239 protein-coding genes, 1 other RNA gene, 3 riboswitches and 1 other annotated feature (2 of these 244 running past the window's edge) are annotated in these 230686 nt (G+C 44.2%); of the genes, 182 read left to right on the top strand and 58 right to left on the bottom strand.

The features are described from left to right. From QOZ98_RS02105 to QOZ98_RS01975, 27 genes are all read left to right on the top strand, one after another. Positions 1-395: the 3' portion of a lysophospholipid acyltransferase family protein gene (locus QOZ98_RS02105; RefSeq protein WP_308785886.1), read on the top strand. The gene continues 196 nt to the left of window position 1, outside the view; the window shows 395 of its 591 coding nt (coding positions 197-591); its start codon lies beyond the left edge, outside the window; its stop codon occupies positions 393-395. A gap of 68 nt (positions 396-463) precedes the next feature. Next, positions 464-1609 (top strand): 30S ribosomal protein S1, encoded by a 1146-nt coding sequence (gene rpsA, locus QOZ98_RS02100; RefSeq protein WP_142826466.1) that lies wholly within the window; start codon positions 464-466, stop codon positions 1607-1609. Positions 1610-1632: 23 nt separating this feature from the next. Then, positions 1633-2667, top strand: coding sequence for a type 2 isopentenyl-diphosphate Delta-isomerase (gene fni, locus QOZ98_RS02095; protein ID WP_308785885.1), 1035 nt, complete (start codon positions 1633-1635; stop codon positions 2665-2667). Positions 2668-2760: 93 nt separating this feature from the next. Continuing rightward, positions 2761-4071: a ribosome biogenesis GTPase Der gene (gene der / locus QOZ98_RS02090; protein ID WP_308785884.1), complete on the top strand. Its 1311-nt coding sequence runs from the start codon at positions 2761-2763 to the stop codon at positions 4069-4071. Between the two features lie 22 nt (positions 4072-4093). Next, positions 4094-5113 (top strand): NAD(P)H-dependent glycerol-3-phosphate dehydrogenase, encoded by a 1020-nt coding sequence (locus QOZ98_RS02085; RefSeq protein ID WP_308785883.1) that lies wholly within the window; start codon positions 4094-4096, stop codon positions 5111-5113. Between the two features lie 87 nt (positions 5114-5200). Beyond that, positions 5201-5404, top strand: coding sequence for a DUF2768 domain-containing protein (locus QOZ98_RS02080; RefSeq protein WP_142826462.1), 204 nt, complete (start codon positions 5201-5203; stop codon positions 5402-5404). Between the two features lie 10 nt (positions 5405-5414). Further along, positions 5415-6125: a hypothetical protein gene (locus QOZ98_RS02075; protein ID WP_308785882.1), complete on the top strand. Its 711-nt coding sequence runs from the start codon at positions 5415-5417 to the stop codon at positions 6123-6125. A 173-nt stretch (positions 6126-6298) separates the two neighbouring features. Next, positions 6299-6571, top strand: a complete 273-nt coding sequence (locus tag QOZ98_RS02070) for an HU family DNA-binding protein (protein WP_006829858.1) — start codon at positions 6299-6301, stop codon at positions 6569-6571. 404 nt (positions 6572-6975) lie between these two features. Continuing rightward, the gene (folE, locus tag QOZ98_RS02065) at positions 6976-7560 is read left to right on the top strand and encodes a GTP cyclohydrolase I FolE (RefSeq protein WP_308785881.1); all 585 of its coding nucleotides are present in this window, start codon (positions 6976-6978) and stop codon (positions 7558-7560) included. Between the two features lie 21 nt (positions 7561-7581). Next, the gene (gene mtrB / locus QOZ98_RS02060; protein WP_142826459.1) at positions 7582-7803 is read left to right on the top strand and encodes a trp RNA-binding attenuation protein MtrB; all 222 of its coding nucleotides are present in this window, start codon (positions 7582-7584) and stop codon (positions 7801-7803) included. 77 nt (positions 7804-7880) lie between these two features. Beyond that, entirely contained in the window at positions 7881-8657 is a 777-nt protein-coding gene (locus QOZ98_RS02055) for a heptaprenyl diphosphate synthase component 1 (RefSeq protein WP_308785880.1), read from the top strand. Positions 8658-8662: 5 nt separating this feature from the next. Then, on the top strand, positions 8663-9367 hold the full coding sequence (locus QOZ98_RS02050; protein ID WP_308785879.1) for a demethylmenaquinone methyltransferase: 705 nt from the start codon (positions 8663-8665) through the stop codon (positions 9365-9367). 17 nt (positions 9368-9384) lie between these two features. Beyond that, positions 9385-10359, top strand: a complete 975-nt coding sequence (gene hepT, locus QOZ98_RS02045) for a heptaprenyl diphosphate synthase component II (protein ID WP_308785878.1) — start codon at positions 9385-9387, stop codon at positions 10357-10359. An 85-nt stretch (positions 10360-10444) separates the two neighbouring features. Further along, the gene (gene ndk / locus QOZ98_RS02040; RefSeq protein ID WP_308785877.1) at positions 10445-10891 is read left to right on the top strand and encodes a nucleoside-diphosphate kinase; all 447 of its coding nucleotides are present in this window, start codon (positions 10445-10447) and stop codon (positions 10889-10891) included. A 188-nt stretch (positions 10892-11079) separates the two neighbouring features. Next, positions 11080-12252 (top strand): chorismate synthase, encoded by a 1173-nt coding sequence (gene aroC, locus QOZ98_RS02035; RefSeq protein WP_308785876.1) that lies wholly within the window; start codon positions 11080-11082, stop codon positions 12250-12252. Positions 12253-12254: 2 nt separating this feature from the next. Then, positions 12255-13328 carry a 3-dehydroquinate synthase gene (aroB, locus tag QOZ98_RS02030; RefSeq protein ID WP_308785875.1) on the top strand — a complete coding sequence of 358 codons (1074 nt, stop codon included), beginning with the start codon at positions 12255-12257 and terminating at the stop codon, positions 13326-13328. Next, positions 13328-13711, top strand: coding sequence for a chorismate mutase (aroH, locus tag QOZ98_RS02025; protein ID WP_308785874.1), 384 nt, complete (start codon positions 13328-13330; stop codon positions 13709-13711). Before aroB ends, aroH begins: the two co-directional genes overlap by 1 nt. Beyond that, positions 13708-14796, top strand: a complete 1089-nt coding sequence (locus QOZ98_RS02020; protein WP_308785873.1) for a prephenate dehydrogenase — start codon at positions 13708-13710, stop codon at positions 14794-14796. Before aroH ends, QOZ98_RS02020 begins: the two co-directional genes overlap by 4 nt. A gap of 16 nt (positions 14797-14812) precedes the next feature. After that, positions 14813-16096 (top strand): 3-phosphoshikimate 1-carboxyvinyltransferase, encoded by a 1284-nt coding sequence (gene aroA, locus QOZ98_RS02015; RefSeq protein WP_308785872.1) that lies wholly within the window; start codon positions 14813-14815, stop codon positions 16094-16096. Positions 16097-16182: 86 nt separating this feature from the next. After that, on the top strand, positions 16183-17436 hold the full coding sequence (locus tag QOZ98_RS02010) for a tetratricopeptide repeat protein (RefSeq protein WP_308785871.1): 1254 nt from the start codon (positions 16183-16185) through the stop codon (positions 17434-17436). A 14-nt stretch (positions 17437-17450) separates the two neighbouring features. After that, positions 17451-18014, top strand: coding sequence for a ReoY family proteolytic degradation factor (locus tag QOZ98_RS02005; RefSeq protein ID WP_308785870.1), 564 nt, complete (start codon positions 17451-17453; stop codon positions 18012-18014). A gap of 5 nt (positions 18015-18019) precedes the next feature. Further along, a complete protein-coding gene (locus QOZ98_RS02000; protein WP_308785869.1) occupies positions 18020-18472 on the top strand; it encodes a DUF2487 family protein in 453 nt (150 codons plus the stop codon). Between the two features lie 140 nt (positions 18473-18612). Next, positions 18613-19116, top strand: coding sequence for a ubiquinol-cytochrome c reductase iron-sulfur subunit (locus tag QOZ98_RS01995; protein WP_308785868.1), 504 nt, complete (start codon positions 18613-18615; stop codon positions 19114-19116). A gap of 21 nt (positions 19117-19137) precedes the next feature. Beyond that, positions 19138-19812, top strand: coding sequence for a menaquinol-cytochrome c reductase cytochrome b subunit (gene qcrB, locus QOZ98_RS01990; protein ID WP_058380570.1), 675 nt, complete (start codon positions 19138-19140; stop codon positions 19810-19812). Positions 19813-19850: 38 nt separating this feature from the next. After that, the gene (locus tag QOZ98_RS01985) at positions 19851-20645 is read left to right on the top strand and encodes a menaquinol-cytochrome c reductase cytochrome b/c subunit (RefSeq protein ID WP_308785867.1); all 795 of its coding nucleotides are present in this window, start codon (positions 19851-19853) and stop codon (positions 20643-20645) included. Between the two features lie 61 nt (positions 20646-20706). Continuing rightward, the gene (gene lhaT / locus QOZ98_RS01980) at positions 20707-21318 is read left to right on the top strand and encodes a lipoprotein heptaprenylglyceryl N-acetyltransferase LhaT (protein WP_308785866.1); all 612 of its coding nucleotides are present in this window, start codon (positions 20707-20709) and stop codon (positions 21316-21318) included. A gap of 55 nt (positions 21319-21373) precedes the next feature. After that, positions 21374-22057, top strand: a complete 684-nt coding sequence (locus QOZ98_RS01975) for a zinc metallopeptidase (RefSeq protein ID WP_142826443.1) — start codon at positions 21374-21376, stop codon at positions 22055-22057. A 53-nt stretch (positions 22058-22110) separates the two neighbouring features. Here QOZ98_RS01975 and QOZ98_RS01970 read toward each other — a convergent pair whose 3' ends face one another. Next, complete coding sequence (locus QOZ98_RS01970) at positions 22111-22977, bottom strand: YitT family protein (RefSeq protein ID WP_308785865.1); 867 nt, start codon at positions 22975-22977, stop codon at positions 22111-22113. A gap of 107 nt (positions 22978-23084) precedes the next feature. Between QOZ98_RS01970 and QOZ98_RS01965 the strand changes: the two genes are divergently transcribed. The 16 genes from QOZ98_RS01965 (at position 23085) to QOZ98_RS01890 (ending at position 37369) form a co-directional block, all read left to right on the top strand. Continuing rightward, positions 23085-23423: a nucleotide pyrophosphohydrolase gene (locus QOZ98_RS01965; RefSeq protein WP_308785864.1), complete on the top strand. Its 339-nt coding sequence runs from the start codon at positions 23085-23087 to the stop codon at positions 23421-23423. After that, positions 23420-24220 carry a 4-hydroxy-tetrahydrodipicolinate reductase gene (gene dapB, locus QOZ98_RS01960; protein ID WP_308785863.1) on the top strand — a complete coding sequence of 267 codons (801 nt, stop codon included), beginning with the start codon at positions 23420-23422 and terminating at the stop codon, positions 24218-24220. The genes QOZ98_RS01965 and dapB overlap by 4 nt, the downstream gene beginning before the upstream one ends. Before the next feature lie 13 nt (positions 24221-24233). Continuing rightward, positions 24234-24638, top strand: coding sequence for a methylglyoxal synthase (gene mgsA, locus QOZ98_RS01955; RefSeq protein ID WP_142826439.1), 405 nt, complete (start codon positions 24234-24236; stop codon positions 24636-24638). Positions 24639-24649: 11 nt separating this feature from the next. After that, positions 24650-25792, top strand: a complete 1143-nt coding sequence (bshA, locus tag QOZ98_RS01950) for an N-acetyl-alpha-D-glucosaminyl L-malate synthase BshA (protein ID WP_308785862.1) — start codon at positions 24650-24652, stop codon at positions 25790-25792. After that, positions 25789-26922 (top strand): CCA tRNA nucleotidyltransferase, encoded by a 1134-nt coding sequence (locus QOZ98_RS01945; RefSeq protein WP_308785861.1) that lies wholly within the window; start codon positions 25789-25791, stop codon positions 26920-26922. Before bshA ends, QOZ98_RS01945 begins: the two co-directional genes overlap by 4 nt. Continuing rightward, on the top strand, positions 26900-27883 hold the full coding sequence (locus QOZ98_RS01940; protein ID WP_308785860.1) for a biotin--[acetyl-CoA-carboxylase] ligase: 984 nt from the start codon (positions 26900-26902) through the stop codon (positions 27881-27883). Before QOZ98_RS01945 ends, QOZ98_RS01940 begins: the two co-directional genes overlap by 23 nt. A gap of 406 nt (positions 27884-28289) precedes the next feature. Beyond that, positions 28290-29138, top strand: coding sequence for a pantoate--beta-alanine ligase (panC, locus tag QOZ98_RS01935; RefSeq protein WP_308785859.1), 849 nt, complete (start codon positions 28290-28292; stop codon positions 29136-29138). Beyond that, on the top strand, positions 29131-29514 hold the full coding sequence (panD, locus tag QOZ98_RS01930) for an aspartate 1-decarboxylase (protein ID WP_308785858.1): 384 nt from the start codon (positions 29131-29133) through the stop codon (positions 29512-29514). The genes panC and panD overlap by 8 nt, the downstream gene beginning before the upstream one ends. Before the next feature lie 143 nt (positions 29515-29657). Further along, on the top strand, positions 29658-32420 hold the full coding sequence (gene dinG / locus QOZ98_RS01925) for an ATP-dependent DNA helicase DinG (protein ID WP_308785857.1): 2763 nt from the start codon (positions 29658-29660) through the stop codon (positions 32418-32420). Between the two features lie 24 nt (positions 32421-32444). After that, positions 32445-32615 (top strand): YpmA family protein, encoded by a 171-nt coding sequence (locus QOZ98_RS01920; RefSeq protein WP_142826432.1) that lies wholly within the window; start codon positions 32445-32447, stop codon positions 32613-32615. Positions 32616-32623: 8 nt separating this feature from the next. Beyond that, positions 32624-33100, top strand: coding sequence for a cell wall elongation regulator TseB-like domain-containing protein (locus QOZ98_RS01915; RefSeq protein WP_308785856.1), 477 nt, complete (start codon positions 32624-32626; stop codon positions 33098-33100). 15 nt (positions 33101-33115) lie between these two features. Next, positions 33116-34306: a pyridoxal phosphate-dependent aminotransferase gene (locus QOZ98_RS01910; RefSeq protein ID WP_308785855.1), complete on the top strand. Its 1191-nt coding sequence runs from the start codon at positions 33116-33118 to the stop codon at positions 34304-34306. A gap of 31 nt (positions 34307-34337) precedes the next feature. Continuing rightward, the gene (asnS, locus tag QOZ98_RS01905) at positions 34338-35633 is read left to right on the top strand and encodes an asparagine--tRNA ligase (protein WP_308785854.1); all 1296 of its coding nucleotides are present in this window, start codon (positions 34338-34340) and stop codon (positions 35631-35633) included. A 28-nt stretch (positions 35634-35661) separates the two neighbouring features. Further along, positions 35662-36363 (top strand): DnaD domain-containing protein, encoded by a 702-nt coding sequence (locus QOZ98_RS01900; RefSeq protein WP_308785853.1) that lies wholly within the window; start codon positions 35662-35664, stop codon positions 36361-36363. Positions 36364-36375: 12 nt separating this feature from the next. After that, the gene (gene nth, locus QOZ98_RS01895; protein WP_142826427.1) at positions 36376-37056 is read left to right on the top strand and encodes an endonuclease III; all 681 of its coding nucleotides are present in this window, start codon (positions 36376-36378) and stop codon (positions 37054-37056) included. Then, positions 37031-37369, top strand: coding sequence for a YpoC family protein (locus QOZ98_RS01890; protein WP_308785852.1), 339 nt, complete (start codon positions 37031-37033; stop codon positions 37367-37369). Before nth ends, QOZ98_RS01890 begins: the two co-directional genes overlap by 26 nt. Before the next feature lie 47 nt (positions 37370-37416). Here QOZ98_RS01890 and QOZ98_RS01885 read toward each other — a convergent pair whose 3' ends face one another. Together QOZ98_RS01885 and recU are read right to left on the bottom strand one after the other, a co-directional pair. Next, complete coding sequence (locus QOZ98_RS01885; protein ID WP_308785851.1) at positions 37417-40236, bottom strand: PBP1A family penicillin-binding protein; 2820 nt, start codon at positions 40234-40236, stop codon at positions 37417-37419. 34 nt (positions 40237-40270) lie between these two features. Then, positions 40271-40882, bottom strand: coding sequence for a Holliday junction resolvase RecU (gene recU / locus QOZ98_RS01880; RefSeq protein WP_308785850.1), 612 nt, complete (start codon positions 40880-40882; stop codon positions 40271-40273). Positions 40883-41259: 377 nt separating this feature from the next. Between recU and QOZ98_RS01875 the strand changes: the two genes are divergently transcribed. The 11 genes from QOZ98_RS01875 (at position 41260) to QOZ98_RS01825 (ending at position 56668) form a co-directional block, all read left to right on the top strand. After that, entirely contained in the window at positions 41260-41628 is a 369-nt protein-coding gene (locus tag QOZ98_RS01875; RefSeq protein WP_308785849.1) for a YppE family protein, read from the top strand. Beyond that, positions 41621-43891: a DEAD/DEAH box helicase gene (locus tag QOZ98_RS01870; RefSeq protein ID WP_308785848.1), complete on the top strand. Its 2271-nt coding sequence runs from the start codon at positions 41621-41623 to the stop codon at positions 43889-43891. Before QOZ98_RS01875 ends, QOZ98_RS01870 begins: the two co-directional genes overlap by 8 nt. Before the next feature lie 6 nt (positions 43892-43897). Continuing rightward, positions 43898-45145 carry a ribonuclease H-like domain-containing protein gene (locus QOZ98_RS01865; RefSeq protein WP_308785847.1) on the top strand — a complete coding sequence of 416 codons (1248 nt, stop codon included), beginning with the start codon at positions 43898-43900 and terminating at the stop codon, positions 45143-45145. Between the two features lie 64 nt (positions 45146-45209). Next, a complete protein-coding gene (gene gpsB / locus QOZ98_RS01860) occupies positions 45210-45503 on the top strand; it encodes a cell division regulator GpsB (protein WP_006829902.1) in 294 nt (97 codons plus the stop codon). Between the two features lie 48 nt (positions 45504-45551). After that, positions 45552-45931, top strand: an RNA gene (rnpB, locus tag QOZ98_RS01855) — RNase P RNA component class B. A 615-nt stretch (positions 45932-46546) separates the two neighbouring features. After that, positions 46547-47683: a THUMP domain-containing class I SAM-dependent RNA methyltransferase gene (locus QOZ98_RS01850; RefSeq protein ID WP_308785846.1), complete on the top strand. Its 1137-nt coding sequence runs from the start codon at positions 46547-46549 to the stop codon at positions 47681-47683. A gap of 49 nt (positions 47684-47732) precedes the next feature. Next, positions 47733-49640: an ATP-dependent DNA helicase gene (locus QOZ98_RS01845; RefSeq protein ID WP_308785845.1), complete on the top strand. Its 1908-nt coding sequence runs from the start codon at positions 47733-47735 to the stop codon at positions 49638-49640. Positions 49641-49693: 53 nt separating this feature from the next. Next, positions 49694-51199: a carboxypeptidase M32 gene (locus QOZ98_RS01840; RefSeq protein ID WP_308785844.1), complete on the top strand. Its 1506-nt coding sequence runs from the start codon at positions 49694-49696 to the stop codon at positions 51197-51199. 98 nt (positions 51200-51297) lie between these two features. Then, positions 51298-52056, top strand: a complete 759-nt coding sequence (locus tag QOZ98_RS01835; RefSeq protein ID WP_308785843.1) for an SDR family NAD(P)-dependent oxidoreductase — start codon at positions 51298-51300, stop codon at positions 52054-52056. 97 nt (positions 52057-52153) lie between these two features. Next, on the top strand, positions 52154-55735 hold the full coding sequence (locus QOZ98_RS01830) for a dynamin family protein (protein ID WP_308785842.1): 3582 nt from the start codon (positions 52154-52156) through the stop codon (positions 55733-55735). Between the two features lie 3 nt (positions 55736-55738). Next, complete coding sequence (locus QOZ98_RS01825) at positions 55739-56668, top strand: sulfurtransferase (RefSeq protein ID WP_308785841.1); 930 nt, start codon at positions 55739-55741, stop codon at positions 56666-56668. A gap of 40 nt (positions 56669-56708) precedes the next feature. On the opposite strand, the gene QOZ98_RS01820 is transcribed toward QOZ98_RS01825, so the two are convergent. After that, the gene (locus QOZ98_RS01820) at positions 56709-58019 is read right to left on the bottom strand and encodes a hemolysin family protein (protein ID WP_308785840.1); all 1311 of its coding nucleotides are present in this window, start codon (positions 58017-58019) and stop codon (positions 56709-56711) included. Between the two features lie 170 nt (positions 58020-58189). Between QOZ98_RS01820 and QOZ98_RS01815 the strand changes: the two genes are divergently transcribed. From QOZ98_RS01815 to QOZ98_RS01805, 3 genes are read left to right on the top strand one after another with little or no spacing between them, the layout of a single operon-like run. Next, positions 58190-59767, top strand: a complete 1578-nt coding sequence (locus QOZ98_RS01815; RefSeq protein ID WP_308785839.1) for an amidohydrolase — start codon at positions 58190-58192, stop codon at positions 59765-59767. After that, a complete protein-coding gene (locus QOZ98_RS01810; protein WP_308785838.1) occupies positions 59767-60510 on the top strand; it encodes an SDR family NAD(P)-dependent oxidoreductase in 744 nt (247 codons plus the stop codon). Before QOZ98_RS01815 ends, QOZ98_RS01810 begins: the two co-directional genes overlap by 1 nt. A 1-nt stretch (position 60511) precedes the next feature. Continuing rightward, complete coding sequence (locus QOZ98_RS01805) at positions 60512-60721, top strand: hypothetical protein (protein WP_308785837.1); 210 nt, start codon at positions 60512-60514, stop codon at positions 60719-60721. A 435-nt stretch (positions 60722-61156) separates the two neighbouring features. Here QOZ98_RS01805 and QOZ98_RS01800 read toward each other — a convergent pair whose 3' ends face one another. The 3 genes from QOZ98_RS01800 to QOZ98_RS01790 form a co-directional block, all read right to left on the bottom strand. Further along, a complete protein-coding gene (locus tag QOZ98_RS01800) occupies positions 61157-61858 on the bottom strand; it encodes a response regulator transcription factor (RefSeq protein ID WP_308785836.1) in 702 nt (233 codons plus the stop codon). A gap of 68 nt (positions 61859-61926) precedes the next feature. Beyond that, a complete protein-coding gene (locus QOZ98_RS01795; RefSeq protein ID WP_308785835.1) occupies positions 61927-63597 on the bottom strand; it encodes a sensor domain-containing protein in 1671 nt (556 codons plus the stop codon). A gap of 48 nt (positions 63598-63645) precedes the next feature. Further along, a complete protein-coding gene (locus tag QOZ98_RS01790) occupies positions 63646-65703 on the bottom strand; it encodes a sensor domain-containing protein (protein WP_308785834.1) in 2058 nt (685 codons plus the stop codon). 1142 nt (positions 65704-66845) lie between these two features. Here QOZ98_RS01790 and QOZ98_RS01785 point away from each other — a divergent pair. The 4 genes from QOZ98_RS01785 (at position 66846) to QOZ98_RS01770 (ending at position 71541) form a co-directional block, all read left to right on the top strand. Further along, positions 66846-67256: a group-specific protein gene (locus QOZ98_RS01785; protein ID WP_308785833.1), complete on the top strand. Its 411-nt coding sequence runs from the start codon at positions 66846-66848 to the stop codon at positions 67254-67256. A 760-nt stretch (positions 67257-68016) separates the two neighbouring features. Next, the gene (gene cls, locus QOZ98_RS01780; protein ID WP_308785832.1) at positions 68017-69447 is read left to right on the top strand and encodes a cardiolipin synthase; all 1431 of its coding nucleotides are present in this window, start codon (positions 68017-68019) and stop codon (positions 69445-69447) included. 231 nt (positions 69448-69678) lie between these two features. Then, positions 69679-70386, top strand: a complete 708-nt coding sequence (locus QOZ98_RS01775) for a DNA alkylation repair protein (protein WP_308785831.1) — start codon at positions 69679-69681, stop codon at positions 70384-70386. Between the two features lie 225 nt (positions 70387-70611). Beyond that, a complete protein-coding gene (locus QOZ98_RS01770; protein ID WP_308785830.1) occupies positions 70612-71541 on the top strand; it encodes a phosphotransferase in 930 nt (309 codons plus the stop codon). Between the two features lie 120 nt (positions 71542-71661). Here the strand turns inward: QOZ98_RS01770 and QOZ98_RS01765 are convergent, their stop codons facing one another. Beyond that, positions 71662-72453 (bottom strand): alpha/beta fold hydrolase, encoded by a 792-nt coding sequence (locus QOZ98_RS01765; RefSeq protein WP_308785829.1) that lies wholly within the window; start codon positions 72451-72453, stop codon positions 71662-71664. 169 nt (positions 72454-72622) lie between these two features. Between QOZ98_RS01765 and QOZ98_RS01760 the strand changes: the two genes are divergently transcribed. The 16 genes from QOZ98_RS01760 to QOZ98_RS01685 all read left to right on the top strand — a co-directional run bounded on the left by QOZ98_RS01760 (position 72623) and on the right by QOZ98_RS01685 (position 84855). Next, complete coding sequence (locus tag QOZ98_RS01760) at positions 72623-72931, top strand: hypothetical protein (protein WP_308785828.1); 309 nt, start codon at positions 72623-72625, stop codon at positions 72929-72931. A 176-nt stretch (positions 72932-73107) separates the two neighbouring features. Next, positions 73108-73323 (top strand): hypothetical protein, encoded by a 216-nt coding sequence (locus QOZ98_RS01755; RefSeq protein WP_058385191.1) that lies wholly within the window; start codon positions 73108-73110, stop codon positions 73321-73323. A 189-nt stretch (positions 73324-73512) separates the two neighbouring features. Next, entirely contained in the window at positions 73513-73932 is a 420-nt protein-coding gene (locus tag QOZ98_RS01750; protein ID WP_308785827.1) for an Rrf2 family transcriptional regulator, read from the top strand. A gap of 25 nt (positions 73933-73957) precedes the next feature. Then, positions 73958-74869, top strand: a complete 912-nt coding sequence (locus tag QOZ98_RS01745; protein WP_308785826.1) for an NAD(P)/FAD-dependent oxidoreductase — start codon at positions 73958-73960, stop codon at positions 74867-74869. A gap of 43 nt (positions 74870-74912) precedes the next feature. Further along, positions 74913-75494 carry a class I SAM-dependent methyltransferase gene (locus QOZ98_RS01740; protein ID WP_308785825.1) on the top strand — a complete coding sequence of 194 codons (582 nt, stop codon included), beginning with the start codon at positions 74913-74915 and terminating at the stop codon, positions 75492-75494. 259 nt (positions 75495-75753) lie between these two features. Beyond that, on the top strand, positions 75754-77142 hold the full coding sequence (locus tag QOZ98_RS01735; RefSeq protein WP_308785824.1) for a M1 family metallopeptidase: 1389 nt from the start codon (positions 75754-75756) through the stop codon (positions 77140-77142). 364 nt (positions 77143-77506) lie between these two features. Continuing rightward, entirely contained in the window at positions 77507-77980 is a 474-nt protein-coding gene (locus QOZ98_RS01730; RefSeq protein WP_308785823.1) for a hypothetical protein, read from the top strand. Positions 77981-78089: 109 nt separating this feature from the next. Continuing rightward, entirely contained in the window at positions 78090-78584 is a 495-nt protein-coding gene (locus QOZ98_RS01725) for a hypothetical protein (RefSeq protein WP_308785822.1), read from the top strand. Between the two features lie 48 nt (positions 78585-78632). Then, positions 78633-79040 carry an NUDIX hydrolase gene (locus QOZ98_RS01720; protein WP_308785821.1) on the top strand — a complete coding sequence of 136 codons (408 nt, stop codon included), beginning with the start codon at positions 78633-78635 and terminating at the stop codon, positions 79038-79040. Between the two features lie 123 nt (positions 79041-79163). After that, positions 79164-79378 (top strand) — a binding site (T-box leader). A 53-nt stretch (positions 79379-79431) separates the two neighbouring features. Next, positions 79432-81123 (top strand): arginine--tRNA ligase, encoded by a 1692-nt coding sequence (gene argS / locus QOZ98_RS01715; protein ID WP_308785820.1) that lies wholly within the window; start codon positions 79432-79434, stop codon positions 81121-81123. 26 nt (positions 81124-81149) lie between these two features. Further along, positions 81150-81581 (top strand): HIT family protein, encoded by a 432-nt coding sequence (locus QOZ98_RS01710; protein WP_308786131.1) that lies wholly within the window; start codon positions 81150-81152, stop codon positions 81579-81581. A 150-nt stretch (positions 81582-81731) separates the two neighbouring features. Next, a complete protein-coding gene (locus QOZ98_RS01705) occupies positions 81732-82976 on the top strand; it encodes an MFS transporter (protein WP_308785819.1) in 1245 nt (414 codons plus the stop codon). Positions 82977-83012: 36 nt separating this feature from the next. Further along, complete coding sequence (locus QOZ98_RS01700) at positions 83013-83552, top strand: GNAT family N-acetyltransferase (protein WP_308785818.1); 540 nt, start codon at positions 83013-83015, stop codon at positions 83550-83552. Positions 83553-83628: 76 nt separating this feature from the next. Beyond that, a complete protein-coding gene (locus tag QOZ98_RS01695) occupies positions 83629-84084 on the top strand; it encodes a GNAT family N-acetyltransferase (RefSeq protein WP_308785817.1) in 456 nt (151 codons plus the stop codon). Between the two features lie 63 nt (positions 84085-84147). Further along, positions 84148-84423, top strand: a complete 276-nt coding sequence (locus tag QOZ98_RS01690) for an ArsR/SmtB family transcription factor (protein WP_308785816.1) — start codon at positions 84148-84150, stop codon at positions 84421-84423. A 45-nt stretch (positions 84424-84468) separates the two neighbouring features. Beyond that, entirely contained in the window at positions 84469-84855 is a 387-nt protein-coding gene (locus QOZ98_RS01685; protein ID WP_308785815.1) for a VOC family protein, read from the top strand. Between the two features lie 49 nt (positions 84856-84904). Here QOZ98_RS01685 and QOZ98_RS01680 read toward each other — a convergent pair whose 3' ends face one another. The 4 genes from QOZ98_RS01680 to QOZ98_RS01665 all read right to left on the bottom strand — a co-directional run bounded on the left by QOZ98_RS01680 (position 84905) and on the right by QOZ98_RS01665 (position 88543). Beyond that, the gene (locus tag QOZ98_RS01680) at positions 84905-85426 is read right to left on the bottom strand and encodes a GNAT family N-acetyltransferase (RefSeq protein WP_308785814.1); all 522 of its coding nucleotides are present in this window, start codon (positions 85424-85426) and stop codon (positions 84905-84907) included. Positions 85427-85653: 227 nt separating this feature from the next. Beyond that, positions 85654-86838: an MFS transporter gene (locus QOZ98_RS01675; RefSeq protein WP_308785813.1), complete on the bottom strand. Its 1185-nt coding sequence runs from the start codon at positions 86836-86838 to the stop codon at positions 85654-85656. A gap of 75 nt (positions 86839-86913) precedes the next feature. Next, a complete protein-coding gene (locus QOZ98_RS01670) occupies positions 86914-87492 on the bottom strand; it encodes a TetR/AcrR family transcriptional regulator (RefSeq protein WP_308785812.1) in 579 nt (192 codons plus the stop codon). 250 nt (positions 87493-87742) lie between these two features. Further along, positions 87743-88543: a TIGR00266 family protein gene (locus QOZ98_RS01665; protein ID WP_308785811.1), complete on the bottom strand. Its 801-nt coding sequence runs from the start codon at positions 88541-88543 to the stop codon at positions 87743-87745. Positions 88544-88660: 117 nt separating this feature from the next. Between QOZ98_RS01665 and QOZ98_RS01660 the strand changes: the two genes are divergently transcribed. Both QOZ98_RS01660 and QOZ98_RS01655 read left to right on the top strand, forming a co-directional pair. Continuing rightward, positions 88661-89149 carry a cupin domain-containing protein gene (locus QOZ98_RS01660; protein WP_308785810.1) on the top strand — a complete coding sequence of 163 codons (489 nt, stop codon included), beginning with the start codon at positions 88661-88663 and terminating at the stop codon, positions 89147-89149. Between the two features lie 75 nt (positions 89150-89224). Next, a complete protein-coding gene (locus tag QOZ98_RS01655; RefSeq protein WP_308785809.1) occupies positions 89225-89470 on the top strand; it encodes a hypothetical protein in 246 nt (81 codons plus the stop codon). A 64-nt stretch (positions 89471-89534) separates the two neighbouring features. Here QOZ98_RS01655 and QOZ98_RS01650 read toward each other — a convergent pair whose 3' ends face one another. Beyond that, the gene (locus QOZ98_RS01650; RefSeq protein WP_308785808.1) at positions 89535-90179 is read right to left on the bottom strand and encodes an SDR family oxidoreductase; all 645 of its coding nucleotides are present in this window, start codon (positions 90177-90179) and stop codon (positions 89535-89537) included. Between the two features lie 193 nt (positions 90180-90372). On the opposite strand from QOZ98_RS01650, the gene QOZ98_RS01645 reads away from it, so the two are divergent. Genes QOZ98_RS01645 through QOZ98_RS01635 form a run of 3 tightly spaced genes read left to right on the top strand, consistent with a single transcriptional unit; the run spans position 90373 to position 92123 of the window. Then, positions 90373-90579, top strand: a complete 207-nt coding sequence (locus QOZ98_RS01645; protein ID WP_308785807.1) for a hypothetical protein — start codon at positions 90373-90375, stop codon at positions 90577-90579. Between the two features lie 20 nt (positions 90580-90599). After that, a complete protein-coding gene (locus tag QOZ98_RS01640) occupies positions 90600-91610 on the top strand; it encodes a S66 family peptidase (RefSeq protein WP_308785806.1) in 1011 nt (336 codons plus the stop codon). 15 nt (positions 91611-91625) lie between these two features. Continuing rightward, complete coding sequence (locus QOZ98_RS01635) at positions 91626-92123, top strand: GNAT family N-acetyltransferase (RefSeq protein WP_308785805.1); 498 nt, start codon at positions 91626-91628, stop codon at positions 92121-92123. 49 nt (positions 92124-92172) lie between these two features. Here the strand turns inward: QOZ98_RS01635 and QOZ98_RS01630 are convergent, their stop codons facing one another. Then, positions 92173-93183, bottom strand: coding sequence for a PQQ-dependent sugar dehydrogenase (locus tag QOZ98_RS01630; RefSeq protein ID WP_308785804.1), 1011 nt, complete (start codon positions 93181-93183; stop codon positions 92173-92175). Between the two features lie 75 nt (positions 93184-93258). Here QOZ98_RS01630 and QOZ98_RS01625 point away from each other — a divergent pair, with 75 nt between their 5' ends. Next, positions 93259-93381, top strand: coding sequence for a hypothetical protein (locus QOZ98_RS01625; RefSeq protein WP_308785803.1), 123 nt, complete (start codon positions 93259-93261; stop codon positions 93379-93381). A 175-nt stretch (positions 93382-93556) separates the two neighbouring features. Here QOZ98_RS01625 and QOZ98_RS01620 read toward each other — a convergent pair whose 3' ends face one another. The 4 genes from QOZ98_RS01620 to QOZ98_RS01605 all read right to left on the bottom strand — a co-directional run bounded on the left by QOZ98_RS01620 (position 93557) and on the right by QOZ98_RS01605 (position 95298). Continuing rightward, a complete protein-coding gene (locus QOZ98_RS01620) occupies positions 93557-93871 on the bottom strand; it encodes a hypothetical protein (RefSeq protein ID WP_308785802.1) in 315 nt (104 codons plus the stop codon). A gap of 19 nt (positions 93872-93890) precedes the next feature. Next, on the bottom strand, positions 93891-94100 hold the full coding sequence (locus tag QOZ98_RS01615) for a hypothetical protein (protein ID WP_142826366.1): 210 nt from the start codon (positions 94098-94100) through the stop codon (positions 93891-93893). A gap of 116 nt (positions 94101-94216) precedes the next feature. After that, positions 94217-94606 (bottom strand): ribonuclease HI family protein, encoded by a 390-nt coding sequence (locus tag QOZ98_RS01610; RefSeq protein ID WP_308785801.1) that lies wholly within the window; start codon positions 94604-94606, stop codon positions 94217-94219. Positions 94607-94614: 8 nt separating this feature from the next. After that, entirely contained in the window at positions 94615-95298 is a 684-nt protein-coding gene (locus tag QOZ98_RS01605) for a queuosine precursor transporter (protein ID WP_308785800.1), read from the bottom strand. 145 nt (positions 95299-95443) lie between these two features. On the opposite strand from QOZ98_RS01605, the gene QOZ98_RS01600 reads away from it, so the two are divergent. Further along, a complete protein-coding gene (locus tag QOZ98_RS01600; protein WP_142826363.1) occupies positions 95444-95644 on the top strand; it encodes a zinc-finger domain-containing protein in 201 nt (66 codons plus the stop codon). Between the two features lie 65 nt (positions 95645-95709). On the opposite strand, the gene QOZ98_RS01595 is transcribed toward QOZ98_RS01600, so the two are convergent. Then, complete coding sequence (locus QOZ98_RS01595; protein WP_142826362.1) at positions 95710-95919, bottom strand: cold-shock protein; 210 nt, start codon at positions 95917-95919, stop codon at positions 95710-95712. A 165-nt stretch (positions 95920-96084) separates the two neighbouring features. On the opposite strand from QOZ98_RS01595, the gene QOZ98_RS01590 reads away from it, so the two are divergent. From QOZ98_RS01590 to QOZ98_RS01565, 6 genes are all read left to right on the top strand, one after another. Beyond that, a complete protein-coding gene (locus QOZ98_RS01590; RefSeq protein ID WP_308785799.1) occupies positions 96085-96720 on the top strand; it encodes an HD domain-containing protein in 636 nt (211 codons plus the stop codon). Next, positions 96717-98594: an ABC-F family ATP-binding cassette domain-containing protein gene (locus QOZ98_RS01585; RefSeq protein WP_308785798.1), complete on the top strand. Its 1878-nt coding sequence runs from the start codon at positions 96717-96719 to the stop codon at positions 98592-98594. The genes QOZ98_RS01590 and QOZ98_RS01585 overlap by 4 nt, the downstream gene beginning before the upstream one ends. 26 nt (positions 98595-98620) lie before the next feature. Then, positions 98621-99751 (top strand): conserved virulence factor C family protein, encoded by a 1131-nt coding sequence (locus QOZ98_RS01580; protein ID WP_308785797.1) that lies wholly within the window; start codon positions 98621-98623, stop codon positions 99749-99751. A 140-nt stretch (positions 99752-99891) separates the two neighbouring features. Further along, entirely contained in the window at positions 99892-100194 is a 303-nt protein-coding gene (locus QOZ98_RS01575) for a hypothetical protein (RefSeq protein WP_308785796.1), read from the top strand. 30 nt (positions 100195-100224) lie between these two features. Next, a complete protein-coding gene (locus QOZ98_RS01570) occupies positions 100225-100479 on the top strand; it encodes a hypothetical protein (protein WP_308785795.1) in 255 nt (84 codons plus the stop codon). 239 nt (positions 100480-100718) lie between these two features. Beyond that, positions 100719-100925, top strand: coding sequence for a hypothetical protein (locus QOZ98_RS01565; protein WP_142826356.1), 207 nt, complete (start codon positions 100719-100721; stop codon positions 100923-100925). A gap of 213 nt (positions 100926-101138) precedes the next feature. Here the strand turns inward: QOZ98_RS01565 and QOZ98_RS01560 are convergent, their stop codons facing one another. Continuing rightward, positions 101139-101375 carry a hypothetical protein gene (locus tag QOZ98_RS01560; protein ID WP_308785794.1) on the bottom strand — a complete coding sequence of 79 codons (237 nt, stop codon included), beginning with the start codon at positions 101373-101375 and terminating at the stop codon, positions 101139-101141. 660 nt (positions 101376-102035) lie between these two features. Between QOZ98_RS01560 and pnuC the strand changes: the two genes are divergently transcribed. The 20 genes from pnuC to QOZ98_RS01460 all read left to right on the top strand — a co-directional run bounded on the left by pnuC (position 102036) and on the right by QOZ98_RS01460 (position 117455). Continuing rightward, the gene (gene pnuC, locus QOZ98_RS01555) at positions 102036-102773 is read left to right on the top strand and encodes a nicotinamide riboside transporter PnuC (protein WP_308785793.1); all 738 of its coding nucleotides are present in this window, start codon (positions 102036-102038) and stop codon (positions 102771-102773) included. Next, complete coding sequence (nadR, locus tag QOZ98_RS01550; RefSeq protein WP_308785792.1) at positions 102774-103826, top strand: multifunctional transcriptional regulator/nicotinamide-nucleotide adenylyltransferase/ribosylnicotinamide kinase NadR; 1053 nt, start codon at positions 102774-102776, stop codon at positions 103824-103826. It abuts the gene before it with no gap. A gap of 186 nt (positions 103827-104012) precedes the next feature. Next, positions 104013-104258: a hypothetical protein gene (locus QOZ98_RS01545; protein ID WP_308785791.1), complete on the top strand. Its 246-nt coding sequence runs from the start codon at positions 104013-104015 to the stop codon at positions 104256-104258. A 330-nt stretch (positions 104259-104588) separates the two neighbouring features. Continuing rightward, on the top strand, positions 104589-104720 hold the full coding sequence (locus tag QOZ98_RS01540) for a hypothetical protein (protein WP_268951331.1): 132 nt from the start codon (positions 104589-104591) through the stop codon (positions 104718-104720). A 497-nt stretch (positions 104721-105217) separates the two neighbouring features. Continuing rightward, positions 105218-105655, top strand: a complete 438-nt coding sequence (locus QOZ98_RS01535) for a BrxA/BrxB family bacilliredoxin (protein ID WP_308785790.1) — start codon at positions 105218-105220, stop codon at positions 105653-105655. After that, positions 105652-106428: a class I SAM-dependent methyltransferase gene (locus tag QOZ98_RS01530; protein ID WP_308785789.1), complete on the top strand. Its 777-nt coding sequence runs from the start codon at positions 105652-105654 to the stop codon at positions 106426-106428. The genes QOZ98_RS01535 and QOZ98_RS01530 overlap by 4 nt, the downstream gene beginning before the upstream one ends. Positions 106429-106707: 279 nt before the next feature. Beyond that, the gene (locus QOZ98_RS01525) at positions 106708-107301 is read left to right on the top strand and encodes a YpjP family protein (protein WP_142826349.1); all 594 of its coding nucleotides are present in this window, start codon (positions 106708-106710) and stop codon (positions 107299-107301) included. Between the two features lie 332 nt (positions 107302-107633). Further along, the gene (locus QOZ98_RS01520) at positions 107634-108578 is read left to right on the top strand and encodes a thymidylate synthase (RefSeq protein WP_308785788.1); all 945 of its coding nucleotides are present in this window, start codon (positions 107634-107636) and stop codon (positions 108576-108578) included. A gap of 110 nt (positions 108579-108688) precedes the next feature. Next, positions 108689-109186 carry a dihydrofolate reductase gene (locus tag QOZ98_RS01515; RefSeq protein ID WP_308785787.1) on the top strand — a complete coding sequence of 166 codons (498 nt, stop codon included), beginning with the start codon at positions 108689-108691 and terminating at the stop codon, positions 109184-109186. Next, positions 109179-109919: a lysophospholipid acyltransferase family protein gene (locus tag QOZ98_RS01510; protein ID WP_308785786.1), complete on the top strand. Its 741-nt coding sequence runs from the start codon at positions 109179-109181 to the stop codon at positions 109917-109919. The genes QOZ98_RS01515 and QOZ98_RS01510 overlap by 8 nt, the downstream gene beginning before the upstream one ends. 95 nt (positions 109920-110014) lie before the next feature. Further along, the gene (locus tag QOZ98_RS01505; RefSeq protein WP_308785785.1) at positions 110015-110854 is read left to right on the top strand and encodes a DegV family protein; all 840 of its coding nucleotides are present in this window, start codon (positions 110015-110017) and stop codon (positions 110852-110854) included. 39 nt (positions 110855-110893) lie between these two features. Further along, entirely contained in the window at positions 110894-111691 is a 798-nt protein-coding gene (locus tag QOZ98_RS01500) for a GDSL-type esterase/lipase family protein (protein ID WP_308785784.1), read from the top strand. A 13-nt stretch (positions 111692-111704) separates the two neighbouring features. Then, on the top strand, positions 111705-112280 hold the full coding sequence (locus QOZ98_RS01495; RefSeq protein ID WP_308785783.1) for a YpmS family protein: 576 nt from the start codon (positions 111705-111707) through the stop codon (positions 112278-112280). A 16-nt stretch (positions 112281-112296) separates the two neighbouring features. Next, positions 112297-112827, top strand: coding sequence for a peptide-methionine (S)-S-oxide reductase MsrA (gene msrA, locus QOZ98_RS01490; protein ID WP_308785782.1), 531 nt, complete (start codon positions 112297-112299; stop codon positions 112825-112827). Beyond that, positions 112824-113249, top strand: a complete 426-nt coding sequence (gene msrB / locus QOZ98_RS01485) for a peptide-methionine (R)-S-oxide reductase MsrB (protein WP_142826341.1) — start codon at positions 112824-112826, stop codon at positions 113247-113249. The genes msrA (QOZ98_RS01490) and msrB overlap by 4 nt, the downstream gene beginning before the upstream one ends. 58 nt (positions 113250-113307) lie before the next feature. After that, positions 113308-113523 (top strand): YozE family protein, encoded by a 216-nt coding sequence (locus QOZ98_RS01480; RefSeq protein WP_308785781.1) that lies wholly within the window; start codon positions 113308-113310, stop codon positions 113521-113523. A 70-nt stretch (positions 113524-113593) separates the two neighbouring features. After that, positions 113594-114298 (top strand): purine-nucleoside phosphorylase, encoded by a 705-nt coding sequence (gene deoD / locus QOZ98_RS01475; RefSeq protein WP_142826339.1) that lies wholly within the window; start codon positions 113594-113596, stop codon positions 114296-114298. Positions 114299-114765: 467 nt separating this feature from the next. Beyond that, complete coding sequence (locus QOZ98_RS01470) at positions 114766-116283, top strand: lmo1851 family serine protease (protein ID WP_308786130.1); 1518 nt, start codon at positions 114766-114768, stop codon at positions 116281-116283. A gap of 54 nt (positions 116284-116337) precedes the next feature. Then, complete coding sequence (locus tag QOZ98_RS01465) at positions 116338-117219, top strand: CobW family GTP-binding protein (RefSeq protein WP_308785780.1); 882 nt, start codon at positions 116338-116340, stop codon at positions 117217-117219. Further along, positions 117216-117455 carry a hypothetical protein gene (locus QOZ98_RS01460; RefSeq protein WP_308785779.1) on the top strand — a complete coding sequence of 80 codons (240 nt, stop codon included), beginning with the start codon at positions 117216-117218 and terminating at the stop codon, positions 117453-117455. The genes QOZ98_RS01465 and QOZ98_RS01460 overlap by 4 nt, the downstream gene beginning before the upstream one ends. Before the next feature lie 87 nt (positions 117456-117542). Here QOZ98_RS01460 and QOZ98_RS01455 read toward each other — a convergent pair whose 3' ends face one another. Further along, positions 117543-118907: an MATE family efflux transporter gene (locus QOZ98_RS01455; RefSeq protein WP_308785778.1), complete on the bottom strand. Its 1365-nt coding sequence runs from the start codon at positions 118905-118907 to the stop codon at positions 117543-117545. A 263-nt stretch (positions 118908-119170) separates the two neighbouring features. On the opposite strand from QOZ98_RS01455, the gene QOZ98_RS01450 reads away from it, so the two are divergent. From QOZ98_RS01450 to QOZ98_RS01410, 9 genes are all read left to right on the top strand, one after another. Then, positions 119171-120247, top strand: a complete 1077-nt coding sequence (locus QOZ98_RS01450; protein WP_308785777.1) for an undecaprenyldiphospho-muramoylpentapeptide beta-N-acetylglucosaminyltransferase — start codon at positions 119171-119173, stop codon at positions 120245-120247. Positions 120248-120276: 29 nt separating this feature from the next. Beyond that, positions 120277-121230, top strand: coding sequence for a diaminopimelate epimerase (dapF, locus tag QOZ98_RS01445; protein ID WP_308785776.1), 954 nt, complete (start codon positions 120277-120279; stop codon positions 121228-121230). 18 nt (positions 121231-121248) lie between these two features. Continuing rightward, a complete protein-coding gene (locus QOZ98_RS01440) occupies positions 121249-122895 on the top strand; it encodes a sensor domain-containing diguanylate cyclase (protein ID WP_308785775.1) in 1647 nt (548 codons plus the stop codon). A gap of 250 nt (positions 122896-123145) precedes the next feature. Continuing rightward, positions 123146-125962 carry a 2-oxoglutarate dehydrogenase E1 component gene (locus tag QOZ98_RS01435; protein WP_308785774.1) on the top strand — a complete coding sequence of 939 codons (2817 nt, stop codon included), beginning with the start codon at positions 123146-123148 and terminating at the stop codon, positions 125960-125962. Positions 125963-125986: 24 nt separating this feature from the next. Beyond that, positions 125987-127255: a 2-oxoglutarate dehydrogenase complex dihydrolipoyllysine-residue succinyltransferase gene (gene odhB, locus QOZ98_RS01430; protein WP_308785773.1), complete on the top strand. Its 1269-nt coding sequence runs from the start codon at positions 125987-125989 to the stop codon at positions 127253-127255. A gap of 89 nt (positions 127256-127344) precedes the next feature. After that, positions 127345-127935, top strand: coding sequence for a DedA family protein (locus QOZ98_RS01425; RefSeq protein WP_308785772.1), 591 nt, complete (start codon positions 127345-127347; stop codon positions 127933-127935). Between the two features lie 177 nt (positions 127936-128112). Beyond that, positions 128113-128310: a DUF6501 family protein gene (locus tag QOZ98_RS01420; protein ID WP_142826328.1), complete on the top strand. Its 198-nt coding sequence runs from the start codon at positions 128113-128115 to the stop codon at positions 128308-128310. Positions 128311-128399: 89 nt separating this feature from the next. Then, positions 128400-129257 (top strand): MoxR family ATPase, encoded by an 858-nt coding sequence (locus QOZ98_RS01415; RefSeq protein ID WP_308785771.1) that lies wholly within the window; start codon positions 128400-128402, stop codon positions 129255-129257. A 9-nt stretch (positions 129258-129266) separates the two neighbouring features. Next, positions 129267-131120 (top strand): vWA domain-containing protein, encoded by a 1854-nt coding sequence (locus QOZ98_RS01410; protein WP_308785770.1) that lies wholly within the window; start codon positions 129267-129269, stop codon positions 131118-131120. Positions 131121-131308: 188 nt separating this feature from the next. Here the strand turns inward: QOZ98_RS01410 and QOZ98_RS01405 are convergent, their stop codons facing one another. After that, positions 131309-132490, bottom strand: a complete 1182-nt coding sequence (locus tag QOZ98_RS01405) for a toxic anion resistance protein (protein WP_308785769.1) — start codon at positions 132488-132490, stop codon at positions 131309-131311. After that, positions 132462-133169, bottom strand: coding sequence for a 5-bromo-4-chloroindolyl phosphate hydrolysis family protein (locus QOZ98_RS01400; RefSeq protein WP_142826324.1), 708 nt, complete (start codon positions 133167-133169; stop codon positions 132462-132464). The genes QOZ98_RS01405 and QOZ98_RS01400 overlap by 29 nt, the downstream gene beginning before the upstream one ends. Before the next feature lie 204 nt (positions 133170-133373). On the opposite strand from QOZ98_RS01400, the gene QOZ98_RS01395 reads away from it, so the two are divergent. From QOZ98_RS01395 to QOZ98_RS01380, 4 genes are all read left to right on the top strand, one after another. Then, positions 133374-133670 carry a DUF1033 family protein gene (locus QOZ98_RS01395; protein WP_308785768.1) on the top strand — a complete coding sequence of 99 codons (297 nt, stop codon included), beginning with the start codon at positions 133374-133376 and terminating at the stop codon, positions 133668-133670. Between the two features lie 185 nt (positions 133671-133855). After that, entirely contained in the window at positions 133856-134056 is a 201-nt protein-coding gene (locus QOZ98_RS01390) for a cold-shock protein (RefSeq protein WP_008428384.1), read from the top strand. Positions 134057-134182: 126 nt separating this feature from the next. Beyond that, a complete protein-coding gene (locus QOZ98_RS01385; protein ID WP_308785767.1) occupies positions 134183-134389 on the top strand; it encodes a cold-shock protein in 207 nt (68 codons plus the stop codon). A 57-nt stretch (positions 134390-134446) separates the two neighbouring features. Continuing rightward, a complete protein-coding gene (locus QOZ98_RS01380) occupies positions 134447-134923 on the top strand; it encodes a YkvA family protein (RefSeq protein ID WP_308785766.1) in 477 nt (158 codons plus the stop codon). 103 nt (positions 134924-135026) lie between these two features. On the opposite strand, the gene QOZ98_RS01375 is transcribed toward QOZ98_RS01380, so the two are convergent. Both QOZ98_RS01375 and QOZ98_RS01370 read right to left on the bottom strand, forming a co-directional pair. Continuing rightward, entirely contained in the window at positions 135027-136634 is a 1608-nt protein-coding gene (locus QOZ98_RS01375; RefSeq protein WP_308785765.1) for an ABC-F family ATP-binding cassette domain-containing protein, read from the bottom strand. A gap of 107 nt (positions 136635-136741) precedes the next feature. Next, positions 136742-136975, bottom strand: a complete 234-nt coding sequence (locus QOZ98_RS01370; protein ID WP_142826319.1) for a hypothetical protein — start codon at positions 136973-136975, stop codon at positions 136742-136744. A gap of 121 nt (positions 136976-137096) precedes the next feature. On the opposite strand from QOZ98_RS01370, the gene QOZ98_RS01365 reads away from it, so the two are divergent. Next, positions 137097-138269 (top strand): MFS transporter, encoded by a 1173-nt coding sequence (locus QOZ98_RS01365; protein ID WP_308785764.1) that lies wholly within the window; start codon positions 137097-137099, stop codon positions 138267-138269. Between the two features lie 2 nt (positions 138270-138271). On the opposite strand, the gene QOZ98_RS01360 is transcribed toward QOZ98_RS01365, so the two are convergent. After that, positions 138272-138583 carry a hypothetical protein gene (locus QOZ98_RS01360; RefSeq protein ID WP_308785763.1) on the bottom strand — a complete coding sequence of 104 codons (312 nt, stop codon included), beginning with the start codon at positions 138581-138583 and terminating at the stop codon, positions 138272-138274. 83 nt (positions 138584-138666) lie between these two features. Continuing rightward, positions 138667-139197 carry a peptide-methionine (S)-S-oxide reductase MsrA gene (gene msrA / locus QOZ98_RS01355; RefSeq protein ID WP_308785762.1) on the bottom strand — a complete coding sequence of 177 codons (531 nt, stop codon included), beginning with the start codon at positions 139195-139197 and terminating at the stop codon, positions 138667-138669. A 316-nt stretch (positions 139198-139513) separates the two neighbouring features. On the opposite strand from msrA (QOZ98_RS01355), the gene QOZ98_RS01350 reads away from it, so the two are divergent. From QOZ98_RS01350 to QOZ98_RS01335, 4 genes are all read left to right on the top strand, one after another. Further along, on the top strand, positions 139514-140461 hold the full coding sequence (locus tag QOZ98_RS01350) for an LCP family protein (protein WP_308785761.1): 948 nt from the start codon (positions 139514-139516) through the stop codon (positions 140459-140461). A gap of 58 nt (positions 140462-140519) precedes the next feature. Beyond that, on the top strand, positions 140520-141728 hold the full coding sequence (locus tag QOZ98_RS01345) for an AI-2E family transporter (RefSeq protein WP_308785760.1): 1209 nt from the start codon (positions 140520-140522) through the stop codon (positions 141726-141728). A gap of 64 nt (positions 141729-141792) precedes the next feature. After that, positions 141793-142212, top strand: coding sequence for a sporulation protein (locus QOZ98_RS01340; protein WP_308785759.1), 420 nt, complete (start codon positions 141793-141795; stop codon positions 142210-142212). Between the two features lie 590 nt (positions 142213-142802). Further along, complete coding sequence (locus tag QOZ98_RS01335) at positions 142803-143159, top strand: hypothetical protein (RefSeq protein WP_308785758.1); 357 nt, start codon at positions 142803-142805, stop codon at positions 143157-143159. Positions 143160-143293: 134 nt separating this feature from the next. Here the strand turns inward: QOZ98_RS01335 and QOZ98_RS01330 are convergent, their stop codons facing one another. The 5 genes from QOZ98_RS01330 to QOZ98_RS01310 all read right to left on the bottom strand — a co-directional run bounded on the left by QOZ98_RS01330 (position 143294) and on the right by QOZ98_RS01310 (position 147276). Then, positions 143294-143758: a hypothetical protein gene (locus QOZ98_RS01330; RefSeq protein WP_308785757.1), complete on the bottom strand. Its 465-nt coding sequence runs from the start codon at positions 143756-143758 to the stop codon at positions 143294-143296. Between the two features lie 185 nt (positions 143759-143943). Then, on the bottom strand, positions 143944-144678 hold the full coding sequence (locus QOZ98_RS01325) for an energy-coupling factor transporter transmembrane component T family protein (RefSeq protein ID WP_308785756.1): 735 nt from the start codon (positions 144676-144678) through the stop codon (positions 143944-143946). A 1-nt stretch (position 144679) separates the two neighbouring features. After that, the gene (locus QOZ98_RS01320) at positions 144680-146110 is read right to left on the bottom strand and encodes an ABC transporter ATP-binding protein (RefSeq protein ID WP_308785755.1); all 1431 of its coding nucleotides are present in this window, start codon (positions 146108-146110) and stop codon (positions 144680-144682) included. After that, positions 146103-146684: an ECF transporter S component gene (locus QOZ98_RS01315; protein ID WP_308785754.1), complete on the bottom strand. Its 582-nt coding sequence runs from the start codon at positions 146682-146684 to the stop codon at positions 146103-146105. The genes QOZ98_RS01320 and QOZ98_RS01315 overlap by 8 nt, the downstream gene beginning before the upstream one ends. A 1-nt stretch (position 146685) precedes the next feature. Beyond that, the gene (locus QOZ98_RS01310) at positions 146686-147276 is read right to left on the bottom strand and encodes a YkoF family thiamine/hydroxymethylpyrimidine-binding protein (protein WP_142826308.1); all 591 of its coding nucleotides are present in this window, start codon (positions 147274-147276) and stop codon (positions 146686-146688) included. 90 nt (positions 147277-147366) lie between these two features. Continuing rightward, a riboswitch (TPP riboswitch) is annotated at positions 147367-147472 on the bottom strand. A gap of 217 nt (positions 147473-147689) precedes the next feature. Between QOZ98_RS01310 and QOZ98_RS01305 the strand changes: the two genes are divergently transcribed. Further along, positions 147690-148400 (top strand): vWA domain-containing protein, encoded by a 711-nt coding sequence (locus QOZ98_RS01305; protein ID WP_308785753.1) that lies wholly within the window; start codon positions 147690-147692, stop codon positions 148398-148400. Between the two features lie 65 nt (positions 148401-148465). Here QOZ98_RS01305 and QOZ98_RS01300 read toward each other — a convergent pair whose 3' ends face one another. Next, complete coding sequence (locus tag QOZ98_RS01300; RefSeq protein WP_308785752.1) at positions 148466-149668, bottom strand: MFS transporter; 1203 nt, start codon at positions 149666-149668, stop codon at positions 148466-148468. Between the two features lie 89 nt (positions 149669-149757). Further along, positions 149758-149857: riboswitch (purine riboswitch) on the bottom strand. 265 nt (positions 149858-150122) lie between these two features. On the opposite strand from QOZ98_RS01300, the gene QOZ98_RS01295 reads away from it, so the two are divergent. Continuing rightward, a complete protein-coding gene (locus tag QOZ98_RS01295) occupies positions 150123-151418 on the top strand; it encodes a M48 family metallopeptidase (RefSeq protein WP_308785751.1) in 1296 nt (431 codons plus the stop codon). A 77-nt stretch (positions 151419-151495) separates the two neighbouring features. On the opposite strand, the gene QOZ98_RS01290 is transcribed toward QOZ98_RS01295, so the two are convergent. Beyond that, positions 151496-151639 carry a hypothetical protein gene (locus QOZ98_RS01290; protein WP_308785750.1) on the bottom strand — a complete coding sequence of 48 codons (144 nt, stop codon included), beginning with the start codon at positions 151637-151639 and terminating at the stop codon, positions 151496-151498. Positions 151640-151846: 207 nt separating this feature from the next. Then, a complete protein-coding gene (locus tag QOZ98_RS01285; protein WP_308785749.1) occupies positions 151847-152542 on the bottom strand; it encodes a FadR/GntR family transcriptional regulator in 696 nt (231 codons plus the stop codon). Positions 152543-152716: 174 nt separating this feature from the next. Here QOZ98_RS01285 and QOZ98_RS01280 point away from each other — a divergent pair, with 174 nt between their 5' ends. The 3 genes from QOZ98_RS01280 to QOZ98_RS01270 all read left to right on the top strand — a co-directional run bounded on the left by QOZ98_RS01280 (position 152717) and on the right by QOZ98_RS01270 (position 156383). Next, positions 152717-154120, top strand: coding sequence for an FAD-binding oxidoreductase (locus tag QOZ98_RS01280; RefSeq protein ID WP_308785748.1), 1404 nt, complete (start codon positions 152717-152719; stop codon positions 154118-154120). After that, entirely contained in the window at positions 154117-155100 is a 984-nt protein-coding gene (locus tag QOZ98_RS01275) for a bile acid:sodium symporter family protein (protein WP_308785747.1), read from the top strand. The genes QOZ98_RS01280 and QOZ98_RS01275 overlap by 4 nt, the downstream gene beginning before the upstream one ends. 431 nt (positions 155101-155531) lie before the next feature. Then, the gene (locus QOZ98_RS01270; protein ID WP_407676696.1) at positions 155532-156383 is read left to right on the top strand and encodes a glycerophosphodiester phosphodiesterase; all 852 of its coding nucleotides are present in this window, start codon (positions 155532-155534) and stop codon (positions 156381-156383) included. 87 nt (positions 156384-156470) lie between these two features. Here QOZ98_RS01270 and arr read toward each other — a convergent pair whose 3' ends face one another. Beyond that, the gene (gene arr / locus QOZ98_RS01265; protein WP_308785745.1) at positions 156471-156887 is read right to left on the bottom strand and encodes an NAD(+)--rifampin ADP-ribosyltransferase; all 417 of its coding nucleotides are present in this window, start codon (positions 156885-156887) and stop codon (positions 156471-156473) included. A 251-nt stretch (positions 156888-157138) separates the two neighbouring features. Between arr and QOZ98_RS01260 the strand changes: the two genes are divergently transcribed. The 5 genes from QOZ98_RS01260 to QOZ98_RS01240 all read left to right on the top strand — a co-directional run bounded on the left by QOZ98_RS01260 (position 157139) and on the right by QOZ98_RS01240 (position 162462). Beyond that, entirely contained in the window at positions 157139-157996 is an 858-nt protein-coding gene (locus tag QOZ98_RS01260) for an SRPBCC family protein (RefSeq protein ID WP_308785744.1), read from the top strand. A gap of 173 nt (positions 157997-158169) precedes the next feature. Continuing rightward, complete coding sequence (locus tag QOZ98_RS01255) at positions 158170-159156, top strand: aldo/keto reductase (protein WP_308785743.1); 987 nt, start codon at positions 158170-158172, stop codon at positions 159154-159156. A 310-nt stretch (positions 159157-159466) separates the two neighbouring features. Continuing rightward, positions 159467-159658 carry a DUF6440 family protein gene (locus QOZ98_RS01250; RefSeq protein WP_308785742.1) on the top strand — a complete coding sequence of 64 codons (192 nt, stop codon included), beginning with the start codon at positions 159467-159469 and terminating at the stop codon, positions 159656-159658. Positions 159659-161498: 1840 nt separating this feature from the next. Next, a complete protein-coding gene (locus tag QOZ98_RS01245) occupies positions 161499-161969 on the top strand; it encodes a hypothetical protein (protein ID WP_308785741.1) in 471 nt (156 codons plus the stop codon). 280 nt (positions 161970-162249) lie between these two features. Next, positions 162250-162462 (top strand): DUF5063 domain-containing protein, encoded by a 213-nt coding sequence (locus QOZ98_RS01240; RefSeq protein WP_308785740.1) that lies wholly within the window; start codon positions 162250-162252, stop codon positions 162460-162462. A gap of 229 nt (positions 162463-162691) precedes the next feature. Here the strand turns inward: QOZ98_RS01240 and QOZ98_RS01235 are convergent, their stop codons facing one another. After that, positions 162692-163210, bottom strand: coding sequence for a cysteine hydrolase family protein (locus tag QOZ98_RS01235; RefSeq protein ID WP_308785739.1), 519 nt, complete (start codon positions 163208-163210; stop codon positions 162692-162694). A gap of 488 nt (positions 163211-163698) precedes the next feature. Here QOZ98_RS01235 and QOZ98_RS01230 point away from each other — a divergent pair, with 488 nt between their 5' ends. Then, the gene (locus tag QOZ98_RS01230) at positions 163699-164277 is read left to right on the top strand and encodes a DapH/DapD/GlmU-related protein (protein ID WP_308785738.1); all 579 of its coding nucleotides are present in this window, start codon (positions 163699-163701) and stop codon (positions 164275-164277) included. A 608-nt stretch (positions 164278-164885) separates the two neighbouring features. On the opposite strand, the gene QOZ98_RS01225 is transcribed toward QOZ98_RS01230, so the two are convergent. Beyond that, complete coding sequence (locus QOZ98_RS01225) at positions 164886-165542, bottom strand: potassium channel family protein (RefSeq protein ID WP_308785737.1); 657 nt, start codon at positions 165540-165542, stop codon at positions 164886-164888. Between the two features lie 86 nt (positions 165543-165628). After that, a riboswitch (cyclic di-AMP (ydaO/yuaA leader) is annotated at positions 165629-165773 on the bottom strand. 236 nt (positions 165774-166009) lie between these two features. Further along, positions 166010-166702, bottom strand: coding sequence for an AIM24 family protein (locus QOZ98_RS01220; RefSeq protein ID WP_142826272.1), 693 nt, complete (start codon positions 166700-166702; stop codon positions 166010-166012). Between the two features lie 204 nt (positions 166703-166906). Between QOZ98_RS01220 and QOZ98_RS01215 the strand changes: the two genes are divergently transcribed. Together QOZ98_RS01215 and QOZ98_RS01210 are read left to right on the top strand one after the other, a co-directional pair. After that, complete coding sequence (locus tag QOZ98_RS01215; RefSeq protein WP_407676695.1) at positions 166907-167788, top strand: proline iminopeptidase-family hydrolase; 882 nt, start codon at positions 166907-166909, stop codon at positions 167786-167788. A gap of 202 nt (positions 167789-167990) precedes the next feature. Continuing rightward, positions 167991-168671 carry a protein kinase family protein gene (locus tag QOZ98_RS01210; protein ID WP_308785735.1) on the top strand — a complete coding sequence of 227 codons (681 nt, stop codon included), beginning with the start codon at positions 167991-167993 and terminating at the stop codon, positions 168669-168671. 35 nt (positions 168672-168706) lie between these two features. Here QOZ98_RS01210 and QOZ98_RS01205 read toward each other — a convergent pair whose 3' ends face one another. The 4 genes from QOZ98_RS01205 to QOZ98_RS01190 form a co-directional block, all read right to left on the bottom strand. Then, positions 168707-170233, bottom strand: a complete 1527-nt coding sequence (locus tag QOZ98_RS01205) for a PH domain-containing protein (RefSeq protein WP_308785734.1) — start codon at positions 170231-170233, stop codon at positions 168707-168709. Continuing rightward, positions 170230-170724: a PH domain-containing protein gene (locus QOZ98_RS01200; RefSeq protein WP_308785733.1), complete on the bottom strand. Its 495-nt coding sequence runs from the start codon at positions 170722-170724 to the stop codon at positions 170230-170232. Before QOZ98_RS01200 ends, QOZ98_RS01205 begins: the two co-directional genes overlap by 4 nt. A 218-nt stretch (positions 170725-170942) precedes the next feature. Then, positions 170943-171971 carry a DUF4097 family beta strand repeat-containing protein gene (locus QOZ98_RS01195; protein ID WP_308785732.1) on the bottom strand — a complete coding sequence of 343 codons (1029 nt, stop codon included), beginning with the start codon at positions 171969-171971 and terminating at the stop codon, positions 170943-170945. Beyond that, positions 171964-172287, bottom strand: coding sequence for a PadR family transcriptional regulator (locus QOZ98_RS01190; RefSeq protein WP_308785731.1), 324 nt, complete (start codon positions 172285-172287; stop codon positions 171964-171966). Before QOZ98_RS01190 ends, QOZ98_RS01195 begins: the two co-directional genes overlap by 8 nt. 716 nt (positions 172288-173003) lie before the next feature. Here QOZ98_RS01190 and QOZ98_RS01185 point away from each other — a divergent pair. After that, positions 173004-173405: a hypothetical protein gene (locus QOZ98_RS01185; RefSeq protein WP_308785730.1), complete on the top strand. Its 402-nt coding sequence runs from the start codon at positions 173004-173006 to the stop codon at positions 173403-173405. A 172-nt stretch (positions 173406-173577) separates the two neighbouring features. Further along, a complete protein-coding gene (locus tag QOZ98_RS01180) occupies positions 173578-173733 on the top strand; it encodes a hypothetical protein (protein ID WP_308785729.1) in 156 nt (51 codons plus the stop codon). A gap of 124 nt (positions 173734-173857) precedes the next feature. Here QOZ98_RS01180 and QOZ98_RS01175 read toward each other — a convergent pair whose 3' ends face one another. Then, positions 173858-174592, bottom strand: a complete 735-nt coding sequence (locus tag QOZ98_RS01175; RefSeq protein ID WP_308785728.1) for a Bax inhibitor-1/YccA family protein — start codon at positions 174590-174592, stop codon at positions 173858-173860. A 183-nt stretch (positions 174593-174775) separates the two neighbouring features. Here QOZ98_RS01175 and QOZ98_RS01170 point away from each other — a divergent pair, with 183 nt between their 5' ends. From QOZ98_RS01170 to QOZ98_RS01130, 9 genes are all read left to right on the top strand, one after another. Further along, positions 174776-175759 carry a ketoacyl-ACP synthase III gene (locus QOZ98_RS01170; RefSeq protein ID WP_308786129.1) on the top strand — a complete coding sequence of 328 codons (984 nt, stop codon included), beginning with the start codon at positions 174776-174778 and terminating at the stop codon, positions 175757-175759. Positions 175760-176198: 439 nt separating this feature from the next. Beyond that, positions 176199-176522, top strand: a complete 324-nt coding sequence (locus QOZ98_RS01165; protein ID WP_308785727.1) for an IDEAL domain-containing protein — start codon at positions 176199-176201, stop codon at positions 176520-176522. Positions 176523-177004: 482 nt separating this feature from the next. After that, complete coding sequence (locus tag QOZ98_RS01160; RefSeq protein WP_308785726.1) at positions 177005-178033, top strand: ABC transporter substrate-binding protein; 1029 nt, start codon at positions 177005-177007, stop codon at positions 178031-178033. Positions 178034-178068: 35 nt separating this feature from the next. Then, on the top strand, positions 178069-179811 hold the full coding sequence (locus tag QOZ98_RS01155) for an ABC transporter permease (RefSeq protein ID WP_308785725.1): 1743 nt from the start codon (positions 178069-178071) through the stop codon (positions 179809-179811). After that, a complete protein-coding gene (locus QOZ98_RS01150) occupies positions 179808-180878 on the top strand; it encodes an ABC transporter ATP-binding protein (RefSeq protein ID WP_308785724.1) in 1071 nt (356 codons plus the stop codon). The genes QOZ98_RS01155 and QOZ98_RS01150 overlap by 4 nt, the downstream gene beginning before the upstream one ends. Before the next feature lie 502 nt (positions 180879-181380). Next, positions 181381-182100 (top strand): DUF4386 domain-containing protein, encoded by a 720-nt coding sequence (locus QOZ98_RS01145; protein WP_308785723.1) that lies wholly within the window; start codon positions 181381-181383, stop codon positions 182098-182100. 29 nt (positions 182101-182129) lie between these two features. Then, the gene (locus QOZ98_RS01140) at positions 182130-183101 is read left to right on the top strand and encodes an NAD(P)-dependent alcohol dehydrogenase (RefSeq protein WP_308785722.1); all 972 of its coding nucleotides are present in this window, start codon (positions 182130-182132) and stop codon (positions 183099-183101) included. A 384-nt stretch (positions 183102-183485) separates the two neighbouring features. Continuing rightward, positions 183486-184481 carry an ATP-binding cassette domain-containing protein gene (locus QOZ98_RS01135; protein ID WP_407676689.1) on the top strand — a complete coding sequence of 332 codons (996 nt, stop codon included), beginning with the start codon at positions 183486-183488 and terminating at the stop codon, positions 184479-184481. Continuing rightward, on the top strand, positions 184478-185344 hold the full coding sequence (locus QOZ98_RS01130) for an ABC transporter permease (RefSeq protein ID WP_308785720.1): 867 nt from the start codon (positions 184478-184480) through the stop codon (positions 185342-185344). The genes QOZ98_RS01135 and QOZ98_RS01130 overlap by 4 nt, the downstream gene beginning before the upstream one ends. A gap of 128 nt (positions 185345-185472) precedes the next feature. On the opposite strand, the gene QOZ98_RS01125 is transcribed toward QOZ98_RS01130, so the two are convergent. Next, on the bottom strand, positions 185473-186447 hold the full coding sequence (locus tag QOZ98_RS01125; RefSeq protein WP_308785719.1) for a proline dehydrogenase family protein: 975 nt from the start codon (positions 186445-186447) through the stop codon (positions 185473-185475). 319 nt (positions 186448-186766) lie between these two features. Between QOZ98_RS01125 and QOZ98_RS01120 the strand changes: the two genes are divergently transcribed. Together QOZ98_RS01120 and QOZ98_RS01115 are read left to right on the top strand one after the other, a co-directional pair. Beyond that, positions 186767-187306 carry a GNAT family N-acetyltransferase gene (locus QOZ98_RS01120; RefSeq protein WP_308785718.1) on the top strand — a complete coding sequence of 180 codons (540 nt, stop codon included), beginning with the start codon at positions 186767-186769 and terminating at the stop codon, positions 187304-187306. 33 nt (positions 187307-187339) lie between these two features. After that, a complete protein-coding gene (locus QOZ98_RS01115; RefSeq protein ID WP_308785717.1) occupies positions 187340-188047 on the top strand; it encodes a class I SAM-dependent methyltransferase in 708 nt (235 codons plus the stop codon). Between the two features lie 49 nt (positions 188048-188096). Here QOZ98_RS01115 and QOZ98_RS01110 read toward each other — a convergent pair whose 3' ends face one another. From QOZ98_RS01110 to fdhF, 4 genes are all read right to left on the bottom strand, one after another. Beyond that, positions 188097-188225: a YhfH family protein gene (locus QOZ98_RS01110; RefSeq protein ID WP_203583283.1), complete on the bottom strand. Its 129-nt coding sequence runs from the start codon at positions 188223-188225 to the stop codon at positions 188097-188099. Positions 188226-188304: 79 nt separating this feature from the next. Next, a complete protein-coding gene (gene aceA, locus QOZ98_RS01105; RefSeq protein WP_308785716.1) occupies positions 188305-189597 on the bottom strand; it encodes an isocitrate lyase in 1293 nt (430 codons plus the stop codon). Positions 189598-190273: 676 nt separating this feature from the next. Continuing rightward, the gene (locus tag QOZ98_RS01100; RefSeq protein ID WP_142826251.1) at positions 190274-190753 is read right to left on the bottom strand and encodes a DUF1641 domain-containing protein; all 480 of its coding nucleotides are present in this window, start codon (positions 190751-190753) and stop codon (positions 190274-190276) included. Between the two features lie 14 nt (positions 190754-190767). Further along, positions 190768-193695: a formate dehydrogenase subunit alpha gene (fdhF, locus tag QOZ98_RS01095; protein ID WP_308785715.1), complete on the bottom strand. Its 2928-nt coding sequence runs from the start codon at positions 193693-193695 to the stop codon at positions 190768-190770. A 402-nt stretch (positions 193696-194097) separates the two neighbouring features. On the opposite strand from fdhF, the gene QOZ98_RS01090 reads away from it, so the two are divergent. The 9 genes from QOZ98_RS01090 to moaA all read left to right on the top strand — a co-directional run bounded on the left by QOZ98_RS01090 (position 194098) and on the right by moaA (position 201006). Further along, positions 194098-194481: a DUF2294 domain-containing protein gene (locus QOZ98_RS01090; protein WP_308785714.1), complete on the top strand. Its 384-nt coding sequence runs from the start codon at positions 194098-194100 to the stop codon at positions 194479-194481. Beyond that, positions 194468-195259, top strand: coding sequence for a formate dehydrogenase accessory sulfurtransferase FdhD (gene fdhD / locus QOZ98_RS01085; protein ID WP_308785713.1), 792 nt, complete (start codon positions 194468-194470; stop codon positions 195257-195259). Before QOZ98_RS01090 ends, fdhD begins: the two co-directional genes overlap by 14 nt. A gap of 241 nt (positions 195260-195500) precedes the next feature. After that, on the top strand, positions 195501-196784 hold the full coding sequence (locus tag QOZ98_RS01080; protein WP_308785712.1) for an L-lactate MFS transporter: 1284 nt from the start codon (positions 195501-195503) through the stop codon (positions 196782-196784). Positions 196785-197003: 219 nt separating this feature from the next. Then, a complete protein-coding gene (locus QOZ98_RS01075) occupies positions 197004-198248 on the top strand; it encodes a molybdopterin molybdotransferase MoeA (RefSeq protein ID WP_308785711.1) in 1245 nt (414 codons plus the stop codon). After that, the gene (gene mobB / locus QOZ98_RS01070; RefSeq protein ID WP_308785710.1) at positions 198236-198757 is read left to right on the top strand and encodes a molybdopterin-guanine dinucleotide biosynthesis protein B; all 522 of its coding nucleotides are present in this window, start codon (positions 198236-198238) and stop codon (positions 198755-198757) included. The genes QOZ98_RS01075 and mobB overlap by 13 nt, the downstream gene beginning before the upstream one ends. Further along, the gene (locus tag QOZ98_RS01065) at positions 198744-199184 is read left to right on the top strand and encodes a molybdenum cofactor biosynthesis protein MoaE (protein WP_308785709.1); all 441 of its coding nucleotides are present in this window, start codon (positions 198744-198746) and stop codon (positions 199182-199184) included. Before mobB ends, QOZ98_RS01065 begins: the two co-directional genes overlap by 14 nt. Beyond that, positions 199181-199414 carry a molybdopterin converting factor subunit 1 gene (gene moaD / locus QOZ98_RS01060; RefSeq protein ID WP_308785708.1) on the top strand — a complete coding sequence of 78 codons (234 nt, stop codon included), beginning with the start codon at positions 199181-199183 and terminating at the stop codon, positions 199412-199414. The genes QOZ98_RS01065 and moaD overlap by 4 nt, the downstream gene beginning before the upstream one ends. Then, on the top strand, positions 199411-199974 hold the full coding sequence (gene mobA, locus QOZ98_RS01055) for a molybdenum cofactor guanylyltransferase (RefSeq protein WP_308785707.1): 564 nt from the start codon (positions 199411-199413) through the stop codon (positions 199972-199974). The genes moaD and mobA overlap by 4 nt, the downstream gene beginning before the upstream one ends. Before the next feature lie 15 nt (positions 199975-199989). Next, positions 199990-201006: a GTP 3',8-cyclase MoaA gene (gene moaA, locus QOZ98_RS01050; RefSeq protein ID WP_308785706.1), complete on the top strand. Its 1017-nt coding sequence runs from the start codon at positions 199990-199992 to the stop codon at positions 201004-201006. 123 nt (positions 201007-201129) lie between these two features. Here moaA and citZ read toward each other — a convergent pair whose 3' ends face one another. Further along, positions 201130-202245: a citrate synthase gene (citZ, locus tag QOZ98_RS01045; protein ID WP_308785705.1), complete on the bottom strand. Its 1116-nt coding sequence runs from the start codon at positions 202243-202245 to the stop codon at positions 201130-201132. A gap of 514 nt (positions 202246-202759) precedes the next feature. Between citZ and QOZ98_RS01040 the strand changes: the two genes are divergently transcribed. Then, complete coding sequence (locus tag QOZ98_RS01040; RefSeq protein WP_308785704.1) at positions 202760-204055, top strand: L-lactate MFS transporter; 1296 nt, start codon at positions 202760-202762, stop codon at positions 204053-204055. 386 nt (positions 204056-204441) lie between these two features. Here QOZ98_RS01040 and pgeF read toward each other — a convergent pair whose 3' ends face one another. From pgeF to QOZ98_RS01025, 3 genes are all read right to left on the bottom strand, one after another. Then, a complete protein-coding gene (gene pgeF, locus QOZ98_RS01035) occupies positions 204442-205200 on the bottom strand; it encodes a peptidoglycan editing factor PgeF (protein WP_308785703.1) in 759 nt (252 codons plus the stop codon). Between the two features lie 139 nt (positions 205201-205339). After that, the gene (gene ald, locus QOZ98_RS01030) at positions 205340-206470 is read right to left on the bottom strand and encodes an alanine dehydrogenase (RefSeq protein ID WP_308785702.1); all 1131 of its coding nucleotides are present in this window, start codon (positions 206468-206470) and stop codon (positions 205340-205342) included. A gap of 120 nt (positions 206471-206590) precedes the next feature. Next, positions 206591-207832 (bottom strand): PucR family transcriptional regulator, encoded by a 1242-nt coding sequence (locus tag QOZ98_RS01025; RefSeq protein ID WP_308785701.1) that lies wholly within the window; start codon positions 207830-207832, stop codon positions 206591-206593. A 398-nt stretch (positions 207833-208230) separates the two neighbouring features. On the opposite strand from QOZ98_RS01025, the gene QOZ98_RS01020 reads away from it, so the two are divergent. Next, a complete protein-coding gene (locus QOZ98_RS01020) occupies positions 208231-208695 on the top strand; it encodes a macro domain-containing protein (protein WP_308785700.1) in 465 nt (154 codons plus the stop codon). Between the two features lie 85 nt (positions 208696-208780). Here QOZ98_RS01020 and QOZ98_RS01015 read toward each other — a convergent pair whose 3' ends face one another. Further along, complete coding sequence (locus QOZ98_RS01015; protein WP_308785699.1) at positions 208781-209635, bottom strand: metallophosphoesterase family protein; 855 nt, start codon at positions 209633-209635, stop codon at positions 208781-208783. A 105-nt stretch (positions 209636-209740) separates the two neighbouring features. Beyond that, entirely contained in the window at positions 209741-210427 is a 687-nt protein-coding gene (locus tag QOZ98_RS01010) for a GIY-YIG nuclease family protein (protein ID WP_308785698.1), read from the bottom strand. 421 nt (positions 210428-210848) lie between these two features. Here QOZ98_RS01010 and QOZ98_RS01005 point away from each other — a divergent pair, with 421 nt between their 5' ends. From QOZ98_RS01005 to QOZ98_RS00985, 5 genes are all read left to right on the top strand, one after another. Further along, complete coding sequence (locus QOZ98_RS01005; RefSeq protein WP_308785697.1) at positions 210849-211025, top strand: hypothetical protein; 177 nt, start codon at positions 210849-210851, stop codon at positions 211023-211025. Between the two features lie 195 nt (positions 211026-211220). After that, on the top strand, positions 211221-211712 hold the full coding sequence (locus QOZ98_RS01000; RefSeq protein WP_308785696.1) for an SdpI family protein: 492 nt from the start codon (positions 211221-211223) through the stop codon (positions 211710-211712). Positions 211713-211896: 184 nt separating this feature from the next. After that, the gene (locus tag QOZ98_RS00995) at positions 211897-212496 is read left to right on the top strand and encodes a TetR/AcrR family transcriptional regulator (protein WP_308785695.1); all 600 of its coding nucleotides are present in this window, start codon (positions 211897-211899) and stop codon (positions 212494-212496) included. Between the two features lie 466 nt (positions 212497-212962). Continuing rightward, positions 212963-214441 carry a PTS mannitol transporter subunit IICB gene (locus QOZ98_RS00990; protein ID WP_308785694.1) on the top strand — a complete coding sequence of 493 codons (1479 nt, stop codon included), beginning with the start codon at positions 212963-212965 and terminating at the stop codon, positions 214439-214441. Positions 214442-214477: 36 nt separating this feature from the next. Then, entirely contained in the window at positions 214478-214915 is a 438-nt protein-coding gene (locus tag QOZ98_RS00985) for a PTS sugar transporter subunit IIA (RefSeq protein ID WP_308785693.1), read from the top strand. Between the two features lie 374 nt (positions 214916-215289). Here the strand turns inward: QOZ98_RS00985 and QOZ98_RS00980 are convergent, their stop codons facing one another. Together QOZ98_RS00980 and QOZ98_RS00975 are read right to left on the bottom strand one after the other, a co-directional pair. Next, positions 215290-215487: a hypothetical protein gene (locus QOZ98_RS00980; RefSeq protein WP_308785692.1), complete on the bottom strand. Its 198-nt coding sequence runs from the start codon at positions 215485-215487 to the stop codon at positions 215290-215292. Between the two features lie 247 nt (positions 215488-215734). Beyond that, positions 215735-216400, bottom strand: coding sequence for a TetR/AcrR family transcriptional regulator (locus QOZ98_RS00975; RefSeq protein WP_308785691.1), 666 nt, complete (start codon positions 216398-216400; stop codon positions 215735-215737). A gap of 173 nt (positions 216401-216573) precedes the next feature. On the opposite strand from QOZ98_RS00975, the gene QOZ98_RS00970 reads away from it, so the two are divergent. The 5 genes from QOZ98_RS00970 (at position 216574) to QOZ98_RS00950 (ending at position 222736) form a co-directional block, all read left to right on the top strand. Beyond that, positions 216574-217311: an SDR family oxidoreductase gene (locus QOZ98_RS00970; RefSeq protein ID WP_308785690.1), complete on the top strand. Its 738-nt coding sequence runs from the start codon at positions 216574-216576 to the stop codon at positions 217309-217311. A 27-nt stretch (positions 217312-217338) separates the two neighbouring features. Then, positions 217339-218811 (top strand): aldehyde dehydrogenase family protein, encoded by a 1473-nt coding sequence (locus tag QOZ98_RS00965; protein WP_308785689.1) that lies wholly within the window; start codon positions 217339-217341, stop codon positions 218809-218811. Between the two features lie 134 nt (positions 218812-218945). Beyond that, positions 218946-219539 (top strand): class I SAM-dependent methyltransferase, encoded by a 594-nt coding sequence (locus QOZ98_RS00960; protein ID WP_308785688.1) that lies wholly within the window; start codon positions 218946-218948, stop codon positions 219537-219539. Between the two features lie 50 nt (positions 219540-219589). After that, the gene (gene uvrA, locus QOZ98_RS00955; protein ID WP_308785687.1) at positions 219590-222037 is read left to right on the top strand and encodes an excinuclease ABC subunit UvrA; all 2448 of its coding nucleotides are present in this window, start codon (positions 219590-219592) and stop codon (positions 222035-222037) included. Positions 222038-222304: 267 nt separating this feature from the next. Next, positions 222305-222736, top strand: a complete 432-nt coding sequence (locus QOZ98_RS00950) for an Hsp20/alpha crystallin family protein (RefSeq protein ID WP_308785686.1) — start codon at positions 222305-222307, stop codon at positions 222734-222736. Positions 222737-222795: 59 nt separating this feature from the next. Here QOZ98_RS00950 and QOZ98_RS00945 read toward each other — a convergent pair whose 3' ends face one another. Then, positions 222796-223659, bottom strand: a complete 864-nt coding sequence (locus QOZ98_RS00945; protein ID WP_308785685.1) for an SDR family oxidoreductase — start codon at positions 223657-223659, stop codon at positions 222796-222798. A gap of 235 nt (positions 223660-223894) precedes the next feature. Here QOZ98_RS00945 and QOZ98_RS00940 point away from each other — a divergent pair, with 235 nt between their 5' ends. The 7 genes from QOZ98_RS00940 to QOZ98_RS00910 form a co-directional block, all read left to right on the top strand. Further along, positions 223895-224461 (top strand): RNA polymerase sigma factor, encoded by a 567-nt coding sequence (locus tag QOZ98_RS00940; RefSeq protein WP_308785684.1) that lies wholly within the window; start codon positions 223895-223897, stop codon positions 224459-224461. After that, positions 224454-225173 (top strand): anti-sigma factor, encoded by a 720-nt coding sequence (locus tag QOZ98_RS00935; RefSeq protein ID WP_308785683.1) that lies wholly within the window; start codon positions 224454-224456, stop codon positions 225171-225173. Before QOZ98_RS00940 ends, QOZ98_RS00935 begins: the two co-directional genes overlap by 8 nt. Before the next feature lie 107 nt (positions 225174-225280). Further along, entirely contained in the window at positions 225281-226642 is a 1362-nt protein-coding gene (locus QOZ98_RS00930) for a copper amine oxidase (protein ID WP_308785682.1), read from the top strand. A 462-nt stretch (positions 226643-227104) separates the two neighbouring features. Next, positions 227105-228625 carry a nickel ABC transporter substrate-binding protein gene (gene nikA, locus QOZ98_RS00925; protein ID WP_308785681.1) on the top strand — a complete coding sequence of 507 codons (1521 nt, stop codon included), beginning with the start codon at positions 227105-227107 and terminating at the stop codon, positions 228623-228625. Beyond that, positions 228626-229570 (top strand): nickel ABC transporter permease, encoded by a 945-nt coding sequence (gene nikB, locus QOZ98_RS00920; RefSeq protein WP_308785680.1) that lies wholly within the window; start codon positions 228626-228628, stop codon positions 229568-229570. It abuts the gene before it with no gap. Further along, positions 229570-230409, top strand: a complete 840-nt coding sequence (gene nikC, locus QOZ98_RS00915; protein ID WP_308785679.1) for a nickel transporter permease — start codon at positions 229570-229572, stop codon at positions 230407-230409. Before nikB ends, nikC begins: the two co-directional genes overlap by 1 nt. Further along, on the top strand, positions 230406-230686 hold the 5' end (the start) of the coding sequence (locus QOZ98_RS00910; RefSeq protein ID WP_308785678.1) for an ABC transporter ATP-binding protein. It continues 499 nt past the right edge of the window; 281 of the gene's 780 nt are visible here — the first part of the coding sequence; the start codon lies at positions 230406-230408; its stop codon lies beyond the right edge, outside the window. The genes nikC and QOZ98_RS00910 overlap by 4 nt, the downstream gene beginning before the upstream one ends.

Raw genomic sequence — 230686 nt, 5'->3', positions numbered from 1 at the left:
TGTTTAAGGCGCCGATTCTTGGGCCGATCCTGCCAAAAGTAAATGCTTTTCCTGTAAAACGGGGGATGAGCGACCGCGAGGCTCTTCGTACCGCGCTTAAGATATTGAAAAATGGAGATGTTGTGGGGCTGTTTCCTGAAGGCACACGGTCAACAGATGGCATTTTGAAAAAAGGCCTCAGCGGAGCAGGCTTTTTTGCATTGCGAGGCAATGCGGATGTGATGCCTTGTGCCATAATCGGGCCCTATAAGGCATTCCGAAAAGTTAAAGTGGTTTACGGTGAACCGATTCGAATGGCACCGTTCCGTGAACGAAAAGCTTCTGTTGATGAAGTAACCGAAGCCATTATGTCCAGCATCCAGAAAATTCTTGATGACTATACCGTCAATAAGTGATAATTTTTGTTTTTATTAGAGAATTCGCATAAAATAGAAGGTGGATAGTTTGTGAAGGAGGGCTACTTATGTCAGAGGAAACGAACATGATGGAAAACCGTGACTTCCAAACAGGAGATCGCGTAAAAGGGATAGTTGCCAAAATAGAAGAAAAAGCTGTAACTGTAACAATTGAAGGGGCTCCTTTTGACGGCATTATACCCATTAGTGAGTTATCGAGCCTGCATATTGAAAAGGCATCAGATTCTGTAGAGGTTGGAGACGAACTAGATCTGATCATTACGAAAGTGGAAGATGAGAATTTTGTTTTATCCAAACGAAAAGTTGATGCTGAGCAGGCATGGGACGAGTTGGAGAAAAAATTCGAATCGGGCGAGATTATCGAAGCTGAAGTGAAGGACGTCGTCAAAGGCGGCCTGGTCGTCGATTTAGGTGTACGCGGATTTGTTCCGGCCTCTTTAGTGGAAGATTATTTTGTTGAGTCTTTTGAAGATTATAAGGGAAAAGTACTGACCTTCAAGATTGTCGAAATGGAAAAAGAAAACAATCGTCTGATTCTTTCTCACCGTGCTGTTATTGAAAAAGAAAAAGAATCTCAAAAAGTCCAGGTGATGGAAAAAATCCATGCTGGAGATGAAATGAAAGGTAAAGTGCAACGCATCGCGTCTTTCGGAGCTTTTGTCGATATTGGCGGTGTGGATGGTTTGGTTCATATATCGCAGCTGTCGCATGAGCATGTGGAAAAAGTTTCTGACGTGGTAACGGAAGGCCAGGAAGTGACGGTCAAAGTACTTTCTGTAGACCGTGACTCTGAAAGAATTTCGCTGTCCATTAAAGACACACTTCCAGGGCCATGGGATTCTATTGATGAAAAAGCGCCAAAAGGTTCGGTTCATACTGGAACGGTCAAGCGTCTCGTCAGCTATGGCGCGTTTGTGGAAGTTTTGCCGGGCGTTGAAGGGCTTGTCCATATTTCCCAGATTGCACACAAACATATTGGCACGCCGAACGAGGTTTTGACGGAAGGCGAAGAAGTTCAAGTTAAAGTGCTTGAAGTCAATAAAACCGATAAGCGTCTTTCTCTAAGCATCAAGGAACTCCAGGAGAAAGAAGGAGACCAGGATTTCTCGAAGTATGACATGCCTGAAGAGTCAACTGGATTCTCAATCAGTGATGTGATCGGTGATAAACTAAAAGGGTTTAAATCCGAATAATTATGTCGAGAGCAGAACGCAAAATGGATCATATACAATTTGCTTTATCGACAGGACAGAGCAAGAAGAACATGTTCGATGATATTCGGTTCGTCCATCAGGCTTTGCCAGATTCCGCGGTTTCTGATATCAGCATAAAACCAAAAACAGGTGATTTGAATTTGAAATCACCTGTTTTTATTAATGCGATGACGGGCGGCGGCGGCAGGGACACCGAACAATTGAATGGCTTACTGGCCAGGGTTGCCAAAGAGACGGGGGCAGCCATGGCTGTTGGCTCGCAAATGGCAGCTTTAAAAGACCGCAGCGAGCGGCAATCTTATGCAGTCGTCCGTAAAGAAAATCCGGATGGTATCTTGCTCGCCAATCTCGGAAGCGAAGCAACAGTCCGTCAAGCACAAGAAGCGGTCGAGATGATCGAGGCCAATGCGCTGCAAATCCACCTGAATGTTGTCCAGGAGTTGACAATGCCTGAAGGTGACCGTGATTTCCGTGGAGCATTAGAACGCATAAGTGCGATTGCAGAACAGCTGAATGTCCCTGTGATCATAAAAGAGACCGGTTTTGGCGTATCGCGTGAAACGGCAGAGAAACTGAGCCATACTGGGATTTCTGCAATCGATGTCAGCGGCTTTGGCGGAACGAATTTTGCCTTGATTGAAAATGAGCGCCGGAGACGGAAGCTGGCCTATTTTGAAGACTGGGGCATTCCGACAGCAGCGGCGATTGTTGAAGTGAAAAGTGTTTTCGGCAAAACGGTGCTTGCTTCAGGCGGCATACAGGATGCCCAGGACATGATCAAAGCATTTTTACTGGGAGCCGATGCAGTGGGCCTTGCCGGATCGTTTTTGAAGACAGCGATGCAGGATGGCGAAATTCAGCTAATCAGTGATGTGAATGGACTTTATGAGGATCTGGCCATGATGATGACGGCATTGGGAGCCAAAAATCTGATGGATATTCAAAAATGTCCAGCAGTCATTTCTGGAGAATTGGCGCAATACCTCAGCGCCAGAGGCTTTAGTCCGGCATCTTATGCAAACCCTGAGAAAAACTGAATATTGCACATTTTAGGGGGATGGACATTTAGCAGATGCCATCGCCTTTTTCGTGTATAATAGGCATATCAGAAGTGGAAGGATGAATTTTATATGTCAAAACCGGTAGTAGCAATAGTTGGCCGGCCGAACGTTGGTAAGTCCACGATATTCAATCGCGTGGTAGGAGAACGGGTTTCCATAGTGGAAGATATTCCAGGAGTGACGCGTGACCGTATTTACAGCTCGGCAGATTGGCTGACACATGAATTTAACATTATAGACACAGGGGGCATCGATCTTCGGGACGAGCCATTCCTTGAACAGATCCGCCAACAGGCAGAAATTGCCATGGACGAAGCGGATGTCATCATATTCCTTGTTAACGGACGCGATGGTGTCACAACGCAGGACGAACAGGTAGCCAAGATTTTATACCGCACGAAAAAACCGGTCATTTTGGCCGTCAACAAAATCGACAATCCCGATATGCGCCACATGATTTATGATTTCTATACATTGGGAATGGGTGAACCTTATCCGCTGTCAGGATCCCACGGACTGGGATTGGGCGATTTATTGGACGAGGTGGCTAAAAACTTCCCGAAAGACGATGACGAGGAATATCCGGACGATGTCATCAAATTCTCATTGATCGGCCGTCCGAATGTCGGCAAATCCTCCCTTGTAAACTCATTCCTGGGTGAAGAACGTGTCATTGTCAGCGAAGTAGCAGGAACCACACGCGACGCTATCGATACCCAGTACGAATATAACGAACAGCCTTATGTCATCATTGATACGGCCGGAATGCGCAAAAAAGGGAAAGTCTATGAAACGACTGAAAAGTACAGTGTTTTGCGTGCACTGCGCGCCATTGAACGTTCAGACGTTGTTTTGGTAGTCTTGAATGCAGAAGAAGGCATTCAGGAACAGGACAAAAAAATTGCGGGTTATGCACATGAAGCCGGAAAAGCAATTATTATTATTGTCAATAAATGGGATGCCATTGAAAAAGATGAAAAAACGATGAACGTCATGACACGCAAAATCCGTGAGCATTTCCTGTTCTTGGATTATGCGCCGATCATGTTTGTTTCCGCAATCAGCGGAAAACGCGTACACAGCATTTTAGAAATTGTCAATAAAGTGAATGATAACCACTCTAGACGTATTCAATCGAGCACTTTAAATGAAGTTATCGAAGATGCAGTTGCCATGAACCCAGCGCCGTCGGATAAAGGCCGCCGTTTACGCCTTTATTATGCAACGCAAGTGGCAATCAAGCCTCCGACATTTGTTGTTTTTGTCAATGAACCGGATCTGATGCACTTTAGCTATGAACGTTTCTTGCAGAACCGGATTCGCGAAAGTTTTGATTTCGAAGGAACTCCTCTTCGTTTGATCACAAGAGCGCGTACTTAAGGTAAAAAGGTGGTTTTAGCTTATGGAAAAAGTTTCTGTTTTTGGAGCAGGAAGCTGGGGAACGGCATTGAGCTATGTACTTGCTCAAAATGGCCATGATCTGTTGCTTTGGACACATCGTCAGGAACAGGCTGACGAAATTAATGCGCATACCAACAAACGTTATTTAAAAGACACACGGTTGCCGGAAAGCCTGAAAGCGACAAGCGATTTGGCTCTTGCTGTTAACCATGGTGACATTTTGGTGATGGCTGTTCCGACAAAAGCCATCCGGGAAGTCTGTCAGGACATCAAAAAAGTCCTGGATCGAAAAGTTTTGTTTGTCCACGTTTCAAAAGGCATTGAACCGGACTCTTTAAAACGGATCAGTGAAATGATCCGCGAAGAAATACCGGAACAATGGATTGAAGACGTTGTTGTGTTGTCTGGGCCAAGCCATGCAGAAGAAGTGGTGCAGGAGCATCCGACGACCGTTACAGCTGCCTGTGAGAATACTGCAGCAGCCAATCGGATCCAGGATCTGTTCATGAATCATTATTTCCGGGTTTATACAAACACCGATGTGATTGGCGTTGAAATTGGCGGTGCTTTGAAAAATATTATTGCCTTGGCTGTCGGAATAACAGACGGCTTAGGGTTTGGCGATAATGCAAAAGCTGCCATCATGACGCGCGGGCTGGCAGAGATTGCACGGCTCGGCGTAAAAATGGGTGCAACGCCTTTGACTTTCTCCGGACTGACCGGGGTGGGTGATTTAATCGTGACGTGCACCAGTGTCCATTCACGCAATTGGCGCGCAGGAAACATGCTCGGCAAAGGCAAATCCCTGGACGAAGTGCTGGAAGAAATGGGCATGGTTGTCGAAGGGATACGGACCACCAAAGCAGCTTATCAATTGTCGGAGGCATATGATGTACCTATGCCGATAACGGCTGCACTTTATTCGGTTCTCTTTGACGATGTGTCGACAGACGAAGCGGTCGGAAAGCTGATGGGCCGCATGAAAAAGAACGAAATGGAAGATTTGATCAACTTGCTTTAATTGTCACAAAAGAAGAGGATGCCACAAGCTCCCTCTTCTTTTTTTATGCTATACTATTGACTGAAACACTACGAAAGGCGGGCAATTATGAGTGCTTTAGATAAAATGTGGGTATCATTTGCTGGAATTGCTTTTTTGATGATTTCAATGGGCTTTATCTACTTGAGCAGATACAAACTGAAGAATGGCATCCTTAAATTTCTTTTCGCGCTAGTTGCATACATCTTGCTGATTCTTGGATTCTTTATCATGATATTCACAGTATTCAGCGGCCCTACCGGCGGCGCATGAGGTGAGGAAAATGAAAAAAACAATATTATTTATGCTGCTCCTATTTATAGTGGGATTTCTCGCTTCGTGCGGATATCCACAAAGCGAGAGAGCAGAAAACCAAATTCCGTATGAAGACCAACTAATTACTGTTCAAAATGCAGTGAATCAGTACAGAGGTGCAACAGGCGGTTTGCTGCCAATAAAGACACGGGATATGGATATTGACCAATACATTAAGTATCCAGTCGATTTTTCGTTGATTGTTCCTGATTACACTGCTGAAGTGCCTACAAATGCATTTGAAACCGGTGGCATTTTTCAATATGTCTTAATGGACGTTGAAGAAAATCCGACTGTAAAACTGGTGGATCTGCAAGCCGCAGAAGTGATTAGATCAGTCAATGTCAGAAAAAGCGCAAACGGCGGACAGGTGCCAATCGCTGAAATACTGGCGGACAACGTCTACAAATTTAACCATGAAGCAATGGGTTTTTCTGAAGAGCCAACTGTTGTCAGTCCATACACTGGCAGAAATCTGCCTTTAGTAATTACTGGCAGCGGTGAAATCTATATTGATTATGCGATGGACATATTTTCAGCTCTCCAAGAGTATGAAGGAGAGCTGGAAGCCGGGCAGGATATCCGCTTTATTCTTTATGAAGAACATCCTGTCGTGCCAGCCTACTCATTGCCGTATACTATAAATGAAGAAAATGAACCGGTATTTTTAACAGAGTAAAAAACGTTGATTTACCGCGTTTTTAATAGAAATGCCCTCTTTTTAGAAAATTTTGTTAGTATTTGGTGGTTTTATTGAAAAAGCAGGCTGTTTGTTGTTGCTATGCGATTTTCGATGTGATACTCTTTTTACAGGATTGATGATTGCATCCCCTTTGAGAGGAGGTGAATAGCATGAACAAAACAGAATTAGTGAACTCTGTTGCTGAAGCAGCTGAACTTTCTCGTAAAGACGCTGCCAAAGCAGTTGACGCTGCATTTGAGACAATTCAAGATGCTCTAACTAAAGGTGAAAAAGTACAGTTGATCGGTTTCGGTAACTTTGAAGTACGCGAACGCGCGGCCCGCAAAGGACGTAACCCACAAACTGGTGCTGAAATTGAGATCGCTGCAAGCAAAGTTCCTGCATTTAAGCCAGGTAAAGCGCTTAAAGACGCAGTGAAGTAAGCTTTAGCCTCTGTACATAGGATGACTTTTGCGAGACACAATCTTGCAAAAGTCATCCTTTTTTTGAGCCAACAATTTTGCGAAACACCTGTGCGTATGCTACGATTCATGTGAGAAAAGCGGAGACGGCCGTTCTGCTCCGACAGGCATAAGACGATCTGGCGAAGCGGCATGGTTTCAGCCGCGCAGCCAGAGTGGCTTATGACCCGAGGAGCAGGCCGCTGAAGCTAGACAATGAGAAAAGCGGAGACGGCCGTTCTGCTCCGACAGGCATAAGACGATCTGCCGAAGTGGCATGACTGAAAATTCACAAGCACTACATATAAAACTTGAATTCATAATACTACCGGCAGCCATCCTGCTGCCAAAAAATAACCGATTCGTCTTCAACAGGAGGAAGCAGAATGATAGATGTGAAAGCACAAAAAGTAGACCTTGATAAAATTGAACAAGCTGTCTCGATGATTTTAGAGGCTGTTGGGGAAGACGTAAACCGAGAAGGATTAAAGGATACGCCTAAAAGGGTAGCTAAGATGTATGCGGAAGTATTTTCCGGATTGAAAGAAGATCCCAAAGAATATTTCAAAACGGTTTTTCATGAAGGCCATGAAGAATTGGTGCTCGTCAAAGATATTCCTTTCTACTCGATGTGTGAACATCACCTCGTTCCGTTTTTTGGCAAGGCGCATATCGCTTATATTCCTCGTGATGGCATTGTGACGGGATTGAGCAAGTTGGCACGCGCGGTAGAGACGGTAGCAAAACGACCGCAGCTTCAGGAACGCATTACCTCGACGATTGCAGATTCTTTAATGGAAACATTGAACCCGCATGGCGTTTACGTCATGATTGAAGCGGAGCATATGTGCATGACCATGAGAGGGATCAAGAAACCCGGTTCTAAAACGGTGACAGCGGTCTCTAGAGGAATTTTTGAAACAGATGACATTAAACGATCTGAAGTCATCACATATATCAATATGGACTAATACGGAAAAGCAGGTGGGAAAATGGCTCAGACAGAATATATAGTTATTCGCGCGCAGGAAGATGGCGTGAATGTAATTGGTTTAACTCGCGGCAACGACACAAAATTTCACCATACTGAAAAATTGGATAAAGGCGAAGTGATGATTGCTCAGTTTACAGAGCACACTTCAGCTATGAAAATCCGCGGGAAAGCGGAAATTCATTCTGCCCACGGTATCGTTGAAAGCGACGCTAAAAAATAAACGATATTGGATGAAGGCAAGGCTTTGCCTGTGATATACTATCGTAGTATGGCTAAATCATGAATGGAGCAAGCAGTATGAAGGGACATCAAATACAATCGAAAATTATTTCCATGGAAGTCGAGGTTTTGGATGCTGTGAGACAGCGGACCCTCGATCAATTTACAGAAGGACCATCCGTCAAAGAGTCTCGTTTGTTTTTTTTGCTGTTGCCTTTTTTTGACGGGAAGAATTGGTCGCCTGAAATTGAGTCTTCTGCAAAAACGGTTTCCATCGTCTACGCTGCTTTGCATGCCCATGATCAAGTAAGAGAAGATGTTCCCATCATCAAAGAGCAGCAGTTGACTGTGTTGGCTGGCGATCTATATAGCGGTATCTATTATCAGATGCTGGTCAATTCAAAAAATATTGCTATGGTTCAGCAACTGGCCACAGCAATTATTCAAGTGAGTGAAAAGAAAACTTCTTTTTTCGAAGACGCAATTCGCTCTATTGAAGAAGTGGAAGAAGCCATCACGGTTATTGAAACTGAACTTTTATTATCATTTTATAAATTTTACGATTTTTCCGAATATACACCGCTCGCTAAACAGACGCTTCTATACTTGCGCTACACCGATGAGCTGAAGCATTTGCAGTCAAAAAATTACACGCATTTTCTTCGGGAACTGAATTCAAATCTTGTTCACGAAATCTATACAGAACATTGGCTGTTGGAAAAACTTGATAGCCTGCACAGACAGATTCTAGTATCCATAGGTGATTGTTCGCTGGATCATGAACTGGCACAATTTTTGCTCCATCAAATAACCCCGCACCAGCATAGAGCTGAGCAGCTGACCCGAGAAGGATGACTGATATGCCTAAAACGAAAGAACAAAAAGTCCACGAAGTATTTGAAAAGATTTCCGAAAACTATGATCAGATGAATTCGGTCATCAGTTTCCAGCAGCACAACAAATGGCGTGAAGATACCATGTACAAGATGCAGGTGCCAAAAGGTGCTGCCGCTATTGATGTTTGTTGCGGGACTGCTGATTGGACCATTGCACTTGGCAAAGCGGTTGGTGAAACCGGCCAGGTTGTCGGACTGGATTTCAGCCAGAACATGCTGAATGTCGGACATGATAAAACCAAAGACATGCCTCAGATCAAGCTGGTACAAGGCAACGCCATGTCACTGCCATACCCTGACAATTCTTTTGACTTTGCGACAATCGGTTTTGGATTGCGCAATGTTCCGGATTATCGCCAAGCCCTTTCCGAAATGCACCGGGTGTTAAAGCCGGGTGGAATGATTGCTTGTCTTGAAACGTCACAGCCGGAAAATATTGTTTTTAAACCATTTTTCAGAATGTATTTCCGGTTTATCATGCCGGTTTTCGGTAAACTATTTGCTAAAAGCTATAAAGAGTATTCATGGCTACAGGAATCGGCAAAATCTTTTCCCGGCATGAAGCAACTGGCAAAACTGTTCACGGAGGTCGGATTTGAGAAAGTGAAATACAAGCCTTATACTGGAGGCGCCGCAGCCCTCCATTTGGGAATAAAAAAAGTAAACTAGCGGGAGAAGGATTTTAAGTGGAAAAGATGAAGTTGAAATTGCTCTATTCCGACCTTAGACCGGAACTGGAAATGATCGAGAAGGAATTGGAACAGGCAGTGGATTCCCAATCTCTCCTTTTAAATGATGCTTCTCTTCATTTATTGCAGGCCGGAGGGAAAAGAATCCGACCTGTTTTTGTTTTGCTTGCTGGAAAGTTTGGAAATTACAATATCGATGTCATGAAGCGTGTAGCTGTGCCGCTTGAACTGATTCATATGGCTTCATTGGTCCACGACGATGTTATTGATGATTCGGAAATCCGAAGAGGCCAACCAACTGTCAAAGCACAGTGGAACAACAGTGTGGCAATGTATACTGGTGACTTTATTTTGGCGCGAGCGTTGGAGCAGATTACTGAAATTGAATCGCCGCGTGTTCATGAGATCCTGTCAAAAACTTTGATTGAAGTTTGCCGGGGCGAAATTATTCAAATTAAAGATAAATACAAGCTGGATCAAAACCTGCGGGATTATTTCCGGCGCATCAAAAGGAAGACGGCGTTGCTGATATCCTCCAGCTGTGAATTGGGAGCGCTCGTTTCTGGCACTGATGAGAAAACTGCTGCACATTTACGCCGTTTCGGATATTTTATCGGTATGTCATTTCAGATTATCGACGATATTCTCGATTTCACTTCTACGGATGAAGAACTTGGAAAACCGGCAGGCAGCGATTTTATTCAGGGGAACATCACATTGCCCATTCTATGCGCGCGAAAAGATCCTGAAATTTACACTATGCTGAAAGCTAATTTGAATCGGGATTTATCCAACGAAGAGCGGTTAACGGTCGTTCGGACTATTCGAAACAGTTCTGCCATCGAAGAGGCGAAAGCGATGAGCGAACGGTACTTGGAAAAAGCATTGCGGGAACTTTCCTTTCTTCCAAAAGGGCAGGCAGTGAAAACGATGCGCAAAATCGCCTTTTTTATCGGCAAGCGTAATTTTTAAGTTGGCAGTTGACAAATGGTTCGACAATGATAGTATTTTTTAAGGTGGGCAAAAAGCCCGAGCTTTAAATAGAGGAGTGTTTACATTGGAAAAAACATTTTTAATGGTTAAACCAGATGGCGTTCAACGCAACGTAATCGGAGAAATCGTCGCACGTTTTGAGAAAAAAGGGTATCATTTAGCAGGTGCTAAATTGATGCAAATTCCTATTGAATTGGCTGAAGAGCATTACGGCGAGCACAAAGAGCGTCCGTTCTTCGGTGAATTGGTTGAATTCATCACTTCAGGTCCTGTATTCGCAATGGTTTGGGAAGGCGAAAACGTTATTTTGACTGCACGTCAAATGATGGGCGCTACAAACCCTAAAGATGCAGCTCCAGGAACTATCCGCGGCGACTTCGCAGTTACTGTCGGCAAAAACATGATTCACGGATCGGATTCTGCTGAAAGCGCAGAACGCGAAATCGGCTTGTTCTTTAAAGAAGAAGAATTGGTATCATACGAAAAAACAATGAACAGCTGGGTTAACTAATCCACACTGTTGAAAAAACTGTCCCATACATGGGGCGGTTTTTTTTGTTGGAACCAGAAACTTGGCAATATGGTGTATTTTCAATTGATTGAAGTTTCACTTTAAGTGATTTTCTTATAGAATTGAAGAAATGCCTTATGGTATAGTGGTACATAAATACTTTAGCACGTTGAAGGGAGAAAGCGTAAATGCGTTATTTAACAGCAGGAGAATCACACGGTCCGCAATTGACTGCCATCATAGAGGGGTTGCCGGCGCAATTGCCTTTGACAGCAGAACTGGTCAATAAAGAGTTGAAAAGACGCCAGGGCGGACACGGCCGGGGAAGACGGATGCAGATCGAGAAAGATACAGTGGAAATCGTTTCCGGCGTTCGGCACGGCAAGACATTGGGTTCTCCTGTCGCTTTAGTCGTCACGAATGACGACTGGAAACACTGGACTTCTATTATGGGCATTGAGCCAATTGAAGATACAGAAGAAGTGAAGCGCCAAATTTCGCGTCCTCGTCCCGGACACGCAGACTTGAACGGCGGCATGAAATATGGACACCGAGATCTAAGAAACGTCTTAGAGCGGTCTTCTGCACGTGAAACGACGGTACGTGTGGCAGTTGGTGCAGTAGCCAAGCAATTGCTTGCGGAACTGGGCATCAAGATTGTTTCCCACGTGACTGAAATAGGCGGCATCAAAGTAAACCCCGAAAGCTATCTAGGAAAGTCTGCAGATGAAATCCGTGAAATCGTTGAGAACGATGCAGTTTATTGTGCAGATCCTTCCGTTACAAAGCAAATGACGGATTTAATCGACCAAACGAAGAAAAACGGGGATTCTATCGGTGGAACAGTAGAAGTGATTGTGGAAGGCATGCCGGCAGGAATTGGCAGCTATGTCCATTACGACCGGAAGTTGGACGCCAAATTGGCGGCAGCGATTATGAGCATCAATGCTTTTAAAGGTGTGGAATTCGGCTTAGGCTTTGAAATGGCCAGAAAACCCGGCAGTGAAGTCCATGATGAAATTCTGTGGGACGAAGTAAACGGCTATACACGAAAAACCAATAACCTCGGTGGATTTGAGGGTGGCATGACAACAGGGATGCCAATTATTGTCAGAGGCGTTATGAAGCCGATTCCAACTTTATACAAGCCGCTCCAAAGCGTGGACATTGAAACGAAAGAACCGTTCCAGGCAAGCATCGAACGTTCTGACAGCTGTGCGGTACCGGCAGCTTCGATTGTTGCTGAGCATGTAGTGGCCTGGGAAGTGGCTAATGCGCTGCTGGATCAATTTGATGCAGATCAGATGCCGCGATTGGCCGAGAACTTGAAAAACTATAAGAATTACACGAAGGAGTTTTAAGCATGAAGCAATTGCGGGTCGAAGCTGATCATCCTTATTCAGTTCATATCGGTGCCGGTGCATTCGATTTGTTTGCTGATGCTTACCGCCACTTGCTGGATAAAGCGGACCACATTGTGGTGATCGCGGACGAGCAGGTAGCGGAACTTCACTTACCGTATTTACTGGAATTTTTAGCAGACTGGGACGTCCGTGTGTTGACTGTTCCCGCAGGAGAAAGTGCGAAATCTGTGGAAACTTTTATGGCTTGCCACAGCTTTTTGCTAGCTGAAAACTGTTCGCGAGATTCTTTATTGCTGGCTTTTGGCGGAGGCGCTACGGGAGATGTAGCAGGGTTTGTCGCTTCGACTTTTATGCGGGGCATTCCCTTTATTCAGCTCCCGACCACCATTCTGGCGCACGACAGTGCAGTCGGCGGGAAAACGGCCATCAATCATGAGCTTGGCAAAAATATGATCGGCACTTTTTATCAGCCGAAAGCGGTTTTATACGATAGCAGACTATTGGCCACACTGCCGCCTGGAGAAGTTCGTTCCGGTATGGCTGAAGTGATCAAACACGCCTTTATATCAAATGAAGAATGGTTGGAGGAATTGCTGGCTATTCGTGATTTCACCGAGATGACAGAAGAAGATCTGAACCGTCATTTGGAAAAAGGCATTGCTGTAAAAGCGGCAATTGTAGAAGAAGATGAATTCGAAGGCGGTGTCCGCAAATATTTGAATTTCGGCCACACGTTAGCGCATGCACTGGAAGGTCATCTTGGCTATGGCAAACTGACTCATGGAGAAGCGGTTGTGCTTGGAATGACATATGCTTTGCTGTTATCGGAACATGAAAAACTGGATAGATTTATTGCATGGTCCAGTGCCAATGGCTACCCACTCTATTTGCTGCGGGAAATTTCGTTTGAATCCTTATTGCCTTATATGAAAAAAGACAAAAAGTCCTCTAGAGGAGTGCTGAACTTCGTTTTGCTCGAACGGACGGGCATGCCATTTGTTGAGCAAATAGAAGAGCAGCGTGCGCATGCGGCGTATGAAAAACTAGTGTTACAGATAGGAGATGTGATTTGATGATACGTGGAGTAAGAGGTGCGATTACAGTTTCTGCCGATCAGCCCGAAGAAGTTCTAAAAGAAACAACACGGCTAGTTTTGGAAATGGCCAAAGAAAATAAAATTGAGCCGGACCATGTTGCTTCTGTCATCATTTCGACAACGACAGACATTACATCAGCTTTTCCTGCCAAAGCTGTTCGGACTATCGAGGAATGGACCTATGTTCCGGTTATGTGTACCCATGAAATGGATGTTCCCGGCGGCATGCCATTATGCATCCGCGTCATGATGCATGTCAATACAGAACTGGGCCAAAAGGAAATCCATCACGTTTACTTGAATGAAGCCACGAAACTGCGCCCGGACTTGACAGCTAAAAGCCAGGTGAGTTCGACGTGACAACGCATATTTTAATTATTGGGCTGGGATTGATCGGCGGATCATTGGCAAAAGCGCTTCAACGCAACCATGATGTTCATGTAGCAGGCTATGACGCCGATCCATTGACTGCCAGAAAAGCTTTTAAAATGGGCATTATACATAGTTCGCCGCCATCGCTTGAACAGGCAGCATCCGACGCGGATGTTATTGTTTTTGCCACACCGGTTGGGGCGACGATCAAACTGATGGAACAAAGCAAATACTGGAATTTAAAAGAAGATGTCATCTTAACAGATACGGGCAGTACAAAATTGCAGATTATGGAAGCTGCGAAGGCTCTTAACCATTTGTTTATAGGTGGTCATCCGATGGCAGGTTCCCACAAAAGCGGCGTCGAGGCTGCAAAAGATGTCTTATTTGAAAACGCCTTTTATATTTTGACGCCTGGCGACAGCACGGATGAAAAACGTCTTCAGTTTTTGAAGGATTTACTATCCGTCACTAAAGCAAAAGTTGAAGTGCTGCCAGCGGAAGAACACGACCATATGACGGCCATCGTCAGTCATTTTCCGCATCTTATTGCGGCTTCACTTGTCCATCAACTGGATCAGGAAGATAAATTTCCGTTTGCCCGTCAGTTGGCAGCTGGTGGTTTCCGCGATACAACACGCATTGCGTCAGCCAATCCGGAGATGTGGCGTGATATCACAACGCAGAACAACGCCATGATCGTCCAGCAACTCGGCAATTGGATGGAGCAGATGGATCAATTAAAGGAAATGCTCATAAAAAATGATCCGGAACCGATCCAGCAGTTCTTTTCACACGCCAAAACCGTGCGGGACGAACTTCCCATTGCCGGACATGGCGCAATGTTTTCTGTTTTTGACCTTTATATTGATATACCGGATGTTCCGGGCAGCATTTCAGAACTGACGGGCTATCTGGCAGAAGAAGAAATCAGCATCGTCAACCTTCGGATCCTGGAAACGCGAGAAGATGTTTTCGGTATACTCGTCATCAGTTTCCAAACAGCAGAAGACCGTGACCGTGCACAAAAATGCATCTCCGCACGGACAGTTTACGATTCGTATATTTCCTGAAAGGACGGATAAGCCCATGGCATTATCGCTAACATACAATAAACCAAGCTTAAAAGGCAGCATTCAAGTGCCAGGGGACAAATCGATTTCCCATAGAGCCATTATGTTTGGATCTATGGCAACAGGCAAGACCACTGTGGAGGGTTTTTTAATGGGCGATGATTGTTTAAGCACCATTGCCTGCTTTAAGAAACTGGGCGTAAAAATCGACATTTCAGACAAACTGGTGACCATTCAAAGCGAAGGCGAAGATTCCTGGAGTGAACCTTCAGAAGTGTTGGATACTGGAAATTCGGGAACGACGACACGCCTGATGCTTGGCTTACTGGCTGGAACAGGCTTTCATTCCGTATTGGCAGGAGACGAATCAATAGCCAAACGGCCAATGAAGCGCATCATCAATCCGCTTCGCGAAATGGGTGCGGATATTCGCGGGCGCATGGATGGACAATATACCCCATTAGCAGTTCAGGGGACGGGGCTAAAAGCAATTGACTATACCCTGCCGGTTGCCAGTGCCCAAGTAAAATCCGCGATTTTGTTGGCTGCGTTAAAAGCCGAAGGCAAAACGATTATTCATGAGCCAATCGCTTCGCGCGATCATACAGAAATCATGCTGGAACATTTTGGGGCGACGATTGCACGGGAAGATCACCTGATCAAGCTTGAAGGCGGCCAAAAACTGACCGCTGCGCATGTACAGGTGCCTGGAGATATTTCGTCTGCTGCGTTTATGATCGGTGCTGCTTTGATAACGGAAGGCAGCAAAGTGACATTGAAAAATGTTGGCATCAATCCCACTCGAACAGGCATTTTGGATGTGGTCAAACAAATGGGGGGCATTATTGAAATAGAAGAAATCGACACGCAAGGAGAGCGCTCGGCGGATTTGACTGTCACTTCGAGTGCTTTAAAAGGAATTGAAATCGGCGGAGACCTGATTCCAAGGCTAATCGATGAAATTCCTTTGATTGCCCTCATCGCGACACAAGCAGAAGGCACGACCGTGATTAAGGATGCTGAAGAGCTGCGGGTCAAGGAAACCGACCGCATTGCTGCAGTCGTCAAGGAATTATCGAAAATGGGTGCAAACATCGAAGCGACAGAAGACGGCATGATCATCCATGGCCCAACGCCTTTGACGGGGGCTGAAATGACTTCCTACGGCGATCACCGCCTTGGCATGATGGCGGCAATCGGCGCTTTGGCAGCCTCCGGGGAAATCGTGATTGACGATCCGGACTGCATCTCCATTTCTTATCCGAATTTCTTTGAACAACTGAATTTACTGACAAATTGACTCTCCTGATGGAGAGTTTTTTTATTATGATAATAAGAATCTTTCGTGTAGGATGAGAGTAAGAACGTGAAGGAAAAGGTGATAGGATGGCTAACTTACAAGAGATACAAAAAGCGGTGGAACAAGGAGATCCGAATCTCCTGAATACATTATTGGAAAGCTATTTGTTGCAGGGAGATCCCGATGAGCAATACGGATTGTCGGAATGGCTGGCAGAAATCGGCTTTGTGGAAGAAGCGATCAAAGTGCTGGAGCATCTGCAATACATTTTTCCGGAAGAAGCGCAGCTCATTATCGACCGAGCCAATTTGCTGATTGATGCCGACCGGGAAGATGATGCTTTGAATGCCTTGATGGAAGTGCCTAAAGACGATGAGTTATACGCACAGGCACTTGTCACGCTGGCGGACTTGTTCCAGCTGCAGGGCTTGCTTGAAGCCGCTGAGAACCGCTTGAACGAAGCGATCGAGCTGATGCCGGATGAGCCGCTGCTGCAGCAGGCAAAAGCGGAATTGCTGTTGGATTCCGGCCGCTACCTGGAATCCGCGAAGATTTATCAGGAGCTTGAAGCTCAGAGGGTCGTCATCGAAGGCGTCAATATTTCAGAACGGCTGGCAGAGGTTTACAGTGCTGGAGCCGCGTACGAAGAAGCGTTGCCTTATTATGAGAAGGCCCTGGAAGATTCGGCTACGCCCGATGTCCTGTTTGGCGCAGCATTTGCCGCTTTCCAGACCCGACAATATGAAGGGGCCGTTCGCCGGTTGGACGAATTGATCGGCACCGATCCGGATTATTTTTCCGCCTATTTATTGAAGGCGCAAAGCCTGAACATGTCAGAAGACTATGAAGCAGCCTATCGGGCGATAAGTGAAGGCATTGCAAGAGACGAGTTTGACAAGGAACTGTACCTGTTCGCAGGCAAACTGGCCATGAAACTTGGCAAGGCAGGGGAAGGCGTTGGCCACCTGCGCCAGGCAATCGCACTGGATCCGGAATACATGGAGGCAATCTACACACTGGTATCGTATTTCCATACACAGGAGCAAGATGCAGAAGTGCTTGAGCTTGCGGATATGGTAATTGAAAGCGGCGATGATTGGGCAGGTCTTTATCCGATGATCGCAGAAGCCTATGAACGCTCTGAAAACTACGAGCAAGCCACTGCCTATTACGACAAAGCTTACTCTTCTTTTAAAGAAGACTCAGCGTTTCTTAAAAAATATGCCTTATTTTTAATAGAAGAAGGAAAAAGAGCAGCTGCCCTCGAAATTATTAAAGAGCTGCAGGCATTGGAACCGGAAAATCCTGAATGGTTCGACTGGCAGCAATCGTTTGAATGAAAGGAGGAAATTTCATGACCGCTTCAGTATCGATAGGTGAAAAAAAGCAATTCGTCCGTTGGTTTCTGCAATCGTACAAGATGAAAAGACGTGAATGCATTTGGATTCTTAATTATATGTTGAGCAACGAAGACCTGCTTGAAAAAACCCATTTTGTTGAAGAAGCGCATTATTGCCCGCGTGCCATGGTCATGTCCTCTACTGAGTCGAAAGAAATACCGTTTCGATTTTACAAAGGGAATTTGATGACAGCAGATGCAGAAAAGTCGTTTCACGATTTGCGGCTGAATCCTGAAGATGATCTGTATGTTCAATTGAATTTCCCAAGCATTCCGCCGCCAGCCCTCTATTTATCAGTGTTGGAGGAAAACCCGTATATGCCAAAAAATGCAACAGTTAATGAGCAGGATCGCTTGATTGCTGAGAAAATCCTGGAAGAAAGCATGTCGATCTTTCAGGAAGAAACGATTTATAAACAAATTGATGAGGCCTTGGATGCCAATAATCGTGAGCGGTTTTTTGAACTGTCAGCGATGCTCCAGGCATTTAAAGCTTTTAAAAAGACGGAGAGTGAATAAATTCTATGCATTTTATCAGTAAAGAAATGGATCAGTATTTAAACCAGCAGGACTACGTGGATACAGCCGTTGTGCCGCTGCTTCAATTGGATTTAAGCGCCAATGGAATGAAGCCAAGTGCCGGGGCTTCGGAATATTTGCAAACCTTGACAGCATTATTGGAAAAGCAATTCAAAGGGCGGATACTTTTGCTTCCGCCCGTTTCTTATGCCAAAATAGCGAATCGGCAGCGAATTGCTGACGAACTGACAGAAGAACTGCAGCAGACAAAGTTCAAACACGTATTTTATTTGACGACCGATTCAGAATGGCGCACCATCGACAGCATGAAAAATGTTTTGTGGCTGCCTGCAATTCCCATCGAGGATATGGACCAATCCTTCAAGAAATCGGTCATGGAAGACCAGTTGAGGCAGGTATTGCCGCTATTTACGAAAGAATGGTCACATCATTCATGAAATGTTCACAAACTGCGCGAATACGCTGAATGCGATATTGACCTAAAGATTTGATTGATATATCATTAGGTTGTCCTAGTAATTATATTTGAATGAGTATGTCCATTGGACTGACCTTGAATGTTAGAGGGGGGAAAAGGATGAGTAATAATCGTGTATCACGACGTCAATTTTTAGGCTACACATTAACAGGTGTAGGCGGCTTTATGGCAGCAGGAATGTTGATGCCAATGGTTCGTTTTGCGGTAGACCCGATACTTCAGCAACATGAAGGCGGAGATTTCGTTTTAACTGATCAAGCTGTAGCTGATATCACTGAAGAACCAGTACGTGTCGACTTTTCATTCGAACAAACGGATGCATGGTACGTTTCTGAAGTGACGAATTCGGCTTGGGTGTATAAAGAAGGCGATAAGTTAATCGCGCTTTCACCTGTTTGCAAACATTTAGGATGTACAGTGAACTGGGCGGGAGATCCAGAACAACCGACACAATTCTTCTGTCCATGCCACGCTGGCCGTTATGAGAAAAACGGACAGAACATTCCAGGAACACCACCGCTTGGGCCATTGGATGAGTACGAAGTACAAGACCAGGATGGCTTTGTTGCAATCGGTGCAGTAAGAGACAACACATTAGTTTAATAGTTAGGGGGTACGACACCAGTGCTAAACAAGTTATATGATTGGGTTGATGAGCGATTAGACATTACGCCTATCTGGCGTGATATTGCTGACCATGAAGTACCTGAGCACGTAAACCCCGCACACCACTTTTCAGCATTTGTTTATTGTTTTGGGGGACTTACATTTTTCATTACAGTGATTCAGATCTTATCCGGTATGTTCTTAACAATGTATTATGTACCAGATATTGAAAATGCTTGGCAGTCGGTTTATTATCTTCAAAACGAAGTCGCTTTTGGAGAAATTGTGCGTGGGATGCACCACTGGGGAGCTTCTCTTGTAGTTGTTATGATTTTCCTTCATACGCTGCGGGTATTCTTTACGGGATCTTATAAGAAACCTCGTGAATTGAACTGGGTCGTTGGCGTTATGCTATTCGGCGTTATCCTTGGATTAAGTTTCACAGGCTACTTGCTGCCATGGGATATGAAAGCTCTATTTGCAACAAAAGTTGGTATTGAAATTGCAGCATCCGTACCTGTAATAGGGGAGACCATCAAAATTCTACTGGCTGGGGATTCAACAATTCTTGGTGCACAGACTTTGACTCGATTCTTCGCTATCCACGTCTTCTTCTTGCCTGCAGCTTTGCTTGGGTTGCTAGCTGCTCACTTTATCATGATTAGAAGACAGGGTATTTCAGGACCGCTATAATTTAGTCCGCAACACGGATTTATTAAGGAGGGAACACTATGCATCGCGGAAAAGGGATGAAATTTGTAGGGGATTCGCGTGTTCCAGGTATGGAATTCCGTAAGCCGAATGTTCCTAAAGATTACTCCGAATACCCTGGTAAAACAGAAGCATTCTGGCCGAACTTCCTTTTGAAAGAATGGATGATTGGTGCAGTCTTCTTGATCGGGTATTTGCTTTTGACTGTCGCTCATCCGTCGCCTCTTGAAGGCCAGGCGGATCCGACTAATACAGCTTATATTCCTCTGCCAGACTGGTATTTCTTGTTCTTATACCAATTACTGAAATACGAATTCGCATCCGGACCATTTAACGTTGTGGGTGCTATTATCATGCCGGGTCTTGCTTTTGGAGCACTTATGTTGGCTCCATTCCTTGACCGTGGACCGGAAAGACGTCCTTCGAAACGTCCATTGCCTACAGGATTCATGCTTCTTGCCATTGCTTCTATCATATTCCTTACATGGGAATCGGTAGCAAACCATGACTGGGAAGCAGCTGAAGCGCAAGGACAAATCACGGAGGAAGTTGAAATTGATACAACGGATCCAGGATATGAAATCTATTCCGCGAGCTCTTGTATCAGTTGCCACGGCGATAATTTAGAGGGTCAAGTAGGGCCAACTTTGGTTGGCACTGGCTTGTCACCAGAAGAAATCGCTGAAATTGCTGTCAACGGTATCGAAGCAGATGGAGAGCAGACTATGCCTCCTTCATTTGAAGTCGGTGTTGACGGAACAGAAGAAGATTTACAAGTTCTAGCTGAATTTATTTCAGGCCTTGAAGCTGAATAATAAAAAGTAGAAAAGAGCCGGGAAACCGGCTCTTTTTTTCTACCCTGAAAGGAAGATAATAATGCAATCCTTCGCGATTAAAATTTCTGCCTGGCTGATGTATCGGCCATTTTTAATTTTATTGTTTTTTGTCAACTTGGGTGGAACAATATACGGATACATATGGTATGGCTGGCAGTTGGCAATAACGGAGCCGATCTTCTTAATCTTTGTCCCCGATAGCCCGACCGCAAGTCTTTTTTTCACGATTGTCTTAGGGCTGTGGATTTTTGGTAAACGGAGTCGAGTACTTGAAGCCTTGGCATTTGTGACGCTGATCAAATATGGCTTATGGGCAGTTGTCATGAATTTGCTGACGCTTTGGGAAACCGGTTCAATTGGCTTAATAGGCTGGATGCTGATTGGATCTCATTTTGCTATGGCGCTTCAGGCAGTTCTCTATATCGAACATTATCGCTTTGGCTGGCTGGCTGTTGCTTTGACTGCCGTATGGACTTTGCACAATGATGTAATCGATTATGTCTACGGACAGATGCCAATCTACAGTACATTGAGTGAATACAGCAGCCACATCGGCTACTTTACATTTTGGTTGTCGATTGCTTGTGTCAGTTTCGCCTTTTTTGTTGCTCATCTGAACCGATCGCAATCCGTTTTAGTTGACCATAGTTGACTAAGCCAAGTAAAATAAAGCTATAAAGCAAAAAGAAAGAGGTGTTGATTTACACATGGATTTCGGTGGCTATATCTTATATTTTATCCTTTTGCTGATCATCCCGATTTGGGCACAGTTTAAATTAAAACGAACATACAAAAAATATTCAAAAGTCCGCTCTACTTCTGGCCATACTGGGGCACAGGTAGCTCGCATTATTTTGGATGCCAATAACCTTCAGGATGTTAAAATAGTAGAAAGCCGCGGTATGCTTAGCGATCACTATAATCCATTGACCAAAGTTGTGGCACTCAGCAGCCACAATTACCACGAAGCGTCGGTCGCAGGGACCGCAGTAGCGGCTCACGAAGTTGGGCATGCGATTCAGGATGCCGAGGACTATTCGTTCTTGCGCCTTCGCCATCGTTTAGTGCCGATTGTCAACATTTCATCGAATATGTCATGGGTTTTCATCATGATCGGCTTTTTCTCCGCCTGGAGTGGAGCGCTATTGATCGGGATTATCCTTTTGGCAGCCGGTGTGGTTTTCCAATTAGTCACATTGCCGGTTGAGTTCAATGCTTCCAGCCGTGCTATGGACCAGTTGCTGTCACATAACATTATCCGAAATGAAGAAGAGCGCCACGCGAAAAAAGTGCTGAGTGCAGCCGCAATGACCTATGTTGCAGCAACTGCAGTCGCAGTTTTGGAACTGGCACGTTTAATTCTCATTTACACAAGCATGAACCGTTCGTAAAAAAAACGGCCCGATCAACGGGCCGTTTTTTCTATGTTCATTTTTGCTTTGAATCAGCCAATGGGCCTTTTTTGTTCATCAAGGGTAAACCCTTCGCCCATCACATCATGGACTTCCATCAAGGAAACAAATGCATGGGGATCAACGGAGTTGATGATGTTCTTTAAACGAACAATCTCATTTCTCGCAACGACACAGTACAAGACTTCACGTTCTTCTTTGGTAAAATGGCCATAGCCGCGAAGAATTGTAATGCCCCGGTCCATCTCGATCGCAATCCGGCTGGCGATTTCTTCCTGGGAGTTTGAGATGATCAACGCACCCCGTCCTGCATATGCGCCTTCCTGAACAAAATCAATGACACGAGCGCCGACAAAAACAGCAACCAATGTATACATCATTGAACGATGATCGAGGAATGTCAGCCAGGACAGCATGATAACGGCCGCATCGAACATGAACATTGTTTTGCCCATGCTCCAGCCGATGTATTTTTGCGCAAGGCGTGCGAGGATATCAACCCCTCCTGTAGTCCCGCCAAAACGAAAGATAATGCCGAGGCCGACTCCGACAAAAACACCGGCAAACAAGGCTGCCAGGAAAAGGTCATCCTGCAAATTGATTTGAATTTCGTAAATCAGGAAAATCTTCAGAAATACGGAGACCGCTACTGTGCCGATGATGGTATAAAGAAACACTTTTCTGCCCAGCAGTTTCCAGCCAACGAAAAACAAAGGGATATTCAGCAGCAGATTCATCAATGCCGGGTCCCAATGGAATAAAAAATACAAAATCAACGTAATGCCGGCAAATCCGCCTTCCCCCAATTCATTTTGGATGTTGAAATGGACAAAGCCGAAACTATAAATCGCTGCACCCAACAGAATAAAAAATATGTTTTTGATTTTCAGTTCTTTCAATTCAGCTAAGCTCCTTTCGTAAATATAACCTTCTGTATTATCGTTTAATTATAGTATTTTGACAACATCACCAGTTTTCTTTACGATTGACTGAGGAGTGTGATGGCATGAACGGAGAAAAATCCATGAAACAATTGCAGCAGGATGTTGACGATTATATTGGGCAATTCAAAGAGGGCTATTTTCAGCCAATGGAAATGATGGCTCGTATGACCGAGGAACTGGGTGAACTTTCCAGAGAAGTGATGCACGAATACGGACCGAAGAAAAAGAAAAGTTCGGAAACTGAAAATAGCATCGAAGAAGAAATGGGAGATGTCTTGTTCGTATTGATTTGCATGGCAAACTCAATGGACATCGATTTGGCGCAGGCACATGACCGGGTAATGGCTAAATTCACTACCAGGGACAAAAACCGTTGGACACGAAAGGATGGAGACAAATGACAATTCGCGTAGCAATTGCAGGAGCAAGAGGGAAGATGGGCAAAGAAGCCGTACATACAGTAATGAACAATCCGGAAATGGAACTGGTCTCTGTTCTGGATTATAAAGAAGTTGGAAAGACGTTAGCTGACACTAATTTATTTCCAGCTGACTTTACAGCGCCTATCTTTCTCGATCTGAAAGAACTCCATTCAAAAACCCAACCGGATGTGCTGGTTGATCTGACCACTCCGGAATTTGTCTATGACCATACAAAACATGCTTTGGAATTGAAGATTCGTCCGGTTGTTGGAACGACCGGCTTTTCAGATGAAGAGCTTGAAGAATTGACAGCTCTGTCAAGAAATTCGAAAATCGGCTGCATCATCGCACCGAATTTTGCGGTTGGTGCTGTGTTGATGATGAAGTTTGCCGAGCAGGCAGCCAAGTATTTGCCGGATATCGAGATTATTGAGATGCACCATGACCAAAAATTGGATGCTCCATCCGGAACTGCAATGAAGACAGCCCATTTAATTTCGCAGGAGCGGCCGATTCATGAACAAGGGCATGTCCGCGAAAAGGAAACCATTCCTGGTGCAAGGGGTGCCAATTATGATGGGATGCGCATCCACAGTGTCCGTTTGCCCGGGCTCGTAGCCCATCAGCAGGTTTTGCTCGGAGGAGATGGACAGCTGCTGACGCTGCGCCATGATTCATTTAACCGCGGTTCCTTTATGTCCGGCGTAGTATTATCCATTAAAACCGTTATGGAAAAAGAAGAACTTATTTATGGTTTGGAACATATAATCGTTTAAAGGGGAAGATATTATGAAAATCGCTTTGATTGCCCATGATCGAAAAAAAGACGACCTGATCCAATTTGTCACAGCTTATCAGCCGATACTGGCACAGCATACGCTGTATGCTACTGGAACAACTGGACAACGGGTTATTGATGGAACCGGATTGCCGGTCATCCGCTTCCAATCCGGCCCTCTTGGAGGCGATCAGCAAATTGGTGCGATGATCGCACAGAACCAGATGGATATGGTCATCTTTTTCCGGGATCCTTTGACTGCTCAGCCGCATGAGCCTGATGTGACCGCATTGATTCGTTTGTGCGATGTTTATGGCATTCCGCTGGCTACCAATATGGGAACCGCTGAAGTTCTTTTGAAAGGCTTGGAAGAGGGCTTTGTCGACTGGCGTTTGATCGGAGAACGAAGAGGATAGGAGAGAACATTGTGCGGAAAATGAAAATTGGCATCACCTGCTATCCAACAGTTGGAGGGTCGGGTGTTATTGCCACAGAACTAGGGAAAATGCTGGCAGAAAAAGGGCATGAAGTGCATTTTATCACGTCAAGCACCCCTTTTCGTTTGAATAAGACCTATGCCAATATTTTCAGCCATCAGGTGGAAGTCAATACGTATTCAGTTTTTCAGTATGCGCCATATGATATTGCCTTGGCTACAAAAATTGCAGAAGTGATCAAAAACGAAGAACTGGATTTGATGCATGTCCATTATGCGATACCGCATGCCGTTTGCGCCATTCTCGGACGCGACATGGCAGGCTCTAATATCGGCATCGTGACAACGTTGCACGGGACCGATATTACTGTTTTGGGGTCTGATTCTTCATTAAAAGAAGCAATCCGCTACGGCATTGAAAAATCGGATATCGTCACTGCGGTTTCAGATTCATTGAGGGACCAGACCTATGACTTGATCAAACCTGATCAAACCATCGAAACTGTTTATAACTTTGTTGATGAAAGAGAATATTTCCAAAAGGATTCTGCGGAGTTAAAAGCAGAGTTAGGTATTGATGCCGATGAAAAAGTGATGATCCACGTTTCGAATTTCAGGAACGTCAAACGTGTGCATGATGTTGTAGAGACGTTTGCACTGGCTCATAAACAGCTCCCCTGCAAGTTATTATTGGTGGGGGACGGACCGGAAATGGGACGGATCATCCAGCAGGTACGCGATCTCGGACTGAATGACCATGTGCTGTTTCTAGGCAAGCGTGACGGCGTTGCCGAGTTTTATAACATCAGTGACATCAAGCTCCTGTTGTCTGAGAAAGAAGCATTTGGCCTGGTATTGCTGGAAGCCATGGCATGCGGCGTTCCGGTAATCGGCGCAAACATCGGCGGGATGCCCGAAATTATCGAGCCTGGTGTCAACGGATATCTGGTTGAGTTGGGCGACACGCAGCAGGCTGCCGCGAACGCAGTCGCCATGCTCAGCGATAGAGTGTTGCTGCAAAATTTGCGGCAAGGAGCATTAAAGACGGTATCTGAACGTTTTCATTCCTCTAAAATATTGGAACAATACGAAGGATTATACGAACAATTGCTGACAAGGAATGAAGAAAAATGAAAACAGCAATCAAAGTGATTGAAACGTTAAAAGAGGCGGGCTTTCAGGCTTATATGGTAGGTGGAGCGGTGCGTGATTTTCAATTGGGCAAAATACCCCAAGATGTTGATGTCGCTTCTTCAGCCTCACCTCATCAGGTTAAAGCCCTTTTTAAACGTACGGTCGATACGGGAATTGAACACGGGACCGTGCTGGTGCTATTGGATGGTGAAGGAATCGAAGTGACAACGTTTCGGACGGATGGAAGCTATTCCGATAACCGCCGGCCAGATTCGGTCGAGTTTGTTCAATCGCTTGAAGAAGATTTAATGCGCCGCGACTTCACCATCAATGCGATGGCGATGACTGAACAACTGGACATTATCGATCCATTCGGCGGAAAAGACGATCTTAAAAAACAGATTATTCGAGCAGTTGGGGATCCGGATCAGCGCTTTCAAGAAGACGCGCTGCGCATGCTGAGAGCGGTGCGGTTTTCCGGCCAGCTGGATTTTGTGATTGAAGAAAATACCGTTCACTCGATTCAACGCCATGCACCGTTGATCCGTACAATTGCTGTCGAGCGGCTAAAGGCGGAGCTGGATAAGATATTTGCCAATCCGAATACCCAAAAAAGCATGGCATACTTAAAGACTAGCAATCTGACTGCTTTTCTGCCGGCAGGTTTCCTTTTCGAAACCGACTGGACGCTTTACCATCCAACCGGAAAATCCGTCTATGGCTGGTTCTATTTGCTGCATAAGCAAAACCAGCCGTTTTCAGAAGTTAGGGATTACCGGTTTTCCAATGAAGAAAAGCGGCTCATAGAAAAGAGTCTGGAATTAGCAAAGCTTGAATTCTGGGACCAATGGACATTTTATCAATATTCGATCGACCAATTGGAGATGGCTTCACATGCTAGGAGTAAAATGCTGGATCCTGCAGCAGCCAAAAAGCGGTTGCCTATTCAGTCAAAGTCCGACCTTGCAGCAAGCGGCCTGGATTTGATGCGGTGGAGCGGGGATCGTTCGGGTCCGTGGCTCAAGACCTGGCTCGAAAAGTTGGAAAAAAAGATTGTTTACGGAGAATTAGAGAACGACAAAGAACTCATAAAGGACTGGTTTCTCCATGAATATCACCGTCACACATAAGTTGGCAAAACGATTGATCGAGGCGAATGGCGAAGCCGTGTCTGGCCAGCATTTGGCAGACGAGTTTGGCATTTCCAGAACCGCTATTTGGAAACACATCAAAGAGCTTGAGGAAAAGGGCTACACTATTGAATCAGTCAAGAAAAAAGGCTACCGCATTGTTTCAGTTCCGGATACATTAGAACCGCTGGCAATTCAAACGGGATTGAAGACCAAACGGATCGGCCAGAAAATCGACTATATTGAAAGCTGCCCCTCAACTCAAATTATTGCGCATCAGCTGGCACAGGAAGGCACTCCAGATGGCACAGTGGTGCTGACAGAGGCCCAGACAGCCGGACGCGGCAGAATGGCCAGGAAATGGGATTCGGCTGCTGGAAAAGGCGTCTGGATGAGCATTATCCTGCGGCCGGATGTGGTGCCTCAAAAAGCACCGCAGTTTACACTGGTTACAGCCGTAGCGGTCGTCAGAGCGATAGAAGAAGTGACTAAGCTGCAGCCGAAAATCAAATGGCCGAATGACATTTTGCTGAATGGCAAAAAATGCACCGGCATTTTGACAGAACTGCAGTCAGACGCTGACGGCATACAGGCGTTGATCATCGGCATTGGGTTGAATATCAATCAGGAAAAAGAGGATTTTGACCCGGAAGTCCGGGATATTGCAACTTCATTGAAAATGGAGAGCGGAGAAATGGCAAGCCGCCAAAAACTCGTCCAATCGTTGCTGTACTATATGGAAATTTATACTCAGATGTATATCGAAGAAGGCTTCGGCATGCTGAAAATCTTGTGGGAAAGCTATTCAACCACCATTGGCCAACCGGTTCGGGCGAGAATGACAAACCAGACGCTAGAAGGCATTGCAGAAGGAATTACCGATGACGGCGTCCTGCAATTGCGGACAGCGGACGGCAAGCTTCACGGCATCTATTCAGCAGACATCGAAATGACGGACTAGAAGGGGCTGTTTCGTTCTGAATATACTGTGTTGGATATTCCAAAATCCAGCTCCGCCTTCCTGCGAGCAGCGGAGCGACATCTATGAGACCCCGCAGGATCTTGCGACGAGGAGGTTCAGCGCTTTGTCCGCATGGAGTGCTTTATTCGTACCACCATTCACATAACTACCAAGCATAGAATATGTTTTTTTCTGGATTTCTGTTATAGTATTTTTAACGGGCGGTATCGCTTTTGAACTGCACCGAACAACCGCAATACACCCAAAATTCATAGCAACAAGATCTGCCTTGATCACTTTACACGACAGGGACGGAGGAAACCAAACACACATTTACTGTCCTTCTGTCTTTTTTTCGGCGGAAGGGCTTTTTATATGGTTTTCTTCCCGAGAGGAGAGAAAAGAATTGTTGATTTTACAGACGGTGGACGAACTGAAAGGATGGGTTCAGGAAGCCAAAAGAGCAGGACACACCATCGGCCTGGTGCCGACGATGGGCTTTTTGCACGAAGGGCATTTATCGTTGGTTGAAAAAGCCAAGGCGGAAAATGATAAAGTGGTCATGAGTATTTTCGTCAATCCGGCTCAATTTGGGCCGAACGAAGATTTCGACCGCTATCCGAGAAATCTTGAGCGCGATCAGCAACTGGCTAAAGGAGCAGGGACGGATGTTATTTTTGCGCCAGGCGTGGAAGAAATGTATCCGCGTGAAAGCCAAATCAAAATTAGTGCGGGTGCTCAGGCTGAAGTTCTTTGCGGCGCGAAGAGACCCGGCCATTTTGACGGCGTCCTGAAAGTAGTCACCAAGCTGTTTCATTTAGCTGAGGCAGACTTGGCGTATTTTGGCCAGAAGGATGCACAGCAGCTTGCAATCATCGAATCCTTAGTTGCAGACTTTAACTTCCCGATGGCGATCCGCAGAGGTGAAACGGTGCGGGAAGAGGATGGGCTGGCGAAAAGTTCACGCAATGTTTATTTAAGTTCAGCTGAGCGGAATGAGGCACCTCATTTGAAAAAAGCACTGGAAATGGGCAGAGCTTTAGTTTTGCAGGGGCAGGATCCAATTGAACCCATGACCCAGTACTTGAGTGAACACACATCCGGGAAAGTCGATTATATCGAGCTGTTGGATTACCCGACACTGACTGCTGTTATCCAAAACGATGCCATCCTGGCACTTGCTGTACAATTTGAAAAAGCACGTTTGATCGATAATATTATTTTTCAACCAAAAGGAGAACTCGACCATGCTTAGAATGATGCTCAATTCAAAAATCCACCGTGCAACGGTGACAGAAGCCGATTTGAACTATGTGGGAAGCATTACCATCGATCAGGATCTGCTTGATGCTGTCGGAATGCTGGCCAATGAAAAAGTGCATATCGTAAATAATAACAACGGTGCCCGTTTCGAAACGTATATTATTGCAGGAGAACGCGGCAGCAGAGTCATCTGCGTAAACGGAGCGGCAGCACGTCTGGTTCAGCGTGGGGATATTGTCATCATCCTATCATATGCTTATGTTATGAATGAAAATGCCCGTGACCACAAGCCGACGGTAGCCATCATGGATGCGAACAACCAGATCAAAGAAATCATCCATTACGAACCAGAAGCGACCGTTATGTAACAGAGCAGCCTCCGATATTTTTCGGGGCTGTTTTTCTTTTGTCTGAAGAAACTGGAAGAAGATTGAATTTTCATCCTGAAAGCGGAAAACGGCAGGATATGTTACAATTTTTTTAGGCAATCACCTAAGAAAGAGGGGCTGAAATGAACACGCAAAAGTATGTCGTTGTCGATATTGAAACAACGGGCCATTCCCCTGCAAAAGGTGACCGGATTATTCAGCTGGCAATGGTAACGATTGAAAACGAAGTGATCACGGATACATATACGAAATTCATCAATCCTGGGCGTAATATCCCTTTATTTATACAGGACTTAACGAATATTACCGACAAAGATGTGGCAGAAGCTAAAGCCTTTGAATTTTACGCAGAAACCATCTTTGAAAAAATGCAGGATGCAATTTTTGTGGCGCATAATACCAATTTTGATCTGCCATTCCTGCAAGCAGAGCTCAAACGCAGCGGCTTGCCAAAATGGCATGGAATTACGATGGATACGGTGGAATTGGTTCGGCTCATGTATCCGACAGCATTCAGCTTCAAACTGCAGGACATAACTTCCGAGTTGGGAATTCCACTGGAAAGCGCGCACCGTGCAGACGACGACGCCATGGCGACCGCATTGTTGTTCTTGCGTGCTAAAACTGATTTGGAATCATTGCCTTATGACACATTGGCATTTCTCCATAAACGATCATTTCAGCTGAAATCGGATTTATCCCGGTTGTTCTTTGAATTGACACAGAAAAAAAGAAATGCCCAAGCCGATGAGTTTGACCGGTTTCAAGGAGTTCCCCTGAAACCGAGAGCTCTATTTTCGTCAGATCCAAACCAGACCGAATCGCTGCCGCGTGATTGGCGAGAGGGACTTGAAACGGTCTTTCCAAATTTCGAAAAGCGTCCAAGCCAATTCCGTATGATGGCTTCGATTGAAGATGCGTTAACCCATAAAAAAGAAGTGGTCATAGAAGCCTCGACCGGTATGGGCAAAACCATTGCCTATTTGCTGCCGGCGGCAAATTATGCTCTTGAAAGCGGAAAGCAAGTCTTAATCAGCACATATACCACCCATCTGCAGGATCAGCTTGTTCTGAAAGAAGGCCGGATGGTCGAAGCTTTTATCGGTTCGCCGGTCCGGATTTCATTGATCAAAGGCTTGTCGCATTACATCGATTTGACACGTTTTGTCGAGTTGCTGCAGGGCGATGATGAGTCTTATGACGAAACCTTTACCATAATGCAGGTGCTGGTCTGGCTGACGGCAACAGAAACCGGGGATTTGAATGAACTTAATTCTTCGAGCGGCGGCCAGTTTGTACTGGACAAAATTCGTCGATCACATATCCGCAAATTATCGCAACAGGAAAAAAAGGCTGATTTCTATGAGTTTGCCTTGAAACAAGCACAGCATGCCCACGTTATTGTTACGAATCACGCATTTTTGCTGAACCAGCATTTAAGCAAGAAGTCGATTCTGGCGAATGTCGATGCTTATATATGGGACGAAGCTCACCAAGTTGTCCAAGCAGCAGTCTCACAGCATGAAAAGACCTTTGTTTATACGCAATGGAAATACATTTTCGGACAAATTGGGAGCCTGGACGACCAGCAGCTTTTTGCAGCGCTTTTTGAAACCGCAGATCGTACCGGTTTTTCAAGCGTACCTGAATTGCTCAAGCTCGACTCACTGTTCCGCAAATTCATAACATTGTTTGATGAAGTTTCAGTTTTGATGGCAACCGAGTTTTCGGCGAAGTTTGCTGCAAGCCGGCACAAAAAAAACGCCTCGCTGCTGAGTGAGCTGGCGCTTGAAGACGTCCGTTTTCTAGAACTGCTGCGCTATTTGAATGAATGGATCGATTTGTCGCAGCTTGTTTTGCAAAAAGCTGAGCGCCTGAGCGAAAAAACCATCCAGGACCGGCTGACGATTGCGGACTGGCGCTATTGGACAGAGGAAATGATGGTCAAGGCCGTTGAGTTCAGCGAAATTTTCGTTTTCCCGCTGACAGATGAAGTGAGCTGGATTGAAGGAGATTTAAGAAGTTTGCCAACCAGTTTGTCCCTGTACAAGCGGCCGTTTGCCGTGGCAACTTTAGTGGATAAAGTTATGGCAGCTGCACGAGCAGACAAGGCCGTGATCTGGCTCTCCGGAACGATGACTGTTCCGGCAAATGACCGCTTTATTGTCAATCAGATCGGAATTCCGCAGCATGTGCCGATTTTAAAATTTGAGCCGCCAAAAGATTTTTATCAGGGAGCCCATGTATATATTGTGGAAGATATGCCGGATATCCAGCAGGTATCCCAGCATGAATACATCGAATCGGTAGCGGACGCGGTGATTCAAACCGTCATTGTGACGGAAGGACGCTGTTTTGTGCTCTTTACGTCACAGGATATGCTTCGGAAAACAGTGGATTTGATCCAGGATACGGGCCTGCTGGATGATTATATGCTGTTCGCGCAAGGGATTTCTACAGGCAGCCGTATGAAGTTGCTGAAATCGTTCCAGCGTTTCCAAAAATCGGTGCTGTTTGGCACGAATAGTTTCTGGGAAGGCGTTGATGTCCCAGGGGATGCGCTACGAGCTGTAGTAGTGGTGCGTTTGCCGTTCACTTCACCAGACGAGCCGATCTTCAAGGCGCGCTCTGAAATTATTTCACGGGAAGGCGTCAATCCGTTTCTGCAATATGCATTGCCTGAAGCAGTGCTTCGTCTGCGGCAAGGATTCGGCAGGCTGATCCGCTCAAAAAATGATAAGGGATTGTTTATCGTACTGGACCGCAGAATTGAGACAAAGTCCTATGGCCAGGAATTTATAAGCGCTTTGCCAAAAGTCAAAGTGTCCAAAGTGTCTTTAGAAAAGATGGTAACCGATATTGAAGCTTGGTATAATAAGCAATGATATAACGAAAGGATGGGCGCAGACATGGAATCAAAAATTGAAGTAATTTCTACAGTGGAAGTCACGTATCAAACCGATTTATATAAAGTGGTGGACGCCTTGAACCGTACCTTGAAAGACAAAAATTTAATGTTTGGTCTGGCACTTGATAAAGAAGATGCTGAAAAAGCAATTTTTACTATATATAAAACATAGGTGATGAAATGAGACAATGGATTACATTCATACTCGGGTTTTTGTCGTTTTTGGCAGTTGCCATTATCATTCTGGTTTTGTATGTTGGCAATAAACCCTATTCAGAAACAGAACAACAAGCCATCGACCGCGCGAGAAGCGAGCAGTTGATCGAAGAAGTGGAACGGGCGTATGTCTACACCAATACCTCGGCATCTGTTACCGTTCTTGGAACAAATAGCGCAGGTGAGTTAATGGCTGTTTTTGTTCCGGAAGGCGATGGCGAAATGCTGACCACTCCGTTAGAAGACAAAATAACGGCACAGCAGGCGCGTGAAATGGCTCTTGCAGAAATGGATGTCAAAGATATTCTTCATACTAAACTCGGTATGGAAAGCGATGGTCCCATGTGGGAAATTGCATTTTTGAATGAAGAAGAAAGTTTGAATTATGTTTATCTGTCCGCGAGTGATGGTACTTGGTGGAAACGAATATTGAATTTGTGAAAGGGCGGAATAAATTTGATCAATTTAGCAAATCGTGTGCAAACCTTAACACCTTCTACAACATTGGCAATTACTGCAAAAGCGAATGAGTTGAAAGCTCAGGGAGTGGACGTCATCGGCTTGGGGGCCGGTGAACCGGATTACAACACACCCGCAAACATCTTGGACGCGGCTTACCAATCGATGAAAGAAGGCAAAACCAAATATACGCCTGCTGGCGGCCTGCCAGCATTAAAGAAAGCCATCATTGAGAAACTGCAGAGAGACCAAGGGTTGAACTACCAGCCAAGTGAAGTAATGGTCGGCATTGGTGCTAAACACGTGCTGTATACCTTATTCCAGGTATTGCTGAACGAAGGCGACGAAGTGATTATTCCGATTCCGTATTGGGTCAGCTATCCGGAACAAGTTAAATTGGCACAGGGCGTTCCCGTATACATAGAAGCGACAGCCAGCCAGGAATACAAAGTCACTCCTCAGCAATTGAGAGAAGCTGTGACGGACCGGACAAAAGCTGTCATCATCAATTCTCCGAGCAACCCGACAGGCATGATCTATTCCAAAGAGGAGCTGGAGGCGCTGGCAGAAGTTTGCCGCGAATCTGATATTCTGATCGTTTCAGATGAAATTTATGAAAAGTTGATCTATGGGGATGTTGAGCATACGTCCATTGCGACTCTTTCAGACGATGCGAAAAACCGCACCATCGTCATTAACGGTGTGTCAAAATCCCATTCGATGACCGGATGGCGCATTGGCTATGCAGCCGGCGATGCTAAATTGATCAAAGCCATGACTGATTTGGCGAGCCATTCCACGTCAAACCCGACAACCACCTCGCAATATGCGGCGATTGAAGCCTACAACGGCCCACAGGACACCGTAGAGGAAATGCGCCAAGCATTTGAAGGACGCTTGAATGAGATCTTTCCTAAACTGCAGGCGATTCCAGGCTTTACGGTTTTACGTCCTCAAGGTGCATTTTATCTGCTGCCGGACGTTTCCGAAGCTGCAGCGAAAACCGGCTATGCTTCGGTTGATGACTTTGCAACGGCTTTATTGACAGAAGCGAATGTAGCGGTCATTCCGGGGTCAGGCTTTGGCGCGCATTCGACGATTCGCTTGTCTTATGCAACCTCGCTTGAAATTTTGACGGAAGCCGTGGAACGGATCCATCAATTTGTGACATCAAAATGGAAAGACTAAGACCACACTATTCTTTGGAGGCTATCGCTGGATGAAAAAAATTACCATTGCCGAAATGGCTAAATATAACGGACAAACAGTAAAGTTAGGAGCTTGGATCGCCAATAAGCGTTCAAGCGGGAAAATTGCATTTCTTCAGCTGCGCGACGGTTCCGGATTTGTACAGGGTGTTGTCGTAAAAGCAGAAGTAGGCGACGAAATTTTTGCAGCAGCCAAAGCGTTGACGCAAGAAACTTCGCTTTATGTAACAGGAGAAGTGAAAGAAGATGAGCGTTCAGCATTTGGCTACGAGCTTGCTGTGACGGGCATTGAAGTGATCCAGGAAGCAAAAGATTTCCCCATCACACCAAAAGAGCATGGAACAGAATTCTTGATGGACAATCGCCATTTGTGGCTGCGTTCACGCAGACAGCACGCGATCATGAAAATCCGCAACGAAATCATTCGGGCAACATACGAATTCTTCAATGAAAACGGTTTTGTGAAAGTGGATCCGCCAATTTTAACCGGTTCATCTCCGGAAGGGACATCCGAGTTGTTTGCAACAAAATATTTTGAAGAAGACGCATATTTGTCGCAGTCTGGCCAGCTTTATATGGAAGCTGCTGCAATGGCGCTTGGAAAAGTATTTTCATTCGGTCCAACTTTCCGTGCCGAAAAATCGAAAACTCGCCGCCACTTGATCGAATTTTGGATGATTGAACCTGAAATGGCCTTTATGGAGCATGCAGAAAGCTTGGAAGTGCAGGAGCAGTATGTTTCCCATATTATCCAATCCGTATTGAAAAACTGCAAATTGGAATTGGAACGTCTGGAAAGAGACGTATCGAAACTTGAAAAAATAAAAGCGCCGTTCCCGCGCGTTTCTTATGACGATGCCATCATATGGCTGAACGACAATGGCTTTGACGATATCAAATGGGGCGAAGATTTTGGTGCACCGCATGAAACGGCTTTGGCAGAAAGCTATGATATGCCGATCTTCATCACCAACTACCCAATCGGCATCAAGCCATTCTATATGCAGCCGCATCCAGAACGCGATGATGTCGTCTTATGTGCAGACATGATTGCACCGGAAGGCTACGGGGAAATAATTGGTGGATCTGAACGAATCCATGATTATGACTTGATGAAACAACGTATCCAGGAACATGGCTTGGATGAAGACGCTTATGCTTGGTATTTGGATCTCAGCAAATACGGAGCGGTTCCGCATTCCGGATTTGGTTTGGGCCTTGAGCGGACGGTTGCTTGGATCAGTGGCGTTGAGCACGTCAGAGAATCGATTCCGTTCCCTCGACTATTAAACCGTCTATACCCTTAAAATAAATGAATGGAAAGGTGGTTGGGATATGAAACAACCTAATCGGCTGCAAACGTGGATCGAGCAGGGGAATGTTAACATTTCCCAGCTTTTTTTTCAGTTTTATAAAGAACTGAAGATTACAGACGAAGAAGCCATGCTGCTTATGCACATTCAGGCATTTCAACAAACAGGAAACCAGTTTCCGACGCCTGATGAAATTGGTGCGCGCATGATGACTTCGCAAAAAAGCGTAACGACCATGCTGCAGAAATTGATGCAGCAAGGGTATTTGGCCATCGAACAAACAACAGAGAATGATGTACTGACAGAAATCATTTCGCTTCAGCCTTTATGGGACCGTTTGCTGGACTGTGTGTTCAAAGAACAGCATGAAACGAAAGAAAACACCCAAAAGGATCTGGAAGGGGAAATCTTCCAATTGTTTGAGCAGGAGTTCGGGCGATTCCTGTCACCCATGGAAATCGAAACTATTTCCATGTGGATGGACCAGGACGGGCATACGCCAGATGTAATCCGAATGGCGCTTAAAGAAGCAGTTATTTCACAAAAAATCAGCCTGCGTTATGTAGACCGAATCCTATTTGAATGGAAAAAGAAGAATATCAAAACTTCTACACAGGTAACTAAACATGCAAGTTCTTTCAGAGAAAAAAATATCCGGATTCAGCCGACAGAGAACGTTGCAAAAAAAGTTCAGTTTTACAACTGGCTGGAAGACCGCAATTAGAAGGTGAAATAGATGATGTCGAAAAAAGAATGGCTTGCTTGTTTGGAAGAGATGGACGCAATGTTCCCCGATGCCCATTGTGAATTGGTCCACCGCAATCCGTTTGATTTATTGATTGCGACGCTCCTTTCGGCACAATGCACGGACAAGCTGGTGAACCGGGTAACTGCTGATTTATTTCAGAAATACCATACGCCTGAGGATTATGTATCGGTTTCTTTGGAAGAACTGCAGCAGGATATCCGATCAATTGGTTTGTTCCGAAACAAGGCAAAGAATATCCAGGCACTCAGCCAGATCCTGATTGATGAACAAGGCGGTATTGTGCCTGCTGATCGAGATCTCTTAATGACGCTTCCGGGAGTCGGAAGAAAAACAGCCAATGTGGTCGTGTCTGTTGCTTTTGGAATTCCAGCTTTGGCAGTGGATACACACGTGGAACGTGTCGCCAAACGCCTCGGCTTGAATAGATGGAAAGACAATCCGCTTCAAGTGGAAGAAACCATTATGAAAAAAACACCCGCAGACGATTGGTCGAAAACACATCATCAAATTATCTTTTTTGGCCGCTATCACTGCAAATCACAAAATCCGGGATGCCACATCTGTCCATTATTCGATCGATGCCGAGAAGGACAAAAACGTGAGAAAAAAGGGCTTATTAAACATGAAATCGTCACAGAAGTTAACTAAAGAACAGCTCGATCCCTACTTTCTGGAATGGGATCGGATTGCCAAAGATTTGGCTCTTCTGCATAGCCAGCGGAACAAGCGTTCAAAAGAGGTTATACAGGCTGGTATTGAGCTGTACTATCAATTGCTGGCTCATTGCCGCGAAGCGCTGCAGGATAGCGGATTCCAGCCGCTGAACGGTTCGGAACGCCTGTCGTTTGTCGAGTCATCCCCAGGAACCTATGCTGCTTACCGTCAATTGGATGAATTGTTTACGGAACTGAAGAAGACTATAGCCAGAAAGAGAATCGATCTCAAACGTTTAAATGAATAGCATGGCAAAACCCCCGAATGCGTTGGCATTCGGGGGTTTTTGATGGTTTAGTTATTTTCTTCATTTTCTTCATTGTCAGCATCGCCATCTTGGCTATCATTACTGCCATTGTCGTTCTCGTTGCTGCTCTCGTTTTCATTCTCTTCGGCAGAGTTGCTATTGCCATTGTTGCCGTTATTACCGTTATTGCCATTGCTGTTCCGATTTTCACTGCTGTTTACAGAAGGTGTTTCGTTTTCTTCTTCTTCAGTTGGATCTTCAGGAACATCAATTGGGTCTTCGGCCGGTTCTTCTACAACAGGTTCATCAGCCGCCGGTTCTTCCTCAGCTGGCTCTTCTTCTGCTGGTTCTTCTTCAGCTGGTTCTTCTTCGGCCGGTTCTTCTTCGGCCGGTTCTTCTTCAACCGGTTCTTCTTCAACCGGTTCTTCTTCAACTGGCTCTTCTTCTGCTGGTTCTTCTTCAACCGGCTCTTCGGCCGGTTCTTCTTCAGGTTCCTCAGGAGCGGCAGCAACTTCTACTATAGTCGAAGCTGGATCGCTTCGTTGTGTGCTATTGACCGCAACGACACGGAACGTATAGTTCTTTCCTTCTTCAAGGCCATTAAATGTATAGGACTGGCTTGAAGAAGTGGTGAGAACTGAACTCGATCCATCGACCTCCACGGACACTTCGAATGATACATCGTCATCCCCGTAGTTCCAGGATAGCTGAGCTGAGCTGCCTTGAACGTTTGCGCGCAATCCGCTTGGTGTATCCAAATCTTCTACGACATAGCGCTGTGAAACTGAATTTGGTTCAGTGCCACGTGCAAATAGTTCAGAGCTTCTCATGTTGTATGGAGTAAAGGCACTAGCCAATTTCAATGGATCAGAGCCTACTTCAACAACTTGCTCGGTTACTGATTCCGGTTGCTGGAAGCGAGCAGTTTCGGGTGAGGAAATTTCGGACATGACATTTTTAAACAGACGCTGAGCTAACAGGCGTTCGTTTGAATCAGTATCAATCGGTGTTGACCGATCGGGATAACCGCTCCAAACCGAAATCGAATAATCCGTTGTGTAGCCAGCAAACCACACATCCAGCGCGGAGCTGGAATCTAGTCCATACTTTTCGAGATCTTCAAGTGAGTAGTTGGTCGTACCAGTTTTACCGGCCATATCCAGTCCATTGATGGCGACTTCTTTGCCGGTAGAGCCAGGCACGTTCAGGTCTACAACATCTCTAAGAATATCTGTGACCATGTATGCTGTACTGTCTTTCATTGCCTGTTCCGGTTCAGGTGCTACAATTTGTTCAGTCGAGCCATCGCGGAAAACAATTTTTTTGATGGTATGCGGCTTATTGAATTCACCTTGGTTGCCGAATGCAGCATAAGCACCTGCCATTTGGACTGTAGAGAAGTTAGCAGATCCTAATGCTGTAGATTCATAAATGTTTTCCATATCGAGTCCAATATTGCTCATGAATTCGCCGGCATCTTCTGTGCCGACTTCCTGCAAGGTTTTAACTGCAGGAATGTTGCGGGATCGGTAAAGTGCTTCGCGGATGGTCATCGTTCCAAGGAAATCACCGTCGACGTTGCGAATTTCCTGGTCGTTGTCTTCATAGGAATAAGGTTCATCGACAACCGTTTGGCCAGTAGACCAATCCAAGTATTCGATGGCAGGTCCATAATCCAATAATGGTTTAATGGTTGACCCGACAGACCGGTCTGTAGCTGTTGCATAGTTGTGGCGGACATCACCCGAGTATTCACGGGCCGCACCAACCGCGCTGATTCCGCCAGTTTTGGTGTCTACAACAGTCATGGCAGATTCGACATTGTCATCAAAAAATAAATCAGAAGCCATCGCTTCGTTTACTTTTGTTTGGACATAAGGCTCCAATGTCGTGTAAATTGTCAAACCTTCATCAAGCGAATAGTCGCCTTCAAGTGTATCAAGTTCATCCTCGACCATTTCCATAAAGGCGGTGTATTCGGCATTTGGTGTTTGCTGTTGGCGTTCGCCTTCAGGCACCAAAGAATCGATTACTGGCAGCGCTTGTGCCTGTTCTTTTTCTTCTGTGCTAATTTTTTCATGCTGATCCATCAGGCTCAAAACGACATTTCGGCGTTCTTCGGCACGTTCTGGATTTTTGAATGGGTTATAGCCATTCGGGCTTTGCGGCATTCCGGCAAGCAAAGCTGATTCAGCAAGCGTCAGCTCGCCGAGTGGTTTGCCGTAAAAATATTCTGAGGCTGTACCGAATCCGTAGATATTGCCGGACATCAGTATTTTATTGAAATACATCTCGAATATTTCTTCTTTTTCGTATTCTTGTTCGAGCTTGTATGCCAGGTAAGCTTCTTGTGCTTTTCGTTTTAAGGTCTTGTCATTAGTCAGAAACGAATTTTTAATGACTTGCTGGGTGATTGTGCTGGCACCTTGTGAACCAAAGCCGCCAGTGATATTGGCAATGACTGCACCGCCCAGGCGGATAACGTCAATTCCGGAGTGTTCGTAGAACCGGTTATCCTCCGTTGCTAAAATAGCATCTTCCATCGTTTTTGGAATATCTTCATAATTGACGTATTCCCGATTTTCTGAGGTGATGTAGGGAATTTCTGTTTCACCATCTGCAGCATAAAAAGTTGGGCTGATCGGATCGCGAAGAAGTTCTTCATCGATTTCCGGGGCACTGCTGGCATAGAAGGCAAACAGGGATGCTCCAAAAACAAACCCTGCAATCCCGATTGCCACCAGTGCAAGCAGGATGCGTTTTATCCAAGTCACTGCAGGTGATTTCTTTTTCTTTTTATTGGTGGTCTTCTTTTGGCGTTCAATTGCTTTTCGGCGTTCTTCACGCGAAATTTGCTTATCGCTCAAGTTCGGTTCCTCACTTTCATATATATGATGGTGCTTAAAGCTTGTTCAGAAGAGGCAAATAATTGATGCGAGGAAACGCTCCAGGTGTTAGTTCAAATGAAGTTTCTTCAATTTCCTGCAAAGTAACCGATTTTCTTCCGCCAGTCAACATCCGGTTCCAGAACACTTCGAGTTCTCCGTAAGGCATGATGAAATACCGCTGCCAGGATGAAAAACGGATGATCATAAACGCCACTCCATTTTGTTTGACCACTTGGGACATATGATGGATTTGGTGATCATGAATGTTCTTCAATGGAAATGAAGTTTTGCTTTCTGTTTCTTTCGCCTCGAAGTCAATGTATTTTCCATTCCATACACCGTTGTAATCTGTTGTGGAAGGGGACTGGAAATAAGCTTCCCGAATGACGGCAGCACTTCTGGAAGGATACTCGACTTTAACGATTTGCAGAGGCACGGGCTTTTTATGGATGACTGCTAATCCCAACTGAAGATAATAATCATTGGTCTCGTTCAACTCGTCCTCTAATGTCTTCCCGCGGTTGCTGAAGGAAAAATCCTTCTTGTTTTTCTTGGCCGTTTGTTGTTTGGCAGGCTGTTCTTTTGAAGGAACAAATTTTTTTCCATTTGGATAATTGATTGCCATTGTGATACACCTCGCTTACTCTATCATATCACAAGCTTTTAGACGACTGATATGATGAAAGGTTTCAACAATTTAAGTCGGAAAAATGACGTCTAAGAATTCCAGCCTCATAAAGTTCCAGAAAACAATGGTTCTTGCATAGTTGTATAAGATCCATTTCGGTGGAAGCCTTCAGCTTGCCCTATTTTCCCGGACATCGGGAAAACTGAGCATCTTCCTTATACTTCCCTAAAAACTAAGTGATGAATCCAACTTCTGTATGTTCTCTAATAATAACGGATTTCTTAAGCTGTTCCAAATGGGAAGAATGCTTGTTCGATAAAAGTCGTGCCGTATTGGCGAATATGATAAACTAATGGCAATGGAGGGGTTGCAAAATGACAGTTAGAGAACTCTCTTCTGCATTATACGACGAATGCGGAAAATGCCAGGACCGTTTTTTTGAAATGCGTGAAACGGATGCGGTTCCGGATTTTTATGAAGATGTTAAACCATACGCAGATTACTGGCACGGCAAAATAAATGAATGGCAACAAGAATCATTGCTTTATATTCAACAGGAGCGGCCGAAGTATGTCCACAAGCCGACAATCGACACTGCCGCAGAAGGCATGGCACAATTTTTTGTTCAGAGCTTTTATAAGGAGACCAGCAAAAAACGTTTTATCCAGACGATCCAGGCCGCCCAATACACGCTTCAGACTTTTATGCTGGCCATAGATGAAAAGAGTGCTGAGCATGATTAAGCGAAAAAAACTGCCTGAGTTGATGAATGAATGGAAAACAGAACCGGACATGATGGAACGGATTGTCCACTGGCATACGCGGCAGGAAAAACCTGCACAATACGCTGACTTTCCTCCGGAGATGCATGGCAGCCTGAAAGCAGCATTGCGGAAAAAAGGCATTGAACAATTATATACCCATCAGCGCGAAGCGTTTGATTTGGCAACCTCCGGCAATTCGTTTACCGCGGTTACCCCAACAGCATCGGGCAAATCCTATTGCTATCATTTGCCCGTGCTCCACAAAATTTTGAATGATCCGGGCGCACGCGCTTTGTACTTGTTTCCCACAAAAGCATTGGCGCAGGATCAGAAAAGCGATCTGCATGATTTGATTGAGAAGACGGAAGAAGAGATTTTGTCTTACACGTATGATGGAGATACTTCTCCTGCAATCCGTACTAAAGTGCGCAAAGCCGGACAAATCGTTATGACAAATCCGGACATGCTGCATTCGGCCATCTTGCCGCACCATACAAAATGGGTCTCTTTATTTGAGAACCTTCATTATATAGTCATCGACGAGCTGCATACGTACAAAGGCATATTCGGGACGCACGTAGCCCATGTCATCCGCAGGCTGAAACGGATCTGCGAATTTTATGGCAGCAACCCGGTTTTTATCTGCACTTCCGCAACAATCGCCAATCCTAAAGAGCTGGCAGAAAATTTGACGAACAGTACTCATAAGCTAATTGACCAAAACGGTGCACCTTCGGGCAAAAAACATATTGTTTTTTACAATCCGCCAATTATTCACCCGACTTTTGGCGTCCGCAGAAGTGCAATACTGGAAGTCCGCGATTTGGCCACCCACCTGATCAAAAACGGCATTCAGACGATCGTTTTCGCCAAGAGCCGGGTTCGCGTCGAAATGCTGGTAACGTATTTGCAGGCCATCACCAAAATGAAACTGCAGGATGATTCGATAAAAGGCTATCGTGGAGGCTATTTGCCGACAGAACGGCGAGCTATTGAAAAAGGTTTGCGCGATGGTTCAATTCAGTGTGTCGTGTCCACCAATGCTTTGGAACTTGGCGTCGATATTGGCCAGCTTCAGGCATGCATCATGACGGGCTATCCCGGAAATATCGCCAGCGCCTGGCAGCAGGCAGGCCGGGCAGGACGCCGCCAGGATGAATCACTGGTCATTTATGTGGCGCAATCAACTGCCCTGGACCAATACATCATCAACCATCCGGAATATTTGCTGGACCAATCGCCGGAAGAAGCCCGCATCCATCCGGAGAACATCATCATCTTGATGGACCATCTGAAATGTGCTTCTTTTGAACTGCCATTCCGCATCGACGATCAGTACGGAGAATTTGAAGTGCAGGAACTGCTGGAGTATCTGCAGGAAGAAGGGGTGCTTGTCCGGACCTCAGATCGTTGGCATTGGATGAGCGACCGTTTTCCGGCGCATGACATTTCCCTGCGCTCTGCTTCACAGGAAAATGTCGTCATCATCGACCAGTCAGTTCCTGCCGATACACGTGTAATTGGCGAAATGGACCGCTTTAGTGCAATGACGCTGCTGCACGAAGAAGCAATCTACCTCCATCAAGGGACGCAGTTCCAAGTGGAAATCTTAGACTGGGAAGAAAAGAAGGCCTACGTCAGGGAAGTCGACGTCGATTACTTCACAGATGCCAATCTGGCAGTGGAATTAAAAGTCATGAGCGAAGACAAAGATAAGATGATGAACAGTTCAGAAGTTTTCTATGGCGATATTGCTGTACTTGCCATGCCGACGATATTCAAAAAAATTCGATTTGATTCGCATGACAATATTGGCTCTGGCCCGATTTCGTTGCCGCCAGAAGAGCTTCATACTTCTTCAACTTGGTTAAGTTTTACGAAACCGGCGGATTTTTCGGAATCAGAGCTGTCTGATACGATGACCGGAGCGGCATATGCAATCGAATCGTTCATTCCCGTATTTGTTCAATGTGACCGTCGGGATGTCCATGTCGTGCCTCAAGTGAAGTCGCCGCATAACGACATGCCGTCGTTTTTTATACACGATTCCTACCCAGGCGGCATCGGCATCAGCGAGCGGATTTATGATTTGTGGAAGCCCTTGCTCGATAAAGCGCAGCAGCACGTCTCAGAATGTCCATGCCTGGATGGATGCCCATCATGCATAGGGGCACAGGATGCAGCCATCAGTATGAAGAGCCACGTAATTCGGCTATTGGATGAGCTTCGCAAAGAGGGGTGAAGAAGAATGTCATTTGAAAACAAACTTCTCCAAATGAAAGGCATGCTGAAAAAACAGCCGCCCAAAAAACAGCAGCCCAAAGCGGCAGAGCGGCCGCTCCATGAAAACAAGTGGAATGGGATCGGACTGGAGTTGGTCGAAAACAAATTCGGCTACGTATTCCAAAAAAAAATCATCTATCCTTTTGATACCCGGCATGGTTCAGTTGTGTTGAATGAACTGGACCCGGTGCTGAAGGCGTGGCAAAACACAGATTTTGATCATCCTTTCAAGCTCAAGGAACAGGACCCACTTGTTTTTTTTGATACAGAAACCACGGGCCTCAGTGGAACCGGTGCGTATATCTTTTTGATTGGCCTGCTCGTAAAGCGCAGCGACCATTTTGAAATGATGCAGTACATCATGCCGGATCCTTCCCATGAAGCGGCGTTTCTGTACGAAACCGGGTTGTGGAAAACGGACGATCCGATCATTTTTTCTTATAATGGCAAAAGCTTTGACTGGCCGCAGCTGACGTCCCGCTGGACCATGCACCGAAACATTCTTCCGAAGCTTCCGGTTCCGCGTCAAATTGATTTGTTTCATGGCACAAAGCGAATTTGGAAAAATGAGCTGGCACGGATGAAGCTCAGCACCATTGAAGAAGAAAAGCTTGGTTTTACACGGCAAGGGGATGTGCCTGGCTACTTGATCCCTGCCATTTACCTCGATGCTGTGAAAAGCGGGTTTCCCGAGGGATTGGCAAAAGTGCTGTATCATAACGAGCTGGATATCCTGTCGCTCGTTTCGCTGTATGTGCTGTCATCCAATTTGTTGATGGAGGACATGGAGTCGGAAACGAGCGGAGCCTATACAAATATCGGCAAATGGTATGCAGACTTGAGACAGTTTGACCAAAGTGCAGCATATCTCGAACATGTGACAGTGGAGCGCGGCGCTTCCTCGGCGTTGGCTCGTTATTTGCTGGCCATTCAGAAAAAAAGGGCAGGCAAGCACGAAGAAGCCGTCAAGTTGTTTAAAGAAGCCGCACCTCACTTACGCGGCAGCATTGAAGTGGAGGCATGGATACATGCTTCTAAGCTTTACGAGCATCAATTGCGCGACCTGGACCAAGCGATCACTATGGCCGGTTTTGCAAAAGAAGCGAGCGAGCATACAAAAGTACGCCATTCCCTCATAGAAGATATCTTCAAAAGGCAGAAGCGCCTGGAAGAGAAAAAGAGAAAAAAACGCCCTGAAGTTGCTGAGAACTAAGCACGGCAAATCCACCTTATGCTATACTTATCATAAGGTAGCTTTTTATGGAAGGACGATTGGAATGGACAATAAATTTACATCAAAGGACATTTTAGAAAAAGATTTTAAAACGGCAATGCGCGGTTACAATCAGGATGAAGTGGATCATTTCCTGGACGAAGTCATTCAGGATTATGAAGCTTTCGCGAAGCGAATTGAACAGCTGGAAAACGAAAATAAACGCTTGCGCATGGAACTGGAAGACACGCCAAGAAAACAGGCGACACCGGCACCCGGAACAACAAACTTCGATATTCTGCGCCGCTTGTCCCATCTTGAAAACCATGTATTCGGCAACAAGTTGGACAATAACTAAAACAATTGTTTTATTGTGCCAAATAACGTATACTAGTAAAGCCATTTGAAATTCTGGCAATCGCTCTGGCATTTATGCTGGAGAGGAAAGTCCATGCTCGCACGGTTCTGAGATGACCGTAGTGTTCGCGCCCAGTGAAACAATAAGTTGGGGCAGCTAGCAATAGCTGACGGCGGGTAGAACGCCTAAGTCTTCGGATATGGCCTAAATACCCTGAAGGTGCCACAGTGACGGAGCTGTATAAGAAATTATGCAGGTGGAACGAGGTAAACCCCGTGAGCGAGAAACCCAAATTATGGTAGGGGCACTTTTCTGAAGGAAATGAACCGATGAAGAGGCAAGCGCAAGCTTGCAGATAGATGGTTGCTGTCCACTAGTACGAGGTGCAAACCGCTTGAGTACGTGGAAACAAAACATGGCTTATAGAATTTCACATGGTCTTAAAATGCTTATCAAAGGCTCTCCTGTCGGGGGAGCTTTTCTTCATATTATGAGTCGAAATGTTAAAAAGTATAGATTTTGAAGAAATCGTTTCAGGCGGACGCTTTCCGCGGGCGAAGCGTTGAGCCTCCTCGTCGCTTCACTGCTCCAGCAGGAAAGATATTGGGCGAAGCTAGCGAGACCAATGTCTTTGCGACGAAGCTAGCGCAGCGATGCAGGAGCACATGTTTGCCCTTCGCCGCCTTCCACTCTTTCTTCTAAGAGATATCCAGAGAATACAAACTTAAATGTTTTGCGGAATAACCTACAAGATTTATAAAATTTTCTTCCTTATTTTTCTGATTTAAAAAGATATGGAGCACACCAACGGAGACTCCCGCGGTATAGCGAAGTGCCGAAATCCACTCGGACAGCAAGTTCGAGTTAGTTCGGCGCAAGCCCGCAGGAAAGCGGAGTTGGTTTGCGGAATATCAACAGCAGAAAAGGAGTTAATATTAAAAAGAGATTAACCTATACACTGAAAATATATAGGTAGGTCAATTGACCACCAATAAAACAAACACCGAAATCTGAAATAGTGAACAACTGGAGAGGGAGTCGTTATGACAACATTTAAATTGCTCGCAACTGCCGCGATGGGCCTGGAGTCCATTGTAGCCAATGAAGTAAAAGAACTGGGGTATGAAACCCAAACAGAAAACGGCAAAGTGTTTTTTGAAGGAAATGAACGTGATATCGCCAAAACGAACTTATGGCTGCGGACAGCTGACCGCGTCAAGATCATTGCCGGTGAATTCAATGCTTACACGTTTGATGAATTGTTCGAACGCACAAAAGAAATCGAATGGGAAAAATTCCTGCCGGTGGATGCTGAATTTCCGGTACAAGGGAAATCGGTTAAATCGACCTTGCACAGTGTGCCAAACTGCCAGTCAATCGTTAAAAAAGCGATTGTCGAACGCTTGAAAAAAGCATATCACCGCAATTCCTTTTTGGATGAAACGGGACCGCGCTTTAAAATCGAAGTGTCGATCCTAAAAGACAAAGTGCAATTGTCCATCGATACAAGCGGAGCAGGGCTGCACAAACGCGGCTACCGTTTGGACCAAGGGGAAGCACCTTTGAAAGAAACTTTGGCTGCGGCTTTGGTGAAATTATCGAGATGGACGCCTGACCGTCCATTCGTGGATCCGTTCTGCGGTTCTGGTACGATCGCCATTGAAGCGGCGATGATTGGCCAAAACTTGGCGCCTGGCTACAACCGCGATTTCGACAGCGAAGAATGGCCATGGATTGGCCAGAAAATTTGGGATGAAGTCCGTGAAGAAGCGGAAGAGCTGGCAAATTATGATCAGCCCCTAAATATTCTTGGCACAGACATCGACCACCGCATGCTGACAATTGCGGAAGAAAATGCCCGGGAAGCCGGCTTTGCCGACTTGATTCAATTCGAGCAGCGCCAAGTGAAGGATTTCACCACCACAGAAGAAAACGGCGTTGTCGTTGGAAACCCGCCTTATGGGGAACGTCTTGGTGAAATTGAAATTATTGAAGAAATGATTGCGGACATGGGACGCGTATTTGCGAAGCATCCGACATGGTCCATCTACATGTTGTCATCGATGGGGCGTTTTGAAACCCTATACGGCCAGCCGGCCACGAAAAAACGCAAATTATTCAACGGATTTATCCGCACGGATCTTTTTCAATTCTGGGGAGAACGTTCAAAAAATAAATGAGACGAAACGGGAGGGCAATGGCTCTTCCGTTTCTCTGTGAGGAGAGTTTATGAGACAGCCACTACCATTTCCTTTAACAAAGGACAAAACTTTCTTTGAATCACTCAATGACTGGATCGGCGATGTATTTTACGATGAATTGCCTGAAAAAGGCTATGACCTGCGCGACGAACAAATTTTCATGTCTTTCCAAATCGAGCAGGCATTAAAAGAAAAAGCAGTGCTGTTTGCTGAAGCAGGCGTTGGCACGGGGAAAACGATGGCTTATTTGCTGCCAGCGATTGCGTATGCTCGCTATACCGGCAAGCCGGCCCTTATTTCATGTGCGGACGAAACCTTGATTGAGCAATTGGTCAAAAAAGGCGGGGACGTCGACCGGCTGAATGATTTATTCGATTTGAATCTGGATGTCCGTTTAGCGAAGTCACGCGATCAGTATTTGTGCCTTCAGCGCCTGGAAGGGGCTAAAAAGCGCAGTGATGCTGATTTTCTGGATGACATTGAATTTAGTCTTCCGGAATTCGTCAACAAAACTTACTCAATGCAAAACACGTATCCATACGGCGAACGCTCAAGCTACCCGGAAGTAACGGATGAAGAGTGGCAGCAAGTCAATTACCACCCCATTCAAAACTGCAATGCCTGCGAACTGCGCAATAAATGCGGACAGACCATCCACCGCAACCATTATCGCCAAGCAACAGATTTGGTTATTTGTTCACATGATTTCCTAATGGAGCACATTTGGACAAAAGAAACACGCAAGCGCGAAGGCCAGACACCGCTGCTTCCTGAGTTCTCTCAAATTGTGCTTGATGAAGGCCATTTGCTGGAATTCGCAGCACAGCGAGCCTTGACCTATGAAGTGCAAGAAAGCACGCTGCAGGACGTCACGGAAAGCATTTTGTCCGATGGCATGCGCGAAAAAACTTTGAACATGATCGAGCAGACGATCGATCTTCACAACGAATTTTTCCGTCTGCTGCGGATCCACACAGTCAAAAGCGCTGAGGACCGCAAAGCCATCACCAAGGATCCGGAATTAGTTCATGTCGGCAAATTGCTGATTCGCCACATCGATTTGATGATGGAAGAATTCGTCTTTGAAGGCGAGCTGTTCACTATTCCGGAATATGAACTGCGGCTGGCTGAAGAGTATTTTGAACAATACACATTCTCCATGCGTTTGTTCGTAGAAGAAGGCGACGCTGTCACGTGGTTGGAAATAAAAGATGAAATCGAGACGCTGGTCATCATGCCGCGCCTTGTTACCGATATATTGGATGAAAAGTTGTTTGACGGAAAGATTCCTATCATTTTTTCTTCAGCTACTCTTTCCATTCAAAAAGATTTTACGTACCTGTCAGACAGCCTCGGCATCGATAAATACCAGTCGTTTTCTGTACCGTCACCATTTGACTATGAGGATGTCATGAAAATCTTTAAGCATCCCTTGGAGCAAACCCAGAAGTTTGAACGGGTTTATGATTTGTTCAGCACAGGCGACCAGTCGCTCGTCCTGTTCACTTCGAAAATGGAAATGGACAATTTCAAAAAATCACTTCCATTGGATCATCAATACACCATTGAATTCGAAGGGGACCGCGAGCTGTCGACAGTGGTAAAAGAATTCCAGGAAGGCAAGTTCCAGATTTTGTGCTCCTACCATCTATGGGAAGGATTGGATTTGCCGGGTGAAGCATTGACGAAAGTTATCATCGTCGATTTGCCATTTCCACCGAAAGATCCTGTTTTTGATGCTAAACGCAAGTTCAGCAACAATCCTCTGGAAGAAATCGATTTGCCATTTATGCAGCTGCGCATTCAGCAGGGCATTGGCCGCTTGATCCGCACATCAAATGATTACGGCGAAATCCATCTGTTGCTCAATGAAGACGAATTGCGTGTCGAACATCTATGGGAAACAATTCTGCCAGTTCCTGCTGAAAACTTTTAAGAGACAGGTTTGCCTGTGATACAATAGTCTCATCAACCATTGGAGGGATTTTTGTGTCACTCGAAAAGCAGTTTACCGAACATTTCAGCAAGATCAAAGGCTATAATGAAGCAATTTCGTTATTGTACTGGGATTTGCGAACAGGTGCACCGAAAAAAGGGGTGGAATTGCGCTCTGAGACTATTGGTACCTTGTCTGAGGAAGTATTCAATTTATCGACGTCCGACAAGTTCGGCGAATTGCTGACTTCTCTGGAAGCAGTACAGGCAGGACTGGATCCGTATATTCGCCGCTCTGTAGAAGAAGCACGCAAGGAATATGATTTAAGCAAGAAAATTCCTCCGGAAGAATATAAAAAGTTCATCATACTGCAATCCAAAGCAGAATCCATCTGGGAAAACGCCAAAGAAGCTTCTGATTTTTCTTTGTTTCTTCCTTATTTGGAAGAGCTGGTCAGCACGACGAAAAAGATGATCGGCTACTGGGGCGAGAAAAATGGCAGCCCTTATAATACCTTGCTCGATCAGTATGAGCCTGGCATGACCACCGAAATTCTCGATGGAGTGTTTAGCAAACTGCGTGAACGCATTGTGCCGCTTGTGCAAAAAATTGCGGCTTCACCAAACAAACCCGAGACGGCTTTCCTGTATGAGCATTTTCCAAAAGAAGCGCAGCAGGATTTCAGCAGCCAGATGCTGGAACAGCTTGGTTATGATTTTGAAGCAGGACGGCTGGATGAAACGGTTCACCCATTCATGATATCCATCAATCGCCAGGACATTCGGGTGACGACAAAATACGACGAAGCCGATTTCCGCACAGCTGTTTTTGGCACTATTCATGAAGGCGGCCATGCCATGTATGAGCAGAACTTGGGCGAGCCATTGGCAGGTTTGCCGATTGAAACGGGCGCATCCATGGGGATTCATGAATCGCAGTCTTTGTTTTGTGAGAACTTTATCGGACGCAACGAACATTTTTGGCAGCAAAACTTCAGCTTGCTGAAAGAATATGCACCGAAGCAGTTTGCCGATGTCGAGCTGGTGGACTACGTCCGTGCAATCAATGAATCCAAACCTTCGTTGATCCGCATTGAAGCTGATGAACTGTCGTATGCTTTGCACATCATGGTGCGCTACGAGCTTGAAAAAGGCCTTTTTGATGGCGATCTTCAAGTAAGCGACTTGCCGCAGCTGTGGAACGATAAATACGAAGAATATTTGGGCGTTCGTCCTTCAAATGATGCGGAAGGCGTTCTGCAGGATGTTCACTGGGCAGGCGCAAGCTTTGGCTATTTCCCTTCGTATGCCTTAGGTTATATGTATGCTGCACAGTTTAAGAACGCTATGATAAATGACTTGCCGAATTTCGATGAGCTTTTGGCGGAACGCAACGTTCAGCCGATCCGTGAATGGTTGAGCCTTAATATTCATCAACACGGGGCTTTCAAAAAGCCATTGGATATTTTGCAGGATGTTACCGGAGAAGGTTTGAACCCGGATTATCTGGCTGCCTACTTGGAAGAGAAATATTCAAAGATCTATCAATTGGAAAAATAAGTACTGGCCACCGTGTATTTTCACGGTGGCTTTTCTTACGATTATTAAAAGACAAAAAGCAAACTGTTTGATTATAATAAGGACGGAGGCGATAAACGATGTTGAAATCATTCAGTTTGGAAGGCAAGACGGCAATCGTGACCGGAGCCGGCAAAGGAATTGGCAAAGCGATTGCTATGGCGCTTGCAGAAGCAGGAGCCAATGTGATGCTGGTGGCGCGGACCGAATCGGATCTGCTGCACACCCAGCAGGAAATTGGCAATGACCGCACGGGGTATGTGCTAGCTGACATCACACGACGCAGCGACATACAGGCTGCTGTGGAGAAAACGGTCGAGCAATTTGGATCGATTGACATTCTGGTCAACAATGCCGGGATGAACATCCGTTCTTCTTTGTCGGATGCAACCGACGAAGAGTGGCATCAAATCATGGATACCAACGCACAAAGCGTCTTTATGTTTTCTCAGGAAGCAGTTAAAAGAATGGACAGCGGCAGCTCCATCATCAACATCAGCTCAGTCGGAGGCGACCGTGCGTTGAAGACGGGGGTGGTTTATGCCGCGTCAAAAGCTGCCATCATCCAAATGACCAAGGTCATGGCAATGGAATGGGGGCCGAAGAACATCCGGGTCAATGCGATCGGACCTTGGTATTTTAAAACGCCGCTAACGGAAAAGATTTTAAGCGATCCGGAATACCTGGATTCCATACTGGCCGTTACGCCGATGAAGCGCGTCGGAGAATTGCCGGAAGTTGCATCTCCAGTGGTGTTTTTAGCATCTGATGCCGCAAGTTACATAACCGGCCAGACGCTTTTTGTCGATGGCGGCATGTCCATCCATGGATTTTCATAAGAAAAACAGCATCCTTCCCAAAATCGGGAAGGATGTTTTTCGTTCTCTCCTAAAAATGATATGATAGAGGACAGTAAGCGGAGAAGGAGATTTCTAAATGACAGTTCTTGATCATAAAAAAGAATTACTTGAAACGGCTCATCTTTACCGGATCTTCCAAGATAACGAAGATACCGAACGGGAAGCGAAAGCCCATTTATTTGCAAAGAAAATCCTGAAGAATAATTTCATCATCGGTTTTGCCGGCCATTTTTCATCCGGCAAGTCTTCTATGATCAACGCACTGACAGGCGAGACTTTATTGCCTTCAAGCCCGATTCCGACAAGCGCCAATATTGTCAATGTCCAAAAAGCGGACACCGACTTCGCCATCGTTAATATGCGGAACGAAAAGCCGGTCTATTTTCCGGAAACTTACGATTTTAACGCGGTAAAAGAATTTTGCAAAAGCGGGGACGTTACGCAGATCGACATCGGCCATCAAGCTTCCGTCCTGCCAAATGGGATTACCGTCATGGATACGCCGGGTGTCGATTCTACGGATGACGCCCACCGCATGTCCACAGAATCTGCCCTGCACGTGGCGGATATGGTCTTTTACGTCATGGACTATAACCATGTGCAATCTGAATTGAATTTTAATTTTACAAAAGAATTGCAGAAATACACCGAACTGTACTTGATCGTCAACCAAATCGACAAGCATCAAAACAGCGAAATGAGCTTTGCGGACTTCCAGCAATCCGTCCATGACTCGTTTGCGGCATGGGGAGTCGTTCCGAAAGGCATCTTCTTTACGTCGCTGAAGGATTTCGATTTTCCAGGGAATGATTTTGAGCAGGTTAAAGGCCTCGTTTCCTCGACTATGCAGGACTGGAAAGGCCATGTCGGAGAAGCATCAGATTCTGCCTTAAGTCAACTCAAAGATGAACACATCCAGTTTTTAGAAGATGAAAAAGCAGAGCGATTGCAGGCTTTCTCGGAAGTCCTCGATCCACAGGAATGGGAAATGCGCGAAGACCTGAAAAAGGAAAACGCTTTGGTGTCACGCAGAATGTCTGTGCAGGATTTTGAAAACTGGCAAGCCAAATTCGAAAAAAGCCGCAAAGATTTGCTGGAAAACTCGAACATTATGCCTTACGAACTGCGCAGTGCTTTAACCAATTACTTGGAGTCGATTCAGCCGAATTTCAAAGTTGGCATGCTGTTCAGCGGCAAAAAGACAGAAGAAGAACGTCAGAAAAGGCAGCAGGAAGTGGACGAGCGCCTGGAGTCGACTGTGTCTTCCCAAATCACCAGCCATTTGAAAAAACTGATGAAAGCATCTTTGAAAGATGCCGGTCTATTGACCGATAGCGAGTCTTTGGCAATAGATGACATGATTTTTGATGTTCCGTTTTCCGTTGTTAAAGATCAAACGCCAACCGGTGCTTCGATGACTGGTGATGCCGTGTTGAATTTTGCCAATAGCATTTCAACGGCCGTGCAGCGATGGTTTATCCGCGAAACAGATGGCTGGAAAAAGGTGCAGGAAGAAAAGTTTGATGGACTGACGGACGATGCCAGCACAGAAATAGACATGAAAGCTCAGACCCTCTCCAAAAAAGTGCTGGCTATCCAGACCCTTGAAGAAATGGACATCAAAATAGATAAAGTGAAAAAATCCTATTCGGCAATGCTGCCCAAACAAAAAACGGCAGCCGAAGAAAAAGTGGAACAGTGGCTCGGCGAATTTGAAGTGTCTATTGAAGAAATGACAGAGTTTAATCCGGCAATGCTTGAAAAAAATGATCAGCAGCAGGAAAAACAAACTGAGCATACTGAAACGCTGGAAGTGGCAGCATTTGACGAAATCGCGGTACTCGAGCGTGCCAAGCGTACTGCCGAAGTGATTGACCCGATTAAAGGGTTTGCTGAAACAGCAGCTTACTTGAAACGAAAAGCGGGACGTCTTGAAGGACAGGAATTCACCATTGCTTTATTCGGTGCTTTCAGTGCAGGAAAGTCATCGTTTTCAAATGCTTTGATGGGGGAAACGGTCTTGCCGGTGTCGCCGAATCCGACAACGGCGACCATCAACCGAATCCGGCCAGTCTCTGAAAAGCATCCTCACGAAACAGCAGATGTGCGTTTAAAGACGCTTGCGCAAATGACAGAAGACGTTACAAATTCCTTCCATGTTCTGGGGATTGAAGTGACTTCACTGGAAGATGCCTATGCCAAATCAGTGAAGTTGCCGGAAGATACTCCGACAGAGCAGCAAGTCCACAAGTCATTCATATTAGCTTTCAATAAAGGGTATCCGGAGTTTAAGGACCGCTTAGGTGAAACTTTGCGGACCAACCGGGAAGACTTTGGTTTGTATGTAGCAAAAGAAGAGAAAAGTTGCTTTGTCGACGAAATCGACTTTTATTATGATTGCGAATTGACGCGCAATGGCGTGACACTCGTCGATACGCCAGGGGCAGACTCCATCAACGCACGTCATACGAATGTTGCTTTCGAGTATATCCGCAACGCGGATGCAATCTTGTTCATCACCTATTACAACCATGCGTTTGCGCGGGCAGACCGTGAATTCCTGATCCAGCTCGGACGAGTCAAGGATGCGTTTGAAATGGATAAGATGTTCTTCGTCGTCAATGCCATCGACTTGGCCAATGACGAGCAGGAAAAAGATGCGGTCGTCACATATGTCAAAGATGAATTGCAGCGCTTCGGCATCAGGTTTCCACGATTGTTTGGCGTTTCGAGTCTTTTGGCGCTGCGTGACCGGGAGCATTCCGGCATGCCGCAATTCGAAGAAGCGTTTCAACACTTCTTGAAAGAAGAACTGAAAGGCATGGCTGTCCAGTCGCTGGCGGAAGAAGAGCAAAAAACGGTGGACCGCTTCCGCAGCCTGATCGAACAGACGGAAAAGAACTTGTTAAGAAAAGACGAACGGCTGGAGGAACTCAAGCATTTGGAACAGCAGCTGCGCATCTTGTTTGGCGCATCAATTGCCAAACTATTGGAGCGTGAAGCGCTGCAGGAACTGGATGAATTATTGTATTACGTCAATCAGCGAGTCTTTTATCGTTTCAACGACTTTTTTAAAGAAGCATTCAATCCATCGGTCTTTTCAAACAAATCGGCACAAGCGGCACTGGATACTGCTTTGCAGGACATGAACGAAATGGCCGGCTTTGATTTTCAGCAGGAATTGCGCGTTACCAATTTCCGCCTTGCCCAATTTATTGAAAAGAAACTGGAATCGCGCTTCAAGGAAGATACGGCAAAGCTGAAAGAGCAGAATGCAGATTTTTCATTTACACCTTACGAAGTTCAGGAAGCTGTTTCGCTGGATATTGCTAAGCCGTTTGTGAACGCAGACTATTCCTCAGTCAAATCGTATTACAAGAACAATAAGAGTTTTTTCGAGAAAAATGAAAAAGAAAAGCTGCGCGATGCACTGCAGACAATGATGGAGCCGGATGCCTTGCGCTATCTGGAACTAGAGAAAAAAGAACTGGGCAACTGGGCGGAGTTTTGGATTGAGCAGGAAGCGGAAGGCCTTCGCCAGCATATTCTTCGCCAGGCGGTCGATCAGATCGATTCAGAACGTACGCTGCTCCAGCAATCCGAAAGATTAGCACAATGGAAAGAGTTGTATTCAAACTTAATGGATGGAAGGGTGTAGACGATGTCAATTTTTATTGAAACGACCGATACCGAAAACCATAGATGGATTGATGCACGATTTGATTTAAAGGATCCGTCAGCAGGCAGAAGTTTGTATGAGCAAGAGCATGTAGCAGGAGCTGTATTTTGGGATCTTGAAAAAGACATGTCGGACATGTCTGCAGTTCAAGGGCGGCATCCTATGCCGTCCAATCAGCAGCTGACCCGTTTGCTTCAATCGAACGGCTTCAATCCAGAGGACTCCATCATTATTTATGATCAAGGCGGTTCGCCTTATGCGGCGCGTGCTTGGTGGCTGCTGAAATACGCAGGATTTAAAAATGTCCATATCAGCCAAAAAGGCTTTGGCGAGCTGAAGCAACAAGGCATTGCTGTATCTACGGTTATGCCGAGCCATCAGCCAAGCCAAATCGAACCTGATTTTAACGAAGAAATTTTTGCGGATCAGGACTATGTGAAAGCTGTCATCGGCGGTGATGAGTTGGGGGTGCTGGTTGATGCACGTTCTGCAGCGCGTTACGCAGGACTGGAAGAGCCGATTGACCCGGTTGCCGGACGGATTCCCGGAGCACGAAATTTGGACTGGGCACAATTTGTCTCTAGTGGCGAATTCCAGACGGAAGAAGACACTAGCCATGTCGTCCAGAAGCATGAACCGGCCGTTGTCTATTGCGGAAGCGGTGTTACGGCTGCAGCTTTGTATGCTATTCTCGCTGAAAAAGGCTATGATCAGCTTAGGCTTTATATGGGCAGTTTCTCGGATTGGATTACCGATGCTGAAAATGTCGTCGAATTTGACCGAGGCGAACATCCGGAAGCGGCAGACGATGAAACCAGAAAGATTTTGGCGAAATTGATCGAAGAAGGCTATTCAGGAGAAATGCTCATGAAGAAGTTCGAATACGAAAAATCATTATTGGAAAAAGAATGAAAAAACTCCCCGCCAGCAGTATGCTGGCGGGGAGTTTTGGTTATTCAGCTAGCTCTGTATTGCGCGTCAACAACACACGGATAATCTGATGATTTTCCATTTCGCGTACAGTGATCGAGTGATTCGACAATTCAACCGATTGGCCTTCATTAATATCGGTGTTTTGCAATTGGATCCAGCCGCCGATGGTATCGACGTCTTCACTGTCATCAAACTCGATGGCAAAACGATCTTCCAGATCTGAAAGCAGCACACGCCCATTCAATAAATAATTATTGATATCGACTGCCTTGATTTCATCGCGTTCATCTTCGTCAAACTCATCGCGGATTTCCCCGACAATTTCTTCCAAAATATCTTCCATTGTGATGACTCCGGCAGTTCCGCCATATTCATCAACAACAATTGCCATATGGACATGTTCTTTCTGCATTTTCAGCAGCACATCTTGTATGGGTGCCATATCATGGACAAAAGGAATATCGTGGACGACGATGCTGTCGTTCAAATCCTGTTTGTAAGTGTAATTGGTCAGCATTTCCTTGACGTTGACAAAACCGAGAATATCGTCCTTGTCACCTTGTTCAGTGACCGGGTAACGGGTGTACTGATGGTCACGTACAATTTCCATCAAGTCGTCATGGCTCATCTCAAGTGAAATGGTCTCCATTTGTGTCCGGGGCAGCATGATGTCTTTTGCCATGCGTTCGTCGAAAGAAAAAATGTTCTGCATGTACGATAGTTCCGTTTGATTGATTTCACCGCTTTGATAGCTTTGCGTCATGATGATTTTCAGCTCTTCTTCCGAATGGGCCTGTTCATGCACCGCTGGCTCAATGCCGAAAGCACGGAGCAGCAGACGGGCAGATCCATTCAAAAGCCAGATGAACGGTGCCAAAATGATTCCGAACACATAAAGCGGACGGACAAAGATAAAAGCCATTTTTTCCGCATATTGTATCGCCAGCGTTTTAGGTGCCAGTTCACCGATGACGACATGCAGGAAAGTAATGATAGTAAATGCAATGATAAAGGAGAAGATCGACGCAGTCGGTTCTTCGACGCCAAAGTTTTCAAAAACCGGGTGCAGAATTTGGCCGACAGTTGATTCGCCCAGCCAACCAAGGCCAAGTGCTGTAACGGTAATTCCCAATTGGCAGGCAGACAAATAATAATCCAGATTGCCGATGATTTTCTGTGTCAAAATGGCATTTTTATTGCCTTCTGATACAAGCTGATCAATTCGGGACTTTCTGACACGGATAATCGAAAACTCTGATCCAACAAATAAAGCGGTCAGCCCGATTAAAAGAGCGACCAATAACAAATTGAGAATGGGTATACTGTCCAATACGTCCCTCCGACTAGGAGGGTTCACCTCTGCTTTCTATAAGTAGAAACAGTATAACATATATGCAAGTCTTTTTACCTTGTGAGCGAATCGATGAAAATTTCAATTCTAACGTATTGAATGCGGAGGCAATTAAACTTATGATGGGAAGAGAGAAAAGGAGTGGTTTGATGAAAATGTTATGGCATGGGGGAACAATTTATACAATGGAAGCAGAAGGCGCTGTCGCGGAAGCGGTACTGGTGTCTGATGATCACATAGAGAAAGTTGGAACATACGAAGAGTTAAAAGAACAAGCGGATACGGAAATTGATTTGCAGGGAAAGAGCATGTACCCTGGATTTGTCGATAGCCATATGCACATGATCGGCCATGGAGAGAAATTGATGCGCGTCGATTTGTCAAAAATCGCAAGCTCGGAGGAAATGCGCGAGCAATTGGTCGAGTCAACGAAGGAACTTAACAAAGACGAATGGTTTATTGGGGAAGGCTGGAATGAAAACAACTTTGCCGACCGTAAAATCTTCCATCGCAACGAACTCGATGAAATCAGCCGCTCACCAATGATGCTGAAACGGGTTTGCCGCCATGCAGTTTTAGCCAATTCAAGCGCCTTGTCGCTTGCGGGCATTACCAAAGACAGCCCGGATCCTGAAGGCGGCGTGATTGTCCGTGATGCTGACGGAGAACCGACCGGCTACTTATTGGATGCAGCCCAGGATCTGGTTGCGAACCAGGTTCCGGAAGTGAGTGTTGAGTACTTGACGCGCGCTCTGCATAAATCTGTCGAAGATTTGCTGTCGCTCGGTTTGACCGGTGCACATACTGAGGACATGGGATACTACGGCCATTATTCACGTCCATTGCAGGCTTTCAAAAATGTCATTGGCAAACAGGTGAAGTTCCGTGCACATTTGCTCAGAGCCCATAGTGCATTTGAGGAAATGATGGAAAACGCCTCGTACGCAGAACCATTTGTCGATCCAGGCCCGATGAAAATTTTCGCGGATGGTTCGATTGGCGGACGTACGGCATTGCTGAGCAAGCCTTACAATGATGACCCTTCAACAATCGGGGTTGCCATTCAATCGGACGAGGAGTTTAAACGCCTCGTTTCAATTGCCCGGAAGCACGGTGAGGCAGTAGCGATTCATGTTATCGGCGATCTTGGATTGGAAATGGCATTGGATGCCATTGAAGCGCATCCGGTGCCTGCAGGTAAGCGTGACCGTTTGATACATGCAATGGTGGTCCGTGAAGATTTGGTAGAGCGGATGCAACAAATCGATGTGGCGCTAGATCTTCAGCCGAGCTTCGTAACTTCTGACTTCCCGTGGGTTGTGGAACGTCTCGGAGAAAGCCGTTTGGAGTGGGCGTATACTTGGAAAAAGTTGTTGAATCATGGTCTGATTTGCGCCGGCGGGTCAGATGCACCGATTGAAGAAGTGGATCCATGCCTTGGCATTTACGCTGCCGTTACTCGCAGAAAGCCTTATGACACGCATGAAGGCTATCAGCCGGAAGAAAAGTTGTCTCGCTTTGAAGCCATTCAGTTGTATACAAGTGGCAGTGCAGCGGCTATTTGCAAAGAAGCTGTACGCGGTGTGATTCGCGAAGGATTTGACGCCGATTTCACCGTTTTTGACCGGGATTTGTTCGATGGAAATGAAGAACAGATTTTGGAAGCTCAGGCGGTTATGACAGTGGTGGCAGGAGAAATCATGTACCAAAAAAGCAGTGAGGCATGATGGAAAAAGAAGCGTACATCATCACCGGAGCATCCAAAGGAATTGGTCTTGAATGGAGCCGCCAACTCATTGACGCGGGGCACATAGTCATTGGAATTGCACGCACCCAGCCGGAAAATTGGCCAGGTGAGCACTTTCTGCCTTTCGATCTGACTCGCCTTGAAGAGATTGAAGACATGATTGCTCAAGCGTTGGAGCTAATCACTAAAAAAATCAAAACCATTGTTTTAGTTAATAACGCTGGAACCATCGAACCAATCGGACCTGCCCATGCGAATAATGCAGCACAAGTGAGCCAAAGCATTGTCCTCAACTTGACGGCGCCGATGCTGCTGTGCGGTGCGTTTATCAGTCAGCTGGAAAACAGTCCGGCAGATAAAAAAATTGTCAATATTTCATCTGGAGCGGGCCGCAAAGTATATGAAGGCTGGAGTGCTTATTGTGCCGGAAAAGCGGGTCTTGATCATTACAGCTCTTGCCTGGATGCGGAAAACAAGAGTGTCAAAGTGGTCTCTGTAGCACCAGGCATTATTGATACGGGGATGCAGGAAAAAATTCGCAAAAGCGAAGCAGCAGATTTTCCTTTGATTGAAAAGTTCTTGGATTACAAGAAAAGCGGCTTGCTCAGCAGTCCGGAAGAAACAGCACGATTGCTGATGGAAATGACACAAAGACCGGACTTCGAGAGTTTGCCGACCATTTTGGACATTCGGAATTTACCGCAAGCAGGAAAGGGAGTATAGAGTGAGCAAGACACCTGAAAATATTTTAGCGAAGCTATCCGATGCCAACCATGCGGGAATCGATATGAAAAGCCCGAAAGCTGTCGTGACGTTTTTACTGTCACAGGGAGAAAAAGAGTCTATTCTCTTTTTTTACAAGCCGGGAAGCGTCGAGTTTGATTTTGATAAATACGATGCAGCAGTGGCAGAGATGAATGAAAAGAAAAACTAGTTATCACTTTTTTACAGTTTGGTATGAAGTGAACGTCCGTAAAATGTTTAATTACATTTGCGGACTTTTTTTGTGTATTTTAAATTATGGTTGAAGTGTTCGTAATATTACGCTTTTATAAATATTCCAACGTAACATTCGGTTGCTGAGTTCTCTATTTTAATGCTCAGTTGCTGGAAAACCTGGAGCGGGTGCCAAGAATTTCACAAAACTGCCATTGCCTCCTAAAGTCATATTGGATAAGAGAATGTGGCAAATAACTTCATTTTTTAAAGCTACCAGTGGTAGTTTAGAAACAAATTCTGCCGACTTCCGAATCTGATTAATCAGCTGCTGTGTAAAATGCTAATTAGCTTGAACCACTGGGCATAATGCGCAGTCTAAATGAAAAACGGGCAATCAATCCGACTTTGAGGATTGATTGCCCGTTAGTTTTTACAATGCTACCCAGCCACTTTTGATGGCTTTTAAAACAATTTGAGTCCGATCTACCAATTTTAGTTTAGCCAGCATTTTGGATACATGATTTTTAACGGTTTTTTCACTGATGTGAAGAACTTCACCTATAGATTTATTGCTTTGCCCCTCAGTTAATAAGCGAATAATTTCCATTTCTCTTTTAGTAAGGAGCTCGGGACATGGATCTGCAATCTGAATCGAAAAATGTTCCTTGTCATTTATCTTTCCGTGCAACTGTTGAATTTCTTTTACTAAAAACTGAGCAAGCCAAGGATCTATATAGTAGTAGCCTCGTGAAACGGTGCGCAAGGCTTCGATTACCGTGCTAATTTCGGCTCCTTTTGAAAGGTAACCTACAGCACCGTACTTTAGAGTTTCGAGAACATGTTCTTTTTCCTTTGATACCGAATAAACTACTACTTTTGCTTTCGGATATTCCGAAATAAAATTTTGCAGCTCAGTAATTCCTAGTGAATCCCCACTAAATAATTCTGCTAATATGATTTTTGAACTATAATCCTCCAAAGAAGCACGCAGGTTGAACAGGCCGCTTTGTTGATCAATAATTGAAAACTCATTCCCTAAATCGTTTAAAATCAACTTTAAACCTTCGCCCAAAAGGCGGTTTGTATCTGCCAATACCACGGGAAAGATACCTTCAGTATGCGGGGGGTGCATCGTAAAACTCCTTTTTATCATGTAGTAAATTTAACGTTTGTTTTGCAGTCTTGTGAGCGGCCAATAAATTACAGGCTCAGTAAGCGATAGGTTCCTCTTCCAGCTTCTTTTGCTTCATACATGGCAAGATCTGCACTTTTCAAAACAGATGAGACGGTCGCCTCAGGAAGGGGTATCAGTGTAATTCCCATGCTGGCAGTAACTTGCGGTGGGCCATTGTTGATTGTCCACGGAGCTTTCATGGCCATTTGAATTTTTTGTGCGATTTGTTCCGCCCCTTCGCGCGTGGTTACACTTGGCAAAAGCAGCACGAATTCATCTCCGCCGAGGCGAGCCGCCAGATCGCGCTCTTCTAAAGGATGGCTGATGCGCCGGCCAAATTCCTCGATGACCGCATCGCCCACTTCATGGCCCAATTGGTCATTGATTCTCTTGAAATGGTCGATATCCAGCAAAATTACCGCCAAAACTTCATTGTTATCCTGACGGGAAGCGATTTCTTCAGCCAATCGTTGTTTGAAAAACCGCCGATTCGGCAATCCTGTCAACGAATCGTGGTATGCGTAGTAATGAAGTTTGGCTTCGTGTTCTTTTTGCAGCGTAATGTCACGTGTGATGGTCAGCATATGAATAAACTGGTCTTGTTCATTGAAAATCGGGGTTCCTTGCAATTCAGACCAATGCCAGCCAGTGGTTTTGTGCTTTATCCGGATTTCAATCACATAGTTTTTTGCTTCTTTAACAGCTTGCTTGTAGATGTTTTTCACGAGCGATATATCTTCCGGATGGACGTTATGAAAAGGCGGTTTTTCCATATATTCTTCCGGAATAAACCCGTACACCCGTTCAATAGAAGGGGAGACATACAAAATTTCGCCCTTGTAATTCATCAACACGATGACATCATGTGCATTTTCCGCAATAATCCGGAAGCGGTTTTCGCTTTCGGCATATTGATTGATTAGGCGGTCGATTTCCCTCATGTCCCGCAGCACCGCATAGATCCCAACAATTTCGCTTTCCTCTTCAATCGGCGCAAATTGAATGGAGACACCGATCAAATGCCCGGATTTGTCACGGAACTTTGTACGAAGATCTTGTATGACTCCAATTAATGTCTGCTTATAATGAATATCGAGCAATTTGGAATCTTTTCCGTAGATAAATTTACTGAATTCAACACCTGTAATTTCAGATGGTGAGAAGCCTGTTAACTGCTCAACCGCTGAGTTCCCTGTCTGGATTCGTCCGGTCAAGTCTAGCGAGAGAATGGCATTCGCATTGTTGTCATAAAGTGAGCGATAGCGGGAACGGCTTTCCTTTATCCGTTTCCAGGCTTCCTGGCTTTCCATTTTTGCAAGCCTCTCAGCAGTAGTGTCTTTGACCACCCCAATGATGTACGAACAATTTCCATCTTCATTGAACAATGGAGTTAAGGTGGATTCCGAATAATAGGAATTGCCTGCCGGTGAAATATATGAATCGACATAAGTAACCGCTTCTTTGATAGACAGTACTTGTCCGTAGTTCATTGTTAGGACATCAGCTAAATTGCCTTCATGGACTTCTTGAAACGTTTTCCCAATAGCAGTCTCTGTTAAATTGGTTCGTTCAAATACGGCTTGGTTTAAGAACGCATATGTGAGGATTGAATTGCTTTCAATTTTGACGATAAATACCATATCTTTTATGGCCGCCATAAAAGCCTTATCAAAGGGAAGTTCGTTAGTTTTTTCCATCTGTGGATTTCCTTTCTCCATTGAATCCTTATCCCACTGTTGGGGTATTCAGCTATAAGGTAAACTTTTTAGCCGTTTCGTGTTAACTGAGTTTTTTGAGTCAAATTGTAAATACTTGGACTCGAAATCAGTCGGTTTCATCGGCTTATCATACAGGTATCCTTGAAAAACATCACAGCCATTTTCCCTGAGAAATTCAACTTCCTCTATACGCTCAACACCTTCAGCTATAAGATCACATTCAATGCTTTTAGCCAGATAAATTAAGGACTTTAATACGGCTTCTGATTTTCGATCCTGTCCAATTTTCTTAACAAAAGATCGGTCAATTTTTATTTTATTGATTGGAAAATTTGTTAAGTAAGAAATCATGGAAAATCCTGTGCCGAAATCGTCAACAGAAATGGAGATGCCTTTGGATTTACAGAGCAGCAGGGTTTCCAAAGTTTGTGGAGAGTATATTAGTTCTACTTGTTCAGTAATTTCAATTTCAAGCAGATTGGGATTTATTTTTCGTCTCTCCATAAGTTCAAAGAAATTATCAAAAAAAACAGGGTCGCTGAGAAGGGAAGAGGTCATATTGATCGCAATACGCTGCTTCCAGTCAAATTTTTTCTGCCAGTCCTTGATCTGGATAAAGACTTCGTCAAGCAAATGCAATGTTAGCGCATTTATTTGACCGGAAGCCTCTGCAATTTGGATAAACTCTACGGGTGAAATTTCTCCGATTTCCGGATGAAGCCACCGGGATAAAACTTCTGCTCCGACTACTTGGCCGGAACTGCCGTCTATTTGCGGCTGCAGAGTGTAATAATAACCAAGTTCCTTAAAGTTGCGTGACAAATCCCTTTCAATAATCAATTTGCGATTATAGGATACTTTCATCCATGGGCGGTAGAAAGAATAAAAAGAACCAGGACTGATTTTTGTTTCATGCATGGCAATTTCTGCACAGGAAAATAAATCATTCATGGTGCTGGCATCATAAGGAAAGCAGGTGATTCCAATACTGATGCTGACATTCATCTTTTGGGAGCTGGTTAAAGAGATCGGTTGACAAAAAACTTCATCCATCTGTTTCGCGACATCTGTCAAACTTTCTTTTTGAACAGGCTCACGCAACACAATGAATTCATTGCCTTCCATTCTGCCAACATGACAAGTTTCACTGGAAAATCCTTTTAGTTTATCCGCATAAATTTTCATGAGTGCTTCACTCGTATTGTAATGATCAAAGGCATGAATATAGTTGGATTTATCAATGGAAATGTGAAAAACTGAGAACTTTTTCTTTCTGCTGATCAATGAGCCGGCAGTCAGCATCAATGATCTTCGGTTAGGCAGACCCGTGACATAATCATAGTAAGTAGATTCTGCTATCTGAACCTCTTTTATCTTTTGATCACTGACATCATGAAAATAAACACTCAAGCTTCCGTTTGTGAGTGGGCACACTTTAATTTGAAACCATGTATCCAATGGCTCGAAGTAGTCAATGAATTCCTGAACCATTTGATTTGTTGAAGCTTTTTTACAATTGCTGTAAAAGCTTGCATTGGCTGTGTCTGAAAACCAGTTTTTTTGTTTTCCAAGCATGACATTTTCTCGGCTGTTGCGTAGATATTTTTCTGCGATTTTATTAAGATAGACGATTTGCATATTGCTGTCCAACAAAATAAACCCTTCCGTCATACTTTCCAGTACAAGCTCAGCCGTAATCAGTTGAGAAGATTCGAGGCTGACTAGCTTAAAGGACAGCAGTGCGCTATTAGGAAGGTTTGAAGAAGTCAGCAACTTTCGCACTTTGCCTTGCAGCCATTGGATTTTACCGTCCTTCATCTTGAAGGGATACATAATTTTCTGTTCTTTCACCTGATTATTTAACACTTGTTGAAGCAACTCAATCTCGTCGTCTTTGCCGCGTTTATTTAAGTGGTCAAAGAGATTTCCTCCGGGTAGCCACGACAAATGTTTTTCGTTTTGTGTCATGCAAAAGTTTATCCATGCTTCATTCACATGCAACATGACTCCATTGCTGTCAATAGCAATCAAAAATTCGTCACGACTGTCCATCAAACCTGGATGATCTAATTCTTTATAATTCAATATTTCCCCTCCAAGCGTTAAACGGCGACTCCAGTTCATATTCTGCTTAGTAATGATGAAACTGATACTTCTACACGTTTACTAAATTTAAAATGCTCCCACAAGAAGTTTTTGTGTAAGAAAATTCTTTTTCCTAATCGACATTGATGATTTTTTAGTCACTTTTTCAAGAAAGTGCATCTTAGTACAGAGTGGTGTTTATCAAATTGACCGATATTATTTACAGCTGTGTAAAAACAGTCAATATAAATTCCGACAATATACATTCCTTTCCAGGAAAAAACTAAAGCAAGATCATACTTATGTGATATCCGAACTCTCTCAATATTTCACAGCATTACTCAATGGCTTTTCCCACATATTTATTTGACTTGATTGTTTCAGATACATAGAGAGCCGGTATTCCTTTTAAGTTGAACATGTTTTAATTCACCCCTTTATTTTTTAATAAGTAGCTTTAAACTAAATTCAAAAATAAATACCAAAAATAATAAAAAATGACCAAAAAGTTTACTGTACCTTTATACTATAGTAAAAAATAGTAAAAAGAGCCTAAAACACGAAATACTTTAAATAAACCTATATATTTACTTTTTATTATATAATTTAGAACTAATTTACTACCAAAACCCATATTTTATGTAACTGCATTTATTTCTAATACATGTAATTTACTTTTTTAGCTTTATTCCAATATCTGAAGAAAGGTTTCATGATATTTAAAGGAAGTTTGCTAGTATGTTTTGAAGTAGCAAACTGACCTTTGTATGGGCCGTCAAAACATGTCAACCGGCCTTCAAATGATATATAGGAAGATGTAAAAAGTGCAATAAAAAAAAGGCAGAAGGGGCATTAGAGAGAAAAGTGCATAATGCCACTTTTGAATATTAAAACTAAGAACAGAATCATACTAAGCCGTTTCTTACTATATATTAAAAATTTTTCAAAACAGCTGTATGTGTTAAAGTGAAAAAAGATAGCGGTTTGCCCTGCACACAAATGATATTTGCTGCGTAGCGATCGCCAAAAAAATTTTTATTGGCAGCCAGGAAGCTGGCAATGGAAAAAGAAGAAAGTGTTACAGCATGTGCAGGAAGAAGAGCCGTCCCCAGGTAATGGTTATTCGGAAAGGTTGTGAAAGTGTGAAAAAGTTTTATGTGGCTTCAAGTTTTAGGAATATTGAAGCGGTTGTGTATGTTACCAGACAATTAACCGCTAAAGGATATCTCCATACATATGATTGGACACAAAATACCGGTTCAGGAGAAAATCAGAAATTGACATTGGATGATTTGATGATCATTGGCCAACACGAAAAGAATGCCGTGAAGGAGTCGGATTTTGTTGTGATTTTATTGCCGGGAGGAAATGGCACTCACATCGAATTCGGCATTGCGTTAGGATTGGGGAAAAAGATTTTTCTCTATTCACAAGATGGTGCGATTAACAATCCAGAAGAAACCAGCACTTTTTACCACTTGCCGGAAGTTCAAAAATGTTACCGCACTTTGGATGAGTTGCTTGAAAAAATCATGGCTAGTGCAGTGGAGTAGTTTAAAAAGTGGAAGTATGGGGCTGACCGAAAAGTATTGAATTGGTTTAATGCAAGATTCTTGGGTTTTGATTTGAATGACCCACAAAGAAAGGCAAATGTGCAAGCCTGCGCATTTGCCAAAACTGACTATAACTCATTTTAAGGATATTTGAGAAACGATCAGAGATTTTTGAACTTAGTTTCTTCAACTGTGATTAGATTATTTGGTTTCTTAAATTAATGAAAGGGTAGTAAAGTTTATGCAGGTAAAAAGTATGGTGAATATAGAAGCAGTAAATTCTTCTGCTATCTTTACTAAATAGAATGAAAGGAGAAAAGCTTATGAACCTATTAAATGAATCCAGCCCTTTATTAGCCGGCTATTTGCCGTATTTTCTCATTATTCCTTCGCTCTTATTATTGGCTTATGGTTTGGTGAAAAAATCGCATAATGTAATATTAATCAGTTACATAGTATTCTTTCCCATTTTTATGGCGCTTATCTTTATGGAAATGGATATTTATTTATTGCCACTGCTTTTATTGCCGCCGCTCCAAGTATTTTATTACTTTAAGCTGAAAAACTCCCCAGCGTAGCGGAAATCCATAAAAGCTAAACAAAGTACGATATGGGCTGGACACCTTATTCTTCGACCGGTTGGAGCATTCCTTGTATTCACTTCTTCTTGGGGTTTAGAATGAACGAAGCTCTAGTCTATAAATGCAGATAAGAAAGAGTTCAAGGAGGAGTTAAGATTTTATTCGATTGGTTAAGCATATTGAGCAACATTTTTATAATTTTAAACCTAGTATTGGCGTTTTTCATTTTGTTTTTTGAACGCAAAACGGCATCTTCAGCATGGGCTTGGATCTTAATCCTGTTTTTTGTCCCGATTGTTGGCTTTATCCTGTACTTATTATTTGGAAAGTCCTTAAGGCAAAAACGGTTGAATCGGCCAATTGCTTATGAAAATAAGGATTTCCAGGACAATATGGCTCTGCAATTAAATGGCATGAAAATCCGCAGCTTTCAGCCAATCTCCAAGGTTGCGAATGGCTGGCTGGATCTCATTCAAATGAATGTGGCAAGAACCGATGCACCACTGTCGACAGCTACTGACATAAAAATCTTCAACGATGGGACAAGAAAGTTTGATGCTTTGTTTGAAGACATACGAAACGCAAAAGACCATGTGCACCTGCAGTATTTTATCCTGAATAATGATGGTCTTGGGCGCCGATTGGTTTCGCTGCTCACTGAGAAAGCGCAGCAAGGCATAAACGTGCACGTTTTGTATGACGATTTGGGATCCAGCAGTCTGCCAAAACGCTTTTTTGATGAGTTTGAGGCAGCTGGCGGAAAAACAGCGGCTTTTCTGCCAGCAATGTTTTCCCGTATAAATCCACGGCTGAACCACCGAAATCACCGGAAACTGGTCGTTGTCGATGGTTCGATTGGCTATATTGGCGGGTTTAACGTGGGTGATGAATATGTGGGAGAAAAAAAGGAATTCGGCTATTGGCGTGATACGCATCTTCGGATAACAGGAGAAGCGGTCCATTCGCTCCAAAACCGCTTCTTCATCGATTGGAATCAGGCGACTAAAAAAGATCCAATGGGATATGCAGAAAGTTATTTTCCGAGAGTTGACCATAAAGAAGGGATTGCAATGCAGATTGTCGCTAGCGGTCCTTTGGAAATATATGAAGACATTAAGAACGGCTACTTGAAAATGATCCATCATGCCCGTGACTCTATTTACCTCCAGACACCTTATTTTATTCCGGATAAGTCTATTATGGATGCGCTGCGGACAGCATCACTTGGAGGCGTTGATGTTCAAATCATGATCCCCCATTTGGCGGACCATATCTTCGTCCATTCAGCTACCCTGTCATTTGTCCGTGAATTGCTGGAAGATGGCGTCAAAGTATATAGCTACAAAAATGGATTTCTGCATGCCAAAACACTGGTTGTGGATCAAAGAGCTTATTCTGTCGGATCGGCCAATATGGATATCCGAAGCTTTGCATTGAATTTTGAGCTGAACGCTTTTGTTTACAATGCACAGTCGGCATCGGAAATGGCGGATCTCTTTTACCAAGACAAAAAGCTATCCGTCCAATTGACAGAAGAGACTTTTGAAGAGCAGTCATGGGTAGAAAAGGTGAAACAAGATGTTGCGAAGATGGTTTCACCAATTTTGTAAGTTTTCGCTGCACTCTACAACTTCAAAAAAAGAGGAAGATGCCATTATTTAGCATCTTCCTTTTTCATGCATCATATGTTGAAACAGATCCAATAGTGTAAACTGAAATAGGAAATAAGATTTTTGTACGTCTAATTAAGTTGGTTCATAGGGTTTGATTGTAGAGAGAACACGGAATATAAGTGGAGTTTAAGCAAGCCACTATTCTTTGTAAGAGAGGATGCAGCAGAAATGGATTTAAAACTCGTTATGCAGGAACTCGAAGGCTTGGGCAAGGAACGGACAAAAAAGATATATATTTCAAATGGCGCGCGCGAACCGTTATTTGGGGTAGGTACAGGGGCTATGAAGCCGGTTGCGAAGAATATTAAAATAGACCAGGAGTTGGCTGAAGCACTTTATGCCACAGGCAACTATGATGCGATGTACTTTGCAGGCATCATCGCAGATCCGAAGGCCATGACAGCATCCGATTTTGACCGTTGGGTGGATGCGGCGTACTTTTACATGTTGTCGGATTATGTGGTAGCGGTAACTTTATCGGAATCAGATATTGCGCAGGAAGTAGCAGACAACTGGATTGCGAGCGGCCAGGAGCTGAAGATGTCCGCCGGTTGGAGCTGTTATTGCTGGCTGTTGGGAAATCGTCCAGACACTGAGTTTTCGGAGGACAAAATTTCCTCAATGCTTGACATAGTGAAAAGGACAATTCACAATTCACCGGAACGAACAAAGTCTGCTATGAACAACTTTCTTTACACCGTAGGAATTTCTTTTGTGCCGCTCAGTGAAAAAGCGTTGGAAACTACCAGGGAAATTGGCATTGTAGAGATGAAGCGTGACAATAAAAAAAGCAGTTTTTTTAATGCCCATGAAAGCATTCAAAAAGAACTGGATAGGGGCAAGCTTGGTTTCAAACGGAAATACGTAAGGTGTTAATATATGAATGCAAAAAAAGAGGGTGGATCTATAGTGGATTCATCCTTTTTTACGTATTTTGAAAAATCTATACTCACTATTTTAATCCTATCCACAGCATAAAAATTTGTCATTTTACAAGATCTCATTCATTGGTAAAATAATACAAAGAACTAAAGCCCACTATTCCTAAATTTTTTGACAACAGAGTCCATATTAAAGCAGTTAACCTAAGGGGGAAATTAAATGAATGCCAAATCAATAGTTGAAAAATTTGGATTCCATCCGAAAGAAGAACCTGTTAGCATTTATCCCTTTTCGCCAGTTTACCGAATAACAAGTTTCAGTAAGAATTTTATTGTAAAGCAAACACAAAATCCGATTTTGAAAGCTAGGCGTCTGATGGAGTATACAAATAATTTGAGAAAACAAGGAGTAAAAGTTGTGGTGCCTGCCATTTTGGCAACTGAAAATCCCATGTCCATCGGTGAAGAGACTTACGTTGTATATCCCTTTATCGCAGGAGAATTTTATTCAGGAAGGGATGTTGAAATTAAAGACGCGGGAAGGATGTTTGGCAAAATCCACTCTCTTTCGTCCTCAAAAAATGAATTTGAGTTAGACCCATACAATGTATTTGATTTTAACGAAGCTGAAGTAAAAGACAGTGTTAAAAATATCATTAAAAATGCTGCCGCCTGGGACATTGAAATATCCCCGAAGTTAGAAAGCCGTCTTATGCAATCAGTCTCCAATCAAGGCGAGTTGAAAAACGCAAGGTTGCCTCATGTTGCCACGCCTCATGATTTCAAAGCGAATAACTTGATTTATACACCTGATCCTTATTTGGTGGATCCGGACAATGCTGGGTGGATACCCCGCGTGTTTGATTTGGCTTTGGTGCTCTTATTGTTTCACAATGAACTGGCGACAGCGCCGGATCAGCCATTTAGCCACGCGCAATGGCACATATTTTTAGCAGGCTATAAGGAATTCATTGCCTTTACATTAGTAGAGGAAAATTACTGGCAGAAAGCTGTAGAGCATGTTTTTCTTGATGAAGTCATGTGGCTGATGGCGGACGTAATAGAAGATTGGCAAAACCCGGCCCAACGCAATTTGTTTGAGCATCTCATTGAATTATTGATGGATCTTGAAGCTTATGACATTAAATAGGAGCGAGAAGCTTTAAAAGTAAAGATGCTTTTTATATATGAACTACTAAAGAAATATATAGAGTATAGGGATTAATGTTAGCCAGAGGCGCAGATCTCCCTTCTTAAAATAGTAAAGCATCTATTGGGTCACTGACACTAACCATTTTTCAATATGTGTTGCGATCAAGTTTGAATTGGTAAGTGGGAGCAGATGGTAACTGTCAGGGATTCGTTTTATTGTTGCATTGGTATTTGAAAAGAGAAAACTCCTTATTTTGTCTTCTTTAAAAGAAACTGGTTCCTGATCAGCCAGTAACAGCAAAACGGGAAGTTTTGTGTTTTGTTGTAAACAATAGTTGTTTTTCAGAATAGATTTTGAAAGTACATTTAAAGCTTTGGCTTTACTGTGATGGATGTAAACACCATCAGCTTGAAAGAAGTTTTTGAGAAAATAGCTTTTAATCCATTCTTTGTTAAAAGGAGACAACCTTTCCTTTGATTCGACTTGCTGACTGATGGCTTCTTGTAAATCCTCTAACTTTTCGACAATAGGAAGTTCAGTTTCTTCTTCACTCTCTTCGTAATCTCCACTGAAATAATAGCCGCCATCCAGCAGGGTCAAGGAGTGAATAGATTGAGGAAAGCTTTTGGAATAGCTTTGGATAATCCAAGCACCGATAGAATTGCCGATAAAATGTGCTTTTCGAATAGATAGTTGATCCAACAACTCCATTAGATCTTTCGTATAATTCTCGATTGAAAAGTCTTCAGAAGAACAATTATTATGTCCCGGTAAATCAACGGCAATAAAACGAAATTTTGCCAAATTTTTAGCCAGCTGCTCATACATTTCCTTCCGTTCTCCGAGCGCAGGTATAGCGATAATTGCCGGGCCAGTGCTTTCTTGATTGTAATCTATATACTGCAGCATTTAGGTACCTCCTGAAATTTCCTATAGTAGATATTATAATTACTTTGGCAACTGTTGTATAATCTCATCCTGGTTCTGCAGTTGGTTGAATCTAAAAGAGATAGTAAAGACGAAAAACTAGCTTGACACATTTGCAGTAAAATTAAAATACGAAAAGAGAGGTCACAGGATGAAAAAGTTATCTGGATGGATAATGGTCTGTTTTTTGTTGGCTACGATGTTCTGTGTTTTAGGGCAAGTAATAGCTGATTTTTTAAGTTACTATGTCTTTTCAATCGCGCCCATTCACTACTTGACCGGATTGACTATTCTTGGCATGATCATGTACATAGCAACTGGAATCCTAATGTTTATGCTGTTTAAGAAGAAGGATTTTGTTTCAGATAATAAAGAAATCTATTTTATGATAGTAGGCATAACTTCATTAAGTGCTTCTAGCTGGGCATTTTTTGTGATTGTGATGCGATGGGATAATTAGGAAATATACTTTTTAAATATTTGAAAGTCACTCAAATCTGCTAAAAGGATATTTAGTTTTCTATAAAAGAGTCAACCCGTGCTATAATGAAGAACTTAGGGCACTTGAGATTTTGCCTGAAATTGACCGGATGCCAAAAGCCTCCGCTTAGCAATAGAATATGGAGGTGTAACAATATGAACAAACGATGGACCTTTAAAGAAATTAAAGCATTTGTCGAGAAAAACTCAGACAGCAAATTGTTGTCGACGGAATACCACGGTTTCTCTCAAAAGCTGCTGTTTAAATGCGCATGCGGCAATAACTTCGAAAAAACATTTACAAAATTCAACACGAAAAACCAACGTAAATGTGACGTCTGCCAACCGCCCAAAGCACCCCGCGGGGAATAATAAATAAACAAACCACTGGTTTCTGTACAAAGAAATCAGTGGTTTTTATTATGGACATGTTGTTGAAAAGCACAGCAGATAGAATCAATTTGAAATCAACTGCTTGACTACTTATTAGCTAAATGATATATTTTTCTTATTAGAGATAACAAAAGTCTTTAATATCTTTGAATTAAAAAGGAGGGCATTATGAAATATTCAAATGCTACAAACTATGCTTTGCATACAATGGTGTATTTAATTTGGCTGCCAAAAGCCAGTACCGTTGGTGTTCAGGAGTTGGCAGAATTCCAAAAGCTATCGCCGACCTATCTGTCAAAGATATTGACTAAGCTTACGAAGGCAGGTTTGATTGAATCGACGCCCGGCGCAAAAGGCGGCTATAAAATCTCTAAATCTCCAAAAGAAATTTCGTTTTTAGATGTCATCATTGCGATTGAAGGAGAAAGCAATTTGTTTAATTGCTCGATCCATCATAACGAAGGATGCCTGATCGAAAAAGTTATGCGTGAGTCTGAAGACAATATGAAAGAGGAGCTTAGCAACAGGCTGCTCATCGATATTGTGGAGAAGATGGAGCTGCAAAAGCAGGCCAAGGAAAGCAATTAAAACTTCATAGAAGGAAGATGATGGCATGATATTGGACTGTGCAGTAATTGGCGGAGGGCCAGCGGGATTAAATGCTTCGCTGGTTCTCGGGAGGGCAAGGAAGAAAACCGTCTTGTTTGACGACAATAAACCGCGCAATGCAGTGACTTCGGAAGCACATGGATTTATCACACGCGATGGCATAAATCCTCAGGAGTTAAAGCGAATCGCGCAAGAAGAGTTAGCCAACTATCCAGACGTTAAAATTGAAAGACAGCGAGTATTCCGTGTAAGTAAAGAACACGAGCTGTTCCGCATTGAGACAGAGAATGGCGAACTCTTCAAAGCAAAAAAGCTTATTTTAGCAACCGGCTTTAAAGAAGTTCTTCCGGACATCGACCGGCTAGAGGAGTTTTATGGAAGCAGCCTGTTCAGCTGTCCTTTTTGCGACGGCTGGGAACTCAGAGACCAACCGCTGGCTGTCATTGCAGAAATACCGGGTGCTTTTCATATGGCAAAAGTGGCTTCCAATTGGACAGATGACTTGGTTTTTTGTACGAACGGTAAGCAAATTCTTTCAGAGGATGAAAAGAAGATTTTGGAGATGAACGGGATCGGAGTGAATGAGAAAAAAATTCAGACATTGATTGGGGAAAATGGAGCTTTAGAAGGGATTGAATTCGAAGACGGAGAAATTCTTTCGCGCACAGGAGGATTTGTTGCGTCTCAATGGGTACAGCCTTCTGCTATTGGTTCGCTGCTTGGCTGTAAGTTAAACGAGCGGGGCGGAATAGAAGCCGATCGTTTTCAACGGACCAATGTCACTGGCGTCTTTGCTTGTGGAGACACCTTAATGGGCGGACCGTCGCAGTTGATCATCGCAGCTGCAGAAGGCAGTATGGCTGGAATTGGCGTTAATGGAGAACTGCTTGAGGAAAGATTTTTGACGGTGAGCTAGGGCAAAAAAACCTATAAATAACAGTAGAAGAGGAGAAATGCAAATGACAGGTGAACACAGCAAGTCCCACGCAAGCCATCAACACGGAAAATTATCTTACCTGGAGAGTGCCAAAAGAAGAGCGGAGTTTTCACCGGAAGAGCTGCTTGATAGAATTCCTTTAAAGAAAACAGATCACCTATTAGACTTTGGTGCAGGCACAGGCTATTTTACAATTCCCGCAGCTAAAAGGCTGGAGGGCCAAGTATATGCACTGGATATCGATCCAAGCATGCTGGAGATCATTGGTCAAAAAGCGATGGACGAACAGCTCACCAATATCGTTCCAATCCAAGGAGGCAGCGCCGAACTTCCGTTAGCCGACAAATCCATTGATGCAGCAATCGCTTCACTCGTTTTACACGAGATCGATCCCTTGTCTGAAGTATTAATCGGAATTAGGAATGCCTTGAAAGTGAACGGCTATTTGATTGTGGTTGAGCTGGAACCCAAAGAAAATTCAATGCAGAAAGCACCAAGAATTTCACAAGCAGGAATGGAAAAAGAAATAACGGACGCGGGAATGCGCATAACCGAAAAGTTCTTTCCCACAGAATTTTTGTATGTATTGATTGCTCAAAAATAAGAGTGTTGCAAAAACATTTCTCTTTTTTTATACTAATAATAGACAATAAGTGTCTTTAAAGTATCTAATTAAAGCTTATAATTAACTCAAAGTATTCTAGAAAGAGCAGATTTTATGTCTGCTCTTTTTATTATTTGTAAAAACTGCGAGCTAGCTATAAAAACAAATGATAAAATTTAGGAAGAATAATCTCTTGCCGTGATTTACCAAAAACAGCTGCAAGGCATTATAAAACAATTGCAGAAACGGGGGATGCAGGATGAAGCTGAAAATTTGGGCAGTTGTACTGGTAATAGTTATTGGGATTATCAGCTTTTGGGTTTTGAGGAATGTTGTTTTTTGTGAAGAATGCGGTCAACAGGTGACGGAAATGCCGCAAGATGCAACAAATGCGGTTTATGACATAAAGTTCGAATTGAACGAGGCAGGAGAGTTTCAAGTGGCTGCTTCAGTTGACGTAACGAACGACTCTTCGGATTCCTGGTCGGAAATCAGATTTTACTTGGTTCCGAACGCCATGAATTCGGTAGAAACTCCGTTGTACGAAGATGAGGAACTGGAAATTGAAGTTTCTGCCGTATCTGTTGACGGGCAAGAAGCCGCGTACAACTTAGACAATAACGAACTGATGGTGGAGCTGGATGCAGGTTTGGAAACGGCATCGGAGGCGAAAGTCGCAATTGAGTATTCGATGGTTTTGCCGCAAAACGGCATGCGCCTGTCTCAAGTGGACGATAACTATTATTTAGCGCATTGGTACCCAATGCTCGGGCATTATCAAGATGGTTGGGACATTAATGACTATGATCCAATTGGCGAGTCCTATGATACGGATTATGGAGACTTTACGGTAACTTTCGACTTGCCCAAGGATTATTTGGTCGCAAGTTCTGCTGAAGATGGCCCAATTGAAGCAACATCGACCGGTACAGTCAGTGGAGAAAACATCAAAGATTTTTATATGGCTATCATGAATCCCGACGAGTGGGAATTTGAAACGGTTCAAGCCAATAATACGGATCTGCGGGTATTTACGCCCCGCTCAGCGAATATGCTTGAAGAGACTTCTGAACTGGCAGTAGATGCTTATGTCTATTTTGAAGAAAATATTGGGGATAACCCGTTTGGTGAACTGGACATCATTGGGAACGATGGTTACATGGAGTATCCGAATATTATCGAAGTGGCTGCGGATGCAGCCTCCCAGGAATCCGTCCTGGTGCACGAAATTGCCCACCAATGGTTTTATTTCATAGTGACAAATGATTCCTACAACGAAGCCTGGTTGGATGAAGGAGTGACGGAATTCAGCAGTTCGCTTTTCCTTAGTGACTATTACGATAATGAGGAATATGGATTTTGGGGCGCTTTAACGGCCGAAGAATACTATCCGCCAGAAACCTACGTAAACTTGCCGCTCGATCAATTTGAAGACGAGTCTTATTACTCCACCATTTACGGCAAGGTTCCGATGTTGCTCAAGGAGCATTTTGATCTTTTGGATGAAGACGAGGCGGCGCTTGAATTTCTTTCGGCTTACTACAAAGAATTTCAGTTCAAGCAAGTGAATACAGAGGAATTTAAAGTGTTTTTCGAAGACTATTTTGAAGGAGACCAAAGTGAATTTTTGAATAGTTGGTTAGAATAGAAGAATGTTAGAAAGGAGCTGTCCCAAAATAGGCTGACGTCCATTCCGGCGGACGCTTTTTGCGGGCTTGCGCCGCAGGAGTCGCCGCTTTCATTCCCGTCAACTCGTTTTAAAACCGGCATAGAAAAGCAATCCTTTTCTTTGCCGGTTTTATATTTTGTAGTTATGAGACAGGGTTTTAAAAATCTGTCAGAACAAAACCTTTACTAATACTGAAGCTAGAGATGAAGCAGCTGTAAAGTTACCAGTATTTTTGCGTCCTAATACATCTAAAGTCTTAGTCCGAAGCCACCCTTAGGCCGATTATTTATAGGATATCCCTGATTACAATGGATCTAATGGGAAACTTAAATAACAATGAGGAGTGACGATTATCGAACCAAACAACTTGCAGTCTTCCCGTAAGTTAGTTACATTATCGATTGTTTTGCTGGCTGCAATTGTGGCTGTGTCTGGATTTTTCTTAAATTCGCTTGATAGAAATCAACTGGTCCAAAATTTTTGGGTCGATATGTTTCAAAACGATTCCAAAATTCAACAGGACATGAGCAGAGGAGAAGCCACCATTTCAGCAGAAGAATTTGCAAGTGATAATACTCTGATTGCTAAAAATGTCCTAGTTATCCCTTATTATATGCTAATCATTGCTACAGTTCTGAGTTTGCTCGGTTTTCTTACTATTGGCGTGAATCCTGTAGTTGCGACTGTATTTTTGGCATTAGCCGGTATTTTGTCTCTTTTTACTATTTTTCCAGCAATTTTACTGTTCCGTGCTTCTGGTAAGTTATTCGAAGCTATTAAACTTGAGCGCATAACGTTTAAAGAAAAAGCTTTGTGACTCAAAGATTTTTTGTGGATAAAACTTATTTAGGAGCTGTCACAAGGAGATTTTTATAAAATGGAGAATACAACCACATAACAAACTAAAAAAAGTGGAGAGGTTCTCTGTGAATAAAATACTTATGCTGGTATACGCAATTTGTGGAATCATAGCTATTGGCGTTTTCTATAGCATGAATTTATTAACGCAGCCGGTGAATAATGATGATTATTGGGGAGGCAATGGCAATCCTGCATTGTTCATTCCTGTAGTAGCAATGCCGTTCATTTTATATTTTTTATATGGAACGACGGAATTATCAATGCGGGCAAATGAAAGATGGCTTTTACGCAAGGGCACTATTGGTGGAATCTTAATCAGCACAACTTATATTTTGGCGGCTTCATTTTTCACGTATAATAAAGCATTCGAATTTCGCAAGTATATTGTTGATGTGAAAGGTGCTTCCAGCTATCCAGAGGAATTCGCTTTGTTCAACGTTTTTTCCACCCACATATTTCTTAATCCACTCACCTTTATTTTGGTGGTGATGGTTTGTTTTTTAACAGGAGCAGTTTGGAGCTTAGCAAGAAATAGAAAAGAAAAAGTCCAAATTCTATGAATATCATCTCAATGCGTAGTAAAAATCAGGTTGAAGGGATTTTGCTAAGTGAATAACGAAAAAATCATTTGGACTGGCGCAGCTGGAATTGTAATGGTGCAAAATAAAATTCTTATGGTGAGAGAAAAAGCCACTAAGAACTGGAGTGTACCGTCAGGCGAAATTGAAAAAGGCGAAACTCCTGAACAGGCATGTGCAAGAGAGGTTTGGGAAGAAACCGGGTTTAAAGTTAAAATTGCAAATTCCATACGTATTAAAAGAGAAATAGTTGAGAACTATGACGTGACTACCTATTATTTTAAATGTGAAATCACTGATGGAGAACTTTCTTATGCAGATCCAGATGAAGAGATTGAAGAAATTTCTTGGAAAACTTATGAAGATTTGTTGGCGATACAGCATGATTATCCTGAAGATTTGGAAATGCTATTGTCTTTTTTTGAAGAAAGTAACTAAAAGTTTAAGTACATGGCGCTTCTCGAATTCTGTCTGCAATAGATATGTTTTACCGATTTATCCAACATAAGGAAAAATTGATTGACTTAAATTTACCTGGACGTTATGATAACTGAAAAATATGTAAATTCGATGATGAAGAGAGTAGTTGCAAATGGATGCGCCAGCGAGTCAGGGAGAGTGGAAGCCTGATTGTGTTTGTTGCAATGAAGCGCACTTCTGAGAAACTGCCTGAACTTATTTGTAGGGTATTGTCGGGAAATCCCGTTATCAGTTTGAGCCGGTTCAGTTTATCCTGGACAATAAGAGTGGTACCGCGGGAAAAGCCCATCTCTGTATTTAATTATGCAGAGACGGGCTTTTTTGTTTTATCAAAAAGGAGGGGTAATGGATGGAATTGGTGAAAACGTATGCTGAGGAAATTGCTTTGGAGTTGAATGGATGGGTTGAACTGGATGAAATTATGAATTTGATAGAGCAGCCAAAGTTTGATAAGCAGGGAGACTTGGCATTTCCATGCTTTGCGTTGGCAAAAGCAATGAAAGAGTCGCCTGCAAAAATTGCCGAACAGCTGGCTACAAGAATTTCCAATCCGCACTTTGAACGGGTGATCGCGGAAGGGCCGTATGTGAATTGTTTTTACAACAAATCATTTGTCAGCGCAGAAGTCATGAGAGATATTTTGCATCAGCAGTCGGATTATGGCGCATCAGCATTTGGACAAACCCAGACCGTAACTTTGGATTTCTCTTCGCCTAATATTGCCAAGCCGTTTTCCATGGGCCATTTGCGGTCAACAGTGATCGGCAATTCGTTGGCACTTATCTCGGAAAAATGCGGGTATAAGGCGATACGCATAAATCACTTGGGCGACTGGGGAACTCAATTTGGCAAATTGATCACAGCTTACAAATTGTGGGGAAGTGAACAAGAAGTAAAGGATGCTCCAATCAGTGAACTGCTGAAGCTTTATGTAAAATTCCATCAGGAAGTTGGAAACAACCCAGAATTGGAAAGCGAAGCCAGGCTGTGGTTTAAAAAGCTTGAAGATGGCAACCCGGAAGCACAAAAATTATGGAAGTGGTTCCGTGATGAATCGCTTCAGGAATTTGCTAAAATCTATTCGCTGCTGGACATTGGTTTTGATTCCAATGACGGAGAGTCTTTTTACAACGATAAAATGGATGAAGTGGTGAAGCTGCTTCGAGCAAAACAACTGCTGGTCGAGTCGAACGGTGCAGAAGTTGTGGATTTGAGTGACTATAGCTTACCGCCATTTCTGATTAAAAAAAGGGACGGTGCGACCTTGTATGGTACGCGTGATTTGGCCGCAGCTTTGTACAGAAAAAGAAACTATCAGTTTGATCAGTCGTTTTATGTCGTAGGACAAGAACAGACGCTTCACTTTAAACAATTGTCTTTAGTGCTGGAAAAATTAGGGTATGACTGGCCGCAAGATATGAAGCATGTCTCTTTCGGCTTTATATTGAAAAACGGCAGGAAGATGTCGACCAGAAAAGGCGGAGTTGTTTTGCTTGAGCATGTGATCCAGCAAGCAATCGACCTTGCTGAAAATAACATTGCCGAAAAAAATTCAGCCTTGCCGGATAAAAGAGCGGTAGCGAAAATGGTCGGCATCGGGGCAATTATCTTCCATGACTTAAAAAATGACCGCCAAAATAACATCGAGTTTTCACTGGCAGATATGCTGAAGTTCGAAGGGGCAACCGGTCCCTATGTTCAGTATACACATGCAAGAGCGTGCTCAATATTAACAAAATCTTCATTTGAGCCGGATCAACTCGAACCGGCTGGCCTGAATGATGAGCATAGCTGGCCGATTATCAAACTATTGCTGGCTTTTCCCGAAGTTATTGTAAAGAGCTTTGATTACACTGAGCCTTCTCAAATTGCCAAGTATCTCATTTTTTTGGCACAGGAATTCAACTCTTATTACGCTCACGTGAAAATTTTGAACGAAGACATCGAGCAAGAGGGAAGGGTGGCGTTGGTTCAGGCTGTTGCTATTGTATTAAAAGAAGGGTTAAGATTGCTTGGCATAAAAGCGCCTGAAAAAATGTAGAGAAGTGAAAGGTGGAAGAAAAAAACATGTCATATGAAGCCGATTGTCCGTTTTGCAACCCATATAAAGATCACAATCAAAAGATGGTATTTGAAAATCAAACCTGCTTCTTCCTGCAGCATGACAAAGAGCAAGAGGTACTGGAAGGCAGTGGAGTGATTGTGCCAAAGCTACACCGTGTGACTGTATTTGATTTAACAAAAGAGGAGTGGAACGACACGTATGACTTACTGCACCAAGCCAAAGAATATTTGGCTGCAGAGTTTGCTCCAGATGGTTTTGCACTCGGCTGGAACGTTGGAGAAGCTTCAAATCAGTCGATTGGCCATTGCCATCTTCATGTGATCCCCAGATATAATGACGAGCCATTAGCCGGAAAAGGTCTTCGCCATTGGCTAAAGCAGCCGGAAAATAAACGGAGTAAAGAAATCTTTGGGACCAATAACGCAAGCGTATAAAGAAATAGTATCGCTATAAAATTACTTATTATGGAATAATAAAATGGTATACTGGTGGTATGTCAGAAAACTCGCTTAATAGATAAAGCACTATATATTGAACGATGGAGTCTACTCTACAATACAGTTTTTCTGAAAGAGGTGTTGGAGGTGAAGCAAAAGATAATAGCCTGGAAAACACCAGCCACCCTCCTTAGTTCATTGAGCATTGCGGGTATCGGAGACTTTATCTACCTGATCGCAATCAACATCATTGTTTATCAAATGACGGGGTCTGCTGCTGCAGTAGCAGGACTATGGGTTATCAGTCCCTTAACCAACGTTGCCACAAAGTTTTGGACCGGAAGTTTTATCGACTACCGGAGCAAGAAAAAGATTATGTTGGTGACGTTCTTTTTACGTGCGGCGTTTATATCTTTGATTCCTTTTGCGCCAAATCTTCTTGCGATTTATGCGATTCTCGTTCTTTTGAGCATTGCCAAATCATTTTTTGGACCGGCATCGATGACTTATGTGACGATGCTGGTGGCTCCGCATAAGCGAAAACGATTCAACTCGTTGCGGTCCTTTGCCTCTTCCGGAGCCTTTATCATCGGGCCTGCTATAGGCGGTGCGCTTATTTTAATGACGAACATCTCTTTAACTTTATGGATAAACGCCAGTTTCTTTCTGATTGCGGCCCTTGTTTTGGCCTTTCTGTCGGAAACAGAAAAACTTCATCAGAAAAAGATACCTGCTTTGACGTTCTCACAAGTTGTAAAAGATTTTACGGTCGTTTTGGATTTTATGGCAGAAAAGAAATACGTAACTGTCATTTATATGAGTTTTCTGGCAGTAATGCTATTTTCTTTTGCCATGGATGTCCAAGAAGTTGTTTTCATCCAAGAGGTGATCGGATTGTCCGAAGTGGATTACAGTTTGCTCATTAGTATCACAGGCATCGGTTCAGTGAGTGGTGCGCTGTTGCTCTCCGTATTTGCCAATAAGATTTCCATCCGCAAAATGATCGTCACCGGCTTGCTGATGATGACGACAGGTTATGTTATCTATGCGTTCTCTTGGTCTTTCGCATCGGTTACGGTAGGTTTTGTTATCCTAGGGTTCTTTAACGTTTTTCTGAATGCAGGAATCGCGACATTCTATCAAAACAATGTTCCCGTATCCATCATGGGAAGAGTGACGAGCATCTTTGGGCTGATTCAAAGTATTTTTCAGATCTTTTTCATTCTGGCAATCGGTTTCTTGGCCGACTGGATCTCATTAAAACTGACGATCGGCTCTCTTGCGGTCATCATGCTGATCACGGCGTTGCTGTATTCCATCGCTGTGTTGAATCCGAAGCAGTCTGAATGGTACGAAGAAGAGGAGGAGGAAATTAAAGAGAAGTTTGCCTAATGTAGGCTGATAAAAGAAAGGCAGGCATGATGGCTAATGGAGATCGACCAGCTAGATTTTTCTTCATACCGTATACGGACGGCAACTGATCAAGATGCCTACTACTTATCTGAACTAAGGCTGCAAATAGATGGAGAAACGGAAAATCTGGACAGAGAAAAAGGCGAAGCATACATAGATGAAGAGGGTTTTCGAAGCTTGATTGAAAAGGATAGAGCGAGTGGAAACAGCCTTTTTTTAGTCGCCGAGGCAAATGGACAGCTCGTTGCATTTTCCAGGTGCGCTGGGAGTGATTTAAAGAGGACTTTGCATCAAACTGAATTTGGCATCGCTGTGGTGAAAGCGTTTTGGGGCCAAGGAATTGGGCAAAACCTGCTAACTGAATCTATCCGATGGGCAGACGAAGTTGGCATCTGCAAAATAAGCTTGAGGGTTCTAGAAACCAACATTAAAGCAATCAAATTGTATAAAAAATACGACTTTGAAGTAGAGGGAATTTTAAAGAAAGATAAACTTCTTTCTGATGGCAACTACTATAATACGGTTTTGATGGGTAGGATAAATGAAAACACATAGGGATTTTTGCATTTAGAACTATACTTCTCTAAGAAGTTTTAACGTTCCATGCAAGAAGGTTAGTAGGGGTGTAAAAGTGGAAATAGAAACTAAACGGTTAAAGATGATTTCTTGTGACAGCGAATCGATCCGACTGATGGAAGACCAAAAGTATGAAAATGGCCCCCAAGCAGCCAACCATGTAAAGGCACTTCTGGACGATTCATCTATGGATGGATGGGGAAGCTGGCTTGTGCTTCGAAAATCTGACGGTGTAATACTTGGAGATGCAGGTTTTAAAGGAAAGCCAAATCCCGAGAACCAAGTTGAAATCGGCTATGGCTTCCTTGAATCTTATTGGGGAATGGGCTATGCGACAGAAGCAGTCGAAGGGCTTTTGGACTGGGCATTTAAAGCGAATGTGGTTGAAAAAGTAGTGGCAGAAACAGACCGAAACAACTCTGGATCTATTCGCGTGCTGAAGAAAGCGGGAATGGAAGAAACAAATGAACTTGAAGACATGATTTATTGGCAATTAATCAAGCAGCGATAGGACCGGATATCCGGTCCTTAATTGTTCTTGACATGCAACTATATGGTTGCTTATAATGGGGATATGAAGAATAAAGACGCAGTATTTAAAGCACTCAGTGACTCGACACGGCGGTTAATATTGGACGAACTGTCCGAACGCAATGAAATGACTCTGTATGAATTGACGGTTCGCCTGATTACGAAACACCATCTCGCAATTACCAGGCAGGCAATCGCTAAGCACCTCTCTATATTAGATGAAGCGGGGCTGGTAAAGTCCACAAAAAAGGGGAAGTACCGGGTGCTGACTTTCAACAAGGAACCTTTGGAAAACTTGCTGGAAGACTGGATCAGGTAAGTAAAGGAACAAGGGAACTACCTTTATCTAAGGAGGCATATCAGAATGAACATTATTGTGACCAGTTTATTTGTTGAAGATCAGGATAAAGCTTTGGAGTTTTATTCGGGAACGCTCGGCTTTGTGAAAAAGCACGATATACCGATGGGAGAATTCAGGTGGATCACCGTTGTTTCACCGGACCATCAACAGGGAACAGAGCTTGTGCTAGAACCGAACGTCCATCCAGCAGCTAGGGAGTATCAACAGAAAATTTTTGCGGAAGGTGTTCCAGCTACTATGTTTGGTGTGGAAGATGTTCAAAAAGAGTTCGAACGATTACTCGACCATGGTGTAAGCTTCACCATAGAGCCAACAGAAATGGGTAACGTTAAAATAGCTGTATTCGATGATACATGCGGCAATTTAATTCAAATTGCGCAAATGCTTTAAACACACCAGAAAACCGTTCTTCAGCTGAAGACGGTTTTTTTGCAGCGATTTATAGTTTCTCCAAAACGTCATTAAGATCGTCCCATTCATATATCAACTCGTTCAGTATTTTTTCATCCCAGTTTAGTTGGACAGTGTTCACCAGCTTCGCGCCATAATGTTCATAAAAATATCGTGTTTTATTGTCTTCCAGCACCTCAACAAAGATTCGTTTATAACCTAATTTTTTGAAATGCAGGAACAGCTCTTTCAACAGCATTTTTCCAATGCCTTGTCCCTGGTATTCTTCAAGTAAGTAAATGGAAGTCAAATCGCCAGATCTGTCTACTGTATTGGTATCTCTTTTTGAAGCAGTGCCAAAGCCGATGATGTCGCCGCTATCAGTTTCTGCCACAACCACATAATCATCCTTTTTTCCAATGTTGTTTTCCCATAAAGCTGTCCGTTTTTCGTAAGACAAACTGTCGAGATAACTGTTTGAAAAGATGCCTTTATAAGTCGTTCTCCAGCTATCTACGTGAACTTTTGCGATGGCGGAAGCATCTTCTACTAGAGCTTTTCGTATATGCATCGTTTCATCCTTCCTGATTTTGTATTATTTCATAAATAATAACATACATCCAATGTTTCAATAGTGCGTAGAGCTAAAACTTATTGAAAAAACTAAAAAATATATTTCGGCTTTAACGCACAAAAACCAACGGATTGGAATGTGAAAAAGAGGCTGCTGGATTTGAGAACTTCAAATCCAGCAGCCTCTTTAATTTGTTTTGACTAAACACTTCAGGAAACACAAAGTCATGTAGTCATTGCTTTTCCTTCTGAAAAAGCAGGTCTTTTCCATACGTACGTCAAGGCAATGCCCACCGCTAAAACAACAGTGGCAAAATAGAAAGGATAGTTCGAATCAATATCGAACAAGATGCCGCCAATGATCGGACCGAAAATATTGCCGATGCTCGTAAACATGGAGTTCATCCCTCCGGCAAATCCCTGCTCGTTTCCGGCTATCCTCGACAGATAGGTGGTGACAGCAGGACGCATTAAGTCAAAACCGACAAATACCACCATCGTGACCAGCAGAATCGACCAGTAGCTGGTAACTATCGTCATGGCGAATACAAGGACGGTTGAAACCAGTAAACTGTAGCGGATCAGACGGATTTCACCAAGCCATTGAGTCAGCCGGTTAAACAAGCCTATCTGGAAAATCACTCCGACAATAGCGCCGAGTGAAATGACAATGGCAATGTCTTTCGCGGTAAAGCTGAACTTATGGTCGACAAATAATGCAAACAGCGACTCAAATGCGGCCAATCCAAATGATGAAATGAGGATGACCATAAAGGCGATAAAGTACATCGGAGAAAAAACCCTTTTGAATCCTGATTTTGGCAAAGGCTGATGTTTTTCTTCCACTTCGTAATTCCGTTCCGGTTCTGTAAGAGTGATGAGCGATAAAATGGTCGCAAACAAACCGAAAGCGGCTGCAAAGAAAAATGGAAGCCGGGTGCCAATATCAGCTAGGAAGCCGCCGATTCCAGGTCCGATAATAAAGCCGGTGGATATTGCTGCAGACATATAGCCCAATGCCTTTGGCCGTGTACTGCTGGTTGTGATGTCCGCTATATAAGCGGTCACTGCCGGCATGATAAAGGCAGCGCTGATTCCTCCCAAAATGCGTGAAAAGAACAGGACTTCCACTGTTTGTCCGAGGCCGAAGAGCAGTTCGGAGATGCTGAAGATGAGCAGCCCGATGATGATCATCGGCTTTCGGCCAAAGCTGTCCACCAATCGGCCGGCAATAGGTGAAACAATGAGCTGAGCCAAAGCAAAAGCGGAAACCATATACCCGACGACGGTTCCGGAAATGCCTAACTCGTTCATTATGGTTGGAGTGACTGGAATGACAAGCCCAATCCCTAAAAATGCAATAAATAGATTGAGCAGCAAGGTTGAAAGAACTAATTTGTTTGTTTTCATGTGGTGATCTCCTTATGGCAATCGTGCCTGGTGAATACTGAAAAAATTGTTAAAGTGACAAAAATCTTTCGAAACCTATCGAATTAATCCACGCCAAAAAATGGGCCAAACAGCTTGAAGGCGCTGATTGTATTTTTCCATTCCGCTATAAACTAATTCATTCATGACTCCTTCGGTGATTGTCAAATAAGCCAAAGCCGCATTTGAAAAATCCTCGGAGTACAAAACTTTTTCATGCCGGTGCCTTTCCCGCAACAGGCGGGTAAGGTGGCGATGCATCGCATTAAAAAAAGGATTGAATAATTCCCCGACTTCTGTTTTCAATTTCAGTGGTGGGAAATAGGCAACTCGTATGATAAACTTCATGCGTTCGTTGTCGCGGCTTTCTTTTGCGAGCCATTCAAAATACCCGAGCAACAGCGATTCCAAAGGCTCTTCCCGCATGGAATTAAAGTAAGCAGCCAATTGTGCTTTTAATGTATGGAGTGAATACTGTACGGCCGACAGGAATAAATCGTCCTTGCCTTTGTAATGGGCATATATCGATGGTTTTTTTATGCCCACTTCTTCAGCAATCTTGCTGAGCGAAGCACCTTCATAGCCTTCTTTAGCAAAATGGCTGACTGCAGTTTGGAGTATAAGATCTGACTTCATATTTCCACCTTCCTAACGGTCGTTAGGTTATATTCTCATGCAACACTAAGTTTGTCAATTCTTTTAGCAGTTCCAAAAATTTTCGGGCAGGTTGCAAGCCCAATTCTTAATATGTTAAAGCACATCGTTAAGAAATCCAGACTCTTGACTGAAAAAACGTCCAGTCAGCCCTTTGTTAAGGGAATAACTGGACGTTTCATCGTTCTGTCTATTTGTTTACATGCGCTGCATCTCCTTATTTAGTAACTAATCATCTTCCTCCCAGTATGTCGAACAATCCACCTGCTGCACTGCCTTCGCCTTGCGATCGTCCGGCAGGGTTTTGTGGAGCCGCCGCAAATACGCGGCTCGCCAAGCGGCTGAAAGGCATTGACTGGATCCAGACGCTTCCCGGACCACGCAATGTGGCAAAGAATAAACCTTCACCGCCGAACAAGGCAGTCTTGATGCCAGGAACCGTTTCGATATTGTAATCGACATCCCCGGTCATGGCGACCAAACAGCCGGTGTCAACGCGTAGGACTTCGCCTTTTTGAAGATTTTTGCGGTAAATTGTGCCGCCAGCATGGACAAAAGCCAGCCCGTCGCCTTCCAGTTTCTGCATGATAAAGCCTTCACCGCCAAAAAATCCGGCTCCGAGTTTGCGCTGGAATTCAATGCCGATGGAAACTCCTTTGGCCGCTGCCAGGAACGAATCTTTTTGGCAGATGATTTTGCCGTTCAGCATGCTCAAATCCATCGGAATGATCTTGCCGGGATAAGGTGCTGCGAATGACACGTGGCGTTTGCCGGTGCCTTTATTGGTGAACGCTGTCATGAATAAACTCTCGCCCGTGATGACGCGTTTTCCTGCTCCCATCAATTTGCCCATCAAGCCGCTGCCGCCAGAACTTTTGGAGCCATCGCCGAAAATCGTTTCCATAGCGATGCCGTCTTCCATCATCATCAATGCGCCTGCCTCTGCAATAACGGTTTCAGAAGGGTCAAGCTCCACTTCCACGAATTGCATATCATCCCCATGCAGTTTAAAATCGATTTCGTGATTATTCATCCTTATTCCTCCTCGGTCATACCGGTATTTTTGATATATAATGGATACGTCTAAAGAGATAGAAAGTTTCATTAATTTACGGAAGAGAAAAACTAATTAGGAATGGAGAGGGAAGCAATGAATGCAGAAGATTGGATCACCCATTTGGATATGGCCGCGCATCCGGAAGGCGGGTACTTTAAGCAATCGTTCGTTTCGCCTGAAAAAATCAGCCTTGCGACACATCCAGCAGAGCGGAACTTGTTCACCAGCATTTACTTTTTGCTGCGCTCACAGGACATTTCCCATTTCCACCGGCTGAAATCAGATGAGCTGTGGTATTTTCATATGGGCAACGCCGTTATGGTGCATATTTTGGATGCAGAGGGAAATTACCGGGCTGAGAAGTTAGGGCTGGATTTAGCGGGAGGGGAACGGCCGCAGGTACTGGTCGAAAAAGGCAGCATTTTCGGTTCAACAGTAGATGCAGAAAATACATTTTCACTAGTGGGCTGCATGGTTTCTCCAGGTTTTGATTTTGCTGATTTTGAATTATTGAAGCAGGCAGAACTGCTTCAACTTTATCCGGAACAGGAGCAGGTCATCAAAAAGCTTGCCTATGAATAAATTCCCCATGCTCTATCGGAGGAGGGGGATAAATGCTAGAATTATGGAAGACAAAGCAAAAGGGTGAGGGAGAAAATGGGGAGTCTTTTATTGATTTTGATTATTGCCGTGGCGATTTTTGTAGGAATTGCCTCCAAGAAATATTACGATAAGCCGTACATTGTGAATTTTGGCATCGCTTTAATGATGGCCTTATTGGTTATCCAGACATTTCTGATGACGCCGATTGGCGGACTCGGCTATGCGGCAATCGCTTTGTGCTCGATTGCGTTTGTGTTCCAGTTGGTGTTGGGTATCAAAAACTTGAAAACAGTATCATAAGCTATGAAAAACAAGCCACTGAATTAATTAGTGGCTTGTTTTTCATAGCATGTATTTAAGATGGTTAAAGTTGATTAAGTGCATCCGCTATATTGTCATCACCTGATACAATTTCAAAAGTCTTATTGTAGACATGTTCATTTGCAAGAGAATGAAACAACACACGTGCTACATCTTCCCGTGGAATTTCACCGGAATCGAGATTTTCAGTTGCTAAAATCTTGCCAGTCCCCGGATCGTTGGTCAACAAGCCTGGCCGGATAATCGTATAGACCAAGCCACTAGCCCGTAAAATGTTATCAGCGTGGTGCTTGGCGACATAATAATAGGCCATGTCTTCTTTCCACATTTCCCGTTTATCGGCATTGATGGCACTGATCATGAGAAAGCGTTCAGTTCCGGTTTGTTCAGCTGCTTCAATGGTTTTCGCTGCACCATCCAAATCAATAAGCAAAGTTTTATCAGCACCTGTCGCACCGCCGCTGCCGGCTGCAAATACGACGGCATCGCAGTCTGCCATAGCATCTGCAATTTCCTCTACACTGCCTTCAAGACTGGTTAAAACAGATTCGACGCCTAATCCATTAAAAAAACTGATTTGCTCTTCTTTGCGGATCATCGCTTTTGGTGTATGGTCTTCGCTGTCTGCCAGCATTTTTACAAAATGACGTCCAATTTGTCCATTTGCCCCTACTACCAACACTTTCATCCCAATCAGCCCCTCATATTTTTTCTGCTCTTACTCATCATATACCCTGAGAAGCCCATTTCAAGTCCGGCTCTTCTTTGTTTATTCTGAAAAATGACAATTAGGAGAAAAGGGGACTATATTCTCAAGTTAAGTTTAGTATAATGGTAGATATCTTAATGATTTTACTGCAACCGATTCTAGGAGGAACATAATGGACCAGCTAAGCGAAACTAAGACGATGAGTCACACTAAAACGACTGTAAGAAAAGAAACACCGCCTGATTTTTCGCAATTCAGAGGCGAAAGATTGGATAAGGAGCCAAGCCGTATTCTTGAATTGTTGGGCTATCTGGTTTGGTTCTGTGCCGGAGCCGGGATTTTGCTGGCTATGATTTATTCGTTATTTTATTTTGTTTAAACTAAAAGGGGGACTATTGGATGATTCGTTATCCTGCTACTACCTTTAAAACGATTGGCATAACCGCTCCATCTTCGGGAGTGGGTATCGAACAGCACAGCATTTTGGAACAAGCGATTGCCCGTCAAGAGCAGAACGGTTTCAATATAGTGGCAGGTGAAACGGCTTGGACGCAGGAATTTGCCAAGTCAGCTCCTGCTAAAAAGCGTGCGGATGAATTTATGGAAATGATGAACAATCCGGAAATCGATGTAATTATTCCTCCGTGGGGCGGCGAATTGCTTATTGAAACCTTGGAATACATGGATTTTACGAAGATGCAGCCTAAATGGGTGCTTGGGTATTCGGATCTCAGTGTTTTGTTGTTTGCCATTACATTAAAAACGGGAATTGCCACAGCACATGGCACCAATATCGTGGACTTGCGCGGCGAGACAAGCGATGATACGACCGGACGCTGGCTGTCAGTATTAAAAACGGCCGCAGGCGAAACGGTTGCCCAACAGTCGTCATCACTTTATCAGAAAGAATGGAACCATTTGGATCCGTCGCCAGTAGTTTTTCATTTAACGGAGCCGACCAGTTGGAAAACCGTTTCGGGATCAGCAGAAACTTTCTCGGGACGCCTATTGGGTGGATGCATTGATGTGATTCGAAACTTGATCGGAACACCATACGGGGACGTTCAAGCATTCCGGAAAGAGCATATGCCAGATGAAAAGCTCATTTGGTACTTGGAAAATTGCGAAACGACTGTTGCAGATCTGAAAAGGTCTTTGACAGGAATGAAATATGCAGGCTGGTTCGAAAATTGTTCCGGTATAGTCTTCGGACGAAGTGCGGCAAACAATCCGGTCGAGGGCTATACGGTTGAACGGATGTATCAGGATTTGGCTGACGATTTAAATCTTCCGATCGCTTATGATATTGATCTAGGGCATGTGCCGCCGCAGATTACATTTGTCAATGGTGCTTATGCGGAAATTCAGGTCGCAGATGGCAAAGGAACCGTCATTCAGGAATTCAAATAAAAAGGATGTCTGCTCATGGAGATTCGAAAGTTGGACGTTAAAGATGCACAGGTTTATTACGATTTGCGCATCGAAGCGCTAAAGGACAGTCCCGACGCATTCGCCACGAGACTGGAAGATGCCATTAAAAGACCAGTGGACATAACGGCGAAAAACTTAGCGCTGAAACATGCCGTCACGTTTGGCGCTTTTAAAGACGGCAACCTGCTTGGCAATGTAACGCTTGTACGCAATACAGCACCCAAGCTGGATCACCGGGCAACTGTCGTGGCTGTTTACGTGACGCCACGAGCCAGAGGCAATGGACTGGCTAGCCGTTTGATGAAAGAGCTGCTTCATTATGCCTCAAACTGGCAAGGCTTAGAGCGTATCGATTTGATGGTGGCCAGTGAAAATCTGCCAGCCATCGCGCTTTACGAACAAATGGATTTTGAAAAATACGGAACTGAAATAAAAGCCATGAAAACACCAGAAAAATACATTGATGAAAATTTAATGGTGAAATTTCTTTAGCATCAGTTTTAAACAAAAGGTGTATTGGATGGCTCCAATACACCTTTTGTTATTCATTCAATTTATAGAGATGGTCGTCGCCATCTGCAGGCGTTCCGCGCCCATCTGTGTTATTGGTGATAAAATAGAGAGAGTCGCCATCTGAAAAGACATCCCGCACGCGGCCGAAGCCTTCGATCGAGTCTAATACTTCGGCATTTTCGGGATCCAGTACTTTAATAGCGGTTCCGCGAAGTGCAGCCACGTATAGAGAGCCGTCATGCATGTCAATACCGCTTGGAGCCCAAGTATCGTCAGGTCCGGTAGTGAAAAACGGCGATTCCATGCCTTCTTCGGACTCATCGCCTTCGATGGTCGGCCAGCCATAATTATTGCCTTCTTCTATAATATTGATTTCATCATTAGCAGATTGGCCATGCCCGGATGCATACATGGTGTCTCCATCCCAGGTAATGCCCTGAGGATTGCGGTGTCCGTGTGAATAAATTTCAAATTCATTGGAACTGTTGAGCTTTAGGATTTTGCCGTTGACCGAGCCTAAATCCTGTGCAAGATCGGGGGTAGAAGCGTCCCCAATGGTTGCAAAGAGGGTGCCTTCTGCATCCAGTTCCAGGCGTCCGCCGTGATGGACGTTGCCTGTTGGGATTCCTTCAAGCAAAACCTCGTTTTCCTGCCATTGTTCATCTTCCAAAACGAGCGAGACGATTTTGTTGTAATCATTGCCTTCACTTTCGTAGACATAGTATCCATAGGCTTCCTGGCTTTCTTCAAAATCCTGCTTCAACACAAAGCCTAAAAAACCGGCTTCAGAAGCACCGGAAAGTGCATCGGAAAAATTGACTTCTTGGCGTGTCAAAGTTCCCTCTTCATCTATGTGGGCAACTTGTCCCGTACGCTCTGAAACATAAAACTCATCGCCTGTTTTATTGATAGCCCAAGGCGCTTCAAGCCCTGTCGCAATCGCTTCAAAAGGCGCAGTTGCTTCGTCTGGATTTGGAGCAGCATTGTTGCAGCCTGCCAGCAACAATAGTGAAAATGAGGGGATTAGTATTTTTTTCACAAAAAAACCTCCTTTTTCCCATCTTAATAGAATCGTTCACCGATAGGAAATATTACAGACAGAGGAGGTGATTCCATGCCGTTGCTAAAAGACGTCAAGGAAACAGAAGAAATACGCAAAAAGAAAAACCTGATCCGCATCATGACTTGGATAATCGTTGCCATCGCGCTGGTACTTGTTTGGTATTTTACCAAATAAAAAGTTTAGCCTGTTTAGATAAGCTGAACTGATCACCGTTGACAGCAGATGTTCGGCAAAACAGCTGCGTTATATAACAACGCCTTTAAAATGTTCGGGAATAAATCGTTTACAAACAAAAAAAGGACCCCAGCAGGACTCAAATCGTTCGAGTCCTGCTGGGGTCCTCATTCGTTTAAGCAGGCATTTTTTTCGTCTGGATGATTTCAACGATCACGATTCCTAAAGTAACACCAATCATCACATTAATGATCAGCGGGCTTAAAAACTCGTCGCGGAAAATGGTTGCGACGGTCAGTATGTAAAATGCTGCCTGTGTAATTTTGGCGATGCGCGGTACGCCGTCTTTCGGATAGCGCAGGCGCGCCATCTGAAAGACCAGGAATGCCAGAAGCAATGCCAGATAATGCGGCCAAGCCATGCTGCTGACCACATTATTGACGATGGCAAATACCAGCAATGGAATAAAATAAAACAACAGCGATTTCACGATAGAAGCCTCTTTTCAATTATTTTTTCGTGTTGTTCTGCTGTTTGCGAGAAACCAGCAAATACAGGTTATAAACGGAGAAAATCAGTGCAACGGTGACAATAACCACCGAAACGACCGGGTAGACAGAGGCTCCGTCTTGCATGATTTCAACAATTCGCGTATAAATGATCCACGGTCCGACGACCAAAATGAAGATATCAAGTGCAGTACCAAGTTTAGTTCTCATTAGGTTCCTCCAATAAAAGATAGTACCTTAATCTTATCAGACTTTCCCCGCAGCGTATGCATCGAAACAAAAACAGCCGCCTATAAAAAACAGGCGGCTGCCACAGATTGGACAGATTATTTATGTTTGCGCAGCTCGGTTCTTGCCAAAGCGTCTGCAGCCCGGTTTTGGGAGTCTGGAATCCACTTGATAAAGCAGAAGTCGAACAGGCCGCCGAGTTCCAGCGCTCTTGCAAGCAATGGTTTGAACTTCGGATTTTTGATCGATCCTCTTTCAAAAGCGTCCACTGTCACTTGGGAATCGGACTTGATCGACACCATGCCCGACGATAAGCCCGATGCAAGCTCCAGCCCTTTTACAAGCGCGGTAAATTCTGCCGTATGATTATCCATTTCCCCCACATATTCGCTCCATTGGATCGAGTGGCCTTCGCCGCGGATAAAAACGCCGACTGCACTGACTTGAGGGGTTCCGGCAGTTGCCGCATCCACAAACACTTCCAGCATGAAATCACCTACTTTTCGTCAATGGGTTTGATCCGTTTTGCAAGATAGCCGAACGGCGTATCCAAAACAGAGACAATAAACTTCAGCACATAGGTCGAGATGAAAATTTGAAGCCAGACATCGAGCGGGAATACACCCCAGAAAGCGATGGAAGTAAAAATAAGCGTATCCAAAAGCTGGCTGATCAGTGTCGAACCATTGTTGCGGATCCAGAACTGGCTGTCTTTTGGAAACATTTTGCGCAGCGCACTGAAGATGATGACGTCCAGATGCTGGCTGGCGAGATAAGCGACCATGCTGCCGATGGCAATTTGCGGAATCAATCCAAAAATCGTTTCCAGCGAGCCTTGTGCAAAATCACTTTCAGCCGGTACAAATTTCAGTCCGAACTGCATGACCAAAACCATGATAAGCAGCGAAGAAAAGCCGAGCCATACCGCTTTTTTTGCTTCTTTCTTGCCATATTTTTCATTCAGGATATCGGTTGCCAGAAATGTCGAGGCATACAGGCTATTGCCCAATGTAGCTGTTAAGCCGATAATCTCAATGGTCTTGGTCACTTGGATATTGGCCAAAATCGTCGAAATGGCCACCCAGGCAAACAAGCCGGTCTTTCCAAAAAACTTATACATGATCAATAACAGTACAAAATTGAACAAGGCAAAGCCAAGTCCCCAAAATTCATTAAACAAAAAACTTCCTCCTTAGTTTTGGTAGAGCGGGAATTTGCGAACCGCTTGGTCCTCTAAAATATCCTCAGTTAGTATAACTATTGTTGGAATAAAAAACAAATGCGTAGTAGAATGAAGAAATGACGATTTGCTAAGAGGTGACAAAGTGAAAAAAGTTTCCATTATCAATGAAATTGACGAAATGCTGACTACGTATTGTGATGGCTGCTTTGTGCGGACCCAACTTCGCAAAGATGAAGGGAAAACTGCCGCCCACAGATTTTGCATCAGCAGCTGTACAGTCGGCACCCAATTGCAATTCCTTGGAAATGAGCTCAACAAAGTCGGAACCGGCGATAAACAATAAACTGTTTTTCTTCTGCAATACAAAAAGCAGGAACGGAAATTCCGTCCCTGCTTTTTTCTATTGTTTTACTCTGAATCGATTTGTATAACATTTGCTGCCTGTGGTCCGCGGTTGCCGTCAATAATATCGAATGACACGGTCTTGCCCTCGGCCAATGTCTTAAACCCATCGCCCTGGATGCCTGTAAAATGGACAAATACATCATCACCATCATTATACTCAATAAATCCGTAGCCTTTTTCTGAGTTAAACCATTTCACTGTTCCTTGGTGCATGCGAGTTCCCCCTATTATTGAGTATGCCATGGACCTATAGACGCCATGTTATGGATGGCTATACTATACATGAAGCCTATGGAAACGTCAATAATCGTTGGGAATACAGGCATTATGGAATGATTTCAGGTTATAATAGAAGAAACAGGCGATAGGAGCGGAAGCATGGAACTGGAAAAAATCAAGCAATGCAAAAATGAAGTACAGAAAATTTATGAGCAGTTTGATGCCAGCCACGATTGGCAGCATATTGAACGCGTCATGAAAAATGCCAAAACAATTCTTGGACAGGAAGCAGCAGATGCCTTCATTATCGAGTTGGCGGTGTTGCTGCACGACGTCTCGGATCCGAAATACAAAAAGCCCGGGGAAGACCTGGAGCAGGAAATTTTGGGACGTTTAGAGCTTTCAACTGAACAGCGTCAGCAAATACAGGACGTCATTGCATCGGTTTCCTTTAAAGGAGGCAACGGCAAACGCGCGGAAAGCATCGAAGCGAAAATTGTACAGGATGCAGACCGGCTGGATGCCATCGGGGCAATCGGCATCGCACGTGCATTTGCTTACGGCGGAGCGAAGGGGCGTAAGCTCTACGATTGGAACGAAAAAGCCCGCACCGAGATGACGGAACAGGAATACCGGCAAGCACAGACAAGCAGTGTCACGCATTTTTACGAAAAACTTTTATTGCTGAAAGACCAAATGACTACGGAAACTGGTAAGCAGATGGCTGAAGAACGCCATGAATTTATGCTATCCTTTTTAAAGCAACTACAAACAGAAACGGATGGGAATAAATGAGCCACTTAAATATTACGAAATTAACCAAAACAGTTGGAGCCAAAACTTTATTCAAGGATGTAGAATTTTCCTTGTATCCAGGAGAACGTGCCGGATTGATCGGCGTAAACGGAACTGGAAAATCCACATTGATGTCTATTTTGGCAGGATCGATGGATGCTGACCAAGTTGTCATGGATCACCCGAAAAAATACCAGATTACGTACTTGATGCAAGAGCCTGAATTTGATGAGTCCTTGACTGTACTCGAAACAGTGTTCTCAGGTAAATCGCCGATTTTGGCATTGAACCGTGCCTATGAAAATGCGCTGAAAAATATGATGGTCGATTCGAGTTCCACACAATTGCAGGATGAATTGATGGATATCCAGGAAAAAATGGAACAGGAAAACGCCTGGGACATCAATGCTTTGGCGAAAACGGCTTTGTCGAAATTGGGAATCGATATGTACGACCAGGTGGTCAGTGAATTGTCAGGCGGCCAGCGCAAACGTGTCGCACTCGCTAAAGCATTGATCGAACCGGCGGACTTGATCCTTTTGGATGAGCCGACCAACCATCTGGATGCCGTTTCAACAGAATGGCTTCAGGAAACTTTATTGCGTATGGGTTCGGCCATGCTGTTTGTTACGCATGACCGTTATTTTTTGGACGCAGTTTCAACGCATATTTTCGAAATTGCCGATCAGACGATGTATACGCATAAAGGAAACTACGGCGATTATTTGGAAAACAAAGCGATTCGCGACGAAATGAACGCTTCGTCTCAGCAAAAATTAGAAAACCGTTTCCGTTCTGAATTAAAGTGGATTCGCCGCGGGGCGAAAGCACGCTCCACCAAACAAAAAGCGCGGATTCAGCGTTTTGATGAAATTAAAGAAGATGTCCAAAAAGTAAACGACAATACGTCTCTTGAGCTATCGATGCAGAGCCAGCGTCTTGGCAAGAAAATTATCGAAGGCAAGGACATGGGAGTCGCTTATGGCGACAAGCAGATCTTCAGCGGCTTTGACTTCTTATTGCAGGGCGGGGACCGCATCGGCATCGTTGGGCCAAATGGCGCCGGCAAATCGACTTTGATGAAAATGCTTGCTGGTGAACTGGAGCCCACTACCGGCAAGATGGAATACGGCAGTACGGTGAAAATCGCGCATTTTACACAGCATTTGCCTGAAATGGACGAATCGCAGCGAATGATCGAATACATTCAGGAAACATCAAGTGACTTTGAAGCTGAAAAAGGGGTTCGCTTATCGGCGACTCAAATGCTGGAGCGCTTCTTGTTTCCCTCAAACGGCCATGGTACACAAATCGGCAAATTGTCCGGCGGCGAGCGCAAGCGCCTCTACTTATTGAAATTATTGATGGAGCAGCCAAATATCCTGTTCCTGGATGAGCCAACGAACGATCTGGACATCCAGACACTTTCCGTTCTGGAGGATTTCCTGGAAAACTTCCCAGGCGTCGTCATCACAATCTCGCATGATCGCTTTTTCCTGGACCGCATTGCGCGAAAATTATGGACAACAGGAACTGGCCAGATTGAAGAATATCAAGGCTTGTACTCTGAATTTATTAAAGGCAAAAACAATCCGGTAGCATTGGCTGAACAGGAATTGGTTGAGACATTTGTGGCAGAGCCAGTAAAAGCAAAAAAGAAGATGAGCTATAAAGAACAGCAGGAATACGATGGTATTCTGGATAAAATTGCACAAGCAGAAGCGAAAATCGAAGCACGCGAAGAAGAAATGGCTTTAGCCGGTGCAGATTACGATAAACTGCAAAAATTGACCCAAGAAGTCAATGCATTAACGGCCGAGTATGATGCATTGGTCGAACGCTGGACCCATCTTCAGGAAATCGCGGAAGCATGATCTACTAATTGCAGGAGGGATTTTTTGTGAAAATCATTACTATTGAACCGACACCAAGCCCGAATACGATGAAAGTGATCATCGATCAGGAATTGCCGTTTGGCAAAAGCCATAACTACCATAAAGACAATTTAGAAGGCGCTCCTAAAGAAGTTCAGGAGATTCTCTTGATTGATGGCGTAAAGGGCGTTTACCATGTAGCTGACTTTTTAGCAGTCGAACGCATATCCAAGTTTGACTGGGAAGCGATTTTGGCGCAAGTCCGCAATGTTTTCGGTGAAGGCCGTGAGCACAGCAGCGAAGAAATCGAGTTGGATGAGCATTACGGAGAAGTGTATGTACATGTTCAAGAGTTCAAGGGGATTCCGTTGCAGGTAAAAGTTTTTGATAACAGTTCAGAAGAACGTTTTGGCATGCCAGAGCGCTTTGTCACGGCGATGCAGCTCGTCATGGACCCGACAGAAGAAAACTACCTGCTGCAGCGCAAGTGGGCAGATTATGGCGTGCGTTACGGTGACAAATCAGAGATCGGCAAGAGTATGGTCGAAGAAATTGAAGCAGCCTTTCCGCAAGAGCGCCTGGATGCCTTGACTGCAAAAAAAGACACCGAACAGCCAGAGGCCGCACCGCGCGGCCGCAAAATTACGGCTGAAGAATTTGATGCGCCTGACTGGGAAACACGTTTCCAGCTGCTGGATCAAATGATTGAAGCGGATGTTGAAGATTTGCCTCTGCTGTCGCTGGCGTTAGACGATGAAAAAATGTCCATTCGACGCCAAGCCGCCATTTTCCTTGGTGATATTAAGGACAAGGAAGTGGTTCCTTACGCTGAACGGGCAATGAAAGACAAAAGCTGGGCTGTCCGCAGAACAGCGGGCGACACCATCAGCGATCTCGGTTTTGAGGAATTTGAACCGATCATGATGGAAACTTTAGGGGATAAAAACAAATTGGTTCGCTGGAGAGCAGCGATGTTCCTATATGAAACAGGAACTGGAGCGGCTTTGCCGGCGCTTAAAGAAGCACAAGAAGATCCGGAGTTTGAAGTTAAGCTGCAAATCAAAATGGCGATTGCACGGATCGAACAAGGCGAAGATGCAAAAGGGTCTGTCTGGAAACAAATGACCGAAGCACGCCAAGCTATGAAAGATGAATAGATAAGTGGGCCGGGGACTAAAGAGTCTCCGGTCTTTTTCTGTTCGAAGACAAATTAAATGTTTCCAAATGGCCAATAAGAGGTAAAGTGCTCCTAAACGATAGAAAATACGGGGTCATCATTTACTGGAGGGAATTGGAAATGGAAAACAATGTTTATTCAATGGAAATTTTATATAGCGGAAAGTATGAATCGTGGGAATTTGAAGACCGGCAAAAACGGGATGCTTTTTATGGGAAAGTAACCAAGCAATTTGCTGGCCAGAAAGTAACAGAGCAGGAAGAAGATTTGGAAGATACCCAAATTGTGCAGCTCTCCTCAAACAACCTGGAAATCAAAGAAGGTGGAAAATACGACCAGGATACCTCCTATGAGTGGTTTGAATACGACATATTCAGCCAAATGCTGGACTTTATCAATAAAGAGTACGATAAAAAGGAGTGAAACTTCCAAGAACAAAGGAGGGTGAAACAAATGGGGCTTACTAAAGAGCAGCTGGAAATTGTTGCAAAAACATTGAATGAGCGGGGCGTCAGCAAAGTGTGTTCTGCCTGTGGGAAAAAAGAACCGGTTATCGTCGAGGAACTTCTGTTTCTAGGCAAATCGACGGCAGGCAAATTTCCTCTGATTGTCACAGGCTGCGGCCATTGTGGATTGACGCAAAGCTTTGCAGTGAATCGATTGGTACCGGGACTGTTTGATAACAAAACATCTGAAACAGAAAACTAAAGCGAGAATCTGGCAAACTACCCAATATGGGTAGTTTTTTTATTGACAGGATTTCGTGGTTTTGCTGTGCGAGGTATTATAAATTTAGTGTGAAATAGGTAATTTAAATCACTTTCTCCATCAAAAGGTATGAATTTATTAATTATCGTAAAAAATATTAGAAAATATTAGGTCCATATATACGTTTGCTTGTATTAAATTTATGCTATCGTGTAAATATATACATAGGAGGGTTACAGGTGAATCTTACAGTCAATGGTGTAGTACTAAATCAAAAAAGAAGTTCGTTGATTATTCAGGAACTCATAAGAGAAGAAGTTGCAGAACATCCGAAAGATGTGGAAGAATTTTTAAAGAATTACACGGTAGAAGAATCAGGCAGTTCAATCATTCTTCGCCCGCCATCAGTTGAAGGCATTCAAATATCGCTCTTTAAGCCATCCTGAGGGGTGGCTTTTATATTGCCTAAAGCTAAATGTGAAATGTGATTTAGAGAGGTCAAGAAATTTTTACAAACAGGCGTCTTTTGCTTTTATTCTTTGAGCCATCTTATTTTAAAATGCTGTAAATAGTAAAAAACAACCTGCCGTTTGGTAACGAACGGCAGGTTGTTTTTTGTTTATTGTGTCTATCATAGTTAAAAAGTCGGCAATGAATGATCAGGAAACTTTATTAGAATCCATTTTGTTGAAAAGTCTTTCAGCCGCTTGATCAACAGAAGTGTACTGTTCAATGTGCCGGCTTTCACGGGATGTAATCTCTATGATAAACGTGTCTTTGATGCACTTAACGATAAGGGCATCTTCGCCGTCATCAATCGCAAATGTGTGGGTGATGGTGGACGCATTAAAATTGCATGTAATAATTAAAAGATCTTTAATGTGATTCAATTTCATAAAATCGCTCTCTTTCCAGATTAGACGTGCTGCTTCACTTTAGAGTGAATCCGAGGCGAGTTCCATGAACGTTAATATATTTCACTATATTCAAGATAGGCATAAAAAAACCTGAAGGATCAGGGTCGGTTACTTAAGGTTAAATTAACTTGTATTTCTACTGTTTTCACAACTTCAGCAATGGAATTATACAATTTTACTCATTGTTCTTCTAAAAAAGTAAGTTTCAGAGTTGAAGTTGAAGGTGTACATCGTGCGCGCATCAGGCAAATACCTTCTTTGCTGAAAGTATGAGGGATTTTTGCGGTGTGATACTGACGCATTGTAGATAATATCTCATTAATTCTATCCGAGCTCATCGTAATTCCTCGCTTCCACTTTGGAAATTGACTAAATAAAGTCGCGAAGAATCCACTAGTAATGTTCAACCCTAACTATAACATATATTATATATCTATGTTTATATTTGGGGTTTAATAGAAATATTAGAAATTTCATAGATTGCGTTGGGAATAACTCTTGGCATAAAAAATTGGGTTTACAGCACGGAAAAATAGATATGAAAATGAGAGGAAATGGTATAATCAAGGTAAAAAATATACAGTTTTCAAATGATGCTATTAAATGATTTGGAAGATCAAAAAAATTGGAGGATAAACCATGACCATCACCGCTGCCGAATCAAAATCACAACGCTTCTTAAAAGATTGGAGTTTATTCGAAAAAAGTTGGCTCGTCATTTTCACAGCCATTAATATTTACTTGTTTTTTGCCTGGGATGATACACTCCTGGGTCTCATCAGTTCCCTCAGCGGCATGCTGTGCGTCCTTTTAGTGGCAAAAGGAAAGATCAGCAATTATTACTTTGGCATAATTCAGACATCTACATATGCATACATTTCGTTTACATACGGGTTATATGGAGAGGCGATGCTTAACGGCCTGTTTTATTTTCCTATTCAATTTATCGGTCTTTACTTATGGCATCGAAACACGATCAAGAATAAAAACAGTGTGCAAGGCGAAGACATCATTGTTAAAACAATGAACCCCAGCTCCTGGCTTTATACCGCTATTGCCATCATCATTGGGACCATTCTGTATGCAATTTTGCTGGAGGCCATTGGTGGACGCTCTGTCGGCCTGGATTCCGCAACGAATGTGTTGTCCGTCACAGCGCAGATTCTTATGCTGAAACGTTTTGCTGAACAATGGCTCGTTTGGATTTTGGTTAACATTCTTTCCATTGTTCTTTGGGTAGTCACGCTGGATGCAACAGGCGGCAACGATTATACATTGGTCGTGATGTGGACTGCATTCCTTGTCAACTCAATTTACGGATATTACAACTGGAGAAAGATGGCTAAAAATCAAGTGTTAAAAGAGGAGACCGTTTAAATGGCGATTGGCAAAGTTGGAATGTACGGCGGCAAATTTTTGGTTATCCATCAGGGGCATGTTAGTGCAATGATCCGTGCCAGTACCATGGTAGAAGAGTTGCACGTTATCCTCACGCATGACGAAGAGTATGAACGTGAATTTTATTTTAATGGCACGCTGATGGAACCTATACCATTCCATCAGCGGCTTCGCTGGTGGAATGAACTCACAAAAGACCTTCCGCATGTCAAAGTCCACGCCGTAGCTGAAAAGCAGACAGATGAATTTTATGATTGGGAGAAAGGGTCGATTGCCATCAAAGAGGCAATCGGCAAAGGGATTGATACTGTCTTTAGTTCAGAACATGCTTATGGCGAGCATTTTGAAAAGCTTTATCCAGACGCACAGCATATAGTTTTAGATGCAGAAAGGCAGACTTACCCCATTTCTGCTACACAAATACGTGAAGAAGGTGCCATGAAACACTGGGCAATCATTCCTCACGTGGTTCAGCCTTACTTTGTTCGGACGGTTGTCGTGGTTGGAACCGAAAGCGCCGGGAAATCAACATTGGTTAAAAACCTGGCGAATCTCTATAACACAAGCTATGTCGAAGAATATGGCCGCAAGTTTTATGAAAACATCGGCGCTGAAATCACCATTGAAGCAGACTTTCCAAAAATCGCCTTCGAGCACAAATATCATGAAGAAGAACAGGCAAAGCGTGCCAACAAACTGCTCTTTATCGATACGGAAGCAAATGTCACGCAGTATTTCTCGTGGGCATACCTCGGCTACGAACAGCCAGTCCTCGATCAAGTAGCTGCTCTTCAAAACTATGATCTATGGCTTTTCCTGGAGCCTGATGTTGCATGGATCGATGATGGCACCCGGTTATTCGGAGAACAAGAGATTCGGGAGCGGAACAACGACTATTTAAAGGGCATATTGGATCGCCAAAATATTCTCTACCATTCTATCAAAGGAAACTACAACGAGCGGCTGGAGCAGGCAATCGAACTGGTTGACCGGGTCATGGAAGAAAAGCTGTACGGCAATAAAACAACATAAAATATCACTGCACTCCAGCTCCATTGGGATTCAGATTGGGGCAAAAGCTCTTGAGTTGGATCTTTTTTAGTTAAGGCAGCGGAACAACTCATTCATAAAAAGAACAAGAGCTGCAGAAATTCGGCTTGATGAATCTTTTCAAATTTTTTCTTTTGTTGTATATTGGTATGAGAAAAGAGTGATGTTATGGGCAGTGCAGTATTTCCGGCAAAAAAGAAAAAACTAGAAGCAATGATGAAAAAGTATGGTGAGGATATGACTTGGCATATTTTTAAAACTAATTTTAAAACCGATTATCCGGATGATTGGGAGCTAATTAATTCCGCTTTTGAAAGTTATCAGCGGAATACCAAAAGAGGCAAAAATCACCCGATGCCCCATCCGGATAAATATCTTAAGAACATGTATACCAGCATTTCCAAAGAAATTTAACAAAAAAAGCGTCCATTGGGCGCTTTTTTTGTATGCATTAGAAACTTATCTATGCCTTAGCACGACTAATTAAAAATAGTGAAATACCGTAAAGAAATTCTTAAGGCCTTCTTGCAATTTTTGATCCGTATTTCGACCCGGTGCTGAACAAAAGAAACTGAATTTTGCTCATCGCTTCGGCCGCTTTGGAGAGAATAAAGACGAGTGCTCCTGCGCAAGCTCGTCGCAAAAGCCAGGCAAATGACGCCTGTCTTCCTGCTTCGCCTCGCCCTGGACGCGCCGGCGCTAAGAGATGGAGTGATATTAAAGTAATTCTAAGGAGGAATCATGATGTTCATGATCTTAAATGCAGCTGTAATCTCACTTTGGATCACGTCGCTTGTCGCGTTCGGGAGCAGTTACATCCGTTACTTAAAAGAGGAGCGTGCTTATGAAAAAAGCCGAAGAACCGATTCCACTTAGCTGGATAGCTTAGAGGAATATTCAAAACTGATTTTTCAGTCGGGTAGTGAAGGAAAGAGCATGACTAGAAAATTATTTAGAGTGACATATTGTTATATAACCGGATAATCGAACGGGGTATGAATAATATGGCATTCCATATAATGGAGAATATAGCCTCCGCTATAATTGTAAAGCTAAGTTCCTTAAACATTTCAACAAAACAATTTTCTTCTTTTATCTGCTTCTTTTTCTTCTTCATACTGCATCTCCCAATCTGCTAGAGTGTTAAAATTACTGCCGCCAGCGTCTTTCGCGGCAGTATTTTATTTTCGCTATAAGTTATTATATAGAAGAAACTTACAGAAATTTGTTATGTGGAAAATATTTTATTGACGCTTAAAAAGGCACATCCAAAACAGCTCACTATGAAATTCCAACCTATCTAGGTTACACTGAAATAGAAAAGAACCCAAGATACCAAGTGAAACCAGATGAAAACGAAAAGGGGCGAAAGCATGAACGCATATGATGAGTACATGAAAGGCATTGTCGTGCCGATGCGCCAAGAATTAACGGGTGCAGGATTTACGGAATTATTGACGGCTGAGGAAGTCAATGAGCATATGAGCAGCTCTGAAGGCACGAGCCTTGTTGTCATCAACTCGGTTTGCGGCTGTGCTGCAGGCTTGGCACGTCCGGCAGTTATTGAAGCGCTTCAGACAGTAGAGGCGAAACCGAAGCATTTGGTGACGGTGTTTGCTGGACAGGACAAAGAAGCAACTGCACAAATGCGCAATTATTTTGAGGAAGTTCCTCCGTCATCGCCATCGATTGCGGTATTGAAGGACGGCCAGCTGGCTTATTTTATTCCGCGTGAACAAATTGAAGGCTTCCCGATGGAGCAGATTCGCGATCATTTGTCGCAGGTTCTTGAACAGGTCGCAGCTCAGTGAAAACGCTAGTTACAACAGCGTACCGGCCAACTTCATCCATGTTAGAGCGGGCCGCTCGTGTTTCAGAAGATCTTTCGCTTCTGCAGGTTCCGCGCAATAAACGTTCCATCGACAGGATGCATGCGGATGAAGGAGCGGATCTTTTGGTTTGTTTAAAAGAACGGCTCGAGTTTTACCCACTGGGTAAAAAAGAGCCGTTCTTTTTTCATCCGAATTCAGCAGCTTTCCGGACGAAACGGCCGCTCGAGCAGGATCCGGTTATTGAAGTTTCGAGACTGGCTCCGGGCGATTCTTTTTTAGACTGTACATTGGGTTTAGCTTCAGACGCCATTGTAGCCTCTCAGCGCGTTGGTGAGCGAGGATGTGTGATAGGCTGCGAAAGCCATCCGGTTCTTGCTTATGTAGTGGGACAGGGGTTGCAGGCATACAACGAGATGCTTCACTTAGAAGAGGCGATGCGGCGCATCCAAGTGGTAACATCAGACGCGGTGTCTTTTTTGGAAACGCTCGAATCCGATTCCATTGATGTCATTTATATGGATCCGATGTTCACCGAGGAAATTACCGAGGCATCTAACTTTACTCCGCTAAGAGGACCGGCTGACCATGGGCAATTGACAGAGCAGTGGGTAGCAGAAGCGAAACGTGTGGCACGAAAAAGCATCGTCTTAAAAGCGCATTTCCGCTCAGGCGATTTTGAAAGGTTTGGGTTTGTCCGGCGCGTTCGGCCAAATACAAAATTCCATTACGGCGTAATTTCTGTCAGGCCATAAACGAGCAAATAAAAAAATCTTCTGGATGCCCAGAAGATTTTTTTATTTGCTCGTTAGTCTGTAAAAGAAAGTGAAGTCAAGTATCCAAGCATAAACAGGAGACCCAGTCCGATCAATAATGATGCATCCATGAAAATTCCTCCTTTTCAAAAAAAAACAAGGCGTTCTTAATGACTTTATTGTACAATGAATTTCAAGAAGATGAAACCTTTACCAATAAAATTCGTATAAATAAGCAAACGTGTTACTAAAATGTTCATATATGAAAAGGTGATGTTGATGAAAAATTGGTGGCAAAAGTCGCTGATGATTGCAGTTGCCGTTTTGACATTGGGTGCAATCTCCCCGAACCATTTAATCTGGGAGTCGCTTCTGGACGAAAAAGGACAACCGAAATCACACGCTGCTGAAAGCGATAACAAACAGTATATTTATGATTGGATCGATCCAAGCGAGTTTTACGATACCAGTGAATCCATCCTTGACACGGTCCACCAATCTGCCGAAGAGCAGTCTTATTTGAAGTTCGGTTCGCGGATCGGCCCTGTCATTCAAGATGAATTTCAAACTATGATCCTGCCAAACATCCAGCGGGCGATCGATGTTCATTTGGCAACTTTGGATACCGGCAAGTTAAGCAAATTGGCCATTTCTGAAAAGCCTTCAGGCGATTATTCAGAAAAGATTTTCCATGTGTATGATACCGAAACGAACAAAGACGAAATCCGTTTCCACGTCAGAACCGAGAAAAAGCCGCAAGTAGGCTATTCATTTAATTTCCATTACCATTTAGCTGAAGATGATTTCCAAAAACACATAACCGTGGGCGATATTTACTGGTCCAAAAATACACCGCCCAAATGGCTCTCCTAAACCGTTCACTTAGTGACGGTTTTTTGTTTTGTATAGATGAATCATTTAGGCTGGACTTACTTATCGTCATTTCATGAACCGCTTCGGCCGCTCTGGGCATGGCTCTCATAGGAAGCCAGAAAAGCACCTGTCTTCTTGCTTGGACGCGCCGGCACTAGGGCAGTTATTTAACTCATGATTAATGAACTTTTCTTCATACACCTATTGCTGTTTTGCGGAAGAGTAATAGGTAAGTTCAGCTGTTCAGCTTAAAATAGATATAAATCATAGAAGAAAGTGTTGTTAGTAGAGAGTTTTTGTTATGATTAAACATAATAACGGAGGCGATTTACATGAAGCAATATTTAGACTTATGCGAACACATTTTACATAACGGAGCGACAAAAGAAGACCGGACCGGCACAGGAACTTTGAGTGTCTTCGGCCATCAAATGCGTTTTGATCTGAGCGAAGGGTTCCCACTGATGACCACTAAAAAAACAGCGTTCCGCCTGATTGTTTCGGAACTTCTTTGGTTTATCAAAGGCGATACCAATGTCCGGGCCTTGCTCCAGGACAATAATCATATTTGGGATGAATGGGCGTTTGCCCAGTGGGTAGCAAGTGAAGAATACGCAGGGCCGGACATGACCGACTTTGGGCGGCGGGCACAAAGGGATCCGGAATTCGCGGAACTATACAAACTGGAGATGCAAGGCTTTCAGCGGAAAGTAATCGAAAGTCCGGAGTTTGCAGAAAAGTATGGAGACCTGGGGCCGGTTTATGGCAAACAATGGCGTTCATGGGCGACAACCCAAGGCGGTACCATTGACCAGCTAAAGAATGTCATCGAATCCATCAGGGAAAATCCGGATTCGCGACGCCACCTTGTCACTGCTTGGAATCCGGAATTTATTGATGATATGGCTTTGCCGCCATGCCACATCATGTTCCAGTTCTACGTGGCGGATGGCAAACTATCCTGTCAGCTATACCAGCGAAGCGCAGATGTTTTTTTAGGCGTGCCTTTCAATATCGCTTCTTATGCGCTATTGACGCACCTCATCGCAAGGGAATGCAATTTGGAAGTTGGCGATTTCGTCCATACTACTGGCGACACGCACCTGTATTCCAATCATATGGAACAGGTAAAGGAACAACTTCAAAGAGCACCAAAACCATTGCCAACTCTGAAAATTAACGATGATGTCGATTCAATTTTCGACTTGAAACTGGAAGATATCACCATCGAAGGCTACGATCCGCACCCTCGGATCAAGGCACCCGTCGCAGTTTAACGTCCCTTACTAAATGGAATTGCGATTAAACAATACGATTTCTTTAACAACAAAAATCCTGATTAAGTAGAGTTCAACACCCGCAAAAAGCGGGATAGGAGGAAAAATTCATGATTTCATTGATGGTAGCGCATGATCCAAACCGGGTCATCGGAATAGATAATGAATTGCCATGGCACATTCCAGCTGATTTGGCTTATTTCAAAGAACAGACAATTGGAAAAGGCATCGTCATGGGGCGCAATACGTTTGAATCGATCGGCCGTCCCCTTCCAAAACGCCGCAATATTGTCGTGACACGCAATGACGACTATCAGGCAGAAGGTGTGGATGTAGTCCATAATCTGCAGGACGCCGTAAAACTGGCAAGAGAATTTCATGAAGAAGTGATGATTATCGGGGGCGAGCAGATTTTCAATTCAATTTTAGATGATGCTGACCGCCTTTACATCACACTTGTTCACCAGGCTTTTGATGGGGATACATACTTCCCGGAATATGGCCGTGAATGGAAGCTCGTTTCCGAATCGGAACAGCAAATTTCAAATGAAGTGCCATTTTCATACCTGGTGTACGAACGCCGGAAAAAGAAAAAAGATCATGCTTAACTCGGTCAGGACATTCTCATTTCTATTTGGCTATTTGCCGATCAGCGCTGTAAACCTGAAAAAGTTCATAAAACAAAAATCGCAGCTGAGTTTAGAGGAGTATGACAAGCTGATTCATACAGAGCCTCAAAAATGGGCGACCGGCATTATGGAACGGACGAAAAGCACTGTTTCTGTTACAGGGCTGGAAAACCTGCCTGATGGGCCGGTCCTTTTTGTCAGCAATCACGAAGGGAATTTTGATATTCCGGTCCTGCTGTCGGCCATTCCAAAACCCTTTGGTTTTATTTCAAAAAAAGAAGTGAAGAAAATGCCAATCATTCCGATGTATATGGAAGAAATGAATTGCGTATTTCTCGACCGAACCGATCGCCGCAGCGCGTTAAAGTCAATCACCGATACGGTTGGAAAACTGAAAGAAGGCCATTCCATCCTGATTTTCCCTGAAGGAACGAGAAGCAAGGGCCAGGAGATGGGTGAATTCAAATCCGGTTTTATGCGTATTGCGAAAGACTCGGGTGTCCCGGTTTTGCCGATTGCGATTTCTGGAACTTCTGATATTATGGAAAAAAACAACAATAAGATTATGCCGGCAGCAGTATCCGTCCAATTGCTCGATCCTGTTCCGGCTAACCGGATCCAAGAACTGGATACCAAATCCGCAATAGCGCTTGTTCGGTCACGTATTGAAGATGCCCTTGATTCACCGGTGCAACAAAGCGCCGGTGGCTGACTGTCGATTTCTGTCTATCAAACTAAGCGGCCAACGCTATGAGTTATTTCCTATATACCGATTACTTATACTAAAGTGAAAAAGGATGTGATTTCATGTCAAAAATTCATATTGTCACGGATTCGACCGCTGATTTAAAACCGGATGTCATTGAAAAATATGATTTGCACGTAGTTCCGTTAAACATTCAAATTGGCGGAAAATCTTATTTGGACCGCGTTGACCTTGAGCCGGAATCTTTTCTCGAGCTGATGAAAACCTCCGATGAAATGCCGAAAAGCTCACAGCCGGCTCCGGGCATCTTCAAAGAACTGTATGATGAACTGGGCAAAAATGGAGATCAAATTTTATCCATTCACATGACCGGCGGAATGAGCGGGACAGTTGAGTCGGCGAAAGCAGCAGCTCAACTGACAGATTCAGCTGTTACGGTCATCGATTCCCGCTATATTTCCCACGCGTTGACATTTCAGGTGTTTGAAGCAGCTGATATGGCGAGAGCTGGTAAGTCGATGAGCGAAATTGTTGCGCGGGTGGAAGAGATCCGCCTCAACACCAAGCTGTTTGTAGTGGTCGACACACTTGATAATTTGGTGAAAGGCGGTCGCATCGGCAAAGGACGCGCATTGCTGGGTTCGCTGATGAAGATCAAACCGATTGCCTCATTGGACGACGGTGAATACACACCCGTCGCCAAAGTCAGAAGCCATAAGCAAGTGGTTGAATATCTCATGAAGGATTTCATGGACCGCACGGCAGGGAAAATTGTTAAAGGTGTAGGAATTGCCCATGCTAATGGACTGTCAATGGCTGAACCGCTGCGGGAAAAAATTAAGGAAACGGGCTTTACAGATATTAAATTCGATTTTACGACTCCGGTTATCTCTACCCATACGGGAATCGGAGCCATTGGTTTCATGTATTATACGGATTGACTTGTACGGTAAAGCCCTTCAGAAAAAGGAGAGACAAATTTGAAACGCATCCTGTTTATCATCATTTTGTCCATGGGTATTGTAGCGGGGTGCAGTCCAACTTTTATCTTTGGCAATGAAGAAGCGGAACCAAGAACCGAACCCTCCATTAACCCGTATACAATTCCGCCAAATTTTGTTCCTCAAGCTGTGGTCATTACGGCCCTAGGGGACTCCTTGTCTCAGGGTGTAGGCGACGAAGAGAACTTAGGGGGCTATACAGGGAGAGTGGCAAACGAGATTCGAACCTGGCAAGGAATTGAAGGAGTCGCTGTTGAAAACACCGCTAAGCGCGGACGCCGCAGCGATCAGCTATTGGCTATGATTCAGCAGGGCGAACTGAACGGTCCTGTTGCAGAAGCGGATTATTTGTCGCTGACGATTGGCGGAAACGATGTCATGCGAATCGTCAAACGCGATTTGTTTTCATTGAATTTGGAAGCCTTTGAGGATGAACTGATCCTTTATGAAAATAGATTTGAAACAATTTTTACGGCAATCCGCGACATCAATCCCAATGCACCCATGATCATTGTGGGCATCTACAATCCTTTCTCGCTCATTACTGATGAGGTAGAGGAATTTGATCAGATTATCGCTTCCTATAACCAAGTGATGGAAGATCGGGCGGCAGCAGATCCTCAAGCATGCTTCGTGCCTGTCAGTGACTTGTTTGTCGGCAATCAGAACCTGGTTTATCACTCTGATTTTTTTCATCCAAACAGCAAAGGCTATGACTTGATGACTGAGCGTATTTTGGAACGCATGGAAGAATGCGGGTTGAGCTACGAAGAATAGGGGGTGGTGACAAATGAAAAAATGGCGTTTTGCTTTCTTTGTGCTATTGGCGTTCAACGCCTTGGCGTTGGTGGGACTCTTACTTTATGTGACCACTCCACCGCAGGACCACACATCTTATCAAGCGGTGAAAAATACGCCGGCTGCCGGCAATACAGTTGTCGTCAATACCACAAAATCCGATTTTGAAGGAATTGCCAACACTTATATACAAGATGCCATGAAAGACCAGCCAATTCCTTTATCATTGTCAGTTACTGATGACGTCAGCATTTCGACCGAGCTTACTATTTTTTCAGTAACCTTGCCAATTTTAATGAAATTTGAGCCTCTTGTTCAAGAAGACGGCAATTTATTGCTGGAACAAAAGTCAGTGGAAGTCGGCATGCTGGATATTCCGCCTGAATCTGCGTTAAAGTTGCTTAGAGACTCAGTTGAACTTCCGGAATTTATGGAAGTGATGCCTGCCGACGAAGAAGTGCTGCTAAAACTGACGGAAATTCCGTTGGATGACGGCATTTCTGTGCGCGCAGCATCGTTCAATTTGCAAGAAGACGATATCCGGTTATTAGTAACAATTGAACCATAAGGAACGGAGTGAGCTTATGAAGACAGAAAAAGCGACATTTGCAGGAGGCTGTTTTTGGTGCATGGTCAAGCCTTTCGATTCACTGGACGGCATTGAGGAAGTAGTAAGCGGCTATACAGGCGGCGATCTGCCAAATCCGACCTATGAACAAGTTTGTTCAAACGCAACGGGCCATGTCGAAGCGGTTCAAATTACGTTCCAGCCCGACATTTTTCCATACGAAAAACTGCTGGATGTATTCTGGACACAAATCGATCCGACAGATGCAGGAGGACAATTTTTTGACCGCGGGGAATCTTACCAGACGGCTATCTTCTATCATTCAGAAGAGCAGCGGCTTGCTGCAGAAAAGTCCAAACAGGAACTGGACAATTCAGGCAGGTTTAAAAATCCTGTAGCAACACCAGTTATTGAAGCCAAACCATTTTATTTGGCAGAATCTCATCATCAAGATTACTATAAGAAAAACCCTGCCCATTACAACCGATATTCGGTCGGCTCTGGGCGGACGGCTTTTATTGAAAAGAACTGGGGTGGACAATCATGAAAGAAGAATTAAAAGCAAAGCTAACGCCGATGCAATATCATGTGACCCAGGAAAGCGGCACTGAACCGCCGTTTCAGGGAGAATACGACCAACACTTTGAAGAAGGCATCTATGTGGACATCGTTTCCGGCAAACCGCTGTTCAGTTCCAAAGATAAATTTGATGCCCATTGCGGTTGGCCTAGTTTTGCGAAGCCGATCGAAGGCTCCGAAGTAAAAGAAAACCTGGACACGAGCCACGGCATGAGAAGAACGGAAGTCCGCTCTGAGACAGCCGATTCGCATCTTGGGCACTTGTTCCCGGACGGCCCATCTTCTCTTGGCGGATTGCGCTACTGCATCAATTCTGCAGCGCTCCGTTTTGTTCCTAAAGAGCAGTTGGATGCAGAAGGCTTATCCGAATACAAAAAATTGTTTGAATAGAAGGTTGCCCGGACAACTGTCCGGGTTTTTTTGGCCTGAAATCTGGAAGGAGCCCTTCATGGACCGATCATTTTATCAATTTGCATTAAAATATCGAGGGAAACTGGATGCTGATGATTTTTCCCACTTTGCGGATTCGATGTTTCTGGACCATTCATTTCCCAAATCGTCATCAGACTTTGATCAGCTTTCAAAATATGTCGAAGAAAAGGCACACCCGGTCATGAAAGCTTCTGTCTTTGATGAAATGTGGGAGGAATACGCCGGCGAATAATGCTGGTCATTGCACTATAAGTAAAAAAACAGTATGATTAATTCGACTATAATAAAGTGAGGTTTTTTAGATGAGTGTTCATATCAATGCAAAAAAAGGCGATATCGCCGAAACAATTTTACTGCCTGGAGATCCGCTTCGCGCAAAATACATAGCGGAAACTTTTTTGGAAGACGTAACGTTATATAACGAAGTCCGCAATATGTTCGGTTATACCGGCACATATAAAGGGAAACGCATCTCTGTTCAAGGAACAGGCATGGGTGTACCGTCGATTTCTATTTACGTAACTGAGTTAATGCAGGAATATGATGTTAAAAAACTAATCCGTGTTGGTACTTGCGGCTCAATTCATAAAGACGTCAAAGTTCGTGATGTCATTTTGGCACAAAGCGCGTCTACTGACTCCAAAATGAATGAAATCATTTTTAAAGGGGTCAACTACGCACCGACAGCCGATTTTGATTTGTTATTGAAAGCATACAACGCCGGCCTTGAAAAAGGTCTGAGCTTACGTGTCGGAAATGTCTTTACTGAAGATGTTTTCTACAATGAATTTGCTGAACACGAAAAATGGGCACAGTACGGCGTACTTGCTCTTGAAATGGAGTCTTCAGCGCTTTATACACTGGCAGCGAAATTCGGCCGTCAAGCCCTATCTATCCTAACTGTCAGCGATCATTTATTGACAGGCGAAGTGACAACTGCAGAAGAACGCCAAACAACATTCAACGACATGATTGTCGTAGCTCTGGAAGCAGCAATTCAAGAGTAGAAAGAAAAGCGCAAGCGCCCGTGTAGATTCGACGGGCATAAGACAGACCGGCAATGCGGCGTTTTTTGCCGTGCGGCCGGAATGGCTTATGACCCCGAGAATCTGGGCGCTGAAGTCTGGACAAGAGAGAAAAGCGCAAGCAGCCGGTTAGCCCCGACAAGCGCTGGAAGCCTTACCGGTAATGGCGTTCTTTGCCATTGCGGGTAAGGGTGAAGCGACTCGAGGGGCTGGCTGCTGAAGTCTGGACAAGAAAGAAAAGCGCAAGCGCCCGTGTAGATTCGACGGGCATAAGACAGACCGGCAATGCGGCGTTTTTTGCCGTGCAGCCGGAATGGCTTATGACCCCGAGAATCTGGGCGCTGAAGTCTGGACAAGAAAGAAAAGCGCAAGCAAAAAAAGACTGTCTCGACAGTCTTTTTCTTTTCATATTCTCCGGTTCTAGAGCAACTATGAAAGTGGTGAAACAGATGGATGATAAACGTCCGGGGGAAGAACACGAACAGATTCCGCCAGTAGAAGAGTCGCCGTCGCACACTATTAAAATGAAAACATTCTCTTTTATTATGCTTGTATTTCTTTTAATAATAGCTACGGCAGGTTTAACGGTTTTTGCATTGACTTTTGGCGACGACAAAGCGGTCGAAGTTAATTCGCCGGAACGTCGTGAATTTGAAAAGCTTTATTCAGCTTACGATCAAATTCAAGACCAGTATTTCGAAGAAGTAGATCGAGATGTACTGGTTAACGGTGCCATTAACGGCATGGTTGAATCACTGGAAGATCCTTATTCGGATTACCTGAATGAAGACGAAGCATCCCAATTTTTGGAAGGGATATCATCCAGTTTTCAGGGGATAGGCGCCGAAGTGCAGGAGCGCGGCGGCTATGTAACGGTGGTTTCGCCAATCAGAAATTCACCGGCTGAAAAAGCGGGCGTTCAGCCGAACGATCAAATACTGGCGGTTGATGGAGAAAGCATCCAAGGCTTTACAACCACCGAAGCGGTAATGCTGATTCGCGGTGAAAAAGGCACAGAAGTGACATTGACAATTCAGCGCGGTGAAAATACAGAGCCGCTTGATATTACCATCGTTCGTGATGAAATACCGATTGAGACCGTTTATGCGGAAATGATTGGGGATAATGTGGCACATATTCAAGTAACAAGCTTTTCTGAAAATACTTATCAGGAGCTGCTTGATGCTATAGAAACTATGGAAGCTGAAGGAATGGAAGCAGTCGTTATGGACGTTCGCCAAAATCCGGGCGGCTTGCTGGATGTGGCACTTGACATATCCAATCTGTTTATCGAAGACGGAAAACCATTGTTTGAAGTACAGGCAAAAGGTGCTGAACCTGAAATTTACATGTCTTCGCCAGGTACGAAAATCGAAGTGCCTGTTACCTTGCTGATTGATGGCGGAAGCGCCTCAGCATCCGAAATATTGGCAGGAGCGATGAACGAGTCAGCTGAAATCCAATTAGTTGGAGAAAAAACTTTCGGCAAAGGCACTGTTCAGACTGCCAATGACCTTGAAGATGGATCTAACCTGAAGTTTACAACAGCTAAATGGCTGACGCCTGATGGCAATTGGATTCATGAAAAAGGAATCGAACCGGATGTAGAAGTTGCTTATCCGGAATATGCATCTCTTCCAATGTTAGATACATCACTGGAACTGCAGGATGGCGTCATTTCTGATCAAGTAGAAACTGCGGAGCAAATGCTCGAGGCACTTGGCTACGACGTTGGCGATGTAGATGGCGTATTTGAAGAGCAAATGACAGAAGCTGTGGAAACTTTCCAGGAAGAAAATGAACTGGAAGTAACTGGCATCTTGACTGGAGATAGTACATTTGCAGTAATGGACGCATTGCGACAGAAAATTGAAGATGAAGATCCGCAATTGCTGGAAGCTAAAAACCTTTTGATGGAAGAAGCGGGAATCACAGCTTCGGAAGAAGCAGAAGAAACTGAAGAGTAATTTTTAAGGTCCGCTTATGCGGGCCTTTTCTTAAGGGAAAGAAAGGATGAGACGATGAAAGATGTATATTTGTTCAGCGGATTTTTAGGGAGTGGAAAAACTACGCTGTTAAAGGGCATGATCAGCCAAATGAAAGGCCAGGGCTTAAAGCCGGCAGTTTTCATGAACGAACTAGGCAAAATGAACATGGATTCCGATTCAGTAGAAGACGGAGTGCCGTTAAAGGAACTTCTTGATGGCTGCATCTGCTGCACAGGATCCGAAAAATCAGAAGCGCAGATTCAAACCTTACTGGCTGAAGAAGATTTTGATGTTTTGTTGATTGAAACAACGGGAGCGGCGCATCCGGTTGAAGCGCTGGATGCCATCTTTTCTCCTTTGTTCGCTGATCGATTAAACTTCAAAGGCATTGTTACGGTCGCCGACAGCAAGCGTTGGATGGACCGCAACAACCTGTCTCCGCAGATTCGTTCCCTGTTTTTGGAGCAGATCCGCCATGCTGACCTGATCTTGGCCAATAAGATGGATTTATTGACGGAAGGCGAACAAGGGACAGTGATCTATGAAATTCAGTCACTGAATCCGACAGCGCAGATCATCCAAACTGTCCACGCCAAAGTGCCGTTTTCGGCATTGGAAAAACTGACCCCTTCGCCGGCTGGAGACATTGCTGAAGCCCCTGTCTCAAAATTAAATTTAAATGCGAAAGTGCTGCAGTTCCAAGCACCGATCCAACGGGAAAAGTTTGAAGAATGGCTTCGCGCATTGCCGGATTCTGTATTTCGCATCAAGGGTTACGTGCCGCTTGAAGGTGACAAGTATCCCCATGCTTTCCAGTTTGCATATGGAATGGCGCAATGGCTTCCGGAGTATATGAAGATGCAAAACCAAATTGTTGTGATCGGAGAAGGGTTGGAAGGAGTCGAACTGCCGTGATTGAATCTTACCGGAAACTTTGGGCGCAGCGTGCAGCTGCAGAGAAGATTGCTACCCAGCAGGATCTCGAAAAATACATCCTGATTGAATTGAACGATGAATTGACGCATCCGCGTGTCCGCAAATCCAAAGAACAAAAATTGGAATTGGCACTGCTGCGGATCCAAGGGTCGGATTTGTCGGAATCAGAAAAGAATGGCCTGAGTGCTTTATACAAAAATCTTGCTGCCAAGTAAAGCTAGAGCTGATAGGAAAATACCATAAATAAAACCAGGAAAGGAAAAATCACTGATTTTTCCTTTCCTGGTTTTTTATTTTATAACTCAATCTTGAACTGGAGAATGAGCAGAAATTCTTTTTTGGATCAACAGCAGGCGGATGGACAAAGTAATCGCCCCGGCTGTTAAGCCAACGATCAAGCCGATCCAGTAACCGAAGGCACCAAAGTCGGTGAAGTTGGCAAGCAAGTAGCCAGAGGGCAGGCCAATAACCCAGTAGGAAACGAGCGCCATGACAAAAGTGATGTTGACATCTTTGTAACCGCGAAGCGCTCCTTGTACAGGCGCCTGAATGGCGTCTGACAGTTGGAACAGTGCAGCAAACAGCAGGAACTGAACAGCCAGCTCGACCACGATGGGATCCGAAGAATACAGCGCAGCAATTTCACTGCGCATGAAGAACAAAATGCAGGCTGACAGAGAGCTTAGCGTGACGGCAGTGCCGACACTCATCCAGCTGTATTGTTTAGCGTCCTGGAAGCGCTTAGCGCCAACTTCATAGCCAACCAGTATCGTGGCGCCCATGGAGATGCTGAGCGGCAGCATATAAAGCAGGGAAGCGAAATTCAAGGCGATTTGATGTGCTGCAATGGTGACTGTGCCATAAACTGCCAGCATAAAAGTGACCGCCGAGAAAATGCTCGTCTCTACAAAGATTGAAATGCCGATCGGCACACCAATCCGGCTGATTTCGCCCCAGCTCTTCAGAGAAAACTTCGGCCAGTTGCGGAAGATGCCGTAAGACTGGAATGGGTTTCTCGTATGGATGATCCATATTGCGATGAGTAGAATCAGCCAGTAGGTGATGGCCGAAGCAAGTCCTGCGCCAACACCCCCAAGTTCCGGGAATCCGAACTTCCCGAAAATCAGCAGATAGTTGAAGAAAATATTGATCGGTGTGGACAGGAGCGAAATGACCATCGTGACGCGGGTAGCTCCGAGTGCATCGATATAAGAGCGCAATGCGTTGTAAACAAACAACGGAATCAATCCGATCGACATTGCAAAGATATAACGGCTTGCGACGTCAGCAACCACTGGATCGAGATCCATGAATGCAAGCAGATAATCGATGCCGAAATAGAAGAAAGCAAAGACGATTGCAGCCAGCAGGACTGCCAAATAAATCCCTTGCTGGACGGCTTGTTTTACTTGTTCTTTTTTCTTAGCCCCCATCAATTGTGCTACAATTGGGGTAATGGACATGAGAATTCCGGCAAGACCGATATAGACGGGAACCCAAAAGGATGATCCGATCGACACGCCGGCCAGATCCTCTGTTCCGTAGCGGGCGGTCATGTAAATATCGAAAAATGTCACCATATACATCGCGACTTGCGTAACGAGAATCGGAAAAACAATTTTCATTAACAGCAGTAGTTTTTCTTTTTTTGTAGTTGTCTGGTACATGCTTCTTTCCTCCCGCAATCTATCTGAGTTGAAATTAAAAATGTTCCACTTATATCGTGGCAAGCAATCCGATTGTCCCTTTCAACTCTAACCACAAGCCAAACGGAGCGGCACAATGCCAGCTGCTGAAAAATATGTAACAACATCGATAGTTCAGGTTATCCGATTACAATTTAACACATAAAATCCAGTATAGCATAGAAAGGCTTGCTCTAAAGCAATTGCTGCTATGCCAAATTAATAGATGAGAGTAGGACACGAAAATGGACAACAAAACAATTTTATTGACCGGGGGCGGTACCGCAGGACACGTCTCCCTGAATCAGGCATTAATACCGGAACTGAAGAATTTAGGCTTCCATGTGGAATACATCGGATCCAAAGAAGGAATTGAAAACGAATTGATCCGCGACTCGTTTCCGTCAATTCCTTATCATCCAATTTCCAGCGGCAAATTGAGACGTTATTTTTCCACCAAGAATTTTTCGGATCCATTTCGTGTAGGCGCGGGACTGACCCAGGCGCTCAACATTATTCGCAAGACCAAACCCGCAGCGATTTTCTCAAAAGGCGGATTCGTATCCGTACCGGTTGTCATGGCTGGGCGGATGATGTCAGTACCGGTCATCATCCATGAATCGGATGTCACACCTGGACTTGCCAACAAATTGGCATTGCCGTTTGCCGACCATATTTTTACGGTCTTTAAAGAAACTTTGGCGCATGTGCCGAGCACCAAATCGACGTGTACGGGATCTGTGATCCGCAGTGAGCTGATGGAAGGCTCTGCAGAAAAAGGCCAGGAAATCTGTCCTTTCGGCAACGAACTGCCAGTCTTGATGGTAATGGGCGGAAGCCAAGGGTCGGCTATGATCAATTCAGCTGTCCGCAACAACCTGGAAAGGCTGTTAAAGCAGTTCAACATCATCCACTTATGCGGCAAAGGCAATAGCATGCCGGAACTGGATGTCCATGTGAACTACCGCCAGTTTGAATATGTAACACACGAGCTTCCGCATTTGCTGCACATGACTGACTTTGTCGTATCGCGGGCAGGTTCCAATTCGATCTTTGAATTTCTGGCATTGAAAAAGCCGATGCTGCTGGTTCCGCTATCTATGCAAAAAAGCCGCGGCGACCAAATATTGAATGCCAATTTATTTGAAAAACAGGGCTTTGCCCATGTAGTGGATGAAGAAGAGTTGTCTGCTGACCGCTTGATGGAAGAGCTGGACCGCTTGCAGGCTGACAAAGACCAATTGATTGAAACAATGACTCAAGCAGAAGCGCCGATTACTGCCGCTGAAATGGCGAAGTTGGTTTCATCGTATACAAAGTAATTCCCAATTATTTTAAAGAGGTGACCGGAATGGAAATGACGTTGACAAAAGTCCATGGCTCTATGAATACTTTTTATATGTTTGAATCGGATGAACGGGAAGATTTTGCGCAGCTGGCTATTCGGCTCTCTGCGTTGGACCCGGACATTGACGGCATTTTAGTGATTTTGCCTTCAGCTGTTGCACATGCTAAAATGCGCGTTTTCAATAATGACGGATCAGAAGCATCCATGTGCGGAAACGGCCTTCGTTGTGTGGCTCGCTATGTATGTGAGCGCGACCGAGTGCAGGAAGCGGTAATTGAAACCTTAAAAGCTTTACTGCGCGTGAAAAAAGAAGAGACTTTGAATGAAGGAATCGAAACCTATGCAGTGGAAATAGCGCCGGTTTCTTTTTCACTCAGCAGTTTGCCGATGAAGTACGGGGACAACAGTGAATGGATTCATCAAGCTCTGCCGTTTGTGTCAGAAAAAATTCCATTTTCAGCCGTTGCAGTTCCCAATCCGCATTTAATTGGGATTGTGCCGCAAGAAATGCAGAAAGATCCCAGCCACCAGCAAAAATGGGCGCAATACTTTAATGGCGAAAACGAGTATTTTTCAGACGGCGTCAACGTCAGTTATGTGACTCCCATGGAGAATGGCATATTTGTTCGGACTTATGAGCGCGGCGTCGGTTTCACCAATGCCTGCGGAACCGCAATGACAGCCTCGGCATTGGTCAGCTGCATGGCTGAACTGGTACCTTACGGAGATGTAGCAGTTTACAATCCTGGCGGCATGGTGAAATGTTCAGTTTCTAAACAAGGCGATGACATCCAACTTCAGCTTACAGGCAATGCAACGTATTTATCGGTTGTAAAGTTTGACTGGTCCAATAATGCGGAAGAAAGCAGCATCTTATCTTCTGAATCGCTGGAGGAGCAGGCGTTTTATGAAAAATTTGTTGGAAACATCTCAAACCTCTCAAAACAATTTGTCTAATGGAAAGCGGTGAAACAGATGCCAATACCCTTTACACTGGCGCAGCTGAACCTTCTCTATAAAAATGTAAAAGATCCCGTTTACTTTATGAAACAGAATGGCGATACGTTTGACTATGTTTACGTCAATCCCGTTTGCCGGACTATTTTTAAGAAAGAGCTGGCTGGCACTTCATTGGATGACAGCATGCCGCCGGACTTATCCAGGGAGATCAAAAAGCAGTATCTTATTGCCTTGAAAGCAGGAGAGAGGCACATATACCGCGACTACAGCTTATTCAGCGACCTGGACACAGCGATGGAAACTGAATTGACGCCCATTGATTTTGAAGGCCAACGCTTTGTGCTGGCAGTAACGAAAAACGTAACGGCACAGAAGAAAATAGAAGAAGATTACCTGTTCTATGAATCGCTCGTTCAAAATTCAGTCGATCCAATGATCATGATTTCAGCAGAATACATGATCATCGACTTGAATTCGGCTTACGAAAAAGCATTTGGTGTGAGAAAGGAAGATTGGGTCAACCGCTACTACAAGGATTTGCCCGATAAGCAAAAAGAACAGTTCAAGTCAGGCAAAGACTTGCTTGACCAATTTGTTCCGGAAACTAAAAGCTCATCAATCATTATGCAGCGCCGAAAAGAGGATGGCACGCTGGCCAAGTTTTCAGCAAGTTATTCTCCAGTCAACGAAAATGGCATCATCCGGGCATTCCATGTCGTATTCCGGGAGCTGACCAGCGAACTGCTGTTAAAAAATGAGCTGAAAAAGACGGAGAATATTCTGGAGAGCTACAAGGATGCGCTTAATTACGCAGCACTTGTCGCAATTTGGAGCCTGTCTGGTACGATAGAGTTTGTCAATGACAATTTAAACAAGCTGACCGGGTATATGCCTGAAGAGTTGATAGGGATGAACATATACGAAATCAGTGAAGCGATTATTTCGACTGAAGAATACGAAAAGATACGTACGGTAATTCTGGATGGCGTTATATGGCGCGGCCAGCTTAAAAGCCTAAAGAAAAATGGTGAAGTTTTCTGGGTGGATGCGACCATAATCCCTTTGCTTGACGTAGATGGAGAAATTTATCAGGTGCTGTCGATTTTGTTTGATGTGACCGAGAGAAAACAACTGGAAGAACAGCTTCACTTTATGGCTTATCATGATAGTTTGACGACTTTGCCCAATCGCCGATTAATGGTGCAGAAATTTCAACAGATGAAAGATCATGCACAACAAAAAGGAGAGCATATTGCCTTGCTGTATATTGATGGCGATAACTTTAAATCGATCAATGACCAGTTTGGCCATGATGTCGGTGATGATTTTATCTATCATTTTGGGCAGGCAATAAAAAAGAGCCTGCGCAAAGGAGATTTGGCGGCCAGAATAGGCGGCGACGAGTTTCTGGTGGCGCTTTGCGGCATTGTTCCGGAAGAAAGCCAATTGCATATCGAAAAGATCATTGACCGCATTAACGATACACTGGCTGAAGGCTGGGAGATCAATGGGCACCATTTTATACCGAGTTCGTCGATAGGCATTTCTGTCTACCCTATCCATGGCACTGATTTTGATGATCTCGTAAAAAAAGCGGATGCCGCTCTTTATTTAGCAAAAAGCAATGGAAAAGGGAAATGCTATTTGTACACTTCTCCTTGAGAGCCAGGCAAAAAACAGGCGGATGCTAAGCGTTTTTATCGATGAAAGCGCTCTACAAATTGTTATGTGAATATTTTCACGGAAAGGCTTTGTTTTTTCAATCTGGAAGTAGTAAGATTGATAGGGAATTTTAAACTTTTCTTACTAAAACGCCTTCTGCTTTATGTCTAGTGGGATGCGTGATAAAATAAATGAGACATATAACAAAATAATGTGACTGCCGTCAAACAAATAGTTGGAGGTTTTTTTAATGTCTAGCAATTATTCAGATGCAAAATCCCCATGGAGTTCCATTACAGGCCCTAACTTGGGATACATAATGGAGATGTATGACCTGTATCAAGAATCACCAGAATTGCTTGATCCGGAATACGTCGAACTTTTTAAGCAATACGGACCCCCTGCTGAAGTGGAAGTTTCCACAAGCCCACAGCCTTCAGCCGCAAAAAACGTGGAATCAAATAATTTTGAAAAAGTTTTGGCTGCTGTTAATTTAGCTGAAGCGATTCGTGCTCATGGCCATCTGGCATCGGACATTTACCCGTTGAAAGATCAGCCGAAAGACACTTCCCGCGTGGAGGCGTCCACATATGGCCTCAGCGATCAGGACTTAAAAGAAGTTCCTGTCTCATTGCTGCTGAATAATGCACCAAGCAACATTACAAACGGGCTGCAAGCAATCGATTATTTGAAATCACTTTATACGGATAAAGTCGCTTTTGAATTTTCGCATGTCATCCAGCCGCAGGAACGCAGTTGGCTGCAGGATAAAATTGAGGCAGGCGACGTTAAACCGACACTGGATGCAGATAAGAAAAAACAGGTTCTTGATTTATTGACACGCGTAGAAGGCTTTGAAAAATTCGTGCATCGCACGTTTGTTGGACAAAAACGCTTTTCAATTGAAGGCGTCGATTCGCTGGTAGTTTTGATGGATGAACTTGTACGTCTCTCTGAATCAGCCGGTACGAAAGACATTATGATCGGGATGGCGCATCGCGGTCGTTTAAATGTGCTTACACATATTTTGAACAAGCCTTATGAAATGATGTTTGCCGGTTTTGCACATGTGGGAGACAATGCGTTTCTTCCGGAAGACGGCTCGCTTCAAATCACTAAAGGCTGGTTTGGCGATGTGAAATACCACATGGGTGCAGCTTTTAAATCCGCGAATGGGACAAGTGTGAAACTCGCTTACAATCCTTCCCACCTTGAAATTGTCAGCCCGATTGTAGCGGGGCAAGCGCGTGCTGCACAGGAAGTTACCGGCCAAAAAGGTCTGGCGAAAGTGGATGCGAAAAAATCCTATGCCATTCTTGTGCATGGTGATGCCGCTTTCCCTGGACAGGGAATCGTAACCGAAACCTTAAACTTCAGCCGTGTTAAAGGCTATCAGACAGGCGGGTCTATCCACATCATCGCCAATAACCTGATCGGCTTTACAACTGAACAATTTGATTCCAGATCTACCCATTATTCTTCGGATCCCGCTAAAGGGTTTGAAGTGCCGGTCATCCATGTCAATGCGGATGAGCCTGAAGCAGTCGTGGCTGTTGCGCGTTTGGCATTTGAATACCGTGAGAAATTCGGCAAGGATGTACTGATTGATTTGATCGGCTATCGCCGCTATGGACATAATGAAATGGATGAGCCGCTGGTAACGAATCCGACGATGTACCATGGCATCCATCAGCATGATACCGTTCGTGCGCTTTACGGAAAGCAGTTGGCAGCGGAAAAAGTGCTGTCAGAAGAAGATGTTCAAAAGCTTGATGCAGATACACAAAAAGAAATGCAGGAAGCTTACGACACAGTGAAAGAAAACAAATCAGCAGAATTTCCGAAACTGGAAATTCCAGAAGCTGTACTGAATGGTTATCCTGAAGTGCCGACTGGCGTTGATAAGGACGTTCTGACTAAAATGAATGAAGAGTTATTGTCTTGGCCGAGTGATTTCTCAGCCTTTGGCAAATTGGCCAGAATTCTGAAGCGCCGTGAAGATCCGTTCAATGAAAAGGGCAAAATCGATTGGGCGCATGCTGAGACATTGGCATTCGGTTCGATCCTGCAAGACGGCAACCCGATCCGCCTGACTGGCCAGGATGCGCAGCGCGGAACATTTGCACACCGCCATCTTGTTTTGCATGATGACAAGAACGGCAATGAACTTGTGCCGCTGCATCACATTTCAGATGCCAAAGCGTCATTTGTGGTTTACAACAGCCCACTGAGTGAAGCATCTGTATTGGGTTTTGAATATGGCTACAATGTTGAAAATGATAAAGCACTTGTTATTTGGGAAGCGCAATACGGCGATTTCGCCAATATGGCACAAATGATGTTTGACCAGTTTATTTCTGCAGGACGTGCAAAATGGGGCCAGAAATCCGGACTCGTTATGCTGCTGCCTCATGGCTATGAAGGCCAAGGACCTGAGCATTCGAGTGCCCGCTTGGAAAGACATTTGCAGATGGCTGCCGAAAATAACTGGACCGTTGCAAACCTTTCCAGCGCAGCAAACTACTTCCACATTTTACGCCGCCAGGCCAAAATGCTTGGAGAAGAGTCAATTCGTCCGTTAATCATTGTTTCACCAAAATCTTTGCTTCGCCATCCGTTGGTAGGCGCAGATGTTGCTGATTTAACTGAAGGTCATTTCCAAACTGTCATCGAACAGCCGAATATGGGCAAAGATGCGAAAAAAGTAAAACGTGTTCTTTTTGCAAGCGGCAAAATGGCGATCGATTTGGCAGAGCGGGTGAAAGATGGAAAAGGCTACGAGTGGGCGCACATTGTCCGCGTTGAGCAGCTGTATCCATTCCCGGCTGAGAAGATTCAGGCAATCGTTGACCGTTATCCAAATGCCAAAGAGTTGGCTTGGGTACAGGAAGAGCCGCAAAACATGGGTTCATGGACATTTGCAGATCCATATCTGCGTGAATTGGCAGACGGCAAAGAAGTGAAATATTTCGGACGCATCCAGCGCCAAAGCCCTGCAGAAGGCGATGGAGAAGCGCATAAAGTGGAACAAGCACGCATCATAGATGAAGCATTAGCTAAATTGTAAGGATAATCTAAGGAGGAATTTTTTGTGGCAGAGATCAAAGTACCAGAATTAGCAGAATCGATTACAGAAGGAACAATCGCTCAATGGCTAAAGCAGCCGGGCGAAACAGTCCAAAAAGGAGAATTCATCGTTGAATTGGAAACCGACAAAGTTAACGTTGAAGTTATCTCCGAAGAAGCTGGGGTTGTTCAAGAACATTTAGCACAGGAAGGCGATACAGTTGAAGTTGGACAAGTTATCGCTATCGTTGGCGAAGGTTCTGGCGAAGCTGCAGCACCTAAAACTAAAACTGAAGAAGCTCCACAAAAATCCGAGGAGCCTGCTAAGACAGATGCTGCCGCAACTCCAGAGCCTGTGGAAAAAGATCCGGCAGCTGAGGAGCAGTCGTCATCTGATCGCACAATCGCAAGCCCTGCAGCACGCAAATTGGCACGCGAAAAAGGAATCGACCTGGCAGCAATTTCTCCAGTAGATCCGATGGGCCGTGTACGCGTACAAGACGTTGAAGCTCATGGATCAAAACCAGCAGCAAGTGCACCTGCTGCAAAAGCGGAAGCGCCAAAAACTTCAGCACCTTCTTCTGATGAAGAAAGCGGCCGCATCGTCCGTGAAAAAATGACAAGACGCCGTCAAACAATCGCAAAACGTCTTCTTGAAGTAAGACAGTCAACGGCAATGTTGACTACATTCAACGAAATCGATATGACAAATGTGATGGCACTTCGCAGCCGCAAAAAAGACCAATTCCTTAAAAACAATGATGTGAAACTCGGCTTTATGTCATTCTTCACAAAAGCAGTTACGGCTGCTTTGAAAAAATACCCATACGTCAATGCTGAATTGGACGGGACAGATGTCCTGTTGAAGCAGTTCTATGATGTAGGGATTGCCGTTTCAACTGAAGAGGGGCTTGTTGTACCGATCGTTCGCGACACGGACAAAAAGAACTTTGCTGAAATCGAAGCGACAATCGGTGAGCTTGCTAAAAAAGCACGTGATAAAAAACTTTCGATTGCCGACATGTCAGGTGGTTCGTTTACCATCACAAACGGTGGAGTATTCGGTTCATTGATGTCCACACCGATTTTGAATGGTACACAGGTTGGTATTCTTGGAATGCACACCATTCAAAAACGCCCTGTCGCTATCGGAGATGAAGTTCAAATTCGCCCGATGATGTATGTAGCTCTTTCATACGATCACCGCGTAATTGACGGAAGCGATTCTGTTGGTTTCTTGAAAATGGTCAAAGACATGATCGAGAACCCAGAAGATCTATTGCTGGAATCTTAATATAAACGATTAACCGGATAGTCCTGCGTTGCAGGACTATCTTTTTTTTGTCATCATAAGGGAAACAAGCCTAAAGGCGGTAGAAGTTCATGGATATTTCGTTTTTTATTGAATTGGTGAAGGAATATGGCTATTTCAGTATGTTTGTATTTAATTGGCTGCTGCTGTTCGGGTTGCCAATTCCGAACGAAGTGGCTGCTGCATTTTCAGGAGTCATGACGGAAATCAGCTATTTCAAGCCGGTTTATGCCTTTTTGGCAGCTTACTTAGGGTTGATTTCCAGCAATACATTCGCTTATTTTATCGGACGCAGCCTGGGTCACAGGTTATTGAACCGGCTCAATCGGACCCGTTTAAAAGGTCCAATCAACCGATTCAGTGCCTTTTTGGAAAAACACGGGGAATGGGCGATTGCGTTCAGCTTTTTCCTGCCAGGAATTCGGTGGGCGATGCCCTACGTGGTGGGCGCAAACCGGTTTCCATTCCTGCGTTATATGCTTTTTGCCTATACAGCGGGATTTGTCTGGATGTTCATCTACTTTAATGTGGGAAGAGCGTTTCCATATGCATACGAGTCGATTCTTGGACATTTACAAGGCTTTTTGATCCTATTATCAGTTCTAGTTATTGCTGGATTATTGCTGCGTTATTTGTACAGCACAAAGTTTGCAAAAAAGTAATTTTAGTTGAAAGTTATGCAGGTGCGCTGGGGCTGGAAAATTTTCTTATCTTTCCAATAAATTCGGCAATAAAAGAACATAAGTAGAACTCGGACCTTACTCTAAAAGAGCGGGTTTGAAATTACCTGGTGTTTTCCTTATACTGAAGACATAGACAGATAGAAAAGGATGAGGACTATGATTCACAATGAATGGCTTGAGAAAGACACCATCAGAACCGTAACTTGCAAGCATACAGAAGCAGCTAAGTTTTTAGTATCCAATGTGCTGACTGCAGGCAAAGAATATGAAGTGAAAAATGAAACCGACGAATTTATTTTTGTAGTGGACAATACCGGTAAAATCGGTGGATTCTATAAAACGTATTTCGAATAACGATTGGATAACGGGCTGTTAAAGCCACAAAGAATGTCAAAAAGCCGATGGATCTGCATCGGCTTTTTCTGTGGAAAAGAGGAAAAAGAATGTCGTTGATTGAACAGGATATAGCTAAACGCAAAGAACGAACGCATGAAAATTATGATAAATTGATCGGGAAAGCGGGATACATCGCACCAGACAACCATCTATGGCAGGATATTCTGTCCGCGATTGTTCTACGTAAGCCTGTCTTGCTGAAAGGGCCGACGGGAGCAGGCAAGACGAAGCTTGCAGAAAGTGTTTCGGCTCTTTTCGGTCAGCCGATGCAAAGCATCAACTGTTCAGTGGATTTGGACGCAGAAGCGCTGTTAGGCTTTAAAACCTTGGTTCAGCGGGATGGGCAAAGTGTTATTGAGTTTGTCGAAGGGCCAGTGGTGACTGCGATGAAAAAAGGCCACTTCCTGTACATCGATGAAATCAATATGGCCAAAGCAGAAACTTTGCCGATTCTTCACAGTGCATTGGATCATCGCCGTATGATGACCAATCCGTTTACTGGAGAAGTCATCGAAGCCCACCCTGATTTTAGTGTGATATCTGCCATCAATGAAGGCTATATTGGGACCGCCCCGATGAATGAAGCTCTGAAAAACCGTTTTATTGCGTACCCAATCCCGTATTTGACTGGCCAGCAGCTGGCTGAGCTTTGGGACCGCGAATTTCCGGAAGCGGACGGGAACTTGAAAACGTTTATGCTGAATTTGGCAGAAGACTTGATGAAGCAAGTGGAGAACGGTCTGTTATCTGAAGAAGCAGCTTCAATCAGGAGTTTGCTGGATGCTACAGCTTTAGCGGCATATATGGATCCGCTGCGTGCGGTGCAATATGCCATTGCCGAAAAACTGGATGATGAAAGCGAACGTGATTTGTTTATGGATCTGGCTCATACTTGGAAAAAGTAGGTGAATAGAATGGCGTCAGTTAACCGATTTATCCAATTCAACAATGAAACCATCGATACAAAGATGCTTCATCAAATGGAGCTGCTTGCCGGCGCACTGGCGGATGCCCCTTACTTGAAAGTGACGACACGCAAACTGGTGGAGCTTCGGCCATCTGAATCTGCCCTGTCCATCAGTGTTTTTTGGCGGCATCGCACAAAGCGGATTGAACGCAATGGGTATCTGTCGGATATCTATTTGATGGCTGCCGGCTTTTGGCGTGATTTCGATTTAAGCGCATGGCGGAACTTTAAAAAAAGCGATGCCCCATTGCCAAGCTTGCGGGAACAATTGCTGTTGTGCGCGGAGGAGTTCCGGCTATCTGAACAAATCAAGAGAGCACGTCCTGGAACGGCAGCTGCATTTGATACGCGAGAAGCCGTTTACTCGGAATTCCATGAAGATCAGTTTAAGCAAAACCATAAAAAAGGCTTTAAAAGCGATGTGTTAATCAATGCAGCTTATTTGCGCTTGCGTGGAATTGACGTCGACATGGGCGAAAACTTTCATTCGCTGTTTTTTATTTGGACGGATTTGTTTGATGCAAAGTCAACGATGGATTCTGTGAGGGTTGTAGAACGAGTCATGGACCGGGCTGAGTTTCTGCTGGACGCGGATGCATTGCATGGTTATTATACTTTCGGCGAATCGGCTGAAAAAGCGCCGCCTTTTCGCTATCATGAGGGAATAGAAGCGGAAGAATCGGATGAGCCGGAAGAAATAGAAACTATTGAAGAGTGGTTTCAGTCCTGGCATCGTGAAACCGAAATGAGCGAAGCGCCAGCAATGGAGTTTGAACTTGAACGCGGCGATTCCCAGCTTGCAGAAGGCGGCAGGGAAGAAGAAGGGGCAGGAGACGTACAGCAGACGGCTAAAGGCGATTCCAGCGGTGAGCATCTGGAAGACAGTGATGCCGAAGACCGGCAGATGGAAAGCCAGCCGAAAGGGGCGGAAGGCAAGTTCGGCTCTGCCAATGACCAAGTGGTTTTTCACGAATCGAGGCTGAGAGTACAAGGCGACCACCGGCTTGATATTGAAGCCTGGCGGAAAAAACAGGCACCATACGTACGTGCTTTGCTGAAAGAGCTGAAAAAAAGGATGACCCAGAGACAGGAAGGGATCCGCCTCAACTTAAACGCGGGAAGGCTCTCAAAAAAACTGGTGCCGTTGGCGATTGAAGAACGTCCCAAACCGTTTTACCGAAAGACGGCGCCTTCTAAAGAATTGGATGCAGTTTTTTGCCTGTTGATTGATGGATCCGCCTCCATGCTGGATAAACTGGATGAAACAAAGCAAGCCGTCCTGTTATTCCACGATGTGCTGCGCGGATTGAATGTGCCGCATGAAATTGTGCTTTTTTACGAGGATGCTTACGAAGCAAGCGACGCGGAACAGCCGAATTATTTTGAGTGGATGCATAAGTTTGAAGACCGGAACAAAGATCATGCACAGGAAATCGCTTCATTGGATGCGCACGAAGACAACCGGGATGGTTTTGCGATTCGCTGGATGAACAGCCGCTTGAAAAGGCGCACCGAAAAACATCGCTTTTTACTGGTTTTTTCCGACGGGGAGCCATCTGCTTACAACTATGCGGAAAATGGCGTAGTGGATACGGCAAATGCTGTTGCAGAGGCCAAAAAACAAGGCATTGAAGTGCTGCATCTTTTTTTGAGCAGCGACTCAATCACCGAGGAGCAGGCGGCCTTTTACCGGATGATGTATGGCAATAAATCTGTCAGTGCCGATTCTTTGGAGCAGTTTGTTGAACAAACCCTGCGCCTGCTGAAAAGAAGTTTGCATTTGGTAATTCAATCAGGGTGATTTTTAGCTGTTCATGTGGCTAATAGTTGCTCCTATTAATTAGTTATTTCCAGTAGCAGAGTTTACTTTCCAAAAAGTTTGAGATACTTTCCGCAGCTTCCCGAATAAGTTTTAAATGGATTGAGATACTTTCCATAGAAGAAAACACACAACAAACCCCGGAAGCTAGTGAGCTTCCGGGGTTTAGCTTACATATTATTCTTTTCGTTGTTGTCATGGATAGTGAGAAGGCGCTGTTTCAGGTCTTCTTCCATGCGGCCGATTTCAAGTTCTGCCGCTTTGCGGTTTCTTCGGCCTTCGGCTTGGATCTTCAACGTCTCTTCGATGGTTTCAAGCAAGTTTTCCTGTGTTTTCTTCAATGTGTCAATTTCAACGATGCCACGCTCGTTTTCACGGGCAGTCTCAATCGAGTTCATTTTCAGCATTTCCGAATTTTTCAGGAGCAGGTCATTGGTCGTTGCTGTAACTTGCTTTTGGGCTTCAACGGCTTTCAGCTGTTTGTTCAGCGTCAATGCTATGGCAATCTGGTTTTTCCATAATGGAATTGATGTCATAATGGACGACTGGATCTTTTCTGCCAAAGTTTGGTTGGTTTGCTGGATCATACGGATCTGCGGTGCGCTTTGGATGGTAATCTGACGCGACAACTGCAAATCATAAAGGCGTTTTTCCAGGCGATCCACGTACTGGACCATGTCGTTGACTTCCTGGTAGACCATTTGATCCTGTGACGTTTCCGCTTTTCTGCGTAAGGCTGGAATCGTTTCGTTCATAATTTCATCGCGTTTTATTTCAGCTGCGGCGATATAGACATTCAACGCCTGGAAATAGGTTTTATTCTGGTCGTATAGCTGCTCAAGCATTTGAACGTCATCTAAAAGTCCACGCTTGGAATGGTCGAGCTGGATGCTGATGCGGTCAACTTGGCTGCTCAGTTTCTGGTATTTGCTCATCATTTCCTGTACCGAGTATTTGGCTTTGGAGAAAATCTTGCGAATCCCTGATTTTTTGCTTTGCGTCAATTCTTCAGGGTTGAGCTCTTCCAGTTTTTTCATCAAATCATGAAGCACGTCACCGACAGGCCCGATATCTTTGCGCTGGACATGGTCGAGCATTTTGTGCGAAAACTGGCTCAACTGGTTTTGGGCATTAGCACCGTAGGTCAAAATCGCTTCGTTATTGCCAATCGGAATTTGTTTGGCCAGCTCACGTGCTTTGGCCTGCTCATCTTTTGTCAAACGATCCATTAACGAAACGGGTCTGCCTTCTGCCTGGTCGGCTATTGACTGGTCTTTTTTTTCTAATTGCATGCCAAAAGGCGATTCCAATAAATCATCCAATTCACTTCGAGTTGATGGTTTCTCTGTCATCTTCCACGTCTCCCTCATGTTCAGGTTCTGGCTGAACGAGTAATTTCTGATTATTATGCTGATCAACAGCTAACTGGGCATAATCCAATTCCATGCGCAGCTTTTCGACATCGCTTGATAGGACGCGTTTCAAATCCTGCTCCATAACTTTATTGAGAGACAGCAGCATTTCACGAGTATCCTGCAGCGCTACACGCATTTCCTGATCTTTGACCGGCTGTCCGACCAATAGGGTGTATTTCTCCGTCAACTCAATGGCGGAGTCCAGATGAGAATAGAAGAATGGTTCAGCTAAATAGAATTTTCTTGGGTTTTGCTGAACCACCATAATAATTTTATTGGCGATTTTTGTCATATCCATCAACTGCTTGAAAGATGAAATAGAACGGACTTTGTAGTAATTGCCTTGGAGCTGTTTTATTTTTTCTTTTCCTTCTTTTATCTGGGTGCGCACATTTTTAAATTCACTTCGCGTCATTCCGAGATTTTTGGAATCTGACGAAATTTGAACTTGTTTGATTGTGCTGTTGCTGGCGATATATGTGCCGGCAGCGACTGCTCCAGAAGCGATCAACCCGATTTCTGCACCTAAATACAGGACTGGGAACATCACTGTCATGAGAGGCAGGCTGACGGATTGTCTTTTAATGAAATTTTCAATCGGCTTTAGGGGCTTCATGCAAAGAACCTCCTTCACTGCTACTATAACTATACGTTCCGCACACTGAAAAGTTTCACCTCAATGCCTTCTCTACCTAGTATTTTACGTGAAACAGGAAGTCAATACAAACTTTCGAACCCCTTTAAAAAATTAAGCGGAACACTTTACAAGTCGTTAGAGATTTGGCACAATGCTAACTAGGAAGAAACGAGGCAGATTGCAATGCATGAAATAGTCTATATGCGAGCAGATTACGAACCGTGGTGGATGTTTGACGGCTGGGAAGAAAAAGTGGTGTCACGCAGAAAATTTGAATCTGCCGAAAAAGCACGGGAGTATCTAGAACAAGCCCAAGCTGATTATAGCCTCCGATTTGCCAAGCGCGAAAAAAGGGACTTTGCTTTTAGCGTTTTTTGGAATGAAGAGGAAATGGAATATTGCGAAAAGTGTGAAGAGGATTTACAGATTTTTCACGGCCTTATTTGGCTCTATAACGGAAAACCAAAGATAAGTTTTTAGATTTATTTGACTTTTGTAGTCAATTTGATATAATAACTGTAACAATATGAAATCTTCACCAATTACAGCTATTCACATATTCCCTAAAGTGATCAGCACGTGATGGTACTTTAGGGAATATGTGAATTTTTTTATTTGAAAAGATTCCATATTGAAAATTTTTCTTACCACAGGAGGTAATTTATATGCAAGAAGGAACAGTTAAATGGTTTAACTCAGAAAAAGGCTTTGGTTTTATCGAAGTTGAAGGCGGAGACGATGTATTTGTACATTTCTCAGCAATCCAAGGTGAAGGCTTTAAAACGCTTGACGAAGGACAACGTGTTGAATTCGAAGTAGAAGAAGGCAACCGTGGACCACAAGCTACTAACGTAACTAAAGTCTAATAACCAAGAACCGCTCTTTTGGGAGCGGTTCTTTTTTTATAGAAGCTCTATTGCTTAAAGGTTTTTATTTTTAGCCCATAGGGTATAAATAGAGGATTGGTGAAAGAGAATATGGGAGGTTTTTAAATGGAAGGCAAAGTGAAATCATTTGATGAAGTTAAAGGCATAGGCATGATTACAGGCGACAATGGGGAAGATTTCTTTTTTGAAGAAATCAATATCAATGTCGATGGCTTCCGGAAGCTGGTTCCAGGCCAACCTGTAAAGTTCACCGTCTATGAAGGTGTAGCCGATAAAGAGCGTGTAGCAACAAACGTGACATTGGTATTTTAACTGTGGCCATGCACTCGTTAACTGTGCATCATCAGAAAGATCAAGGGGGACAACAAAATGACTAATGAATACTTAAAAAAAGATATGCCAAGCCAAGAAAAGCAAGAAGACTTTTATCATAAACTCCGGGACAGAGTACAAAATTGGGTAGATTCTAAACCAAAAGTGATTGGAACTGTCAGCGGGTACGTTTTGTTCGCGCCAGATCTTTTCCATTTGCTGACAAAATTGATGCTGGACAACCGCATTGACAAGAAAAGCAAAGCAGCTGTTGGGGCAGGTATCATGTATTTTATCGCGCCGATAGATTTTCTGCCGGAAATCTTGCTGGGTCCAGGTGGATTCCTTGATGATGTCGTCGTTGCAGTATTTGTTATCAATACACTATTGAACAAGTTCCCAAGAGAAGTTATCGCAGAACATTGGGCTGGCGACGAGGACTTATTGGCACTTGTTAAAAAAGTATCAAATTCAGGGAATAAATACGTTTCTAAATTGCCTGCAGGCCGCTTAGTGAAACGTTTTACAAAATAAATAACAAGCACAAAGCCGGGGATCTACATAGATCCCCGGCTTTTCTGTTTGTAGAAAAAGCAGCCCGTTGGATAATATAAACGGCACTGCTTTAAAATTTTATTTAGTTTGTGATGCCTTGTGTATCTTTCCATTCCAAAAATTCGTCATAGCCTAATTGCTTGTCGAGGATCGAACCGTCTTCACGGATTTCAATCACGCGGTTCGCAACCGTCTGGATAAACTGATGGTCATGGGAAGTGAAGACCATGGCGCCTTTAAATGCGATCATGCCATTGTTCAGAGCCTGGATTGATTCAAGGTCCAAGTGGTTGGTAGGCTCATCCAATAGCAGAACGTTTGCGTGCGACAGCATCATTTTTGATAGCATGCAACGCACTTTTTCGCCACCGGACAGGACAGAAGGTTTCTTTTTCACTTCTTCGCCGGAGAACAGCATTCTGCCGAGGAAGCCGCGAAGGAAAGTTTCGCTTTCGTCTTCTGGTGAGTACTGGCGAAGCCAATCCACCAACGACAACTCGCTGCCTTCGAAGTAAATCGTGTTGTCAATCGGCAAGTAAGCACGTGAAGTGGTAACGCCCCAGCGTACCGAACCGGCAGCCGGTTGATCTTCATCAGCTAAGATGCGGAGAAGCGCCGATTTTGCGAGTGGATCGCCGATCAAAACGATTTTATCGTCTTTGTTCAAGTTAAAGCTGACGTTGTCCAGCAATTGCTTGCCGTCTACTGTTTGGCTTACGTCTTTTACTGTCAATACATCATTGCCGATTTCACGGCCGATGGTAAAGTTGACAAACGGATATTTACGCGAAGAAGGGCGGATATCGTCCAGCTCAATTTTATCAAGCATTTTCTTCCGTGATGTGGCTTGCTTCGATTTCGAAGCATTGGCGGAGAAGCGGGCGATAAAGGCTTGCAGTTCTTTGATCTTTTCTTCTTTTTTCGAGTTCTGGTCAGAGGCCAAACGGGTTGCCAATTGGCTTGATTCGTACCAGAAGTCGTAGTTCCCAACATAAAGCTGAATTTTACCGAAGTCAAGGTCAGCGATATGCGTACATACTTTGTTCAGAAAGTGGCGGTCATGCGATACGACAATGACGGTGTTGTCAAAGTTGATCAGGAATTCTTCAAGCCATTGGATGGCTTTCAAGTCCAAGTGGTTAGTAGGCTCATCCAGCAACAGAACATCAGGTTTGCCGAACAAAGCTTGTGCCAAAAGCACTTTCACTTTGTCAGAACCGGAAAGTTCAGCCATTTTCTTATCATGAAGTTCTTCAGAAATGCCAAGGCCCTGGAGCAAAATTGCGGCTTCGGACTCGGCTTCCCAACCGTTCAGTTCTGCGAACTCGCCTTCAAGCTCAGCAGCGCGCATGCCGTCTTCATCTGAAAAGTCTTCTTTCATGTAGATCGCATTTTTCTCAGACATGACTTCATAAAGCTTTTTATGGCCCATAATAACAGTTTCAAGAACGGGATGCTCTTCGTATTCAAAATGGTTTTGCTTTAATACAGCAAGGCGTTCGCCTGATCCCATATAGACATTTCCAGATTGTGCATCGAGATCACCAGAAAGAATTTTGATAAACGTCGATTTGCCGGCACCATTGGCACCAATCAATCCGTAGCAATTGCCCGGGTTGAATTGAATATTTACATCTTCGAATAGTTTGCGGTCGCCAAAGCGAAGACTTACATCATTTACAGCTATCATTTATACGTACCTCCTAAATTTCACAATAAGAAGAGTATACCACGAAATCCACGGAAATCGATAGCAATCGCCCGTGGTCTCGGATAAACTAAAATTATATTGTTGATTTATCTTGTTTTGCGCTTTACGTATGCATCCAGCATGCCGAGTTCCTTGTTCAGCAAATACTCCATCTGTACATAATCGCGCCGGCCAGGGATATGTTCCGGTGTCAGGCCTTTCATCGAATAGATAAAGTAATAACTGCCGATTTGGCGAAACAGCACGACGACATGCGGGAATTCGTCAAAAATTGCTTTTATATTATAGCGTTTTGCGTAACTCCAATTTACGAGTTTCATCGGTTACCCGCCTTTCACACCTTTATTTTAAATGATGGCGGTGTGAGAACACAAGTTTGTACCTTATGTTCGGCTGAAAAGCTGATTAATTTATTAGAGTTGATGGACAGGAGGAAAAAACGTGGCTGAAAAGCAAAGAAATGCAGCGATGGGCGGTATGGTTTTGGCGATTCTTTTTGTGGCTTTGAATTTGCGCCCAGCGATTTCGTCAATCGGCCCGATGCTTGAACCCATTCGCGCCGACTTAAATCTGAGCAATAGTGAAGTGAGCCTGCTGACGGCGGTTCCTGTATTTTGCATGGGGCTTTTTGCACCGCTTGCTGTTTTGTTCGGCCGGAAATTCGGCTTAAAGCGGTCGATTGCGGTATTGCTGTTGGCAATAGGGGTGTTTACGTTGGTCAGAGGCTTTATGCCGACGTATCCTGTCCTGCTTGCCAGTGCCTTTTTCATCGGTTTGTCGATTGCCATCATCAGCCCATTGCTGTCGGCCATGATCAAGCGGGATTTTCCAATGCGGACCGCGGCGCTGATCGGCGTCTTTTCGTTTGGTATGGGATTAGGGGCAACCTTGTCGGCAGGATTGACAGGGGTCTTTTACAGCGTCGCAGATTGGCCGCTGGCGATTGCCAGCTGGAGTTTGCTGTCTATTGCCGCAGTGGTTATCTGGCTGCGGGTGGAGCAGCCGGCTGAGGAGAAGTCGGAGAGATCCGGACTTGAAGAGATTGCCAGGATATCGCCTTGGAAGAATAAGCGGGCTTGGTATATGCTATTGTTTTTCGGCTGCCAATCGGCCTTATTCTTTTCGATGCTCACATGGCTTGCGCCGATTGCAATTGAAAAAGGCATGTCCGTTTTAGCGGCAGGAGGGGTACTGACTTTGATGTCGGCAGTACAGATTGCAGGGAACATCAGTATTCCGCTGTTTTTCAATAAATTTCCAAACCGCTTAGGCTGGATATTAGCGGTATTGTCTTTTGGAACCGTCGGAATTCTGCTGTTGATGTTTGGCAGTGTTACGGCTGTTTGGGCTGCTGCTGCGTTTATTGGCGTAGCCTTGGGTGGATTGTTCCCGATTGCCTTGCTGATGCCGCTTGATGAAACAGCTTCTGCAGATGAAGCCAATAGCTGGACGGCAATGACGCAATCAGGCGGCTACATCATTTCGGCATTTATGCCGTTAACGATTGGAATTCTCTATGATCAGACAGGCAATCACAGTGTCACGTTGACAATGCTTTTAATCTTTATCTTATTGATGGTCATTTTCGCGGTATTGCTCAATAGAAAGGATTAACTTCATTTTTTTGGCTCCGGCAAAAAATACTCTTTAATGGCATGTGGCTGCAGGACAAAAATCCAGGAAAGATAAAGGGAAATCAACGGAAAAATAATGCACCAGGACGACACCATAGTAAAAGAAAGCTCTGAATTAGGAAAAAATGAAGTGAAATACCAATAGTTATAGCTCAAAGTTAATAGCATTGTTGTGATCGGGCCAACATAGACTTTTTTTGTAAACAAAGCGAGCATAATGCCAATTCCAATAACGATTGTTGGCACTATCACCAATTGCATCACGATAGGATCTATAGCCTCAATAAGCTTCAATCGATTTCCTCCCTAAATCTGATATGAGTGGGATAATTGACAGAATAGTTCCTTAATAATAAAAGGTAAAAAAAATCGACGCTTTAAGCATCAACTTTTTCCCATGCTTCAGAAAGAAACTTATCTCGCCCAGATTCTGCACGGTCTTTTTGATAATGTTCCGCATTTTTTCTATAAAAATCCTGATGGTAATCTTCTGCTGCGTAAAACGGAGCTGCATCCCGGATTTCAGTGACGACAGGTTTGTTGAAACGTCCGCTGTTATCAAGTTCCTGCTTTGACTTTTCTGCCATAACACGCTGTCTGTCGTTGTGGACAAATATAGCAGCCCGGTAAGATGGGCCGCGGTCCTGGAACTGTCCATCGTTGTCGGTCGGATCGATTTGCTGCCAAAAAATGTCCAACAACTGTTCGTACGGAAAAACATCGGGCTGGAACGTAATCTCTACGACTTCCAAATGGCCCGTTGTCCCGGATTTTACTTGTTCGTATGTAGGGTTTTCTACATGTCCGCCGCTGTAGCCTGAAACGACCTGCTCAATGCCGTCAAACTGATCGAACGGTTTGACCATGCACCAAAAGCAGCCGCCTGCAAATGTCGCTTTTTCCGTCATAGTAATGTCTCCTTTCGGGTAAGGCAGTATATTGGATTATTTGTTTCAGTGAATAGGTTATCGAACCCATAAAAGAATTTTTGCTTTTAAAGTTCCTCTAACTGGATAAGAAAAATCTTACCACTCCAGCCCAATGTAGACAATTAAAATGTTTCAAAAAGGCAGAGTGATCGGCCCTAAGTATAGAAACCTCATCATTACCAGGATAAAAAGCCTATTTCTATGAACAAACGCAACTAATTAAGGGGATTTCCGAAACTTAATGCATAGAAGAGCGTCTTATTGACGTAAAAGTTTAGAAAGGAGTGCATATATAATGGAAGAAGAACTACAACCCATCAAAAGAAAAAGACGCAGAAAAAGAAGATTTCGGCTGCGCGGCATCGTCTTCCTGCTTCTGGTCGCCCTAATCGCTATTGGCGCTTATGCATTCATACAATTTAAAAGTGGTGTCAGTTTGGCTGACAACTCTGAACAGGAACCCGTGACATTTAATGGAGATGCAGCAAACGGCGATTATGAAAATATTTTAGTGCTTGGTGTTGACTCGCGTGGAGAAGAGCAGTCCCGCACAGATACGATGATGCTTGCTACCCATGACAAAGTGAATGGGGAAATTAAACTGACTTCCTTTATGCGTGACATTTATGCCGATATTCCCGGCTATCAATCCTATAAATTAAACACAGCTTATTATTTAGGCGGAGTGGACCTGCTTGCAGAAACTTTAAGAGGCATGTTCGGCGTGGAAATCCATCATTATGCACTGATCGACTTTGCTAGCTTTGAAAGTCTGGTCGATGTAGCAGCACCAAATGGCGTGGAAATCGATGTTGAAAAGGCGATGTCCGAACTAATCGGTGTATCGCTGACGCCTGGCGTACAGAATTTGAACGGCAAGGAACTCTTAGGCTACGCCCGTTTCCGAGCTGACAGCGAAGGCGATTTTGGACGCGTCCGCCGTCAGCAGCAAGTTATTGCAGCCATGAAAGACGAATTGGTCAGCGTAACGGCAATTCCCAAATACCCGAAATTGGCAGGTGCCTTGCAGGGCTATGTCCAAACCGACATGCCATTGACTGACCAAGTGAAACTAGCTACACAATTGGCGACCGGCGGGGGCGGGGAAGTGCAACGGCTGACTTTGCCTGTAGAAAACAGTTATAGCTATGGCAATTATTCTCATGCCGGTTCAGTTCTCGATATAAATTTAGAACTGAACAGACAAGCCTTAAGTGAATATTTGTCACAACCCTTAGACTAAATCATCAGAAATTATGATAATATGAAGGTATAAAGTCTATTCAGAAAAGGGGAAGTGTATGCAGCCAGAGGACAAGCTTATTCAGCCTGAGGATAAGCCATCATTTTTTGCTACCAGTTATATCCGCTTTTTAGGCGGAAGAAACACATTGTTCACACTGATCTCTATGTTGTTGCTTGGACTGGTAGTTTATATTTTCAGGGAAGTTTCATTTATCTTCCACCCGGTCAGTGTTTTTATGAAGACCGTTGTTTTGCCGATTGTTCTGGCATTGATTCTCTTTTACCTGCTTCGGCCGGTATTGCGCATGCTGGAGAATTTCAAAATTCCGCGCATTTGGGGAATCATCATCATCTTCCTCGGTGTTGTCGGGCTGATCACGTTGCTGATCGTATTGGTATTTCCTTTTTTGCGGTCTCAATTTCAAACGTTGATTGAAGAGTTTCCGGAGTATTTTATGCAATTGCTGACAGATGTGGATGCTTTTTTGAGAACTTCATTTATTGGTGATTATTACAGCGAATCCAATTTCACGGTAGACACGTTGCTGGCTACTTTGCCTGGAGATATTGCGAATACGCTGCAAAACACAGTAACCAGCATCATTACAGGGGTCACCGGGTTAATCTCAACCATTACCGGCGTTATTTTGTCGGTAGTTATTGTACCTTTCATTCTCTTTTACTTGTTAAAAGACGGCGATAAGCTGCCGGAGTATTTCCTCAAGCTATTGCCGCCGAGATTCCGTGACGATACTCGTGAAGTGTTCACTGAAGCGGACAGGCAATTGGGTGCTTACATTCAAGGCCAGTTGATTGTTGCCTTTTGCATTGGGGTTATGGTTTATATCGGATTTCTCATTATCGGTATGGATTACGCGTTATTGCTGGGAGTTCTGGCGATGGTCACGAGTGTGGTGCCTTATATCGGCCCCGCAATTGCAATAGCCCCGGCTGCCATCATTGCACTGGTGACCTCTCCATTTATGCTCGTAAAGCTGGCAATTGTCTGGACAGTCGTGCAATTGGTGGAAGGCAACTTGATCTCTCCACAAGTTATGGGGAAAACATTGTTTATCCACCCTGTGACAATCATCTTTGTCCTTTTGACGGCAGGATCATTGTTCGGCATTGTTGGAGTTATACTGGGTATACCAATGTATGCCCTGCTGCGTGTATTGGTCTCGCATTTTTATAAGCTCTTTAAACGCCGGTACAACAAACATGAGATCAATTTAGAGAACCAGTACGATTATACGGAACTTTAGGATTGTTTTAAAAAAGCATTATTGTGGTACATAAGGATTAACAAAAGTTGGGGGTTTCTACGTTATGAAGTTCAAGGATTTTTTATCATCTATCGGCATTGGGTCATTAGAAGTGAACACAGTCGTTGAGAGGCCGCACTTGGAAGAAGGCGAAACTTTGAACGGCACCATTTATCTTGATGGAGGAGATGGGGAACAAACCATTGATTTTATCGAATTGAATGTCGTGAAGCTTGTCGAGGATACGCGAGATGACAGCGATTTTGATTTTTACGAAACGGTTGTCGCGAAACAATCGATGGAGTTTGCTGGATCAGTCAAATCTAAGGATACGGTCATGCAGCAGTTTGAAATTGTTCCAGACGAACGTTGGATACTGGAAAATCCGAACGCTAAATTGATTTTGCGGACAATTGTCCATGTGAAAAATGGCGTCAATGCAAGAGATGAAGATGATATCACATACGGAACATTGGAGAGCTGAGTTTTCAGCTCTTTTTTTTTTGACCGAAAATCGAATAGGTTATTGGAAGGAGATTATTTGTCAGACGTGTTCAGCAAACACAGCAGTTACGCAAAAATATGGGTAGTGAAATATAAGGGCTGCAGGTTATAGAGTAATAATTAATTCGATTTTATTTGTTGATATTGATAATCATTCTCACTTATGGTAAGGTGTATGAGAACAGAAGCGATCGAACTGTGATCGTAAAGTTTGTGCTTGGTTGCTGGATTATGAATGCTCAGCCGGTGCATCTCCAAAACAGGCCGTGACCCTGTGGTGGAGGAATGCCAGGTTCGTATGTTAACAAAGGGAGCGCTGACATCATTTTTGATCTATGTGTCTAGAACGAATGATAGTCAATCCATTACGTTCTAACATGTCTGTTGGCACAACTCCAAAAGGGAATGGGTGTACTGGCTGTTCAACGATGCTCTGCTCAGCATATGCGGAACAGCCAATGCCTCCAAAGACCCTCTTTTTATTTGTCCAGTTTGCTGCTAAAGAGATTATATGCAGCACTATTTTTAAAGCACTGCATCACTCGACACCAACCATAGGAGCGGAGGCAGATGAAGATAAGGATGCTGTTGCTGAGCCTGTTTGTATCCATTCAAGTTCAGGCGCATGCACCGTATGAACAGCTGGAGCATATCGATAGTAGAGCCAGCAGAGCGGAAAGCGAGATTCTGTCCGTCTCAGCATTGTCTGATTTTTACCCGAAAGAATCCCATTTTTCGCCCCTGCAATATAAGGCGTTTGAAACTAGTTTGGCCGGAGTGTCGGCACCTGAAAAGCAGCGTGGTGTGGCAAAAGCAGATTTGGACGAAAAAGCAGGACGGGTAGATTGGACAACGGCAATTATCGTTGTATGCGTCGCTTTTTTTGTATATTTGATCAACAAGAGCAAGAAGCTGGATATTGACTAGCCGCAAATAACACAAAATAAAAGAGATTTTTTGATATGCATATTCTTTAAAACGTGCGTACATAAAAAACCATTGCCCAGGCGAATCTCCAATAGGAGGGCTGAGGCAATGGTTTTTGTGTTAAAAAAAGAGAGTCACTTTAAGGGAATGTTGTAAATCATTTTAGCGCCGAGTGCTTTTATTTCGATATGGGGGGAAGCGGTTTTTAGGCGACTTATTTTATCGAGTGCTGATTTTTGTGCATCTTCAAAGTTTTGATGGCTTTCGACTGCCTTGAATGGTTGAATTTCAAAAGGAGCGGAAGGAGATTTTTTTATAAATAATAGTATTATGTAATCCATTTGTATTGCGGTATTCATAAATACATCCGGTTCAATCAATAATTCATTGTCCGGGAAGTAACTGATTTTATCTTCACAGATTATAGCGATTCTTTTCAGAATCCATAAATAGGGTTCTTCAGAGGGAACTTTCGTTTCAACACTGTCCAATACTGTCTCCAGATGCTGTTCAAACAGCCGAAAAGAGTGCGGGTGATTGGGGGTGAAAACAAAGTATATCCGGTTGTCTTGTTCATCGAGCAGCTGAAGTCCATTCACAGCTATCCCTCCCAGATCGATCAAATCATGTAACTGCTTTCATTATAATCGATTGAAAGCCTGTGAACAAATGATGTATAAAGCTTTACATGTAGAATACTACATAAGGTATTATAAATAAGTCAAAAGAAGCAACAAGAAAGAGAGAACCCTTAAAATAAAAATCCTCTCTCTTGCCATTATTATCAGCCTAGCCAACTGCCGCCAATACAGCTGGTGAGAAGGAGGATAAGGAAAATGCCGGACATGAGCCAATCTGTGCGATCGATCTGAATCGGATGATAAAAAGCACTTCTCGGTTCACCTGTAAAGCCGCGTGCTTCCATCGCAAATGCCGATCGTTCTGCTTTTCGTACAGCGCCTGCAAGCATTGGAATCAGGATTCGGCGCATGGATAACAGCTGTTGCCAACTGTATTTCTTTGTTTCTGCACCGCGCAGCCTTTGAGCCTGCTGAATTTGAGTAAATTCATCCTTCATGACCGGCAGGAACTGATAGCCGACCATGACGCCGTATGCCAATTTTGGTGGAAGCTTCAACTGCTGCATGAGACTCATAATAAATCTTACGGGATCAGTGGTGAAAGCAAACAACAACGACAGAGTGGAAAATGCCATAACACGAAAGGCTAAGGACAAGGCGCGTGCCCATTGTTCCTCAGTAACATCGATTCCCGCAAAAGACCAGATGATCGCTCCGCCAGTTTCCGCACCAAAGACGATTGTTGTCCATAAATAGCCGAATGCGCCAATCGAAAACGGCAGCATGAACAGCAGCCACAATTTCCATTTTGTGCGGCTCATGGTCAACTGCAGCAGAATGATGCCCAACCAGAAAATAAGCGGCGTCCACGGATTGAAGAAAAACGCAATAACCAGCATTGACGCAGTGATGACGATAAACTTGACGGATGGATTCATGTCATGCAAAAGATTCCGCAGGACGTGCCACTCCTTTCGGTGCCAGCAAATGATGCATAGCCAACAGCTCTTCGTTGCACCAAACTTCATATGCCTGAAACTTGCCGGTCATCTTTCCATCTTTGATCAGCAGCAGCGAGTCGGCTACCCCTGCTGCAAATTCCATGTCATGGGTAACGATCAGAAAACTCGCACCTTCTTTGGAACGCTGGTCGATCAAGTCGAAAAGCTCCAGCAGCGCTGCCGCATCCTGACCGGACGTCGGTTCATCCATCAACAAGACAGGGCGTTTATCAGCGAGCATGGCCGCAATCGCCACGCGTCGTTTTTGGCCGTGGCTGACGGCAAAAGGATGCGCTTCTCGGATTTCTTCCAGGCGGAGACTGGCCATCAATCCATCCAGTTCAGTCTGGGTGGAGGCTCCTGAAAATGCCACTTCTTGTTGTACGCTTTGCGTCAAAAAAAGGTATTCAGGAGACTGGGGAACATAGCCAATTCGGTCTGATTCGACTGTTCCGGTTGTTTTTTCAAAGATGCCGCATAATGACTTGATAAGGGTCGATTTGCCGCTGCCGTTCGGACCGGCGATAATGACCACTTCGCCTCGGCGGACAGAAAACGCCAGAGGGGCGAGCAGTGGTTTGTCTTTTATGGTGACTGAAAGCTCTTTGGCACACAAAGCAGTCGCCGGTTGAGCGGCAGACGGCCGTTTCAGAAATGTAAATGGATGCCTCGGTGTGAAATTTTGATCGGCCGTGATTCGGCCATCGCATCCCAATTGAATTTCACGTCCGAAAAATGAACCCCAGATGTCGAGACGGTGTTCAACCGCAACGATGGTCAGATTGGATGCTTGCTGCAGCTCCTCTAACCAGTGGACAAACTGCTTTGCCGTAAAGGGATCCAGGTGCGATAAAGGCTCATCAAGCAATAAGACCTCCGGATCCATGATCAGTGCACATGCAGTTGCGACGCGCTGTTTAGTTCCTCCGGACAAGGATTGAATGATCGTGTTCCGCAGCTGTGCAAGACCCGTCCTTTCCAAAACTGCCGTGATGCGCGGCTCCATTTGTGCAAACGGCGTCTGCAGATTTTCCAGTGTAAATGCCAGCTCTTCTTCAACGGTAGGCATACAAAACTGCGAATCGGGATCCTGAAAGACCGTGGCGATGCGGTGATTGATTTCACCGGGAACGTAATCATTAGCCGGCTTTCCAAACAACTCCATCTCACCATCCACCAAGCCATCGCAATTATCGGGATACAAACGATTGAGCAAATACAATAGCGTGCTTTTGCCGCAGCCGCTTGGCCCGGTTAGAACCAGCCGTTCACCGCGAAGAACTGAAAAAGAAAGATCGGTTAACGTTTTTTCTTCCTCTTCGGGAAAGCGGAAGGACAAACCGGTTAGAGAGAAAACCTTTTCAGGCATTTACATCACCTTTTTTCGCGCGTGCAATGGCATAGCCGCGAAGCGAACCGGTCGCAAGCAATGCGTCCCCAATATACTTGCCGCCGATGCCAGCGATAATTGCCCCGCTAAGGACCCGGATGGTGAACATCAATGCGACAAATGACGGGTCGAGTGCTGCGTATCCCGAAACGAAATAACCATAAACAAAGCTGAAAACGGCCGAACCAATGCCGGCTAGCATTAACACGAGTATGTTGAAATGCTGGTAGCGGGTCAAGGCGAATACTGCTTCTGCACCAAGCCCTTGAATGACGCCAGACAAGATCAGGCGGGGACCGACAGCATTGCCGATCAGCACTTCGATTGTTGCCGCCATCGTTTCGGACAAGAAGGCGGCACCAGGCTTGCGGATGATGTACATGCAGATGATTGACACAATGAACCAGATGCCGAACATCCATTCATAGGCGAGTGGTCCGATAACCGCTGCCCAAATATTCGAGACGTGGACAAACAGCAAATAGACGATGCCAAATACAACCGCAAACAGGGACATCAAGACCGCTTCTTTTAACTTCCACGATTTCAGCACGTTAGGCACCTCCATGGGACGGGCTGTTAATGCTCATCGATACGGTCATCACCAAATGGCGGTGTTCATCGGAACGTGCATGGGTAAACGCTTCTTCGTAAAAGTTGAAAACTTCGTGAATGTCGCCGTGGATGCCGCTGGCGTAATGCATCGAGTCGTTGAAAACGCCTCTTTGTTTGGCACGTTCCACTTCCCGGTAAATGACTGCCATGTAATCCGGATTGTTCATCGGGTAGAGGGCAAACTGGGAAGAAACGTATTGCTTGGTGCTATCGGTGTTCAACAGCACATCGTCTTTTTCCAGGTAGACGTCACCTGATGAATCGCCGGGGCAGCCGATTGAAAAGGTGCCAGACAGCGCTACATGCTCTCCGGTCTTTGCAGCATGCAAAGCCAGTGCCTTTGCGACGTTAAAGACGTGATTCTGTTTGCCGCGTATCACGGTTGAGACATCATCGGTATGCATCCAGACGTTCGATGTGTCTGTTTCTTTCAGTGCTCCTTTTATTACTTTAATAAAGTCTTTGGTCATCGGATGGAGCGAAAATCGAAATCCGACGATTGGGCTTGTTCCACAGTGCAATGGTTCCATAACTACATTCCTCCTAAAAATTTGCACAAAAAAGACCGCATCCGCGAAGATGCAGCCATAATCTACAAATAATCATAAAAGGAATTATTTCAGAAATGCGCCGCACTTCCTCACGCAGGTATTATCCTGATCGAGTTATGAGGGATCGAAGCTTGCGCTTGCATCTCAGCCATAATGGGCACCCCTAGTGCAGAAAACGGTATGCGGTTTTTGTGTTCGGGTTATTCCCGATGGGTTTAGTGTAGAGGAAGAGGTGGGGGATGTAAAGGTTGAGTTTGAAAAGAGGTGTGGTTGGCAGTTAAGGTAGCGTTCTGAAATCGCTCTGTTCACATATTAAATATTTCCAATATTTCCTTTTTAAGTTTACGAATATTCGCTATACTTAAAGCACCATGATAAGAGGAGGCAATTTGATGAGCACCATTTCCCTTAAGAAAAAAACGGCTAGTATCGTTTTAGAGAAAAAGAAATTAACAGGTGTCGTAGCAAAGGTCGGCATTGTGCTGGATATTTCAGGATCGATGCGAAAACTTTATCGCGAAGGCGTGGTGCAGGAAGTTGTAGAACGGGTTTTGGCCGTGGCCAGCCAGTTTGACGATGACGGCGCACTAGATGTATGGGTGTATGACAATGAATTTTCCCGTTTGCCGGCAGCTACGGAAGCAACGTTTATGGGGTATGTGGAAAAGAACATTTTGGCCAATGACAGCATCCACAAGTTTGGCCGCAACGATGAACCAAAAGTGATGGAAGACGTCATCAAAAAATACACGAAAGAAGAACCGAGTGATGATCCGGTCTTCTTGGTTTTCATCAATGACGGCGGCTGCAAGTCCGGCATCAAGAAGTTCATTGTGGAATCTTCTGATAAGCCGATTTTTTGGCAATTTATCGGCATCGGCGACTCGAACTTTGATGTGCTGAAAAAACTGGATACCATGGAAGGCCGTCTCGTGGATAACGCGAATTTTTTCCATGTTCCAGATATCGATCAAGTGACGGATGAAGAGCTGTACAATCAAATGCTGGATGAATTTCCGATGTGGCTGGAAGAAGCAAAAGAAAAAGGGATTTTTCGCAAAAAACGCAAATCACCTTTGGATTTTATTTTTGGGAACAGGTAACAGCAGTAGCAGAAGGATAAAAACAAAGCCCCGATGGATTCCATCGGGGTTTTGAGGCAACTGGATTAATTTGGTTCGTAACCGTTTTTGAATTTCTGGCTGCCCATCTGTTCTGCTTTTTGCTCTTGTACCGGGCGCATAATGGAAAATACCGCACAGCCAAGAGCAACCAATACGATACCAGCACCTACCCATGCTGTGCTTGAGACCGAACCGGTTTGCGTCAAAGTGACGCCGCCGATTGCAGAACCAAGTGCGATCCCAATCTGCAGGGCGGAGTTATTAAAGCTTTGCTGGATGTCAGATGTTGCAGGATCGGTTTCAATCAGGTAGCTTTGCTGAGGGGGAGCCAGGCTCCAGCTAAGTGCTGCCCAGATGACCATTACGGGCAGGAAAACAAAGAGTGAAAATGTCGTGAGCGGAAGCAAGAACAAGACAATTGCAAATGCAGAAATGACAATGATGATGCTTTTTTTCGAGCCAATCGAATCGGACATGGTGCCGCCAATTGCACCTCCGCTGACTGCCGCAATCCCGAACAGCAAGTAGCAGACACTGACCCAGAACGAGCTCAGCTGCAGGTTGGTTTCCAAGAACGGTGTGAAATATGCGTAGACCGTATAATGGCCGGCAAGCATGAACATCGTCGCGAGATGGGCTGTTCCGATTTTGGCACTCGCCACCGCTTTCAGCTGCTGCTTAAGCGGAACTGCTGTGCCTCCAGGAATCGGCTGGATGTAAAGGGCAATAAGTGCCATTGAACCGATGGACAACGCTGCGATGCCAAGAAAAATCACGCGCCACCCGAATGCATCCGAAATGAGGATGCCAAGCGGAACGCCGAGGACGAGCGATGAACTGATTCCCATAAAGATAAGGCCGATCGCTTTCGCGCGGTATGGTGGTTCGACAATTTTGGCAGCAATCGTCAAAGACAAAACCACGATGAGCGCAGTGCTGGCTGCCGTAATGACACGGGCAACCATCATCCATGTAAAGTCAGGGCTGAAGAAAGTCATAATGTTTCCAATGAAGAAGATGGCCAGGGAAATCAAATATACTTTCTTCCGTTCAAATCTGCTGGTTGCCACCAGCAGCACAGGTCCTGCAATGGCATAAATTAACGCAAATAAAGTAATCAGCTGTCCAGCTGAACTTAGCGAGACGCCAAATTCCTCTGCGATTGTCGGCAGGATGCCGCCGACGATGAGTTCCACGAGTCCGACTGCGACTGTGGACAAGGCAAGAATGTAAACTTTCAAATTCATGGGTTCGTTCACTCTCTTTCAAAATAGGGTAATAAAAAAATGGCCAAAAGATCTCCGTCAGAAAACACAAAAAAATCCTGATTACAAAAAACGAACGGATCGTTTTCTGTAATCAGGATTTTGCGGTTCCTGGTAGAGACCCTTAAGCCATATTCTTAAGGTTATACAGACACTTATAAGTAGCTATTTACTTTAAGAATCTTACAATAAATAATATGTTTCTGCAAGTCCTATTGCCGACCGGTGCAAATTTCTTGGTAGATCGGTTCATTCTAACCTTTATCTATATTTACTCGTTTTTACAGGAAGTTAAATTAAAACACTGAAACGGCTTCAATAGATTTTTAGTAAAAACTGAAATAAAAAAATAACAAAATACACAAAAATAGTCTCTTAAAATTAGGTACTATGTGCTATTATATGTAAGATATTCCAAATTGAGAGGGAGTTAATTGTGGACATTACTAAGATTCAATCAAGCAGAGAAACCGTGTATTTTGTCATTAGCCTAGTTTTCAGCATTCTTATTTACGCAGCGGCCGTAGTGTCAATTATCGGCATTGCTATTGCCCTGACCATTTTTGTGATTTTGCTGTTTGCAAATGCTATCATGCTCGGCTCAATCCGCGGCAATGGAGTCCGAATTCATGAACGGCAGTTTCCGGATGTCTATGAACGCGTCCAAATCCTGGCAAAACAGATGGAACTGAAGAAGGTCCCGGATGTCTTTGTCGTCCAATCGGAAGGGGCATTGAACGCTTTTGCTACCCGTTTTTTCGGGCGCGATATGGTCGTTTTATATTCCGAGGTGTTTGAATTGGCCCGCGAGCAGGGGCAGGAGGAACTGGACTTTATCATTGCTCACGAATTGGCTCATGTAAAGCGACGCCATGTGTGGAAAAATCTTTTAATCCTGCCAGCAGGATTCCTTCCTTTTCTTAGCGAAGCCTATAGCCGTTCGTGCGAATATACATGCGACCGCCATGCCGCTTTCACTATCCAAAACGCCGCTGCGGCGAAGCGTGCATTGACACTTCTTGGAATCGGCAAGAAAACGTATTTGGAAGTGAATGAAGACGCATACCGTGAACAAATTGCAACCGAAACAAATGCGGCCGTCTGGTTGAGTGAAGTGTTATCGACACATCCACGCTTGCCAAAACGGATACAAGCCATCGAGCAATTCGACAACAGCGATGCGAGGTTCTATGAGCCCAACCACGGAAAAATTGCCCTTGGCGCCACGTTGATGGTAGGGGTTGTGGGGGCTGTATACTTCCTGACCATTGCGCTTTTTGCCGGAGGGGCTTTTGCATTTTCTCAAATTTTGCCGGATATAGATGAACCTTTGTACGAAGAAGAATATGGCTTTGGAGTAGAAGGGGAGACCTCGCTAATGTCCGCTGCCTCCTTAGGTGATCTGGCTGCAACCGAAGAGTCCATCGCAAATGGCGAAGATGTACATGCTACAGATGCAGATGGATCAGATGCATTGATGTACGCTATTTACTCTGGAAACATTGCCGTTATTCAAGTGTTGCTCGATGCAGGAGCTGACGTTAATACGATGGATGACTATTCTACCGTATTGGCATCGGCTGTGATGATGGGCGAATATGAAATGGCGTTGCTGCTTATAGAGAACGGAGCGGACCCTTCTTTGCCAGGTCCTGATGGTTACAATGCCATGGATCAAATCGAAGCTGAGAGTGAAGCGGAGTTTTTGGAGATGCTGAGATCGGGACAGTAATATTCACTGGTGTGCCAATGCATTCTTAGAGAAAAAATGCTTCAATGAAACTTGGTTTCATTGGGGCGTTTTAGCTTTTATTTTACTACAATGTGGCTATTGTCGGTGCGTGACTCGATGCGGGCGTTATTGCTCTTGGCCTGCAAGTTGCCCGATACATCGGTAAAAACAATGCGGCCATTTGATGAGCGGATGGTCATATCAGCCTCGATGTTTGTCAAATCAATTGCGCCATTATCTGTTTCAGCATCAACTTTTTCGCCAGCATATAGTCGGGCGAGTCTTACAAATGAATTTTTGAAAAAAACATTCCGTAATTAAAAACCACCGCCTCTGAAATTACGTAATTTCAAAGGCGGTGGTTTTTAGAATAAAAGACAAAGCAGAATGCTTTCCAAATAAGGCAGTCTATATTCATCATCCACACACTAAGTAGCTCTATACAGCTCCAGTCGAATTCTGGAAATATGCTTGTCCATCAGCTGTCTGGCCAAATCGCTGTTGCCACCTGCGATTGCCAAGTAAATTTCTTCGTGTTCTTTTAGGGTGTCTAGGTGACGACTGCTGTCGGTAAAGCGCTGTCTGCGGGTCGCCCGGATATTTTCTTCCATCCGGTTGGCAAGTGTTTCCATTAGGTCAATTAATAATTGGTTTTTCGTAGCATAGGCTACTTGCAGGTGAAAATCTAAATCTGCCTGTACGCCTAATTCCGGATCATCTGTCGCTTCAGCCATTTGTGTCAGTACGTGTTTTATGGCTTCAAGGTTTTCTGAAGTGGCCCGTTTAGCGGCGAGGGAAGCGGCTTCCACCTCGAATGCCCTGCGCAATTCGAGCATTTCGTCGATCAATTGAGCGTGTGTTTCATCAATGTGGGTGCGCAGCTCATTTCCGAGTGTATCTCTTTTAGAAACAGCTAGAAAGCTCCCGCCGCCTTGACGGATTTCTAATATGTTTTTGCTTTCTAATCGTTTTAATGCTTCTCTGACAGAAGTGCGGCTGACACCGAACAAACTGGCCAGATCGCGTTCAGAAGGGAGCCGGTCGCCAGGCTGCAAGTTTTGTTCGAGGCAGAGCATGTTAATTTGTTCTACGATTAATTCATACGTTCGCTTCTTTGGATTCAAAAACAATCACTCTCCCCGCACAGTGGCTTTTTATGCTTAACTTTATCAATACAAAATCGATTAAGCAATCAAAGAAAATAGAAGTTGTGCTTTTCAGATTATTATGTATAATTGGGTTAATTGGTAGGACCAATTTAGAGCAAGTCGGAAAAAATAAAGAAGGAGCGATAAAGCATGGCAATCGCCAATCAGGAAACTATTTTGGAAAGCTTGAAGAATGGATTGAGAGAAGATCAGATCAGCATCAACGAAACTGTCAAAGAGTTGCATGGCCAGGATGAATCTTATCATCAAATGGAATTGCCTGATATTGTCGTTTTCCCGGAAACGACCGAACAAGTATCAGCTATTATGAAAATTTCAACGCAATACCAAGTTCCTGTCGTGCCGTTTGGACTCGGTTCCAGTTTAGAAGGGCATGTCATTCCGCAAAGAGGCGGCATCACCATCGATTTTTCATTGATGAACAAAGTTCTTAGAGTCTTTGAAGAAGATTTTCTGGTGACGGTGCAGCCTGGAGTTACCCGGACGCAGCTTAACAAGGAATTGAAGAAGTACGGTTTGTTTTTCACGGTAGACCCTGGAGCGGATGCGACACTCGGCGGAATGGCCGCCACTAACGCAAGCGGCACTACATCTGTGAAATACGGCGTCATGCGTGACCAAGTACGTGATTTGGAAGTGGTTACGGCTGACGGAACCGTCATCCATACCGGAAACAAAGCCGCAAAATCTTCATCCGGCCTTCATTTGAATGGATTGTTTGTCGGTTCAGAAGGGACGCTTGGCTGCTTTACCGAAATGACGCTTCGTGTCTATGGCATTCCTGAATTTATTACAGCAGCCCGTGCCTCATTTGCGACGGTAAAAGATGCTGTGGAAGCAGTCGTCTCCATATTGCAGGCTGGCATTCCCATCGCCCGCGTGGAACTTGTAGATGAGCAATCGATGAAGCAAGTCAATAAATACAATGATACCGCTTACAAGGAAATGCCTACCCTGTTCTTGGAGTTTCATGGCAATGAAGCCGGATTGCAGCAGGATGTAGCTTTTATGCAGGAAATTGTTCAAGGGCATGCATGTGAAGAAGTGGCGTTTGAAACAGATACCGCAGCACGCAACAGGCTATGGGAGGCGCGCCATACATTGGCTTACGCATATATCCATGGACATCCAGGCAAAAAAATGATGGTAACCGATGTGTGCCTGCCGATTTCTGAACTGGCGGGAGCTGTCGGACATGCACGGGAAAATCTGATGGCACTCGATTTGCCGGGGGGCATCGTCGGACATGTCGGAGACGGCAACTTCCATGCGCTCATCATGATGGATATGAACGACCCGGAAGAAATTTCAAAGGCGCAGGAATTCAATGAACGCATTGTCGTGTACGCTCTTGAAAGAGGCGGCACATGTACCGGAGAACACGGCGTCGGCATCGGCAAGCAAAAATATCAGCAGCAGGAACACGGAGCTGCTTTGGCCGTTATGGAAAAAATCAAAGCCGCACTGGATCCGGATAACTTGTTGAATCCAGGTAAAAACATCAAAGTAGAAAAAAGGGAGCCAATCCAATGAAAATACTGCAGTCATTAAGTGCCATCGCCGGAAAATACTTTGCGGTCTGGGTCATCCTCGCCGCACTGCTTGCTTTTTTCCTGCCTGAAGCATTCATCGGGTTCGGTGCATATATTACGATTCTTCTCGGTGTCGTCATGTTTGGAATGGGACTGACGCTGAAACCCGTAGATTTCAAAATCATCTTTAAAAATCCGCTTCCGGTGGTTATCGGCGTGGCGGCGCAATTTTTGATCATGCCGCTTGCAGCGTTTGGCATCGCCTATTTGCTGAAATTGCCGCCTGAACTGGCAGCTGGCCTCGTGCTTCTTGGCTGCGTTCCTGGAGGTACAGCATCGAATGTCATGGTGTATCTCGCGAAAGGAAATCTGGCGCTGTCTGTTGCGATGACGTCTTTATCAACGTTGATGGCACCGATTATGACGCCTTTACTGCTGCTGCTCTTGGCCGGTCAATGGCTTCCGGTAAACCCGGTCGATATGTTCATGTCGATCATCCAGGTGATCATCATTCCGATTGCACTCGGTTTTCTGGTCCAGCGAATCTTACCAAAAGTGGTCGCAAAAAGTATTTCCGTCGTGCCGCTCATTTCCGTTGTCGCCATCTTGATCATTGTCTCAGCAGTGACAGCTGCCAATGCGCAAAACGTCATCAGTTCAGGATTCATCGTGTTCTTCGCTGTATTTTTACATAATAGTTTTGGCTTAGTGCTTGGCTATTTGACGGCTATGGCAATGGGGCTCAATGAAACCGACCGCCGTGCCATTTCACTCGAAGTGGGTATGCAAAATTCTGGACTTGGCGTTGCACTGGCCACTGCCCATTTCAGCCCGCTTGCGGCATTGCCGAGCGTGTGGGGTGCGATTTGGCATAATATTTCCGGACCGATTCTTGCGACGATCTGGTCGAAAAAGCCAGCTGTTGGGAATAAGGAGACTAATGTGGAAAGGGTTCCTGATGTGAAACCTTGGAAAGCTTGAAAAATTATCAGTGAATCTTTTGCCATGTAGATGAAACTATCAGCCGTCCACAAAATGGGCGGCTTTTTTCTGCCGATTTCAATTTAAGTGCCTGTCACTTTAGAGTAGAAGCCACTTTAATTTTTAAGCCTCTGTTGTTAACGTAGTTTTGCACAGTGAAAAGCATTTGAACGAGTTCTGATTGGATTTTATTTTACCGATGATCTAAAGGGGTGATGTATCCATAGAAGAGCATGAAAACTTCAATAAAACTTTTTTTAGTTAAATCGTTGTCCGAAATAAAAAATGACATGGAAAATTTAAGTAATTAAAAATATATTTCCGTTAATTTACATTTTCTTAACCTTACTTCATGCTCTATTAACACCTACCATATATTCATTGCTTATGCTTGAGTTATCAAATACATAGGGAGTGATTATTTGAAACGGATGATGACTATATTAGCAGCAAGCCTTGCAATGACATCTTTTACGGGAGCTGCATTTGCTGCCGAACAGGGAGAAGCAGGCAAGGTGATATCAAAACAGGAACAGCAAAAAATGGTGAACATCGCACATCGTGGAGCTTCTGGACATGCACCCGAAAATACGATGGAGGCATTCCACAAAGGATTTGAAATGAAGTCGGACTATATTGAAATCGATGTTCAAATGACGAAAGACGGCGAGCTAGTTGTTATCCACGATACCACTGTAGATCGTACTACTGATGGAACCGGCAAAGTGGGTGACTTAACATTAGAAGAGATTAGGCAACTTGATGCTGGCAGCTGGTTCAGTGAAAACTTTACGGGTGAGAGGGTTCCAACTTTCGAGGAAGTAGTAGATGAGTTTCGAGGAAAAGTTGGGATATTAATCGAGTTGAAGGCCCCAGAACTTTATCCGGGAGTGGAAGAGAAGATCGCGAATGCTTTGATCGAACGAAATATGGCTACACCGAATAATAATAAAATCATCATCCAATCCTTCAATCACGAATCCATGAAAAAATCGAAAGAGCTTTTACCGAATCTTTCTCATGGAGTTCTGACGGGAGGGGGTTGGGCGGATGTAACGGAAGAACAATTAGCCCAATTTGCGTCCTACGCCGATTATTTCAATCCCACGATGAGCATTGTAACGGATGAGCTGGTTACTGATGTTCATGAAGCGGGAATGGATATCTTTCCTTATACTTCACGGTCACAAGAACAGGCTTTACGGTTATTTAATTTAAATGTTGATGGCATCATTACCGATTATCCGGAACATGTTTATCATCATCCTGTAAAAAATTCATAATTCCTTAGTGGGAAAGACAGGTCGAGGATTCTCTTAAGAATCTTCGACCTGTTTTGTTTACCTGATTTTTTCATTCTTTTAAAAAGTTCAATCAAGTATAATAGCCTTCCCTTGTTGACGCATTACCTTTAAAGATGTAAGCATGTGATTGATTTCTTCATTGGAATGCCTTTCCCAGGAACCCAGTTCTGCGATGATCTTCAGCGGTGATTTGGACCTGTAGGAGCGAGTTGGGTTTCCAGGAAATCTTTTGTCGGTTAAGTTCGGATCATTTTCAAAATCACCTGTTGGTTCTACAACATAGATTCTTTCTGTTGCATCGGATGCAGCCAGTTCAGCACCCCATTTGGCCGCCTCCAAGGTTGCCGTGAAGTAAATGTAATTGGATTTTTTGTCCTGGTAATTGGATACATAATGCGCTTCCAGAAAATCTCCAATGTTTAATTTTGCTTTTGTTCCATGAAAGAAAGGACCCTTGTCCAACACTTCCTTATTGTCATTCATCCTGAATTTCCTCCTCTATTCTTCTCGTTGTATGTAACAGTATAGGGCAGGAATTCTGGGAATAGTAGTCTGTAATTTATATTTTCTTCGTAGTATAATTAAGTATAAGGAATGACATCGGACAAGCGTTTTTTAGCATAAAAATAACTACCAAATGCTTCATTTTTCAAAATTTTGTGCCGAGTATTGTGGGTCATTCGGCGTTCAATCAGAAACCATTGCGACCATCACGGAAAAGAAGGGAGAAAATCATGATTAGAATTCACCTTGAAAGGACTTTTAAGGTCGGTCCAGAATTGCTTTGGGAACTTGTGGTTGATCCGGATCATTATCGTTTTTGGACAGAAACTTTCTCTAAAGGCTCGGAGTTTAAAGGGGATTGGACTAAGGGCAGCCCCATTCGTTTTGTCGTAGAAGATAAAGATGGGAAAGAAAGCGGGATGCTATCAGAAATTGCAGAAAGCCAATGGCCGGAGTTTATTTCGATCAGGCACGTGGGCATGGTGATGAATGGAGTCAATGACTATGATTCGCCATTGGCTCGGGGATGGTCACCAGCCTTTGAGAATTATAGATTTATCCCGAAGGAAGATGGGACGTGCATCTTTGAAGTTGAGCAAGATGTGCCAGAGGAACAAGCCGAAGAGTTTAAAGGGAACTGGGAAAAATCTTTTGACCTTATGGCGATTCGACTTGAAAACAGTGGAAGCGTGGGGAAGGTCATAACCCTTCGCGAAAAGTCGCGCAATCGTCCCGAGGTGATTTGGGAAAAGCTTGTCACGCCTGAAAATATAATGTCTTGGAATTATGCCAGTGATGATTGGCATTGTCCAAACGCTGAAAATAATTTAGTGATTGGAGGCGAATTTCACTACGAAATGGCTGCTAAGGACGGCAGTGAGTCTTTTGATTTTTGGGGCACTTATACGGAAATAGAAGCTGCAAAGCGATTGTATTTTGAGTTGGGTGATGGGCGCAAGGTCCGTATCAATCTCTTTGAAAAGCCTTATGGCTGCTTGATTGAAGAACGCTTTGAAGCGGAACAGCTAAACAATCTGCACCTTCAGCGCCAAGGGTGGCAAAACATTTTGAAAAACTTGGCTCGATAATGTGGAGCTGTTGCATTGTAAAAATGACCCAGTGAGCCTATCAAAAAAAGTCCCTTTATAAGGGCTTTTTTAATTTGAAGTGCAAGAGCCCTGTCCCAGTTTATCCGATTTTCAAGCGGGTAGACACTAATATATGTATTTACTAAATCTATTTCCAAAAGAGGTGTCCATTAATGAGAAACGAACTAACCATAAAAAACAAACTGGGACTCGGCACAGCGCCGCTTGGCAATATGTTCAGAGAAGTTCCAGAAGACGAAGCGATGCAGACGATCCAGTCTGCTTGGGACGAAGGAATCCGCTATTTCGATACGGCGCCGTTTTACGGGGCAGGCTTGGCTGAAATGAGGCTTGGTGAAATTTTGCCTTCTTATAATCGTGACGAGTATTTGTTGAGCTCAAAAGTCGGCCGTATTGTGCTGGACGAACAGGAAGAAAAAGAAGGGCTGTTTGAATTTGGGCGCAAAAACAAGATTCTAACAGATTACACAGAGGATGGAACACTCCGTTCGATTGAAGATAGCCTGAAGCGTCTGAAAACAGACCGGTTGGATATGGTCTATGTGCATGACATCTCACCAGACTTTTTGGGTGATGAATGGGTGACGAAATTTGATGAAGCACGTAAAGGTGCTTTTAAAGTGCTGGATCGCCTTAGAGATGAGGGAATCATCAAAGCTTGGGGACTTGGAGTCAATACGACCACGCCGATTGAAGTGGCACTAGAACTTGAGGAAGCACATCCGGACCTGAGCTTGTCAGCTACCCAATATACCTTGCTTCAGCACGAGCGTGCACTCGAGCGGATGATGCCGCTCGCACAGGAAAAAGGCGGCGGACTCGTGATCGGATCGGCGTTTAACTCGGGGGCATTGTTAGGCGGAGACCATTTCGATTACAAAGAAATAACGCCGGACATCAAAAAGAGAGTCGAGCGGTTCAATGATGTGGCACAAAATCATGGCGTGAATCTGAAAGATGCAGCGCTTCAGTTTTCTACAGCCCATCCCGCTGTTAAGGCGGTAGTAACCGGTTCGACAAGACCCGATCGCATTAAGGAAGACTTGCAGGCATTGCAGGCAACGATTCCGGCTGCTTTTTGGGAAGAGCTGATTGAGAAGGGGCTTGTTTCTTCTAAAGCTATTCTGCCAGGAAAGTAAACTATTCACATAAGGACGAAGAGAAGGTTCCGGAGATTAAACCGGAACTTTTTTTGTGCAAACTTCGTGCCTCATCTCTGAATATATTCTAGTTTTTACTTTTTCATATAGTTGTTTGTAAAAGTTCATGTGAAACGGCGAATTGAATTTTTATGAGAAAGTGAATTCAGCTGCAATTAGCTGCCTATATAGTGAATACTAAATGAAATTTGTTTATAAAAAAGTCAGTTTCGCATCTTATGAGTGATGAAACCTGAAGACATTTCAACCGTATATACAGAGAGTGAAATAGTTTAAAAGGAGTGGAACTATGTTCGGGAATAAAAAAGAAGAAGATCAACGTTTTTATATAAAATCGTCAGAAAATGTACCTACACTTGGCAGAATAGTAATTTTAGTCGATCGCTTTACTGGTGTAAATTATCTTCAATCATGGGTTGGTTCAGGTAGTGGTATTACACCTTTATTAGACAAGAATGGACAAGTCGTTGTAGACGAATAATCATAATAGATTCTAATATAACTGCCTGCTTTTCCTTAGATGATATAAATCTTCTCAGGAAAAGCTTTTTTAAGAGAAAAATTAGATTTAGACTTAAAACCGAAAAGTGAAAATGTAACTTACACAGAAGATAAGTTTACATATCATCAGAGTAAAGGAAGTCATATATAGAGAAGGTAGTTGCTGGCTATTAGCATCTCCTTCTCTTTTACTGGCTTCTAATAACCCTGTGACATGTCTACTTTTCTGTTTGATTATCACTTCATACTGTTGTTTAGTTAGTGTGTTTTAGGCACTCTCCCGTCATGGTATAATTAACCAAATCGATAGAAGGTTTATAAAATGACGAACTGCGAATACACTTTCCACTAATAACTTTATTTATACTTAATCTGTTTTGTGAAAAGGTGGTTTCTTTATGAAATAAACAATACTGCTTCTGCGTTTTGTATATCTTCCTTTAGCAGGTCTTTTCATCATCCCTGTGTCTTTTTGGTTTGCAGCTGGCTTTATCTCTGAATATGGACCTGAAGCACCTACTTTTATCTTTCCACTCTGGCTTATCCCTGGCGCAGTGTTCCTTCTGGGTGTAGTCATACAATGTTGGAGGAAATATTTTTGGTTAGGAATAGGCATTACTGTGCTTTCGTTTATCCTTTTCTTTGCAGATATCATTCCATATAGAGCAATCGAACTTTTATAACATGAAATAAAAAGAAGTGTTTACCCCGAATGAAGTAAGTGCCAAATTAAATATCCAACTTTCTACATTACGATCTGGAACAAATATATTGTGCTAATTTAGGGAATGTGAATGTAACTTATGTGCAGTTAAGTTGCATTCAAACTTAGTTAAAATATTAAAGAATATTGTTTAGACAAAAATGAAATATAAGGAGTTTACGATGAAAAAAATATAAGTTCTATAATCGTGATTTTGGCATTGATCGGCTTATTAGTTGCAACGTTTTTTCTTCAGTATGAATTTTTATTTCTAACTCGTATTGCTTCACTTATCTTCGCAATCGTTTATTTAGTAATTGAAGTAAAGCAAGAGTATTTCTCAACACGCAAGCCATTATTTATTCTCTTTAGTGTCATTAGCATATTAGCTATAACTGTCAGTATTTTACTTGATGATACTTCATCGATTGATGGATTCCATGCTAGAAGTTTTATGCTCCTGGTATTTGTTTTCATTCTTCTGGTCGGTAGCTATAAAGATTTATACAACAAAAACGATGCTGCAAAGTAATTTCAGTTCAACTTTAGTTTTTATAAATTCTTTGATTTGAATGTAACTTATTGTGAATTAAGTTACATTCAAAATTAAGAGAAAACAACTGTCTAACAGTTAGTCTATATTTGATTTTTTGGTGCTCCCTGATTTCTTGTTTGTATATAAAACATAAATAGCATTTAGAATGAACAATACTATTGCGGATATTAAAAAGCCAAGTATTCCAGGTATATTAGGCCCCGTTATTAAAAAGAAAATAGTTGCTAAAACAAACGCAGTAAAGCCAGCCATACTCATTTTCCATCGGGAATTATCTAGTCTCGACATACCAACGTTCCCCTTTCTCATACAAAGAATAGTTATCTCAAAAATTACTAGTTCTGAATCCTTAAATTGGACTAGCTTAGGACAATTATCTTTTTTAAAAAGACAATAATTGTCTTTAGTATAACTGAAATAAAGAAATTTTTATAAGAATTCTGAATGTAACTTAATACAAATTAAGTTACATTCAAATCATTGATATCCTTTAGCATTAAAGAAGGAATCAGATAGAGAAAAAAATTACTAGTTTTTATAATCATTAAAAGGAGGGAGTATATGGCTAGTGTTGAAAAGACAGGGAAAAATAATCTACTCAAATTTCTAATTTACATGGGGCTACTGCTCACTTTATTTTACTTCATCTCTTACTTAAACTTTTTCCCTGGTGCGATAGATTATCAGGAAACTGAAGACACTATTACATTAGAACGTGGTATTGAGAGCGAAATATACAATTTTAACAAATCTGAGCTAGATACAAGTGAACTACTAAGACTAAGCCTCCTAAAAATGGATATTAATACTCTCCAAAACTTCTTAATAGCTTTCGTTATAACTATTCATTTTAGTCTATTATTTTTCATAGAACGAGATACTTTTGAGTTTATAAATTTCGATAAGAGATTAAAAAACTTCGTTTTCTTACTGATTTTTGTTCTGATATTCATTCTTTTGATTATCGGTTATATACAAACCTTTAACAGCATCGAAGAAAAGATTAAGCAGTTATTAGCCCTAAAACAATAGAGAACCGCTGGTATTTGATAAGCTAAACGAATGTAACTTATGTGTAAGTAAGATACATTCAAAACTCTGATATCATTGAGTCACTAGAAAAAAGAGATTCGCTATTTTTCCTAAGGAAATAACTTACATTCAAATTACTGTTCCTGAAGGATTTTCAAGCGAACTTTGAGGTTAATTAGTTTACACTTGATTGATGTAAATTATACCTTGCTGGAAGTCGACTTCAAGGATCGCAATATTTACAAAGTGATGGTTTGTTCCTTAATACGTTGAAACTCCAGTGAACGGTTGTCTAGGCGACGATATCATGGGCATTTACAGAGACATTAAGAAAGGGCTCATTTTATACGAGCAGGGTCATAGCATGGAAGCGATATGGGAATGGAAATTCGGTTTTGAAGTGCATTGGGGCGAGCATGCAACAAGTGCCATTCGTGCACTGCATTCTTTTAACTATCAGTTGGGTGGCGATATTATTGAAATAGGGGAGTAAAGAGCTGGAGAGATTCTCTGCTCTAACTGTAATCGCTGATTTGTCCTGTCCAATACTGTTCTTTCTCTCTTCAAAGAAAAACTCTTCCCAAAAGTTCAATTCTGGAAAGAGGATCTCAAAAAAATTCTATGTGAATGCGATGGTTATTTGAAGTTACTTCTAAATTACTTTTTAAATTTAAAAACTAAACGGTTTAGATAAAAATGAGCGTTTTCCTATTAATTTGGAATTAATCCACAAACTCGATGTCGTTTGTCTCCTGCAGTGTGGCAAAATTGCTCAGTAGGCCATTATGATGGTTGATGATTTGCTCAGCGCTCATCGCTTCGGAATCCCAGGTACCGTGCGCATCTTTGGCAAGCGTCACGTCAAATCCGAGGTTGCTGGCGCTGCGTGTCGTCGCATCTATGCAGTGCTCAGTTTGGTTGCCTGCAATAACGAGGTTCTGGATGCCTTTATTTTTCAATACCTCCAGAAGCGTTGTTTCGTGAAAGGAATCCGGCGTCCATTTCTGGACAACGTCATCTCTTTCTTCGGGAGTGATGGACTGATGGATTTGCCAGAAGTCGGTGCCTTTTACAAGGCCAGGATCGTTATGCTGCACATAAACGACGGGAACGTGAGATGAACGTGCTTTTTTGATCAATGACCGCAGATTCTCGAGCAATTGTTCACTTTGATGGACAGGGTTGGATTGGTCGAACATTTCGTTTTGGGCATCAATGATTAATAAAGCAGTCTTAGGCATCGGACATTCTCCTTTTCATTTATTCATTTACCTTATTTTACAGAGGATTCAATTACTTGTATATAGTGGCTGTTGTAAAATATGGATGTAGACTGATGGCTGGGTTGCTGCCGCAACTTCGTGCAGCTGCCTTAATCAGTTTGATAAAGAATTGTTGCCCTCTGCGAGTCAGTCAATTTGATGGAAATACTATCTTTGAGGTCATCTCGAAAAAATAGTGAATAAGTTATTTCCAAAAAAGTAGATGAAGCAGTATGTTGCAGATCGAGCTTTTAACCTAAAGAAGATAGTAAAATAAAAGAAGCATTAGAATTTACTTCTCAGCATTTATCGGAAGATAGATATCTTAATGTTGAATTTCTTCACTTCTTTATTGTTCTTGAAAGTTTTTAAAACGGTGTTTCTGTATGAAGTGACTTCGTTTCTATCTGTTCTTCTAATGGCATGCTTTTTAGTTGCGTATCTTTATATTATAAAGGAGGATTCTCATGGATATTACTAGTTTTTTAGCACATTTGAACCGTGGAGAAGCTGTTGAGGGTGGTTCGGAGATGCACCAAAAAATGCATGAACTCTCACAGGAAGCATTAAAAATAACCGTTGAACTGAACGGCCATTATCATACTCCCGAAGAAGTTCAGGAACTGTTTTCCCGATTAATTGGTAAACCGGTAGATCGTACATTTGCCTTATTCCCGCCTTTTTATACGGATTGCGGGAAAAATATCAATGTGGGCAAGAATGTTTTCATCAATTCGGGCTGCCGTTTTCAAGATCAAGGAGGCATTACAATTGGCGATGGCGCGCTTATTGGACACAATGCTGTTTTGGCTACTCTTAATCACGACATCAACCCTAAAAAGCGCAGCACTATGCACCCCGGACCCATTACGATTGGTAAAGATGTTTGGATAGGAGCAAACGCCACAGTAGTTCCCGGTGTGGAAATTGGAGATGGAGCTATTATTGCCGCAGGTGCAGTTGTGACTCAGAATGTACCTCCGAACGTAATTGCAGGAGGGGTTCCTGCGAAAGTATTGAAGAAAATCGAGGTTAATCAGGAATAGAACGATTGCTCTCTCTTTTGATGAAGTATACAGAATCTCTGATTTTTAATTACTTAAATCATGTTGATATAAAAAGACCCTGTGGATTCATAAACATCTTTATGAACACGCATGGTCTGTGTTTTTTTCTGCTTTTAGGATTCGGCAGCCAACTATTGGCTAATCTACTTTTTGAATCACTTATCGTTTTTGAATCGATAAAAAAATGTCGATTTTTTTGAGTAATTTTTTAAAAATTTATGAAAGATGATAGCTAAACTTTGAAGCAGGTGGCGGAAACAGGAAAACATAGTACGCTAAGAGAATTAAGATTAAGTATTGAATTCAGAAAATGAAATAAAGTTGGTGAATAATGGGACTCTAGGAAAAGGTTAAAGAGTTTATTGATAACCAGTACCAAACACCAAAGGCTTAATTGGTATTTATAATGGTGAAAAGATGGTAAGGCAACATAAACCTGAAACGTGCAATAAAGCTCCCTGAAATGACGATGGGAGGAAAGATGTTTTTTCTTTTTCTTCAATAGCATTTTTGTAAGCTTCCTACTTAAAAGATAAACCCGTGCATTTAATGACTACGATAGGAGGATTGGTTGAGACAAAGCGATTCTACAGCCCTTTTTCCTCGAAGCGTCTTAAATCTTTCCTGTGTCCCATCGTAATCAGAATGTCGCCTTTTACCACTTCATCGTCAGGCAAAGGTGCAATATTAACATCTTCAAATCGTTTAATGGCCAGCACGATGCACCCGTATTTTGCACGAATGTCCAGCTGTTTGAGGGTTTTTCCGGACATTTGGGAAGAAGCGATCAACTCAATGATGCTGTAGTCTTTTGACAGCTCAATATAATCGACGATTTTATCAGAGTCCAGGAGGTGTGCTACCCGAATACCCATTTCTTTTTCGGGCTGAATAACTCGGTCAGCTCCAACTTTTTCTAGAATGAGCTGGTGCTGTCTGTCTCTTGCTTTGACCCAAACATTGGATACACCCATCTCTTTCAGCATAAGCGTACACAAAACACTGGCTTGCAAGTCTTCGCCAAAGGCAACGATGGCATGCTCAAAATTTCGCACACCTAGCGCTTTTAAATCCCGTTCGTCGGTCCCATTGGCTCTTACTGTGTGTGTAGCAAATTCAGACATCGCATCTACACGTTCTTCTGTCAGATCCATTGCCAGTATTTCATGTCCTAAGGCATGAAGTTCCTGGCACACACTGCTGCCAAAGCGGCCCAACCCAATAATGACAAATTGCTTTTCCATCTGTACACCTCTATTCTATTTTTACTCAACAAAAAAAGACCATCATAAATAGAATGGTCTCAAGGGCAACCTTGGACCTTTCTCCCTGCATGGTGCAACAACGCTTACGAGGTTAGCTGTCGGATTAGGAATTGAGAGTATCCCTTCTTACATCTGTAAGATTTACCCCAAGATAGCTTGTAACTATCTGAAAATGGTTTCCCCGCTCAAAAGATTCAGCGAATAAAAGGTAGCTTGTTATTTGTTTTCGACAAATAACAAGCTACTCTCCTTCGTAACAGATGTCAATATATGTTTTAAAAGGATGTTTCAGTGCATATGATCGAACCTAATTATGTCCCCAGCGCATCTCAAAAAACAGGGGTGCTGGGGATTCTCAATTTATACGCAAAGCCGAACTTGAAACAGTTATAGGACAGCATCGGGAGTGACATTCTGAGCTCAACTCCGCTTCGTGTAAACTGAAATTAGCCCTGCTGCGCGTGATACACTTCCTCAAAAGGCTGCACGACGACAAAGCCATTTCCGGTAAACTTCATTTGCACCGATTCTCCGCTGCCTCTGCCAAACAAACTTTTCAACTGAATATCCGTCACAAAATCAGGCTCCAAGCTGCCGGACCATGCAACCGTTGCATTCGGGTCTGTGAATACGGGACGGTCAGGCGTAACGAGCAAGGTAAGCGGCTCATAATGTGAAGTGAAAGCGACAAGTCCTTTTCCTTCCAAACGAACATTAAAAAGTCCGCCTGCCATCATCCCGGCGACACGGCGCATGAGTTTGATGTCCCAATCGAGACCATCCTGAAAAGCGAGCAAGTCATTGCCGTTAATGAAGATGCTTTCACCTTCTAAATCCAGTATGGTGATCTTTTTGCCGCTATCGGCTATATAGAGCCTTCCGTTGCCGTTAGCTTTCATAAGTTGTGCGCCTTCGCCGCTAAAAGCCTTCTTGACGAATTTTCCCAGTCCGTGCTCAAGCATGCCTTCACGTTCAAACTTAATGTTCCCTTCATAAGAAATCATTGACCCTGCTTTTGCCCAGACAAGCCCGTTCAAGTTCACTTCCAATAGCCGGTCTGTCTCAAGCTCGAAAAACTCACGGGCGCTTTCATCTTGCTTAGTTTGTTGAACAAACTGGTGGATGGAGTATTTTGACATCAATCATTCCTCCTATAATGTAATAACAGTATGTACGTTTTAAAAGTGAAATAGTTCCAATTGGCAGTTGAATAGAGGAGTCACGGCACTCGAGCTGTATGTAAACTTACCTGCCTTCATGTTGCTTTGTAATAAAGGAGTTTATTCGTCTGGAAGGGAAATAGTAGTAGAATAGCTAACAAAAAGAGGAGGTAAGTATGGATGATGAATGTCACAGAAGGATTTATCACTGTAACAGGAGGAAAGGTATGGTACCGGATCAGCGGTGACGATCCCGGCATCCCACTGCTGATTTTGCATGGAGGGCCTGGGTCCAAAAGCAGCGACAATGATCCACTTCGGCAGTTGGGAACGGAACGTCCGATTATCCACTATGACCAGCTCGGATGCGGCAAATCAGATCGGCCAACGGATACGGAGCTCTGGACAGTGGAGCGCTATGTAGAAGAGTTGGAGCAAGTCATAACAGCTTTGAAACTGGAGGAAGTTCATATTCTCGGCCATTCCTGGGGGACGATGCTGGCGGCTTCTTATCTGTCTAAAAAGCCAAAAGGCGTCTGCAGCATTATTTTCTCTGGACCAGCGTTAGATGCGCAAAGGTGGGAGCGGGACCAGCGGAATTATTTAAAGCAGTTCCCGCAAGAGGTACAGGATACGATTGAACAGAGCGAACGGGAAGGCACGACCGACTCTGCTGAGTATAAACAAGCGATGATGGACTTCTATAAAAAACATATGTGCCGGGTCGATCCGTGGCCAAAAGAGATGCAGGAGGACTTGGATGAAATGAACCAGCAAATTTATAACTTTATGTGGGGAGCTTCTGAATTTACCGTCACCGGTACATTAAAGAATTTTGATGCGACCGGATACTTGCATGAGATTGAAATCCCGGCCCTGTTTGCATGCGGCCGCTTTGACGAAGCCACTCCTGAAGCGACAGAATATTATGCAGGGTTGGTTCCAGGTGCAGAATTCCATGTGTTTGAAAATAGTTCCCACATGCCGGGGATTGAAGAACCAGAAGCGTATCTCGAGATGGTACGCGAGTGGGTGAATCGCCAGGAATTGCGGCCAGGCGCGTAGAAGCAAGAAGGCGTGGCTATAAAGCTTTTAGGCTTTAAAGTAATCTCAGGAGCGCAAAATTTAGAATAGGCTCCATCTGTGCTATCATAAAGAATAAATAGAAGTCGAACAATAATGCAAAAATGAACCGCCCTGATTCGAAAAAGAGCGGTTTTTCTATACGTAGAATTTAGGTAGTTGAAACTTCGAAGGGGAGATTGGCATGAATCAACACAACTGGCAAGCAGCAGCACAGTCTCTTGCGGGCATAACGGTGACAGCGAGTCCCAACAACGAACCAGTCGCAATAATGGGCATTGCGGAAGGATTTCGCTGTATCGGAGTCGGGACAGATGCAGCTGTATTCCAGTCCGATTCGGCTCCGGAATATGCATTTAAAGTCTATGCAGAAGGCAAGCAAGACAAACTGGAAGCTGAGGCGGAAGTATACGCACAAATCGGATCGTCGCATTACTTTTCAAGCTGCTACGGTAAAGATGACCGCATGCTAGTTCTAAAATTCGAAGCAGGGCCGACTTTGTTTGACTGCCTCCTGCAAGGAATTGATGTACCCGAACAGGCAATAGAGGATGTGGAAGAGGCACGCGACTATATTCGGCATATCGGTTTGAATCCTCGGGACATTCATTTAAAGAATATCATCTTGCAGAATGGCCGTGCGAAACTGCTCGATGTCTCTGAATACATCAAGCCCGGCAATGATTTCCGCTGGGAGCACCTGAAAAAGGCTTACGAGGAGTACTATCCAATTATAGATGGCAAACCGGTGCCGTTTTGGCTGCTTGATACGATCCGCAAATGGTACCACCATTGGAACCGTTATTCTTCTTCGTTTGATGAATTTATGCGCATCGTTTCCAAGCAGATGAACTATCGGAAGTGAAAAAACTCTTTGCCCAAACACAGGCAAAGAGTTTTTTAATTGGCGTTATCCAGTTCAACTTCTTTCATGCGGCCGCGATACCAGTGGCGAAAAGTACTGGCCATTGTATCCGGCACATCCTTCAGATAGGAAGTATGAATAGGCCGAGCACGCGTAACCGTTTGAAGAGAAGAGAGGCCAAACTTCCGTTGAATCCGATTTTGCGTGATTTCAACTTCAACAATTTTTTCGCGTTTTGTGACAAATAAGGTAGAGGTAAAGCCGCCATTTTTCAGCTGAATCAACTCATCATTCAAGCAATAGCGTGTGTGCAGAAAATCCAATACACGAGATGTGAAAACGATAGCCAATAGAAGGCTGGAGGCGATCCACCACGTGCTTTCAAATCCAAGAAATTCTGGTCGGAAATAAATCAACACTGCCGTAGCGATCAGCCACAACCAGCTCGGCACGAGCAGGCGAATCCAAAGCGCACGGCGCGGCAATCGGTTCATGTCTTCCTGGATGCGATAGCCTGGCAGCAATTCAGTAACGAGTGCATACGCTCTTTTCTTGGGCAAAAAAGGGTAAAGCGAGCTGATGCTCATGTCTTCCGGCCCCATCGACAGGCTGCCGGCGCTGATCAGTTTCACTTCAGCGAGGCCGAGAATCCGCTTTGTAAAAGTTTGGGTAATTTCAATGGCTTGTACCCGCTCTTTAGCAATTGAAAAAGCCGCTTCCGATAACACGCCTTTTTGGATATAGACACGCTGGGTGTCGGAAGAAATTTTGTATTTCCCATACTTGATAAACGAATGGATAATGCCAAAAACAAAAGAGGCAAGGATCATCAGCCCAACTGCCAGGGCGATAAACCAAGGCGAACTTACCAAAGTTGAGCCGATTCCGTCTAGCCGTTCTTCAAGTCCAAAAAACTCGGAAACATTATAATAAAGCGAAGCAAGCAGTGGAACTAGCAGCAAAAAGCTGAACGATGTCATGGAAGCCTTTAATAAATCCTGTCGTGTTGGTTGGAAATGGATAACTCGCTCTTCTTGCGGTTTACGTATGACTCTTTCAGTCTCGGGTGCTGCACCGGCTCTGTCAATATTTGTGCATACTTCTGAAACCAAAGACTCTTTCTGCTCCTGCACAGCCGTTTCCAGTCGAGCGGCTTCGTTTTGGGTCACCACTTCGAATTTTACCGAAGCATCTTCACCGGCAATTCCGGTTTCAAAGCGAATGGATGTTAAACCGAGCAAACGGTGCACAAATGATGTGTGCCGGTTGATGTTTTGTACTTTTGAAAATGGAATCGATTGGTCGGTTTTGCTGAATATTCCCCTCCGCAGATAAAACCGCTGATCGTCCAGTGCGTATGTAGTGGTCAGCCAAGTTAAAACCGATGATACAAGAAACCAAAGAAAAAACAGGGAAAATGCATAACGGCCGTAAACAACATATAGGGAACTGTTGTCACCTTGAAAAACGAATAAAACCAGAAAAATGAAAACCGAATTCCGAATCAGTCTGCCGATTTTAAAAAGGATTTGGACTGGGTGATGGCGTTGGGCGGCAATCATTGCTCCACTTCCTTGATCTTGGCGAAATGGGCAATGCGCTCCCGAAGTTCGGCTGCTGTTTCTTTTGGCAGTGCCGGAATTGCATGGCTCGAACCCATGGTTTCCACCGACAGGGAAGCCAGTTTGTATTTGCGCATCAACGGGCCTTGTGTTAAGGAAACTGCCTGGATCTTTGTCATCGGAACCAACTGCTCTGTCCGGTTCCAAATTCCAAATTGAAGATACAAAAACTCTTCGTCTAAATCATAGCGCCAACTTTTAAAAGTAAGTGGCGGGCTGAGCACGGACCAAACAAGGCCAATCAAGAAAATAATCGCCAGGCCGATGAGTATCCAACCAATCCAGTTGTACCAGTCAAATCGCCAATCCAAGTAAAACAGTACGGCTAAGACAACGAACGCAATCAAATTGGAAATAAGTTCCTCTCTGCGCCAGTAGTTGATGGCATTGGGGGAGAGGGAGTGCCGAGGAGCTGCATTAAAGTCATTCATCTATATCACACCACCATTTTCACAAGATAGTATTCTATACGTATATATCGTTGCAAAGTTTCAAGGAGAAAAGTTCTTGTTTTAAAGATGTTAGGTAATAAATGTGAATTTGAAGAGGATCACTAAAAATAAGCCGCAATTATATATACTATGGCATCTTCAAAAATTGCAGAAAGCGGTCCGAAAGCTTTTGTGAATAGCTTTCGGACCGCTTTAATTTACTGGGCAAGTTGAACTGTAATTTCTCCATAATCAGATTGTAAATCCACAGAATGGTCGCCATTCCCAAAAACACTGTGTCTGTTTTTTAAACCGAATACCGAAACGGTTCCCCAGTCCACTTCTGCGCGGATGGTTGTATTTTTCGGTTGGGTCCATGTTTGGAGCATAATGGAACCGTTGTCCGTCTCCAGCTTGATGTTCCGATCAAGATCGTTAGTCAACAGGTGGATGCGGCCGTTATCGGTTTTTGCACGGATGTTGCCTTCCACTTGTTTCATGACGATGGCGCCGTTATCGGATTTGGCATCCAAATTTCGGGCTTGGACATCCTGGAATTTCAGTTGGCCGTTGTCGGTCTCCGCTCTCAATTCTTTCGCTAAGGTGGATTTCAACTCGATTTCTCCGTTTCCAGATTGGAATTCCGCTTCATCCGCGGTTAGTTGCGAAAAATGGATACGGCCGTTATCTGTTTCTACAAGGAGCTCTGTACACTGGAGGCCATCCCCAGTGACGTTGCCATGATCCGATGCGATTTGAATTTTTTCATAGATTTTCGCCGGCAACTGGACATTGAGTGTTGGTGACTTCATGCTTCCGGCAAAGCTGAAGATGCCCCATTTTCTTTCTTCTCTCAGTGAAATGACCAGTGTTCGATTCAAAATATCGACAGACAGCTGTTGGCGATAGCTTTTATTGATGGCATCAGTATGCATTTTTCCATCTTTTGACGGAGAGATGAACAGGATGCCATTTTCAATTTGGATGTCGACCTTGTCAAACTTATCTTCGGCCAGATCGTTTAGAGCTGATGCAAAATCTGCTTGGTTACCGTCGAATGACTCTATCAGTTCTTTAGCAATTGCTTCTGGAGCCCCAAGTTCTGCAGCGATTTCACTATCGGTTTTACCATCTGCCTGGCCATTTGCAAAATACTCCTGGATGTCTTGCAGGATATCGATGCGTTCTTCTTGCGGCATTTGTGTCAATGCGGATTCCAGTTCTTGCAGAAATTGTTTTTCAGTCATTTTGCACACCCTCTTCAATTAGTTGGTTAACCCCGTCCGTAAAACTTTTCCATTCTTCAAGTTGTTCCTGCAGATAAGTTCTGCCGAGCTCAGTAAGCGAGTAGTACTTCCGCGGCGGACCTTCGTTTGATTCCTGTAAATAGGTGGTGAAATAACCATCCTTTGTCAAACGGCGGAGGAGAGGGTAGACGGCACCTTCTGAAATTGCAATGCGGCTTGAAATTTTTTGTACAAGTTCATACCCATAGCGGTCCTGTTTATCCAGAAGAACGAGTACACATAAATTCAGTGCACCTTTTTTAAATTGGATATTCAAAAAGAACAACTCCTTTCTTTGCTATTGTCTTATAAACAGTAGTAGTTAATAAATAATATAGCATAAGGTATTGTTCAATGCAAGGTACTGGATTGACTTTTTAAACTTCGATCTGAAAGGTTAAACCAGCAGCAAACCATGTATTTATATGAAATACTCAGTAATGTGGTAGGAAGAGGTACAGGGGTAGAAAAAAAGTTTTTCTTTTTCCTTATTTTAGAAAAACATTTAACAAACAATTTCTTATTGTGCATTAATCGTTGAAGAGATAACTTGTTCATCGAGTGGGATGATAGTTCCTTTTCTATAGAGTCATAGGAAGGACCTGTTCATTGGATGTACCATTCTTTGAAGCCCAAAGACTCTAGACATGTTAAAAATGATTTCTTTTTGATCTAACCAGATATCGTATTAAAGTATATAAGAAAAACTTATTGTTTTCTGAATTAAAAGAATATTCTATAACTCTTTACATATTTTGTGATATATTATAGTCTGATTGTAATGTTTATTTAAATTATTAAAAAAATAATTATTCATAAATTTAGGTATTAAGGTAATTAGTTTGAGTTATATAGAACCATTTTAAGTCAAACTTTCCGGATTTATTTTAACTGAAATTTTAGTTTTAAAAAAAGGCCGTAGAAGGCACCTTCCATTAATTAATTAGTTTTTCATTCAGAATTCCATTTATGAAACTTAAAGGAGTGGTTAGCGTGATTGCAATAGACCCACAGGCAGTAGCGGCTGAGGCAATAGGCAAATATTTGGATGCAGAAGTGGAATTGCACACCAATGTTTTGCGGTTAAAAAAGAAGCGGACGGCCGAAGTGCAGAGGAGCCCTGATATTCTTGTTGGCTTGTCGCTGGATCTGAATGTCTCATTTAGATTTGCCGGTGATGTACATGAAACAGTTAATCAGGCTGAAGTTTTTCTTTTGCCTGAGGAATTGCCGATCTTTACACAGGCGCTGATACAGCACCCGCTCTTGCTGCCTATCAGTTATTCGCAGCACTTGTTTGTGGAGTGCGGTGTATACTGCATTCGATTAGCTTCACAGGAACCACCAGAAAATTTTGCTCAACGACTTTCTGAAGCACTTCATCTGCTTAGGTAAAAAAAGATCCAAACTGTGCGAGTGACCGCGGCGATTTGTAATTCCGAAAGAGGCTCTTAAAAATTTGTATCAATTATCTAAAATATATTTCATGCAGTAAAGCAGTAAAGAATTCTGACCGCGATGTACGGACTACTTTTTATGAGGAACTATACCAAGGAGGATGATTTAGATGACTGCAGTGATAAAAGAAGAAAAAACAATGGGTGCTACTGTGAAAACATATTTGGAAATGTACCAGGAATTTATCGGCGGCTATAAACAATACAAAATGCAGAAGGCAGTTCCTGCTGTTAAAGTAGAAAAGACTCAAAATACTGCGGAATAATAAATTTGGACATTGGTTATATATTTTTTGCCACTAGCATAAAGCCGCATCCTGAAACCATATATGGTTTCAGGATGCGGCTTTTTCTAATGCAATAAAAAACGCCCCGAAGGACGTTTTACTGTTACCTGCTGCGGATTTTGGACAGCAGCCGAAGAATTTCAAGATAAAGCCAGACCAAAGTTACAAGCAATCCAAAGGCACCGTACCATTCAAAGTATTTCGGTACTTGTTTCGCAGCTGCATTCTCGATAAAGTCAAAGTCCAATACCAAGTTCAACGCGGCGATAATTACGATTACTACGCTGATGCCAATACCAAGAGGCGTCGATTCGTGCAAATGCGGAATGTTGAAGCCAAAAAATCCGCCGACAAAAGAAATCAGGTAGACAAGAAAAATGGCACCAGTAGCAGCAGCAATACCGATTCTGAAGTTCTGGGTGACTTTAATCAGGCCAGACTTATAAACGAGCAGTAAACTCAGCAATACGCCGATCGTAATCAGTACTGCCTGAAAAACGATGCCGCCGTATTGAGCTTCGTATTGTGCTGACACAGCACCGAGAAACAATCCTTCCAGCAGCGCATAGACAGGCGCGGTATAGGGAGACACTTTCGGTACAAAAACAGTGACAAGCCCTACAACCAGTCCGCCGATAGCACCCACGAGAATGAGCGGCAATACGCTGTTCGGACTCGTGACAAACTGATTCCAGGAATACACAAAAGTCACCAACAAGAGCAGCAGTAAAATAAAGGTTTTGTTCACTGTTCCTTGAATGGTCATCTTGCTTCCGGTTTCGGATTCTTTAAAATTCTGGAACGCTTCGGTTTTTAAACTCGGATTTCCACTTCTCACATTTCTCACCTCGCAAAATATTTGGAGCAATCTCAATTATATCCTTATAGTCGAAAGAAATACATGTTTCAATCAGCCCTTACCGATGGACACCAAAAAAACTAATCGAACTTCACAAATTAGTACCTAATACTAATAGTTGATGTTAGAATAGGGCGAGGACACCATAAGGGGGCGATTAAAATAAACACTTCGAAAGCCAGAATTACAGCTATCGGTTCATATGTTCCTGAAAAGAGGCTGACAAATCGCCATTTGGAAAAATTAATCGATACAAATGATGAATGGATTATCCAACGGACCGGAATAAAGGAACGTCGGATTGCTTCAGACACTGAATTTACAAGTGATATTAGCATTAAAGCGGTTGAAAACTTAAAGGAACGCTACAATAAATCACTTGATGACGTCGATATGATCATCGTCTGTACCATGACACCCGATTTTAAGACGCCGAGTGTCTCTGCGTTGGTGCAAGCAAAGCTGGGCATAAAAAATACAGGTGCAATTGACCTCAATGCCGCCTGTTCCGGATTTGCGTATGGTCTCCATATGGCAAACGGCCTGATTACATCCGGATTGAACAAAAAGATTTTGGTGATCGGTGCAGAAACCTTTTCTAAAATCCTGGATTATAGTGACCGTTCGACTTGTATCTTATTTGGAGACGGCGGGGGAGCAGTTATGGTGGAATACGATGAAGAAAAGCCGAGCTTTATCGAGTCTCACATGGGAACCAACGGTGAGCTGGCGCACAATCTGTACTGCACAGATCTTTCGACTCAAATGTTCGGAAACGAATTGGCTGTCAATGGATTTGTAAATCAGAATGGGCGTGAAGTTTACAAGTGGGCTGTCAATACCGTTCCAAAAGGCATGACGGCGTTGATGGAAAAAGCCGGGTTCGATAAAGACCAAGTGGATTGGTTCGTTCCACACAGCGCTAATCTTCGCATCATCGAGTCGATCTGCAGCAGAAACGGACTGCCTCTTGAGCGGACGATTTACAGCCTGGAGTATTATGGGAACACATCTGCCGCATCCATTCCTTTGTCGCTGGACAAAGGAGTTCAGGAAGGCAAGATCAAACCGGATGATAAACTGCTCCTATACGGTTTTGGCGGTGGCTTGACGCATGCTGGTATGCTCGTCAACTGGTCGATTTAGCAATAGCCGAAAACACAATCAACTAAAATAGTAAAATACAACACCTTCATCGCCGGCTGTAATGCAGGTTCAGATGGTGGTGTTTTTTCAATGCAGTTATTTTTCAGCTTTAAGCTCAAAACGGCTGCCAAGTGCAGAAAGTTATTGCCTCAATTTAACCGATTTTCAGTTATCTCGAAACTGAGGCAAATAGTTTGTGTTAACGGCTGGAGAGCCGTAGAATTGGACTTAGCAACAAGTTCCTGTTACTTTATTCCAATGGCTATTCTGCTCGCCAGTTGAAAGTAAGTTCTTCACCTCTTGTTGCACTGGGCAAAGCTACGAAATTCTGCGGTTGACGTTTGCTGATGCTTTATTAGGGAAATAGTGATTAGAAGCCAAAATTATGATTTCATTTCGAATTAATGAACGATAAATAATGTAAAGAAGGTGCATAGATATGGTTACGAATAAAACGATTTTGAAAACAAGTGATTGGGTGAAAGGCAAATCCCGCCACGACGAACTGATCATCGGTTTCATCGATTCCATGAATGTCCTTAAAGAAGCTGTAAACGTTACAGTAGTGGAAAGCGACAACGAGGAAATGATCGGCATGACCATTCCGATGTCAGTACATCAAGTAGAGAGTATTCCGGAGTCTGATACAAAAGATGCGGCTCAACTCAGTTTCTTAATCGATCTGGCGCTTGCAACAGACGATAAAGAATGGTTCCATGAACTATCCGCACAGTTGAATGCTAAAAAAGAAGCCGTCAACTAAGCTGTAGTTTTATCACAAATTCCTTTAAAGAGCATTCGTCTATTCATGGGCGGGTGCTCTTTTTTTATTTTTAAAAGCTTAAGGGCAATTTAATGAAGTTCCAGCGGCCATTAAAGATTATTAAAATATTTCAAGTGGTATTGACTGAATTTTCACTTTTTATTTGACCTGAACATCGGGGCAATTTATAGTTGTTATATTAGGCAGCAACTCTATATTGGTCTAAAGAAACCAACATTTACCTATTACTTCGGCCGTTTTGGCCCAACGAAAGTGATTGCTCCTGTACTAATGGGTGGATTCAAAGCAAGCCTAAGTTTTCCTGCTGCTAGCAGCAGCTGATTATGTAAGCGCTTTTAAAACGTTATAATATTTCTTAATGCCAGCTTAACAACAGCTTCATAAATCAGCTCTATACTTATCTAGAGTCTTTACATAATGAATGCAATAAAGGCCGACATAAAACTCAAGGGGGAAATAGGATGAAAAAAATCTTTTTTGGTTCGGCATCATTGTGCTTGGCAACATTTTTAGCGGCTTGCGGCAGCGAGGAAAGCACTGCAGGTACGGAATCAGCTGAAGGTGGAGCTGGAGTTTCCGGTTCCCTGGATTTCTATACATCCCAGCCAGATGCGGATGCACAAGCGCTAGTGGACGCCTTTAAAGAACAGAATCCGGAAGTCGATATCAGTATATTCCGCTCGGGTACCGAAGAAGTCGTTTCGAAAATTCAAGCGGAAAATCAGGGAGGCAATATCCAGGCAGATGTCCTGCTGGTTGCTGATTCTGTAACATTCGAGAATTTCAAGGCGGAGGAGCTCCTCTTGGCCTATGAATCGCCTGAAGCCGAATCTATCGATGAAGCATTTGTCGATCCGGACGGTACCTATGCAGGAACTAAAATCATGGCGACTGGCCTGATTATAAATACTAACGAAGTTACTGAAATTCCAACCAGCTGGGAAGCTTTGACTGATGAAACGACCAGCGGTCAAGCCGTCATGCCAAGTCCGCTATATTCCGGTGCAGCTGCCTATAACCTGGGTGTCATGACCCGACAGGATGGCATGGGCTGGGAGTTTTATGAAGCGCTCCGTGCTAATGACATTACCATTACTCAAGGCAATGGAGCAGTATTGGAAAGCGTCGCGACCGGTGATAAAAATTACGGCGTAATTGTGGATTATTTGGCGGCACGAGCGAAAAGTGAGGGATCACCGGTAGAATTAGTTTATCCGGAAGAGGGCGTTCCTGTCATCACCGAGCCAGTGGGCATCATGGCGAATACAGAAAATGAAGAAGCATCGAAAGCATTTGTCGATTTCATCTTGTCAGAAGAGGGGCAACAATTGGCTTCAGAGCAGGGCTATACACCAATCCGTGAAGGCGTGGAAGCACCCGAAGGATTGAAAACGCTGGATGAAATGACCATCCTGGATGCAGAAGCGGTGGAACTATTGGAAACGCGGGACGAAGACAAAGCGAAGTTCGGACAGATTTTCGGTCAGTAATCAGCAGCGGAATTTCGACGTGAGGAGTTACAAATATGACAGCAAAACAGCCAATGGTTGAAGAGAGAAAAGAGAGGGATTCCTCTTTTTCTCTCTTTTTTCAAAAAAAAAATCTGTATAAAGTAATCGGCCTATTGGCCATTTTTGTTTTTTTCTTATTGCCGGTGATGCGGCTCATCTGGCTTAGCTTCGTTGATGACGGATCGCTGACTTTCCAGTATTACACAGAAGTATTGAGAGAGCCGGCAACCTGGAAGACGGTGCAAAACACACTGCTCATTGTAGCAGGTTCTACAATCCTTGCATTAGTGCTTGGGGTGCTGTTTTCCTGGATTGTCGCTTATGTCCAGCTGAGCGGCAAACGGGCGATGCAGTTGTTTATCTTTTTGCCGTTCATCATTCCTTCCTATATTACGACGTTGGCATGGACGCAATTTTTCAGTGCTTCGGGTCCGGTAAATGCGGTGCTGTCTTGGTTACCGGGAAGTCTGGAAGCTCCAAACTTATACAGCATCGGCGGGATCATCCTGCTGCTCGGAATTTCGCATTATCCGCTCGTGTACCTGTTTACGGTTAATGTATTTCGGAAAATTCCGCGTGAACTGGAAGAAGCAGCTGCGACCAGCGGGCTGTCTAAAAAGCGTGCATTCCGAAAAGTCGTACTGCCGCTGGCGCTGCCGGGCATTGCCAGCGGCGGACTGATTGCGTTCCTGTCGAATCTCGATAATTTCGGAATTCCGGCATTTCTCGGAACGCCGGCCAATATACGGGTGTTGAGTACTTACATCTACGAGCAAGTCGTCGGATTTGGCCCTTCCGCTTTTTCGCGTGCAGCTGTGTTATCCGTTATACTCGGCATTATTGCGTTAGCCGGGACAATTCTGCAATGGTTCTTGCTGCGCCGCAGCCGTGTCAATGAAACAAACAGGAGCGATCTAACGCCGCGCATCTATTTATCTGCCGGCAGGCAAAAGTTGCTGGAAGTGTCGCTGTGGATTTTCTTATTGGTAACGAGCCTGATGCCGCTGATTACGATGGGCGCATTGTCTCTCATCTCAGCTTATGGGGTTCCATTCAACTTGGAGAACTTGTCGCTGCGGAACTACGAGTATGTGTTTCTGACAGATTCCAAGCCTTTATCGGCGCTGACGAACAGTTTGCAGCTGGCGTTTTTCACCATGCTGGTCTGTTTGGTGTTCGGTACTGCAATGGCGTATTTGCGCTTTAAGTATCCGGATTGGAGTACGAAGGCAGCTGAGCTGTTCATAACCATTCCATTTGCGCTGCCGGGTACAGTATTTGCGCTGTGTATGATTTTCATGTGGCTGGAGCCTTTACCGGGATGGAATCCAGGGATATACGGCACAGTGTGGATCCTTTTTATCGCTTATGCCACCCGCTTTTTGGTGCTGCAGGTCAGAGGAAGCTACACGGCATTTTTGCAGATCGATCCGTCGATGGAAGAAGCAGCACGTACTTCTGGCGCTGCCGGCTGGGCAAAATGGCGGCGGATTTTATTGCCACTGCTGTTTCCAGGCATTTTAAGCGGAGCGTTGTTAGTGTTCTTAATGGCACTCACGGAGTTGACAGTATCCAGTTTATTGTGGTCATCAGGCTCTGAGACGGTCGGCGTTGTCATTTTTGGCTACGAACAGGCAGGTTATTCTACATATTCTACCGCTTTTTCCACGGTTCTCGTACTGGGCATCCTGCTCGGCGGGGGATTGTTTATGCTGCTTGGCAAGCTTTGGGACAGAAAGGTGCTGAAAAACAAATGATCAAAGTGAATAATGTATCAAAAAATTACGGATCGTTTACTGCGCTCCATTCGATCGATTTGGAAATCGGCGACGGGGAGTTTATTGCCGTGCTGGGTCCTTCGGGTTGCGGAAAAACGACCCTATTAAAGCTGCTGGCTGGATTTATGGGACCTACAGAAGGGACGATTGCAATGGACGACACGGTTTTGGCATCAACAAAGCGCGTCCTCCCGCCTGAGAAACGCAACATCGGCATGGTATTCCAGTCGTTTGCGCTATGGCCGCATATGACGGTCGCAGAACACGTTAAGTTTCCGCTTAGCTACCACCCAAATAAAATTAAAGAAGGCAAGAAAGAGCTTCAAGAACGGATCGATGAAGTGCTGAAGCTGGTCGGACTGAATGCGCTGGCCGAACGCTATCCTTCAGAACTGTCAGGAGGCCAGAAACAGCGTGTGGCGTTGGCACGGGCCATTGCGCCATTGCCGAATCTTCTGCTGATGGACGAGCCGCTTAGTGCACTGGATGTCGAGCTGCGGATGGAGATGCGTAAAGAAATACAAAAGTTGCATCGGGAAACCAAAGCCTCCATTGTTTTTGTCACTCATGACCAGGGAGAAGCACTGGCAATCGCCGATAAGATTGTCGTCATGAACCAGGGGCGCATTGAACAGATCGCACCCCCGGAAGTCCTGTATACGCGTCCGGAGACAGCATTTGTCGCGACGTTTGTCGGCAAATGCAACCTGGTGAAGGGTCAGTGGCACAACGATCAATTCGTCCCCGCCATAGATCCGAAGAACGTCTGGCCGGATCTCGGCGTTGCAGACAGCTTTAAAGAGAACGGCATATACCCCGTGCGGCCTGAACAGTTCCAATTGATGCCGGCAGAAAGCGACGGTTTGCAAGGAGTTGTGTCATTTGTCCAGTACCAGGGCCACGAAATCCACTATACGGTGGAGGTCGGTGAAGAAACCTGGACCATCCACGAATCAGTATTTTCTTCGCGTTTCCAGACAGGCAATTTTGTCGGTATTTCACTGAAAAATGCACCGGTGCAGGAAGGGTCTTTGATTTCGAGTTGATGTATTTAAATTTTATGGTTCTATGGATCATAAAACACAAAGCTAAAACGATCGCAAGGTGCTCATGAGCCTTGCGATCGTTTTTTATTGCAGTCAGGTTGAATGGGGGGTGAAATATTCAGGTTAATCATTGGCTGGACATGAAGTGCAGGGATTCAAAGTTGTAAAAGAAATGACAGGAAAAAAGTTGAATAAAATTGATAAAAAAAGGGTTTAGGTTTAAGATCGCCTTAATATATCTGATTATTCTGATAACTAAATATCATTTTGAGCCCTGCATATACTTTTACGACTTTCCCTGTTTGTTTCCCCAAATCATTTCGCTCTTACGAGAAACCCCGTGTCAGCTCCTGCAGCTGCTTATGGAAAATGTGTGCGTTTGCAAGTTTATTTTCAATAAAGGAGGGAGAACGGAAATTCTAAAAAAGATTCCGAAGCCTGATGGATGCTTGTCATTTGCTTTTCCTTTTCTGAATTCAAAGTGATAATTGGAGGGATTAAAATGTATACGGGCAGTACTGAAAAACACCCGCAATTTTATGCCAAAGTTATAGGATTCGGATTGCTGCTTATGGCTTTGTTGGCTATATTTGCGAATTTTTTTGTGATTGAAAGCTTTATCATACCAGGTGACGCAGCGGCGACAGTAACTAATCTCACTGACAATGAACTCCTATTCCGATTGGCAATCGCCAGTTTTGTCATTATCCTTGTTTTAGATGTAATCATTTCATGGGCACTTTACATTTTGCTGAAACGGGTAAATAAAAGTTTTGCGTTGTTGGCGGCATTGTTCAGGTTGACATACACCGCAATTTTTACAGCTGCCATTTTTAATTTTTTGAGTGTTCTGGAGCTATTAAATGAAGAAAGTTACTCGGCGCTGCTGGAAACAAATCAATTGCAGGCTCAAGTAATGCTGCTGATTGACGCTTTTAGAAACGGATGGCTAATTGGACTTGTGTTTTTCGGTGTTCATTTGCTCCTAATCGGTTATTTGGTCTTCAAATCCGGGTTTATGCCAAAACTTCTTGGAATTTTAGTGATGCTGGCTGGTTTGGGTTACCTGATCGACAGCTTTGCTAAAATTATCCTGTCAAACTACTCCGATTTCGAGACCATGTTCATACTCATCGTAGCCATTCCTGGGGCAATTGGGGAATTGGCATTAGCCATCTGGCTATTGGTGAAAGGCAAGAAAATACCTGAGATCAAATCTTGAGGTGCTGACAATGAAAGGAGATTTTTTTCATGAAAGCGAGTGTTCATACCAGATATGGGCCACCGGAAGTACTGAAGCTTGGAGAAGTTAAAAAACCCATTCCAAAAGATGATGAAGTATTGATCAAAGTATATGCCACGACCGCAACCTCGGGAGACTGCAAAGTGCGAAGGGCGGATCCGTTTGCAGTCAGGCTTTTCTATGGTCTGAAAAAGCCTAAAATTGGGATATTGGGTTCTGAGTTGGCTGGAGAAGTCGAAGCGACCGGAAAAGACGCTAATCTTTTTAAAAAAGGAGATTTAGTATTTTGCGGAACTGGCGCCAAACTGGGGGCAAATGCTGAATTTGCATGTCTCAAAGAAAGTGGTGCAATCGCGATAAAGCCGGTCAATATGACATTTGAAGAAGCGGCGTCTGTGCCTTTCGGCGCTACAACATCCTTATATTTTCTTCGCGATAGAGGGCATATTCACAAAGGCCAAAAAGTGCTTATTTATGGTGCATCCGGAGCTCTGGGTACTTATGCGGTGCAACTGGCCAAATATTTTGGAACAGAAGTAACTGCGGTCTGCAGCGCAAGAAATATAGAACTGGTGAAATCGTTGGGAGCTGATCATACGATCGATTACAATATAAAAAACTTCACTTTAACGGGGGAGACATACGACATTATTTTTGACACGGTAGGCAAATTACTATTTACTCAATGCAAAAAATCCCTTAAGGCAAATGGAATCTACCTGGCAGCAGCAGCTGGACTGCCGGAATTTGGCCGGATGATCGCCACGTCAGTAAGTGGCAGCAAGAAATTGAAAGGCGGGGTAGCGCCGATGCGAAAACAAGATTTGCTTTTCCTAAAGGAATTGATTGAGACTGGAAAGATTAAATCAGTAATAGATAGAAGCTATCCGTTAGAACAAACTGCGGAAGCTCATTCATATGTTGAAAATGGGCATAAACGGGGAAGTGTTGTTATTACATTGCCGCATCCAAATTTATAACAATCGAGTAGCTTGTTTCAAAGTGAAATCAAACAAGGCTGAATGCATCGCTCTATATGCATTCAGCCTTGTTTGCTTTCTAGTCTTAGTCTTCAGTTTGATGAAATTTTGCCGTTTTAATTTGAATAAATTGATTATTCGCGCTTTTAATAGGAACAAACGTTTGGTATAATGAGAAATATAAACGGTATACGGCTTTGGAAAAGATGGATGACATAAACAGGTATTTAAGAATTGGTTTTCGGGAATAAAGACACCTCATTGCTGCGCCGTGGATTTGTTCAAAAAATTGATGGTGTTGTTCTTTATTCAGCTGTTCCTGTAGTTAACCTGGTTTTTGATTCGTTGAAAGTATCCACTAACCTATAGAAAAGGGTGAGGATTTTGAAGGAAGACAAAAAGATCCTGCAGAAGAATGACTGGGCAATCGAAGCCAATGGATTAGTAAAGATTTACGGTAAAGAAGCCGCAGTAGATGGTGTGGATTTGGCTATTCAAAAAGGCACGGTTTACGGTTTTTTAGGTCCGAATGGAGCCGGGAAAACCACCACAATCCGCATGCTGGCAACACTTCTTCCTGCTGATGCCGGCAGTGCCCGCATTTTTGGCAATGACCTTGTTTCAGATGGTGCTGCCATAAGAAAGCGAATCAGCCTGACGGGACAATATGCCTCGATTGATGAAGATTTGACTGGTATAGAGAACCTGATGCTGATTGCCCGTCTGATGGGCTATACACGCAGACAGGCGAAAACAAGAGCTATGGAATTGCTGACAGCATTTGGACTGGACCATGCGGCAAAACGCCAAGTAAAAAAATATTCAGGGGGTATGCGCCGTAGGATTGACATTGCGGCAAGCATTGTGGTGACACCGGATTTGTTGTTCTTGGATGAGCCAACGAGCGGGCTCGACCCACGAAGCCGCAACCAGGTTTGGGACATCATTCGTGCTTTGGTTCGTACTGGGACGACGGTTATGCTGACCACTCAATACCTGGAAGAAGCAGATCAGCTGGCAGATCGGATTGGGGTCATCCAACGCGGCAAAATTATCGCAGAAGGCACAAGCAGTGAATTGAAAGCATCGGTCGGCCGCGGAACCTTAAATGTCCAGCTCGTCCATGCCGAAGACCGACAACTGGCTATTGACATACTTGAAGACTATTTGGGCGCAGCAGTTCACCTCGGGACTGATTCTACATCGCTGACGGCACAGGCAGACGACTCGATACGGGTGGGTGAAGCCTTAGGGGAATTTGCGCGCCGACGCATTGAGGTCAGCGATTTTTCCTTGGGCCGTCCAAGCCTTGATGAGGTGTTCCTGACTTTGACTGGCCATTCGACCGAACAACAAGATTCCGGGGAGGAGATCTTATGACTGTACAACAGCAAACAAGAGAAACGGCCAGTGCAGCAAACGGCATAGAAGGAAGTACAGATGAGCGCCTGCTGCAAGCCATCGCTTCAGGCAAAAGGCCGGATCCGGCAAGTGGCTGGTCATCGACAATGGCTTTTGCTTCACGGGCCCTTTTGCGGATCAAACACATTCCTGAACAGATGTTTGATGTAACTTTGTTTCCAATCATTTTCCTGTTGATGTTCACGTATTTATTCGGTGGAGCCATCGCAGGATCGACCAGTGACTACCTGCAATTTCTGCTGCCAGGCATCTTGGTTATGACCGTTGCACAAATTACGGTATATACAGGAATCGATTTGAACAATGATATACGAAAAGGCATTTTTGACCGTTTCCGGACCTTGCCGATCTGGCTGCCATCTGCTTTGATCGGCGCATTGCTGGTGGACGTTGTCCGTTATACGATGGCCTCTGTCGTGATGATTGCGCTTGGGTTGATGCTTGGCTTTCGGCCGGAAGGCGGGGCAGTAGGAATTTTTCTCGCTATCGCTTTAGTATTGGTTTTTTCGTTCAGCTTGTCATGGATTTGGACGGCTCTCGGGTTAATTGTGCGTTCTGAAAAATCATTGATGATGATGAGTTTCCTGGTGATGATGCCATTGACGTTCATCAGTAATGTCTTCGTGGATCCAACAACGCTGCCAACCTGGCTGCAGGGCTTTGTCAACATCAATCCGATTTCCACACTTGCCACTGCAGTCCGCGGATTTATGCATGGAATGGGAACGTGGCAGCAAGTGGTTAACGTCCTGCTGGTTTCCGCCATCATGACAGCCATCTTCGCACCGCTTACGATGTATCTGTACCGGAATAAAAAATAATCAATAAACAAAACGATTTACATGCTGCCAAAAATTTTGTAAACGGCGCAAAAGAAACCTGGAACCCTTAAAGGGCTCCAGGTTTAAATTATGTTATCAGTAACTTGTATATTTCCATCAAGTGTTGCTTATGATTTTTTACTTGTCAGACGGCCGAGCAAAAATGCTCCGGCAATAGCACCGATTGCTGTGTTGGTTTTTTTCGTAAATACTTGCTTCACTACCAGGTTCAGGTTTTGCGGGCGTTCAGCTAATCTGCGCATGAAATAACCGTACCAGTCGGTGCCGAATGGGATGTATGTGCAGAAATTATAGCCTTGTTGTGCAAGTTCTACTTGCATTTCCTTGCGGAAGCCGTACAGCATTTGGAATTCGAATTTTTCCATCGGAATGTTGTGGTCGATGACAAACTGTTTTACATGTGCGATTACGTTGTGGTCATGTGTCGCAATAGATGTAAACTTGCCATTCAATAAATGATATTCGATCAATTCAATAAAGTTGGCATCGATTTCCTCTTTGCTTTGGTACGCTACTGCTTCCGGCTCTTTATATGCGCCTTTAACAATGCGCAGGCGGTAATTGCTGTATTTCTTGATATCGTCTTCTGCACGGATAAAATAAGATTGAATAACCGTTCCAATATTATTATAATCTTTCGATAGCTCATCCATCAGATCAAAGGAAGGCTGCAGACGCGCATAGTTTTCCATATCGAAATTGATGAAGATATTATGTTCGGAAGCCTTAGCAACAATCTCTTTAATATTTTCCAGGCAAAAATCGTAATCGATATCCAAACCGAGCTGTGAAGGTTTTAGTGAAATATGAGCGTCGACCCGGTGCTGGTGGATAGCATCTACAACTCCAAGAATCTGATTTTTCGCTTCCAGCGCTTCTGCTTTGTCATGGACAAATTCACCGAGGTTGTCAATGGTGCAGCTAATGCCTTGTGCATTCAATTCCTTGATGCTGCCGATGGCTTCTTCAATATTGGTTCCAGCTACGACACTATGTGCGCCGAGCTTAAAGCCGTAGTTTTGAGCTGCTTTATTTAAAAGTTGGTTTTCTGAAAGATGCATGAAAAAGTTTTTGACGATCATTTTTTATTGCCCCAATCTTCTCTGAATTTTTTAGCGGAACAAACAGCATAAGGAATAGAATATACATACCTATTTGGAAGAAATAAAATTGGAGTGCAAAATATTTTTGCATTAATAATTATCCCTATCTATAATAATGCAAAAAAATAATGCTTTTTGCAATCTTTATTTTTAGCATTTTAATATTAATGAAATTTTTCAATAAATATCGGGATGGAAAGTGACAGTTAAGTGGACAGCTTTCAGAATTAACATTCTTTGGTAAAATGATAAGTGTGATAAAGAAAAAAGTAGATGTATACATAAAGGAGGAGTATCGATGACAACGCGTTATTTATTTGAATCCGAGCGGCTAGGCTTTCGGCGTTGGAAAGAGCGGGACCGCAATCCATTTGCGGCCATGTCTGCAGATCCGGAAGTAATGCAGTATTTTCCACGATTACTTTGTAGAGAAAATGCTGATCGTTTAATCGACCGCTTCGAAGCTCACATGGATGAGAAGGGATATACAATGTGGGCGGTGGAAAAGAAAGAAGACAGTTCGTTTATCGGCTTTATCGGTTTGCTGGAAATTACCATGGATATAAATGGACAAGGGTTTGCAGAAATTGGCTGGCGTCTCGACAAACGCTACTGGAAAAAAGGCTTTGCGGTCGAAGGCGCACAGGCCTGTCTTGCCTATGCGTTCGGGCCATTGGATATGACCAGGGTTTTTTCATTTACCTCGACTCTCAATGAACCTTCCCAAACAGTCATGAAGAGGATTGGCATGACCAAAGAAGGTGAATTTGAACATCCAAAATTGGAACAAGGCAGCCCTTTGAAAAGGCATGTGCTGTACAGAATTGACAGAGAGTAAGTTATATAAATTCAAAAGAATTCGAGGTGCATGATGAAAAAACAAGTGTTGGAGACATTCAATGAACTGGCAGGAGTCTACGAAAAAATGGGGGAAGACAATAACCTCTACAACACACAATATGAAAGGCCGGCAATGATGCAGCTTGTTCCGGATGATTTAGCTGGATTGCAAGTACTTGATGCGGGGTGTTCGGCAGGCTGGTATTCCGATCAATTAGCCGTGAGAGGGGCACAAGTGACAGCAGTCGACATGAGCCCGGAGATGGTCAGCGTGACAAAAAAACTGCTTGGCGACAAGGTCGAAGCACTGTGTCTGGACTTGGAAAAGCCTTTGCCATTTAATGGCCACTGTTTTGATTTTATTGTCAGTTCCTTGACGCTGCACTACTTGAAAGATTGGCGATCGGTTTTTGCTGAATTTGACCGAGTATTAAAGCCGGGAGGCAGTTTTCTGTTGTCGATCCATCATCCGCTGACGGACTTGCAGCTATTGGATAGAGTTCAGTATTTTTCCACTGAGCTAATTGTCGACGAGTGGAATAAAGCAGGAAAGACTTATGAGGTGCCATTTTATCGCCGCCCTTTAAGCGAAATTCTTAATACTTTGCTAGCTCATTTTGCAATTGAACACGTTACGGAACCTGAACCTACTGATATATTTAAGAAGCTTGCGCCTGAAAAGTTTGAGAAGCTGATGAAAAGTCCGAACTTCCTGATCCTGAAAGTTCGGAAAAACTAAAAAAGCAATGGAAAACCCACTCGATTGTTCTGAGTGGGTTTTGTTTGTTCTATTCGTCTTTATTGCACATGCAGCGCTCGCATTCATAGATGATGGACTGTTGCTGCTCCTTGATTTCGCATCCGCACTCGCGGCATTCTTTCTTTGTGCGTGTCTCATAATTTTGTGTCGTTTTCATAAGGATCTCCTCCAATAGTTTATTTTTTGAATGCCGTGGCGATGGACTGGAAGCTAATCAAATGCTGGCAAGTAATTACTTACTTTGTTGCTGTGAATTGAGCTGTTTCTGTCGAGCCTTTCATTGCGGTTGTTGAGCTGGTTCCGCCTGAAACGATTTGTGAAATTTCATCAAAGTAACCGGTGCCGACTTCACGCTGGTGGCGTGTAGCAGTATAGCCTTTCGATTCGTTTGCGAATTCAGCCTGCTGCAGCTTCGAGTATGCTGCCATGCCATTGTTTTTGTAATCGTGAGCAAGTTCGAACATGCTGTGGTTCAGGGAGTGGAAGCCGGCCAATGTAACGAACTGAAATTTGTAGCCCATCTTACCAAGTTCAACCTGGTATTTCGCAATTGTTTCTTCATCCAGCTTCGCTTTCCAATTGAACGATGGAGAGCAGTTGTAAGCGAGAAGTTTGCCCGGGAATTCAGCATGGATGGCATCCGCAAATTGCTGTGCTTCTTCCAAGTTTGGATGGGACGTTTCACACCAGACAAGATCCGCATAAGGAGCGTACGCCAGGCCGCGCGCAATGGCTTGGTCGATTCCTGCATTTGTACGGTAGAAGCCTTCTGGAGTACGTTCGCCAGTGATAAAGGCATGGTCACGCGGATCAATATCACTTGTGATCAAATCAGCGGCGTCTGCATCTGTCCGGGCGATAATGATGGTCGGTACGCCAAGCACATCTGCTGCCAAACGGGCAGAAACCAGGTTTCGCACTGCATTTTGTGTCGGAAGCAATACTTTGCCGCCTAAATGTCCGCATTTCTTCTCAGAAGCCAATTGATCTTCAAAGTGGACGCCAGCAGCGCCTGCTTCAATCATCGCTTTCATCAGCTCAAAGACATTTAGCGGTCCGCCAAAGCCGGCTTCTGCATCAGCTACAATCGGTGCGAACCAGTCAAAACCTTCTGTGCCTTCAACTCCGTCGATCTGATCAGCACGTTGCAGCGCTTGGTTAATCTTTTTAACCACATCTGGAACCGAGTTGACGGGATATAAACTTTGGTCCGGATACATCTGGCCAGCAGAGTTTGCATCTGCAGCTACTTGCCATCCGCTTAAGTAAATCGCCTTTAAGCCAGCTTTCACTTGCTGGACTGCCTGATTGCCCGTTAATGCGCCTAAAGCGTTTACAAAATCCTCTTCATGAATCGATCGGAACAAACGTTCAGCACCTTTTCTCGCCAATGTATGCTCAATTTGTACAGAACCACGAAGTTTCACAACTTCTTCTGCTGTATACATGCGTTCGATGCCGTTCCAGCGTTCGTCCTGATCCCAGCTCTTATTCAGTTCCTCGATTTGTTGAATTTTGTTTGTAACCATGTTATCCATCCCTTTCTGATTTAAGAAGTTTTTTGAACAAACTGTATTAATACAGTTTGTTTTCTTGTTAATTAATATATAACAGAAAGGGGCGGATGTCTTGGAAAATCGACAAAAACGATTATTTCTCGATAAAAGCACATATTCAGCGATAAAGGCGAGAGAGCTTCCCAACAGGGTGCTTAAAAGCTGACCAACATAAAAAGAAGGGACGATTGGCTGCCTTCTCCTGCGCATCTAAGTGGTGGCAAAGCATTTTCCATCATGTGGCTTCTTGGATTCCGTTTACTAAAGAAAGTTTTAAATAGGCCATACAAACCTTCTTTAAGTTTTTACCCAAAAGCCATTAGGGTGCTGCAATGGAAAAAGTTGAACCTAATTAAATGCAGTTCCTTCTATATAATAGATAATTTCAGTGTGGCCGAATTTTGAATCTGCTAAATAAGCGGACAAAGCGACTGGAAAAGAGTCTGCCAACCAATAAACACAAAAAACTAGCCGCAGCTATAAAGAAAGCCGCGGCTAGTATGTGAGTGACAAACATATACTTGAATTTTAGTAAGTAACTTTCTCAGCACCAGCTTGTCCAGGGGGCTGGATGGTGGCCATCTAGCGCAAGAGCAATCATCTTTGTTTTATACAATGGTGATTCTTAAGGTCAACTTGTCTAAGTTTCTCAACGGTCCAGCCCTTTGCCCATGCCTTTTAGGAAATTGAGCCCGAACTTGATGGAGCGGTTGATGTCAGGGTCTCTGATTGCTTTGAGCATCTGGAAGATTCCGAGTTTCTTGCCGTTGTGGTTTTGTGCTTCCGCTTCTTTCAAACCATTGACCACACTCGATGCCAGCTTGCCCGTTGATGCAGGGTCAATCGCTGTCAATGCACCTGCAGCACTCATCATGTTATTGATGAGATTGGTCACCGGTTCACGTGTCGCTTGCCCCATTACCACTTCGGCAATGCCTTCTTTCGCTTTGACCATCGCAAGCACTGCGTCAAGAACTCCTGCATCGTCCAGATCACCCGTGATGGCCAATAGTTTATTAAGCGCCTCGTTTTGTTCGGCAATCAGCGTCTCCAACTCATAAAGCTTTTGCTCGCGAATTTCTTCTGCCGTCCATTCCTTCTTCTTGATCTGTGTTATTGGACTTGCCATAGGACATCACCTTTCTATCGTTGATCTGTCAAATGCACATAGCCTTCACGTGCCCATTTGCGTTCTACCTCAATGCCGGATACCGGATTGCGTTTTTTATCCCGCGGATTTGATTTTGGCAGCGGGCTCTTGACGTGGTCTTTCAAGACTTCCATACGAACTTTCGTCTGCTTATAGGCAGGTGTGTTGGTGCGCTGGTCTCCTGCTGGGCCAGTCAGGAAGTTGATGGCCGTTTCTTTTTTCGTCGAGTTCATCGGCAAGAACAATTCATTGCCCTTAACTCGGCTTGTTACAATAACCGGCAATTTCAATGCTCCATAAGGGGAGACAAGGCGGACAGTCGATCCATCTTCAAGTCCGCGTTCTTCTGCCAGCTCGGGAGACACTTCAACGAACGTCTCTGGCAGTTTGGAGATGATGCCTTTGGACTTATCGGTCATATTGCCTTCATGGAAATGCTCCAACAGACGGCCGTTATTAATGTGAAGATCGTATTCAGCAGGGAATACCACCGGCTCCACCCAATCAGATAGAGCAAAACGTGCTTTTTTGTCCGGGAAATTAAAGCCGTCCACATAAAGAAGCGGTGTGCTTTCGCCATCCAGGCTGCCCCATAGGAAACTGTTCCAGCCTTCCATCGAAGCGTAGTCTGCTTGAGCGAACAATGGAGACAAGCTAGCCATTTCAGCGAATATTTCGCTTGGGTGGCTGTAGTTCCAGTTAGCGCCAAGCCGGTTGGCGATTTCCTGAACGATCCACCAATCTGCTTTAGATTGGCCAAGTTCCGGAAGTGCTTTGTACAAACGCTGAACACGGCGTTCCGTATTTGTAAAAGTTCCGTCTTTTTCCAGCGATGGTGCTGCCGGTAAGATAACATCCGCATATTGTGCGGTGCGGGAGAAGAAAATGTCCTGGACTACGAAAAAGTCGAGTTTTGATAATACGTCATCCACGTGGTTGGCGTTTGAATCTACTAACGCCATATCCTCACCAACAACGTACATGGCTTTCATAATGCCTTCATCAACAGCCTGCAGCATATGGATGTTGTCCATGCCTGGTTTGTCGTCGATTTTCACGCCGTAAGCCCGTTCGAACTTCTGGCGTGCAGCATCATCAGTAACATGCTGATAGCCTGGCAGCCAACCTGGCAATGATCCCATATCGCAAGCACCTTGAACGTTATTGTGGCCGCGAAGCGGATAAGCACCAGCGCCTGGACGGCGGTAGTTTCCTGTTGCCAGCAAAAGATTGGAAATTGCAGCAGAGGTATCTGAACCGCCAGTGTTTTGCGTAACACCCATGCCCCATAGGATACATGTACCATCAGCGTCACGGATCATTTCAGCTGTGCGGATCAATGTTTCTTTGGACACGCCGCTTTGTTTCTCGGCATATTCCAATGTGTACTGGTCCAATACTTCTTTAAAATCGTTGAAATAATTTACATTATCATCGATAAACTGCTGATCGTGCCAGCCCTGGTCGATCATGTATTTGGTAACAGCCATCAGCCATACTTGGTCAGTTCCTTGCTTCGGCGTAATGAAGATATCCGAGCGTTCAGCCATTTCGTTTTTGCGCATATCTGCAACAATTAATTTCTGGCCGTGCAATTTATGGGCACGTTTTACGCGAGTTGCCAAAACCGGATGGCCTTCTGCAGGATTGGCGCCGACGATAATAACAAGTCCGGCACTGGCAATATCTTTAATGGTTCCGGCATCTCCGCCCATGCCGACAGTACGGAAAAGGCCGTCAGTGGCAGGAGATTGGCAATAGCGCGAGCAGTTGTCAACGTTATTGGTTTCAAATACTTGGCGGCTCAGTTTCTGTATAACGTAATTGTCTTCATTGGTAATTTTTGAAGAAGATATAACGCCGATTGCATCTTTACCGTTTTCTTCTTTGATTGCTTTAAATTTCGATGCCACAAGATCAAGCGCTTCTTCCCAGCTGGCTTCTACAAACTCACCATTTTTACGGATAAGGGGAGTGGTGATGCGTTCTTCGCTGTTAATGAAATCCCAGCCGAATTTCCCTTTGACGCAAGTAGAAATCGCATTGGCAGGAGCTTCTGATACCGGCTGTATTTTCAGAATTTCACGGTCTTTTGTCCAAACTTCAAAGGAACAGCCGACGCCGCAGAACGTACAAACCGTTTTGGTTTTTTTGGTGCGCGTCTCACGCATTTTCGCTTCTGCGTCCGATACAGCCATGATGCCGCTGTATCCAGGTTCAACGTCTTTTACCAAATCGATCATTGGCGAAAGGATTTTTTCCGGAATAGCGGTCATAAAGCCAGCTTCTCCGAGCATCGAAGTTTCCATCAAAGCGTTGCAAGGGCAAGCCGTTACACATTGGCCGCAGCTGACGCAAGAGGAATCGTTGATTTTTGCGCCGCCGTCCCAAAGAACGATCGGGCGGTCGAGTGACCAGTCCATAGTCAAAGTTTCATTGACTTGTAAGTTCTGGCAAACTTCGACACATTGGCCGCAGGCGATACATTGATTTGGATCATAGCGGTAAAAAGGATTGGTTAAGTCGACTTCATCGACTGAACATTTCGGCTCGAACGGATATTTTTGATGCTCGACTTCCATCATGTCGACGGTGTTGTGAATTTTGCAGTTGCCGTTGTTGTTGTCGCAAACCGTGCAGTAAAGCAGGTGGTTTTCAAGTATCCGGTCCATTGCTTCGGTCTGTGCTTCTTTTGCACGGGGCGAGGCAAGCTCGACTTCCATGCCAGCCGAAGCTGGAGTTGAGCAAGCGCGAACTAGCTTGCCGTCCACTTCGACGATGCACGTGTCACAGGTTTCAATCGGATCCACTTCGGGCATATAACAGATTTGTGGGTGCAAAATCTTTTCTTGGTTGATTACTTGCAAAATGGTTTTTCCCTGTTCAAATTCGATGGGTGAACCGTTAATTTTGATGGACATGCCAAAACCTCCTTTGGGAATAAGAAAAACTTCACTCGATGATGCTGCCAAATGATTCGTATCTGTTTTCGATGTCCTGTAAAAAGGGATAAAAAAATCCACTATGAAAAATACACCTTGACAAGTGCATCTGTTTCATAGTGGAATAGTGTCTTAACAGGACTTGTTAAAGGACCAATCCGACCGTTATAAGAGAGAGTGAAAGCGTTACCGCAACAACGTACGGCAAGACCAACATATGCTATTATTATAAACAGTAAAAATGTGATATACAACAGAATTTGAAAATATTTAAGTCAAATCAAGAAAATTCCATATTACGAATCGCTTTCTTGCCTGCCGCGATATCGCCGGTTTGGCTATAATCACAAATTATTCATTCCGAAAGAGGAGAAGATTCGAATGTCCAGACAGATCCATGAGTTTAATGACATCATCCGCAAGCTGCGGAAAAACCTTTTCGGTAAAGGGCCGGAGCGTATTCAGACTGTTTTTGTCAATGACATGGCCATTTCTACGTTATACGGAAATTTGAGTCCGTCAGAACAATTTATTGCCCGAACGCCGGAGGGCAGGGAGATGGTCCATGCTGCCCGTACACGAATGATTCAAAGTGTTTACGCAACAGCCGCTCCGGAAGGAATGGAAGAACTGGTCGGAGCAAAATTTGTCCATCTGTTCTCAGACATCAAAGTTGAAGACGATATTGCCGTATCCGTTTTTCTTTTCGATCGGATGATTGATCAACACATCCAAGAGGGAGGGAAACCCAGTGCAACAAGATAAGATACGGAAAATCATACGTTATGAAAAAGGGGCATTTAGCGAAAAAGAAGATCGTGTTGTGGTCGAGCAGCCTGCCACCATCAAAATCAATGGCAAGGAATTTATCACCATCGTCTGTTCGCCGGAGCAGATGGAAGAAATGGCTATCGGTTTTTTGGTCTCTGAACGCATCATCCCCAATTATAAAGACATCCAGGAAATCCGCGTGGATGAAAAAACCGGCACTGTTCACATTACCGCTGAAAAAGTGTATCCGTTTTTTGAGCAGCTGCAGAACAAACGCTTTATCAGTTCATGCTGCGGCATGAGCCGCCAAGGATTTGTTTTTGCGCACGATGCCATGATTGCAAAGAAAATGACAGAAGTGCGTGTCACGCTGACTCCGGAAAACTGTTTTCAGCTGATGTCGGACATGGCAGACTCTGCAGAGATGTTCAAGCAGACAGGCGGTGTCCATAACGCAGCTCTGTGTGACGCAAATGGCATCATCGTTTCACGAATGGACATTGGCAGACACAATGCGCTGGACAAAATTTACGGCTACTGCCTTGTCAACAATATTGATGTTCGCGACAAAGTCATCGTCTTCAGCGGCCGGATTTCTTCAGAGATCCTGCTGAAGGTAGCGAAAATTGGCTGTGAGATCGTTCTGTCAAAATCCGCTCCGACAGAATTAGCATTGTCGCTTGCTGAAGACCTTGGCATCACGGCCGTCGGCTTTATCCGAGGCAGCTCGTTTAATCTGTACACTCACCCAGAGCGGATTGTCATGCAATAACGTACTTTGAAATAATACTTGGTGACAAAAAAAGATTAGGATGCTATGATTCTAATCGTCTTATTATTTAGTCAATTAGAGCAGTGAATTTTACTGATGCCAGCATGTTAATGCTGTTGCAACTGCCTTGAAAAAACCTTTTTTTAGGAACAGCAACCTCTGTGCCAAAAAAATTAATGATTTGGCTTTTTGGAAATCATTTTATATATGTTTTACCAATTTCATCAGGAGGTTTAGGAAAATGAAAAAAAAGCCAAAAAACAGATGGTTGATTGCGTTATCTGCAGTAGGGATACATATTTCAATTGGGTCCGTATACGCGTGGAGTAATTTTACGAATCCATTGATCGACCAGTTCGGATGGACGACCAGCCAAGTGCAGTTGACCTTTAGTATTGCGATCTTATTCTTGGGCTTATCAGCAGCCTTTTTCGGCAGTTTTGTTGAAAAGTACGGACCGAGAAAAGCCGGTCTTGTGGCAGCCTTTTTCTTTGGGGCTGGAATTATTGGTTCAGGATTTGCTGTAAGCGCTTCCTCGCTGCCGCTGCTTTATGTGTTTTACGGAGCGCTCGGCGGAATCGGGCTGGGGATCGGCTATATTGCACCGGTTTCAACTTTGGTCAAATGGTTCCCTGACCGCCGCGGACTTGCTACCGGTTTGGCAATTATGGGCTTTGGATTTGCAGCTGCCATCAGCAGCCCGATCATGGAAGCGCTCATCACTTCGGTAGGGATAGAGCAGACCTTTTATATTTTAGGAGCTTCTTATTTCGTCATCATGCTGCTGTCTTCTCTGTACCTTGAAAAACCTCAAGAAGGCTGGTCACCAGCGGGCTTTGAAGAAAAAGTCAACAGTGGCAAAGCTGAACGAAAAACCGATCTTTCTCAACTGACGGCCAATGAAGCCGTTAAAACTAAGCGTTTTTATTACCTATGGTTCATGCTGTTTATCAACGTGACTTGTGGAATCGCCATTTTGTCGGCTGCAAAACCGATGGCGATCGACAGCATCGGCATGACGACAGTCCAAGCAGCTGCATTAGTAGGGGTTCTTGGAATCTTTAACGGCCTTGGCCGTCTCGGATGGGCAACAATTTCTGATTATATTGGACGCCCTAATACGTATACCGCATTCTTTATCATTCAGATTGCGTTATTCGCTTTATTGCCATTCACAACAAATGCAATTTTCTTCCAAATCATGTTGGCCATTATTTATACTTGCTATGGCGGTGGATTCGCGTCGATTCCAGCATATATCGCAGATATTTTCGGTACGAAGCAACTCGGTGCTATCCATGGCTATATTTTAACAGCTTGGGCAGCGGCCGGACTTGCAGGACCATTGTTTGCGGCATTTATGAAAGATCAAACTGGCAGCTATGAAAGCAGCCTCTTGTTCTTTGCCGGACTTTTCGTGGTCGCATTAGTTATTTCGATGGTGATTCGTCTAGATATCCGTCGCATTCGTACACAAAATGAGAAAGTTTCCGTGCCTGCTAAAGGGGAAACTGTCACCGATTAAATTAAATACATTGAAACAACCTTGAAATCAACAATTTTCAAGGTTGTTTTTTCTTTTTCCCGAATGTCTGTTTGACAGCAATCAAGGCATTGTATAAGTTTAGTACGGGAAGAACTCCAATCAAGAAGTGAAAATATATAATTCAAACCGAATGAAAATACATATAGTGAAATCTTAATCCATCAAATAACGTAAACCAACAAACAGGAGATGAAAAAAATGGTTGAAAAACGCACACCAATTGCTGTTTCAGCAGCAATTAAACAGGTATTGGAACATGCTTTTCCGCTTGGCTCAGAAAATTTAGATCTGGAAGACAGCTATGGTCGCATACTGGCTGAACCGATTGTCGCTTCAACTGATGTACCGCCTTTTAATCGCTCGCCTTATGACGGCTACGCCATACGTTCAGCAGATTCTGCAGGTGCATCGGGCGAAAACCGGATTGGGTTTGACGTAATCGATCATATCGGAGCGGGAGAAGTATCTGCGAAAATGCTAAATGCTCACGAAGCGATCCGCATCATGACCGGCGCTCAACTTCCGGATGGTGCAGATGCCGTGGTGATGTTCGAACAAACTGTTGAAACGCCGGATGCCATAACTATTCGCAAGCCGTTTGAACCGTTGGAGAACGTTTCCTTGCAGGGAGAAGATGTACAAAAAGGTGAAGTGGTGATCGACAGCGGCAGTTTTATCAACCCGGGTACGATTGCACTTCTGGCGACTTTCGGCTATTCGCAAGTGCTGGTGGCAAAACAGCCGGTTGTCGGCATCCTTTCTACTGGCACTGAGTTACTGGACGTTGGAGATGAGCTTGTGCCAGGGAAAATCCGCAACAGCAATGGGCCGATGATCGTCGCGCAATTGAAGCGGATGGGTTTCCGCTGCAAAATGTATGGCATGTCCATTGATAGGTTGGATGAGAGCTTTAATGTGGTCAAAAAAGCTGCAGAAGAAACCGATTGCCTGATTACCACTGGCGGAGTATCGGTTGGCGATTTTGATTTTCTGCCCGCAATCTATAAGCGGCTCGGCGCAGAAGTGCTGTTTAATAAAGTAGCGATGCGCCCGGGCAGTGTGACGACGGTTGCCGTCGCAAATGACAAGTATTTATTCGGATTATCAGGCAATCCGTCCGCCTGCTTTACCGGGTTTGAATTGTTTGTCCGTCCCGCCCTGCTCAAAATGATGGGAGCCGGCAAGCTGTTTTTGCCTCACACCAAGGCGGTATTGGGAGAGGACTTTACAAAAGCAAATCCGTTTACCCGATTTATCCGGGCTTCTTATGATGGGGAGACAGTGTCGCCGGCTGGCTTCAATAAGTCGAATGCTGTATCATCTATCGCACGAGGCAATGCGTTAATTGTTCTGCCGGGCGGCACCCGCGGTTTCCATTTAGGAGATGTTGTGGACGTACTGCTTCTCGGCGCAGAAGAAGGGACCGACAAATGGCAGCTGTAAGAGTATTGCAGGTAGTCGGTTTTAAAAACAGCGGCAAAACGACTTTAATGTTGGACTTGTTAAAGCAGGCAACCCAAAGAGGCATGGCTGTTTCTACAGTTAAGCATCATGGTCATGGTGGTGCTTTGGAAATGCCATCAAATGAAACCGACAGCATGCGTTTTTTTCAGAAAGGCGCTTCCTGCTCTATTGTTTATGGCGATGGCGTGGTCCAAATTCATCAACGAAAAAAACAAGCAACACTGGCTGAACTGGTTGCTTTTGCATCTGCAGAAAATCCTGAGCTGGTTCTGGTCGAGGGTTTTAAAGAAGCACATTATGAAAAAATCGTTTTGCTGCGCTCAGCTGAAGACTGGCTGGAGCTTCAAAAACTGGAACATATTGCATTGGTAATTGCACCAGAACTGTTGAAACTGGACAATGTACCAGTAATTCTGCAGAATGACAGCAAGAAGCTCTATTTTTGGTTTACTAATTGGATGGATGGTGACAGCAATGAAGGCATTTGAGATAGTGACAGAAGCGATCAATCCGCAAGTTTATGCCGATTTAGTATTGCGCCCGGAAGCGGGGGCGGTGACTTTGTTTACCGGACATGTCCGTGAATGGACAAAAGGCGTACGAACGCTTTATTTAGCCTATGAGGCTTATGTGCCGATGGCAGAGAAAAAACTGGCGCAAATCGGTGAAGAAATTGAGCAGCGATGGGAAGGGACGAAAGTGGCAATTGCCCACCGCATCGGTGAGCTGCAAATCAGCGACATTGCTGTCGTTATCGCCGTCTCGTCGCCGCACCGAAAAACAGCTTACGAAGCAAACGAATATGCCATAGAACGAATCAAGGAAATTGTGCCGATCTGGAAAAAAGAAATATGGGAAGACGGCGAAGAATGGATCGGCGACCAAAAGAAAAAACCGGAAGGGGAATTGAAATGATCTCTTTGCATTATTTTGCGGGACTCAAAGAACAGACCGGTGTTTCGGAAGAGAAAGTGGATCTAGCCGGCCGGACCGTCGATGAATTATGGCAATGGGCAATGGATAAATATCCGGATTTTCAAACCGGTGCTGCCCGCGTTGCTGTTAATGAAGAATATGCATTGCCGACAGATGTGCTGGAAGCCGGTGATGTCGTGGCGTTTATTCCACCGGTCAGCGGGGGATGACGGAGCTTGTTGGCATTCTATTGGCTGGCGGCATGTCGCGGCGCTTCGGCTCGCCAAAAGCTTTTGCGGAAATTGGAAAAGAATTGTTCTATGAACGTGCATATCGAGCTTTGGATCAGGTCTGCGATCATGTGGTCATTATCGCCAGACCTGAATTGGTGGCGCATTTTCCAACGGAATACGATGTCATTACGGATCTGGACTGGGTCGCAGGGCAAGGTCCATTAGCCGGTATCCTGTCAGGTATGACGGCGAGACCTGCCAAGAAATATTTGGTGCTGCCCTGTGATATGCCGTTTGTCGGTAAGGCTGAAACTGCAAAGCTGCTGGATCTTGCAGATCCTTTGTCCGATATTACGGCAGTGCATAATGCAGCTGAAAAGATACCGTTATTTAGCGTTTGGAACTTCCGTATGAAAGAACCGCTGCAAAACGATCTGGCAGCTGGTCAATTACGCGTAATGAAATTAATGGAAAAAGTAACGACCGAGTGGATCGATTCATCCCGAATTCATGAAGATTCACACGTTTTTCGAAACATAAATCAGCCTGATAGATAAAGAGGGGGTGGCGTAATGGCCATAAAACCAGTACAGGACCAATTTCAGCGTCCAATACGGGATTTGCGGATATCTGTCACCGACCGCTGCAATTTCCGTTGTTCTTATTGCATGCCCAAAGAAGTGTTTGGTGATGATTATGCATTTTTGCCGAAGCAGGAATTATTGTCTTTTGAAGAAATCCGTCGCTTGACGAAAATTTTCGCTGCGATGGGCGTCAAAAAAATCCGCCTTACGGGTGGAGAGCCACTAATGCGCAGAGGATTGCCGGAATTGGTCAAAAAAATCCTTTCTGTTGAAGGGATAGAGGATATAGGCTTAACAACAAATGGCCTGCTCCTTGGCAATCAGGCACAGCCGCTTTTCGACGCTGGACTTCGACGTCTGAACATTAGTCTGGACGCACTCGATCCCGAGCTTTTCGGCAAACTTAACGGCCGTGGTGTCGATCCGTCCCATATCCTGAAACAAATCGATTTTGCCCGTCAAGTCGGCTTTGAAATCAAAGTCAATATGGTCGTCCAAAAGGATGTCAACGAACAGGAAATTCTGCCGATGACCGCTTATTTTAAAGAACGCGGCATGACGCTGCGCTTTATCGAATTTATGGATGTTGGCAATGACAATGGTTGGAGCTTCAAAAAAGTGGTTACCAAAAAACAAATTCTTGAAAAGTTGCAGACAGTTTATAAGCTGGAGCCAGTGGATAAAGATTACTATGGTGAAGTGGCAAAGCGCTACCGTTTTGAAGAAGGGGATGCCCAAGTCGGATTTATCACATCCGTCTCGGAGTCCTTCTGCTCATCATGCACACGCGCCCGTTTGTCTTCTGATGGGAAATTCTATACCTGCTTGTTCGCTACCGGACATTTCGATATCCGCGAACTAGTGCGGAGCGGCTTGAGCGATGAGGAATTGCTGGAAAAAATTTCAGCCGTATGGGAACGGCGGGACGACCGTTATTCAGACGAACGGACCGAATTTACCGCAAAAAATCGCAACAAGATTGGCATGTCGTATATTGGCGGCTGAAAGCTTCCTGATAATCAAAAAGCGCTTCCTGAAAATTTTCAGGAAGCGCTTTTTTCGTTTGTCTTTTATACTGAAAAGCTCATCGTTATGGTTTCATAGCATGAATCAGCAAGCAGTTTTTGTTTATCTTTCCTCAACTGGCACATAAGTCTGCATGCCCGGTCCGATGTAATCTGCGCGTGGGCGGATCAACCGGTTGTCCGAGTACTGCTCCAAAATGTGGGCCAGCCAGCCCGATGTGCGGGACACCGCAAAGATTGGCGTGAACAGATCGTGTTCGATGTTCAGGCTGTGGTAGACCGATGCCGAATAGAAATCGACGTTCGGCGGCAGGTTTTTCTGGCCCGTGACGATTTCGTCGATCTTCACCGACATCTCGTACCATTTTTCTTCGCCGCGGATCTTCGTTAATTTCTGGGACATGTCGCGCAAATGCTTCGCACGCGGGTCGCCCTTGCGGTAGACGCGGTGGCCGAAGCCCATGATTTTTTCTTTGTTCGCCAATTTTTCGTTGATGACTTTCTCGACGTTGTCGACCGAGCCGATTTCCGTGAGCATCTTCATGACCTGCTCGTTGGCACCGCCATGAAGCGGGCCTTTCAACGCGCCGATGGCTGCGGTGACGCCGGAATACACATCCGACAACGTCGCGACCGCGACACGTGCCGTGAACGTCGAGGCGTTCAATTCGTGGTCTGCGTGCAGCACCAACGCTTTGTTGAACGCTTCTTCTTCGATCGCTTCCGGCAATTCGCCAGACAGCATATAGAGGAAGTTCGCCGCGAAGCTCAAGTCGGTTTTCGGTGCGACCGGCTCTTGTCCGTTGCGGATGCGGCCGAATGCCGTCACCAATGTTGAAATTTTCGCTTGGATCTTGATGGCTTTGCGGTAGTTTGCTTCCGGTTCCATCACTTCAGCTTCTTCGTCGAACAAGCCGAGCATGGAAACCGCAGTGCGAAGCGCCGCCATCGGGTGGACATGCTTGATGTCGTATGTCTTGAAATGATCCAGTACCGCTTGGGGAACGGCCATGTTGTCAGCCAACTGCTGCTTCAGTTCCGCCAATTCGTCTGCCTTCGGCAGGCGCTGGTGCCACAACAAGTAAATCACTTCTTCAAAGCTGGCGTTGACAGCCAGGTCATCAATATCGTAGCCGACGTATGTAAGTGTGTCATCAATGATCGAGCTGATGGCGGATTGGGTTGCTACTACACCTTCTAAACCTTTAGTTGTTGTCATGTAAATCTCTCCCTTTAATTTTATTTAAGCTAATGATTGTGCTAATTTGTTATATCGCCATGTTGTATTTGAGGATACAGTAAAGCGTTTACATTTTGCGGTTTGAAAAGGATCGGCATGCAGCTTGCTGGAATTGTGACTATTTTGTGCTGTTTATTTACTGTAACGCATTTTTATAAAAACCCAGGAATAAATGGCTGCGATTGGGTTTATTTTGATTAAAGCAGCAGAATTGGAGGCTGAAAGAGAGAGTTTTTAAATTTTCGGAAAACACCAAACGGATTAATAAATAAAAAATTGAAAGACAACTGGATCGTTCTGGAAAAATATTTTGTAATAATATTTTTTTTATGTTGTTTGCTCTTACTCCCAGCTGGATTTTAAGCTGCAAAGATTGGCGGATAAAAACTTTATTTTCAAAAAAGTATTTGTTTTATTTTGAATAAGGATGTATTCTCTGGAGAATCGCTTCTGAAATTAGTGGTGGATTTTGCATGTAAAAGGAGGATATTCGATGGGAAAAACAAAAAACAGGTGGCTGATCGCTTTGGCAGCGATTGCTATCCAATTATCAATTGGGGCAGCTTATGCCTATAGTGTTTATACGACGCCAATCAGCAGTGAAATGGGCTGGGCACCTAAAGAAATTACGTATGCCTTCACCATCATGATGGCTCTTGGCGGTATCTCGGCCGCGTTCTTTGGAGGATTTGTTGAAAAGAACGGACCTCGGAAATCGGCGATTGTGGCTGCATTTTTATTCGGCTTTGGACAAGCCGGTGCAGGTTTTGCCATTCAAATCGATTCGCTGATTTTATTTCTTCTTACTTACGGCTTTTTGAGCGGACTTGGCCTGGGAGTAGGCTATATCGCGCCAATATCGACTCTTGTCAAATGGTTCCCGGACCGCAGAGGACTGGCTACTGGAATGGCAGTCATGGGCTTTGGAGCTGGTGCATTGATTACCGCACCGGTTGCTGCTAATCTGATCGGATCATACGGTGTCAGTACAACATTTTATATTCTTGGAATCAGCTATTTCATTCTGATAATACTTGGTGCCTCATACATTGCGCCGCCGCCGAAAGACTGGATGCCGCAAGGAATGCAGCAAGCCATCGACTCTGGCAAAAAAGTGATGAAAAAAGATTTGGCGCAATTGACTGCTAAAGAAGCAGTGAAAACACGCCGCTTCTGGATGGTTTGGTCGATGATGCTGATTAACGTCAGTGCCGGCATCATGATCATTTCGGTAGCATCACCGATGTCACAGGAAATGATCGGACTTTCTGCAGCTGGAGCTGCAACATTGGTCGGCATCATGGGCATTTTCAACGGCGGAGGCCGTCTGGGATGGGCAGCGCTTTCCGACTATATCGGGCGCCCAACTGTCTTTACAATTTTCTTCGTGTTGCAGATTATTGCCTTCACGATGCTTCCGAACGTTGGCAATGTGCTGATATTCCAGGCAATGATTTTAGTGATTGTCAGCTGCTACGGCGGTGGGTTCTCGAACCTTCCGGCATTTATCGGCGATTTGTTTGGAACAAAGCAACTTGGTGCCATCCACGGTTATTTGTTGACAACATGGTCAATGGGCGGCATTATCGGACCGGCCATTGTCTCGCAGATTCGTGAGCGTACAGACAGCTACGTGCCGGTGTTTTATGTCTTTATCGTGTTGGTTTCCATCGCTTTCCTGATCTCGTTGTTGATCCGTTTGGACATTAAGCGAGTTGCGGGGCAACAGGAATCCCAAAACACAAACGCCGCTTCGAAAGGGCTGAATCTGCAAGAAAGCAATAACTAATTTCGTGGTCACAAGATACTTTTTTAATCGATGCGAAAATAGTTAAAAAGTTTCATTTTAACTAAACCACCTTTTAACGAAGATTTATCAGTTGAATCAGAAAAGTCGTTTTCTCCAACCACTGTGGCTGGAGAAAACGACTTTTTTTATTTGGCAAAATTGAGGAACTGCTACCGGCAAATTGTAGAAATGAAAGGACTTGTGAAAAGCTTATCAATCACTTCTCTATATGGGATTTATAAACAGGCATTGCTGCCAAGTGGTAAGACAGTGGCTAGGCGAAGCGGGAAGACAGGTGGTTTTATATGTCATGCCCACAGCGTTTTATCATACGATGATCGTTAAGTTCAATTGATGATGGTCAAGTATTTACAATGAACAGTTAATCATTTTTTCATCGCAAATATCAAATGTCTGCCACTCTTATTATCTTGTCTGTAGGAGAAGCCATCAGCGCTTGAAAAGGTGCAAGTCCGATCAATATGGATCTGTTCAGAAGGAACACCTGCCACTTCACATTGCCTTTTGACAGTCGCTTGATTGTCGATATGGTATTTATATGTTGCATCGTTGAAATACATGAATTCATCGGCATAGCCAAGAGTCTTAAACTTGGAATAAACATCGTGATCGACTTCGAAATGCTGTTGGCTAATTGCCGCACCAATCTGGATGTCCAAATCAGCAGGGGATGCCTGTTCAATCTTAATTAGCTGGTGAAGCAGTTTGGGCACGATTTCTTTAATAGTGCCTTGCCAGCCGGAATGGACAACGGCTATCAATCCGGTTTTTCTGTCGCGGATAATCACGGGGACACAATCAGCCGCAAAACTGCATAATACAACTCCAGCATCATACGTATACAATGCATCTGTATCGGAAAAAGCATCTTCTGCATTGTATGCGCCTCTGCCTTTGTCGGCTGCTGATACACGTCGAAAATTTGCACTGTGCGTCTGTTGCGTACAAATAAAGTCCGCGAGTGGAACATCCAGCAATTGAGCCAGGTTTTTCCGGTTTGTTAAAACCGTTTGTGGATTCTCACAGGCATGTAATGCCATGTTATTGTTTTCAGGTTCAGCTGGATCCCTTTGCGTCATGCCGGAAATAAATTGTTCATCGTTTAAGTAAATTTTTGCTGTCATTTTCATCACCTTCCCTAAATATAAAACAACTTATGCTGTCTGTACAGGGAAGCGGATAGCATAAGTTAGAATTTTTCGTCAAAAAAAGACGTTCCAGATGCTGAAAATAATCAGCAGAGGAACGTCTATTGGATGGTTCTTATACCAATGATGCCGGTTTAGCAAGAGCCTCGTCAACAGATACAAAGTCAAAGCCAAGGTCTTTGGCAACTGCTTCATACGTGACGCTGCCGTTTGCCGTATTGACGCCAAGCTTTAATGCCGGGTTTTCAGCAACTGCTTGTTGAACGCCTTTATTCGCCATTTGAAGTGCATAGCCGACAGTAACATTTGTCAACGCGATGGTCGATGTGCGCGGCACAGCTCCAGGCATGTTAGCAACTGCATAATGGACAACTTCATGCTTTACATAAGTCGGATCGTCATGAGTGCTGATGCGGTCTGTCGTTTCAAAAATACCGCCTTGGTCGATTGCGATGTCGACAATAACAGAACCTGGATTCATCGATTGCACCATTTCTTCCGATACCAATTTAGGTGCTTTTGAACCTGGGATCAATACTGCACCGATTACCAAATCCGATGCTTTGACCGCTTCTGCGATATTGAATGGATTGGAAATCAATGTTGTTACATCCGTTCCAAAAAGATCATCCAACTGGCGAAGGCGTTCCGGGCTTAAATCGATCATTGTTACTTGAGCGCCAAGGCCAATCGCCATTTTTGCAGCATTAGTTCCAGCCACTCCGCCGCCGATAATGGTTACTTTGCCTCGCTGTACGCCTGGTACACCGGACAATAGAATGCCTTTTCCGCCGTAAACTTTTTCAAGAAATTGAGCGCCAACTTGAGCAGCCATTCTTCCAGCTACTTCGCTCATTGGCGTTAATAATGGAAGCGTACGGTTGACCGATACCGTTTCATAAGCCACTGCTGTTACTTTATTGTCGACTAATGCCTGCGTCAATGCAGGTTCAGCTGCGAGGTGCAAATACGTAAACAATAAGAGGTCTTCACGGAAGTAGTGGTATTCAGAAGAAACAGGTTCTTTTACTTTCATGACCATTTCTGCTGCCCACGCTTCTTTTGCAGAGCCTACTATTTTTGCACCGGTTGCGATGTAATCTTCATCAGTAAAGCTGCTTCCAAGGCCAGCGCTTGTTTCGATGATGACTTGATGTCCAGCTCTTACAAAAGCGTCAACACCAGCCGGAGTGATCGCCACCCGGTTTTCGTTGTTTTTGATTTCTTTTGGAATTCCTATAATCATTTTTCTTCCCCCTATATAACGGATAGTGTAGATATCCATAAGTATAGCGGGAAGGGCGTGGTTCTACATTGTATAAAACAAAGAAAGAAAGCGGTTTCTTTTGTAGATTTTCACAAAAGGCTATTTCTCATCCATTTTTCGCGCTTTCAGATCGAGATAAATACCGATCTTTTCATGGATATTTGTTAAACGGATGCCGCCAATTTCCGATATCCGCTTGATCCGGTAATGGAGGGTATTGGTATGGACAAATAGCTTTTTTGCTGCATCGTTCATATTGCTGTCCTGCTGGATAAAGACTTCAAGGGTTTGCAGCAGGTTGGATTTGTGCAAGGCGTCGTATGCTTCAAGCTTGGCGATGGCAGGATGCTCGTATCGCCGGGTCCGCTGATCTTTTTGGATCAAGTCCAAATACCTGAAAACACCCAGCTGGCGGAAATGTTGGATATTCTCCAGCTCCTCTGGAAAACGCTCTTTCATCTTCAGCACTTTAAGTGCTTCCTGATAGCTCGTTTGTGCTTTGTCAAAATCCTGGTAGCCAGTGCCGGCGCTTCCCCGGACGCCTTGAATGGAAAAACGATTGGCCATTTCAGAGACGAAAAACGAAATAAAGTCGTCAAAGGCTTTCTCATCAGGTTGTGAAGGGTGAGGGGAAGCGATAAGAATCAACTCTTCATCCATCACCACGAGAAAATGATTGGTAATTTTTTGGCTGGTCGTGATCAAATAGGAAATCTGTTCTTCCATTTTTCGCGTAATGTCCTGTTCAAAACGAAAAGCGAGTACAGTAAAGCGTTCAGGCATTTTCAAGTTCAAGTCATAAAATTTATTATGAATTTCTTCCAGACTTTTGTATTGGCCCGTCAGCAGCTGCCACAGAAAATCCTGATAATTTTCTTCTTTCCGTTTGCGGTTCTGATAGAGCTTGGCCATCAAGGGTGTAGCAGCAACAGCTGCATCCTGAAGCAGTTCCAGCTGCGCTCCATTCAATTTTTTCTGGTCTTCCACTACCCAAATATAGCCCAGCGTCTCATTGTTTTTGCGGATGGCAATCGCTACACGGTCACGAAGTCCGATGTCTTCAATGTGAGGGATGCGCAGCGCACAATCCGTTTGCAATAACTTTGGGATGACGCCTTCTTTCCACAGGCGATTGATCACTTTCTCCGGCACACGCTGGGAAATGATGGTGCCGATGCGCGCGGAATCAGTGTCGTCTTCGTGCGAACTGTAGGCATGCAGCCTGTGGTTGGTGTCTTCAATTGTTGCCGGACAAAGTAAATTTTCCTGTATGCAGTCAACTAATTCTTTCAAGTCGAAAAATGATTTTTTGAATGGATTTTTCTGTGGCATTTCGTACATGGGGCAACTCCTTTAGCGGTGCTTTCACACAAAACCGCATTCATTGATACTTACTCTCTAGTATAACGAATATAGGCGGCTTCCTCTAGGGCAGCCAAGAAATCTGCAGAATATTTTGCTCCCCATGCAAAAAAAGAAAAAGATGCTTTACATCTTATTGGGCAAGCATTAAGGTATAGAAAAGTTTGATGAATGGCATAGTGGTTCCTATCAAAGGGGAGCTGTATGATAAAGTTTCTTCTCGCGGCAACCCTGCTAAAAAAGCTTGTAATCTATATAAGTTAAACTAATGATTTTAACCTGCTGATATAGCGCAAACCAGCTCCGCTTATAAAATTACAAAAAATGTCTGAAATTCAGTCCAAGTTTTATGATGAAATCAAAGGAGGAAGCAAAGCATGCCATTAGAAATAATTCAAAATGACATAACGAAAATAGAGGCTGATGCAATTGTTAATGCTGCAAATTCGGAACTGCAGATGGGCGGTGGTGTCTGTGGAGCCATTTTTTGGGCGGCTGGTGCAGAGGAACTGCAAAGAGCCTGTGATGAAATTGGTGGATGTCCAGTTGGAGATGCGGTTGTTACAGATGGCTTTCGATTGCCTTCGCAATATATCATCCACACAGTTGGGCCGATTTGGCGCGGTGGAAGCTACGATGAAGAAAGTTTATTGCGTGCATGTTACCGGAATTCATTGGATTTGGCCATAACACTCGACTGCACTTCAGTCGCATTTCCGTTGATTTCTGCAGGAATTTACGGCTATCCGAAAGAACAGGCGCAGAACGTGGCTGTCTCTGAAATAGAAACCTTTTTACAAAAGCATGACCTGCTGGTTCAGTTAGTTTTGTTCGGCAACTGACCTGTTCGCCACACTGGAAATGGTGAAATGAAAACAATCCGCACTCCGGTTAACGGAAGTGCGGATTGTTGCAAGTAAAGTTTTTTTATTTTCGATTAAGAGAGATGGCATCTGATTTGGGTAGAGGGATGGCATATTTAACATCAGCGGCAGTGCCGAGCGGACAGGAATTGGGCCGGAAATGGTCTATGGCTTCGCCAATTACTTGTGCATGCTTTTGCAGTTCTAAATCTGCAAAAGAGATATAGTCGATCGACAACAGTGATTCGGAGACCTCAATCAAGCGGATGGCCTGTTCGTCAAGCACGGCTGCAAGTTGTAAAAACGTCCAGTTTTCACGCGCCGCAATGGAATTGAAATGGTTATGGCCGTTGACATATAAGCCGACGCCTGTTTTTTGAGATAAAATCTCCCAGACCGGAATATCCGGATGGATGCAGCGTTTGTCTTTTGTTGAATTTTTAGTGGTGCCATGGATCGGGTGGTGCCCAAATAGGATAAGCGGACGGCTTTCAGTTTCTTTTACGACAGCCGACAGCCAGTCCTGCTGCAGCGGATCCATAGTTCCTCCCCAATTGGCATAATTCTGTTCCTGTGCTGTATCCAAAAAGGCTAGAACAACTGAATCTGTTGAAATTTGATGGAAGCGTTGCTGCTGTGTGATGGCAAGAACTTCTTTTCTCGTCATGCCGTATACATCGTGATTGCCGAGAACGTGTTTAAATGGTTTTCCGTGTTTTTCAACAATAGAGTAAACATCTGCCAGTTCGTCCTGTGTTCCGAAATTAGTCAAGTCGCCGATCGATACGTAAAGGTCTGCAGGGATGGAAAAGAATTTCTCCAGGAAATTCTCATAAAATGTCTGTCGATCCCTTTCGATAAAAGAATAGGCTTTTTTTAACTCCGGATAATGCAAATCACCGATCACCGCAATTTTCATCCCATTTTCTGCCCCTTTCAAGCGTTTCTAAAGACAGTATCTCAAAAGAATGTTGAGCTGCTTTTAAGCAGGCGTAAAAGTTGTATGAATCAGGAAATGTAAGCACTATTTTGTTTTCAGTACACCACGTTCAATTAAGTTAGTTAACGCGTCCATATTTTTAAATCGGAAATAGCCGCTTAAGCGATTCAAGTCTTTTTGTGTCCAGTTTATATATTCCGAATTGAGCTCGTAGCCTTGTTCTAACTTCTGCATTAAAGTTTTGGCAAACTCGATCTGTTTTTCTGTCAGGGGTTTTTCTTGAGTTTTAGCATTATTGGCTATCAGCTGCTGTGTCACTTGGGACGGGTAATTGATGGTTCTGTGGATGTCATCCGTATAAAAGCCTGCTTTTATCCAGGCCAAGTCTTCCCTCGTCAGCTTGAACCACTCGCCTTCAAGGCACTTATCTGAAAAATGCTGGTGAAAAGCAATTTCGGTTTGATGGTGATCTGCAGTTTTGATAAGAAAAATAAGCTTGTTTTCAAAAGGAAGCTTGACATTAAAGACATTCATCCGCCGATCGATGTGCTTTGTTTTGCCAATTTTAAATGAACCGGTCATGTATTCTTGAACAAAATAGACATAGCCAGGAGCCGTGCCGGTTAAAGCAGGGAGCTGGATAATACGGTCGAGTTCTTGTTGGTTGGATTCAAAAAGGTAAATTTCACCTGAATATATTTGTTTAAACGAGGCTTTTGCGGAAGAGGGATTTTGAGATTTAGACAGTTTGTTAAAAAACTTGTTGAACATAGCAGATGCCTCCTTTAAGCTGTTTGATAAACTATGGCTTCTCCTTTAGTATAATATAAATAAGAGGGAATTTGAGGATTTAAGTACAAAAAATGTAAAAAATATATATTAAAAGGATATTTTTGGTTAAAAATAAATCATATGCCAGTTACGAAGAAGAGCAGCCAATTGCAGAGTCGGGATGATGCTTGAAATGCGGTGGTCAAGCAGAAGATACAGCCATCGATCAAAGCTCATCCCATGTATATTTAATTTTCAGTATTACTCCGGATTGGGGAGCGGAAGCCATCGAGGGGTCAGGCGTACCCGGGACCCATTTGCGACGAGCTTGTGCAGGAGCACCCATCTCCTAAAGCGGCCGAAGCGAAGGATAAAAGTTTTAATAAATATTCCTAAAAATACGCAGTATTAGAAAACGATCATGTCGTGCTTAAGCACAATTACTATCAAGTTTGGCGAAGGCGACGAAAACATGTACGATGATATTATCCAAATAATGTACGGTGATTACCACCTTTTAGGTGGTGGAACTTATGGTTTATTTGTAAATGGTATCGTAGATGTCCACGAAAAACAGTTTAAAGTAGTTGACGTTTAGAGTCGGGAAACCCTTGTTTATAAGAAGAGTTTTTGAGCTTGCTGGGTGCAAAATTCTATAATATTTAATGTTTTTTTAAAATGACCAGGTGATAAGAATCTGCTTTTTAAAAATTCGATGGATGCTTAAAGCTATGCTATTACTGGATCCATCGTTTTTTTTAAAAAATTAACGCGGCAGGGGAGGGGACTTATTATGAAGAAGCAACCAAGAATCGAAGTACCGGGTTCAGTATTAGAGGCGTTCCTGAATGCCATCGCAATGCTGAGCTTTTTTGCAATGCTTCTGTTTCTGTTTTTCCAGTATGGGGCGCTGCCAGACCAAGTGCCTGGCCATTATAACGGAGCGGGCAAGGTTGATCGATGGGGAGGGAAAGAGGAGTTGTTCCTTCTCCCATTAATCGGCATCGTTTTGTGGATTGGCATGACAGTGCTTGAAAAGTATCCGCATACTTATAACTACTTGAATCTAACAGAAGAGAACGCAGAAGTTCAGTACAAGAATGGCAGAAGGATGATTAATGTACTCAAAAATGAAATTCTGATTTTGTTCAGCTTTATCACGATCCAGAACATCCGAGTGGCCTCCGGAACTGCAGAAGGACTGGGGGTCTTTTTTCTGCCCATTTATCTGTTGATTGTGTTTGGCAGCGTGTTGTTCTTTATGGTGCGAATGCTTCGGAATTAGAAGTCAGCGTCCACAGAAACTTGTGTATAGTTGCTCACAGTTGAAGAAGGTTATCCACAAAGACTGAAAGTTGTTAACTTTTTGATAATACGACTGTATTGTTGTCAAATAGAAGCTCAAAAATCATTTGGTACGATTGTATTAAATAGATTGAAAATTATTATTATTCTGATAGTATTGAGATATGCCAAAACTAGTTGATCTTACTGAGCGAAAGCAGTTTATTACACATGCCACATGGAAAATTATGCTGGAACAAGGAATGGAAGGCGTATCTGTACGAAATATCGCTAAGGAGGCCGGTTTGTCGTTAGGTGCATTACGGTATTATTTTTCTACCCAGGAAGAACTGTTGCTTTATGCTGAATCACTTGTTTTTGAAAAATTGACAGAAAAGACTATTGAAATTTTCCAAGAGGAAAAGAGGCCGTTGGAAAAAATAATTGATGTGCTGATGGCTTTCCTCCCCTCAAAAGATGAATCCGACATGGTAGCCAGAGTAAGATTGATTTTCAAGCTGCATGGGAGTACCGGCAGAAAAAATTATCGGGAAGAGCAGGACGCAGCACTGCAGGCAGTAAAAAATATAATGTCAAATTTGATTTTATTGAATCTGTTAAAAAAGGAACTGGACGTTTCGTTGGAAACAGACAGGCTGATCCATTTGCTGGACGGTATGGTGCTGGATGCGATGGTCAGGGCGGAACGGATAACCAAAGGACAGCAGCGAAAAACAATCGTTCATCATTTAAATACTATTTGCAAAGAAGATGTTGGTAGATGAAATAACGGCAGCGAAGACAATCCATTGTCTTCGCTGCCGTTATTTATTGGTGTGAATGAGAGAAATCTTCATACTTTTAATTTAATTGATTATTCAGAAAAAACTAACATCTTATGCTGGGAATATGCTACCATCAAAGTAAAGTCAACTGCTAATTGCTTACTTTGTTTTCATCTATATAAATTAAACAAAACAACCGGCTACCGTGAAAAGTTCGTTCAGGTGCTAAGACCCGAGTCCGTTAAGCGCCAGCTGCACAACCAGCATTTTGTAGGTGCGAAAGCGATGCGGATTTGCGGCATATCAACGGACGAAAATTATTAGCTCAACTGATAAAGGAAGAGGTGAGCACCTATGTAATAGCGTTTTTCAAATAAGTTTCTGAGATCTTGGTTGAATTAAAATGGTCATTTCTGCATTTTTCTTGTCATTTTTGGCATAACTAATACAGAAGAGAGGGATTCAAATGGCTGAAGGTAAAAACCGTGCAAGGATTCAGCGTTTCGGAAGTCATTTAAGTGGAATGATTATGCCGAATATCGGTGCGTTTATTGCTTGGGGTCTTATTACGGCATTATTTATTCCAGCGGGCTGGTTGCCGAACGAAAGTTTTGCGGCTTTGGTTGATCCAATGATCAAATACTTGCTGCCTTTGCTGATTGGGTTTACAGGCGGGCGTTTGGTTTATGACTTCCGAGGCGGAGTTATCGGAGCTACAGCAACAATGGGAGTTATCGTTGGCGCTGACATTCCTATGTTTTTAGGTGCAATGATCATGGGACCATTGGCAGCGTATTTAATGAAACTGGTCGATCGGTTATTTCTGGATAAAATTCGTGCTGGATTTGAAATGCTTTACAACAATTTCTCGGCTGGTATTCTAGGCGCTATTCTTGCGATAATTTCTTTAGTAGGAGTCGGCCCCATTGTCAATTCATTGACCGACAGTTTAGCCGCCGGTGTTGAAGTGATTGTTAACGCAGGACTATTGCCTTTGGCCAGCATCATCATCGAGCCGGCGAAAATCCTGTTCCTGAACAATGCCATCAATCATGGGCTTTTGAGTCCGCTGGGTGTTGAACAGGCTGCAGCCAATGGCAAGTCCATTTTGTTCCTTTTGGAAACAAATCCAGGGCCGGGCCTTGGCATCCTGCTCGCCTTCAGCATTTTCGGGAAAGGCATTTCCAAGAGCTCAGCACCGGGAGCAGCCATCATCCAGTTTCTCGGTGGTATCCATGAAATCTACTTTCCGTATGTACTGATGAAGCCGCTATTGGTATTGGCAGTGATTGGAGGCGGTATGAGCGGTGTTTTCACTTTTGTTTTGCTCGATGCAGGATTGGTTGCCACACCATCCCCGGGCAGCATCTTTGCGTTGCTCGCCTTGACGCCGCAGGGCAATTATCTTGGCGTGGTAATGGGCGTTGTTGTTGCAGCGGCAGTTTCTTTTACCATTGCTTCAATCATTTTGAAAACGACTAAAGATGTAGAGGAAGATTTGACCGCCGCTACAGGTAAAATGGAAGAAATGAAAGGCAAGAAAAGTACGGCGGCCGGTTATTTGGCTCCTCAGGCAGTGCAAGGTCCTACAGATACTTCTGATGACGAGGTATTGCAGGAAGGTGCAGTGGTGACTTCCGATCCGGGAATGAAAACAGCGGACCAAATACGGCGAGTTGTTTTTGCCTGTGACGCAGGAATGGGTTCCAGTGCGATGGGAGCTTCCTTGTTGAAAAACAAATTCAAAAAAGAAAACATCGATATTCCGGTCACAAATACCGCCATCAGCCAATTGCCGGAGGATGCAGATATTGTCGTCACCCACAAAGACTTGACGCCGCGTGCCAAAGAAAAATTGCCGCAGGCTGAACACATTTCAGTAGAGAACTTCATGAACAGTCCGGAATATGACAAGCTGGCACAGCGCTTGAAAAAAGATCAGTAAAATAAAATCCTGAAAATTTGAATGGGAGTGTGGGGTATGGCAAAAGCAGTGTTGAAAAGAGATAACATCAAATTGAATGTGCCGCTGACTACAATGGAAGAAGGCATTCGCTACACAGGTGGAATCCTGGTGGACAATGGTTATGTGGATGCCGGATATATTGATAAAATGCTCGAGCGGGAAGGGATGGCTTCAACGTTTATGGGCAATAGCCTGGCCATCCCCCATGGCACCGAAGATGCTAAAGCAAATGTATTGGAAACTGGAATTTCGGTGGTCACGGTTCCTGGAGGGGTCGATTTTGGCAGCGGCAATATCGCCAAGATCCTGATTGGCATTGCCGGAAAAAATAATGAACACCTGGAGATACTTTCTAATATCGCGATTGTTTGCTCTGAAGAAGAAAATATCGAAAAAATATTGAATGCCACTACAGAAGATGAGATTCTGGACTTGTTTAGCGATGTTAGTTGAACCAGTGGATATCACTTTAATTGGAACAAATAGAATTGCCGAACCAGAGAAAAGCAGGGCCAGGTTTTTGGTGCCTGCTTTTTATATGGTGTTTGATGCGGAATAAATAAAATTTTCATTTTGGTAATAGTTTGTTCATATTTGCTCTGTATACTGAAGTTATCTAAAAGTCTTTGGAGGTTGAAGAGAATGAGTGGAATCTTATTTTGTGCAAACCCAAGAAAGAAAAAAGCCAGTGAAATCGTAGAAAAACTTAAAATGCAGGGGATCAATGCGGAGTTATGCAAAAAAGCATCAACTCTGTAAATGGAAATTTAAAAACCCCACTTGCTAAATTAGCAAGCGAGGTTTGTTTGGTTTAAAATCGATGCAGTTTAATAGCTTAGCGCTTTTTCGTACATCCATCTCTTCAAGTTGCCAATCGAGTTAAAAGAGATGGCTTCTCCTGTGTCTTTATGCTCTGCTTTGATGATGACGTCGAATTCATTGGGAGTAAACAACCAACCATCTTCCACCAATGCACGCGCCATCTTCACGATCATACTTGAGCCTTTAATAGAGTCCAAGTTCATTTCAACCATCTCCTTTTTTCGGTAGTTGAATTTTATTATATTCTATTTATCAGAATTTTTAAACTATTATTTTTGAATGTTTAAAATTCTATTTTATCTTGTTCCATCCTATTCCCAAGCCATTTAAAATCCAAACAAACCATCTCGGTTTCCCACACATATAAAAAGCGTTGCTACAAAATCGTAGCAACGCTTTTTATATATGCATATGCCATTAAAATTCACTTAAGTACACTATCAAGCAAGCTTACTGAATTTTAGTCAGCTGGCGGACTATGACTTCTACCACATTTTTAATATAAGGATCTTGTTCTTTTTTTAATGAACTAGGGGAAAAAGTGCGATGTTTCATAATTTCATAATAACCGTACATGCTTTCTTCCAAAGACAGACCTTCATCGCTCATAAATGAGGAATTCAGTATTTTTCGCAAAGCGGCTTCGTCCTGTGCAACGACAAGGGAAGGATTAAGCGGATTGAAATCTTCATCGCTGATGCCGTTTGTATAAAATGTGTGAAGCGTTTCGATTCGTGCAGCTGCTATTTCCAACTTCCGTTTATAAAGGTCAGGACACGTGGATTTTAACTCGTCCAAATAAATCTCTGACGCATAAACTGCTGAAAACGCAGATTGTTCGAAAACGGTAGGCAATCGTTGAACATAAGAAAAGCGGGAATTGTTAATGAAATGATTGGTTTTTTTCAAATAGTCAATATAGATTTCTGTAACTTCCAGGATGATGTCTTCTTTTGATGCGAAAAAGTTATACAGTGACGCTCTGCTGATTCCCATCAAATGAGCTAAATCAAGAATTGTTAAAGAAATAAATCCTTCTGTTCGAACTGTCTCCATAATTTTTTCGGCATAGGAGCGGCGCATAATCTGCCGTTCCTCAGGTGAAATTTTCCGCATATAAACACCCCCATCTTGTGAAAATTATAACACAAGAAAGGTGGAAACAGATTACCATTTTTAAGCCAATTTGTTTGAGTAGACAGGCAAGGGGGGTAAAGAGATAAGATGAATATAATAATAGACTGTTTTTCGTAAAAATGTCTAAAATGTAGAAATGGAGATGAATTGATATGACACAAGGCAAAACGGCAATTATAACAGGTGCCAGCAGCGGGATTGGCCAGGCAACTGCAAAAGAATTGGCTTCTAAAGGGTATCAAGTCCTTCTTGCTGCGAGACGCGAAGACAGATTGATTGAGTTGAAAAAAGAAATAGAAGCTGCTGGAGGTACGGCAGAGTATAAAGTGACAGATGTAACATCGGCAGAGGAAATGAAGGCATTGGCAGAAGAAGCACTCAATAAGTTTGGGCAAATCGACGTATTAGTAAATAACGCCGGGTTGATGCCTTTGTCCTTTATGAATAAATTGAAAATCGATGAATGGGATAAAATGGTCGACGTTAATATTAAAGGCGTTCTTTATGGAATCGCAGCAGTTTTGCCGATTATGGAAAAACAGAAATTCGGCCATGTTCTAAATGTATCTTCTGTAGCTGGACACATGGTATTCAAAGGCAGTGCGGTTTACAGCGGTACGAAATACGCTGTTCGTGCCATTTCTGACGGCTTGCGGCAGGAAATCGATCCTTCGCATGAAATTCGTGTAACCATTGTTTCACCTGGTGCGGTTCAAACAGAACTAACAAGCACGATTACGGACGAAGATGTACTGGCTTCCATGAAAGACCGCGGTTCGATGAAGCCACTCGAAGCGCAGGACATTGCCAATGCGATCGCTTATGCTGTTGAACAGCCGGCACATGTGGACGTTAATGAAATCCTAATCCGTCCTAGACAACAAGCGTAAACCAAATGAAGAATGGAGACGATAAAAGTGAAAACCGATTTTTCGAAAATATATATAAACGGTGAATGGATTCAAGGGTCAAGCGACAGCCAGATGAAAAATACCAATCCCTTTACAGGCGAAGAACTGGTAACGACGCAGGCAGCAGACAAAAGTGATTTGGACACCGCTTACAAAGCAGCCGCTGAAGCACAAGTGGAGTGGGCAAAAGAATTGCCGCAGAATAAACGGGCAGTCATTGAAAAAGCGCTGGAAGTTATGCAGGAAAATAAGGAACTGATTATTGATTGGCTTGTCAAAGAAGCGGGCAGTACCGTCATTAAAGCGACGGTCGAGTTTGGAGCTTCCATCAACATCCTGAAAGAGGCTGCAACATTCCCTTACCGTATGGAAGGCAAAATTCTTCCTTCACAGCAAGCGGGCAAGGAAAACCGCGTATACCGCAATGCGCTGGGAGTGATTGGGATCATCAGCCCGTGGAATTTTCCCTTGCACTTGGCAATTCGTTCGATTGCACCAGCACTCGCTACAGGCAATGCAGTTGTCATTAAGCCGGCTACCGATACGCCAGTAACGGGCGGATTGCTGTTTGCCAGCATTTTTGAAGCAGCCGGATTGCCAAAAGGGCTGTTGAACGTAGTAGTTGGTCGCGGCTCTGAAATTGGCGACGACATCGTGACGCATCCAACACCGCGCCTTATTTCATTTACCGGATCGACGCCAGTCGGAAAACGCATCGGTGAACTTGCCGGGGGCGCATTGAAGAAAACAGCACTCGAGCTTGGCGGCAACAATAACTTTATCGTGTTGAATGATGCCGATGTCGACCAGGCTGTGGATTCTGCATTGTTCGGCAAGTTTTATCACCAGGGACAGATCTGCATGGCAATCAATCGTATTTTTGTTCATGAAGACATTTATGACGAATTTGCCGAGCAGTTTATCGCCCGCGCCGGCAAACTGAAGTTTGGCAACCCGGCAGAGCAGGATACGCAGGTTGGGCCACTGATCAACCGTGATCAAGTAGACCGTATCCTGAAAGAGATAGATGCCACTGTCGAACAAGGTGCAAAAGTGCGCCTTGGCGGAAAAGCAGATGGCAATGTATTGGAGCCGACTGTATTAACAGGCGTGACCAATAGCATGCCGCTTGCGGAAAATGAAATCTTTGGTCCAGTTGCAATCTTGATTCCGTTCAGCAGTGATGAAGAAGTGGTTGAACAGGCAAATGCATATCCATTCGGATTGAGTGGAGCGGTCCATTCGGCAAATATCGAGCACGGCACAAATATTGCACACCAAATCCAGACGGGCATGATCCATGTCAACGACCAGCCGGTCAATGACGAAGCTCATATGCCGTTTGGAGGAGAAAAAGACTCCGGCCTTGGCCGCTTTAACGGTGAATGGGTGCTGGAAGAGTTTACTACCTTAAAATGGTTATCGGTTCAGCATCAGCGCCGTGAATACGGACCATTTGTCAACAATACAAGAAAATAAATGAACCAACGGCAGCCTCAGTAACGGGGCTGCCGTTTTTTTGTGGTGCCAGCTATATATTTATAGAAAGGATAATGGCAAAGAAGAGTCGAATTCTACACCAATACAACGAGTAGAAAAGGAGCTGAAGATCAATGGCTGGATGGTTGCCCCATGTATACGACGCAGCAATGAAGCCGCTGGAAAAAACGCGTTTTGAAAAAATTCGTGCCGGCCTTGTCCATAAAGCACAGGGAAGGGCGTTGGAAATTGGTTTTGGTACAGGCGCCAACTTTCGCTATTACCGCAATGTCGAGCAGGTTGATGCCATTGAGCCAAACCCGGCCATGGCAAAGCAGGCAGTCAAACGCATCAGGAAATCCCGAATTCCGATTCGTCTGTACCAGGCAAAAGCAGAACAGCTGCCGTTTGCCGACAACAGCTTTGACAGCGTGGTTGCGACCTTGGTTTTTTGCACTATCCCGGAACCCATTCGCGCTCTTCAGGAAATCCAAAGAGTCAGCAAGCCGGGAGCCAAGCTTCTTCTATTCGAACATGTCAAAATGGATCAAAAAATAATGGGGAAAACACAAAAGGCTTTGACACCAATCTGGAAAAAACTATGCGACGGCTGCCATTTGGACCGGGACACACTGGAGCTGGTAAAGGCTTCAGGGTGGGAAGTACAAAAGGTGACTTCCTACTACGGCGGGCTATTTTTGACAATTGAATGCCGCAACCCTCAATGACGGCTAAATATACAACAATAGACAGCTTATGAAGAAAGAAGGCGCTGCAAATGACTGAATTTATTCGCATTGAAAAGGCTTTTGAAAACAACTTGAAAAACGTCTCTGTCGCGATTCCAAAACAGCAATTTGTTGTAATTACCGGTCCATCCGGTTCTGGGAAATCTACATTGGCATTGGACATCATCCAACGGGAAAGCCAGCGCCAATATATGGAATTGAACGGTTTAACTACCAATTTCATCAATAAACCCAAAGTAGAGTCCATCACTGGACTGTCGCCTTCCATTGGCATCGGCCAGCAGCAAGCGAGCAATCGCAATCCAAGGTCGACTGTCGGGACGGTGACGGATATGTATACGTATTTGCGTGTCATTTACGAAAAGCTGGGCATACGAGAATGTCCGAATTGCCGCGAGATGGTCCGAAAGCCGAGGGAGCTGGACGAGGAAAGCGAAACGATGCCGTGTTCAGCTTGTGGTTATCAAATGAAAAACTTAAAAAAAGCGCATTTCTCGTTTAATACAATTGAAGGTGCTTGCGAGGCCTGTTCGGGACTAGGAAAAAAGCTTGGGATCCGGACAGAGCTTGTAGTGGATCTCGAAAAAAGTTTAAATGACAGCGCAGTGACGATTTGGAATGCGGCAATAGCCGATTACTACAGCAATTCCGCTGTTGCAGCGGCCGAACATTACGGCTTTACACTAGATAAAACTCTGCCGGTAAAAGACTGGAAGGCAAACCAAAAAGCTTTGCTTTTTTACGGAGTGGAAAGTGAAGAATTCAAAAAGCATTACCCCGCAGTACCACTTCCGAAAACGGTAGCCAAAGGAAAGTTTGAAGGTGTTTTAACTGGGATGTGGAGACGTTATCAAGAAAAAGGGGGAAACTCAGGAGAAGCGGATTTTTTCTTCCAGGAAACCTGTCCTGAATGCCAGGGCACCAAGCTGAAAAAAGAAAGCCGGGAAGTCAAAGTGGGGGGGAAATCGATTTCTGAGGTTTCCCAGATTCCATTGGATGCAATCCTTTCATGGGTAGAGGAAATCTCACAGAATTTTAGGGCGGACGATGAGTCGGTATCGTCATCACTCGTTTTCGAACTGCGTGAAAAAATCAAGCGAATCGTCCATGTCGGCATCGGCTACTTGTCCATGGAAAGACAATCAGCCACTTTGTCAGGCGGTGAAGCTCAACGTCTTAGGCTGGCAACCATTTTGGGCTCCAGTTTGACGGGCGTTTTATATATATTAGATGAACCCACTGCCGGACTGCATCCGAAAGACACGCAAGGTTTGATTGATGTGTTGAAAGAGTTGCGCGACCTTGGCAACTCCGTTCTGGTCATTGAACATGACGTGGATGTCATGAAGCAGGCTGACTGGATCATCGATCTTGGTCCTGGCGCCGGTATAAACGGCGGAGAAATTGGTGGGGAAGGCACGCTGCCTCAACTGATCAGCCAGGAGGATTCAGTGACGGGTGCTTACCTGAAGGAACCGGAATTGCCTGCAAAGACCCGCCGAACAGGCAATGGGCGTTATATAGCTATACAAAATGCCTTTAAAAATAATTTGAAAAACATTACAGTGGAATTTCCGTTGGGTACGTTTACCGCGGTTACTGGCGTGTCTGGTTCCGGTAAATCTTCGTTAGTATTTGAAATACTGGCAGCCAGCGGAGAAACAGATCACATCAAAGATGGCTACGACCAAATTACTGGCACACAAGAACTCGACAGGATGGTCACGGTGGACCAATCTGGTTTGACTCGGATGCAGCGGTCGAATGTGGCGACATACACGGAAATCTACACACTGCTCAGAAATTTGTTTGCCAAATTGCCCCAGTCAAAAAAAGCTGGATTGACCGCAAAGCATTTTTCGTTTAACACGGAAGGCGGACGCTGCGAACACTGTCTTGGAATGGGCTATGTTTTTACACCCATGTATTTTTTGCCGGACATTGAGGTGGTTTGTCCGGTTTGTTCAGGAAAATGCTTTAAGCAAGAGGTATTGGCTGTAACGTACCATGGCCGGTCCATTTCGGACATCCTGAATGTCAGCATCGAGGAAAGCACCAGTTTCTTTGGTGGACAGGACAAGATTCTTTCTACCATCGAGCTGCTCTGTGAAGTTGGGCTTGGTTATCTGAAATGGGGACAAACTTTAACTACTTTGTCAGGAGGCGAAGGACAGCGCTTGAAACTGGCTAAAGAACTGAACCGGAAAAGCAAAGGGGAAACGCTGTATATTTTGGACGAACCTTCCACCGGCCTCCACCCGAACGACGTTAAAAAACTGCTGCTGCTGCTCAATAAACTGGTGGATGAAGGACATACCGTCATTATTGTGGAGCATAATACGCAAATCATCCGAGAAGCTGACTGGGTCATCGATTTGGGACCTGATGGGGGGAATGAAGGGGGACGAGTCATTGCTGAAGGAACTCCGGAAAAGATTGCGGCCAACGAGGCTTCCTATACGGGCAGATACTTGTAGGCAAGTGGTCAGATGGTGGCAATTGCTGGCAAATTTGATTTCTAAATTTGGTGTAAATTTCGATAGTGCTGAATTGACAAAAAAATATTTTTTTCTATAATAATTAGTAGAAAGAGTATTGTTTAACCCCCGTAAAATAGTAGTTAAAGGAGGAAAAGGCGGTGTGATGAAGAGGTGTTTTTTGGAAAATGTCATTGTATGCCGACTTTCTGAGATAAAGTTTTTGAGGAATTCTACTGAACAGTAATCTGAGAGGAGAGTTTTAAAATGAGACTTTTGCCAAGAAAACGGGAAGATGTTTTTCCAAGCCTTTTTAACAGCAACTTTGAAATGGATGTGTTTGACCGTTTTTTCAAAGAAGCCAATTATCCGCAATTAGACATCAAAGATGCCGAAGATCACTATGAAGTGGAAGTTGATATTCCAGGCTTCGCAAAGGAAAACATTTCTGTGGAGTACAAAGATGGCTATCTCCAACTTCAAGGAAAGAAAGAAGAAAATAAAGAAACAACAGAAAATGATGGCCATTATATTCGGAAAGAACGTTCCTATGGTTCATTCAAACGCAGCTTCTACATCGGTGATGTGGATGAAAATCATATCTCCGGGTCTTTTAAAGATGGCGTATTGATGCTGCAAGTGCCCAAATCAAAAGAAGATAAGCAAAAAGACGAAGGCCATCAGATCAAGATCGAATAGCTTCACGGGTGCAGTAAAAAAACCGAAAAGCCTTTTGGCTTTTCGGTTTTTTAGTGGCATTAGGATAAATTTTGGTATTCCCGTTCTATATAACTGGACAAATCTTCTGCTTTTTCTCCTGTGATTCGCTCAAAATCCGCTGTAACTTCTCCCATTAACCCTTTAGCCGCTGCTTCATATAACGAAACAAGAACTGGCCCGAAGCCTTTTGGTTCATCATAGAGTTCTGCAAACTGTTCATTAGTGAGCGGGTCGTAAACAATAGGCGAACCGCTGATTCGGCTCATTAGCTCAGCAAGTTCATTCATTGACCAGGCTTTTGGTCCGGTTAATGTATGCTCTCTGCCGTGCAATTCTTCATTCACAGCAATTTTCACAATGGCTTTTGCCAAATCTGCCCTGGAGATAAAAGAGATTTTTTGATCTGCTACCGGATAAAGAATTTTCCCTCGTCGGGCGAGTTCCGGAAGATAGGGCGGCAAAGGATCAGAGTACATGCCATTCCGGATATAGGTGTATGGAACACTTCCTGATGCCAACCGGCGCTGGACATAGCCGAAAAAAGGGCTCATCTTAAAAGGGTTATTGCCGTGATCAGCCATAAAACCAATAAAGATAAACTGTTTAACCCCGGTTTTTTCTGCCGCGACGATAGCATTTTCAAATTCCATAATTCGTGCGACGCTTGGAAAAGTCAGGCTGGGGATGTAAATGAGGACATCAGTCCCGCGAAAAGCAGCAGCGAGTGCCTGTTCAGACCGGTAATTTGCTTGTTTAATCCCAATTCCCAGTTTTTTAAAACGAACGGCTTTATCGGGATTGCGGACAGTCAGCAAAAGGTTTTCGGGAGCGAGGTGCTTTAAAGCTTCTTCGACGATTTTCACTCCAAGATTTCCAGTAGCAGCGGTGATGTTGTAATTCATTTTGAATTCCTCCCATCCACAGTTACCTTTCTCCAATTATAATCCGTTTTTACCGAAAAAGTGAACTAACTGCCTGGTTTTTACGTAGTATAGGTAAGAGGAATAAAGAGGCAAACTGTACGGCATTTCTCGAACAAGATTTTGTATCATGACGTCCATAAAAAAGAAAAGATTTTCCTGTAGCGGGAAGTATAGTAAGGTAGAAAGACGAAATATGTAATAAAGGAGACAGGGGATGGAGAAAAGTACCGATACCAGCTTATATTTGCGGATCAGTGACCAGGACAAAGAAGCACTGGAACAATTATACGACCGCTACGAAAAAATCCTTTTTTCATTTCTATATAAGATGCTGGAAGATCGCGATCTGGCTGAGGAAGCGCTGCAGGAGGTTTTCATTAAAATCTGGCGCGGCAAAGGGGTATACGATGAAAGCAAAGGGAAATTTACTTCCTGGCTGTTCAGAATGGCACAAAACACGGCGATCGATTTGATACGAAAACGCAAAAAACCGACGGTGCCGATTGAAGAAGCCGCACAAACGGCCAGCAATGACGCGCCTGTAGACGTGCAGGTAGAATGGCAGGAAAAGCAGGATCAGATTCAAACGGCTGTTCAGCACTTGTCAGCCGAACAGCAAAAAATGATTGATTTGTTCTACTTTAAGGGACATACTCATGAAACAATTGCGGATATGTGCGATATTCCGCTGGGGACTGTAAAGAGCCGAATACGTCTGGCTTTAAAGAAATTAAAAACATCACTGCACGGGATGCAGGAAAGGGGGGCTTATGATGACTAACATGGATTGTGACCATTTAGTGGATTATCTGAACGGCACGCTGTCGGCAGATGAAATCCAGCTATTTGAACAACATTTGAAAACATGCACGGAATGCCAGGAAATAATAGAAGCAACTGGCGAGCTCCCTTATCTTGCGGATCCTATAGAACCGCCGGCTGATATGAAAGCGCGAATTCTGTCCAATGTATTTGAAGAAAAACCGGAACAGGACAATCCGCCAGCAGCATTAGATCCGGCAATGTCTCCCATACCGCTGCACCGGAAGAAAAGTAAGCCGAATATATGGAAACCGCTTATAGCGGCTGTATTCCTGGCATCGCTTTTGGGCAATGCCTATGCATTCCTGCAGCTGTCAGATCAGGACGATGCACCGGAAACGGCGATTGAATCCATTGAACTCCAGCCAAATGAAGCATTTGCAGGAACGGCAACCGCAGCTATGATTGAAGAAGAAGGATCGCTGAATTTGGTTGTTCAAGCCGATCAATTGGCAGAACTGGATGCCAGCCAAGTGTATCAAGTATGGTTAATCAAGGATGACCAGCCGATACCAGCGGGTGCATTTTCACCTAATCCGAACGGAGAAGGGGCAAGTTACTACCAACTGGATGCAGATTCGACTGAATGGGATACGATTGCTATTACGCTCGAACCGCAGGCAGGGAACGAATTGCCGGAAGGTGAAATTGTTTTAAGTGCAGGAATTTAGCTGGCCGCTTTGCGGTCAGTTTTTTTATTTTTAAAAAATGTGATCTAAATGAAAGCGCTCTCCGTTATGTCTTTGAAACCATAAAAAGAAAAAGGGAGCGATTACTTATGAAATTAAACAAATGTCTTTTAGCACTTCCACTATCATTAGCCTTATTGGTACCAACGGCGGCATTGGCAGACAGCCACGGCCATTCCACTCCGGCAAGCGAAACCGCGATGGAGTCAAGCACGGCGACACCGGCTGCAGAATTGCGCATTGCCTTGGATACCGTCTTAACGGAACATGCCTTTTTAGCGGTTGAAACGATGCGCAAAGGCGCAGATGGCGCGGAAGATTTTGATCAAGCTTCGGCCGCGCTGCTGGCGAACTCGGATGACCTGGCCGCAGCTGTGACTTCGGTCTATGGCGAAGAAGGCGGAGCAGCGTTCCTTGAAGTCTGGAATTCCCATATTGGCTATTTCGTTGATTATGTAGTTGCAACTGGTGAAGACAACCAGGAAGCGAAAGATCAGGCGTTAGCTGCTTTGGAAGAATACAAAGTGGAACAATCGGCCTTCTTTGATACGGCAACAGAAGGACTCTTGCCAGCCGCAGCGGTTCAAGAAGGACTGGACGTGCACGTGGATCAGCTGATCACGGCGTTTGATGCGTATGTAGCGGGCGACTTCGAAGCGGCTTATGCCGGCGAACGCGAATCGATCCACCACATGAGCATGTTCGCGGAAAGCTTGTCGATTGCCATCACGACGCAATTCCCAGAGAAATTTGACAACACCAACCCCGATACCCCGGCAGTGGACTTGCGCGCTACGTTGAACGCGACGTTCACGGAACACGCGGGACTTGCGGCCATGGCGATGCAAGACGGAGCGGACGGCGCGGAAAGCTTTGACCAGGCATCAGCTGCACTTTTAGCCAATGCGGATGACCTGACGGCTGCCGTCACGTCTGTCTACGGCGAAGAAGCCGGCGCACAGTTTGATGAAACGTGGAAATCGCACATCGGCTATTTTGTCGACTATGTAGTTGCGACAGGTGAAGAGAACACAGAAGGCCAGGAACAGGCACGTGCGGAACTGGATGAATACATCGTGGAACAGGCAGCCTTGCTGGATTCGGCAACAGAAGGACGCGTTCCGGCGGATGCACTGGAAGAAGGGTTGACGGCACACGTAGAACAGTTATTGACCGCATTTGATTCATACGTAGCAGGCGATTACGAAACGGCGTACAGCTCGATTCGTGAAGCGTATGCACACATGACGATGCCGGCAGCTGGCTTGTCTGCAGCGATTGTGGACCAGTTCCCGGAAGAATTCGGGGCAACGGAAATGCCATCTGAAATGCCTGCGACAGGCATGGGCGGCACAGCGGATACCGGATCATTCCCATTCCTATGGGTATTGGCTGGCTTAATGCTTGCGGCTCTGACGACGGCAGTAGCTGTTCGCACGCGTAAGCAGTAATCTAAAGTGAATTTGTAAAAAGTAAAGATAGAAGTGAAGTAAAGAGACGGCCCCAAATCCATAAAACATGGATTTGGGGCCGTCTTTGTGTGTTTACAAAATTCCGTATAGGTTAATTTAAATACCGGTACATCCTCCGCTTCGCCCAGAAGGCCACACCAAAGACCGGCAAACTTCTTCGCAGTTGTTTAGCGGCATATCTGCTTTGTAATATTGGCAATTCAATTTATTTTATTGGAGTAAACTTTGTGGTTTTTTGAAAAAGGCATTGCATTACATATTATATAAGGATATGATGTAAAGCGTAATAGTTACGTTTTGTGGAATGGGTTACATAAGATACAGCTAACACAAGAAAAGTTCCCTCCATTCTCTGTGTGCAGTAGAGGAGAAAGGAGGGAATTATTTTCAGTATTATAAATCGTAATAATTACATTTTAAAGACAGGGAGAGTGTTCAGGTATGAAAAACACATTTATATTATGGCTTATGGCTGTCTCGTTGCTATTAACTGCATGTACATCGGATACAGCAGATCAGACAGAGGATCGCAAAGAACTCAACTTGTTGTTCAATTTCGCAGCGAGGTCGCTTGATCCCAATGTGGACAGCAGCTATGTACCGTTGCGCGCAGGAATAACGGAAACTTTGGTGCATTTGAACGACGATACGCTGACGCTGGAGCCATGGCTGGCAGAAAGCTGGGAAAGTGAAGATGGCCAGGAGTGGACGATCCGGCTGAGAGACGATGTAACGTTTCAAAACGGCAACCCGATGGATGCGGCGGCTGTAAAAGCTTCACTGGAGCGTGCAATGGTGGACAATATCGCCATCAGCAATGCACTCCGGATTGAGTCGATCGCAGCGGATGGCTATCAGTTGACCATCAAAACAATTATGCCATTTCCTGAATTTCCATCTGAGTTGGTTCACCCGAATACATCAATTATCGATGTAACAGAGCCCGATTACATAAACAAACCGATTGGCACGGGACCTTTTGCCGTTTCCTCCTTTACACCCGGAACAGCAGTTGATTTAATCCGCTACGATGAATACTGGGACGGGGCTGCCAAATTGGAAGCTGCACGATTTTCATTTAACGAAGACGCCAATGCAAGATCATTGGCACTTGAATCAGGAGATGCAGACATCGTTTTCCGTCCGGAAGTTCAAGGCTTGGAAAACCTGGAAGCAATAGAAGGGGTAGAGGTGGAATCCACTTCAACTTTCCGGGTCCATCAAATGACGATGAACCTCGAGCGGGAATCGATGAAAGACATCCATGTCCGTAAAGCTGTGGACGTACTGATCAATCGAGAGTCAATTGCGGAAACCATCCTGAAAGGCCATGCGGAAGTTGCAAATGGTCCGTTTCCTTCGACATTTACCTTTGCGCCGGATTACCCTGCAAAGCAGACCGGATCCGAAGAAGCCAGAACCCTCTTAGCGAAAGCGGGCTATGAAGAAAAGGACGGTGTCATGCAAAAAGAAGGAGAGCCTTTGGAGCTTACTTTACTAACCTATAGTGCACGTGCAGATTTACCGCTGATCGCCCAAGTATTCCAGTCGGATGCCAAAGAGTTGGGGATCACGGTAGACATTCAGCAAATTGAAGGGCCAGAAGAATACATGGCAACAAACCGCGATTGGGATTTGACAACCTACAGCAATCTGACTGCGCCTCGAGGAGATGCAGGATATTATTTGAATGCGACTTACCATCCACAAGGTGCCTTGAACTTCAGTGGAGCGGACGACGATGCCCTGACTGCGCTGATCGACGAGTTGAATGCAACTGTGGGTGAAGAATCACGATCGGCAATTGCTGAAAAAATTGCTTTATATGTCGATGAGCAGGTTTACAATTCGTTTATTCTCCACCCGAATACGTTGGTCGCCTATAATGCGGACAAAGTAGAAAACTGGGTAACTTCCCGCAGTGAATATTATATGTTGACAAATACCTTGGATGTGAATTAAATGCTGCAAATTTTACTGAAAAGATCCATCGAAGTGACCGTTTTTCTTCTGCTGGTTACATTTGTCAGCTTCTTGTTTGCACGGCTCGCGCCAGGTGATCCGGTGCTGTCCATCCTTCGTGTTGACGATGTATCGGTAACCGCTGCACAAGTGGAAGAGCTTCGAGAGGATATGGGATTTAATGAACCGCTCCTTGTGCAATATGGCGAGTGGTTCATGGATTTTGTGAAGCTGGACTTCGGCAATTCCTATTTGACCGATCAACCTGTTTTGGAAATGCTCCTCAGCGGACTTCCGGCAACTTTGGAATTGGCTGCAGGAGCTTTGCTTGTTATGCTGCTGATCGCATTGCCGCTCGGATCACTTGCCGCAATATACAGGGGCAGTTGGGTCGACCAGATCAGCCGTTGGTTTTCCCTGGTCGGAGCGGCAGTTCCAAGCTTTTGGCTCGGATTATTATTAATCGACTTATTTGGTGTGCGGCTGAACCTGCTGCCGACAATGGGACGCGATGGATTCGTTTCGATGATTCTTCCATCCGTAACTCTTGGTCTTGCCATCACCAGTGTCTATGTTCGGCTGCTGCGTTCCAGTTTGATTGATTCTCTCAGCAATGATTACATAAAAGCTGCACGTTCGAGAGGGATCTCAGAAATTCGAATCTTTTTCTTTCACGCGCTGCGTGCTGCTTTGCCTCCGATCATTACCGTTTTTGGCGTCAGCCTTGGAAGTTTGATCGGTGGAGTTGTTGTCATCGAGGTGATCTTTGCGTATCCGGGAATCGGCAAGATGGTTGTAGAAGCGATTAGAGCACGGGACTACCCCGTCATCCAAGGATATCTGTTCATCATGGCCATCATCGTTTTTGTTGTAAACAGCCTGGTAGATATTTCTTACCGGTACTTGAATCCGGAAATTAGATTAAAGGAAGGGAAAGAAAGCTAATGACCGCTTTAACAAAAAAAATACGCAAGCCCAATTGGAAAGCGAGCATGCTCATACTGCTGCTATGCCTGTTGGCGCTACTAGCGGCATATACCTTCCTTTTTTTGAAGCATGATGCAGATGCGGTCGATTTGAATTCCCAGCTGATGCCGATGAGTTTTGACCACCCTTTTGGAACAGATCATTTGGGAAGGGATGTATTGACACGGATTTTACTGGGCGCTCAGCTGACAGTCGGCTATGCTTTTATGGCCCTCTTGGCAGCGATAGCTATCGGATTGCCTATCGGCTTGATAGCAGGCTATAAAGGTGGAAGGCTGGAACGGATTTTAATGCGCATTGCAGACACGTTTCTTGCTTTTCCTGATACCATTGTCGCGATTGTCTTGAGCGGCCTGTTGGGTCCGGGAATTGAAAATCTCCTGTTGGCAATTGTTTTTGTAAAGTGGGTCAATTATGCCCGCCTAGTCAGAAGCACAGTGGTCAGCGAACGCCAAAAAGAATATATCTCAATGGCGAAAATCAACGGCTTGGGAGACGGACAGATTATCCGCAAGCATCTTTTTCCTCACATTATCGGTAATGTATTGGTGTTGGCAAGCCTGGATCTGGGAAAGATCATCCTATTGATCTCCTCATTATCCTATATCGGCCTTGGGGCGCAGCCGCCGGCTCCAGAGTGGGGCGCCATGCTCAATGATGCCCGCCCTTATTTTCAATCGATGCCAGCATTGATGATTTATCCGGGACTTGCGATAGTCACCGTGGTGCTCATTTCCAATGTGCTGGGCGATTATTTGCGGGACAAGTTTGATGTGAAAAAGGAAGTGCAGTCATGAGTGTATTGGAAGTTAAAAAGCTGACCGTTGGAACGAAAAGCCAGCCCTTCGTCAAAGGGATTTCATTCGAAGTTCAGCGAGGTGAATGGCTGGCAGTTGTCGGGCAAAGCGGAAGCGGAAAAAGCATGGCCGCTTCCGCGATCGGCGGGTTGCTGAAGCCGAACTTATCAGCGGGCGGTATGGTCCGTTTTAACGGCAATGACATACTTGAAATGCCATCAAAAAAAATGAGGGAAATACGAGGCAAAGGGATTGCCTATATTTTTCAGGATTATCA

The sequence above is a fragment of the Planomicrobium stackebrandtii genome, assembly GCF_030814955.1.
Taxonomy (GTDB): Bacteria; Bacillota; Bacilli; order Bacillales_A; family Planococcaceae; genus Planococcus; species Planococcus stackebrandtii.
This window is presented reverse-complemented; position numbering and strand designations above follow the sequence as displayed.

Bases quoted from the DNA above. Each gene is read 5' to 3' on its own strand.
- QOZ98_RS01560 (WP_308785794.1), bottom strand. From the start codon at position 101,375: ATGAAATTGAATCACATTAAAGATCTTTTAATTATTACATGCAATTTT.
- QOZ98_RS01750 (WP_308785827.1), top strand. From the start codon at position 73,513: ATGAAATATTCAAATGCTACAAACTATGCTTTGCATACAATGGTGTAT.
- fdhF (WP_308785715.1), bottom strand. From the start codon at position 193,695: ATGTCCATCAAAATTAACGGTTCACCCATCGAATTTGAACAGGGAAAA.
- dapB (WP_308785863.1), top strand. From the start codon at position 23,420: ATGACAATTCGCGTAGCAATTGCAGGAGCAAGAGGGAAGATGGGCAAA.
- nikB (WP_308785680.1), top strand. From the start codon at position 228,626: ATGCTGCAAATTTTACTGAAAAGATCCATCGAAGTGACCGTTTTTCTT.
- QOZ98_RS01945 (WP_308785861.1), top strand. From the start codon at position 25,789: ATGAAAACAGCAATCAAAGTGATTGAAACGTTAAAAGAGGCGGGCTTT.
- QOZ98_RS01350 (WP_308785761.1), top strand. From the start codon at position 139,514: ATGGAAGAAGAACTACAACCCATCAAAAGAAAAAGACGCAGAAAAAGA.
- QOZ98_RS01140 (WP_308785722.1), top strand. From the start codon at position 182,130: ATGAAAGCGAGTGTTCATACCAGATATGGGCCACCGGAAGTACTGAAG.
- moaA (WP_308785706.1), top strand. From the start codon at position 199,990: ATGGCCATAAAACCAGTACAGGACCAATTTCAGCGTCCAATACGGGAT.
- QOZ98_RS01410 (WP_308785770.1), top strand. From the start codon at position 129,267: ATGGCGTCAGTTAACCGATTTATCCAATTCAACAATGAAACCATCGAT.
- QOZ98_RS00935 (WP_308785683.1), top strand. From the start codon at position 224,454: ATGACTAACATGGATTGTGACCATTTAGTGGATTATCTGAACGGCACG.
- msrA (WP_308785782.1), top strand. From the start codon at position 112,297: ATGAAGACAGAAAAAGCGACATTTGCAGGAGGCTGTTTTTGGTGCATG.
- QOZ98_RS01505 (WP_308785785.1), top strand. From the start codon at position 110,015: ATGTCAAAAATTCATATTGTCACGGATTCGACCGCTGATTTAAAACCG.
- QOZ98_RS01670 (WP_308785812.1), bottom strand. From the start codon at position 87,492: ATGAAGTCAGATCTTATACTCCAAACTGCAGTCAGCCATTTTGCTAAA.
- QOZ98_RS01130 (WP_308785720.1), top strand. From the start codon at position 184,478: ATGACTGTACAACAGCAAACAAGAGAAACGGCCAGTGCAGCAAACGGC.
- gpsB (WP_006829902.1), top strand. From the start codon at position 45,210: ATGGACAATAAATTTACATCAAAGGACATTTTAGAAAAAGATTTTAAA.
- QOZ98_RS02080 (WP_142826462.1), top strand. From the start codon at position 5,201: ATGAGTGCTTTAGATAAAATGTGGGTATCATTTGCTGGAATTGCTTTT.
- QOZ98_RS01830 (WP_308785842.1), top strand. From the start codon at position 52,154: ATGACAGTTCTTGATCATAAAAAAGAATTACTTGAAACGGCTCATCTT.
- QOZ98_RS01470 (WP_308786130.1), top strand. From the start codon at position 114,766: ATGGATGATAAACGTCCGGGGGAAGAACACGAACAGATTCCGCCAGTA.
- dapF (WP_308785776.1), top strand. From the start codon at position 120,277: ATGGAAATGACGTTGACAAAAGTCCATGGCTCTATGAATACTTTTTAT.
- QOZ98_RS01795 (WP_308785835.1), bottom strand. From the start codon at position 63,597: ATGGAAAAAACTAACGAACTTCCCTTTGATAAGGCTTTTATGGCGGCC.
- QOZ98_RS01225 (WP_308785737.1), bottom strand. From the start codon at position 165,542: ATGGAAAAGCAATTTGTCATTATTGGGTTGGGCCGCTTTGGCAGCAGT.
- QOZ98_RS01245 (WP_308785741.1), top strand. From the start codon at position 161,499: ATGGCTAGTGTTGAAAAGACAGGGAAAAATAATCTACTCAAATTTCTA.
- QOZ98_RS01145 (WP_308785723.1), top strand. From the start codon at position 181,381: ATGTATACGGGCAGTACTGAAAAACACCCGCAATTTTATGCCAAAGTT.
- QOZ98_RS01920 (WP_142826432.1), top strand. From the start codon at position 32,445: ATGGAATCAAAAATTGAAGTAATTTCTACAGTGGAAGTCACGTATCAA.
- QOZ98_RS01345 (WP_308785760.1), top strand. From the start codon at position 140,520: ATGCAGCCAGAGGACAAGCTTATTCAGCCTGAGGATAAGCCATCATTT.
- QOZ98_RS02050 (WP_308785879.1), top strand. From the start codon at position 8,663: ATGCCTAAAACGAAAGAACAAAAAGTCCACGAAGTATTTGAAAAGATT.
- QOZ98_RS01515 (WP_308785787.1), top strand. From the start codon at position 108,689: ATGATTTCATTGATGGTAGCGCATGATCCAAACCGGGTCATCGGAATA.
- QOZ98_RS02005 (WP_308785870.1), top strand. From the start codon at position 17,451: ATGACCGCTTCAGTATCGATAGGTGAAAAAAAGCAATTCGTCCGTTGG.
- recU (WP_308785850.1), bottom strand. From the start codon at position 40,882: ATGGCAATCAATTATCCAAATGGAAAAAAATTTGTTCCTTCAAAAGAA.
- QOZ98_RS01325 (WP_308785756.1), bottom strand. From the start codon at position 144,678: ATGAATCCATCCGTCAAGTTTATCGTCATCACTGCGTCAATGCTGGTT.
- QOZ98_RS01640 (WP_308785806.1), top strand. From the start codon at position 90,600: ATGATTCGTTATCCTGCTACTACCTTTAAAACGATTGGCATAACCGCT.
- QOZ98_RS01965 (WP_308785864.1), top strand. From the start codon at position 23,085: ATGAACGGAGAAAAATCCATGAAACAATTGCAGCAGGATGTTGACGAT.
- QOZ98_RS01760 (WP_308785828.1), top strand. From the start codon at position 72,623: ATGAAAAAGTTATCTGGATGGATAATGGTCTGTTTTTTGTTGGCTACG.
- QOZ98_RS01655 (WP_308785809.1), top strand. From the start codon at position 89,225: ATGGGGAGTCTTTTATTGATTTTGATTATTGCCGTGGCGATTTTTGTA.
- QOZ98_RS01380 (WP_308785766.1), top strand. From the start codon at position 134,447: ATGACTAATGAATACTTAAAAAAAGATATGCCAAGCCAAGAAAAGCAA.
- aroA (WP_308785872.1), top strand. From the start codon at position 14,813: ATGGCATTATCGCTAACATACAATAAACCAAGCTTAAAAGGCAGCATT.
- QOZ98_RS00960 (WP_308785688.1), top strand. From the start codon at position 218,946: ATGGCTGGATGGTTGCCCCATGTATACGACGCAGCAATGAAGCCGCTG.
- QOZ98_RS01650 (WP_308785808.1), bottom strand. From the start codon at position 90,179: ATGAAAGTGTTGGTAGTAGGGGCAAATGGACAAATTGGACGTCATTTT.
- QOZ98_RS01585 (WP_308785798.1), top strand. From the start codon at position 96,717: ATGAGCCACTTAAATATTACGAAATTAACCAAAACAGTTGGAGCCAAA.
- QOZ98_RS01230 (WP_308785738.1), top strand. From the start codon at position 163,699: ATGGATATTACTAGTTTTTTAGCACATTTGAACCGTGGAGAAGCTGTT.
- QOZ98_RS01770 (WP_308785830.1), top strand. From the start codon at position 70,612: ATGAATGCCAAATCAATAGTTGAAAAATTTGGATTCCATCCGAAAGAA.
- QOZ98_RS01690 (WP_308785816.1), top strand. From the start codon at position 84,148: ATGAAGAATAAAGACGCAGTATTTAAAGCACTCAGTGACTCGACACGG.
- QOZ98_RS02000 (WP_308785869.1), top strand. From the start codon at position 18,020: ATGCATTTTATCAGTAAAGAAATGGATCAGTATTTAAACCAGCAGGAC.
- QOZ98_RS02085 (WP_308785883.1), top strand. From the start codon at position 4,094: ATGGAAAAAGTTTCTGTTTTTGGAGCAGGAAGCTGGGGAACGGCATTG.
- QOZ98_RS01815 (WP_308785839.1), top strand. From the start codon at position 58,190: ATGAAAATGTTATGGCATGGGGGAACAATTTATACAATGGAAGCAGAA.
- QOZ98_RS01385 (WP_308785767.1), top strand. From the start codon at position 134,183: ATGGAAGGCAAAGTGAAATCATTTGATGAAGTTAAAGGCATAGGCATG.
- QOZ98_RS00990 (WP_308785694.1), top strand. From the start codon at position 212,963: ATGGCTGAAGGTAAAAACCGTGCAAGGATTCAGCGTTTCGGAAGTCAT.
- QOZ98_RS01615 (WP_142826366.1), bottom strand. From the start codon at position 94,100: ATGAGAACTAAACTTGGTACTGCACTTGATATCTTCATTTTGGTCGTC.
- QOZ98_RS01635 (WP_308785805.1), top strand. From the start codon at position 91,626: ATGGAGATTCGAAAGTTGGACGTTAAAGATGCACAGGTTTATTACGAT.
- QOZ98_RS01120 (WP_308785718.1), top strand. From the start codon at position 186,767: ATGACAACGCGTTATTTATTTGAATCCGAGCGGCTAGGCTTTCGGCGT.
- QOZ98_RS01015 (WP_308785699.1), bottom strand. From the start codon at position 209,635: ATGAAAATTGCGGTGATCGGTGATTTGCATTATCCGGAGTTAAAAAAA.
- QOZ98_RS01835 (WP_308785843.1), top strand. From the start codon at position 51,298: ATGTTGAAATCATTCAGTTTGGAAGGCAAGACGGCAATCGTGACCGGA.
- QOZ98_RS01520 (WP_308785788.1), top strand. From the start codon at position 107,634: ATGAAGCAATATTTAGACTTATGCGAACACATTTTACATAACGGAGCG.
- QOZ98_RS01125 (WP_308785719.1), bottom strand. From the start codon at position 186,447: ATGATCGTCAAAAACTTTTTCATGCATCTTTCAGAAAACCAACTTTTA.
- QOZ98_RS01220 (WP_142826272.1), bottom strand. From the start codon at position 166,702: ATGTCAAAATACTCCATCCACCAGTTTGTTCAACAAACTAAGCAAGAT.
- msrB (WP_142826341.1), top strand. From the start codon at position 112,824: ATGAAAGAAGAATTAAAAGCAAAGCTAACGCCGATGCAATATCATGTG.
- QOZ98_RS01875 (WP_308785849.1), top strand. From the start codon at position 41,260: ATGACAGTTAGAGAACTCTCTTCTGCATTATACGACGAATGCGGAAAA.
- QOZ98_RS00970 (WP_308785690.1), top strand. From the start codon at position 216,574: ATGACACAAGGCAAAACGGCAATTATAACAGGTGCCAGCAGCGGGATT.
- QOZ98_RS00945 (WP_308785685.1), bottom strand. From the start codon at position 223,659: ATGAATTACAACATCACCGCTGCTACTGGAAATCTTGGAGTGAAAATC.
- QOZ98_RS01425 (WP_308785772.1), top strand. From the start codon at position 127,345: ATGGATATTTCGTTTTTTATTGAATTGGTGAAGGAATATGGCTATTTC.
- QOZ98_RS01200 (WP_308785733.1), bottom strand. From the start codon at position 170,724: ATGAATGACTTTAATGCAGCTCCTCGGCACTCCCTCTCCCCCAATGCC.
- QOZ98_RS01775 (WP_308785831.1), top strand. From the start codon at position 69,679: ATGGATTTAAAACTCGTTATGCAGGAACTCGAAGGCTTGGGCAAGGAA.
- QOZ98_RS01645 (WP_308785807.1), top strand. From the start codon at position 90,373: ATGGACCAGCTAAGCGAAACTAAGACGATGAGTCACACTAAAACGACT.
- QOZ98_RS01900 (WP_308785853.1), top strand. From the start codon at position 35,662: ATGAAACAACCTAATCGGCTGCAAACGTGGATCGAGCAGGGGAATGTT.
- QOZ98_RS01865 (WP_308785847.1), top strand. From the start codon at position 43,898: ATGTCATTTGAAAACAAACTTCTCCAAATGAAAGGCATGCTGAAAAAA.
- QOZ98_RS01660 (WP_308785810.1), top strand. From the start codon at position 88,661: ATGAATGCAGAAGATTGGATCACCCATTTGGATATGGCCGCGCATCCG.
- QOZ98_RS01685 (WP_308785815.1), top strand. From the start codon at position 84,469: ATGAACATTATTGTGACCAGTTTATTTGTTGAAGATCAGGATAAAGCT.
- QOZ98_RS01435 (WP_308785774.1), top strand. From the start codon at position 123,146: ATGTCTAGCAATTATTCAGATGCAAAATCCCCATGGAGTTCCATTACA.
- QOZ98_RS01710 (WP_308786131.1), top strand. From the start codon at position 81,150: ATGTCATATGAAGCCGATTGTCCGTTTTGCAACCCATATAAAGATCAC.
- QOZ98_RS01735 (WP_308785824.1), top strand. From the start codon at position 75,754: ATGAAGCTGAAAATTTGGGCAGTTGTACTGGTAATAGTTATTGGGATT.
- QOZ98_RS01195 (WP_308785732.1), bottom strand. From the start codon at position 171,971: ATGACTGAAAAACAATTTCTGCAAGAACTGGAATCCGCATTGACACAA.
- QOZ98_RS00950 (WP_308785686.1), top strand. From the start codon at position 222,305: ATGAGACTTTTGCCAAGAAAACGGGAAGATGTTTTTCCAAGCCTTTTT.
- QOZ98_RS01850 (WP_308785846.1), top strand. From the start codon at position 46,547: ATGACAACATTTAAATTGCTCGCAACTGCCGCGATGGGCCTGGAGTCC.
- QOZ98_RS00940 (WP_308785684.1), top strand. From the start codon at position 223,895: ATGGAGAAAAGTACCGATACCAGCTTATATTTGCGGATCAGTGACCAG.
- QOZ98_RS01765 (WP_308785829.1), bottom strand. From the start codon at position 72,453: ATGCTGCAGTATATAGATTACAATCAAGAAAGCACTGGCCCGGCAATT.
- QOZ98_RS00995 (WP_308785695.1), top strand. From the start codon at position 211,897: ATGCCAAAACTAGTTGATCTTACTGAGCGAAAGCAGTTTATTACACAT.
- QOZ98_RS01825 (WP_308785841.1), top strand. From the start codon at position 55,739: ATGTCAATTTTTATTGAAACGACCGATACCGAAAACCATAGATGGATT.
- QOZ98_RS01440 (WP_308785775.1), top strand. From the start codon at position 121,249: ATGCCAATACCCTTTACACTGGCGCAGCTGAACCTTCTCTATAAAAAT.
- lhaT (WP_308785866.1), top strand. From the start codon at position 20,707: ATGCAATCCTTCGCGATTAAAATTTCTGCCTGGCTGATGTATCGGCCA.
- QOZ98_RS01755 (WP_058385191.1), top strand. From the start codon at position 73,108: ATGAACAAACGATGGACCTTTAAAGAAATTAAAGCATTTGTCGAGAAA.
- QOZ98_RS00975 (WP_308785691.1), bottom strand. From the start codon at position 216,400: ATGCGGAAAATTTCACCTGAGGAACGGCAGATTATGCGCCGCTCCTAT.
- citZ (WP_308785705.1), bottom strand. From the start codon at position 202,245: ATGACAACAACTAAAGGTTTAGAAGGTGTAGTAGCAACCCAATCCGCC.
- QOZ98_RS01375 (WP_308785765.1), bottom strand. From the start codon at position 136,634: ATGATAGCTGTAAATGATGTAAGTCTTCGCTTTGGCGACCGCAAACTA.
- QOZ98_RS01535 (WP_308785790.1), top strand. From the start codon at position 105,218: ATGAACGCATATGATGAGTACATGAAAGGCATTGTCGTGCCGATGCGC.
- QOZ98_RS01115 (WP_308785717.1), top strand. From the start codon at position 187,340: ATGAAAAAACAAGTGTTGGAGACATTCAATGAACTGGCAGGAGTCTAC.
- QOZ98_RS01510 (WP_308785786.1), top strand. From the start codon at position 109,179: ATGCTTAACTCGGTCAGGACATTCTCATTTCTATTTGGCTATTTGCCG.
- nikC (WP_308785679.1), top strand. From the start codon at position 229,570: ATGACCGCTTTAACAAAAAAAATACGCAAGCCCAATTGGAAAGCGAGC.
- arr (WP_308785745.1), bottom strand. From the start codon at position 156,887: ATGAATGACAATAAGGAAGTGTTGGACAAGGGTCCTTTCTTTCATGGA.
- QOZ98_RS01890 (WP_308785852.1), top strand. From the start codon at position 37,031: ATGAAATCGTCACAGAAGTTAACTAAAGAACAGCTCGATCCCTACTTT.
- asnS (WP_308785854.1), top strand. From the start codon at position 34,338: ATGAAAAAAATTACCATTGCCGAAATGGCTAAATATAACGGACAAACA.
- argS (WP_308785820.1), top strand. From the start codon at position 79,432: ATGGAATTGGTGAAAACGTATGCTGAGGAAATTGCTTTGGAGTTGAAT.
- QOZ98_RS01040 (WP_308785704.1), top strand. From the start codon at position 202,760: ATGGGAAAAACAAAAAACAGGTGGCTGATCGCTTTGGCAGCGATTGCT.
- QOZ98_RS01740 (WP_308785825.1), top strand. From the start codon at position 74,913: ATGACAGGTGAACACAGCAAGTCCCACGCAAGCCATCAACACGGAAAA.
- QOZ98_RS01270 (WP_407676696.1), top strand. From the start codon at position 155,532: ATGATGACTATATTAGCAGCAAGCCTTGCAATGACATCTTTTACGGGA.
- QOZ98_RS01680 (WP_308785814.1), bottom strand. From the start codon at position 85,426: ATGCATATACGAAAAGCTCTAGTAGAAGATGCTTCCGCCATCGCAAAA.
- aroC (WP_308785876.1), top strand. From the start codon at position 11,080: ATGCGTTATTTAACAGCAGGAGAATCACACGGTCCGCAATTGACTGCC.
- der (WP_308785884.1), top strand. From the start codon at position 2,761: ATGTCAAAACCGGTAGTAGCAATAGTTGGCCGGCCGAACGTTGGTAAG.
- QOZ98_RS01480 (WP_308785781.1), top strand. From the start codon at position 113,308: ATGGACCGATCATTTTATCAATTTGCATTAAAATATCGAGGGAAACTG.
- QOZ98_RS01370 (WP_142826319.1), bottom strand. From the start codon at position 136,975: ATGAAACTCGTAAATTGGAGTTACGCAAAACGCTATAATATAAAAGCA.
- QOZ98_RS01390 (WP_008428384.1), top strand. From the start codon at position 133,856: ATGCAAGAAGGAACAGTTAAATGGTTTAACTCAGAAAAAGGCTTTGGT.
- mobB (WP_308785710.1), top strand. From the start codon at position 198,236: ATGGCAGCTGTAAGAGTATTGCAGGTAGTCGGTTTTAAAAACAGCGGC.
- QOZ98_RS00930 (WP_308785682.1), top strand. From the start codon at position 225,281: ATGAAATTAAACAAATGTCTTTTAGCACTTCCACTATCATTAGCCTTA.
- QOZ98_RS01540 (WP_268951331.1), top strand. From the start codon at position 104,589: ATGTTCATGATCTTAAATGCAGCTGTAATCTCACTTTGGATCACGTCG.
- QOZ98_RS01215 (WP_407676695.1), top strand. From the start codon at position 166,907: ATGAATGTCACAGAAGGATTTATCACTGTAACAGGAGGAAAGGTATGG.
- QOZ98_RS01985 (WP_308785867.1), top strand. From the start codon at position 19,851: ATGCATCGCGGAAAAGGGATGAAATTTGTAGGGGATTCGCGTGTTCCA.
- fni (WP_308785885.1), top strand. From the start codon at position 1,633: ATGGATCATATACAATTTGCTTTATCGACAGGACAGAGCAAGAAGAAC.
- rpsA (WP_142826466.1), top strand. From the start codon at position 464: ATGTCAGAGGAAACGAACATGATGGAAAACCGTGACTTCCAAACAGGA.
- QOZ98_RS01165 (WP_308785727.1), top strand. From the start codon at position 176,199: ATGGTTACGAATAAAACGATTTTGAAAACAAGTGATTGGGTGAAAGGC.
- QOZ98_RS01495 (WP_308785783.1), top strand. From the start codon at position 111,705: ATGAAAAAATGGCGTTTTGCTTTCTTTGTGCTATTGGCGTTCAACGCC.
- QOZ98_RS01545 (WP_308785791.1), top strand. From the start codon at position 104,013: ATGGGCAGTGCAGTATTTCCGGCAAAAAAGAAAAAACTAGAAGCAATG.
- QOZ98_RS01465 (WP_308785780.1), top strand. From the start codon at position 116,338: ATGAAAGATGTATATTTGTTCAGCGGATTTTTAGGGAGTGGAAAAACT.
- QOZ98_RS01745 (WP_308785826.1), top strand. From the start codon at position 73,958: ATGATATTGGACTGTGCAGTAATTGGCGGAGGGCCAGCGGGATTAAAT.
- QOZ98_RS01260 (WP_308785744.1), top strand. From the start codon at position 157,139: ATGATTAGAATTCACCTTGAAAGGACTTTTAAGGTCGGTCCAGAATTG.
- QOZ98_RS01665 (WP_308785811.1), bottom strand. From the start codon at position 88,543: ATGAATAATCACGAAATCGATTTTAAACTGCATGGGGATGATATGCAA.
- QOZ98_RS01000 (WP_308785696.1), top strand. From the start codon at position 211,221: ATGAAGAAGCAACCAAGAATCGAAGTACCGGGTTCAGTATTAGAGGCG.
- QOZ98_RS00980 (WP_308785692.1), bottom strand. From the start codon at position 215,487: ATGAACTTGGACTCTATTAAAGGCTCAAGTATGATCGTGAAGATGGCG.
- QOZ98_RS01205 (WP_308785734.1), bottom strand. From the start codon at position 170,233: ATGATTGCCGCCCAACGCCATCACCCAGTCCAAATCCTTTTTAAAATC.
- nadR (WP_308785792.1), top strand. From the start codon at position 102,774: ATGGCGATTGGCAAAGTTGGAATGTACGGCGGCAAATTTTTGGTTATC.
- QOZ98_RS01340 (WP_308785759.1), top strand. From the start codon at position 141,793: ATGAAGTTCAAGGATTTTTTATCATCTATCGGCATTGGGTCATTAGAA.
- msrA (WP_308785762.1), bottom strand. From the start codon at position 139,197: ATGACGGAAAAAGCGACATTTGCAGGCGGCTGCTTTTGGTGCATGGTC.
- QOZ98_RS01675 (WP_308785813.1), bottom strand. From the start codon at position 86,838: ATGAAAACAAACAAATTAGTTCTTTCAACCTTGCTGCTCAATCTATTT.
- QOZ98_RS01160 (WP_308785726.1), top strand. From the start codon at position 177,005: ATGAAAAAAATCTTTTTTGGTTCGGCATCATTGTGCTTGGCAACATTT.
- QOZ98_RS01420 (WP_142826328.1), top strand. From the start codon at position 128,113: ATGATTCACAATGAATGGCTTGAGAAAGACACCATCAGAACCGTAACT.
- QOZ98_RS01610 (WP_308785801.1), bottom strand. From the start codon at position 94,606: ATGCTGGAAGTGTTTGTGGATGCGGCAACTGCCGGAACCCCTCAAGTC.
- QOZ98_RS01275 (WP_308785747.1), top strand. From the start codon at position 154,117: ATGAAAATACTGCAGTCATTAAGTGCCATCGCCGGAAAATACTTTGCG.
- QOZ98_RS01415 (WP_308785771.1), top strand. From the start codon at position 128,400: ATGTCGTTGATTGAACAGGATATAGCTAAACGCAAAGAACGAACGCAT.
- QOZ98_RS01005 (WP_308785697.1), top strand. From the start codon at position 210,849: ATGTCGTGCTTAAGCACAATTACTATCAAGTTTGGCGAAGGCGACGAA.
- QOZ98_RS01870 (WP_308785848.1), top strand. From the start codon at position 41,621: ATGATTAAGCGAAAAAAACTGCCTGAGTTGATGAATGAATGGAAAACA.
- aceA (WP_308785716.1), bottom strand. From the start codon at position 189,597: ATGGTTACAAACAAAATTCAACAAATCGAGGAACTGAATAAGAGCTGG.
- ald (WP_308785702.1), bottom strand. From the start codon at position 206,470: ATGATTATAGGAATTCCAAAAGAAATCAAAAACAACGAAAACCGGGTG.
- QOZ98_RS01800 (WP_308785836.1), bottom strand. From the start codon at position 61,858: ATGCACCCCCCGCATACTGAAGGTATCTTTCCCGTGGTATTGGCAGAT.
- QOZ98_RS01310 (WP_142826308.1), bottom strand. From the start codon at position 147,276: ATGGAACCATTGCACTGTGGAACAAGCCCAATCGTCGGATTTCGATTT.
- QOZ98_RS01405 (WP_308785769.1), bottom strand. From the start codon at position 132,490: ATGACAGAGAAACCATCAACTCGAAGTGAATTGGATGATTTATTGGAA.
- QOZ98_RS01625 (WP_308785803.1), top strand. From the start codon at position 93,259: ATGCCGTTGCTAAAAGACGTCAAGGAAACAGAAGAAATACGCAAAAAG.
- panD (WP_308785858.1), top strand. From the start codon at position 29,131: ATGCTTAGAATGATGCTCAATTCAAAAATCCACCGTGCAACGGTGACA.
- QOZ98_RS01335 (WP_308785758.1), top strand. From the start codon at position 142,803: ATGAAGATAAGGATGCTGTTGCTGAGCCTGTTTGTATCCATTCAAGTT.
- QOZ98_RS02055 (WP_308785880.1), top strand. From the start codon at position 7,881: ATGAAGGGACATCAAATACAATCGAAAATTATTTCCATGGAAGTCGAG.
- QOZ98_RS01180 (WP_308785729.1), top strand. From the start codon at position 173,578: ATGACTGCAGTGATAAAAGAAGAAAAAACAATGGGTGCTACTGTGAAA.
- QOZ98_RS01210 (WP_308785735.1), top strand. From the start codon at position 167,991: ATGAATCAACACAACTGGCAAGCAGCAGCACAGTCTCTTGCGGGCATA.
- QOZ98_RS01100 (WP_142826251.1), bottom strand. From the start codon at position 190,753: ATGGCAAGTCCAATAACACAGATCAAGAAGAAGGAATGGACGGCAGAA.
- QOZ98_RS02070 (WP_006829858.1), top strand. From the start codon at position 6,299: ATGAACAAAACAGAATTAGTGAACTCTGTTGCTGAAGCAGCTGAACTT.
- QOZ98_RS01065 (WP_308785709.1), top strand. From the start codon at position 198,744: ATGAAGGCATTTGAGATAGTGACAGAAGCGATCAATCCGCAAGTTTAT.
- QOZ98_RS01150 (WP_308785724.1), top strand. From the start codon at position 179,808: ATGATCAAAGTGAATAATGTATCAAAAAATTACGGATCGTTTACTGCG.
- nikA (WP_308785681.1), top strand. From the start codon at position 227,105: ATGAAAAACACATTTATATTATGGCTTATGGCTGTCTCGTTGCTATTA.
- QOZ98_RS01090 (WP_308785714.1), top strand. From the start codon at position 194,098: ATGTCCAGACAGATCCATGAGTTTAATGACATCATCCGCAAGCTGCGG.
- QOZ98_RS01255 (WP_308785743.1), top strand. From the start codon at position 158,170: ATGAGAAACGAACTAACCATAAAAAACAAACTGGGACTCGGCACAGCG.
- QOZ98_RS01280 (WP_308785748.1), top strand. From the start codon at position 152,717: ATGGCAATCGCCAATCAGGAAACTATTTTGGAAAGCTTGAAGAATGGA.
- aroB (WP_308785875.1), top strand. From the start codon at position 12,255: ATGAAGCAATTGCGGGTCGAAGCTGATCATCCTTATTCAGTTCATATC.
- QOZ98_RS01845 (WP_308785845.1), top strand. From the start codon at position 47,733: ATGAGACAGCCACTACCATTTCCTTTAACAAAGGACAAAACTTTCTTT.
- QOZ98_RS01940 (WP_308785860.1), top strand. From the start codon at position 26,900: ATGAATATCACCGTCACACATAAGTTGGCAAAACGATTGATCGAGGCG.
- folE (WP_308785881.1), top strand. From the start codon at position 6,976: ATGATAGATGTGAAAGCACAAAAAGTAGACCTTGATAAAATTGAACAA.
- pnuC (WP_308785793.1), top strand. From the start codon at position 102,036: ATGACCATCACCGCTGCCGAATCAAAATCACAACGCTTCTTAAAAGAT.
- mobA (WP_308785707.1), top strand. From the start codon at position 199,411: ATGACGGAGCTTGTTGGCATTCTATTGGCTGGCGGCATGTCGCGGCGC.
- QOZ98_RS01575 (WP_308785796.1), top strand. From the start codon at position 99,892: ATGGAAAACAATGTTTATTCAATGGAAATTTTATATAGCGGAAAGTAT.
- QOZ98_RS01235 (WP_308785739.1), bottom strand. From the start codon at position 163,210: ATGCCTAAGACTGCTTTATTAATCATTGATGCCCAAAACGAAATGTTC.
- QOZ98_RS01455 (WP_308785778.1), bottom strand. From the start codon at position 118,907: ATGTACCAGACAACTACAAAAAAAGAAAAACTACTGCTGTTAATGAAA.
- QOZ98_RS01080 (WP_308785712.1), top strand. From the start codon at position 195,501: ATGAAAAAAAAGCCAAAAAACAGATGGTTGATTGCGTTATCTGCAGTA.
- QOZ98_RS01590 (WP_308785799.1), top strand. From the start codon at position 96,085: ATGGAACTGGAAAAAATCAAGCAATGCAAAAATGAAGTACAGAAAATT.
- QOZ98_RS01975 (WP_142826443.1), top strand. From the start codon at position 21,374: ATGGATTTCGGTGGCTATATCTTATATTTTATCCTTTTGCTGATCATC.
- QOZ98_RS01020 (WP_308785700.1), top strand. From the start codon at position 208,231: ATGCCATTAGAAATAATTCAAAATGACATAACGAAAATAGAGGCTGAT.
- QOZ98_RS01305 (WP_308785753.1), top strand. From the start codon at position 147,690: ATGAGCACCATTTCCCTTAAGAAAAAAACGGCTAGTATCGTTTTAGAG.
- QOZ98_RS01025 (WP_308785701.1), bottom strand. From the start codon at position 207,832: ATGTACGAAATGCCACAGAAAAATCCATTCAAAAAATCATTTTTCGAC.
- uvrA (WP_308785687.1), top strand. From the start codon at position 219,590: ATGACTGAATTTATTCGCATTGAAAAGGCTTTTGAAAACAACTTGAAA.
- QOZ98_RS01700 (WP_308785818.1), top strand. From the start codon at position 83,013: ATGGAGATCGACCAGCTAGATTTTTCTTCATACCGTATACGGACGGCA.
- QOZ98_RS01915 (WP_308785856.1), top strand. From the start codon at position 32,624: ATGAGACAATGGATTACATTCATACTCGGGTTTTTGTCGTTTTTGGCA.
- mgsA (WP_142826439.1), top strand. From the start codon at position 24,234: ATGAAAATCGCTTTGATTGCCCATGATCGAAAAAAAGACGACCTGATC.
- QOZ98_RS01110 (WP_203583283.1), bottom strand. From the start codon at position 188,225: ATGAAAACGACACAAAATTATGAGACACGCACAAAGAAAGAATGCCGC.
- QOZ98_RS01300 (WP_308785752.1), bottom strand. From the start codon at position 149,668: ATGAATTTGAAAGTTTACATTCTTGCCTTGTCCACAGTCGCAGTCGGA.
- QOZ98_RS01250 (WP_308785742.1), top strand. From the start codon at position 159,467: ATGTTCGGGAATAAAAAAGAAGAAGATCAACGTTTTTATATAAAATCG.
- dinG (WP_308785857.1), top strand. From the start codon at position 29,658: ATGAACACGCAAAAGTATGTCGTTGTCGATATTGAAACAACGGGCCAT.
- pgeF (WP_308785703.1), bottom strand. From the start codon at position 205,200: ATGACAGCAAAAATTTACTTAAACGATGAACAATTTATTTCCGGCATG.
- moaD (WP_308785708.1), top strand. From the start codon at position 199,181: ATGATCTCTTTGCATTATTTTGCGGGACTCAAAGAACAGACCGGTGTT.
- QOZ98_RS01320 (WP_308785755.1), bottom strand. From the start codon at position 146,110: ATGCCTGAAAAGGTTTTCTCTCTAACCGGTTTGTCCTTCCGCTTTCCC.
- QOZ98_RS01400 (WP_142826324.1), bottom strand. From the start codon at position 133,169: ATGAAGCCCCTAAAGCCGATTGAAAATTTCATTAAAAGACAATCCGTC.
- QOZ98_RS01010 (WP_308785698.1), bottom strand. From the start codon at position 210,427: ATGTTCAACAAGTTTTTTAACAAACTGTCTAAATCTCAAAATCCCTCT.
- QOZ98_RS01995 (WP_308785868.1), top strand. From the start codon at position 18,613: ATGAGTAATAATCGTGTATCACGACGTCAATTTTTAGGCTACACATTA.
- QOZ98_RS02010 (WP_308785871.1), top strand. From the start codon at position 16,183: ATGGCTAACTTACAAGAGATACAAAAAGCGGTGGAACAAGGAGATCCG.
- QOZ98_RS01395 (WP_308785768.1), top strand. From the start codon at position 133,374: ATGCATGAAATAGTCTATATGCGAGCAGATTACGAACCGTGGTGGATG.
- QOZ98_RS01075 (WP_308785711.1), top strand. From the start codon at position 197,004: ATGGTTGAAAAACGCACACCAATTGCTGTTTCAGCAGCAATTAAACAG.
- QOZ98_RS02075 (WP_308785882.1), top strand. From the start codon at position 5,415: ATGAAAAAAACAATATTATTTATGCTGCTCCTATTTATAGTGGGATTT.
- deoD (WP_142826339.1), top strand. From the start codon at position 113,594: ATGAGTGTTCATATCAATGCAAAAAAAGGCGATATCGCCGAAACAATT.
- aroH (WP_308785874.1), top strand. From the start codon at position 13,328: ATGATACGTGGAGTAAGAGGTGCGATTACAGTTTCTGCCGATCAGCCC.
- mtrB (WP_142826459.1), top strand. From the start codon at position 7,582: ATGGCTCAGACAGAATATATAGTTATTCGCGCGCAGGAAGATGGCGTG.
- QOZ98_RS01525 (WP_142826349.1), top strand. From the start codon at position 106,708: ATGAAAAATTGGTGGCAAAAGTCGCTGATGATTGCAGTTGCCGTTTTG.
- QOZ98_RS01155 (WP_308785725.1), top strand. From the start codon at position 178,069: ATGACAGCAAAACAGCCAATGGTTGAAGAGAGAAAAGAGAGGGATTCC.
- QOZ98_RS00985 (WP_308785693.1), top strand. From the start codon at position 214,478: ATGGCAAAAGCAGTGTTGAAAAGAGATAACATCAAATTGAATGTGCCG.
- QOZ98_RS01810 (WP_308785838.1), top strand. From the start codon at position 59,767: ATGGAAAAAGAAGCGTACATCATCACCGGAGCATCCAAAGGAATTGGT.
- QOZ98_RS01595 (WP_142826362.1), bottom strand. From the start codon at position 95,919: ATGCACCAAGGAACAGTGAAATGGTTTAACTCAGAAAAAGGCTACGGA.
- QOZ98_RS01450 (WP_308785777.1), top strand. From the start codon at position 119,171: ATGGACAACAAAACAATTTTATTGACCGGGGGCGGTACCGCAGGACAC.
- QOZ98_RS01570 (WP_308785795.1), top strand. From the start codon at position 100,225: ATGGGGCTTACTAAAGAGCAGCTGGAAATTGTTGCAAAAACATTGAAT.
- nth (WP_142826427.1), top strand. From the start codon at position 36,376: ATGATGTCGAAAAAAGAATGGCTTGCTTGTTTGGAAGAGATGGACGCA.